The organism is Chryseobacterium sp. FR054 (genome assembly GCF_056844565.1).
Map to the genome: position 1 here is coordinate 922,007 of NZ_JBXDSA010000002.1, position 230,686 is coordinate 1,152,692.

At 39.2% G+C, this 230,686-nt stretch carries 201 protein-coding genes, 1 pseudogene and 1 riboswitch (1 of these 203 only partly in view); of the genes and pseudogenes, 125 read left to right on the forward strand and 77 right to left on the reverse strand.

From position 1 onward, the window contains the following. Positions 1-488 precede the first annotated feature (488 nt). The 14 genes and pseudogenes from AC106S_RS11460 to gldG all read left to right on the forward strand — a co-directional run bounded on the left by AC106S_RS11460 (position 489) and on the right by gldG (position 20,183). Positions 489-875, forward strand: a complete 387-nt coding sequence (locus tag AC106S_RS11460; protein ID WP_482439204.1) for a GxxExxY protein — start codon at positions 489-491, stop codon at positions 873-875. Then, complete coding sequence (locus AC106S_RS11465) at positions 868-3,372, forward strand: beta-mannosidase (RefSeq protein ID WP_482439205.1); 2,505 nt, start codon at positions 868-870, stop codon at positions 3,370-3,372. Before AC106S_RS11460 ends, AC106S_RS11465 begins: the two co-directional genes overlap by 8 nt. 395 nt (positions 3,373-3,767) lie before the next feature. Then, positions 3,768-3,968: pseudogene (locus AC106S_RS11470) on the forward strand (type II toxin-antitoxin system RelE/ParE family toxin); the annotation flags it as partial. A gap of 130 nt (positions 3,969-4,098) precedes the next feature. Next, positions 4,099-5,007: an AEC family transporter gene (locus AC106S_RS11475; RefSeq protein ID WP_482439206.1), complete on the forward strand. Its 909-nt coding sequence runs from the start codon at positions 4,099-4,101 to the stop codon at positions 5,005-5,007. A 1,017-nt stretch (positions 5,008-6,024) separates the two neighbouring features. Further along, on the forward strand, positions 6,025-8,472 hold the full coding sequence (gene priA / locus AC106S_RS11480) for a replication restart helicase PriA (protein ID WP_482439207.1): 2,448 nt from the start codon (positions 6,025-6,027) through the stop codon (positions 8,470-8,472). Positions 8,473-8,631: 159 nt separating this feature from the next. Beyond that, positions 8,632-10,101 (forward strand): D-alanyl-D-alanine carboxypeptidase/D-alanyl-D-alanine endopeptidase, encoded by a 1,470-nt coding sequence (gene dacB / locus AC106S_RS11485; protein ID WP_482439208.1) that lies wholly within the window; start codon positions 8,632-8,634, stop codon positions 10,099-10,101. 88 nt (positions 10,102-10,189) lie between these two features. Beyond that, positions 10,190-12,118, forward strand: coding sequence for a M1 family metallopeptidase (locus AC106S_RS11490; protein ID WP_482439209.1), 1,929 nt, complete (start codon positions 10,190-10,192; stop codon positions 12,116-12,118). Positions 12,119-12,292: 174 nt separating this feature from the next. Continuing rightward, positions 12,293-14,218, forward strand: coding sequence for a M1 family metallopeptidase (locus AC106S_RS11495; RefSeq protein ID WP_482439210.1), 1,926 nt, complete (start codon positions 12,293-12,295; stop codon positions 14,216-14,218). Between the two features lie 84 nt (positions 14,219-14,302). Next, positions 14,303-14,875 carry a TlpA family protein disulfide reductase gene (locus AC106S_RS11500; RefSeq protein ID WP_482439211.1) on the forward strand — a complete coding sequence of 191 codons (573 nt, stop codon included), beginning with the start codon at positions 14,303-14,305 and terminating at the stop codon, positions 14,873-14,875. Between the two features lie 93 nt (positions 14,876-14,968). Continuing rightward, positions 14,969-16,165, forward strand: a complete 1,197-nt coding sequence (gene kbl / locus AC106S_RS11505) for a glycine C-acetyltransferase (RefSeq protein ID WP_482439212.1) — start codon at positions 14,969-14,971, stop codon at positions 16,163-16,165. 248 nt (positions 16,166-16,413) lie between these two features. After that, positions 16,414-17,064, forward strand: coding sequence for a hypothetical protein (locus AC106S_RS11510; RefSeq protein WP_482439213.1), 651 nt, complete (start codon positions 16,414-16,416; stop codon positions 17,062-17,064). A 93-nt stretch (positions 17,065-17,157) separates the two neighbouring features. Next, positions 17,158-17,709 carry a CopD family protein gene (locus AC106S_RS11515; protein WP_482439214.1) on the forward strand — a complete coding sequence of 184 codons (552 nt, stop codon included), beginning with the start codon at positions 17,158-17,160 and terminating at the stop codon, positions 17,707-17,709. A 73-nt stretch (positions 17,710-17,782) separates the two neighbouring features. Then, the gene (locus AC106S_RS11520) at positions 17,783-18,511 is read left to right on the forward strand and encodes an ABC transporter permease (RefSeq protein ID WP_482439216.1); all 729 of its coding nucleotides are present in this window, start codon (positions 17,783-17,785) and stop codon (positions 18,509-18,511) included. 4 nt (positions 18,512-18,515) lie between these two features. Continuing rightward, positions 18,516-20,183 (forward strand): gliding motility-associated ABC transporter substrate-binding protein GldG, encoded by a 1,668-nt coding sequence (gldG, locus tag AC106S_RS11525; RefSeq protein WP_482439217.1) that lies wholly within the window; start codon positions 18,516-18,518, stop codon positions 20,181-20,183. Positions 20,184-20,243: 60 nt separating this feature from the next. Here the strand turns inward: gldG and AC106S_RS11530 are convergent, their stop codons facing one another. The 7 genes from AC106S_RS11530 to AC106S_RS11560 all read right to left on the reverse strand — a co-directional run bounded on the left by AC106S_RS11530 (position 20,244) and on the right by AC106S_RS11560 (position 26,782). After that, complete coding sequence (locus tag AC106S_RS11530) at positions 20,244-20,609, reverse strand: helix-turn-helix domain-containing protein (RefSeq protein ID WP_482439219.1); 366 nt, start codon at positions 20,607-20,609, stop codon at positions 20,244-20,246. A 60-nt stretch (positions 20,610-20,669) separates the two neighbouring features. Next, a complete protein-coding gene (locus AC106S_RS11535) occupies positions 20,670-21,911 on the reverse strand; it encodes a serine hydrolase domain-containing protein (RefSeq protein WP_482439221.1) in 1,242 nt (413 codons plus the stop codon). Between the two features lie 78 nt (positions 21,912-21,989). Further along, positions 21,990-22,988 (reverse strand): hypothetical protein, encoded by a 999-nt coding sequence (locus AC106S_RS11540; protein ID WP_482439223.1) that lies wholly within the window; start codon positions 22,986-22,988, stop codon positions 21,990-21,992. A 247-nt stretch (positions 22,989-23,235) separates the two neighbouring features. Continuing rightward, positions 23,236-24,057 carry a YegJ family protein gene (locus AC106S_RS11545; RefSeq protein WP_482439224.1) on the reverse strand — a complete coding sequence of 274 codons (822 nt, stop codon included), beginning with the start codon at positions 24,055-24,057 and terminating at the stop codon, positions 23,236-23,238. Positions 24,058-24,163: 106 nt separating this feature from the next. Further along, positions 24,164-24,817 carry a hypothetical protein gene (locus tag AC106S_RS11550; protein WP_482439226.1) on the reverse strand — a complete coding sequence of 218 codons (654 nt, stop codon included), beginning with the start codon at positions 24,815-24,817 and terminating at the stop codon, positions 24,164-24,166. A 533-nt stretch (positions 24,818-25,350) separates the two neighbouring features. Further along, positions 25,351-25,779: a DUF4268 domain-containing protein gene (locus AC106S_RS11555; protein ID WP_482439228.1), complete on the reverse strand. Its 429-nt coding sequence runs from the start codon at positions 25,777-25,779 to the stop codon at positions 25,351-25,353. A gap of 133 nt (positions 25,780-25,912) precedes the next feature. Then, positions 25,913-26,782 (reverse strand): nucleoside hydrolase, encoded by an 870-nt coding sequence (locus AC106S_RS11560; protein ID WP_482439229.1) that lies wholly within the window; start codon positions 26,780-26,782, stop codon positions 25,913-25,915. 584 nt (positions 26,783-27,366) lie between these two features. Here AC106S_RS11560 and AC106S_RS11565 point away from each other — a divergent pair. The 4 genes from AC106S_RS11565 to AC106S_RS11580 all read left to right on the forward strand — a co-directional run bounded on the left by AC106S_RS11565 (position 27,367) and on the right by AC106S_RS11580 (position 29,259). Beyond that, positions 27,367-27,774, forward strand: coding sequence for an RrF2 family transcriptional regulator (locus tag AC106S_RS11565; RefSeq protein WP_034743243.1), 408 nt, complete (start codon positions 27,367-27,369; stop codon positions 27,772-27,774). Between the two features lie 89 nt (positions 27,775-27,863). Next, positions 27,864-27,995 carry a hypothetical protein gene (locus tag AC106S_RS11570; protein ID WP_482439230.1) on the forward strand — a complete coding sequence of 44 codons (132 nt, stop codon included), beginning with the start codon at positions 27,864-27,866 and terminating at the stop codon, positions 27,993-27,995. Continuing rightward, complete coding sequence (locus AC106S_RS11575) at positions 27,992-28,879, forward strand: sulfite exporter TauE/SafE family protein (protein WP_482439231.1); 888 nt, start codon at positions 27,992-27,994, stop codon at positions 28,877-28,879. Before AC106S_RS11570 ends, AC106S_RS11575 begins: the two co-directional genes overlap by 4 nt. An 89-nt stretch (positions 28,880-28,968) precedes the next feature. Then, entirely contained in the window at positions 28,969-29,259 is a 291-nt protein-coding gene (locus AC106S_RS11580; RefSeq protein ID WP_482439232.1) for a putative quinol monooxygenase, read from the forward strand. 82 nt (positions 29,260-29,341) lie between these two features. Here the strand turns inward: AC106S_RS11580 and AC106S_RS11585 are convergent, their stop codons facing one another. Then, positions 29,342-30,646, reverse strand: coding sequence for a T9SS type A sorting domain-containing protein (locus AC106S_RS11585; protein ID WP_482439233.1), 1,305 nt, complete (start codon positions 30,644-30,646; stop codon positions 29,342-29,344). Positions 30,647-30,835: 189 nt separating this feature from the next. Next, the gene (locus tag AC106S_RS11590; RefSeq protein ID WP_482439234.1) at positions 30,836-31,654 is read right to left on the reverse strand and encodes a choice-of-anchor J domain-containing protein; all 819 of its coding nucleotides are present in this window, start codon (positions 31,652-31,654) and stop codon (positions 30,836-30,838) included. A gap of 96 nt (positions 31,655-31,750) precedes the next feature. On the opposite strand from AC106S_RS11590, the gene AC106S_RS11595 reads away from it, so the two are divergent. From AC106S_RS11595 to AC106S_RS11635, 9 genes are all read left to right on the forward strand, one after another. Then, entirely contained in the window at positions 31,751-33,886 is a 2,136-nt protein-coding gene (locus AC106S_RS11595) for a TonB-dependent receptor plug domain-containing protein (protein ID WP_482439235.1), read from the forward strand. An 11-nt stretch (positions 33,887-33,897) separates the two neighbouring features. Further along, positions 33,898-35,022 carry an HmuY family protein gene (locus AC106S_RS11600; RefSeq protein ID WP_482439237.1) on the forward strand — a complete coding sequence of 375 codons (1,125 nt, stop codon included), beginning with the start codon at positions 33,898-33,900 and terminating at the stop codon, positions 35,020-35,022. Between the two features lie 19 nt (positions 35,023-35,041). Then, entirely contained in the window at positions 35,042-35,920 is an 879-nt protein-coding gene (locus AC106S_RS11605; RefSeq protein ID WP_482439238.1) for a heme/hemin ABC transporter substrate-binding protein, read from the forward strand. Further along, positions 35,904-36,944: a FecCD family ABC transporter permease gene (locus AC106S_RS11610; RefSeq protein WP_482439240.1), complete on the forward strand. Its 1,041-nt coding sequence runs from the start codon at positions 35,904-35,906 to the stop codon at positions 36,942-36,944. The genes AC106S_RS11605 and AC106S_RS11610 overlap by 17 nt, the downstream gene beginning before the upstream one ends. Then, the gene (locus tag AC106S_RS11615; RefSeq protein ID WP_482439241.1) at positions 36,944-37,714 is read left to right on the forward strand and encodes a heme ABC transporter ATP-binding protein; all 771 of its coding nucleotides are present in this window, start codon (positions 36,944-36,946) and stop codon (positions 37,712-37,714) included. The genes AC106S_RS11610 and AC106S_RS11615 overlap by 1 nt, the downstream gene beginning before the upstream one ends. 2 nt (positions 37,715-37,716) lie before the next feature. Further along, positions 37,717-38,367, forward strand: a complete 651-nt coding sequence (locus AC106S_RS11620) for a class I SAM-dependent methyltransferase (protein ID WP_482439243.1) — start codon at positions 37,717-37,719, stop codon at positions 38,365-38,367. A gap of 4 nt (positions 38,368-38,371) precedes the next feature. Further along, the gene (locus tag AC106S_RS11625) at positions 38,372-39,400 is read left to right on the forward strand and encodes a hemin-degrading factor (RefSeq protein WP_482439244.1); all 1,029 of its coding nucleotides are present in this window, start codon (positions 38,372-38,374) and stop codon (positions 39,398-39,400) included. 196 nt (positions 39,401-39,596) lie between these two features. Next, positions 39,597-40,469 carry a ChaN family lipoprotein gene (locus AC106S_RS11630; RefSeq protein ID WP_482439246.1) on the forward strand — a complete coding sequence of 291 codons (873 nt, stop codon included), beginning with the start codon at positions 39,597-39,599 and terminating at the stop codon, positions 40,467-40,469. A gap of 510 nt (positions 40,470-40,979) precedes the next feature. Further along, the gene (locus AC106S_RS11635) at positions 40,980-41,609 is read left to right on the forward strand and encodes a peptide deformylase (RefSeq protein WP_482439248.1); all 630 of its coding nucleotides are present in this window, start codon (positions 40,980-40,982) and stop codon (positions 41,607-41,609) included. A gap of 715 nt (positions 41,610-42,324) precedes the next feature. On the opposite strand, the gene AC106S_RS11640 is transcribed toward AC106S_RS11635, so the two are convergent. Genes AC106S_RS11640 through AC106S_RS11650 form a run of 3 tightly spaced genes read right to left on the reverse strand, consistent with a single transcriptional unit; the run spans position 42,325 to position 43,846 of the window. Then, a complete protein-coding gene (locus AC106S_RS11640) occupies positions 42,325-42,747 on the reverse strand; it encodes an organic hydroperoxide resistance protein (RefSeq protein ID WP_482439249.1) in 423 nt (140 codons plus the stop codon). Further along, a complete protein-coding gene (locus tag AC106S_RS11645; RefSeq protein ID WP_482439250.1) occupies positions 42,748-43,182 on the reverse strand; it encodes a MarR family winged helix-turn-helix transcriptional regulator in 435 nt (144 codons plus the stop codon). A gap of 31 nt (positions 43,183-43,213) precedes the next feature. Continuing rightward, positions 43,214-43,846: an NAD(P)H-dependent oxidoreductase gene (locus tag AC106S_RS11650; protein ID WP_482439251.1), complete on the reverse strand. Its 633-nt coding sequence runs from the start codon at positions 43,844-43,846 to the stop codon at positions 43,214-43,216. A 240-nt stretch (positions 43,847-44,086) separates the two neighbouring features. Here AC106S_RS11650 and AC106S_RS11655 point away from each other — a divergent pair, with 240 nt between their 5' ends. Next, positions 44,087-44,839 (forward strand): SDR family oxidoreductase, encoded by a 753-nt coding sequence (locus AC106S_RS11655; RefSeq protein WP_482439252.1) that lies wholly within the window; start codon positions 44,087-44,089, stop codon positions 44,837-44,839. A gap of 122 nt (positions 44,840-44,961) precedes the next feature. Here the strand turns inward: AC106S_RS11655 and AC106S_RS11660 are convergent, their stop codons facing one another. From AC106S_RS11660 to AC106S_RS11735, 16 genes are all read right to left on the reverse strand, one after another. Then, a complete protein-coding gene (locus AC106S_RS11660) occupies positions 44,962-45,279 on the reverse strand; it encodes a hypothetical protein (RefSeq protein ID WP_482439253.1) in 318 nt (105 codons plus the stop codon). A 71-nt stretch (positions 45,280-45,350) separates the two neighbouring features. Beyond that, entirely contained in the window at positions 45,351-46,301 is a 951-nt protein-coding gene (locus AC106S_RS11665) for a protein-glutamine glutaminase (protein WP_482439255.1), read from the reverse strand. A 302-nt stretch (positions 46,302-46,603) separates the two neighbouring features. Beyond that, complete coding sequence (locus AC106S_RS11670; RefSeq protein ID WP_482439256.1) at positions 46,604-47,740, reverse strand: hypothetical protein; 1,137 nt, start codon at positions 47,738-47,740, stop codon at positions 46,604-46,606. Between the two features lie 84 nt (positions 47,741-47,824). After that, positions 47,825-48,553, reverse strand: a complete 729-nt coding sequence (gene lipB, locus AC106S_RS11675) for a lipoyl(octanoyl) transferase LipB (protein ID WP_482439257.1) — start codon at positions 48,551-48,553, stop codon at positions 47,825-47,827. 79 nt (positions 48,554-48,632) lie between these two features. Then, positions 48,633-49,367, reverse strand: coding sequence for a tryptophan synthase subunit alpha (gene trpA / locus AC106S_RS11680; RefSeq protein ID WP_482439259.1), 735 nt, complete (start codon positions 49,365-49,367; stop codon positions 48,633-48,635). 59 nt (positions 49,368-49,426) lie between these two features. Beyond that, positions 49,427-50,617 (reverse strand): tryptophan synthase subunit beta, encoded by a 1,191-nt coding sequence (gene trpB, locus AC106S_RS11685; RefSeq protein WP_482439260.1) that lies wholly within the window; start codon positions 50,615-50,617, stop codon positions 49,427-49,429. A gap of 17 nt (positions 50,618-50,634) precedes the next feature. Then, positions 50,635-51,171: a GNAT family N-acetyltransferase gene (locus AC106S_RS11690; RefSeq protein ID WP_482439262.1), complete on the reverse strand. Its 537-nt coding sequence runs from the start codon at positions 51,169-51,171 to the stop codon at positions 50,635-50,637. After that, entirely contained in the window at positions 51,143-51,679 is a 537-nt protein-coding gene (locus tag AC106S_RS11695) for a hypothetical protein (RefSeq protein ID WP_482439264.1), read from the reverse strand. The genes AC106S_RS11690 and AC106S_RS11695 overlap by 29 nt, the downstream gene beginning before the upstream one ends. 91 nt (positions 51,680-51,770) lie before the next feature. Then, positions 51,771-52,223: an IS200/IS605 family transposase gene (tnpA, locus tag AC106S_RS11700; RefSeq protein WP_482439265.1), complete on the reverse strand. Its 453-nt coding sequence runs from the start codon at positions 52,221-52,223 to the stop codon at positions 51,771-51,773. 96 nt (positions 52,224-52,319) lie between these two features. Then, entirely contained in the window at positions 52,320-53,027 is a 708-nt protein-coding gene (locus AC106S_RS11705; protein ID WP_482439267.1) for a phosphoribosylanthranilate isomerase, read from the reverse strand. Between the two features lie 7 nt (positions 53,028-53,034). After that, positions 53,035-53,814, reverse strand: coding sequence for an indole-3-glycerol phosphate synthase TrpC (trpC, locus tag AC106S_RS11710; protein ID WP_482439268.1), 780 nt, complete (start codon positions 53,812-53,814; stop codon positions 53,035-53,037). A gap of 38 nt (positions 53,815-53,852) precedes the next feature. Further along, on the reverse strand, positions 53,853-54,842 hold the full coding sequence (gene trpD / locus AC106S_RS11715; protein WP_482439270.1) for an anthranilate phosphoribosyltransferase: 990 nt from the start codon (positions 54,840-54,842) through the stop codon (positions 53,853-53,855). A 42-nt stretch (positions 54,843-54,884) separates the two neighbouring features. Further along, positions 54,885-55,484 carry an anthranilate synthase component II gene (locus AC106S_RS11720; RefSeq protein ID WP_482439272.1) on the reverse strand — a complete coding sequence of 200 codons (600 nt, stop codon included), beginning with the start codon at positions 55,482-55,484 and terminating at the stop codon, positions 54,885-54,887. A gap of 29 nt (positions 55,485-55,513) precedes the next feature. Then, positions 55,514-56,938 (reverse strand): anthranilate synthase component I family protein, encoded by a 1,425-nt coding sequence (locus AC106S_RS11725; protein ID WP_482439274.1) that lies wholly within the window; start codon positions 56,936-56,938, stop codon positions 55,514-55,516. Between the two features lie 248 nt (positions 56,939-57,186). Further along, positions 57,187-57,720, reverse strand: a complete 534-nt coding sequence (locus AC106S_RS11730) for a hypothetical protein (RefSeq protein ID WP_482439276.1) — start codon at positions 57,718-57,720, stop codon at positions 57,187-57,189. A 650-nt stretch (positions 57,721-58,370) separates the two neighbouring features. After that, positions 58,371-59,015 (reverse strand): hypothetical protein, encoded by a 645-nt coding sequence (locus AC106S_RS11735; RefSeq protein WP_482439277.1) that lies wholly within the window; start codon positions 59,013-59,015, stop codon positions 58,371-58,373. A gap of 139 nt (positions 59,016-59,154) precedes the next feature. On the opposite strand from AC106S_RS11735, the gene AC106S_RS11740 reads away from it, so the two are divergent. From AC106S_RS11740 to AC106S_RS11760, 5 genes are all read left to right on the forward strand, one after another. Beyond that, on the forward strand, positions 59,155-59,376 hold the full coding sequence (locus AC106S_RS11740) for a hypothetical protein (protein WP_062697021.1): 222 nt from the start codon (positions 59,155-59,157) through the stop codon (positions 59,374-59,376). Further along, positions 59,376-59,750: a c-type cytochrome gene (locus tag AC106S_RS11745; RefSeq protein ID WP_482439279.1), complete on the forward strand. Its 375-nt coding sequence runs from the start codon at positions 59,376-59,378 to the stop codon at positions 59,748-59,750. Before AC106S_RS11740 ends, AC106S_RS11745 begins: the two co-directional genes overlap by 1 nt. A gap of 2 nt (positions 59,751-59,752) precedes the next feature. Beyond that, positions 59,753-60,685, forward strand: coding sequence for a 23S rRNA (adenine(1618)-N(6))-methyltransferase RlmF (gene rlmF, locus AC106S_RS11750; protein WP_482439280.1), 933 nt, complete (start codon positions 59,753-59,755; stop codon positions 60,683-60,685). A 261-nt stretch (positions 60,686-60,946) separates the two neighbouring features. Continuing rightward, entirely contained in the window at positions 60,947-62,644 is a 1,698-nt protein-coding gene (lysS, locus tag AC106S_RS11755) for a lysine--tRNA ligase (protein ID WP_482439282.1), read from the forward strand. Between the two features lie 107 nt (positions 62,645-62,751). Then, positions 62,752-64,197 carry a T9SS type A sorting domain-containing protein gene (locus AC106S_RS11760; protein WP_482439283.1) on the forward strand — a complete coding sequence of 482 codons (1,446 nt, stop codon included), beginning with the start codon at positions 62,752-62,754 and terminating at the stop codon, positions 64,195-64,197. 40 nt (positions 64,198-64,237) lie between these two features. Here AC106S_RS11760 and AC106S_RS11765 read toward each other — a convergent pair whose 3' ends face one another. From AC106S_RS11765 to AC106S_RS11775, 3 genes are read right to left on the reverse strand one after another with little or no spacing between them, the layout of a single operon-like run. After that, positions 64,238-64,753 (reverse strand): ClbS/DfsB family four-helix bundle protein, encoded by a 516-nt coding sequence (locus tag AC106S_RS11765; protein WP_482439284.1) that lies wholly within the window; start codon positions 64,751-64,753, stop codon positions 64,238-64,240. A gap of 7 nt (positions 64,754-64,760) precedes the next feature. Continuing rightward, complete coding sequence (locus AC106S_RS11770; protein ID WP_482439286.1) at positions 64,761-65,765, reverse strand: cytochrome d ubiquinol oxidase subunit II; 1,005 nt, start codon at positions 65,763-65,765, stop codon at positions 64,761-64,763. Next, positions 65,762-67,105, reverse strand: a complete 1,344-nt coding sequence (locus AC106S_RS11775) for a cytochrome ubiquinol oxidase subunit I (protein ID WP_482439288.1) — start codon at positions 67,103-67,105, stop codon at positions 65,762-65,764. The genes AC106S_RS11770 and AC106S_RS11775 overlap by 4 nt, the downstream gene beginning before the upstream one ends. Before the next feature lie 336 nt (positions 67,106-67,441). Here AC106S_RS11775 and gyrB point away from each other — a divergent pair, with 336 nt between their 5' ends. The 5 genes from gyrB to AC106S_RS11800 all read left to right on the forward strand — a co-directional run bounded on the left by gyrB (position 67,442) and on the right by AC106S_RS11800 (position 75,149). Further along, positions 67,442-69,376 carry a DNA topoisomerase (ATP-hydrolyzing) subunit B gene (gene gyrB / locus AC106S_RS11780; RefSeq protein WP_482439289.1) on the forward strand — a complete coding sequence of 645 codons (1,935 nt, stop codon included), beginning with the start codon at positions 67,442-67,444 and terminating at the stop codon, positions 69,374-69,376. A gap of 125 nt (positions 69,377-69,501) precedes the next feature. Continuing rightward, complete coding sequence (locus AC106S_RS11785; protein WP_482439291.1) at positions 69,502-71,394, forward strand: DUF3857 domain-containing protein; 1,893 nt, start codon at positions 69,502-69,504, stop codon at positions 71,392-71,394. A 9-nt stretch (positions 71,395-71,403) separates the two neighbouring features. Next, complete coding sequence (locus AC106S_RS11790) at positions 71,404-73,338, forward strand: transglutaminase domain-containing protein (RefSeq protein WP_482439293.1); 1,935 nt, start codon at positions 71,404-71,406, stop codon at positions 73,336-73,338. Positions 73,339-73,428: 90 nt separating this feature from the next. Beyond that, positions 73,429-74,253 carry an RsiV family protein gene (locus tag AC106S_RS11795; RefSeq protein ID WP_482439294.1) on the forward strand — a complete coding sequence of 275 codons (825 nt, stop codon included), beginning with the start codon at positions 73,429-73,431 and terminating at the stop codon, positions 74,251-74,253. Positions 74,254-74,258: 5 nt separating this feature from the next. Beyond that, on the forward strand, positions 74,259-75,149 hold the full coding sequence (locus AC106S_RS11800) for a diacylglycerol/lipid kinase family protein (protein WP_482439296.1): 891 nt from the start codon (positions 74,259-74,261) through the stop codon (positions 75,147-75,149). A 27-nt stretch (positions 75,150-75,176) separates the two neighbouring features. Here AC106S_RS11800 and AC106S_RS11805 read toward each other — a convergent pair whose 3' ends face one another. Together AC106S_RS11805 and ggt are read right to left on the reverse strand one after the other, a co-directional pair. Continuing rightward, positions 75,177-76,457, reverse strand: a complete 1,281-nt coding sequence (locus AC106S_RS11805; protein WP_482439298.1) for a dicarboxylate/amino acid:cation symporter — start codon at positions 76,455-76,457, stop codon at positions 75,177-75,179. A 174-nt stretch (positions 76,458-76,631) separates the two neighbouring features. After that, complete coding sequence (gene ggt, locus AC106S_RS11810) at positions 76,632-78,320, reverse strand: gamma-glutamyltransferase (RefSeq protein WP_482439299.1); 1,689 nt, start codon at positions 78,318-78,320, stop codon at positions 76,632-76,634. Positions 78,321-78,605: 285 nt separating this feature from the next. Between ggt and AC106S_RS11815 the strand changes: the two genes are divergently transcribed. The 3 genes from AC106S_RS11815 to AC106S_RS11825 all read left to right on the forward strand — a co-directional run bounded on the left by AC106S_RS11815 (position 78,606) and on the right by AC106S_RS11825 (position 81,041). Next, entirely contained in the window at positions 78,606-79,571 is a 966-nt protein-coding gene (locus AC106S_RS11815; RefSeq protein ID WP_482439301.1) for an NAD-dependent epimerase/dehydratase family protein, read from the forward strand. A gap of 84 nt (positions 79,572-79,655) precedes the next feature. Next, positions 79,656-80,408 carry a polysaccharide deacetylase family protein gene (locus AC106S_RS11820; RefSeq protein WP_482439303.1) on the forward strand — a complete coding sequence of 251 codons (753 nt, stop codon included), beginning with the start codon at positions 79,656-79,658 and terminating at the stop codon, positions 80,406-80,408. Further along, entirely contained in the window at positions 80,409-81,041 is a 633-nt protein-coding gene (locus tag AC106S_RS11825; protein WP_482439304.1) for a hypothetical protein, read from the forward strand. Between the two features lie 54 nt (positions 81,042-81,095). On the opposite strand, the gene AC106S_RS11830 is transcribed toward AC106S_RS11825, so the two are convergent. Both AC106S_RS11830 and AC106S_RS11835 read right to left on the reverse strand, forming a co-directional pair. Beyond that, positions 81,096-82,301 (reverse strand): metallophosphoesterase, encoded by a 1,206-nt coding sequence (locus AC106S_RS11830; RefSeq protein WP_482439580.1) that lies wholly within the window; start codon positions 82,299-82,301, stop codon positions 81,096-81,098. A 67-nt stretch (positions 82,302-82,368) separates the two neighbouring features. Continuing rightward, complete coding sequence (locus AC106S_RS11835; RefSeq protein ID WP_482439305.1) at positions 82,369-83,436, reverse strand: 3-oxoacyl-ACP synthase III family protein; 1,068 nt, start codon at positions 83,434-83,436, stop codon at positions 82,369-82,371. A 101-nt stretch (positions 83,437-83,537) separates the two neighbouring features. Here AC106S_RS11835 and AC106S_RS11840 point away from each other — a divergent pair, with 101 nt between their 5' ends. The 9 genes from AC106S_RS11840 (at position 83,538) to AC106S_RS11880 (ending at position 90,288) form a co-directional block, all read left to right on the forward strand. After that, a complete protein-coding gene (locus tag AC106S_RS11840; RefSeq protein ID WP_482439306.1) occupies positions 83,538-84,107 on the forward strand; it encodes a hypothetical protein in 570 nt (189 codons plus the stop codon). Positions 84,108-84,110: 3 nt separating this feature from the next. Further along, positions 84,111-84,842 carry a bifunctional demethylmenaquinone methyltransferase/2-methoxy-6-polyprenyl-1,4-benzoquinol methylase UbiE gene (gene ubiE / locus AC106S_RS11845; RefSeq protein WP_482439308.1) on the forward strand — a complete coding sequence of 244 codons (732 nt, stop codon included), beginning with the start codon at positions 84,111-84,113 and terminating at the stop codon, positions 84,840-84,842. A 3-nt stretch (positions 84,843-84,845) separates the two neighbouring features. After that, a complete protein-coding gene (porT, locus tag AC106S_RS11850; protein ID WP_482439309.1) occupies positions 84,846-85,628 on the forward strand; it encodes a type IX secretion/gliding motility protein PorT/SprT in 783 nt (260 codons plus the stop codon). Between the two features lie 139 nt (positions 85,629-85,767). Beyond that, complete coding sequence (locus tag AC106S_RS11855) at positions 85,768-86,070, forward strand: hypothetical protein (protein ID WP_482439311.1); 303 nt, start codon at positions 85,768-85,770, stop codon at positions 86,068-86,070. Next, positions 86,070-86,357 carry a cell division protein ZapA gene (locus AC106S_RS11860; protein ID WP_482439312.1) on the forward strand — a complete coding sequence of 96 codons (288 nt, stop codon included), beginning with the start codon at positions 86,070-86,072 and terminating at the stop codon, positions 86,355-86,357. The genes AC106S_RS11855 and AC106S_RS11860 overlap by 1 nt, the downstream gene beginning before the upstream one ends. Positions 86,358-86,586: 229 nt before the next feature. Continuing rightward, positions 86,587-88,155: a ribonuclease Y gene (gene rny / locus AC106S_RS11865; RefSeq protein WP_482439313.1), complete on the forward strand. Its 1,569-nt coding sequence runs from the start codon at positions 86,587-86,589 to the stop codon at positions 88,153-88,155. Positions 88,156-88,228: 73 nt separating this feature from the next. Next, complete coding sequence (locus AC106S_RS11870; protein WP_482439314.1) at positions 88,229-89,470, forward strand: MFS transporter; 1,242 nt, start codon at positions 88,229-88,231, stop codon at positions 89,468-89,470. A gap of 123 nt (positions 89,471-89,593) precedes the next feature. Further along, positions 89,594-89,779: a hypothetical protein gene (locus AC106S_RS11875; protein WP_482439316.1), complete on the forward strand. Its 186-nt coding sequence runs from the start codon at positions 89,594-89,596 to the stop codon at positions 89,777-89,779. Between the two features lie 329 nt (positions 89,780-90,108). Further along, positions 90,109-90,288 carry a hypothetical protein gene (locus AC106S_RS11880; RefSeq protein ID WP_153399650.1) on the forward strand — a complete coding sequence of 60 codons (180 nt, stop codon included), beginning with the start codon at positions 90,109-90,111 and terminating at the stop codon, positions 90,286-90,288. A gap of 570 nt (positions 90,289-90,858) precedes the next feature. Here AC106S_RS11880 and AC106S_RS11885 read toward each other — a convergent pair. From AC106S_RS11885 to AC106S_RS11895, 3 genes are all read right to left on the reverse strand, one after another. Further along, on the reverse strand, positions 90,859-91,794 hold the full coding sequence (locus tag AC106S_RS11885; RefSeq protein ID WP_482439317.1) for a YeiH family protein: 936 nt from the start codon (positions 91,792-91,794) through the stop codon (positions 90,859-90,861). A gap of 170 nt (positions 91,795-91,964) precedes the next feature. After that, positions 91,965-92,846 (reverse strand): LysR substrate-binding domain-containing protein, encoded by an 882-nt coding sequence (locus AC106S_RS11890; protein WP_482439319.1) that lies wholly within the window; start codon positions 92,844-92,846, stop codon positions 91,965-91,967. 151 nt (positions 92,847-92,997) lie between these two features. Further along, positions 92,998-94,305 carry a voltage-gated chloride channel family protein gene (locus AC106S_RS11895; RefSeq protein ID WP_482439321.1) on the reverse strand — a complete coding sequence of 436 codons (1,308 nt, stop codon included), beginning with the start codon at positions 94,303-94,305 and terminating at the stop codon, positions 92,998-93,000. Positions 94,306-94,336: 31 nt separating this feature from the next. Continuing rightward, positions 94,337-94,404: riboswitch (Fluoride riboswitch) on the reverse strand. Between the two features lie 209 nt (positions 94,405-94,613). On the opposite strand from AC106S_RS11895, the gene AC106S_RS11900 reads away from it, so the two are divergent. Together AC106S_RS11900 and AC106S_RS11905 are read left to right on the forward strand one after the other, a co-directional pair. Beyond that, the gene (locus AC106S_RS11900) at positions 94,614-95,252 is read left to right on the forward strand and encodes a serine hydrolase domain-containing protein (RefSeq protein ID WP_482439323.1); all 639 of its coding nucleotides are present in this window, start codon (positions 94,614-94,616) and stop codon (positions 95,250-95,252) included. Continuing rightward, on the forward strand, positions 95,227-95,640 hold the full coding sequence (locus AC106S_RS11905; RefSeq protein WP_482439324.1) for a serine hydrolase: 414 nt from the start codon (positions 95,227-95,229) through the stop codon (positions 95,638-95,640). Before AC106S_RS11900 ends, AC106S_RS11905 begins: the two co-directional genes overlap by 26 nt. Positions 95,641-95,749: 109 nt before the next feature. Here the strand turns inward: AC106S_RS11905 and AC106S_RS11910 are convergent, their stop codons facing one another. Both AC106S_RS11910 and AC106S_RS11915 read right to left on the reverse strand, forming a co-directional pair. Further along, positions 95,750-96,586: a GLPGLI family protein gene (locus tag AC106S_RS11910; protein ID WP_482439326.1), complete on the reverse strand. Its 837-nt coding sequence runs from the start codon at positions 96,584-96,586 to the stop codon at positions 95,750-95,752. A gap of 74 nt (positions 96,587-96,660) precedes the next feature. Next, positions 96,661-97,128 carry an acyl-CoA thioesterase gene (locus AC106S_RS11915; protein WP_062697053.1) on the reverse strand — a complete coding sequence of 156 codons (468 nt, stop codon included), beginning with the start codon at positions 97,126-97,128 and terminating at the stop codon, positions 96,661-96,663. A gap of 121 nt (positions 97,129-97,249) precedes the next feature. On the opposite strand from AC106S_RS11915, the gene AC106S_RS11920 reads away from it, so the two are divergent. Together AC106S_RS11920 and AC106S_RS11925 are read left to right on the forward strand one after the other, a co-directional pair. Next, on the forward strand, positions 97,250-97,606 hold the full coding sequence (locus AC106S_RS11920; RefSeq protein ID WP_482439328.1) for an arsenate reductase family protein: 357 nt from the start codon (positions 97,250-97,252) through the stop codon (positions 97,604-97,606). A gap of 121 nt (positions 97,607-97,727) precedes the next feature. Then, positions 97,728-97,913 carry a hypothetical protein gene (locus AC106S_RS11925; RefSeq protein WP_482439329.1) on the forward strand — a complete coding sequence of 62 codons (186 nt, stop codon included), beginning with the start codon at positions 97,728-97,730 and terminating at the stop codon, positions 97,911-97,913. Positions 97,914-99,057: 1,144 nt separating this feature from the next. Here the strand turns inward: AC106S_RS11925 and gcvT are convergent. Genes gcvT through idi form a run of 3 tightly spaced genes read right to left on the reverse strand, consistent with a single transcriptional unit; the run spans position 99,058 to position 101,124 of the window. Beyond that, entirely contained in the window at positions 99,058-100,134 is a 1,077-nt protein-coding gene (gene gcvT, locus AC106S_RS11930) for a glycine cleavage system aminomethyltransferase GcvT (RefSeq protein ID WP_482439331.1), read from the reverse strand. Positions 100,135-100,143: 9 nt separating this feature from the next. Continuing rightward, positions 100,144-100,614: a hypothetical protein gene (locus tag AC106S_RS11935; protein WP_482439333.1), complete on the reverse strand. Its 471-nt coding sequence runs from the start codon at positions 100,612-100,614 to the stop codon at positions 100,144-100,146. Further along, positions 100,615-101,124: an isopentenyl-diphosphate Delta-isomerase gene (gene idi, locus AC106S_RS11940; RefSeq protein ID WP_482439334.1), complete on the reverse strand. Its 510-nt coding sequence runs from the start codon at positions 101,122-101,124 to the stop codon at positions 100,615-100,617. A 504-nt stretch (positions 101,125-101,628) separates the two neighbouring features. Between idi and AC106S_RS11945 the strand changes: the two genes are divergently transcribed. Both AC106S_RS11945 and AC106S_RS11950 read left to right on the forward strand, forming a co-directional pair. Next, positions 101,629-102,030: an LNS2 domain-containing protein gene (locus tag AC106S_RS11945; protein ID WP_482439581.1), complete on the forward strand. Its 402-nt coding sequence runs from the start codon at positions 101,629-101,631 to the stop codon at positions 102,028-102,030. Between the two features lie 97 nt (positions 102,031-102,127). Further along, positions 102,128-103,087 (forward strand): D-2-hydroxyacid dehydrogenase, encoded by a 960-nt coding sequence (locus AC106S_RS11950; RefSeq protein ID WP_482439336.1) that lies wholly within the window; start codon positions 102,128-102,130, stop codon positions 103,085-103,087. A 63-nt stretch (positions 103,088-103,150) separates the two neighbouring features. On the opposite strand, the gene mscL is transcribed toward AC106S_RS11950, so the two are convergent. Beyond that, positions 103,151-103,522, reverse strand: a complete 372-nt coding sequence (mscL, locus tag AC106S_RS11955; protein WP_482439337.1) for a large conductance mechanosensitive channel protein MscL — start codon at positions 103,520-103,522, stop codon at positions 103,151-103,153. A 236-nt stretch (positions 103,523-103,758) separates the two neighbouring features. On the opposite strand from mscL, the gene AC106S_RS11960 reads away from it, so the two are divergent. After that, positions 103,759-105,273 (forward strand): NAD(P)H-hydrate dehydratase, encoded by a 1,515-nt coding sequence (locus AC106S_RS11960; RefSeq protein WP_482439339.1) that lies wholly within the window; start codon positions 103,759-103,761, stop codon positions 105,271-105,273. A gap of 130 nt (positions 105,274-105,403) precedes the next feature. On the opposite strand, the gene lgt is transcribed toward AC106S_RS11960, so the two are convergent. Both lgt and yidD read right to left on the reverse strand, forming a co-directional pair. Then, a complete protein-coding gene (gene lgt / locus AC106S_RS11965) occupies positions 105,404-106,270 on the reverse strand; it encodes a prolipoprotein diacylglyceryl transferase (protein WP_482439582.1) in 867 nt (288 codons plus the stop codon). Between the two features lie 433 nt (positions 106,271-106,703). Beyond that, on the reverse strand, positions 106,704-106,946 hold the full coding sequence (yidD, locus tag AC106S_RS11970) for a membrane protein insertion efficiency factor YidD (RefSeq protein WP_062697076.1): 243 nt from the start codon (positions 106,944-106,946) through the stop codon (positions 106,704-106,706). 102 nt (positions 106,947-107,048) lie between these two features. Here yidD and AC106S_RS11975 point away from each other — a divergent pair, with 102 nt between their 5' ends. Next, positions 107,049-108,326 carry a replication-associated recombination protein A gene (locus AC106S_RS11975; RefSeq protein ID WP_482439340.1) on the forward strand — a complete coding sequence of 426 codons (1,278 nt, stop codon included), beginning with the start codon at positions 107,049-107,051 and terminating at the stop codon, positions 108,324-108,326. A gap of 50 nt (positions 108,327-108,376) precedes the next feature. Here the strand turns inward: AC106S_RS11975 and AC106S_RS11980 are convergent, their stop codons facing one another. After that, positions 108,377-108,811, reverse strand: a complete 435-nt coding sequence (locus AC106S_RS11980; RefSeq protein ID WP_482439341.1) for a hypothetical protein — start codon at positions 108,809-108,811, stop codon at positions 108,377-108,379. Between the two features lie 324 nt (positions 108,812-109,135). On the opposite strand from AC106S_RS11980, the gene AC106S_RS11985 reads away from it, so the two are divergent. From AC106S_RS11985 to AC106S_RS12060, 16 genes are read left to right on the forward strand one after another with little or no spacing between them, the layout of a single operon-like run. Then, a complete protein-coding gene (locus AC106S_RS11985; protein ID WP_482439342.1) occupies positions 109,136-109,807 on the forward strand; it encodes a Pvc16 family protein in 672 nt (223 codons plus the stop codon). An 11-nt stretch (positions 109,808-109,818) separates the two neighbouring features. Further along, complete coding sequence (locus AC106S_RS11990; protein ID WP_482439343.1) at positions 109,819-111,822, forward strand: phage tail sheath family protein; 2,004 nt, start codon at positions 109,819-109,821, stop codon at positions 111,820-111,822. A gap of 24 nt (positions 111,823-111,846) precedes the next feature. Beyond that, positions 111,847-112,284, forward strand: a complete 438-nt coding sequence (locus tag AC106S_RS11995) for a phage tail protein (RefSeq protein ID WP_482439344.1) — start codon at positions 111,847-111,849, stop codon at positions 112,282-112,284. Between the two features lie 10 nt (positions 112,285-112,294). Then, a complete protein-coding gene (locus tag AC106S_RS12000; RefSeq protein ID WP_482439346.1) occupies positions 112,295-112,753 on the forward strand; it encodes a phage tail protein in 459 nt (152 codons plus the stop codon). An 11-nt stretch (positions 112,754-112,764) separates the two neighbouring features. Continuing rightward, the gene (locus AC106S_RS12005; protein WP_482439347.1) at positions 112,765-112,938 is read left to right on the forward strand and encodes a DUF5908 family protein; all 174 of its coding nucleotides are present in this window, start codon (positions 112,765-112,767) and stop codon (positions 112,936-112,938) included. After that, positions 112,935-113,702 (forward strand): CIS tube protein, encoded by a 768-nt coding sequence (locus AC106S_RS12010; RefSeq protein WP_482439348.1) that lies wholly within the window; start codon positions 112,935-112,937, stop codon positions 113,700-113,702. The genes AC106S_RS12005 and AC106S_RS12010 overlap by 4 nt, the downstream gene beginning before the upstream one ends. 6 nt (positions 113,703-113,708) lie before the next feature. Then, the gene (locus AC106S_RS12015; RefSeq protein WP_482439350.1) at positions 113,709-115,379 is read left to right on the forward strand and encodes a phage baseplate assembly protein V; all 1,671 of its coding nucleotides are present in this window, start codon (positions 113,709-113,711) and stop codon (positions 115,377-115,379) included. 1 nt (position 115,380) lies between these two features. Continuing rightward, positions 115,381-115,671: a PAAR domain-containing protein gene (locus tag AC106S_RS12020; protein WP_482439351.1), complete on the forward strand. Its 291-nt coding sequence runs from the start codon at positions 115,381-115,383 to the stop codon at positions 115,669-115,671. 10 nt (positions 115,672-115,681) lie between these two features. Further along, positions 115,682-116,098 (forward strand): GPW/gp25 family protein, encoded by a 417-nt coding sequence (locus AC106S_RS12025; protein ID WP_482439352.1) that lies wholly within the window; start codon positions 115,682-115,684, stop codon positions 116,096-116,098. A gap of 4 nt (positions 116,099-116,102) precedes the next feature. Beyond that, positions 116,103-119,420, forward strand: coding sequence for a hypothetical protein (locus AC106S_RS12030; RefSeq protein ID WP_482439353.1), 3,318 nt, complete (start codon positions 116,103-116,105; stop codon positions 119,418-119,420). A gap of 2 nt (positions 119,421-119,422) precedes the next feature. Then, a complete protein-coding gene (locus AC106S_RS12035; RefSeq protein WP_482439354.1) occupies positions 119,423-122,482 on the forward strand; it encodes a hypothetical protein in 3,060 nt (1,019 codons plus the stop codon). A gap of 11 nt (positions 122,483-122,493) precedes the next feature. After that, the gene (locus AC106S_RS12040) at positions 122,494-125,472 is read left to right on the forward strand and encodes a hypothetical protein (protein ID WP_482439356.1); all 2,979 of its coding nucleotides are present in this window, start codon (positions 122,494-122,496) and stop codon (positions 125,470-125,472) included. Between the two features lie 24 nt (positions 125,473-125,496). Continuing rightward, positions 125,497-126,051 (forward strand): hypothetical protein, encoded by a 555-nt coding sequence (locus AC106S_RS12045; protein ID WP_482439357.1) that lies wholly within the window; start codon positions 125,497-125,499, stop codon positions 126,049-126,051. A 3-nt stretch (positions 126,052-126,054) separates the two neighbouring features. Further along, entirely contained in the window at positions 126,055-127,500 is a 1,446-nt protein-coding gene (locus tag AC106S_RS12050) for a contractile injection system tape measure protein (protein WP_482439358.1), read from the forward strand. Between the two features lie 52 nt (positions 127,501-127,552). After that, positions 127,553-130,708, forward strand: a complete 3,156-nt coding sequence (locus tag AC106S_RS12055; RefSeq protein ID WP_482439360.1) for an eCIS core domain-containing protein — start codon at positions 127,553-127,555, stop codon at positions 130,706-130,708. A gap of 52 nt (positions 130,709-130,760) precedes the next feature. Next, positions 130,761-132,041, forward strand: coding sequence for an ATP-binding protein (locus tag AC106S_RS12060; RefSeq protein WP_482439361.1), 1,281 nt, complete (start codon positions 130,761-130,763; stop codon positions 132,039-132,041). 73 nt (positions 132,042-132,114) lie between these two features. On the opposite strand, the gene AC106S_RS12065 is transcribed toward AC106S_RS12060, so the two are convergent. From AC106S_RS12065 to AC106S_RS12080, 4 genes are all read right to left on the reverse strand, one after another. After that, on the reverse strand, positions 132,115-134,325 hold the full coding sequence (locus AC106S_RS12065) for a DUF2339 domain-containing protein (protein WP_482439362.1): 2,211 nt from the start codon (positions 134,323-134,325) through the stop codon (positions 132,115-132,117). 113 nt (positions 134,326-134,438) lie between these two features. Next, positions 134,439-135,149, reverse strand: a complete 711-nt coding sequence (locus tag AC106S_RS12070) for a hypothetical protein (RefSeq protein WP_482439363.1) — start codon at positions 135,147-135,149, stop codon at positions 134,439-134,441. Positions 135,150-135,570: 421 nt separating this feature from the next. After that, positions 135,571-136,419, reverse strand: a complete 849-nt coding sequence (gene pheA, locus AC106S_RS12075) for a prephenate dehydratase (protein ID WP_482439364.1) — start codon at positions 136,417-136,419, stop codon at positions 135,571-135,573. A gap of 181 nt (positions 136,420-136,600) precedes the next feature. Continuing rightward, positions 136,601-137,008 carry an acyl-CoA thioesterase gene (locus tag AC106S_RS12080; protein ID WP_482439366.1) on the reverse strand — a complete coding sequence of 136 codons (408 nt, stop codon included), beginning with the start codon at positions 137,006-137,008 and terminating at the stop codon, positions 136,601-136,603. Between the two features lie 136 nt (positions 137,009-137,144). On the opposite strand from AC106S_RS12080, the gene dnaA reads away from it, so the two are divergent. The 14 genes from dnaA (at position 137,145) to AC106S_RS12150 (ending at position 152,335) form a co-directional block, all read left to right on the forward strand. Continuing rightward, entirely contained in the window at positions 137,145-138,599 is a 1,455-nt protein-coding gene (gene dnaA, locus AC106S_RS12085) for a chromosomal replication initiator protein DnaA (RefSeq protein WP_062697090.1), read from the forward strand. A 123-nt stretch (positions 138,600-138,722) separates the two neighbouring features. After that, positions 138,723-139,175 (forward strand): low molecular weight protein-tyrosine-phosphatase, encoded by a 453-nt coding sequence (locus tag AC106S_RS12090; protein WP_482439367.1) that lies wholly within the window; start codon positions 138,723-138,725, stop codon positions 139,173-139,175. Further along, on the forward strand, positions 139,172-139,672 hold the full coding sequence (locus AC106S_RS12095; protein WP_482439369.1) for a Cif family virulence factor: 501 nt from the start codon (positions 139,172-139,174) through the stop codon (positions 139,670-139,672). The genes AC106S_RS12090 and AC106S_RS12095 overlap by 4 nt, the downstream gene beginning before the upstream one ends. Positions 139,673-139,676: 4 nt before the next feature. Further along, the gene (locus tag AC106S_RS12100) at positions 139,677-140,375 is read left to right on the forward strand and encodes an SAM-dependent methyltransferase (RefSeq protein WP_482439371.1); all 699 of its coding nucleotides are present in this window, start codon (positions 139,677-139,679) and stop codon (positions 140,373-140,375) included. Between the two features lie 190 nt (positions 140,376-140,565). Further along, positions 140,566-140,910 carry a hypothetical protein gene (locus tag AC106S_RS12105; RefSeq protein WP_482439372.1) on the forward strand — a complete coding sequence of 115 codons (345 nt, stop codon included), beginning with the start codon at positions 140,566-140,568 and terminating at the stop codon, positions 140,908-140,910. Between the two features lie 21 nt (positions 140,911-140,931). Continuing rightward, positions 140,932-141,351 carry a hypothetical protein gene (locus AC106S_RS12110; RefSeq protein WP_482439373.1) on the forward strand — a complete coding sequence of 140 codons (420 nt, stop codon included), beginning with the start codon at positions 140,932-140,934 and terminating at the stop codon, positions 141,349-141,351. Between the two features lie 230 nt (positions 141,352-141,581). Further along, complete coding sequence (locus AC106S_RS12115) at positions 141,582-142,319, forward strand: hypothetical protein (protein ID WP_482439374.1); 738 nt, start codon at positions 141,582-141,584, stop codon at positions 142,317-142,319. 234 nt (positions 142,320-142,553) lie between these two features. Beyond that, the gene (locus AC106S_RS12120; RefSeq protein ID WP_482439376.1) at positions 142,554-143,399 is read left to right on the forward strand and encodes a helix-turn-helix domain-containing protein; all 846 of its coding nucleotides are present in this window, start codon (positions 142,554-142,556) and stop codon (positions 143,397-143,399) included. Between the two features lie 89 nt (positions 143,400-143,488). Then, a complete protein-coding gene (locus tag AC106S_RS12125) occupies positions 143,489-144,799 on the forward strand; it encodes a TolC family protein (RefSeq protein ID WP_482439378.1) in 1,311 nt (436 codons plus the stop codon). Between the two features lie 25 nt (positions 144,800-144,824). Further along, the gene (locus tag AC106S_RS12130) at positions 144,825-145,949 is read left to right on the forward strand and encodes an HlyD family secretion protein (RefSeq protein ID WP_482439380.1); all 1,125 of its coding nucleotides are present in this window, start codon (positions 144,825-144,827) and stop codon (positions 145,947-145,949) included. Positions 145,950-146,029: 80 nt separating this feature from the next. Continuing rightward, on the forward strand, positions 146,030-147,622 hold the full coding sequence (locus tag AC106S_RS12135; protein WP_482439381.1) for an MFS transporter: 1,593 nt from the start codon (positions 146,030-146,032) through the stop codon (positions 147,620-147,622). A 706-nt stretch (positions 147,623-148,328) separates the two neighbouring features. Beyond that, positions 148,329-150,539: a TonB-dependent receptor gene (locus AC106S_RS12140; protein WP_482439383.1), complete on the forward strand. Its 2,211-nt coding sequence runs from the start codon at positions 148,329-148,331 to the stop codon at positions 150,537-150,539. A gap of 44 nt (positions 150,540-150,583) precedes the next feature. After that, the gene (locus AC106S_RS12145) at positions 150,584-151,459 is read left to right on the forward strand and encodes a siderophore-interacting protein (protein WP_482439384.1); all 876 of its coding nucleotides are present in this window, start codon (positions 150,584-150,586) and stop codon (positions 151,457-151,459) included. 171 nt (positions 151,460-151,630) lie between these two features. Beyond that, positions 151,631-152,335: a class I SAM-dependent methyltransferase gene (locus AC106S_RS12150; RefSeq protein WP_482439385.1), complete on the forward strand. Its 705-nt coding sequence runs from the start codon at positions 151,631-151,633 to the stop codon at positions 152,333-152,335. Positions 152,336-152,398: 63 nt separating this feature from the next. Here AC106S_RS12150 and AC106S_RS12155 read toward each other — a convergent pair whose 3' ends face one another. Both AC106S_RS12155 and metG read right to left on the reverse strand, forming a co-directional pair. Next, positions 152,399-153,070, reverse strand: a complete 672-nt coding sequence (locus tag AC106S_RS12155; RefSeq protein ID WP_482439387.1) for a hypothetical protein — start codon at positions 153,068-153,070, stop codon at positions 152,399-152,401. 10 nt (positions 153,071-153,080) lie between these two features. Further along, on the reverse strand, positions 153,081-155,120 hold the full coding sequence (metG, locus tag AC106S_RS12160; protein WP_482439389.1) for a methionine--tRNA ligase: 2,040 nt from the start codon (positions 155,118-155,120) through the stop codon (positions 153,081-153,083). A gap of 328 nt (positions 155,121-155,448) precedes the next feature. Between metG and AC106S_RS12165 the strand changes: the two genes are divergently transcribed. From AC106S_RS12165 to AC106S_RS12245, 17 genes are all read left to right on the forward strand, one after another. Continuing rightward, entirely contained in the window at positions 155,449-158,217 is a 2,769-nt protein-coding gene (locus AC106S_RS12165; protein WP_482439390.1) for a SusC/RagA family TonB-linked outer membrane protein, read from the forward strand. Positions 158,218-158,222: 5 nt separating this feature from the next. Continuing rightward, positions 158,223-159,803, forward strand: coding sequence for a RagB/SusD family nutrient uptake outer membrane protein (locus AC106S_RS12170; protein ID WP_482439391.1), 1,581 nt, complete (start codon positions 158,223-158,225; stop codon positions 159,801-159,803). Positions 159,804-159,820: 17 nt separating this feature from the next. Continuing rightward, the gene (locus AC106S_RS12175; protein WP_482439392.1) at positions 159,821-160,930 is read left to right on the forward strand and encodes a SusE domain-containing protein; all 1,110 of its coding nucleotides are present in this window, start codon (positions 159,821-159,823) and stop codon (positions 160,928-160,930) included. 79 nt (positions 160,931-161,009) lie between these two features. After that, entirely contained in the window at positions 161,010-163,166 is a 2,157-nt protein-coding gene (locus tag AC106S_RS12180) for a glycoside hydrolase family 97 protein (protein ID WP_482439393.1), read from the forward strand. 87 nt (positions 163,167-163,253) lie between these two features. Next, positions 163,254-163,766, forward strand: coding sequence for a hypothetical protein (locus AC106S_RS12185; protein WP_482439395.1), 513 nt, complete (start codon positions 163,254-163,256; stop codon positions 163,764-163,766). A gap of 178 nt (positions 163,767-163,944) precedes the next feature. Next, positions 163,945-165,804 carry a glycoside hydrolase family 13 protein gene (locus AC106S_RS12190; RefSeq protein WP_482439396.1) on the forward strand — a complete coding sequence of 620 codons (1,860 nt, stop codon included), beginning with the start codon at positions 163,945-163,947 and terminating at the stop codon, positions 165,802-165,804. Positions 165,805-165,813: 9 nt separating this feature from the next. Further along, positions 165,814-166,332: a nuclear transport factor 2 family protein gene (locus tag AC106S_RS12195; protein WP_482439397.1), complete on the forward strand. Its 519-nt coding sequence runs from the start codon at positions 165,814-165,816 to the stop codon at positions 166,330-166,332. A gap of 2 nt (positions 166,333-166,334) precedes the next feature. Continuing rightward, positions 166,335-167,741, forward strand: a complete 1,407-nt coding sequence (locus tag AC106S_RS12200; RefSeq protein ID WP_482439398.1) for an MFS transporter — start codon at positions 166,335-166,337, stop codon at positions 167,739-167,741. A gap of 136 nt (positions 167,742-167,877) precedes the next feature. Further along, positions 167,878-168,324: a hypothetical protein gene (locus AC106S_RS12205; protein ID WP_482439400.1), complete on the forward strand. Its 447-nt coding sequence runs from the start codon at positions 167,878-167,880 to the stop codon at positions 168,322-168,324. Between the two features lie 823 nt (positions 168,325-169,147). Then, positions 169,148-169,876, forward strand: coding sequence for a pirin family protein (locus tag AC106S_RS12210; RefSeq protein WP_482439402.1), 729 nt, complete (start codon positions 169,148-169,150; stop codon positions 169,874-169,876). Between the two features lie 119 nt (positions 169,877-169,995). Further along, positions 169,996-170,547 carry an NADPH-dependent FMN reductase gene (locus AC106S_RS12215; protein WP_482439404.1) on the forward strand — a complete coding sequence of 184 codons (552 nt, stop codon included), beginning with the start codon at positions 169,996-169,998 and terminating at the stop codon, positions 170,545-170,547. 311 nt (positions 170,548-170,858) lie between these two features. Next, positions 170,859-171,851: a phosphoribosylformylglycinamidine cyclo-ligase gene (purM, locus tag AC106S_RS12220; protein WP_482439406.1), complete on the forward strand. Its 993-nt coding sequence runs from the start codon at positions 170,859-170,861 to the stop codon at positions 171,849-171,851. Between the two features lie 80 nt (positions 171,852-171,931). Then, positions 171,932-172,498: a phosphoribosylglycinamide formyltransferase gene (gene purN / locus AC106S_RS12225; protein WP_482439407.1), complete on the forward strand. Its 567-nt coding sequence runs from the start codon at positions 171,932-171,934 to the stop codon at positions 172,496-172,498. A 214-nt stretch (positions 172,499-172,712) separates the two neighbouring features. Beyond that, the gene (gene purH, locus AC106S_RS12230; RefSeq protein ID WP_482439409.1) at positions 172,713-174,230 is read left to right on the forward strand and encodes a bifunctional phosphoribosylaminoimidazolecarboxamide formyltransferase/IMP cyclohydrolase; all 1,518 of its coding nucleotides are present in this window, start codon (positions 172,713-172,715) and stop codon (positions 174,228-174,230) included. An 89-nt stretch (positions 174,231-174,319) separates the two neighbouring features. Continuing rightward, positions 174,320-175,558 (forward strand): phosphoribosylamine--glycine ligase, encoded by a 1,239-nt coding sequence (gene purD, locus AC106S_RS12235; RefSeq protein ID WP_482439410.1) that lies wholly within the window; start codon positions 174,320-174,322, stop codon positions 175,556-175,558. Between the two features lie 150 nt (positions 175,559-175,708). Further along, positions 175,709-177,238 carry a glutamine-hydrolyzing GMP synthase gene (gene guaA, locus AC106S_RS12240; RefSeq protein WP_482439411.1) on the forward strand — a complete coding sequence of 510 codons (1,530 nt, stop codon included), beginning with the start codon at positions 175,709-175,711 and terminating at the stop codon, positions 177,236-177,238. Positions 177,239-178,023: 785 nt separating this feature from the next. Then, the gene (locus tag AC106S_RS12245) at positions 178,024-179,526 is read left to right on the forward strand and encodes a nitrilase-related carbon-nitrogen hydrolase (protein ID WP_482439412.1); all 1,503 of its coding nucleotides are present in this window, start codon (positions 178,024-178,026) and stop codon (positions 179,524-179,526) included. A gap of 351 nt (positions 179,527-179,877) precedes the next feature. Here the strand turns inward: AC106S_RS12245 and AC106S_RS12250 are convergent, their stop codons facing one another. The 3 genes from AC106S_RS12250 to AC106S_RS12260 form a co-directional block, all read right to left on the reverse strand. After that, positions 179,878-181,536 carry an alpha/beta hydrolase-fold protein gene (locus AC106S_RS12250; protein WP_482439413.1) on the reverse strand — a complete coding sequence of 553 codons (1,659 nt, stop codon included), beginning with the start codon at positions 181,534-181,536 and terminating at the stop codon, positions 179,878-179,880. A gap of 84 nt (positions 181,537-181,620) precedes the next feature. Then, on the reverse strand, positions 181,621-182,433 hold the full coding sequence (locus tag AC106S_RS12255) for a helix-turn-helix domain-containing protein (RefSeq protein ID WP_482439414.1): 813 nt from the start codon (positions 182,431-182,433) through the stop codon (positions 181,621-181,623). A 504-nt stretch (positions 182,434-182,937) separates the two neighbouring features. Beyond that, positions 182,938-183,102, reverse strand: coding sequence for a hypothetical protein (locus AC106S_RS12260; RefSeq protein ID WP_482439415.1), 165 nt, complete (start codon positions 183,100-183,102; stop codon positions 182,938-182,940). Positions 183,103-183,258: 156 nt separating this feature from the next. On the opposite strand from AC106S_RS12260, the gene AC106S_RS12265 reads away from it, so the two are divergent. The 3 genes from AC106S_RS12265 (at position 183,259) to AC106S_RS12275 (ending at position 186,881) form a co-directional block, all read left to right on the forward strand. Continuing rightward, the gene (locus tag AC106S_RS12265) at positions 183,259-184,908 is read left to right on the forward strand and encodes an ABC1 kinase family protein (protein ID WP_482439416.1); all 1,650 of its coding nucleotides are present in this window, start codon (positions 183,259-183,261) and stop codon (positions 184,906-184,908) included. An 18-nt stretch (positions 184,909-184,926) separates the two neighbouring features. Further along, positions 184,927-185,430: a hypothetical protein gene (locus AC106S_RS12270; protein ID WP_482439418.1), complete on the forward strand. Its 504-nt coding sequence runs from the start codon at positions 184,927-184,929 to the stop codon at positions 185,428-185,430. A gap of 98 nt (positions 185,431-185,528) precedes the next feature. Beyond that, positions 185,529-186,881: a DEAD/DEAH box helicase gene (locus AC106S_RS12275; protein ID WP_482439419.1), complete on the forward strand. Its 1,353-nt coding sequence runs from the start codon at positions 185,529-185,531 to the stop codon at positions 186,879-186,881. Positions 186,882-186,909: 28 nt separating this feature from the next. Here the strand turns inward: AC106S_RS12275 and AC106S_RS12280 are convergent, their stop codons facing one another. The 8 genes from AC106S_RS12280 to AC106S_RS12315 all read right to left on the reverse strand — a co-directional run bounded on the left by AC106S_RS12280 (position 186,910) and on the right by AC106S_RS12315 (position 193,724). Beyond that, positions 186,910-187,875: a tetratricopeptide repeat protein gene (locus AC106S_RS12280; protein ID WP_482439420.1), complete on the reverse strand. Its 966-nt coding sequence runs from the start codon at positions 187,873-187,875 to the stop codon at positions 186,910-186,912. 299 nt (positions 187,876-188,174) lie between these two features. Then, on the reverse strand, positions 188,175-188,645 hold the full coding sequence (locus AC106S_RS12285) for a hypothetical protein (RefSeq protein WP_482439421.1): 471 nt from the start codon (positions 188,643-188,645) through the stop codon (positions 188,175-188,177). A gap of 4 nt (positions 188,646-188,649) precedes the next feature. Next, entirely contained in the window at positions 188,650-189,306 is a 657-nt protein-coding gene (locus AC106S_RS12290) for a GDSL-type esterase/lipase family protein (protein ID WP_482439423.1), read from the reverse strand. A 70-nt stretch (positions 189,307-189,376) separates the two neighbouring features. Further along, on the reverse strand, positions 189,377-189,838 hold the full coding sequence (locus AC106S_RS12295) for a lipocalin family protein (protein WP_482439424.1): 462 nt from the start codon (positions 189,836-189,838) through the stop codon (positions 189,377-189,379). 422 nt (positions 189,839-190,260) lie between these two features. Further along, a complete protein-coding gene (locus AC106S_RS12300) occupies positions 190,261-191,424 on the reverse strand; it encodes an iron-containing alcohol dehydrogenase (RefSeq protein WP_482439425.1) in 1,164 nt (387 codons plus the stop codon). A gap of 124 nt (positions 191,425-191,548) precedes the next feature. Continuing rightward, positions 191,549-191,965, reverse strand: a complete 417-nt coding sequence (locus AC106S_RS12305; protein WP_482439426.1) for a hypothetical protein — start codon at positions 191,963-191,965, stop codon at positions 191,549-191,551. Positions 191,966-192,061: 96 nt separating this feature from the next. Beyond that, the gene (locus AC106S_RS12310; RefSeq protein WP_482439427.1) at positions 192,062-192,673 is read right to left on the reverse strand and encodes a hypothetical protein; all 612 of its coding nucleotides are present in this window, start codon (positions 192,671-192,673) and stop codon (positions 192,062-192,064) included. Between the two features lie 280 nt (positions 192,674-192,953). Then, positions 192,954-193,724: a hypothetical protein gene (locus AC106S_RS12315; RefSeq protein WP_482439429.1), complete on the reverse strand. Its 771-nt coding sequence runs from the start codon at positions 193,722-193,724 to the stop codon at positions 192,954-192,956. Positions 193,725-193,854: 130 nt separating this feature from the next. On the opposite strand from AC106S_RS12315, the gene AC106S_RS12320 reads away from it, so the two are divergent. Continuing rightward, positions 193,855-196,389 (forward strand): phosphoenolpyruvate carboxylase, encoded by a 2,535-nt coding sequence (locus AC106S_RS12320; RefSeq protein ID WP_482439430.1) that lies wholly within the window; start codon positions 193,855-193,857, stop codon positions 196,387-196,389. 127 nt (positions 196,390-196,516) lie between these two features. Here AC106S_RS12320 and AC106S_RS12325 read toward each other — a convergent pair whose 3' ends face one another. Beyond that, complete coding sequence (locus AC106S_RS12325) at positions 196,517-198,121, reverse strand: S8 family peptidase (RefSeq protein ID WP_482439432.1); 1,605 nt, start codon at positions 198,119-198,121, stop codon at positions 196,517-196,519. Positions 198,122-198,207: 86 nt separating this feature from the next. On the opposite strand from AC106S_RS12325, the gene AC106S_RS12330 reads away from it, so the two are divergent. From AC106S_RS12330 to AC106S_RS12345, 4 genes are all read left to right on the forward strand, one after another. Next, on the forward strand, positions 198,208-199,332 hold the full coding sequence (locus AC106S_RS12330) for a DegT/DnrJ/EryC1/StrS family aminotransferase (protein ID WP_482439434.1): 1,125 nt from the start codon (positions 198,208-198,210) through the stop codon (positions 199,330-199,332). 465 nt (positions 199,333-199,797) lie between these two features. After that, the gene (gene galE, locus AC106S_RS12335) at positions 199,798-200,820 is read left to right on the forward strand and encodes a UDP-glucose 4-epimerase GalE (RefSeq protein ID WP_482439435.1); all 1,023 of its coding nucleotides are present in this window, start codon (positions 199,798-199,800) and stop codon (positions 200,818-200,820) included. A gap of 14 nt (positions 200,821-200,834) precedes the next feature. Continuing rightward, positions 200,835-201,599 carry a methyltransferase domain-containing protein gene (locus tag AC106S_RS12340; RefSeq protein WP_482439437.1) on the forward strand — a complete coding sequence of 255 codons (765 nt, stop codon included), beginning with the start codon at positions 200,835-200,837 and terminating at the stop codon, positions 201,597-201,599. Positions 201,600-201,612: 13 nt separating this feature from the next. Then, positions 201,613-202,065 (forward strand): adenylyltransferase/cytidyltransferase family protein, encoded by a 453-nt coding sequence (locus AC106S_RS12345; RefSeq protein WP_482439439.1) that lies wholly within the window; start codon positions 201,613-201,615, stop codon positions 202,063-202,065. A gap of 39 nt (positions 202,066-202,104) precedes the next feature. Here AC106S_RS12345 and AC106S_RS12350 read toward each other — a convergent pair whose 3' ends face one another. The 5 genes from AC106S_RS12350 to pnuC all read right to left on the reverse strand — a co-directional run bounded on the left by AC106S_RS12350 (position 202,105) and on the right by pnuC (position 208,133). Further along, positions 202,105-204,699, reverse strand: a complete 2,595-nt coding sequence (locus tag AC106S_RS12350) for a TonB-dependent receptor domain-containing protein (protein ID WP_482439440.1) — start codon at positions 204,697-204,699, stop codon at positions 202,105-202,107. A 169-nt stretch (positions 204,700-204,868) separates the two neighbouring features. Next, on the reverse strand, positions 204,869-205,894 hold the full coding sequence (mltG, locus tag AC106S_RS12355; protein ID WP_482439442.1) for an endolytic transglycosylase MltG: 1,026 nt from the start codon (positions 205,892-205,894) through the stop codon (positions 204,869-204,871). A gap of 35 nt (positions 205,895-205,929) precedes the next feature. Next, positions 205,930-206,697 (reverse strand): diaminopimelate epimerase, encoded by a 768-nt coding sequence (gene dapF, locus AC106S_RS12360; RefSeq protein ID WP_482439444.1) that lies wholly within the window; start codon positions 206,695-206,697, stop codon positions 205,930-205,932. A gap of 93 nt (positions 206,698-206,790) precedes the next feature. After that, complete coding sequence (locus AC106S_RS12365; protein WP_482439445.1) at positions 206,791-207,459, reverse strand: hypothetical protein; 669 nt, start codon at positions 207,457-207,459, stop codon at positions 206,791-206,793. After that, the gene (pnuC, locus tag AC106S_RS12370; RefSeq protein WP_482439446.1) at positions 207,456-208,133 is read right to left on the reverse strand and encodes a nicotinamide riboside transporter PnuC; all 678 of its coding nucleotides are present in this window, start codon (positions 208,131-208,133) and stop codon (positions 207,456-207,458) included. The genes AC106S_RS12365 and pnuC overlap by 4 nt, the downstream gene beginning before the upstream one ends. A gap of 164 nt (positions 208,134-208,297) precedes the next feature. Between pnuC and AC106S_RS12375 the strand changes: the two genes are divergently transcribed. The 4 genes from AC106S_RS12375 (at position 208,298) to AC106S_RS12390 (ending at position 213,720) form a co-directional block, all read left to right on the forward strand. Continuing rightward, entirely contained in the window at positions 208,298-209,815 is a 1,518-nt protein-coding gene (locus AC106S_RS12375) for an amino acid permease (protein WP_482439448.1), read from the forward strand. Between the two features lie 43 nt (positions 209,816-209,858). Beyond that, on the forward strand, positions 209,859-210,872 hold the full coding sequence (locus AC106S_RS12380; RefSeq protein WP_482439449.1) for a WD40/YVTN/BNR-like repeat-containing protein: 1,014 nt from the start codon (positions 209,859-209,861) through the stop codon (positions 210,870-210,872). Positions 210,873-211,145: 273 nt separating this feature from the next. After that, complete coding sequence (hemN, locus tag AC106S_RS12385; protein ID WP_482439450.1) at positions 211,146-212,504, forward strand: oxygen-independent coproporphyrinogen III oxidase; 1,359 nt, start codon at positions 211,146-211,148, stop codon at positions 212,502-212,504. Between the two features lie 7 nt (positions 212,505-212,511). Next, positions 212,512-213,720 (forward strand): hypothetical protein, encoded by a 1,209-nt coding sequence (locus AC106S_RS12390; protein ID WP_482439452.1) that lies wholly within the window; start codon positions 212,512-212,514, stop codon positions 213,718-213,720. Between the two features lie 114 nt (positions 213,721-213,834). On the opposite strand, the gene AC106S_RS12395 is transcribed toward AC106S_RS12390, so the two are convergent. Continuing rightward, the gene (locus AC106S_RS12395) at positions 213,835-215,205 is read right to left on the reverse strand and encodes a PQQ-dependent sugar dehydrogenase (protein ID WP_482439453.1); all 1,371 of its coding nucleotides are present in this window, start codon (positions 215,203-215,205) and stop codon (positions 213,835-213,837) included. 218 nt (positions 215,206-215,423) lie between these two features. Between AC106S_RS12395 and secD the strand changes: the two genes are divergently transcribed. From secD to AC106S_RS12410, 3 genes are all read left to right on the forward strand, one after another. Continuing rightward, complete coding sequence (gene secD / locus AC106S_RS12400) at positions 215,424-218,318, forward strand: protein translocase subunit SecD (protein ID WP_482439454.1); 2,895 nt, start codon at positions 215,424-215,426, stop codon at positions 218,316-218,318. Positions 218,319-218,688: 370 nt separating this feature from the next. Next, entirely contained in the window at positions 218,689-219,915 is a 1,227-nt protein-coding gene (locus tag AC106S_RS12405; protein WP_482439456.1) for a TCR/Tet family MFS transporter, read from the forward strand. Positions 219,916-219,939: 24 nt separating this feature from the next. Continuing rightward, a complete protein-coding gene (locus AC106S_RS12410) occupies positions 219,940-220,743 on the forward strand; it encodes an arylamine N-acetyltransferase family protein (RefSeq protein ID WP_482439458.1) in 804 nt (267 codons plus the stop codon). A gap of 116 nt (positions 220,744-220,859) precedes the next feature. On the opposite strand, the gene AC106S_RS12415 is transcribed toward AC106S_RS12410, so the two are convergent. Further along, positions 220,860-221,804, reverse strand: coding sequence for a hypothetical protein (locus tag AC106S_RS12415; RefSeq protein ID WP_482439460.1), 945 nt, complete (start codon positions 221,802-221,804; stop codon positions 220,860-220,862). Positions 221,805-222,156: 352 nt separating this feature from the next. Between AC106S_RS12415 and AC106S_RS12420 the strand changes: the two genes are divergently transcribed. The 4 genes from AC106S_RS12420 to AC106S_RS12435 all read left to right on the forward strand — a co-directional run bounded on the left by AC106S_RS12420 (position 222,157) and on the right by AC106S_RS12435 (position 224,442). Beyond that, complete coding sequence (locus tag AC106S_RS12420) at positions 222,157-222,498, forward strand: Sec-independent protein translocase subunit TatA/TatB (protein ID WP_482439462.1); 342 nt, start codon at positions 222,157-222,159, stop codon at positions 222,496-222,498. A gap of 4 nt (positions 222,499-222,502) precedes the next feature. After that, a complete protein-coding gene (locus AC106S_RS12425) occupies positions 222,503-223,069 on the forward strand; it encodes a phosphatase PAP2 family protein (protein WP_482439463.1) in 567 nt (188 codons plus the stop codon). After that, complete coding sequence (locus tag AC106S_RS12430; RefSeq protein ID WP_482439465.1) at positions 223,066-223,878, forward strand: tetratricopeptide repeat protein; 813 nt, start codon at positions 223,066-223,068, stop codon at positions 223,876-223,878. The genes AC106S_RS12425 and AC106S_RS12430 overlap by 4 nt, the downstream gene beginning before the upstream one ends. 96 nt (positions 223,879-223,974) lie before the next feature. After that, positions 223,975-224,442 (forward strand): tRNA (cytidine(34)-2'-O)-methyltransferase, encoded by a 468-nt coding sequence (locus AC106S_RS12435; RefSeq protein ID WP_482439467.1) that lies wholly within the window; start codon positions 223,975-223,977, stop codon positions 224,440-224,442. 24 nt (positions 224,443-224,466) lie between these two features. Here the strand turns inward: AC106S_RS12435 and AC106S_RS12440 are convergent, their stop codons facing one another. Then, positions 224,467-224,940 carry a 23S rRNA (pseudouridine(1915)-N(3))-methyltransferase RlmH gene (locus AC106S_RS12440; protein WP_482439469.1) on the reverse strand — a complete coding sequence of 158 codons (474 nt, stop codon included), beginning with the start codon at positions 224,938-224,940 and terminating at the stop codon, positions 224,467-224,469. A gap of 490 nt (positions 224,941-225,430) precedes the next feature. Between AC106S_RS12440 and AC106S_RS12445 the strand changes: the two genes are divergently transcribed. Further along, entirely contained in the window at positions 225,431-226,444 is a 1,014-nt protein-coding gene (locus AC106S_RS12445; protein ID WP_482439471.1) for a YihY/virulence factor BrkB family protein, read from the forward strand. Here AC106S_RS12445 and nhaA read toward each other — a convergent pair. The 4 genes from nhaA to AC106S_RS12465 all read right to left on the reverse strand — a co-directional run. Further along, on the reverse strand, positions 226,441-227,619 hold the full coding sequence (gene nhaA / locus AC106S_RS12450; RefSeq protein ID WP_482439473.1) for a Na+/H+ antiporter NhaA: 1,179 nt from the start codon (positions 227,617-227,619) through the stop codon (positions 226,441-226,443). The two genes, AC106S_RS12445 and nhaA, sit on opposite strands and share 4 nt — an antisense overlap. Positions 227,620-227,621: 2 nt before the next feature. After that, complete coding sequence (locus AC106S_RS12455; RefSeq protein WP_482439475.1) at positions 227,622-229,832, reverse strand: RelA/SpoT family protein; 2,211 nt, start codon at positions 229,830-229,832, stop codon at positions 227,622-227,624. A gap of 110 nt (positions 229,833-229,942) precedes the next feature. Further along, on the reverse strand, positions 229,943-230,308 hold the full coding sequence (locus tag AC106S_RS12460) for a hypothetical protein (RefSeq protein WP_482439477.1): 366 nt from the start codon (positions 230,306-230,308) through the stop codon (positions 229,943-229,945). Positions 230,309-230,483: 175 nt separating this feature from the next. Next, on the reverse strand, positions 230,484-230,686 hold the 3' portion of the coding sequence (locus tag AC106S_RS12465; protein WP_482439479.1) for a hypothetical protein. The gene runs 748 nt beyond the window's last position; only the last 203 of its 951 coding nucleotides appear in the window; the start codon falls outside the window, past its right edge; its stop codon occupies positions 230,484-230,486.

The following is a 230,686-nucleotide window of genomic DNA, read 5'->3' on the forward strand; positions in this document are numbered from 1 at the left end:
AAAATATGTAGCAGAAAGATGTAAGCTTTGCGTTTCATAAAAACAGAAAAATAAACACAAAGTTTTATGAAAAATTCTGTTGATTTTAACGAGCAAAGAAGTATGACTTTGTCGCTGATGAAGCTAAGGGTTAAAACGTCCGCTTCGTCGAATCAACGGAGTTGATTCTGCCCTTTGCCTACTTAAAATATGTAGCAGAAAGATGTGAGCTTTGCGTTTCAGAAAAACAGAAAAATAAACGCAAAGTTTTATGCAAAATTCTGTTGATTTTAACGATCAAAGAAGTGCTATTTTGTCGCTGATGAAACTAACGGTTAAAATGTCCGCTTCATCGAATCAACGGAGTTGATTCTAGCCTTTGCTCCCTGAAAATAGACATAATGAAGCTAAGGATTTGCGTTTCAGAAAACAGAAAATTAAATACAAAGTTTTATGTAAAATACTTTTTATTTAGAGAAAGCAAAATGTCAGATTAAAAACAAACACAAATGACAGAAAATGAATTATCCTATAAAATAATAGGGGCAGCTATCGAAGTTCATAAAAATATTGGAGTTGGATTATTGGAACATGCTTACGAAACAGCTTTAGCTTATGAATTGAAATTATTAGGCTTGAATGTTAAACAACAGGTATCCTTACCTTTGAAATATAAAGGAATGACTGTGGAGAATGCATACAAAATAGACCTGATCGTAGAAGATAAAGTGATTATTGAAGTGAAATCTGTACAGGAACTGAGTTCAATTTCTCATGCTCAGGTACTGACCTATCTGAAGCAATCCAATATAAAACTTGGGCTTCTCATTAATTTTAACACTGAACTGATCAAATATGGAATTCACAGAATTGTAAACAAACTTACCGATGAATAAAACTACTTTCTTTCTTTTTATGTTTCTCTTTGTTCAGAACAGCATCCGGGCACAGTTTTCAGAACGTAATTTATCTTCTGAAAAATGGCAGTTTAAAAATGTGAAAGAAAAGAACTGGCTTTCTGCAAAGGTCCCGGGAACTGTTCATCTCGATCTGATGAGTAACAATATCATTCCCGATCCTTTTAAAGACGAAAACGAAAAAAAAGTGCAGTGGATTGAAAATGAAGACTGGGAATATCATACCCGCTTCAGGGTTACTCGGAAAGAACTGGGTAACCAACATATTGATCTTATATTTAATGGGCTTGATACCTTCTCAGAGGTCTATCTGAATGGAAAACTGCTGACAAAGACAGATAATATGTTCAGAAAATGGGAAATTCCGGTAAAGGAATTCTTAAAGGCAGGAGAAAATGAACTGAAAATTAAATTCAGATCTGCCGTTAAAGAAGGAAAAAAACTGGCTGAAAAAGTTCCGTTCACGATGCCTGAATCTCCGAGAAGTTTTGTAAGAAAAGCACAGTATCAGTTTGGCTGGGACTGGGGCCCAAGACTGGTCACCGCAGGAATCTGGAAAGATGTGAAACTGGAGTTCTGGAACCGGGCAAAAGTAAATAACATCCAGGTTCAGCAGCACACCGTTACAGATACTTTAGCGAAAATTTCTTTTAATATGGAGATTTTTGCCGAAGAAGAGGGCGAATATTATGTAGGCTTTAATATCAATAGAGGAACATATCGTTTTAACCTGAAAAAAGGGCTGAATACAATAGCTGTGCCCTATACCATCAAAAATCCCAAATTATGGCAGCCTAACGGATGGGGGGAACCGAATCTGATAAAAACAAAAATTACCCTGTACAAATACAAAGGAGGATGGGCCGTTAGAGACACCGATGTAAGATATGGTCTGAAGACTGTGGAGCTGGTTCAGGAAAAGGATGGAAAAGGAAAATCATTCTATTTTAAAGTAAACGGAAAACCCTTATATGCCAAAGGAACCAACTGGATTCCGGGTGACAGCTTTTCCCCGCGCATAACCGGAGAAAAATACAGAAAACTCATCAGAGATGCCAGAGATGCCAATATGAATATGATCCGGATCTGGGGAGGTGGAATTTATGAAGATGATGAATTTTATAAAGCCTGTGATGAGAACGGAATTCTGGTATGGCAGGATTTCATGTTCGCAGGAAGTTTTTATCCGGCTGATGAACATTTTCTGAACAATGTGAAAGAAGAAGTCAAAGACCAGGTCCGCAGACTGCAGAACTACCCATCCGTAGCTTTATGGTGCGGTAATAATGAGATTGATGAAGCCATTGTCAACTGGGGCTATCAGAAACAGTTCAAATACTCAGAGAGCGACTCACTGCAGGTATGGAAAGATTACAGGAAGCTTTTTCATGAAGTGATTCCCAATGCATTGAAAGAAAACCTTACGGCTGATAAAAACATATACTGGCCGAGTTCTCCATCCATAGGCTGGGGGCACAAAGAAAGCCTTACAGAAGGGGATTCCCATTACTGGGGTGTTTGGTGGGGAGAACAGCCTTTCGAGATTTATAATGAAAAAGTGGGACGTTTTATGTCTGAATATGGTTTCCAGGGAATGCCGTCCTTAGAAGCGGTAAAATCCATGTTTTCAGGAAGCCCCGTTCTGGAGCTGCAGAACCCCGTCGTTAAAGCGCATGAAAAGCATTCCAGGGGCTGGGAGATCATCAGCGGATACATGAAACGGGATTATACAGTTCCCGAAGATTTTGTGAAATACAATTATATTTCCCAGTTGCTTCAGGCCCGGGGAATGAAGATTGCCGTAGAAGCCCACCGCAGGGCAAAGCCATATAATATGGGAACACTGTACTGGCAGCTGAACGATTGCTGGCCCGTAGTTTCATGGTCGTCCATAGATTATCCGGGAAACTGGAAAGCTCTGCATTACCAGATGAAGCGAAGTTTTGAACAGCAGGTTATCCTCACGGAAGAAAAAGACGGGATCCTGAACTTTTATGCAGTCAATGACGGTTTAAATAAATTTCAGGATGTAAGTATTGAAATTAAAACAATACGTTTTAACGGTGAAGTTGTTGACGAAATATCCAGTTTTCCGGATGGGAAAATATTGGAAGATATTGTAAAATTTGATCCGTTTGAAACTCTGAATCTGGTTCCCGAAGCAGACCGGAATAAAACCTTTCTGCAGCTGACACTAAAAGATGCCGGTGGAAAGATCATAGCAGAGAATATCCACTTTTTCTCAAAACCGAACGCGATGAAGCTGACAAGACCGAATCTGAAGATCAGGTATGTTTCTCCTTCAGAGATTGAAATCTCCACAGATGTACTTGCTAAAGATGTTTATCTGATGGGAGACACCCATTTCAGCGATAATTTCTTCGATCTGCTGCCTGGTACCTCAAAAAAGATTATACTTTCTAAACCATTGGATAAAGTTGAGGTGATGAGCCTGTGGGAGGCATTGAGAGAATAAAAATCCAGATGACAGATAATTAAAGGCTTAAGAATATTAAAGATTTCTGTTATTCCCGCAGATGCCGAAGATCTTTTTAATCCAGTCAATAAAAATTGTAGATTTTTAAGAATCTTAAGTGAACTTCTATGTGTGAAGCTTTAAATTTAAAGATCGCTGAAGTGTTAAAATATTTTGTCCCTCGTTATGGTTAAAATAGTTTTCCCACAGATCCCTCAGATAACACAGATAGCTTCATCGAATCAACGGAGTTGATTCTACCCTTTGCTCCCTCTAAATCAACATTGCCTATAAATTAACTTTGCGTTTCAAAAAAATGCAAATTAACATATCCATACAAATTTAATTTCCCACAAACAACATAATAATTAAAACCCTTTCCAGCCGGTAAATATTACGGTGAACTGATATATCATTGTGAAATACTTAAAGAAAACCCAGGAATTGGAAAAATACAGAGTGAAATTGGGTTTGATATTTTAGGATTTCTTTCTAGCAGACATAGTATTTTTTATAAAATCATAGACATAAAAGAAATCGAAATCATCAGAATTCTTGGAGCTGATATGGATTTGAAAAAACGTATTCAGAAGTAAACTTTATTCGGCCAGCCTTCAGAAAAAACAAAGCTTTCCCATTTGATTGGAATCATACCCGAAAAAGTATAAATTTTACACCTCCAACTGAAAAATCAGCCGTAACTTTGTAGAATATTTCTTTAACGTTATGGTAAATTTTGTTCTGATTGCAGTGTGCATTATAGCAGGAATGATATTCAAAGCAACAAAATCTATCCACCCCGATGCCCATAAAGGCATTAATACCTGGATTCTTTATCTTGCCCTGCCGGCAGTGTCCTTCAAATATCTGCCCAAAGTAAAATGGACTACGGAAATGCTGTTTCCTATTGCAGCCACCTTTCTGATCTCTGTTTTCTGCTTCTTCTTTATGATGTTTTACAGCAAAAGCAAAGGGTATTCAAGGCGTTCCAGAAGCACCCTTGAGCTGGCAAGCGGTTACAGCAATACCTCTTTCATCGGGTTTCCGTTGATCAGTGCTTTTTACGGAGAAAGTCTGCTCAGTATCGCCATCATTTGTGATCAGACCATGTTTTTTGCCCTTTCTACATTGGGAATTATTGCCGCAGTAAAAGGCGGAAGCAGATCTGGAAAAGTAAGCGCTGTATTTATTTTAAAAAGGCTGATCGCATTTCCTCCGCTCATAGGCTGTATATCCGCTTTGATACTGTCACAGTTCATTGATTTCACTTTTGCTGAACCTTTTTTCGATAAGCTGGCAGCCACAGTAAGCCCTTTGGCCCTGTTCTCAGTAGGACTTCAGCTGAAATTCAACGGCTGGAAAAAACTGATTCCGCAAATGTCTGCATCCATGCTCTATAAACTGATCCTGGCTCCTGCTATTGTTTTGGGAATGGCCTTGCTTTTCGGGGTAAAAGGAAACGTTGCGAAGATCACCATATTTGAAGCCGCTATGCCGACCCTTGTTACTTCCAGTATCATTGCAGAACAGTTCCGGCTCAATACAAAACTTACCAATCTCATTATTGGCGTCAGCATTATTGTAGGATTTATTACTTCTGCATTCTGGTACCAGATCACAGAACTGCTCTTTTGAGCATCATTAAAGCAGAATTTAATTAGTTAATCTTCGAAGAAACTATTTTGAGGAAAAAGCTCTTTATTTATCATTTTTATAAATTGAAAAACTGTTTCTCTTTATGTAAAAACTATGTGCAGTTTTTTTATGAAAAGCAAAGTTTACATCTTTTACCGCATATTTCGAGATGCAAAGAGTAGAATCAACTCCGTTGATCCGATGAAGCGTACGTATTAAACACAAGCTTCATCAGCGACGAAGTCGCATGTCTTTGCCTGCTAAAATGAAAAGCATCTTACATAAAGCTCTGCGTTTATTTTCTTTCTATTTTTTGAAACCAGAGTTTACATCTTTTTACCGCATATTTCGAGGATGCAAAGAGTAAAATCAACTCCGTTGATCCGATGAAGCGCACGCATTAAACACAAGCTTCATCAGCGACGAAGTCGCATGTCTTTGCCTGCTAAAATGAAAAGCCTCTTACGTAAAGCTCTGCGTTTATTTTCTTTCTATTTTTTTGAAACCAACGTTTACATCTTTTTACCGCATATTTCGAGATGCAAAGAGTAGAATCAAATCCGCTGATTCGATGAAACGTACTCATTAGCCACAAGCTTCATCAGCGACGAAGTCGCATGTCTTTGTCTGCTAAAATGAAAAGCCTCTTACGTAAAGCTCTGCGTTTATTTTCTTTCTATTTTTTGAAACCAGAGTTTACATCTTTTTACCGCATATTTCGAGGATGCAAAGAGTAAAATCAACTCCGTTGATCCGATGAAGCGCACGCATTAAACACAAGCTTCATCAGCAACGAAGTCGACCTGCTTTGCTCTCTCAAAATCAACAGTATTTTACATAAAGCTTTGCGTTTAATTTTTATATTTTTCCAACAAAAATATCTGCATCATCAAATCAACACTGTTGGTTCGATAATGCAGATATTTGATTTTTAAAAATTCTGATGCAAAGATTCAATTCCAATAAAAATTGCAGTTCTCTGAATAAAAATCTAATTTTACACTTTAAAATTTTCCCTTGCAGTACGCCCAGATTGTTTTGCCGCTTAATTTAAAAGGATCTTTTACCTATAAAGTTCCCGAAGAACTGATGAACGGTATTCAGACCGGAATGCGTGTACTGGTGCCTTTCGGAGGAAAAAAAATCTACACAGGACTTGTTTTCGAACTTCATGACAATGCACCGGAAAGTTTCGTTGCCAAAGAAGTGATCAGTATCCTTGACGAAAATCCGATCCTGCCCGAAGAACAGATCCGGTTCTGGAACTGGCTCTCGGAATATTATATGTGCGGGTTAGGAGAAATTTACAGATTTGCATTTCCGTCTTCGCTGAAGCTGGAAAGTGAGACCTATTTAAAATTAAAACCCAATGTAACGGTTGATTTTGAAAACCTGGATGTCAATGAAATGTATCTTATTCAGGCTTTAGAAGTTCGCCAGCTGATCAATCTTACAGATATTGAAGCCTTTATTCCGAAAAAGGAAATTATTAAAACGATCAACGCCCTGATCGATCTGCAGTATATTGAGATAGATGAGAAAGTGGCAGAAAAATATAAAGCAAAAGAAGTTGCCTACGTTAAAATAAATGATGAGGTTTTAAAGAACCAGAACCTTACGGATATCCTGATAAAGCTCAACAGGGCTGCCAAACAGAAGGACCTTTTCCTGGCAATTCTTGAAAAGCAGACCGAACATCCCGAAGTTCCCATCAAAAAAGCAGATCTTTTTGAAGACGGCTACTTTGGAAGCTCCCATTTTAAACCGTTGGCAGATAAAGGTCTTGTTGAGGAATATTATATGCAGAAAGACCGGATAGACAGTTACGAAGGAGAAATAGAAGAGATAGAAGAGCTTTCTGAACAGCAGGAAGCAGCCAAAGCTGAAATTGATGAAGCATTTGAAGAAGGACGGAATGTATTGCTTCACGGGGTGACCTCTTCCGGAAAAACCCATATTTATCTTGAGAAAATTGAAGAATCCATCCGTGAAGGAAAGAACGTACTTTTTCTGCTTCCTGAAATTTCTCTTACCAAACAGATTACCCGGAGACTCGAAAAAAAATACGGCAGACTGCTGGGGTTCTATCACCAGAAACTGACCGATTTTGAAAGGGTGGAGGTATGGCGCAGAATCAGGCAGAATGATATAAAAATTCTCATTGCAACAAGGAATGCCCTGTTCCTGCCTTTTCAGAATCTGGGACTTATTATTGTAGATGAAGAACATGATTCTGCATACAGACCCAGGGAAGTTTCACCTTATTTCAATGCGAAAGATGCCGCTCTTGTTCTGGGAAATTTTTATAAAGCCGGAGTTATTCTGGGATCTGCAACACCGTCTGTGGAAAGCTATTATGCAGCCAGAAAAGATAAAATGAAATATATTTTCCTGAATGAAAGATTCGGGAACGTAAATCTGCCGGAATATGAACTGATCAACTTCAAAGAAGCGCAGGCATCTAAAAAAGTTTCCGGAAATTTCTCTCTACATCTGATTGATGAGATCAGAAAAATAGTGGATGAAAAAAATCAGGTCATTATACTCCATAACCGCCGTGGCTACGCCAATGTAGTGGAATGCGAGACCTGCGGTTATGTGAATTACTGCTCAAACTGCGATGTGGTAATGACCTATCACAAGGCAGCCAACGAAATGAAATGCCATTATTGCGGACAGAAAGCTTCAAAGCCAAAAACCTGCCCGAAATGCTATTCAGAAAATCTCAACGAAAGAGGAGTAGGAGTAGAGCAGATTCATGAAGAAGTCTCCAAACTCTTTCCTGAAAATGAAGTGGACAGAATGGATGTGGACTCCATGCGTAAGAAATTTGCCTACGAAAAACTCTACGAAAAAATAGAAGAAAGAGAAACGGATATCGTTGTCGGGACCCAGATGATTTCCAAAGGTCTTGACTTTGATCATATTGAGCTGGTTGCCATTCCAAAAGCCGATTCCCTGCTGTACGTACAGGATTTCAGAGCAGAGGAAAGAGCCTATCAGCTGATTACACAGGTTTCCGGACGGGCCGGAAGAGTTTCCGGAAAAGGAAAGATTTTAATTCAGACCTATAATCCTGAACATTCGGTATTTCAGCTGATCAGAATGAACAATCCTGCGAAAGTCTACAAACATATCCTTACCGAACGTCAGAAATTCCATTATCCGCCGTTTACCAAACTGATCATGATTGAGCTGAAACACAGAAGAGAAGATAAGGCCAACCGTGCATCCCAGTTCTTAGGCTCTGTACTGAGGAAATATCTTCCCGGAGACTGTGTGCTGGGGCCGGAAAAAGCTCAGATCGGGAAGCTGAATAATTTATATCAGTTCCAGATTATGCTCAAACTTCCACGCGGAAAGAACTATGAAAAGTTCAAGGCCCTGGTTTTATTAAGTCTGAAAGAATTTGATGAAATCACTGCTTATCAAAGCATTAAAAAAGATATTTTTGTTGATTTTTAACAATTTTTAACAAAATTTACGGTCTTTTATCATATCTCTGTATCCCTTTATCTGACAATAATTTCTACTTTTGATCGTTGATTAAATGTTTGGTTTCTGTATTGAATGATTTAACCTGTCATTTTTTATAGTGTCAAACTATGGAACAAAAAAAGATAGATGGTAAATTTCAGAAAATATATTTCAAGTGCAGCGGTATTGGCTTCCGGATTCTTCCTTGCCCAATCTACCGTTTCTACTGTTCTTTACTCACAGGCTTATGATAATCAGAAAAGCAGTTTGAACCTGCCTTCTCCCATTACTTCGATAGCGGAGAAAACGGTTTTATCGGCCAAAGAATTAGTAGACATTAATGTAAACACAATGATGGCGGATCCTGTGCTGAAAAATGCAGACTGGGGATTCGTAGTGTACGATCCGAAAACGAAGAAAGTAATTTCTTCGTACAATGAAAGCTCTCCTCTGGTTCCGGCTTCTACAACCAAACTGCTGACCACAGAAACCGCGATGAGCTTACTGGGAGAAAATTACCGGTGGATGACCCAGCTGGAATATTCAGGAACGATAGATGAGAACGGAACCCTGAACGGAAATCTTTATGTGGTTGGCAGCGGAGATCCTTCCCTGGGAACCAATAAGGCAGGGGCCTGGTCGTACAGAGACATTATTTCAGACTTCATGGGCGGACTTTCACGCGAAGGAATCAGAAAGGTAAATGGTGATATTATCATTCAGACAGCGCTTTTCAAAGGCAATATTACAAGGCTTCCGGAAAATGTTGTATGGCTTGAAAACAATAATTACTATCTGCCGGTAGGAACCACGCGGGAAATCAATCCGGCCAACGAAAAACTGATCGTAAAAAAAGCGGGATTCTCTTCAGAAAAAAAATTCTTCTATGTCTCTCCATATGCCAATCAGATGGTATATGCTGAAAAATACGACGGAAACGGAACATTAACGACCAAATTACCCGATGCTCCGGCTTACCTGGCCAATACATTCAGAACTACCATGATAAAAGGAGGTATTCCGGTAACAGGAAAAGTTACACCTAAAATGACGGATGCCACTCCCGAAAACAGAAAACTTGTAGCAGCCTATAAGTCGCCTACTTTGGCAGATATTATTTATTATACCAACCAGCACAGTGACAATTCTCTGGCAGAAGCATTACTGAAAACCGTTGGATTCCAGAAAATGGGAGATCAGACTTCAGAATCAGGAAGAATAGTCGTAACCAGCCATCTGAAAGATTCAGATTTTGATATGCTTGGTTTAACTTATATGGACGGAAGCGGACTTTCAAGAAGCAATCATGTGACCCCCATCTCCCAGGTGAAGTTTTTATCTTCCCTGATGGACGAAAAATACTATAAAACATACCTGAGCTCTCTGCCGGTAGGCGGCCAGTCCGGAACACTCAAAAGAATGTTCCTGGGAACAGGAAACGGACAGGTCTTCGCTAAGACAGGAACCCTGAACAAAGTAAAGACTTTAGCAGGATACCTGAAAACCAATTCCGGTAAAACACTGGTGTTTTCTTTGATGGTGAACAATTATTCGGGATCTGTGGATATGGTGAAAAAGAGAATGGAAAAAATTCTTGAGCCGGCTCTGGATCTTTAAACAGAATATTTATTTCAATATTATAAAAGCCTTTTAATCAATGATTAGAAGGTTTTTTTTATCTTTGATTAAATCTAATGATCTGAGTATGAGAAAATTTTATCTTTTAATCATAAGTGCAATGGTTTCTTTTCAGCTTTATGGCCAGAAACAGGACCAGAACATTGAAATGAAGGGACTGATTGCAAAGGAAATGAAGTCTTTTGCTAAAAAAATGACCACCTTCAATGTCAACCCCAATACACTGAACTATGATCTTCAGTACCAGAGACTGGATGTTTCTTTAGATCCGGCAGTGCATATGATTGCAGGATCGGTTACTTCACATTTTAAGCCCAATCAGACTATGGGCAGCATTTATTTTGATCTGACGAATGTGCTCACGGTTTCCCAGGTGCAGTATCATGGTACCAGTATTCCGTTTCAGCAGTTTCCTACCAAAGAAGTAAAGATCGATTTTCCTGCTTCCCTGCCTGCCAATACCCTGGATTCACTCACGATTCATTATTCCGGACCACCTTCTACCGAATACAATGCTTTTTCTGTCGGTATGCAGAGTGATGTACCGGTTCTTTCCACTTTGAATGAGCCGTACGGAGCACAGGACTGGTTTCCTACAAAACAGAGTCTCAACGATAAGATCGACAGATTTGATTTTAAAATTACAACCCCTTCCCAATACAGCGTTGCCGCCAATGGAAAACTGATGTCTGAAACAGCTCTTCCGGGAGACCGGAAACTGACGTTCTGGAGAACCATGTACCCCACAGCAGCTTACCTGATCGCACTATCCATCACCAATTTCGTAAAAATGAACGATACCATAGGAAATCCGCCGTTTCCGTTCGTTAATTACGTTTATCCGTCTACAAGTGCAAACACCACAAGCATGGAAAATTTAGAATGGACCAAGCAGATCATGAATACCTTTGAAACCTATTTTGGCCCTTATCCTTTCCGCGACGAGAAATACGGGCATATGGAATACAAATACGGAGGAGGAATGGAACATCAGACCATGACATCCCTGGGAGGCTGGACCAAACATCTCATTGCCCATGAGCTGGCTCATCAGTGGTTCGGAGACAAAGTTACCTGCGGAGCATGGAATGACATCTGGCTGAATGAAGGTTTTGCCACATTCGGAACCCATGTATCCAATGAAAAGCTGATCATGACACATCCTGAGTTTATGAATTACCTGATAAGCCAGATCAATATCATCACTTCTTCCCCTGATGGCAGTGTGTATGTTCCCGATGGCGGGCTTCCCAATGTCGGAAGGGTTTTTGATAACCGTCTGTCATACATCAAAGGAGCCTATATTTTAAGGATGATCAAGTGGATATTAGGGGATACCGCTTTTTATCAGGCGATCAGGGAATATCATGCAAGACCGGCTCTTGCTTACAGCTATGTGAGAACATCGGATTTTAAAGCATCCCTTCTTCAGTCTACGGGAAAAGATTTTACAGAGTTTTTTAACGACTGGCTGTACGGAGAAGGTTATCCTTCCTATACCACAAAATGGAGGCAGATTGGCAATCAGCTCCTGTTTAAAGTTTCCCAGACCCAAAGTTCTCCCACCGTAAACTTTTTTGAAATGCCCCTGCCTGTAAAAGTAACCGGAACCGGTGGAGAAACTGCTTATTTTACCCTGAATCATACCTTCAATAACCAGGGTTTCGTAGAAACAATAGCATTTCCGGTAGCAAGTGTTCAGTTCAACTATGAGTATCAGATCCTTGAGAAAAACTCAACTGTAATGCTGGATAATACCCTGAGTGTGTCTTCCGTGGAAAAAGAAGATTTTGCCCTGTATCCGAACCCTGCTAAAAATGAACTTTACATAAAAGGAATTGACAGAGCGGCTGGGTTTTCTATTCATGCTGCGGACGGAAAACTCGTGAAAACAGGAACTTACCAGCCCGAAAAAACGATAAACATTGCAGATCTTGTACCCGGAACATATATTTTTACCATAAAAGAGAAAAATATAAAGTTTTTAAAACATTAAATTGAAATTTATTTTAAAATTCAACATGGGATTGATGATTTAAAAAACATAAATAAAGTCTATGCAGGCCGTTAATATGTAAGATATTTTCAATGAATTTTTATTTTAATTAAAAATACTTTTTGGTTTTCAGCTGAAAAGTATTTATTCTATATTTGGAAATAATTTCTGAATATGAAAGCATTTTACTCTTTTATTGCATGCTTACTGCTGTCGCAGCCATTTTACAGCCAGGACCTGAAAGAAAATATCGAAAGAAAAGGACTGGTGGCAAAGGAGATGCAGTCTTATGCCAATAAAATGGGCACGGGTAATATCAACCCGAATACCCTGAACTATGATCTTCAGTACCAGAGAATGGATCTTACCCTGACCCCTGGTTCATACAATATATCCGGTTCGGTGACATCCCACTTTAAGCCCAACCAGAATATGGGAAGCATTTATTTTGATTTTACAAATGTGCTGACGGTTTCCCAGGTGAAATATCACGGAACCAATATCCCTTTTCAGCAGCTGGCCACCAAAGAAATAAAAATAAATTTTCCGGCATCGCTTCCCGCCAATACGCTGGACTCGCTGACGATTCATTATTCCGGATCACCTGCGGCTACGGATATTTTCTTTAATAACACGCAGGGAGGAACTCCTGTTCTTTCTACTTTGAGCCAGCCCTACGGAGCACAGGACTGGTTTCCTACAAAACAAAGTCTTAATGACAAGATCGACCGGTTTGATTTTAAAATTACCACTCCTTCACAATATCATGTAGCTGCCAACGGCAAACTGATGTCTGAAACCCCTCTTGCCGGAGGACAGAAACTGACATTTTGGAGAACCATGTATCCTACGGCCGCCTACCTGATCGCTCTTTCCGTAACCAATTTTGTTAAATTAAACAGCACGATCGGTAACCCGCCATTTCCGTTCGTCAATTATATCTATCCTTCTACAAGTTCAAACACCACAAGTATGGCGAATATAGAATGGACCAAACAGATGATGGATACTTTTGAAACCTATTTCGGGCCTTATCCTTTCCGGAATGAAAAATACGGCCATATGCAGTTTACCTGGGGTGGAGGAATGGAGCATCAGACCATGTCTTCTATGGGAGGATGGAGCAAGGACCTTATTGCCCACGAACTTGCCCACCAGTGGTTTGGGGATAAAATTACCTGCGGTACCTGGAATGATGTATGGCTGAATGAAGGTTTTGCCACCTTTGGCGAGCATCTGGCCTACGAGAAACTCCTGATGAGCAACACCGAATTTTTAAATTATCTGCTGGGAGAGAAAAATTATATTACCACCGGTACCGGAGGAAGTACCTACGTTCCGGATACCGGATTATCCAACGTAAACAGGATCTTCGACGGCAGGCTTTCCTATTCCAAAGGCGGATATATTGTAAGAATGATCAAATGGATCCTGGGTGATGCCGCTTTTTATCAGGCCATGAAAGATTATCTTGCCAGACCGGATTTAGCCTATGGATATGCAACGACTTCAGATTTTAAGGCATCCCTCCTTCAATCTACGGGAAAAGATTTTACGGAATTTTTCAACGACTGGCTGTATGGTGAGGGATATCCTACTTATACTACCCGTTGGAAACAGACCGGAAACCAGATCAGATTCAGGGTTTCCCAGACTCAAAGTTCTCCTACGGTAAACTTTTTTGAAATGCCGTTACCTGTAAAAGTGACGGGAACTGCCGGGCAGACCGCTTATTTTACTTTAAATAATACTTCCAATAACCAGGATTTCGTAGAAACGGTTTCTTTTCCGGTGGCCAGTGTTGTGCTTAACTATGAATATCAGATTCTTGAAAAAAACTCAACGGTTATTAAAGATAATACTTTGAGTGTGGCTTCTGTGGAGAAAGAAAATTTTGCCCTGTATCCGAATCCTGCCAGAAATGAGATGTATTTAAAAGGAGTCGACAGAGCAACGGAGTATTCTATTCATGCAGCAGATGGAAGGCTGGTAAGAAAAAGTAGGTATCAGCCGGGACAGATCATCGGTACAGCAGACCTGGTTCCGGGATCTTATATTTTTACAGTAAAAGATCAGCATATAAAATTCATTAAACGTTAAAAATATTCTAAAATAGTTTCAAAAAAATAATAATAGTATTGTTTTGTTATTTTATACTAAAATTTTTAATTAATATTTAAAATTATGAGAATTTTATTCCTGTTTTCTCTGTTGGGAAGCTCGTTTATATCCGCCCAGATGGAAAACTGCGCCCTGAAAAAATCTGAATTTATAGAGGCAACTGCCGTAGATAAGAATGATATTCTGTGCATCGCTAAAAACTCAGGAAAGCCCAATACCGTTTTTTATACACTGGCCAGCTGGTGTGTACCCTGTATAGAACACCTTCCGGACGCTCTCCAGCTTGAAAAAGATTATAACACCAGTGTGTATATTGTACTGGTAGAAGGGGAGGATGACAAGAGAATAAATAAAGCTGTGGATATTGTGAAGAACAGGTCCGCAGATGCCAAAATACTGGTGCTGAAAAATAAAGCATTTCCGGGAGGAGTTAAAAAGCGCAACAGGGTTTTCGCAGAGCAGATGACCCCGCCACAGCTTGAAATGATTCCGGATTTCTCCAAGTTTATGGTGGTGAATAACCAGGGAGAAGTAAAGATGGTAACCACCTGGAAAGATTATAAAACAATAGATCATAAAACCAGAGAAAACGCACAGCAGATGCTGGCGCATACCGTAATTCCGCTTTTAAAATAATCTGATTTTCAGAATCCATAAATAACACCGCCGTTTCATAAGATTGAAACGGCTTTTTTTATTAAATTAGCACATCTAAAAATTTAACAAAAAATGATCTCTGAAAAATATCTTCAACATTTACAGAACGAACTTCAAAACATTGAAAATGACGGCCTTTTCAAAAGAGAAAGAATCATTACTTCTCAACAGAGTGCTGAAATTGAAGCCAACGGGAAAAAACTGCTGAACTTCTGTGCCAATAATTACCTGGGATTATCCAACAATCCGGAGGTAATGAAAGCTTCACAGGATATGATTGAATCTCATGGATACGGAATGTCATCCGTACGTTTCATCTGCGGAACACAGGATATTCACAAGCAGCTGGAAAAAAAGATTGCAGATTTCTTAGGTCTTGAGGATACGATTCTTTATGCTGCTGCTTTTGATGCTAACGGAGGAGTTTTCGAACCTTTATTTACTGAAGAGGATGCTATTATTTCAGACGAACTGAACCACGCTTCCATTATAGACGGAGTACGTCTCTGTAAAGCGGCAAGATACCGTTACAAAAACAATGATATGGCAGATCTTGAAGCTCAGTTGATTGCAGCTTCAGAAAAGAATCACCGTTTCAAAATTATCGTTACCGACGGGGTTTTCTCGATGGACGGAATCGTTGCAGACCTGAAAGGGCTTTGCGATCTGGCAGATAAATATGATGCTTTGGTAATGGTGGATGATTCTCATGCAACCGGCTTCATCGGGAAAACAGGCCGGGGAACACACGAAGCCAATGAAGTAATGGGAAGAGTGGATATTATTACCTCTACTTTAGGAAAAGCCCTTGGCGGTGCTTTGGGAGGATTCACTTCCGGTAAAAAAGAGATCATCGATATGCTGAGACAGCGTTCAAGACCCTATTTGTTCTCCAATTCACTGGCGCCGGGTATCGTTGGAGCAGCCCTGAAAGTCCTGGATATGATTTCCGATGATACTACACTTCGCGATAAGGTTATGGAAAATGCCGGATATTTCAGAACCCAGATGAAGGCCAGAGGATTTGATATTCCTGACGGTGATGCCGCTATTGTTCCGGTAATGCTTTATGATGCACCTCTTTCCCAGAAAATGGCTGAAAAGCTTATGGATGAAGGAATTTATGTGATCGGATTCTTTTATCCTGTGGTACCGAAAGGAAAAGCAAGAATCAGGGTACAGCTTTCCGCTGCACACACGAAAGAACATCTTGACAAGGCGATTGCTGCTTTTGAAAAAGTTGGAAAAGAATTAGGAGTGATTTCTTAAAATAAAAAAAAATCTACGTTTGTAGAATAAAAAACAGGATTTCTTATATTTAGAGAAATCCTGTTTTTTTATTCAGAGGATTGGACGTATTAACAATAAAGAAAAATTGAAATACATTAAAAATATACCGCTTTTACATGAATTGAAACTATTTCTTTTAGTAATTAAATAATTGTAGTTAAAAAAATGTTATTGCTGAATAGATAATAATATAATATATTTGGAACACTAATTATAATAACCATTTTGTGCGGAAATATTTACTTCTTTTTGTTTTTTTGGGCTTTTTCAAAACAACTTATGCTCAATCTGATGATTACAAATCAATACTTACTGTAAGTGCTTTTGCTCCTTTTCGTGACCAACGCTATAATATAGGTTATATGCGGAAAATAAATGAAAGATGGTGGGTTGGAAGCGAAGTGGCATATGGAACCGATAAAATAATTCCTGTAAATATGGGCAATTTTGAAGGGGAAAATAGGGTTTTTGAGATAAAACCGGAAGTTTTTTACAGTTTGGCGCCCCAATCAAGATTAAAACATTTTGTGTCAGCAGAAGCTTTCTATTTAAACCAAACAGGAAAAAATATTTCAGGAAAATATTACGACGAAAATGATGTTTATTATTCTTTTAGTTCAGCAGATTATAAAAGAACCAAATATGGATTAAATATTAATTACAGCATTTTGCTTCATAAAGAGTCTTCATGGTTTGGTTTTATGCCTAAAATTGGCTTTGGTATCAGACAAAAAAATATTTCTTATACTCATATGACAGGAAAGGAAGAAGATGATGCTCCTATAGATGGCCTTCCTTTTGATTATCACTCAAATCGGCAAGGTTCCAATTTGCGCTTCAATTTTAATATTGATATGAAATTCATTTTCAAATTCTAAAAAATATTTAATCTTTATTATTTTAAGCTAAAGACTTTAGATTAAATTCTCTTTTTTTCCGAAATAAACTATCTTTGCAAACAAATTTTTAGGATGCTGTATACCGTCATCAAAGCTTTACATATTATCTTTATGGTAAGCTACTTTGCGGGAATTTTTTATCTCGTGAGGATCTTCGTTTACTATAAAGATACCGATGAGTTTCCGGAAGAAAAAAAGAAAATTCTGAGAGAGCAGTACACTTTTATGGCCAGAAGACTATGGAATATCATTACGGTTCCGGCAGGAGTTATCATGGCCGTTTGCGGAATTGTCATGATCTTTCTGAATACAGGGCTGATGAAAATGCCGTGGTTTCACCTGAAACTGACTTTCCTGATCGGGCTTGCCATCTACCATTACTGGTGCTGGAAAAAAGTACTGAAACTTAGAGAACTGAATGGAAATACCCTGGAAACGGCCAACATCAAACTGAGACAGGCCAATGAGATTGCAACCTTCATTCTTTTCCTTGTGGTATTTACCGTGATCCTGAAGTCTTCAGTAATTGAATACTGGTGGCAATTAATTGCAGGATTTTTCGTTCTTGTATTTCTGATCATGATGACCGTGAAACTCGTTAATAAAAATAAAAGAAAACCTTAAAGACTTATTGGTAATGGGGAACCCGGATAAAGGTGCTTCAAAACTGATAATTCATAACTCATAACTATAAAACATGTTTGCAATTTTAAAGAAAGAACTTTGGAGTTATTTCGGAAACTGGAGCGCGTGGGTAATCATTGCAGCCTTCAGTCTGATAACAACTCTTTTTCTGTTTTTTTTCGAGAATGATTCTAATATTTTTGAAATTGGAATGGCCTCTCTTCAAAGCTATTTCGTACTCGTTCCGTGGCTGCTGATGTTCATTATTCCGGCCCTTTCCATGAAAACCTTTGCCGAAGAACAGCAGACGGGAACCCTGAACTGGCTTTTTTCCCAGCCGCTGAAAGTTTCAGAACTGGTATCCGGAAAATTTCTTTCCGTATGGATTGTAGGTATTCTATGCCTTATTCCTTCACTGATCTATCTTTATACCGTTTACGTTTTAGGAGTTCCGGCAGGAAATATTGATCTTGGAATGACCTTTGGAAGCTATATCGGGCTGATTATTTTAATTGCAGCCTTTTCCGGAGTGGGAATCCTGGCATCTTCATTATCGCAGAACCAGATCATGGCTTACCTTCTGGGCGTTTTCATGTGTTTCATCATGTATTTCGGAATAGAGCAGCTGGCAAGTTATAAGCTTTTGGGCGGAGCAGATTTTATCCTTCAGAACCTGGGCTTCTATCAGCACTTCTTAGGCTTTACCAGAGGGCTTGTCGATCTTAAAGATGTGGCTTATTTTATCCTGGTAATCGGTGCCGCTTTAGTATTGTCCAATCATTTTATCAATAAAAAGAAGTAGAATTATGAAGAAGATACACGCTAAATCCCCGATAGGAATTTTCCTCTTTGCTATTGTACCTTTGGTTATTCTGCTGGCCTACTCCGGCATCAGACTGGATCTTACCAAAGAAAAAAGATATACGCTTTCCGACAACACCATAAAAGTGCTGGAATCTGTGAAAAAACCGGTAACAGTTGACGTTTACCTTGAAGGAGATTTCCCTGCAAGTTTCAAGCAGCTTCAGAACGAAACCCGTTTCATGCTGGAGGAATTCAGGAAGATCAATCCTAAGATCGATTTTAAATTCATTGATCCCATTAAAACCAAAATGTCACAGGATACTCTTATGGCAATGGGAATGCAGCCTTCCGTACTTCCGGATGTGAAAGACGGCAAGATTTCGCAGATCACTCTTTTCCCTTATGCTGTGATTAAATATGACAAAAGAGGAGTTTCCATTCCTCTGGTGGTGCAGCAGGCCGGAATTGATGCGGATGAACAGCTTACAAGATCTATTGAAGGGCTGGAATACAGCCTTGTTTCCAATATCAAAAATATTGCAGCGGATAAGAGAAAAAAAGTAGGGATTCTTGTGAATCAGGATGAGCTGAGACCCGAAGAATTCCACGGATTTATGCAGCTGGCTCTGGAAAACTACGATGCAGGCCCTGTAATCCCGAAAAACCAGACAGAACTTACCCAGGCCGATATTCCACTGCTCAAGCAGATGAGTGCGCTGGTGATTGCGAAACCTAGAAAAGCATTTACCGATAACGAAAAGGTAATTCTTGACCAGTATATCATGAACGGCGGAAAAACATTATGGATGATTGATGCCGTGAATGCTGAAATGGATACCCTTACCAGATCTAAAAAAGTAATGCCTTTCCCTGTGGATATCAATATGACGGATTTCTTCTTCAATTACGGGCTTAGGATCAATCCGGCCCTGGTAAAAGACGTGAAGAAATTTGCCCTGCTGAGGTTAGTGACCGGTGAAGTAGGAGGGAACCCTCAGTATACAAGCCTTCCGTGGCCGTATTTCCCGCTGGGAATTGCTGAAAATGATAATCCGGTGACCAAAAATATCAATCCGGTGAAATTTGAATTCCCGACTTCTATCGATACACTGGGAAGAAAAAATATCAAAACCAAAGTCCTTTTTGAATCCAGTGAAAGAACCCTTCTGAAGCAGGTTCCGAATTATGTGGATCTTAAAGAAATTGCCAGCGTAGACAGTCTGGGGCAGATGGAGAAACCAAGTACTCCGAAGATTTTTGCCGTAGCACTGGAAGGAAAGTTTGAATCTGCTTATGCTTCAAGAATTGAAAGAAAATCTTATCCGGGCTTTAAAAACCAGAGTCCTGAAAATAAAATGATCGTGATTGCTGACGGTGATGTGGGAAGAAATAAAGTCCTTAAAGGGGAACCGCTTCCTCTGGGCGTAGATCTTCTGACCAACCAGGAGTTCGGAAACGAGCAGTTTCTGAGAAATGCCCTGGATTATCTTCTGGATGACAGCAACCTGATGGAGCTGAGAAACAGAAATATCGAAGAAAGACTGCTGGACAGAAACAGGATTACCGAAGAAAAAACAAACTGGCAGTGGCTGAATTTACTGCTTCCGCTGGCAGTGATCGGCCTTCTGGGAGGATTGTTCTTCTGGATGAGGAAGAGAAAATTCGGATAGAAAATAAAAGGGGCTGTCCAAACTTTTTGGACAGCCCCTTTATTATATAAAATAAATTATCTATCTATTCTTCAATTTTCTATTCTCCTCCTTCAAAGCTCCCACCTGCTCCTCCAAAACTTTAATATAACTCTGCAAGTTTTCTACAATAGAGTTGGGAATATTATAGTATTGATTAAAATTATTATTTGCAGATTGATCGTTAAAGGTTAAATTATCATTATTAACCACACGTCCTGGTCTTTCCTCTTTGATCTCCTCTACAGGCACATCAAGTGCTTTAGCTAGTTTTTCCCATTCATCATCATATATTCTTACTTCATCATTCTCTTTTCGGGAATAATTAGATACGTCTGTAGATATAATATTAGACATATATTCTTGGGTATAACCTCTTTGCTTTCTTAGATTTCTTAGCTTTTCCATAATGACTTTTTTATTTGTGTCTTTGTACAAATATAATTAAAAAGGAGTGAAATTTTAAACCTACTTACTGAAAAGGCTCTGATATTTTTCCAATACATTCCAAATTCCATAAAAAGCATCATTCCCTTTTTTATCCGAAAAATTAGTGTTGAAAATCATAATTCTTCCCAGATTGTTCTCAGGGTTAAAAAACATCATCGACATCACGCCCGGATCGCCTCCGGTATGCCCAATGTAGCCTGTATGGCCAAAACCGATGAATATTCCGGTATTATAAGATTCGCTGTACGGGTTTTTATCATTCCGTTCCGTGAAGTGGGAAGCAGAAAGTTGTGGTATAAAGTATTGCTTGTAGCTTTCTTTGGTAAGAAGTGTTCCTTTTCCGTTATAGCCTTTCATCAGTTCGCTCAGATACAGGCTCAGATCATGGATGTTGGTTATAAAACCACCATCAGGATAGGTGATGGAATAATAATAGGGTAGAACCGTATCCGGATTTTCATAGAGTCTGGAAAATTTCGAAAAATCGACTTCTTGAAATTTCCATCCTGAATGATTCATTTTTAAAGGTTTCAGGATATACTGTTTCGTAAAGTTGCTGAAAGTCTGTCCTGTTGCACGCTCTACGATGTATGCAGCCAGTGTGGTCCCCACATTGGAATATTCGTACATACTTCCCGGCTGGGAGGAAGAAAAACTGTCCTTATTCCATTTTCCGTTTTCTGTAAGGACGTTTTTTAAATAATCCGCCATTGAAATCACCGATTCGGAAGGGTTGAAAACCTGTTCATCATCAAAATTCAACTTAGCTCCGGTAAGGTTCTGATCAGGTTTCAGGTAATAGGTTTTAGACAGATAAAATTCATTATCAAGAATAGAGGAAGTATGGGATGTGAGCTGCCGGATGGTAATTTCGGTTTTCGGAAAATGAGGGTTGACAACTTTAAACGGCAGGTATTTATTGACAGGATCGTCCAGATTGAGTTTTCCCAGTTCCTGTGCCTTTAAAACAGCAATCCCTACAAATGTTTTGGAAACAGAAGCGATATTCTGAATGGTCTGATCTGTATAAGGTTTTTTCTCTTTAACATCAGAAAAACCAAATCCTTTCTGATAAAGAACAGACCGGTCATCTACAACAGAAACAGCGAAACCATTGAACAGTCCCTGTTGGTAAATACTGCTGATGGCTGTATTCAAAGAATCTCTTATGCTTTTATCTTTACTATCTGAGCCATTTTTCACAGATTGGCAGGAAAAAAATACAGAAGACAGGATGGAAAGAAGCAGAATCCTTTTCATATGTTTTTTTATAATAAGACACTTATCCGGCACTCATTGTTACAAATAGGGCAAAAAAAAGAAACCCGGAGGTTTCACTTAATAGTATTCTATTTCATAAAAAGATTCATAAAAATTACCGTTGGAATCGGGGATGGAAGTTTCGTAAATCTTATTCCCGGTCCGGTCGTATTTATAGCTCATTGAACCGGATGTTTTATTCACAGGATTTTCATAAGAAGAACGGATGACATAGCCGTTTCTGTCATAGGTTTTTGTCTGTACATCCCAGGTTTTACCGGGCATAATGCTTACTTCTCTTGTTTTCCTGTTATACTGATCATAGCTGAAAAAGTTGTTGTATTCTTTGGATTTTCTGCTGATCATATTGTTGTTTTCCGAGTACACGAACTCGTGCCCGGTATCCGGAAGCAAAGCACCGTCTGCATAGTTTTCTGTTTTTACCTTATTCCCGTCATAGATGTATTTTTTTATCAGTATTGATTTTCCGTCAGGCTGTGGGGCATTCATCAGGATAGAACGGTTACCGGGATCATACACCACTTCCCAACGGCTATCCCTGCGTTTACCTTTTTCAAAAAAAGATTCTGCATATCCTGTGATCTGATCTTTATCATTATAGGTATACTGCCTCATATTCAGTGTGTCGCTATCTCGTATGGCTTCTTTTCTGATAAGTCTGTTCCGGTTGTCGTAATGAAAATAAACATTGGTCGTCACCAGGAAGTTCATTTCCGTCAGAAAACCCTCTCTGTTGAAAAAATGAATCTCACTGATCCGTTTTTCCGTTTCTTTGGAGTGCTTACGGTATTTGGTGATTTTTTTGATTTTCCCTTTCCAGGTATGGTTTTCGTACTGATTGGGAAGAGGAGCTTTTGCTTCAGGAACAAAATCATCCACCATATTGTTGAAATCGATTGTTGGGTTTACAAACTTATGGTCGGGAAGATACACATCTTTGAAGTTTGCGGGTTTATAATCCTTTATTTGAGCATACACACTGTCTGCCTGGGCATACCCGTGAATATAGCATAAAAAACCGGATACTAAAGTCAGAATGGATTTGATTGTTTTCATGATTATTTAAACTTCAGAACTGATACAGCCGGGTGTAGAAAATATATAAAAAGCAGAAAAAAATTTTCATAAAAAGGCCTTAAAGCTTCCGTTTTTGAATGGGTTTTCATCGTTTGGTTTTAGTTTTTTTCAGACCTAAAAGTAGGGAAAGTTTCTTTTAATTCCTAAAGAAATAAATGCCAGGTTTTTATGCAACAGACCATGAGTATTCATGTCAATAAAAAAGAGAAGCATAAGCCTCTCCTGATTAATAATTTTCCAGAACCGGGATGATATGGTCCCACTGAAGTTGCCGGGCATAGTCCAGGGCTGTTTTTCCGTTTCCTGATCTGATATTTTTATCTGCTCCCGCTTCTAGGGCTCCCTGTACGGAAGTGAGGTTTCCAGCAATAGTTTCCCGGTGGAGGAGGTTCAGTCCGTTATCATCCATGTTGGTCAGCTCATCCGGATATTCCTGAATAAACTGCATGAATTTCTCTTTCATATTTTTACTCATCGGGTGCTCAATCAGGTTTTCCGGTTTTTCTTTCTCATCATTCACCACTTCAATTTCATTGAAATCCCCGAAATCCAGCTGCCAGGCATCGTCATGTTCTCTTCTTTCCGCTTCAGACATGTCGGAACGCATTTTGTGAATGGTAAATCCTCCATAAGTTTTAGGACGTGAAGGAGAAGAAGATGAAAACAGTTTTGACAGTCCTTTCTGTTTTTTTTCAGCCGTGGTAATGGCAAACAGCCAGTCACTGATTTCATTCACCGGAATTGAAAAATGATCTCCGGCCCGGATATGAGTGAGACTATTGGGCTCGTTGATCAGGTATCCGCTCACCGTGTCTCCATCGAAATCAATATCATTGATCCACATATGTTCTACAACCGTTTCTCCGGTTTCCGGATCTTTTTCACTGAAAGGAGCTTTTACGCAGGAAAGATTCAGGCCGGGGATAATTCTCCGGTATTCCCAGGACTGTTCACGCCAGAAATATTTAAAAGTTTCCCGGGCTTTTCGGTAGGCTTCAATCATTTTTGGATCGCTGCCATCGGTAAAAATAAATGAATTTTCTTCCATAGTGATTATTGGGTTAATAATAGAAATCTGTTTACAGATCTCAGGTTTCAGGAATAGAAACCTGCTTCTACTCCTGAAAATACAAAAATATATTTAAAGCCGCTTCTTAATAAGATGTAATTTCTTCCTGAACCAGATTTTTAGGAAGAAGCACCGCTGTTTTATAATAGCTTATATCGGTTGAAAACCGGTTCTGAAGTTCCTGAAAAGTACTGTAATCATAATGCTCCCAGTTCAGTTCATTTTCAGGATCCGGGGTTTTGTCTACGGCAAGTTCCAGTTTTCCGTCCTCCTGATAGCTGAATTCTATGGCTGCATACTTTTCACCGTTTTTATCAGTGGTATACCAGCATTTTGTAGTTCTTTCCATGATGGGTTTCAGGGTATCGTTATCAATAATCTGGGAACAGATAAAATTTTCCGGATCATCATGGTAAAATATCGTTTTAGAAATCAGAGGTTTTTCATCTGAGGATAATGAATATACTTTATTGGTTGCAATAACGAAATCTCCGGCAGATTCTCTTTTTTCAATATCAAAAAGTTCAGACTTGTCTTTCAGATAGTTGAATACCTGTTCTTCGTCTTCCGTATCATTCATAAAATAATTGATGCTGTATATTTCATCTTCGGTCAGAAACTCAATCTCTTTTACTCTTTCAGAACCTTTCTCATAATAATAGAGATGATAGTCATCCAGTTTTTCTGCTTCAGCTTTTGAAATTACTTCGCCGAAAATATTTTTGTATACTTTTTTCATGGATTAATTGTGTAAATTATAGTTATCAGATAGTGTGTTTATTTTAAAAAAAACAGAGACAGGTGAGAACCCTTTTGACTTCTGTTTCCCATTAGATGGAATTTTCTTTCATAGGTTAAGCAGATTACAAACCTGTAAAGGTAGGCCTCATCCGGCCTATTCAATATTGAACTACATCAATAATTATTTCCTGTTTCGGTTTAAATTTTCAGAAAATAGATGATAAAAATGTCAGATGTACTTTCTTTATAAAAAATATATGTTTTTAAAGTGTAACTTTTAAGAAAAATAATAAATCCGGGAATATGTTATGATGATACAGGATCTGTTCCTGAATAAAAGAGAGCTTTGTTGTCAATTGTCATAGTTAGTTTTTTGAAAGCTCAAATATATTTAAAATCAGAGAATTAAACCGATGAAATTATGTTTTTATGATAAATTTATAGGTTTTCAGGGTGAAAATTTATGCCGTTACGGAGAACCGGGCATCGGAAAGATAAGACTGAAGGCTGTACAGTTCTCAGACAGCTGCATTATACATCTTTAATGAAGTCTTCATATTCATAATAAAACCTTTCAAACCCGTCCATCTTTTCTACAAAGAACTCAAATATTTCCTGCCATGAATTTTTGTTAAAAACAGAAACTCCATGTTTTTCAGTCCAGATCTTACTGATGACCTTTCCGTTGTCCAGCGTAAAATATTCCTCCTTCTGAAAATCTCCTATAAAATCTCTCAGAATATCCTCCAGAGACCAGATCTTTTCATAATAGGCATTCCGGAAAATTTCATCCTTCATCTCTATATCCAGGGAAACCTCTGCTTTTTTGTTATCTGCATAAAATTTGAACGACATATCCTTGATCTTCGTATCATATAAGATCCACTTTCTGGGAAAAGATCTTCCAAAGGCCGTCCAAAACTCCTTTTTTAGCTGCTGTGCTTCCTGCTTACTGAACATAAGGCAAACTTAAGAATTTAATAGGGAAAAGGCAAATAGGAAAGGAAAAGCGAGTAGATTTGCTTATTACTTATTACTTATTACTTATTACTTATTACTTATTGCTTATTGCTTATTACTTATTACTTATAATTTAAGGTTTGATCACCATCCAGAGATCCGTTAAGTCTGGAATATAAGTCGTGATCAGTGATGAGTGCTGTTCAGGATATTTTTCTGCTTCCACACATCCCCATTCTCCCTTTTGTCTATACGGAATCACCTCTGCCCAGACTGCTTTTGAAGGATCGATGGCCAGTAAAGCAGCTACGGTGTCGTGAAGTGCTTTTTCTTTCAGTTCTACTGCCTTCAGAAACAGGCTGAGACCTTTATTATGGCTGCGGAACGGAGCAAGCAGTTCGGCATCTGCTTTGGTAAAGATGGCACCATGACATACATTTTTACTGATCATGCGTCTTTCGCTCATCGGGATTGAAAGCAGCGATTCGGCAGCAAGCGGATTACCGTTCAGGTTAAAAGTTGCACAGGTTCGTTTTCCGTCGAATTTTTCCAGACGGTATTCCTGAGGGATGATATTGTCTCCTGCAAAACCTCCCTGGCAAAACCAGCGGTCAAAGAAAATTCCCGTCTCGAATAAAGCATGTGGATTCGTAAGTGCTGCACCGGTTAATAAAGTACAGTCGGGAAACTGACGAAGCGTTTCTGCCATAATGTTTGCCGCAGTATCATCAGCTTCTGAGTGTCCGTAATTTCCGATCCATTTCCTGTGAAAACCGGAAACCCGGCTGGCCGTAGATTTGGGAGTTCCGGCTCCGATGCGTACGTCCTCCCGGTCAAGGATCTGTAAAATACGGCGTACAACACCAATTTGATCTGTCCCGCCCGGATGCACGGAAACACTTACCAGGTGAACTTTCGGATGAGTTGCTAAAACAGCGAGAGTCATGGAATCATCAGGATCGGCAGTTTCCATATCAAAATGGAAAGGCAGTTTGGGCTGCATAGAGTAGTTTTCTTGTTTAGGTTATTATTTTTCGGCAGCAAAGATAGGAATAACTTGTTTAAATTTTCTATAATTCATTTAAATCCTGCTTATAAGGTATAAAAGTTCTTCATGCTTTAGCAGTTTTTAGCTTAGAACTCTTCCTGTATAACTTTATTTAAGATGTAAAAATCTTTTTTTATTTATCGCTGTTTAAAAAATCTTCTCAACCTGCCGGATCCGAGGGAAACTTAAAAGCAAAAAGATTGGTGCATCCGTAGCAATCCCCGGGGTTGGAAAACGCAATGGCGCAAAAGTTTTTGATGATGCTGACGTTTTAAGACGCAAGAAAATCAAGGATTTTCAGAAAGTAATACAGTAGTAAACTTTATCGAAGATAAAATCTTAGTGCCTTATTCTCATGAAGCGAGGAAAAAATGGGACCTTGCGCAAACCAGCAACCGTAAAATCAAAACAACTGCAAAATCAGCCGGCAAATAAAGACGATCCAAAATCATTCGTGTATTTTTGACAGGTTTTTCTCTTCATTTTCACTTTTTTGTATCTTTTTATACATTTCAAACAATTTTCTTATTTTTGCTGTAATGCTTTCAAAAAAATCCCAATATGCTTTTAAAGCGCTGTCGTACCTGGTAGAAAAAAGGAATGACGGCCCGGTTCTTATTTCCGAAATTGCCGAACATAAAAAAATCCCGTTAAAGTTTTTAGAAAATATCCTGCTGGAACTGAAAAAAGCGGATATCCTTGACAGTAAAAAAGGAAAAGGAGGGGGCTACTTTTTAAGAGAAAATCCTGAAAACGTAAAGCTGGCCAAGATTATCCGTCTGGTAAACGGACCTATTGCTATGCTGCCCTGTGTGAGTCTGAATTTTTATGAAAAATGCGAAGACTGCAATGAAGATCACTGCGGGCTGCATGATGTACTCATAGAAGTACGCGATGCGTCGCTGAATATTTTAGAGAAAAAAACTTTAATGGATCTGGTCGATTGACCCGGTCCTTTTTTTTGAATAAATAGTCTACTTTTTTTGTAGAGTAATATTTTTATTGGATATTTGCAATACTTCAAATGAACTGAACTATGATTTCAAAAGAAGATATCACTCTCCTGAATACTGTTGCATGGTATACCTGCCATCAAAAAGGTAAAGCCTTCCTTATGCTGAATACTGAAGTTATTGCTTCCAAAGAAAAAGCGCTGAAAAAGTTATGATGATTACGAGAAAAGTACAGCTGAGGCTGAACGTGTTTTTCATTACTGCGGCAGTGCTGTCTGTAATTGTTTCAGCGTTATATGGATTAGGGTATCTTGAGGAACTGAAGGCTGTTCTGGCGAAAGACAATTATATTTTTTACTGGATGCTTCTGGTGGGATTTCTGGCTGAAATCGTAGCCGGATCTATGGGAATGGGATATGGAGTGATCTGTACGACAACACTTTTATTCCTGAATATTCCGCCCCATATTGTAAGTGCAAGCATTCATTCTGCTGAAAGTTTTACGACGGCGGCCGGAAGTGTGAGCCATATCCGACTGAAAAATGTAAGCCGAAGCCTGGTGAAAAAGCTGGCAGTTCCTGCAGTTATCGGTGCTGTGATCGGAGCCGTCTGTCTTACTTATCTCGGAGAGTATTATGCGAAGATCACTAAAACCATTATCGCTTTTTATACCTTATATCTTGGCATTCAAATCCTGTCGAATGCTTTTAAGGAAAAACAGGATAAAGCTATGAAAAAAAAGACCCGTCTTACCCGGTTGGGAGTGGTCGGTGGATTTATAGATTCTTTTGCCGGAGGAGGCTGGGGGCCATTGGTAACCGGAACACTGATTAAAAATGCCTTTACACCCAGGTTTGCGGTGGGAAGTTCCACGGTAGCCAAATTTATCCTTACCCTTACCGCGGCTGTTACTTTCTTTTTTACACTGGGAATTCAGCACTGGAACATTATTCTGGGGCTTCTGATCGGCGGAATTGTTACGGCACCTTTTTCCGCAATGCTTACCGCAAAGCTTCCCGTAAAAAAAATGTTTCTCATCATCGGTAGTCTGGTGATTATAATGAGCTGTATAACGATTTATAAATCAGTACTGAGTTGAAAAAAACGTTTCCTGTGGAAAAATAAAATTCCTTAAAATACCTTTCGGTTTTGAAAATATTTTACTTTTACACCACAAAACAATAGAATATGAATCTACATATCGTAGCACTTTTTAAGTTCAACGAAAATTATCTGATGGAAGCTGTGGAGCTTTTTCAGAACCTGGTAAAAGAAACAAGAAAAGAAGAGGGATGCCTTCAGTACGACCTTGTTGAAGATAAAGACAATAAGGGAACCTTCTTTCTGATCGAACTCTGGGAAAGTGTTGAGCATCATAACAGGCATAACGGGCAGGATCATCTTCTGGATTTCCGTAAAGATGCTTCAAAAATCATGGAAAGTTCGGTGGAAGTGTATAAAGGCTTTAAGATTTACTGATCTTTAAAACAAAATAAAAGGCGGCTATCAGAGTTCTGAAGCCGCCTTTTGATTAGAAAAAATAGAAAGTATTAAAATTGAGTTATTTTACAATAAGCTTTTTGGTTTCCGTATGACCTCCATACGTAATTTTTACCATATAATTTCCGGAAGTCAGATGAGACAGATTCAGATCCTGGCTGTAAAAACCGGCCTGGTTGGTAAGCTCAGCTGAATATACTTTTTTCCCGGTGAGATCATATACTTCTACATTACCTTTGTTATCAGCTCTCTCTTTTACATCAAAGAGAACCGTTACTTTTTTGTCGGAAGCCGCAGGATTCGGATAGATTCCGAAAGATGCCTTTTTACTTACCTCAGTAATGCCTAAGCTGGCCGTTATTTTTTTGTATTTGAAATACATATTTCCGGTTGAGGCGCCCTCATTTGATGTAAAGTACATTCTGTAATAATCAGAACCTTTTTTTACATAATAAACCACATTTGAGAATGGTGCTCCCATCGTAGGTTTCCATGAATATCCTATCGTACTGATGTTTTTTGAGAAAGCAGTGGTGGCAGGAATGGCTGAGGCAGCCGTTTCCTGGGTCTCCGGCTGTACTTTGGCAACGCTGATGGCCGGGTTCTGAAGAACTCCCGACATTCTGTATTTCATCGTAAGCTGCTGGCCGGTATCAGGGTCTGTATAAGGATAGTCCGTATAAAATCGTGTAAACATCATATCCCAGCTGGCTTTCGGCGGTTCAAGACTGGCTACTTTTTCACCTGTATTGAAAGAGAAATAATTGAAATAAGCATCATCGGATCCGTTAGCTATTGTTTTGGTCTGGGTAGCATCCCACGAAGAGGTCGCTGTATTCCATTTTGCATATTTAAAGGTATAACCGCCGTAATAATCCTCAATCATGAATTTTACACTTGCTCCTGAAGCATATTTAAGGATGAAGATCACAGTACCCTCAACATGGTGGCTGCCGGGGTTGTATTCTCCCCAGCCGTAAGCAGCGGAACCCTGTTCAAAGGCACCGGTCTGTATGGATGTGGTATTGTCCGGATTGAAAAGCGGGGCACCATAAGAAGCTATGCTGTTGCTTGTGATGCTGTTCCATGCTGCTGGGTCGTCTGAAGCCTGATATACCTTGATATCATGCGCATCATTGATCCTTGTTCCGAAGTTGGTATTGGAAGCTCTGTAAAAAGCGATATCCCATGTATTGGCAGTCTGAGAAACCGTAGTATGGGTTCCAAGATCAAAAAATACCCTGTTTTGGTACTGAGGCCCCATCGTCATATTCACAGTGGTGTATCCGTTGGCATCGGTCTGGGATAAAACAGTCTGCTGAACACCCAGTGTTAACAGTGAAGCCAAAAGTAATTGTGTTTTCATAATGCTCTTTTTTTGCTTTGTTATTTAGAATGATTCCACAAAAGTATATTAATTATTTTTAATCATTCTAAATAAAAACATGATTTTTATCGTGTTTTTACTTTGGATTCCTGATCTGTGTTTTCCTTAAAGAAAAAGCCGGATGAATTATGAACATCCGGCTGTATAGGTAAAATGGTCTGATCAACCTTATTTCTTGATGAATTTTGATTTGACTAGTGAGCCATCTGCGGTTTCAACCATCATATAATAAACTCCTGTCTGAAGCCCGCTGATGCTGAATCTTTGCCCTTCCGGTTTTCCTTCAGCAGCTTTTTGTCCTGAAGCAGAGTAGATCCGGATATTTTTAGGAGCCTTTTCTGTAATAAATTCCAGTGCCGTATTCTCCTGATTAACGGCAAATCTGAAGTTTTCCTTTACTCTGTTTACATCATTTACCGCCAGACTTCCGGTAGTATTATAAACCACATCATCCACCTGTATAGCTACGTGAGTTGCGGAAGGGGTAAACTTGAAAACAATATAAGAACCTGAAGAAGCAGGAATATTCACACTGATATTCTGTACAACTCCAATGGTGGTAACATTGATAAGATTTCCGACAGGTACGAAAGTAGTCATGTCGGTAGGGCTTGTTGTCAATCCGATCTGGATGGTCCCGGGGCCGGGAGAAGGTGAAACAAGAGTAGTGGTAAACGTCAGGGTTTTATTGCCTGTCGGTGCTTCAATCTGAGGAGAGATCAGGTATGAGGGAGCAGAGCCGTTATTACCTGCATAAGACTGTATAAATCTTTGATTGTTATCATTTTCAAGAGCTGCAACAATCATTCGTGGAGATACCGGAGGAAAGGAGCCCGTGATGGGAGCAACTACTGCGGACCAGCCACCCTGTGGAAATGTGGTATTTCCTGTCGTGAAATTATTAAAGTTCTCATTAAGCGTTGCTACCTGTGCATTTGCTGTAAAGGCTGTTAATATCAGTGTTCCTAAAAGTAGTTTTAGTTTCATAACGTTATTTTTATTTAGAATTATTCCACAAAAATAACATTTTATTTTTAATTGTTCTAAATAAAGCATTATATTTGTCGAAAATTTTTTGTGTCTATGAAGAAGAAGGTACTTTCCATACTGTCATTATCTGCCGTTCTATGGGTGAATGCACAGGAAAAAGATTCTCTTAATCAGAAGAAAATAGACGAGGTGGTTGTTACCGGACAATATACTCAGCAGTCTATCAATAAATCCATTTATAAAGTAGAGGTTATCAGGGCAGAACAGATAAAAAATATGGCCGTTACCAACGTAGCGGAGGTTCTTAATCAGAATCTGAATATTTTAATACAGCCTGACAGAAGCAGCGGCGATTCCAATGCCAGTATAATGGGATTAAGCGGAGAGTACACTAAAATTCTGATTGACAATATTCCTGTTGTAAGCGATCAGGGAATGGGAAACCTTGTAGACCTTACCAAACTTAACGTAAATAATATCGAGCGCATTGAGATTGTAAAAGGTTCAATGGGTGTGGAATACGGAAATAATGCGGTAGCAGGAGTGATCAACATCATAACCAAGAAAAATTATTCGAAAAAATTAAATATTCAGGCCTCATTACAGGAGGAAACAGTCGGGAAAGATTATGACTGGTTTAAAAAAGGAAACGGACGCCATGTTCAGTCTTTGAATGTAGGATACAGGATATCTGACAACTGGTCTGTAACGGCAGATATTAATCATAACGATTTTCAGGGATATAAAGGGAAACTTCAGGGATATAAATTCTTTGATCCCGATAAAGCACTCAGAGGTTACGAATGGCAGCCGAAAGACCAGCTCATCACCAATGCAGCAGTGCGTTATGCGAAAAATAATACATCCCTATTCTATAAAGTCAATTTTCTTACGGAAACGGTGAATTTCTATAACCCTCTCGTGAATGTGGATATATTGGGAGGAGGAAACAGGACTTATATAGCTAATGATAAAGATTATTTTACCAAAAGATGGATTCATCAGTTCAATATCCAGACTAAACTGGGAAGAATAAACTATACCGGGGATTTTTCATATCAGAATCAGGAAAGAAAATTCCAGGATTACCAATATGATGTTCCCAACAGGACTGAAAAATCAAGGGATGATAAAAAAACGTATTATAAATCCGAGGTTTTATATTCACGAGGGATGTTCAGCAACTTCCTGAATAGTGAAAAAATTAATTTCCAGCTGGGATATGAGCTCGACAGGACGAAAGGTTTTGCCAGCAGTACCACGGGGACTTTCGGAAGTACCGGAAAAGAAGATATCAACAGAACCATTTTCAATTATGCCAATTTCTTATCGGCAGAGTGGAAGGTCACCAATGGTTTTTCCCTGCGCCCGGGAGCAAGACTGGCCTTAAGCGACCGGTTCGATTCCCAGTTCAATTATTCATTAACGGCAAGATACAGTTTTTCTGAAAAATCGGATATCCGCGGAATTTTTGGCTCTGCAAACAGATTTCCTACCTATGACGAACTGTACACCTTTATGGTAGATAACAACCATGATATCAGGGGAAATCAGAACCTGAAGCCGGAAACGGGATTCTCCATCGGGCTGTTCTGGGATTATAATTTAAAAAGTACCGGCGGCTGGATTTTCAATCTGAGTGCCTCAGGAATGTATCTGGATGTGAAAGACAGGATTGAAAGTGTTATCATCAGCAACAGCCCCCTGAAATATACCTATCTGAATATTGATAACTATAAATCTTTGCTGTTTGGAGAAAGCATCAATGTGAAAAAAGATAATTTAAGCCTGAATGCGGGAGTTTCCGTAATGGGGATTTCCCAGGCGATGAATACCGGAAATGTTTCCTCTCCCAACGACTTTAATTTCTATCTGGAAGCCAATTTTGCGGCCAATTATACACTGCCTGAAACACAGACTCTTTTCGCTCTTTATTATAAATATTCCGGAGTGAGCAGACAGTATACCCATAAAATAAATTCGAAAGATCCGCTGGATCCGGGAGCATATGTTTTAGGAGAGATCGGTGATTTCAATATGATGAATTTTACCGTTTCCCAGCCTTTCCTCAACAATCATCTGGAACTGGCTTTAGGAATAAAAAATATTTTCAACGTTTCTTCCATAAGGAATACCACCATTGCCGGTGACGGCCACAATGCCGGAGCCGGTAACCAGAACCTGTTCTATGGCAGAAGCTATTTTGCCCGTCTAAACTATAATTTTTAATAAGAACTGGAATGAAAAAAATAATATTTTGTCTTTTGTTGGGAACTTCATTTGTTTTTCAGTCGTGTCTTAGCGATAATGAAGACCCGGTAGCCGTAGCTCCGGTTCAGGGAGCCATAGGAAATCCTACCGTAGGGGGAGCTACACAGCCCAACCAGGTGTGGATTGACCTGAGTGAAATTGATCCTCAAACTAAAGGTCCTGTACAGACCTTCACCCGGAGAACAGACTGGGACCTGGCATTTTATTCCGGAAGTGAATTTAAGGTTGTTTTAAATTCTTCCATCATGATGGCAGCCGCTAAAATTCCTAATGCAACCACTCTGGATCAGGTAACAGATGCCAGCGTAGCTTCTTTGAAGAGCCAGGTTCAGGTGGCCAATTTTAATCCCGCGAATGAGGTATATATTGATGATGTGAAAGGAAACTATCCATACGGATATACTGCAATTGCCGAAATCAAAGCCGATGATTCAGAAAACGGAATCTATCTGGTAAACATGGGGAAAGAAATCTATACCGGTTCAGTAGCCGTAGGTTCAGCAACGACGGGGGGAGCGAGCAGAGGCTGGAAAAAAGTCCAGATTGTAAGATCGGGAGATGCCTACAAGGTAAAATCAGCTGACCTTGACGGCAGTAATTATTATGAAGTGATCGTTGAGAAAAATTTCGCCTACAATTACAGTTTTGTGAGCCTCAAAAATAAAAAGCAGGTATTTATCCAGCCGGAAAAAAATAAATGGGATCTGTGCTTCACCGTATTTACGAACGTTATTGAAGGAGCAGGAAGCTATATTTATGCAGATTTTGTAAATAATAATAATCTTGGAGGAGTAGGAGCTTATGAAGTGATCGTTACTTCAGGTTCCGGAATTAATGCCTACAACAATTTCAAACTGGAAGATGTGGTTCAGTCTAAGCTTGTTTACAAGGACCACCGCGTCATTGGTGGAAACTGGAGAAATCCTGTCGGAGAAAACGGCCTTGAAGTATATGGAGACCGGTTCTACATTATTAAAGATGCGGAAGGATACTACTTTAAACTGAAATTCACAAGATTTACAAAAAGTGAAACCGATAATACCGGAGTAGCAGGAGAACGCGGTTTCCCTCAGTTCGAATACCAACCCTTATAATATCCAATAATAGTATATCATGAAAAAATTCATTCTTGCAGCCTCTATCTTAATGGCAGTTTATTCCTGCAAAAAAGAAGAAGGTACCAAAACAGTAAGTACAACAGAAACCTCTTCAGAGGCTCCGAAAAGCAACAATAAAATTGTAACCCTGAATGGCGGAATTACCGAAATCGTAAGTGCATTGGGCCATGAAAAAGAGATCGTGGGAACAGATGTTACCAGTACCTATCCGGAAACATTGAAAGCTACCGCTAAAGATCTCGGGCATGTAAGATCAATGACCATCGAACCGATCATGGCGGTGAATCCTACCCTTATTTTAGCTTCAGATAAAGACATCAATCCTGAATTAATGGGAAAAATCAACGCTTCAGGAATCAAAACTGAGGTCTTCAAGCAGGAATTTACGGTGGACGGAACCAAAAAGCTTATTGCAGATGTTGCCAAAGCAGTAGGAAACACAGATTACCAAAAGCTCAATGATAAAATAGATGCTGATCTGAAGCAGGTACAGCCCATTGCTAAAAAGCCTAAAGTATTATTTATCTATGCCAGAGGAAACATGCTGATGGTAGCCGGTAAAAATACACCCATGGCCTCACTGATCAGCCTTGCAGGAGGAGAAAATGCCATCAGCGAATTTGAAGATTTCAAACCTTTAACGCCGGAAGCTGTTGTAAAGGCAAATCCTGATGTATTATTCTTCTTTACCACCGGTCTTCAGGGGGCTGGCGGAAATGAAGGGGCACTTAAGATGCCGGGAGTTTCCCAGACCAATGCCGGAAAAAATAAGAAAATCATCGCGATGGACGGAGGATTGGTTTCCGGTTTCGGACCAAGATTAGGAGAAGCAGCAGTAGGATTAAACAAACTTTTAATTGAAAACACAAAGTAAACTATACTTTTATTTAACTATAAGCGCAGTACTGCTTGTCATTATAGCAGTACTGTCTCTTAATACAGGGGTCTACGACTTTGGCGGAAAATCACCCTTCAAAGTTCTGTGGCATTATATAAAAGGAGAACCGGGATTATCTTTAAGCGATCAGTATGTGGTCTGGGATGTAAGAGCAGCCAGAATCATTATGGCGATTTTAATCGGAAGTATGCTGGCGGTATCGGGAACCAGTCTTCAGGGGCTTTTCAAAAACCCTCTGGCAACGGGAGATTTAATAGGCCTTACATCGGGAGCAACGCTGCTGGCGGCAATTGCCATTGTTTTAGGAGGACATTTCAAAGAGTATCTTCCTGAAGCCGTACAATTTTCACTGGTAGGAATTTCCGCATTTACAGGATCCTTTTTATCGATGATGCTCGTATACAGAATTTCAACAAGCGGAGGAAAAACCAATGTAGTCATGATGCTTCTTACCGGTGTTGCCATTACAGCGATCGGGTTTTCCATTACAGGGTTCCTGATCTATATCTCAAAAGATGAACAGCTTCGGGATCTGACGTTCTGGAATCTGGGGAGTCTTGCCGCGGCAACATGGACGAAGAATATTATTTTAGCCGTAGTCCTGATCATTTCCTATATCATACTGCTGCCGAAAGGAAAAGCACTGAACGCAATGATGCTGGGAGAAAAAGACGCACAACACCTGGGAGTTAATGTGGAAAGACTGAAAAAGCAGATCATTATCACCGTAGCTCTCATGGTAGGAACCTGTGTGGCATTTGCAGGAACAATAGGCTTTGTAGGGCTCATTGTCCCTTATATTTTAAGGCTTTTATTTAAGTCCGACTATACCTTTATTCTGCCATTATCTGCACTGTGCGGAAGCATACTGCTTCTTACGGCCGATACATTCAGCAGAAGCATTGTAGAGCCGTCGGAACTGCCGATCGGGATTCTGACAGCACTTATGGGAGGACCTATTTTTATCGCTATTTTAGTTAAATTCAAAAAGTCACTGTAATGATAAAGGCACATCAGATCAGTTATAAGCACAAAGAATTTCATATCCTGGACGGCGTGGATGTTTCACTGGATTATGGAGAATTCCTTGCGATTGTAGGACCGAACGGAGCCGGGAAATCAAGCCTGCTGAGTGTTCTTGCCAATGAAGTGAAGAACAGGCAGAAGGTGCTGTTTAAAGATAAAGCGATTAATGAATGGAATGTAAAAGAGCTTTCAAAACATAAAGCCAAATTTTCCCAGCACAACAGCAACGACATTCCCCTGGAAGTACAGGATGTAGTAATGATGGGGAGATACCCTTACTTCGATGCCCAGCCGGGAAAAGAAGATACAGAAGCGGTAGACGGTATGATGAAAGAAACCGATATTTTCCATCTTAAATCCAGGGAATACAATACTTTGTCCGGAGGAGAAAAACAGCGGGTACACCTTTCAAGGGTAATGGCCCAGCTGCAGAATGATATTGCCCATAAACTGATTTTTCTGGATGAACCACTGAATAATCTGGATATAAAACATCAGTATAAAGCTTTAGAAATCATCAGAAATTTTACCCAAAAGGGCAACAGCGCCATTGTGGTACTGCATGATCTGAATCTGGCAGCACAGTTTGCCGATAAAATTTTGTTAATGAAATCAGGAAAGGTTTCCGCCTATGGAACACCACAGGAAGTTTTTACCGCTGAAAATATCAGCCACGCCTATAATTTCCCGTGTACCATCTGCGGACATCCTATTACCAATAACCCTATGATCATTTTTGGATAACCATGGAAAAAGACGATTTAAAGATCCTTGCACAGAATCTCGCCCATCCTCAGGGAGAAAAAGGAAAAGAGATCGGTGAAATGATGAATGAGACCAATATCAGCATGACCCTGGAAAGCATTAAAACACTTCTGATAGAAGACGGTGAACATATTCTGGAAATAGGACACGGAAATGCCGGGCATGTGAAACATATTTTCAGCAAAGCCCAAAACCTGAAGTATACAGGAATTGATATTTCCGAAACGATGCACCAGGAAGCGGAAAAGCTGAATAAGGAATTTGAAGACAAAACAGACTTTGTACTGTACGAAGGTAAAATACTTCCTTTTGAAGATAAAACCTTCGATAAAATATTCACTGTCAACACCGTTTACTTCTGGGAAGAACCCGTAGAGTTTTTAAATGAAATTTACAGAGTTCTTAAGAATGAGGGAACAGCAGTCATTACATTCGGACAAAGGAATTTCATGGAAAAATTACCGTTCACAGAATTTGATTTTATCCTGTACAGTAATACTGAAATGGAAGATCTGGTTTCCAAAAGCCATTTCAAAAGAATGAAGATCTCCGAAAAGCGGGAAGACATAAAAAGCAAAACAGGAAACGAAACCATAACAAGAATTTATACAGTTTTAACCATTAAAAAATAAGATAATGAGCACATTAGTTAATGACCTGAAAGAAAAATGGGAAGCTCTGAAAGCAGAAAATCCGCATATCAGAATAAGAAATGCAGCAGCACAGCTGGAGGTAAGTGAAGCTGAACTTTTGGCGACAAGTATAGGAGAGGGCGTAACTGCTCTGAAACCTGAGTTTCAGAATATCCTTACCGAAGCAGAACAGCTTGGAAAAGTAATGGCCCTTACACGCAACGACGAATGTGTACACGAAAGAAAAGGAACTTATCTGAACGGAGATTTCAGCAGTCCTCATGCCCAGCTTTTTGTGGGTGAAGATATCGATCTTAGAATTTTCCTTAACCACTGGAAATTTGCTTTTGCGGTGGTGGAAGGAGACAAAAAAAGCCTTCAGTTCTTTGGGAAAGACGGTCTTGCCATGCATAAGATCTACCTTACAAAGGACAGCAACGAAGCTGCTTTCGATGCCATTGCTGAAAAATATAAAGCAGAAGATCAGAATGAGGCCCTGGTTTTTGAAGCAGTAGCTCCAAAAGCAGCAGAAAAACCGGATTCTGAAATCGATGCGGAAGGATTCAGAAAAGCATGGACAGAGCTTAAAGACACTCACGATTTCTTTATGATGACCAGAAAATTCGGGGTAAGCAGAACCCAGGCTTTAAGGCTGGCTCCTGAAGGGTTTACTAAGAAAATCGATAATGCAAAAGTAGTTAATGTATTGGAAGATGCTTCAGAAAAGAACATCCCGATCATGGTGTTTGTAGGAAACAGGGGAATCATCCAGATCCACACCGGAAATGTAAAGAAAACCCTTTGGCATCAGCAGTGGTTCAATGTAATGGACCCGGATTTCAACCTGCATATGGATGTAACGAAAATCGCTGAAGCATGGATCGTTAAGAAACCTACTGAGGATGGAGAAGTAACGGCTATCGAAGTATTCAATAAAGAAGGGGACTTCATCGTTCAGTTCTTCGGAAAAAGAAAGCCGGGAATCCCTGAACTGCAGGAATGGAAAGACCTTGTAGCAGAATTAGAAAAATAATAATTAGATGATTTTGAATGAGCCGTTTTGTTTTTTTTATTCAAGGCGGCTTTTTTTAGCAGATTTTGAGATCAGAATCAAAGATCAGGATTTAACATGGTTTTTTCTTTGTATACCTTGCTGAGTTTTGATACGGGAATCTGATTGGCTGTTCATTCAAAAAAATGTAATTTGTGATTCAATTAAATAACAGGAAATGAAGAATATTTTCATAGCCGTACTGCTGGCAGGATGCTGTTCATTAAAAGCGCAGAATTTTAAAGCCTACCAGTTTTATGATAAAAAAGGAAAAGAAGTAAAGACCGAAAAGCTTGTTAAAGAACTGGCGGAATATGATGTGGTTTTCTTTGGTGAAAATCATAATAATTCCATCAACCACTGGCTTCAGCTGAAAGTTACGGAAGCTTTGTCAGAAAAGAAAAACGGCCGGATCATTCTGGGGGCCGAAATGTTCGAAAGAGATAATCAAACCCAGCTGAACAGCTACCTGAGCGGAAAATTTGATGCCAAAACCCTTAAAGATTCAGCCCGCTTATGGAACAACTATACCACAGATTACAAACCGCTGGTAGATTTTGCAAAACAGAAAAAACTGAACTTTATTGCGACCAATATTCCCAGAAGATACGCTTCCCAAACGTCGAAAGAAGGGATAGAATCCTTAAATAAATTAACCGAACAGGAGAAAACTTATATTGCCCGGCTGCCGATAAAAGTTACTCTGGATACACCGGGATATCCTGAAATGAAAGCCATGATGGGCGATCATGCGGAAGGAACAAAAGTAATGAACTTTATTTCTGCCCAGGCCGTAAAAGATGCTACTATGGCAGAATCTATCCTGAATAATATACAGGCCGGAAAAACGTTTATCCATTACAACGGAAACTACCACAGCAAAGAATTCGGTGGAATTTACTGGTATATCAGACAGAAGAATCCCAACCTGAAAATGGCCGTGATCTCTGTTTTTGAATCCGGAGATCCGGAACTGAATGTCCCTTCAAAGGACTATATCCCGACAGATTTTAATCTGATTATCCCAGCGGATATGACGAAGACTTTTTAATCATATTCACTCGATAAACGAGAATATTTAAAACAGGTTTTGGCCTGTTTTTCTGTTTTCCGCAGATTACTCAGATTACATAGATTTTTAGAGAACTTAAGTGAACTTCTATACACAAAGTTTCGAACTTAAAATCATTAAAGTGTCATAAGCTTTTGTGTCTGTTGTGGTTAAAATAATTTCCCGCAGATCGCTTAGGTTTCAAGGGTTTTTGTGGATATTTTTTGTCTCGGATTATGCAGATTGAGCAGATTTCTATTTATCATAAAATAAAAAGCCTGCTCAAATACCAGGATAATAAAAATAACAAAGAATTCTTAGTAAAAATACCAATGGCATTATGTGGAATTTATTCAATACAGATGGACTTTAGTCCGCCTTAATAATAAGAAATAGCCGAAGCCTATGCTGTCAATTTGTAAAATATACAGAGTAATAATGTCTTTTATCAATACAATATAATTCTGTAAATTACTATATTCATCTATCTTTGTATTACATTCAATGAAAATGAAAAAAATATCCTTTCTGCTTGTCCTGTTGATGGGTATAGTCAATGCTCAGAAGCTGACACCGGCTGAAATTTCTATTATCAGCCAGGGAGAAATCAGTACTGCACTTCCTATTTACCAGACCACGGACGACCATCAGCATAAAACCCTGCTGTCACTTTCTTCAGAAATTGATCCGACAGACCCTCAAACGGCGGTTTTAGTCAAAAGAATGAAAGAATCCCTTCTTTCTACGGACAGTGGAGTAGGAATTGCAGCACCACAGGTAGGAATCAACAGAAAAGTGATCTGGGTACAGCGTTTTGATAAACAGGGTGAACCGCTGGAATACTTCATCAATCCCGTTATTGTCTGGAAATCCGATATACAGAACCTCGGTCCTGAAGGAGATCTTTCTATTCCCGATTTCAGAGACCAGTTTTACAGAAGTAAAGTGATTCAGCTGGAATATGTTGATTTAAAAGGACAGAAATATTCGGAAATTGTGGAAGGTTTCACGGCTGTTATTTTTCAGCACGAAATAGATCATCTGTTCGGTATCCTGATTTCTGATAAAAAAGAAAGGGAAAAGAATGAGGCTTACAAAAAAGTGGATGCCTATCAGAAGAGTGATCTGATGAGAAGGTAGGGGATAGGAACAGAAAATTTATAAAATTTAATGCGAATTGTTTTTTGCCACGAATGCACGAATTTTTTTGCTTTTAAATTTCCCGCGGATTTGGCAGATTGAGCAGATTTTTTTTGAATGTACTTTTGTTGGTTTGCGCAAGGGCGCCATTTTTTCCCTTCCTTCATGGGTATAAGGCGCTAAGATTTTATCTTCGATAAAATTTATTATTGTATTACCTGCTGAAAATTTTGAATTTTCTTGTGCCTTAAAACGTCAGCATAATCAAAAAACCTTTGCGCCATCGCGTTTTCCAACCCGGGGATTGTATGGATGCATAATTTTTTTGCTTTTAAATTTCCCGCGGATTTGGCAGTTTGAGCAGATTTTTTTGAGTGTACTTTTGTTGGTTTGCGCAAGGGCGCCATTTTTTCCCTTCCTTCATGGGTATAAGGCGCTAAGATTTTATCTTCGATAAAATTTATTACTGTATTACCTGCTGAAAATTTTGAATTTTCTTGTGCTTAAAACGGCAGCATAATCAAAAACCTTTGCGCCATCGCGTTTTCTAATCCGGGGATTGTATGGATGCATAATTTTTTTGCTTTTAAATTTCCCGCGGATTACGTAGGTATTTTATTCCTGAGATCTGATGTTATTTACTGTTTTGATGTCGTTTAAGCATAAAAAAACATCTTATCAGAAAATAAGATGCTTTTTATTATATAGAAAATAATTAATTATTCGTTACGGAAAGCTTCACTTCCATATTATTTCTTGTTGCATTGGAGTACGGACAGATCTCGTGAGCTTTCTCTGTCAGAGCCTGTGCTTCCTCTAAAGAAACTCCCGGGATATTCACATCCAATTCTGCCGCCAGTCCGAATCCTCCGTTTTCAAGCTGCCCTATGCTTACCTGTGCCGTTACGGTTGTTTCACCGGTTTTTATTTTAGACAGACTGATCACACGGTTCAGAGCACTGTCGAAGCAGGCTGAATATCCCGCTGCAAAAAGCATCTCAGGGTTGGCAAAGTCATCATTGGCACCTCCCAGCGCTTTAGGCATTCTTACATCAAGTTCCAGAACTCCGTTCTCACTTTTTACGTGGCCGTTTCTTCCGCCCTGAGCTGTTACCTTTGTTGTATATAGCGTTTTCATTTATTTCTCTATTTTGTTTAATATTTTTTGGATCGTTTCTTTAAGATGAATAAGGTCTTCGGTGTCTACACCTATTTTATTCTGAATTTTTCCGGGAATTTCACAGGCTTTCTTTTGCAGATGTTTCCCTGACTCCGTTAAAAATACTTCAACCACTCTTTCATCTTCTTTTTTCCGTTTTCTGTTGATGATACCTTTGTTCTCCAATCTTTTAAGAAGGGGAGTTAAGGTTCCGCTGTCCAGGAAAACTTTCTCGCCGATATGGCTTACCGTAACCCCGTCATTTTCCCACAATACCATCATCACAAGGTACTGAGGATAGGTAATATCCAGCTCATCGAGAAAAGGACGGTAAAGGCCTGTAATCTCTTTGGCAATAACATATAAAGGAAAACAGATCTGGTTTTCTAATTTGGGTGGGTTTGAATTTTCCATAAGGCTGAATATGAAAGAAATGATGAAGATATTACTTTTTAATGATAAATTCCTCCATCGGAATCCGTACTTTTTTCATAGAAGACAGCCAGTCATTCGCTTCATCCCTGTATCCGAGGTATAAAAGGCTTACACTTCTAAGTCCCAGTTCTTTTAATCCAAGAATTTCATCCACTACCTGATTGCTGAATCCTTCTGCCGGAGTACTGTCGATCTTTAACTCGGCCGCCTGTGCAAGGGCCATTCCCAGAGCGATATACGTCTGTCTGGCAGTGTGGGCAAAATGTTCTTCAGGGGTTTGTGCACCGTACATAGATTTGATCTTATCGGTATAACTTCCGAAACGTCCTCTCGGAAGTTCCCTTACATCGGTATGATAATCATACACTTTGTCGATCTTTTCATTGGAATAGCTGTCCCATGCAGCGAATACAAGAACGTGAGAAGAATCTCTCATCACTTCCGGGTTCAGGGCTCCGGCCATCATTCTATCTTTCAGCTCCTGATTCTCTACAACAATGATGCGGAAAGGCTGCAATCCTGAGGAAGTAGGTGCTAACCTCGCTGCTTCTAAAATTGTATTCAGATCCGCTTCAGATACTTTTTTGCCGGGATCGTATGCTTTTACCGCATGTCTCCATTGTAAATCTTCTATTAATGACATTTCTTTATTTTTTTAATTAAACTACTTCTTATGATAGCTCCTGTTTCATGAACCGGAGTTAAAATAACACTGCAAATATACGAACAATTAAATTGTACGCAATTTAATTTTTGAAAATTTAATTGTGCTTTGCATAATTTATCCTGATATTTTCAAGGCAACTGTTGTTTTCAGCATGAAACGGATTTTTTTGAGAAGATGGTTTTTTAATCTTTGCCACAGAATTTTAAACAAAAATAAATGCAGCGATTTAAAAACAAAACCATTTTAATTACAGGAGGAACAAATGGAATGGGGCTGGCAACGGCAGAACAGTTTATCCGTGAAGGAGGGAGGGTGATTATTACCGGGAGAAGTGAAGAAACAGTGAATAAAGCATTGGAACAACTGGGAGAACACGCTTCAGGAATTGTTTCCAATGCTGGGAATATGCAGGATCTGATAAATCTTCGTGATGAGGTTCTGAAATATACAGAAACCATTGATGTGGTTTTTGCCAATGCGGGTTATGGAAGATTTGCCTCCATAGAAAGTGTGGATGAAAAGCATTTTGACGAGCTGTTTGATATGCTGGTGAAGGGACCGTTTTTTACGGTACAGCAGATGTTGCCATTAATGAAAGAAGGCAGTTCAGTTATTTTCAATACTTCCGTAGCCACAGAAATTGCGATGCCCGGTTTTTCCGTGTATTCGGCAGCAAAATCAGCGGTACAGTCCTTTATCAAAACGTTTGCGACAGAGCTTACGGAAAGGGGAATACGGGTAAACGGTGTCAGTCCGGGGCATATTAAGACCAATATTTTTAATAATACGGGGCTTACGGAAGAACAGATCGGGCAGGCGATTACTGATATTATTCCTACCATACCGTTCAAAAGACAGGGTGAACCGGCAGAAATCGCTAATACAGTGCTGTTTCTGGCTTCGGATGAGGCTTCATATATTCATGGGGCTGAAATAAAGGTAGATGCCGGAATCTCTGTGATCCGCTAAAACAATAAAAAGATCCCGCCGAGAAGTGAACGGGATCCCTTTAGAGACAGCCTGCTGAGAAGATGCAGGCTGTTTTTTGAAATCAATTTTTTAATCAGAATATATAGAAAAAAGCAGGAGGATTAGTTGTCCTTCTTCACTTCTTTCATTTCTTTAATGATGTTGGTGTTATTTTCAATACCTATATCGAAAGCCTTTCCTCTTTTATAGCTCTGGGTTGCTTTATCCATGAGAAGAGCATCTTCTTTCTTTTTGGATACATAGAATACCTGCTGGCTTATTCCTATGGATACCCGCAAGAATCTCTCCGGGTTGTCCGGGTCTTCCGTAATGCCGGTGATGGTTGAATTATTATACCAGGTCAGGTTTTTCGGACTTGAATTTCCGGAGCAGGATGTGATCATAAAAAATAATAAAAGTAAATAGGTCCAGGCTTTCATAAAATATTGTATTAAATAACAGTTCCTGCAATTTATTAATAAAAACAGATACAGGAACTGCTGAAAGTTAATTAAAATCCACAGTGTCCTACATAAGGAGCCGGAGAAGGAGAACATCCGGATAAAGCACTGAAAATCGTCAGCACACAATTGGTATTGATGTAGCTGTTGTCATACATCAGGGAGCCGGCCGGGCTTCTGTAATAAACATTTCCTGCCGTATTGGCATAAGAACTTACAGAAACCGATCCGCAGCTGGAATTGGCACAGGCTGCTCTCCATACAGCGTCTGTAACCGGGCCGCCGGGGAAAAGGGAAGGGTCAAAAATTCTTTTTTCGGTAACACCGGAAGCATTTTTATAGCTTACAAGAAGGGCAACGTGATAGCTCCAGGATACACAGCAGGTGCCGGTAGAAGCCTTTAAATTACCGTATACGAACTGTTTTTCTGCATCGTAGCCGTTGTTGATGAGGATCTGTCTCATTTTGTGAGCTCTGGCGTAGCATCCGTCAACAGGATATCTGAAGGTGATGCATGGCGAAGAAGCCGTTGATGTTCCGCAGGACTGGTTTTTGATCAGGGTGAACATGCTGTTCAGTGTCGCAACATTCGGCAGAACGCTGACCACTTTATTGCTTTCTTCTTTTACTTCTTTTGATAATACAGATTTAAAGTAACGGAGATCTTCATCGGTTGCTTTTTCTATTTTAGCGATTTCAGTGGTGTTGGCTTTTAAGAAAACGTGAACGGGGGTTTCTTCTTTTACAGCCTGGCGGATCATTGCAATATACTCTTCATTCTCTCTGGTCTGCTGAATGGTATAAAACTGTGCAGTAACGATGAACGAAACTTTCAGGGCTCCGTTTTCTTCTTCTATTCCCACGGGAATGGTTTTTCCAAAGTCTTTTAAAGCTGCATTGCTTTCTTTGGCAGTCAGATCCTGATTCGCATTGGAATCGGCGCAGGCATTGAATGACAGAACACTCACGAATGCCATCATGGATAGGATAAGATTTTTCATAATTCTCATGATTTTGTGGTTTAAAAATATATTCAGTTGGTGTAGTTTTATAGTATTTCTGTTTTTTATTTCATCTTTTGTCTGATTTTAAAGCCAATTTAGTTCACTATATTGTGAAATTAAATATAACAAAAAAATAAAATACCAGCCAATTATTTTTAGATAAAAAATAAAATATTTTCAAAAAGAAGGTATGTAGAATATGTTGAAAACCAGTATGGTAAATGGTTTCTTTATATACGGAAATTAAAAAGACCTGCCGTTGAAGGAGCAGGTCTGTTGCTGTAAATATAATCGGAATTTTATTGCTTCCCGCACCATTCCAGAAGTTCCGGATACAGATCATCAATTTTTTTGCCGGGATATTTTTTTCTCAATAACAGAAGCTCATCATTGAATTCTTTCATCTTAACAAAACCTCTTGCCTTCATGACGCTATTGACACTGTTGTAGGCATAGTTCAGTGCTTCCGGATCGCCGGCATATTGATCTGCACAGTAAAGATAGAATACAGAATAGGTCATATATTCATCAAAAACACGTGCCGGATTGGGATAATATTCCGTTCCTTCCTGTTGGGTATTTACCCATTTTTCCCTGTCTTTAAGAGATTCATCAATGATTTTTCCGAATTTTTTGGTGGGAGGTCCTACATAATTATGATCTATTTCCGTAAACATAACTCTGGTATTGAAAACAGTATTCTGCTTCTCAGTAAGATCTTTTTCTTTACTGATAGGAGGCAGTACCATCAGGATCTGGGTAAAACCGTTATCTGTATAAGAACTGGTATAGTTCAGGCCATTGATAAGCGGGGAGGTAAGGATGGTGTAATTATTGATTTTTGTACTGAAATTCTTTTCCAGCCATTTCCATTGCTCATCCAGATTGGCCATTTTATTATATTCGGAAGCGATGGTACGGTAATAGGGAATATGTTTTTTATAAAAATCACGGAATCCTGATTTTTTTGCAAAATTTTCAATCTCTGTTTTGTAGGTCAGCATTGGATTAACAGTCACTTTTGTGTGCTGAGAAACACTTTGAGCCGGGAAAAGATAGTTTTTATCGGGAACAAGCTGATCTCCTTTAAAATTGTAGCTCATTGCGTTTCCGGTAAGGAGAACGTAATTGGGAGGATTGACTTTAATCAGAGAATCGAATTTTGTGATGATCTTTTCATCTTTCAGAGATCTGAACTGCTTTAGCACATCCCGGTAATAAGTTCCCGACTGGTCTACCATATCATCGTTCTCTAATCCTGCGTCTGTTACCGCAATCATAATGTGCAGAAGTTCTTTTACCTCATTGACGTCAATTTTTGCTTTTCCCTGGTATTCTTTCCGGAATTTTTTGTCAAAATTTACTTTTTTAAACTCCTGGGCATTATAGCCGGCAGCTGTTGTCAGTAAGCACATTAAAAAAAATGTCTTTCTCATGTTTTCGTTATGGTTATTATATAAAATTTTCCCTATTCATCAGGATTAGTGATGCATAGGGAAAATCTGTTTTTTGCTGATAAATTATCTGTAAAGCAGTTCAGCCTGGAAAACGTCTGCAAAATGCTTTCTGATTTTGGCTTTTACCTCTTCCATTTCCTCAGTCGTAAGTTCTCTTTCAAGTTCTCTTTTTAAAGAAGTGACCTGCTTGTCTTTGATACCGCACGGAATGATGTATTCGAAATAGCGCATATCCGTATTCACATTCAGGGCAAAACCATGAAGGGTAACCCATCGGGAAGCTTTCACACCCATCGCGCAGATTTTTCTGGCATAGGGCTTTCCTACATCCAGCCACACTCCGGTTTCTCCCTGGGAACGTTCTCCTTTAAGGCCGTATTCAGCAATGGTTCTGATGATCACTTCTTCCAGATTTCTCATATACAGATGAATATCCGTGAAGAAATTTTCAAGATCCAGAACGGGATAGCCTACAATCTGCCCATAACCGTGATAGGTAATGTCGCCGCCACGGTTGGTCTTTACAAAGGTAGCCTCAATCTCTTTAAGCTTGTCAATTCCGGCCAGCATGTTCTCTTCATGTCCGCTTTTTCCAAGTGTATATACATGAGGATGTTCTACAAAAAGAAGATGGTTGGAAGTGGTTATATGCTGTTCTTCAGGAAGGTCACGGTTTTTGATCTTGGTATCGATGATATTTTTCATCAGGCTTTCCTGGTAATCCCAGGCGGGCTGATATTCTTTAATGCCGAGATCTTCGAATGCAACTGCTTTATTCTGATTTGTATTCATAATACTGATGTCTGTTTTACTCTAATGGATGGAACTGTGATTTCATACCATTTTTCTGACCTTACAAATTTAGTGAATTTTACCCTTTTACAGCATGGATAAAATCTATGGCAGCGTTCTTCCAGTTTTTATTCTGCAGCAAAATATTCACAAATGCTGTTCCGATGATGCCGCCGTCTGCTTTTTCCGTCACATTTTCAAAATCTTCCTTCGACTTGATCCCGAAGCCGATCATTACCGGATTCTTTAAAGGCAAAGAGGATAATCTTGACAAATAGCTTTCATTTTTCAGAACAGTACTGTCATTACCCGTTGTGGATGAGGAACTTACCGCGTAAAGAAATCCGGAACTTAAAGAATCCAGATACAGAATCCTTTCATCGGAAGTTTCAGGAGTAACGAGGAAGGTAAAGTTGAGATTGTATTTTTTTAAGATCTGCTGATAGTTGTTTTCAAATTCAATAGGAGGAAGATCCGGAATAATTAATCCTGAAACTCCGCTTTCCGAGCATTCATGGCAGAATTTTTCAAATCCGAAACTTAACACCGGGTTGATGTACCCCATAAGGATGACCGGAATTCTGATCTCGTTTCTGATGGTTTTTAACTGTGAGAAAAGCTTTCCGATGGTCATTCCGTTCTTTAAAGCCAGTTCATGAGCCTGCTGGATGACGGGTCCGTCTGCAACGGGATCAGAGTAAGGCATTCCGATTTCAATCATATCCGCCCCGGAATCCTGGATCAGCTGTATAATGTCTGCAGTATCTTCCAGTTGTGGAATTCCTGCTGTGAAGTATATGTTTAGTTTTTTCATATTTTTAAAAAGTTTAATAAAGCTCCTGAAGCTACCTGAAGAACAGCCAATAATTATTTTTATCCGTTATCATTCAGATGTGTCAGATAGGTTTCCATGTCTTTATCGCCACGTCCGCTCAGACAGATAACGACAACATGATTTTCGTCAAATTTCTTCTGATCTAAAACCGCCAGCGCATGGGCACTTTCGAGGGCGGGAATAATTCCTTCCAGTCTTGTCAGTTCAAAAGCTGCTTTCAGGGCTTCATCATCATTGATGCTGAAGAATTCCGCTCTTTTTTCTTTAAACAGATGGGCATGAAAAGGCCCGATTCCCGGGTAATCAAGCCCTGCGGAGATCGAGTGCGGCTCAATTACCTGCCCGTCTTCCGTCTGCATGACAAGGCTTTTGCTTCCGTGAAGAACACCTGAAGTCCCCAGAAAAGTGGTCGCCGCCGACTTCCCGGAATCAATACCGTAACCTCCGGCTTCCGCAGCAATAATTTTTACGTCCCTTTCTTCTACAAAATGATAGAAAGTTCCGGCTGCATTGCTTCCTCCGCCCACGCAGGCAATGACGTAATCAGGGTTTTCCCTTCCCGTCTGTTCAAGAAGCTGTTCCTTAATCTCTTTTGAAATAATGCTCTGAAACCTGGCTACCAGATCAGGAAAAGGATGAGGTCCTACCACGCTTCCGATCACATAATGCGTCGTTACAGGATGGTTGATCCAGTCTCTTAAAGCTTCGTTTACAGCATCTTTCAAAGTCTTGGAACCGGAAGTAGCTGCAATGACTTCTGCTCCGAGCATCTTCATTCTTGCCACATTCGGAGCCTGCCTCTGAATATCAATTTCTCCCATATAAACGATGCACTGCATTCCGAGAAGAGCGCAGGCAGTAGCGGTGGCCACCCCATGTTGTCCGGCTCCCGTTTCTGCAATAATCCTGGTTTTTCCCAAACGTTTTGCCAGCAATACCTGCCCTAACGCGTTATTGATCTTATGAGCTCCCGTGTGGTTGAGATCTTCTCTTTTAAGGTAAATCCGGGTACTGTATTTCTCACTTAAATTTTTTGAGAAATAGAGTGGAGTAGCACGGCCTACATAGTTCTTCAGCAGATCCTGGTATTCTTTCTGAAATTCTTCAGATTCTATAATGTCAAGATAGTGTTCCTGAAGTTCTTTTACATTCGGATAAAGCATTTCCGGGATAAATGCACCTCCAAATTCTCCATAATATCCGTGTTCATCGGGGTTTTTATAATTCATTTCTTTTTTATTCTTTATTAATTAAAATAGGCATTGTTTTCAGGGCTGAGGGATTTCAGCAGTTCTTTTCTTTCATCAGACAGGTGGAAAATCAGGATATCATCATCTTCTGATGAAGTCCATTCCGCACCGCTGTTTTCCTTAATGTTTTTTGCGTTATCTTCCAGGATTTCAACATCGCAATGAAGATAAAAAGGCCGCAATTCTTTGAGACAGAATCCTATGGCCTCCAGATTTCTCTGTTCTGTATTTTCCTTTAAAAGCTTTACCAAATGAGAACCATATCCTTTCTTTTCCTGTGCCGAAACCAACCCTACGATTTCAGCAAAAACATAGGGTTTTCCGGAGATCTCAAGTGTAAAATCGAAATTAAGCCGGGCCAGAGCCATTATTTCTCCATGATGGTCAACCAGAAAATGAAATTCTGAATTTTTAAAGGTATGAAGGAAGTCTGAAGGACTCATTGCAGACCATTCCGGGAGGTTCCATAGCTGCAGGATATGTTCAATGTCCTGGCCATCTAATTCATCCGTTTTTCTGATTAAGTAATTCATGAATATATTTATTTATAAAATCCTGGTTATACTGATACTGCTGTGCCGGAATCAGCTTTTTATGATAAAGAAGCTCAACCTTGTTGGCCAGATCTATCCAGGTAGCCATATCTATTTTTGAATCATACATGGTAATGGCAATTTCCAGATTGTCAATTAAAAAATACGGATCAGAATCTTCATAAAGCAGAAAAACCTTCGCATAAATTTTCCCGAGATCATATTTAATATTAGCCCTGACATGACCGTCCAGAAATTTATCTGAAATAATCACCAGGTAATAACTGTTCCATAAACCGATTCTTTCAAAAAAATACTGAATATCACTTTCATCAAAATTTTTAATAATATTGATAAATTCAAGAAGCGGTCCGTCTATCGTCCAGTATTCCACATCCCTGTCATTCTGGGAAACAAAATTATACAGAGTCTGTATTTTTTCATTCCCGAACTTCGGCGGAAAAAGGGTTTTGTAAAATGTTTTTTTTAACTGATGGATGTTCATCATTTTTATCTGTTTTTTTTGGAGAGTCCCGAAGGGACGATTTAATTAACAGCAATGGATAAAGTCCTTTGCTTTATATTTTGTTTTTTCATTCTCAATCCCATAAATATCTTTCATCATATTCAACACCATGATTTTCCAGTATTTCAAGCAGCTCATCCTTAAATTGCTGTTCCTGGTGATGGAGGCGCTGATTTTTAATATAATAAATGACCTTATTTATTCCATGCCGGCTTACCGAAAACGCAGCGTAACCATCCTGCCAGAAAAAGTTTTCATATTTCCGGCCCTTAGTTTTGATCCATTTTGAAGAATGCGCCTTAACTTCCTGAACCAGTTTCATCAACGCCATCTTTCTTGAAAGCAGACATAAAATATGAATATGATTATCCGTTCCTCCAATCTGAAGTGCCGGACTTTCAAAATCACGACACAAGACAGCAATATAGGAAAACAGTTCTTTTTCTATTGTTTCATCAATGAAATCTTCCCTGTATTTTGTACTGAAAACAATATGGAGATAATTTTTTACGAGTGATTGAGGCATCTTTTTGTGTTTTTTGGTGTTGTTTTATATTAATTGGATTGCATTGGGTTTGTGTTATTCGTCCCCTTCGGGACGTTTTATTTTATTCTGTTTATATTAATCGGATTGTATCCGATTCTGTGTTAAATCGTCCCTTCGGGACTCTTTTCGGAATAATTTTTTTATTTTGTTCAGGTCTTTAATGCCTGGTGATATTTCGAATTTGGAATTAATATCGATGGCAAAAGGTTTTTGATTCAAATGGATGATGTTTTCCATATGGGTTTCGGAAATGCCACCGCTCAGGAAATAGGGAAGAGGGATTTCCAGTTCGTTTAATAGGTTCCAGTCAAATTGTTTTCCTGTTCCGCCGAATGCGCTGCTGTCTGTATCGAAAAGTATATAATGGATGGCAGAAAGCCGGGCGTTTAATATCTTTTGTATCTTATTTTTAGTTTCGTGATTGTTTTCACCTACTCTTATTACCTTTATGATTTTAGTTTCAGAGGGTAATTTTTCTTTCAGCTGATTCACAAAATCTTCGTTTTCATCTCCATGAAGCTGGATCAGGTTAAGACCCGCTTTTTCTGCAATGTCAGCAATTTTATTTATTTCCTCATTTACAAAAACACCTGTTTTTCCAGAATGTCTGATACTGAAAATATCTTCCGGCTTCAAATGATTCAAAACATATCTCGGTGACTTTTCATAAAAGATAAACCCGAGAAAATCTGTTTTCAAAGCAATTAACTCTCTGATCTGATCTGGCTGTGTCAGGCCGCAGACTTTCAGTTTATAGGGCAGATGATTGATGGCAGTTTGCATATTCCTGTTATTTTTCAATTTCAATGCTGAATTTTTCAAATGCTTTCATCGGATTTTCATTTCTCATAAAATATTCTCCCATCAGAAACCCGTCAAATCCTTTATCTTTCAGGTAATGAAAATCATCAATACTGTAAATTCCGCTTTCTGCAACCGATAACGTATCCTTTGGAAGCAGGTCTTTTAAACGGACAGAATGCAGAAGATCAACTTTAAAATCCTTTAAATTTCTGTTATTGATCCCAACCAGGTCGATGTCTGGATTGAAATGTTCAAGTTCCTCTTCCGTATGGATTTCCAGCAACACTTCCAGATCAAGTTCATGAGCAAGTGCTGTAAACTCCTGAACCTGTTGCGGAGAGAGACATGCGGCAATCAGTAAAACAGCATCGGCACCGATACTTTTAGCTTCATAGAACTGGTATTCATCAATCATAAAATCTTTTCTGAGAATGGGAATACTGATCTGATCTCTCACTTCCAGAATATCATCGAAACTTCCCCCGAAAAAATCCCGGTCAGTAAGGACTGAAATCCCGGAAGCTCCAAAATTCTGATAAGCCGTCGTCACTTCCAGAGGTGCCACCTGATTATTAATGAGGCCTTTGGAAGGAGATTTTCTTTTAAATTCAGCAATAATCCCGCTTTTGTCGTTTACAGATTCTTTCAGAGAAATACTTTTTCTTCCGGAAAACGCTGAATTTTTCAGTCGATCCGTTGAAACCTTCGTCTTTGAAAAGGCAACCTCATCTTTTTTTCTTTCAATAATTTGATCCAGTATCGTCATTGGTTTAAAATCATTAAGTTCGTTTTGAATCAGAAAAATCAGCTATTTATTAATAAATCAAGACTTTTCAGGGCTTTTCCGCTGTGAAGACTTTCTTTGGCGAGTAAAAGACTTTCTTCATAGGTTCCGGATTTATGGGTATGGAAAAGGGCAGTGGCTGCATTGGCAAGGACCACCGAATTTTGCGAATCCGTTCCGTTTCCTTCCAGAATATTCCTGAAAATCCGGGCTGATTCTTTTGGGTTTTCGCCCCCTCTTATACTTTCCGGAGTTACCGGGTAGAATCCTAAATCTTCAGCAGAATAGATTTCTTCAGTATTTCTGGTGATGATCTTGCTGTCCTGGGTAAGACTTATCTCATCATAGCCGTCCAGCCCATGAAGGAGGATGAATTCCTGACCTTCCTTCTGAAGCAGATACTGGTAAATTCTTGCGATTTCCATATTATAAACTCCGATTACGGAATATTGAGGCTTTGCAGGATTTACCAAAGGCCCGAGAAGATTGAAGAAAGTCCTTAATCCCAGAGCTTTCCTTAATGCACCCACAGACTGAAGCGCAGGATGAAAATACGGAGCATGAAGAAAACAGATATTCGCTCTTTCCAGGTCTTCATTCAGCTGATCGGAATTATTTTTAAACTGATATCCCAGTTCTTCCATTACATTGGATGATCCCGTAGTAGCAGATGCTCCGTAATTTCCGTGTTTGGCAACTTTTTGTCCTGCTCCTGCAACTATAAAGCTGGCCAGGGTTGATATGTTGATTGTGTTTTTTCCATCACCTCCGGTTCCCACAATATCCATCGTGTCATCCGTATAAAGCTGTACCGGAACAGCCATCTGCAAAAGAGCTTCCCGGAAACCTTTCAGTTCATTCAGGGTAATATTCCGCATCAGAAATACGCTTATAAAAGCCGTAACTTCTGCAGGATTGAACTTATTCTGGGCGATCTCAATCATCGTAGCTTTTGCTTCAGATTTAGACAGGGTATGATGATTGAACAGGTATTGGAGAATTTCTTTCATCTGTGGAGTTTTTATAATAGTTGAAGAAGATTGTGTCATCCTTTATGGTTTTAAGAAATTTCTGATAATAACTTCTCCGTCAGGAGTCAAAATGCTTTCAGGGTGAAACTGCACCCCATGCACATCATAGCTTTTATGCTGAAGTGCCATGATCATTCCGTCTTTATCTACGGCTGTGATTTCCAGTTCTTCGGGAAAGTCATCAGGATTAACGGCCCAGCTGTGGTATCTTCCGACTTCCAGCCCGCTGGAAAGATTTCTGAAAAGTTTAGTATTTTCTTTTACCAGTTCCGCGGAAGTAGCTACCCCGTGGAAAATTTCAGAAAGATTGATCAGGCTTCCTCCAAACGCTTCAGCAATAGCCTGCTGCCCGAGACATACGCCTAAAATACTTTTGCTGGACGCATATTCTCTGATGAGGTCAAGTAAAATACCTGCTTCTTCAGGAATTCCGGGGCCGGGAGAAAGGATGATTTTATCATATTTTCCGATCTCATCTAATGTAATTTCATCATTTCTTACCACATCTACTTTTTCGTTCAGAATCCTTTCGATGATCTGGACAAGATTATAGGTAAAACTGTCGTAGTTATCGAAAACGAGAACTTTAGCTGATGACTGGCTGTTTATATTATTGTTCATTTTTTATTTTTTAAGAGTTGAAAGCTTTTTTAATTCACCACTAATTTGTCTGCCTTATCCACCGCCTTTTTCAGTGCATTTAGCTTGTTATTAACTTCCTGAAGTTCATTTTCCGGAACCGATCTGGCAACAAGACCCGCGCCGGCCTGATAATACAGCGTATTGTTTCTGCTTAAAAAAGTACGGATCATGATCGCCTGGTTACAGCCTCCGTTCAGACCGATCATTCCGATGCATCCTCCATAATAACCACGGGAGTCTTTTTCATACTGATTGATGAGCTGAAGGGCTTTATGTTTCGGAGCTCCGCTTAATGTTCCCTGCGGAAAAGTATCGGAAACCATTTCCAGAGGATTAATATTTGCCGGAATATCGGCTGTAACCTCACTTACCATATGAATGACATGGGAAAAAAGCTGGATCTCCTTGAGTTTGGTAACAGTCACATTTTTACCGGATTTTCCGAGATCATTTCTGGCAAGATCTACCAGCATGGTGTGTTCTGCATTTTCTTTAGGGTCATTTTTTAAAGCTTCAACAGACTGAAGGTCGGTCTCAAAATCTCCCGTCCTTTTAAAAGTTCCTGCAATAGGATGAATTACAGCCTTTCCGTCTTTGATGATCAGCTGGCTTTCCGGGCTGGAACCGAATAATTTGTAATTTCCGTAATCAAAAAAGAAAAGATACGGGGAAGGATTGATATTTCTTAAAGCACGGTATACATTGAATTCATCTCCTTTGAACTTCTGCTCAAACCTTCTGCTTAATACCAGCTGAAATACATCTCCTCTCATACAGTGTTTCTGGGCTGTTTTTACCAGCTCTATATATTCTTCATCCGTAAGATTGGAGGTTTCCTCACCCGTTTTTTCAAAAGGGTAGACCGGAGTATTCTGGTTTTTAATCAGATTTTCCAGCAGATAAACTTCAGACCTCAATCCGCTGATCTGGTTTTCAATGATATGCATTTCATCATTGTAATGGTTGATGGCAATTACATACTGATAGAGTCTGTACCGAAGAATCGGGATTTCAACTTCAGGACTTTGGGGTTTCAGACTGATGTTTTCAAAAAACTGTACCGCTTCAAAACTGGTATACCCGAAAAGGCTTTGAGCAGTCTGTTCAACAGGGTCTGAAGAAGACTCGCATTCGAAAACAGTACGGAACTCATCAAATATCTCTGTAATGTTGCGTTCTCCGATAAACTGCTTTACAGGATCGGCGTTAGGGAGTTTTACTTCAAATTCCGTAAGATTTTTCACCTCTATTCCGGCTATGGCATTGATGGCAATAAAGGAAAAATTATTGTCAATGTTTTTAGAATCCGAACTTTCCAGAAGAATGGTATCCCGGAAACGGTCACGGATCTGAAGGTAAATATTCATCGGGGTATGAAGATCTCCCAATGTTTTTTTCGAAACGGTTTTTATTTTAATTTTTTGAATAGACATCTGCTGCTTTTGTTTTTTTGAGATTAAATCATAAAAAAAGGCTTCAACGGAATCCGTCAAAGCCTATATATTGTTTTTTCTTATTTCTGCTGTAAAATTTAACAACGTGACAATACTTCCAGACCCGACGAAGAGTTTGAAAGCCACCACCACATATTGTTGTTGATATTTAACATGGGACAAATGTAGAAATTTTTTTTGATACAGAAATAAAAAATGTGAAAAAATAAAAAGAACCTTAATATACTTTACCGGTAGTTTGCCCGGTAATATCGTACCCCTTTCATCCCGACAAACAGCATAATAACTCCCATGAATCCGAAAAAAGCAATTATTAAATACGTGTTTTTCTGATGCTCCCTATGGTAATCATTCACAGTTAAATACTGAAAATTGTTTTTATGAATTTCAACGATGCTTATTGTATTGTTGCGTAAATAATTTTCCGGAAAAGGGACTTTTTCTGATCTTAAAATTTTCCTCCTGAACTCTTTGTTTTCAATAGAAAAACTGAGGGTGTCATTCTGTTTGTTTTCGGACATCAATTCGTGAATATAGGTTTGATCTATCACAATACTGCCTATCACAAACTTGATCTCCGGATATTCTTTTAATCTGACGATTAAAGTTTCCCTTCCTCTTTTCCCTTTTTCAATGCTAATATTCTCTTTTAAAACCCCTTTTATTTCAGTAATATGATCGGGGGGTATCCATTGGGTCATAGAAGCCTTCACCGCAATAAAAAAGAAAATGAGGCATGAGATGAAGCAAATCCAGATCATTCTCACATTTGTTTTTTTCTCTATAAAGTCTAGTTTCAATGGATAAAAGTTTAAATTGGATACCATGCAAACTCATTTATACAGCATAAATAAAAATCTGTTTTCATGAGCTAAATTATAAAAAAATGTGAATTAAAAGTTTTTAAAGGGGGAGTGAGGTCCTTATTATTAAAATGAAAAACTTTATTTAAATTTTGAATGTAACATTTGTATAATATCCTGGCCTTTATCCTCATAATGTTCTCTGTATGCGTTGATTAAAAAAAATTATACAAAGCTGATACATAATTCTGATGTATTTTAAACAGTCAAATTAATGTGACTCCATCACTGACGAAGCAGGATGCTTATCCATACGCTTCATCGAATCAACGGAGTTGATTCTACACTTTGCTCCCTAAAATCAACAGTGTTAATCATAATCTTTGCGTAAAAAACGACCATCAGACATTGTCTTTTTAATCTGTAAGGTTGGGTCCTGCTATATAATCTGCCTCATCTGCGAGAATTTACAACCATAAAATCTGGAAACTCGTCTATTCTGTGGAAAATTCTTTTAGCTACAAACCAAAGGTTCCCGGAAGTTAAAAGATGTCAAAGATTTGATAATCATTTGTTTTTTTTAATAAAATTTAAAGACTCTAAAATTCCTACTTGGAACTACCTGACTCTTTCTTTAATTCTTCAAGTTTATTCCGGTATTCAGGATCGTCATAGAATTGCAGATATTCTTCCAAAGCAGCAGAATACTCCCGGATAAACTCCTGGTTGGTCCTGTCTGCTTCGTATTTGATTCTTGCTGAATTTACCGGAGCCAGCTTTTCATACCTGAGAAGGTTTTTTCCTTCCTCCGACTGATCGTAGAGGATGACTATATTTTTTTCATACCCCGGAATATACTTTACCGGAAACGGTTTTTCAACAGCCGGGATTCTGATCGCATTTTCAATAGGATAAATAGAAGCCGTGGTAGTAGAAAAGAACGTAGGAATATATTTTCCATCCTGTTTTTTTACAATCGCTTCATAATCATGGATGTACATGTCGTTTAAGGTAGAGTTGGTCTCAACATCTGACGTGATAACAGCGATACTTTCTGTTCCGTATCGGTTTAGAAACCAGGCATTCAGATACTGCCCGGCAAAGCCGTTCACAATAGCTAAAGGAAGAACAGGGATGAGAAGCCATGCTTTTTTTGTCAGAAATGAAAGCAGTCCGAAGAACAGCAGAAGAACAATCACAGTATAAAAACCATGATGGCTGGTGAAAAACAGGATTTTAGAAATGAAAATCATAGCTTAAAATTAAAATTATCTGCGGACATTGCCGTTATAAAATCATTAAATTTCTATATAAATATCATGAATGTGGACAGATGTCATGAGCTGAAACACTTATTTTTTATATTTTTGTCTAAATTTTATAGAAAAAATAATGAAAAAAGTATTAGCAATCGCATTTATCGGAGGTTTATTGGCTGTAAGCTGCTCTAAAAAACCTGATCATTCATTACAGGACAGCAATACGATGCTGCCGGAACCGGACGCTCCAACCGTAGCTGCAGACTCTACCGCTAAACCTGCTGCAACACCGGCTGCTGCTCCTGCAACTGCCGCTCCTGAAGCTGCTAAAACAGATTCTACTGCGAAAAAATAATGAAAAAATTACTTTTGGCAGGAGTTACAGGATTACTGATCCTTTCCTGTTCTAAAAAAGAAAATACGGCGGTGGAAAGCCTGCCTTCTGAGACCGTTGCGGCTTCAGAACCGGCAAAAGCTGATCTTTCCGGTGAACAGATTATCGGAACATTGGACTGTTCGGGATGCCATGCCGTAAATGAAAGAATGATAGGACCTTCTTACCGCGAAATCGCAGAAAAGTATTCTGATAAGGATATTGAACTGCTGGCTTCCAAGATTATAGAAGGCGGAAGCGGAGTTTGGGGAAGCGTTCCGATGGCTGCCCATCCACAGGTATCTAAAGAGGACGCCAAAAAAATGGTAGCCTATATTTTAAGCCAGAAAAAATAAATATGGCTGCCGAAAAATCCAGTCTGCACACAAGAAATCTGCATCGGGATCCCTATGATTTTGAGCAGCTCATTTCTTGTGTGCCAGAACTGAAACACTATGTTTTTATCAACACCTATCAGACGGCTACCATCAATTTCAGCATTCCTGAAGCCGTAAAATTACTGAACAAAGCCCTGCTGTCTCATTTTTATGACATCAAGAATTGGGACATTCCTGAAGCTAACCTGTGTCCTCCCATTCCCGGAAGAGCAGACTATATACATTATATTGCCGACCTTCTGGCGGAAAAAGAACAGGAAATACCAGCCGGAACTTCAGTAAAAGGTCTGGATATCGGAACAGGAGCCAATCTTATTTATCCTTTATTGGGACACAGATCTTACGGATGGAGAATGACCGGAACCGATATTAATAAGCATTCACTGGAAAATGCACAGCAGATTTTAGATCAGAATCCCGGTCTGTCATCTGCCATTGAATTGAAACGACAGCCGGATTCCGGGCATATATTCAAAAATATGATAGAACCTGAAGAACGGTTTATGTTTTCAATGTGCAATCCGCCTTTCCATGATTCCGAGGAAGCTGCTTTAAAAGGAAGTTTCAGAAAAAGAAAAGGCCTCGGACAGTCGAAATCCAGAAAACCTCTGCTTAATTTTGGAGGACAGCAGTCCGAATTATGGTGTGAAGGCGGTGAACTGGCTTTCATCTCAAAAATGATTGAGGAAAGCTCTTCCTATTCATCCCAGGTTTTATGGTTTACCTGCCTGGTTTCAAAAGGTGATAACCTCCATAAATTAACGGCACTCATCAAAAAAGTAAAAGCGGCTGATTTCAAAATCATTGATATGGCCCAGGGGCAGAAGGTCAGCAGGATACTGGCATGGACGTTTGTTCCTCAGAAGGAGAGAGCGTCGTTTAAAGGTCAATAGTCAATATTGCTTCGCAGGTCAATCATGAATTGTAGCAACCTGTAAAAATTCACTGAAAAGCCATTTCACCATTGCCCATCCATATTTCACAAGTCTCTCATCTCTCCGTCTATTATCTCTCCGTCTGTTATTCCTCCGTCTGTTATCTCCCTTCTCTTCAGCAAAAACTCCCTGCCCGCTACATTTATTAAATTTCTGATAAAAGACATTGACGGTCAAGTCAAAAATGCCTAAATTTGTACGCTTTTAGAAAAATAAGAAATGCAATTATCAGAACAAGAAATCATTAGAAGAGAAAAGCTGAACAAGCTTACTGAAATGGGGATTAATGCGTTCCCTGCGGATGAGTATACCATCACAGATACTACGGAATCTATAAAACAGGATTTTTCTGAAAGTAAACAGGTGAAGATCGCCGGTAGATTGATGTCCCGCAGAATTCAGGGAAAGGCTTCTTTTGCAGAATTGCAGGATTCTAAAGGGAAAATCCAGGTGTATTTCAACAGAGACGAAATTTGTCCGGGAGACGATAAGGAACTATACAATGAAGTGTACAAGCACCTTTTGGATATCGGCGACATTATCGGTATTGAAGGAACTTTGTTTACCACACAGGTAGGAGAGAAGACGGTTTTAGTAAAGAACTTTACACTTCTTACCAAAGCTTTACGTCCTTTGCCACAGGCTAAAACGGATGAAAACGGCGTTGTACACGATGGGTTTACAGATCCGGAACTGAGATACAGACAACGTTATGTAGATTTAACGGTAAACCCGCAGGTGAAAGAAATTTTCGTGAAAAGAACAAAACTGTTCAATGCCATGAGAACGTTCTTCAATGATGCAGGATATTTTGAAGTGGAAACACCTATTTTACAGTCTATTCCCGGTGGAGCAGCTGCAAAACCGTTTATCACCCATCACAATGCTTTAGATATTCCATTATATTTAAGAATTGCCAATGAGTTGTACCTGAAAAGACTGATCGTTGGTGGATTTGACGGTGTTTATGAGTTCTCAAAAAACTTCAGAAATGAAGGAATGGACAGAACCCACAACCCGGAATTTACAGCAATGGAAATCTATGTAGCCTATAAAGACTACAAATGGATGATGGATTTCACCGAAAAATTACTGGAATTCTGTGCGGTTCAGGTAAACGGAACTACAAAAGCTACTTTCGGGGAGCATGAGGTAGACTTCAAAGCGCCTTATCCGAGAGTCTCCATGACAGAAGCGATCCTGAAATTCACAGGTTTTGATATTACAGGTAAAACTGAGCAGGAATTATATGATTTCGCCAAGTCTATCGGTATCGAAGTAAATGAGACGATGGGTAAAGGGAAGTTAATTGATGAGATCTTCGGTGAAAAATGTGAAGGAAACTTCATCCAGCCGACCTTTATTACAGATTACCCGGTTGAAATGTCTCCACTCACTAAAAAGCACAGAAGCAAAGAAGGCTTAACCGAGCGTTTTGAATTGATGGTATGCGGAAAGGAAATCGCCAACGCCTATTCAGAGCTTAATGACCCGATCGACCAGAGAGAGCGTTTTGAAGCACAGATGGCCTTATCGGAAAGAGGAGATGACGAAGCGATGTTCATCGATCAGGACTTCCTGAGAGCCCTTGAATACGGGATGCCGCCAACTTCAGGACTTGGAATTGGTATGGACAGACTGATCATGTTCCTTACCAACAATGCATCCATCCAGGAAGTATTGTTCTTCCCTCAGATGAGACCGGAGAAAACAGTCCCTCAGATTGAACTGGGTGAAGATGAGAAAGTAATTCTTGAGATCCTTAATTCACAGGAAGAGCCGATGGCTTTAGCTGAAGTGAAAGACAGAAGTCAGCTGTCCGGAAAGAAATGGGATAAAGCTTCCAAGACTTTAACGAAAAATAACCTGGTGAAAGTGGAAAAGATTGATGAAAATCTTTTGATGAAACTGGTTTAAAAATATACTGGATTATAAGTTTAAAAGAGTGAGCGTTATGTTCACTCTTTTTTGTTGTCAGATGAGAGAAAAAGAGTATATTAGCCGGTAATAAAAACATAATTGCTATGAAAAAAATAATCACCACAGCTTTGGTGCTGGCTGCTGTAATGGCTAACGCACAGGTTACTCTGACCTTAGATCCCAATTTCGGAAATAACGGACTTGTAGAAGTTAATAATGTACACCCCAACGGATTTTTACTGAATTATTTTTTTAAAGGAGACCAGCTTATCGTTTCCTATCATGGAGAATCTGATGATGATCCGCAGACCAATGACGAAAATACTAAGTTTTTAAAGATAAACAGTAACGGTACATTAGATGCATCCTACGGAATAAATGGATCTATTACTGTACCGGTTCATGAAGCCTATTCTTTTTATGCCGGAGACTCATATGTCTATCTGAACGGCGGAAAGAAATATCTGGCTGATGGAAGCTTAGATACAGCTTTTGGTAACAGCGGAACTCTGGATGTAAGTCCAAACTACCAGTACTTTAAAGTTCTTCCGGACGGTAAAATATTGGCAAGAACAGAAAATAGCTTTTGCAGGTATACTTCTTCAGGAAATTTTGATCTAACCTTTGGAAATAATGGATGTCAGCCTATAAACCCTGCTGTACCGGTACCGCAATATGCAGTATACGAAGGCTTGGTAAAGGGGATAGGGGTACAGGAGATTGATCCGGATATTGTACAGCCTGATACTGAATATGTGAGAAAATTTAATATGAATTCCGGAGATCTGGATGCTTCATACGGAAACAATGGGTATGGAATTGCTTCAGACAGTCCTAAATATCTGCAGACATTGTGGTTTAATCAGGACGATAGTTCTGTTATTAATATAGTTAAGGAGAATAATGATTTTCCTCCAACAGGCAACTTCTTTTTAACCGGAACCAAAGCGGACGGCCATCTGGATCAGACTTTCGGAAATGCAGGATCAATCAGTATCGGAAGCACTGTTACATCCGGTGGAGATACTTATTTTCACAGTAAAGTAGCGGGTTATGGTGATAAAGTATTTATTTTGGAAGAAGATACAGCACCATTAAACAATCCTTATGTCAAAAAAATGGGTATTGTCTGCTATTCCCGTTCAGGAAGTAATCAGCTGATCAATAACAGCCAGATGCTTGCCATTGAAGTGCCGGTTTCGGATATGAATGAGACGGAACCCCGCTTTATGGAAGTAAAAGGTAATTATCTTTATCTGTTATGCGGAAAAAAAATATTCAGATATATTGTCGGACAGGAAACACTTTCTGCTGTTGAAAGCCTGAATTCACCTGCGCAGGTAGCTTTTGAAAATCCGTTTAAAGATCAACTGACTATTCATACAAAGGAAAAAATCAAAAAGGTGAGGGTTTATAATGGGAACGGGCAGCTCGTTCTGGAGTCAGAAGATTTACAGCTGAATACATCCTCACTTCTCAACGGTATTTACCTGATTAAGATTACCACAGCATCCAATCGTATAATATCTAAAAAGGCAGTTAAAAATTAGGATCATCTCAGACTGTTTACAATAATAAAACCGGTACACGCTAGGAGGTACCGGTTTCTTTTTTCCATTTCCGAAGCTGTGCCCTGAAATTCTTAAACGGAGCTGCCGTATTAATATGAATCCATTTCCAGACGGGCCATTTTGCAGGAGTGGTTGCCCATTTTCGCTGTTCCGGAATAAATAAGGTGTCATGATCAAGGCTTTCAATCCACTCAATAATCCCATCCACCTGTTTTCTAAGCAACTCTCTCTGCTGTTGCAGACTGTAAGAACCATATTTTTCGTAAAAAGATTCATACAGTCCTTTTAGATTATTCCATTTGTATTCCGGCGTGGGTGTTTTTACTTCAATACCTTTCTTCTCATCAGATTCCCACTGTAAAAGGAGGCCGGTCCAGCCCAGCTGATAGGAAATATTTTGAGCAGGTGTTTTATCAACTCCCGGTTTCAGCAGATCTTTTTCTTCTTCTTTGATATCGTCGAATTCCTGATCATAAAGCAGATAATTCTTTTTTATAGCATCGGTCAGATCCGTCTTGTTTTCATATTGCACCACACTCTGATTATTTTCTCTGTTTGCTGAACGAAGCCATCAGGTAGAATAAAAACGGAAGAATAAACAGGGAACCCAGCATCAAAGCCCAGCCAAGAGCGGCAATGGTTTTCGGCGGAGCGGTATGTACCAGTAAGGAAAGATGCTGTCCGTTTCCTAATAAAATAATATCGGGATTATGCTGATACGTAGCTGCAACGAGGATCATAACCATCTGAAAGCCGGCGAGAGCACGTACAGGAAGTAATTTCTGCCTGTTCATCGCTCTGAGAATGAGCAGTAAGGCAATCGTAGCAAAAGCAATGGCCATAATTCCCAAAGGTTTTGAAAATACCCACATCAGAAGGGGAATGTCTGAAATATAAGCCGTTAAAAATACCAGAAGTCCCGTGATAACCACAAAGATCATGGTCTGTTTGGATTTTCTGATCATCAGGAGCAGATCCGCTTTATCGCGGGTTTCCCTCAACGAAAAGATAGAAGCCAGATAAGCACAGAGTGCTACGGTAAACAATCCCACGGAAACCCCGAACCAGTTCAGCCAGCTGAAAACGTACAGATCCAGGAAACCAACTGCGTCAGGATTGATGGAATGCGAGACCGTAGCTGCGGCAATTAAGCCCAGGAAAAACGGGGTCAGAAGGCTCGCATAATAGAAAATCTGGGTATATAGAACCTGCCAGCTGTCTTTCACGGCATCATAATGTCTGAAAGTGAAAGCCGTTCCTCTTGCGATAATTCCCAGAAGCATTAATACCAGGGGGATATGAAGATAGGTAGACATGGTAGTATAAATTTCCGGAAAACCTACAAAAAGGATCACAATGGCGATGATCAGCCACATATGATTGGCTTCCCATACCGGAGCAATGGATTCATACATGATCTCTTCCGTTTTATGGCGTGCTTTTTTATGGGTGAAAAGTTCTACAATTCCGGCTCCGAAATCGGCACCGCCCAAAATGATATAAAGACAGATGGAAAGCCAGAGAAAACCTATAACAATGTAGATCATGATTTTTTGTTTTTATCGTTAAACTGAGGGTCGGTAGGATCATAAAGTCTCGGTACCATCCGGATCTGTCTTCTGAGCAGGAAAATAATGATCAGGGATAACGATACGAAAATAGCCGTAAAGAAGTAGAAAGAATACTGTATTCCCGGCATCGGCGTTACGGCATCTATCGTTCTCATCACTCCGTAAATGATCCAGGGCTGCCGTCCGACTTCTGTAACGGTCCATCCTGCTTCTAATGCAATATATCCAAAAGGAGTTGCAATCATGAATGTTTTCAGTAGCCAGTTTTTGCCGAGCCATTCTTTTCTGAAGAAATGAGCATACAGATAAACAGCCCCAATGCATATCATCACCATCCCGAAAAAGATCATGATCTGAAAAGCATAATGCGTAACGGCAACCGGAGGCCATTCATCTCTTGGAAAATCGTTCAGACCTTTTACCTCAGAATTAAAATCATTGCTCACCAGGAAACTCAGTACTTTAGGAATTTTCAGCGCATATTTTATTTCACCTTTTTCTTCATCAGGAATACCGCCGATAACAAAAGCGGCTCCTTTTTCCGTCTCAAAATGAGCTTCCATAGCGGCAAGTTTAATCGGCTGTCTTTCCGCAACAGATTTGGCAGCAATATCACCGCTTAAAGGCGCGCCAAAAGCTCCGATCAATGCAAATCCGGCTGCAATCCTGAAGGCTTTGGTGTGAAACTCCACATTCTTCTTTTTCATAATTAAAAAGGCATGCACCCCCGCTACTGCAAATCCGGTAGCACAGAAGGCAGCAACAGTCATGTGAAGAGCCTGTGGAAACCATGCATCATTGAACATGGCTTTAATAGGATCAATATTTACATACTCTCCGTTGATATAATCGAAGCCGGAAGGGGAATTCATCCATGCATTAGCGGCAACGACCAGGATTCCGGAAGCCAGACCGCTTAATCCAACCAGAAATCCGCAGAACCAGTGAAACCATTTGTTGAATCTTTCCCAGCCGTATAAAAAGAACCCGATGGCAATAGCCTCAATAAAAAAGGCGGTTCCTTCCAGGGAAAACGGCATTCCGAATATGGGACCTGCATGCTTCATAAATCCGGGCCAGAGAAGTCCCAGCTCAAAAGAAAGCATCGTTCCGGATACGGCACCCGTAGCAAAAAGAATAGCCACTCCTTTGCTCCAGGCTTTGGTAAGCCCTTTGTAGACTTCATTTTTTGTTTTAAGGTATTTCCAGTGGGCGAATGCCATCAGAAAGGGCATCACCATACCTACACAGGCGAAAATGATATGGAAGCCCAGAGACAGAGCCATCTGAGCGCGGGCCGCAATAAAATCATCCATAATATCAACTTTTTGAGTAAATAAATTTACGTATAAATTATTGATGTATCATATGATTTACAACAGCAGAAATCCGGGAAATCAGTTTTAACTTTGATATTTTTTAAGAACATAAGGCTTTTGTCACAGAGATAAGAATTCTATTTTAAAAAGTGATAAAAAATTGATTTTTAAATGGTAATGATTTTTATCAATTACTCTAAAAATACCCGCAGGCTCAGGTATGCTTTTTTTATGCTGATAACAATACTTTTTTGACATTTTTTAACTTTCGTACCTCGAAAAAAATCACGATATTTGTAGGTCTTTGCATTTCGCAGGATTTAATAATTTAATATGAGTCAGAAACAATATACAGCTAGTAGTATTCAGGCATTGGAAGGAATGGAACACGTTCGTATGCGTCCTTCAATGTACATTGGTGATGTAGGAGTAAGAGGTCTTCATCATTTGGTTTATGAAGTAGTAGATAACTCTATTGACGAAGCGTTGGCAGGATACTGTGACACGATCTTTGTTGCCATTAAAGAAGGAAACGGAATTGAAGTAAGCGATAATGGTAGAGGTATCCCGGTTGATTTTCACGAAAAAGAACAGAAATCAGCCCTTGAGGTTGTTATGACAAAAATCGGAGCCGGAGGTAAATTTGACAAAGACTCTTACAAGGTTTCCGGAGGTCTTCACGGAGTAGGGGTTTCTTGTGTGAATGCGCTTTCCAATGAAATGATCACTACGGTTTACAGAGACGGAAACATCTATCAGCAGATCTATTCCAGAGGAAAAGCACAGACTGGTGTAGAAGAGATCGGTCACAGTGAGAGAAGAGGTACCAAGCAGTTTTTCCAGCCGGATGATACTATTTTTACGGAACTGGTTTACAACTATGATACTCTGGCCAGCCGTTTAAGAGAACTTTCTTACCTTAATAAAGGAATTACCATTACCCTTACCGATGAAAGAGAGAAGCTGGAAGACGGTTCTTTCAGAACAGAAGTTTTCCATTCTGAAGGCGGTCTTAAAGAATTTGTAGCCTATATCGACGGAAACCGTGAATCCATCATGGAGAACGTGATCTTTATGGAAGGGGAAAGAGATGATATCCCGGTGGAGGTAGCCATGCGTTACAACACTTCCTTTAATGAGAATCTTCATTCTTATGTAAATAACATCAATACCCATGAGGGAGGTACTCACCTGGCAGGTTTCCGACGTGCTTTAACGAGAACCCTTAAGAAATATGCTGATGACTTAGGTATTCCACAGAAAGAAAAAGTGGAGATTACAGGAGATGACTTCCGTGAAGGTTTAACAGCCGTGGTTTCTGTAAAAGTAATGGAACCTCAGTTTGAAGGGCAGACCAAAACAAAACTGGGGAACTCTGAAGTTTCAGGAGCCGTAGATAAGATTGTTGGAGAAATGCTTACCAACTTCCTTGAGGAAAACCCTAATGAAGCAAAACTGATCGTTCAGAAAGTGGTTCTGGCTGCAAAAGCGAGACAGGCAGCCAAAAAAGCCCGTGAAATGGTTCAGAGAAAATCTCCGATGGGAGGTTCAGGTCTTCCCGGTAAACTGTCGGACTGTTCATCCAAAGATCCTGCAGAATCTGAAATCTTCCTGGTAGAGGGAGACTCGGCAGGTGGTACAGCCAAGCAGGGGAGAGACAGACATTTCCAGGCCATTCTTCCGTTAAGAGGGAAAATCCTTAACGTTGAAAAATCCATGCTTCATAAAGTATATGATAATGAAGAGATCAGGAATATTTATACCGCTCTTGGTGTTTCCGTAGGAACGGAAGAAGACAGCAAGGCTTTGAACCTGACGAAATTAAGATATCATAAGGTAGTAATCATGACCGATGCCGATATCGACGGTTCTCACATTTCCACACTGATCCTTACCTTCTTCTTCAGGTACATGAAAGAACTTATTGAAAACGGATATATTTATATTGCACAGCCGCCTTTATATTTATTAAAGAAAGGAAACAAGAAAGTATATGCCTACAATGAAAAAGAGCGTGAAGAATTTACCCTTGAAATGTCTCCGGATGGAAAAGGCGTAGAAGTGCAGCGTTACAAAGGTCTTGGAGAAATGAACCCTGAGCAGCTTTGGGAAACAACCCTGAATCCTGAACACAGAATCTTAAAGCAGGTAACCATTGATAACGCAGTGGAGGCCGACAGTATTTTCTCCATGCTGATGGGAGACGAAGTGCCTCCACGAAGAGAATTTATTGAAAAAAATGCAAAATATGCTAAGATTGACGCATAATTGTGAAAAATATAAATAAAAAAAGACTTCAGAAATGAAGTCTTTTTTTATTTATAGTAGTTAAATTGAAATAAAAAAATTAACATTTATTAAGATTTTATTATTTTTGCCCAATTGTAATAACTATGATGAAATTTCTGATCTTAGGGGCAATATCCACAGCCTCAATCTATTTTGCCCAGACTTACCCCGTTTCGGCAATTCCTGAAAACTTAAAGAAGAATGCCGATGTAGTGATCCGGAAAGATTTTACAACAGTCCAGATCAATAAAATTGATGAGATCCAGTATTTGAACAATACTGTAACAACCGTTCTGAATAAAGAAGGAGATGCCAAAGCTGCCATATATATTCCCTATAAAAAAGGAGATAATATTTCCGATGTAAAAGTGACGGTGTATGACGGAAGCGGAAAGAAAATAAAAAGTTTTTCGAAATCCGATTTCGGAGATTTTGCCAATAACAGACAGGGCGTGTTTTATTCGGATAGCAGATTTCTGGCATTGCCGTATACTTCAGGCCAATATCCGTATACTATTGATTTTTCTTATAAGATGGAAGTTGAAAATACCGTTTTCATTCCTGATTTTGTTCCTTTTTCCGATCATAATATCTCTTTGGAAGAAAGTCAGTTTAAAATCATCAATAAATCCGGAATTGAGCTGAGAACCAAAACATATCCGTCAAAATACGACTATACCTCCGTTTCAGTCAGCGATAATGGAGGAGAAAAAATATTTTCCTATAAAAATGTACCTGCTATCGACGATCTGTTGATGCTCCCGCAGCCTGTGAAAATTTTACCGAAAGTAAGTTTTGCCCTTACAAAATTTAACCTCCAGGGAAAACAGGGAACTCTGAATAACTGGACCGATTTCGGAACCTGGTACTATAATAATCTTGTTGAACCTGTTTCCGTAGCCACCCCTGCCATTAAAGCAGAAGTTGAAGCTTTGAAGTTAACAGGATCCACGGAAGAAAAAGTGAGGAAACTTTACCAGCACATGCAGTCGAAAACCCGTTATATATTTGTAGGACTTGGGATTGGAGGCTGGCTTCCTATGCTTCCTGATGAGGTTCAGAAAAAAGGTTACGGAGACTGTAAAGGCCTTACCAACTATATGAAAACCCTACTGAATGAAGCTGGAATTCCTTCTAACTATTGTGTGATCAACTCCGGTTCATCACAGGTTTCCTTTGATCCGGATTTTCCTGCGATGGGAGGAAATCATGTCATTCTTATGGTTCCTACCGAAAAAGGTAATATCTGGCTTGAGAATACATCCCAGCAGATAGCTTTCAATCATTTGAGCTATAATACAACAGACAGAAATGTTCTTTCCGTAACAAAAAAAGGTATAGAGCTGATTAATACCCCTTCATATACTGCCGAACAGAACGGAGAAAAACAGAAACTGAAAATTAATCTTCATGAAGACAGCAGCATTACCGGTGAAGGGCAGTTTGTTTATACCGGAAGCCAGTATGATTATAACCTGGCCTATGCATACATGTCACCAAACGAGAAAACGGAAGCTGTAAAAAACAGGCTGGATGTTCTGAATTTTGAAAAGGCCGAAATGAAAAACTTTGTCAATGATAAAGATCATGCAGCCATAAAATTTGATATGGATTTTAAAGCAGGAAACTACTCTAAAAATATTGGAAGCGGATTGATATTCAGGGCTGTACCTGTTTTCGGTAACTACAATTTTAAAACAGATGAAAAAAGAGAGCTGCCATTTGAAATAGGGCAGTCCTATGAAGACGATTATGAAATTGGTTTTATCCTTCCGAAAAATTATAAAATTGATGAAATTCCTGATAATGTATCAATAAACTCAGAATTTGGAACCTACAAACTGAATATTTCTAAAAACGGCAGCGAAGTAAAAGTAAGCAGACTTGTTAAAATCAACAAAGGTACATTTCCAAAGGAAAAATATAACGATTATATCAATTTTAGAAAAAAAATGATCAATGCAGACAATTCAAAAATTTTAGTAACAAAAATATAAAACATACCCATGAAGAAAGTCCTATTACTGACCTTCTGCTACTGCAGCCTGGTATTCATCAGCGGTCAGAAACACGAGTTCCTGGATCCTCCTAAATTTAACAATGAAGATCTTAATAAAAATAAATCTGCGTTGGATGAAAATGCGCCCGCTGAGATTTTATACCGGTCAGTGCATTTCAATATTGATCCTTCCATCGGGAAGCTGCGTAAAAATGTGTTCTGCAGGGTAAAAATCTACGATAAGGACAAAGCGGAAGACTGGCTGAATCTTGAAATTCCGCTGTATCAGAATACTTCAAGCATAGAAACCCTCAGCAAGATAAAAGCTTTCACTTATAATCTTGAAAACGGAACAGCCGTTGCTACAAAAGTTGACAAAAGCTCAAAATATAAAAGTAAGGAAAGCAAATATACAACGGTCACCAAGTTTGCATTTCCAAACGTGAAGAACGGTTCAGTAATCGAATACCAGTACGAGGTGGTATCCCCGTTTGTATATGCAGTTCCTGAAGTACTGATAGAATCGGATACCCCTTCTTTATATACCGAGTATGTGTTTGATAGTCCTGTTACCATTGCATACAATGTGAATTATACAGGAAATTTAACCCCTAAATACAAAGAGGTTGATGAGAGGGTTTTATACGGATCGGATCACAGAACTTATAGACTGGGCTTTGAAAACCTGAAAGGATTTAAACACGAAAAATTTGTAAAAAATGACAGGAATTACCGTACTAAAATAAGTGCGGAGCTTCATTCTACCAATGTTGGAGATCTGAAAATGTATTCCTCATCCTGGGAGCAGATTAAAGAAAAACTATATAAGGATGAGGATTTCGGAGAAGAATTAAAAAGAACAAAACTGGCAAAAGAAAATATGCCGGCCGGTGTTGCAGAGCTGAAGAACAATACTGAAAAAGCAAATGCGATTTTTGATTATGTGAAAAATACATTCACCTGGAACGGAGACAGAGGAATCTATACAGAAAACGGAATAAAAAAACTCATTGAATCCAAAACAGGAAATGCAGCCGAAATTAACCTTTTCCTGATCATGTTGCTGAGAGAAGCAGGATTAAAAGCAGATCCTCTTATTATTTCCACAGTAGATCACGGGCTTATCAATCTGGTATCTCCAAGCCTTGCCAGTACAAACTTCGTGCTGGCCGCTGTAACTGCTAAAGAAGGATACCAACTGTATGACGCCACATCGAAGCAGTCTTCAATGAACAACCTTCCGCCAAGAGACTGGAACGAGTACGGTATTCTTATTGCAAAGGAAAAGGCATTACAGATACAGATGTCTAATGCAGCCGTTAGTTTTAATTATCTTACAGCGAATGCTAAAATTAATGATGATGGCAGTGTTTCCGGAACCTATACCGATAAAGATACCGGAACTTTCGGAATGCTTGTGAAGGAAAGATATGATGAAAACGCTGAAAAATATAAGAAACAGTACAAAGAAAATTTCTCAATAGATTTTACGGATATTAACTGTAAAGTACTGGAAAACGGAGAATTTGAAAGTACCATGAAGTTTTCATCGGAAAATATGATCGACAGGGTAGGAAAGAAAATGATCATCAATCCTATGCTTTTCCTGGGAAAGATCTCCAATGAATTTGATCAGACAGAAGCAAGAAGATATTCTATCGATTTAATATCTGCTTTTACCAAGCAGAAAAAGGTTACTTTGGAAATTCCGGAAGGCTATGTGATTGAAGAAATGCCTAAAAACAAAAAAATTGTTACCGACGACAAAGAGATAGAATACAGCTATACTACCAATCTGAAAGGAAATAAGCTGGAAATCACATCAGTCATAAAAGTTTTAAGTCCGGATTATCCGAAAGAATATTACCCGGCTTTCAAACAGATCTGGAATACCGCTTCAAAAAGTGAAAACCAGGTGATCAGCCTGGTGAAAAAATCATAATATGCGGATCTGGCACACAAAAAAACATAATTTTTTCAAAACCATTCATCTTTTTGAATGGTTTTTGCTTTGTTATCAGAAATTGAAATTATGAAAAAAAGTATGGCTGTTCTGGCTGTTTCTTCCTTACTCACCTTTTCTGCCTGCAAAAAAGAAAAAAATGAGATTTCCCAAACCGAAACGGAAAACCTTTTGCCTGTAAAATTAAAAATAGACTCTGTGAGCGTTTCCGACTCTGTGAAAATCAGTGATTCGCTGTCTGTACTTTTCTCATCCAACATGCTGGTTTTTCCGGAACTGAAAGATAAAAAGCTGCTGGACAGTATCTATTTTCATAACAGTGGAATTAAAGATTTTTCTAAAACAGGACTGGCGGCCTATATGGATAATGAAAAAAATAACTATTTCAGCTCTGTAAAAAATGAAAGTAAAGACGTGCTTTCAGATATTTCCTACGCCCAGAAATGGTATTCGGAATCCAGGATGAGTCTGGTTTCCAATATCAATGACTATATGCATATTAAATATGCTCAGAGCTCATATATAGGCGGTGCTCATGACGAATACGGATTTTCAGAGAGAGTTTTTGATCTTAAAAAGAATAAAAGACTGCTCCTTAAAGATATTACCTCCATGCCCAAAGCCAGACTTGAGACATTTCTTATGAACAATGTCAATAAGATTCCCAACGGCGCAACAGATGAAAAAGGAGAGGTGAAGAACTCAGAAATGCTTTTGGTGGAAAAAATTCCCGTAACAGATAATTTCTACTTTGATCGGGAAAACCTGTATTTTCATTACAGCCCTTATGAAATTGCCGCTTTTGCAGCAGGAGATATCATTATTCCTGTTTCCTGGAAAGATCTGGAAGGTACCCTGAACACCGAATTTAAAGAAAGAATGAAAATAAAATAAATAAAATGCTTCCCGATCAGGAAGCATTTTCTATTTTTGCGGTAATGGAAAAAGCAGCTTTTATCATTAATCCTTTTTCGGCTAAGAAGAATTATCAGCCATTTCTTAATGAACTGAAAAAAAAGGTCGATAATCCCTTATATTATATTTCCGAATCTATTCAGGGAACGGATGATTTTATCAGAACCTGTTTTGACCAGGTAGACATCTTTGTGGCCATCGGAGGGGACGGAACTATTTCTACCGTTGCCAGAAACCTGATCAATACAGAGAAGATCCTGGCTATATTTCCGGCCGGATCAGGCAATGGATTCTCCAATGAAACCCGTTTCAATAAAAACCTGGATGAACTTTTAGAAAAGATTAAAACAGGAAAATCAAGAAAAATAGATACATTCATGGTGAATGAAAGGCTTTCCATCAATGTTTCGGGAACAGGTTTTGACGGGAAAGTGGTGAAAGAGTTTGAAAAAACAAACCGTGGATTTAAAAACTACATTAAGGTTTCCCTCAAAACATTCTTCAACTATAAACCCATCAAGGTTAAATTTTTGGATGAAGAATACCGGAAATACAACGGAAAATACCTGATGCTGAATATTGCCAATACCCGCCAGTTCGGAAATAACGCCTATATCGCCCCGAAAGCGAGTAAAAGCGACGGGCTCGTTGATATGGTGCTGGTGAAAAAATTTCCGCTTACCTATTCCGCTCTTTTTGCTTTCAGAATGTTTACCAAAAGACTGAAAGATGATGAATATGTTACTTATCTTCCCGTTTCCGAAATATCATTTAAGGTGAATACCAAAAACTGGCACCTTGACGGAGAATTCAATAAAATAAAATCTCCGGTTCATGTTAAAGTACTGCCTGCCAGCCTGAATATTCTGGTTTAATCTTTCCGGAACGGATTCGGCTTTTGGTTACACTTCCAGGTTTTTTTCTATCTCAGCCGGATGATCAAGGCAGTACCGCAGCTGCTTTTTATCCAGTTGTTTTTCCCAGTTGGCGACAACCACTGTTGCCACAGAGTTTCCGATAACATTGGTTAAGGCCCGGCATTCACTCATAAATTTATCAATTCCCAGAATCAGAGTCATTCCGGCAATCGGGATTTCCGGAACAACAGCCAGAGTAGCGGCCAATGTTACAAATCCGGCACCCGTAACGCCGGCAGCCCCTTTTGAACTGAGCATAGCTACCAGAAGCAGCATCAGCTGTTTTTCAACTGGAAGATGGATATTCAGAGCCTGTGCAATAAATAAAGAAGCAAGCGTCATATAAATATTGGTTCCATCCAGATTAAAAGAATACCCGGTTGGGACTACCAGCCCCACAATCGCTCTGGAGCAGCCTGCCTTTTCAAGTTTTTCCATAATCCCCGGAAGGGCAGATTCGGAAGAGCTGGTTCCTAAAACAAGAAGAAGTTCTTCCTTCAGATAAAACATAAGTTTAAAAATGTTAAATCCGTTATACCATGCCACGGCTCCTAATACCAGAACAACAAACAGGAAAGACGTAATATAAAATGTGGCCACCAGAAATATCAGATTCAGAACCGAATGAAGGCCGTATTTACCAATCGTAAAAGCCATAGCTCCAAAAGCCCCGACGGGAGCCAGCTTCATCAGCATATGAACAATTTTGAAAACGGGTGTTGAAAGATCCTGAAGAAAATCAGTCACTTTCCGGCTTTTCTCTTTCGTTAAAACAAGAGCTGTTCCCATCAGTATCGCCACTAGAAGCACCTGGAGAATATTTTCACCCACCAGCGGACTGAAAAGGGTATCCGGAATAATATTCATAATAAATCCGGTCAGAGTAGTCTCATGGGCTTTCTGCTGATACTGGGAAACGTCTCCGGAAAGCGTGGACGGATCAATATTCAGCCCATGTCCCGGCTGAAGCAGATTTCCTACTACCAGACCTATGATAAGGGCTAAAGTGGAAAACGTGAAAAAATAGATCATAGCCTTTACAGCGATTCTTCCTACTTTTTTAAGATCAGTCATGTGAGCAATTCCCAGAGTGAGGGTAATGAAGATCACCGGTGCGATAATCATTTTAACGAGTTTAATGAATCCGTCGCCCAGAGGTTTCATTTTTTCACCCAGTTCAGGGTAAAAATTTCCCAAAAGAATACCCGCGGCTATCGCAATAATCACCTGGAAATAAAGTTGCTGATAGATTTTTTTAGCTTTCAAAGAGAGTCTTGTTTTCAAGGGGGGAAATTAAGAATTTTATATGAAAACATGATAAAAGTCAGGAATAATTGAGGGCTTTTAATTGCTGCCTGCCGGCTTTGGGATGAAACAGATAAAAAATATCCCGGACCCTATTACCCGGGATATTTTTATGAAACTATTTGTGAGATTCTTTTATTCAACCGCAACGGAATCGTCACCACGGCCGTCTGCCACAGCATGAATATTTCCGTTGTCATCAAGAACGATCATTTCTGTTTTTCCGATCTGTTTTACCTTTTCAATCACGTAATTTTTACTCTGCAGTTCAGCGATTGTACTTTCGGGGAAATTATTTTCAACCTTAATGGTTTCCGGAAGCCACTGGTGATGGAATTTAGGAGCATTAACGGAAATATTGGCATTCAGTTTAAAGTCCACAACATTCACAATCGACTGGTATACAGAAGTAGGAATTGTGGTTCCTCCCGGAGTTCCCACAACCATATAGGGTTTTCCGTTTTTCAGAAGAATGGTAGGGGTCATGGAAGAAAGCATTCTTTTATTGGGCTGTATTGAATTGGCTTCTCCGCCTACGGCACCGAACATATTCGGAACCCCCGGCTTGATGGAAAAGTCGTCCATCTCATTATTTAGAAAGAATCCTGCTCCGGAAACCACTACTTTACTTCCATAATAGCCGTTGAGTGTTGTGGTTACAGAAGCTGCATTTCCGTCTTTATCCAGAACGGAAATATGGGTAGTCTGGGTAGATTCTTTAGGCTGGGGAATGATTTTTCCAACTTCGGAACTTGGCGTTGCTTTACTGAAGCTGAAACTCTTCCAGCGGTTTTTCAGATAATCATCAGAAATCAGATAAGCGGTTTTATCCTGAATGAAATCAGGATCGCCCATATACTCTGCGCGGTCCGCAAAAGCTCTTCTTTCTGCTTCTGTCATGATCTGCACGGCTTTTGCAGAGTTCTGCTGGTATTTCTCAAGATTTTCAAAGCTGGCCATTCTGAGCATCTGGGCGAGAAGAACGCCGCCGCTTGAAGGCAGGGGCATTGAAACCACCTTATTGCCTTTGTAATCGAATTCCAGAGCTTTTCTTTCCGCCACTTTATAGTTTTTAAGGTCTTCCAGGGTGATAATTCCATTGCCTTTTTTCATTTCAGCAACCAGGAGTTCAGCTGTTTTTCCCTCATAAAAACCTTTTGCTCCCTGCTTCTGGATGAGTTTTAAGGTTTCTGCAAGCTCCTTCTGAATCAGAAGATCACCTGCTTTCCACGGATTTTCTTTCACAAAAACAGTGGCCGATTTATTGTGTTTTAAGAAATGTTCCCTGTTATTATTAAGCATATCAGCTTCCTGTTCCGTAATGGCAAATCCCTGTTCCGCCAGGTCAATGGCGGGCTGGATGATTTTTTCCATCGGTAATTTGCAGTACTTTAAAGTGGCAAAAAAACCTGCGACACTTCCCGGAACGCCTACTGCCAGTCTTCCGTTTTGGGAAAGATCCGTATCTGCTTTTCCTTTTTTATCGATATACATATCTCTGGAAGCCTTTTTGGGAGCGGTTTCCCTGTAATCCAGAGTAAATTTCTCTCCGTTGTTTTTCACACCGACTAAAAATCCGCCTCCTCCGATATTTCCTGCCTGGGGATATACAACAGCCAGGGCATATTGTGCAGCAACAACAGCATCATAGGCATTTCCGCCCATTTTAAGTACTTTTGCGCCTGCTTCACTGGCCAGGGGATGGGCAGATACCACCACGCCTTTATTCTTTACTTTTACCTCTTTTACAATGCTGATATCTGTAAACTGGGCCCAATAAAACGGACCGGCCAGCAGGACTGCGGTGATAAAAAACTTCTTCATAGGATTTTCTTTATAACAAAAGTAGATATTTTTTCAATGTAAAGAGCTGCCCGCTAATCCAATGGAATATTCCGTCATCATATAAGTGACAGTTAATAAAACTACCTGCTGCTGATGCTGTTGATTATTTTTCATTGAAATAGGATTATGATTGTTTTCCCGGAAATCTGATTTTTGATGATGATTTTTTTCAATCACTTTTATAGAGAATGTTTTTAAGGTACCTTTTTTATTATGATAAGCATGATTTTTTTACTTTTGTACAATTCTAAAAAAATCTGAAAAATGGAATCCTATACGGAAAGAATACTGATTACGGGTGCTCTGGGACAAATCGGCACCGAACTTACCAACAGACTTGTTGAAATTCACGGAGCAGACAATGTAGTTGCTTCAGGACTGGACAGATGGCAGGAGGGAATTACTTCCGCTGCTCATTATGAAAGAATGGACGTTACCAATACCCAACTGGTAAGACAGGTGATTAAAGATTACGATATCACAACTGTGTATCATCTGGCTTCACTTCTGTCAGGGACCTCCGAAAAGCAGCCTGTTTTTGCCTGGAAACTGAATCTGGAACCTCTGCTTCACTTTTGCGAAATGGCGAAAGAAGGACTGATAAAAAAGATCTTCTGGCCAAGTTCAATCGCTGTGTTTGGAAAAGGAATTCCAAAGCATGACGTAGGACAGGATGTAGTTCTGAATCCGACTACCGTGTACGGAATCTCTAAAATGGCAGGGGAGAAGTGGTGTGAGTACTATTTCGACAAACACGGGGTAGATGTAAGAAGCATCAGGTATCCTGGACTGATTTCATGGAAAACTCCGGCAGGTGGCGGAACCACAGATTATGCAGTGGAGATTTTTTACAAAGCCATAGAAGACGGAAAATACACAAGCTTCATTTCCGAAAATACAGGAATGCCGATGCTGTATATGGATGATGCCATCAATGCAACCCTGAAACTGATGGAAGCTCCGAAAGAAAGTTTAACGGTCCGTTCATCATATAATCTGGGAGGAATGTCATTTACCCCGAAAGAACTGGCTGAAGAAATCCAAAAAGAAATTCCGGATTTTACCATTGATTATAACCCGGATTTCAGACAGGCAATTGCAGATTCCTGGCCGGCTTCCATTGATGATTCTGTCGCTAAAAAAGACTGGGGACTGACCTACGATTTCGGAATTTCCGAGATGACGAAAGACATGATCAAAAATCTTAAAGTAAAATTAGCTAAAAAATAATTACTTCAAGTTAAAGTTTAATTAAAAATTTATTTAACATCTGATTTTTAATTAATTATAAATATTATCTAAAATTTAGTTCATATGATATTGCTCACTTTTAACATCCTGAATATGGAAGCTCCTGCTAAAAAAGAGGCTCAGATTTCTGATGATGAAAGATTGAAAATTACAGAAGACAATACCAAAGCACTGTTGAGAATTTTAGATATTCACGATGTAAAAGCAAGTTTTTTTGTGGAGATTTCCATTGCGGAAAAACTTAAAAATTTAATCAAAGCAATTTCATCCCAGGGGCATGAAATTGCTTTTTATAACAGAAGTTCAAATCTTCAGGAAATAGAAGAGGTGAAGAAAAATATCCAGGAACTTCTGGAAAAACAGATCCGGGGGATCCGGCAGAAAGATCACAAGGAACCTCAGGAAAATCTGAAATCACTGGAATTTAACTATATCTCCAATATCGATAATGCGGATATTCTTTTCCCCTTCAAAAGACTGAAAAGAGATACCGAGATCACAGAAGAGGACGGGCTGAGCATTGTACCGGAAAGTATTTCTCCATACAGCCAGCTGCCGTATAATGATTTTGTATTTCAGATCCTGCCGATGAAGTATTATCAGAATATGGTATTCGAAACCCTGAAAAATGATGATTTTGTTCTGATCTATCTGAACTCCTGGCAGTTTACCGATTTTAATAAATACCGGTTTGATATCCCATTTTACAGGAGCCTGTTTTCGGGTAAAAAAATGGAGGACAAACTGGATGCTCTCCTTACGTGGATCAATGAGAAAGAACTGGCTACTTCCCGAATGAAAGATTATATATTCTAAATGATGATAAAACCCCGGCTGCAATTACCCAAAACCATTCGTTTTTTAAATGAAGATGAACTTCCAAAGAATCCGGCTATTTTAAAAAGATGGGAAGAAAGCCAATATGCGAATATTATTGAAGGGTATACTGTGAATTTAAAAGATGATGATAACCCGGAACATGCTTCTTTAGGTTTCAGATTCTATGCTGAGATTAATATAGATAACCCCAGGCTCTGGAGTTTGATTATGGCATTGGCACAGACGCTTCCTGAAGAGGTTTCGTTTCTGTTCGGGCATGTGGATGTTGAGCTTAATTATGGAAACTATCAGAGTAAAGAAAAAACATTGGATTTTATAGCCCGGTATCAGTATGAATTAGTGGAGGATGCCTTTATTAATTATGGATTCATTTATAATGACGGTGAAACTCTTATCGAGGTATTTGTTGATGAAAGCAAATATGTTAAATATTGGGGAACCGATGAAGAATGGTTTAGGATGATAATGGCAGAATTCAGTTTGAAAGAAGAGAAAGGGCTTGAATTTGTAGATGAGTTTCCGAAAGTTCGTGAAACGTTAACTGCTCTGGACAAAAAAGCACTTGATTCAAAGACACTTATTGAGCTGTTTGCTCAAAGATATCTTTAGATCAAATGCTGTTCTTTTGTAGGAGAGAAAGGTATGTACTGAGCCTTGTATTCCTTAACTTAATTCAAAAAGAGTAATTTCCGGCAATACTCCAACTCTTCCCGGATAGCCCAATACTCCAAATCCTCTGTTGACGTAAAGCATTTTTCCTTCACTTTCATACAGATCAGCCCATTTCGGATAACGGTATTGTACCGGAGACCACTTCACATTTTTCAGATCAAGTCCGAACTGCATTCCGTGGGTATGCCCGGAAAGGGTTAAATAGATGTTTCCCGGGTGTTTTTTCACCACATAATCAAAGTGGGTAGGGTCGTGGCTCATCAGGATCTTCGGAGCAGATTCCGGAACTCCTTTTAAGGCATCGTCAATCTTTCCGAATTGAGGGAAAGGCTTCAGCCCCCAGTTTTCAACTCCGAGGACGTATAATTTTTCACCGTTTCTTTCAATGATTCTGTTTTCGTTTCTCAGCATGTCAAATCCGGCCTGTCTTTCATAATCGATGAGGGTATCCAGATTCTTCTTTTTAGCATCCGGGGAAGTCCATGTTACATAATCTCCGTAATCGTGATTGCCGAGTACGGCTAATTTTCCGTCTTTGGCTTTTATTTTTGAAAACAACGGGATGAAGGGTTTAAACTCCTCCGCCACATTATTCACCATATCTCCGGTGAAAAGCACGAGGTCGGGCTTCTGTTCATTGATCAGGTCAACCGCATGCTGAAGCTTGTCAGGATCCGGGAAACTTCCGCTGTGAACGTCAGAGATCTGGATAACTTTATAGCCTTTAAAGTTTTTACCCAATCCCGGTATTTTTACTTTGATCTTTCTTACTTTATGTCTGTATTTTCCGAAGGTAATTCCATCAATAAAAAGAGCTGAAAGTACACCTCCTAGCCCCAGCCCGACCAGGCTCAGAAACTTTCTTCGCTCCGGGAAAAAGTTCTCTTTAGGCTGTGTTAAACCTACTAAATAGCTTCCTGTTCTGAAAATATCATCAATCAGTAAAAACAGGACGATGAAAATTTTCGGAAGAATAAAGATCAGAAACAGGGAAATAGCGATCTGGGCTCTCAGCGAAGTTCTGTCTGCCTTTTGGAAATGAGAGACTTCATAGGCGAAAAACCCGTAAACAGCCAAAGATACCACCCAATATCCGAGCCGTATCCAGAAATTATCGGTTAAAGTCCTTATGGCCTGGTAAATATAAACTTCTAAAATAAAGAAGATAGCGCCAACGATTAAAAAATTCTTCATGATCGTATCTAAAAAAAGCACAAAAGAAGACTTCCTTTTGTGCTTTCATATTTTTTAATTAAAACTGTTATTAAGGAAATCTGTAAACGATAGCATTGATGTTCATTCCGGCACCTACCGAAGTCATCACAATGTTACCATTATCTTTAAACGATTGACCCTCCATTTTTCCTTTAATTATTAAATCATACATGGTAGGAATTGTTGCAACAGACGTATTTCCCAGGTCCTGGATCGTCATAGGAGAGATTGCATGATCATAATCTTTTACATCATAAAGCTTGTGAAGTCTTTCAATCATGGCATAATCCATCTTGGCATTCGCCTGGTGAATAAGGATTTTATCAATATCCTGAATAGAAAGTCCGGCATCATCAATAGTTTCTTTGATGGCTACGGGAACGTTTTTAAGAGCGTACTCATAGATTTTTCTTCCCTGCATTCTTACGAAAATACGGTTCTGGTCAGAATCTTTGTTGATGGAAGGTCCGTTGGCCAGGTAATTCAGTTCAGATCCGTTGTCACAAATGGTATTGTGGGAAATGATTCCTACATTTTCGTCATCAGTGGCTTTTACCACCACAGCACCTGCACCGTCTGCAAAGATCATCCTGTTTCTGTCGTGCGGATCGGTTACCCTGCTTAATGTTTCGCCTCCGATAACAAGGATTGTTTTAGCTGTTTTGGCTTTGATCAGGTTATCTGCTAAAATCATCGCTTCCACCCATCCCGGACATCCGAAAAGCATATCATAGGTAACGCATTTCCTGTTTTTGATGCCTAATTTATTCTTTACTCTGGCGGCCATTGTCGGCATAAAATCAGCATATCCGTTTAGGGTTACTTCCCCGAAATTGCTTGCGTAAATAATATAATCCAGTTCCTCGCCATCTATTTTCGCGTCTTCAATAGCCAGTTTAGCAGCTTCATACCCGATTTGTGAGTTGGAAAGGTCGTCCTCAATAAATCTTCTGTTTTCTATTTCTGTGATTTCTACAAACTTGGCAATAGTTTCTTCGGCAGGTTTATCAATCTTCACCCCGTCTTCCGTGTAGAACTCAGAATCCATGAAATAGTCTCTACCAATAACTCTGTTAGGAATATAGGATCCGGAACCAATAATGATCGTATTCGGCATTCGTTTATATGATTTTTTTAAAGATGCAAAGTTAATAATTAATATTAATAACGGAGAATTAAAAATATTATTAAATTTGCAAAAATTGTACTTTACAATCTATGAAAAACAATCCGTCCTTAAAAGGCTTACTTATTGCAGCTGTGGCGTTTATCGTTGCCTTTGGGATCTACTTCCTTTTTTTAGCCAAGAAGAATTATTATGTCGTAGATAATCCTACTCCCAATACGTATTATTTTAAAATCAATAACGGCTCCGAAGGTGTTATCTCGGCGGGGCAGTCTGTGCATGTGGATCTGAATAAGGGGAAAAACTCCATCAAAGTTTTCGACCAGAATAAGAAGATGCTCTATGATTCAGCGTTTGAAGTGAATAAAATCCGTGGCCTTCTCAATATTGCACATCAGGATTATTATGTAAACGACCAGTATTACGGATACAATCTTAAAAAGGATTCATTACTGATGCAGCTGGGCAAGACAACCATTGACGGTAAAGAATATTTCGGAGGAGCTAAGCATTTCAATAAGCTGTATACGGATGATTTTTATTACAATGTAGACGAAGATTATGACAAACTGATCAAAAACATCCAGAAAGTGGAGTCCAGGTCAAAAATCTTCAGAAAGCAGGATTACCTTAATTATTATAAAGAATATTACAAGTTTTAAGTTTTGACAAAAGATATTACCAAAGTTACTCCCTACAATTCTGAGGCTACAAAAAAGAGCCAGGTAGAGGATATGTTCGACAATATTGCACCGAAGTATGACCTTCTGAACCATGTTTTATCAATGAAAATTGATGTGCTGTGGAGGAATACGCTGGTGAAAATGATGAAAAATGACGACCCGCAGGAAGTGCTGGATGTGGCTACAGGAACGGGAGATCTGGCAATCACCATTGAAAAAGGAACCGGTGCGAAAGTAATTGGTTTGGATTTATCACAACAAATGCTAAATGTTGGCGTTATTAAAATAAAAAAACTTAAATTAGACGGCAAAATTTCCATGCAAAAAGGAGATGCTGAAAATTTACCTTTCGAGGACAATAGATTTGATGCTGTTTCCGTTGCATTTGGAGTGAGGAATTTTGAGAACCTTACCAAAGGTTTGGCAGAATTAAGAAGAGTAGTTAAAGATAACAAGAGTGTTTATATACTGGAGTTTTCAAAGGTTGAGGGTTTCTTGGGACCGCTTTATATGTTTTATTTCAAAAATATATTACCTGCCATAGGCAGACTGGTTTCTAAAGATAATAGGGCATATACGTACCTTCCGGATTCTGTAAATGCTTTTCCTTTCGGGGAAAAGATGAAACAAATTCTTTTAGATACAGGATTTAAGAAAGTAGAATATAAAAAACTAAGTTTAGGTATAGCCACAATTTATAAAGCAACAAAGTAACCTATGAATAAATTTTTATTAAGAGCACTGGTTTTAGCCTCAGTAAATATCGCTGTTTTTGCAGACGCACAATTCAGAACCCGTAACAGAATGGATAAGTTGGAAGACTTTGACGAACAGAAGTTCAGCTGGGGTTTTTACTTGAATGGCAACAGACTGGACTACCGTATCGTTCTTCACCCAAGATATGGTATGAATGGGAATCAGAATCTTGTTACATCTAAAGAAAGTTACAGTTTCGGTGCCGGTCTTATCGCCAAATGGAGACTGAACGATTATTTGGATCTAAGACTGGAACCAGGCTTACAATTTGCTCAGAGGCAGCTGATCTTTGAAACGCAGTCTAATGACCAGTATGCGGCCGGAACTTTAACCAATCCTGCATTTATGCCTTTTCCATTGACGGATAAAGACAAAACAAGAGAGGTGAAATCTACTTTTGTAGATGTTCCTGTATTACTGGAACTTCACGGTCAGAGATGGTACAATTCAAGACCTTATATCGCGGCAGGGGTTAACTATATCGTCAATCTGCAGTCCAATGCAACTTCAGAAGATGATAACATGCAGCAGGTATTCAGATCAACCACCCATAACTTTGCCTGGTCTGCCGAAATGGGAATTCAGTTCTACTTCAATAAATTCAAACTTACCCCGGCAGTGAGAGGAACATTCTTCATGAACAATGAAAAAGTAGCAGACAATGCCAATACTCCTCCATATTGGGCAACAGCAATGTCTACCCTTCAGACGAGAGCCATCATGTTCGTATTGAAATTTGAATAAAAAATATTTCATAAAAATACACAGGGAGGTGCTTCTGCATCTCCTTTTTTGTGAACAGATCAAAATATAGGGACATTTATTTTTGTTACTGTCAATATTTTTTTATTTTTGCTATTAGTTAGAATATACAAAACCTGAAATGCTTCAAGATTTAGAAAACAATTTTTCAGAATTAGAAAAAAAGATTTTGAATTTACAGAAGAATTATAAAAATCTTGCTGAAAAATTATCGGAATTAAATACTGAGCATGAAGAACTGAAAAAGAAATACGACGAAGAGAGGAGGAAAAATCAGGTATTAGCAGAAGAACAAAAAAATATAAAACTTTATTCAGCAATATCAGGAAACCCGGAACACAACAGACTGATGAAAAATCATATCAACAGACTGGTGAAGGAAATTGATTTCTGTATTGCACAGCTTCAAAACAGTGGATTATAATGGAGGTAAGAAGAATAACCGTAAACATTGCAGGAAGAGTGTATCCGCTGAACGTACCGGCCGCAGAGGAAGAAACTCTGCGTAAAGTAGGGAAGCAGATTGAAAATATGATTAAAGATTTTGAACAGAATTTCGATGTGAGAGACAAACAGGATGCTTTGGCCATGTGTGCCCTTAAACTGGGAACCAATGCTGAAGTGGTGTCTGTGAACTACGAAAAAAATATAAATTCTACCAACGAAAGATTAGTGAAAATTAATCAGTCGCTGAATGAAATCGGGAAATAGATTTTTTTTCCTGAAAAAAACTGCCTACAATAATTCTAACACATTAAAGGTAAACTCAACGCTAAACAATTACCGAACAAATGTCCGCTGAATGGCGTGCCGGTCCGTCCGGATTACAGACAGCAGAAATCAGTTCAAATCGTGTTGATTAGGAGTTTACTCTCAATCTCTGGATTATTGTGGGCTTTTTTTATTTAGATATGAAGACAATTAAAACTCAATATATATTATGACAGCAGCCATTATAGCCGGCGTTATTTGCTTAGTGATCGGAGCCGTGATAGGGATATTTTTCTCGAGAAGCTCACTGAATACTAAGGCAAAATTTATTATAGATGATGCAAAGAAAAATGCCGAAAACCTTATAGAAAAAGCAAATGTTCAAGCTGAATCCATAAAGAAAGAAAAGAATCTTCAGGCCAAAGAGAAATTTCTGGAACTGAAGTCACAGCATGATGCAGACATCCAGTCCCGCGAAAAGAAAATGCAGGAGATAGAAAAAAGAACAAAAGACAAAGAGCACAAACTGAACGATGAATTAAGCAAGACCGGAAAACTTGAAAAAGACCTGGACAGACAGATCGCAGATTATGCCAAGAAAAACGAGATCTTAGACAGAAAACAGCAGGAACTGGATATAGCAACTGCTAAAAAAGTGGAAATCCTGGAGAAAATCTCCAATTACACTGCAGAAGAAGCCAAAGCAGAACTGGTAGAAACCATGAAGGCAGAAGCCAAAACAAGAGCCCAGGCCCACGTTCAGGGAATCATGGAGGAAGCGCAGATGAATGCCAAGAACGAAGCCAGAAAAATCGTTATCCAGACCATCCAGAGAATCGGAACCGAGCAGGCTATCGAAAATTCAGTATCTGTTTTCAATATCGAATCTGATGAGGTAAAAGGTAGAATCATCGGTAGAGAAGGTAGAAATATCCGTGCTTTGGAAGCCGTAACAGGTGTAGAAATTATCGTTGACGATACTCCTGAAGCCATCCTTCTTTCATGCTTCGATCCGGTAAGAAGAGAGATCGCCAGACTATCCCTTCACAGACTGGTAACGGACGGAAGAATCCACCCGGCCAGAATTGAAGAAGTGGTGGAAAAAACAAGAAAACAGATTGAAGAAGAAATCATAGAAGTAGGAAAAAGAACCATCATTGATCTGGGAATCCACGGATTACATCCTGAACTGATCAAGATCGTCGGTAGAATGAAATACCGCTCTTCTTACGGACAAAACTTACTTCAGCACTCAAGAGAAGTAGCGAATATCGCTGCAACAATGGCCGCAGAACTTGGATTAAATGTGAAATTAGCCAAAAGAGCAGGTCTTTTACACGATATAGGGAAAGTACCGGAGCAGGAATCTGAACTTCCTCACGCTTTACTGGGAATGCAGTGGGCTGAGAAATACGGAGAAAACCCTGAAGTAGTGAACGCAATCGGTGCTCACCACGATGAAATTGAAATGAAATCTCTTTTATCTCCGATCATCCAGGTAGCCGATGCCATTTCAGGAGCAAGACCGGGAGCAAGAAGACAGGTGCTGGAATCTTACATTCAGAGACTGAAAGATCTTGAATCTGCTGCATTAAGCTTCGACGGCGTATCAAGCGCTTATGCGATCCAGGCAGGTAGAGAGCTTAGAGTAATGGTAGAGAGTGGAAAGGTAAATGATGAAGTTGCTTCTCAGTTATCATATGACATCTCTGAAAAGATCCAGAACGAGCTTACTTATCCGGGACAGGTAAAAGTAACCGTAATCAGAGAGACAAGAGCCGTGAATATTGCAAGATAATAATCGGATCAAGATATTTTATAAAAACCTTTCAGGAAACTGGAAGGTTTTTTATTTTTATCAAAACTTAAAAATGCAAGAACTATCCCTGTCTTCAAAACTGAAGTATATTTTTTCTATTCCCGTTATTATTTCTGCTTTGGGATATTTCGTAGATATTTATGACCTGCTGCTGTTCGGAATTGTGAGGATTCCCAGTTTAAAGGCATTGGGCCTAAACCCGGATACCGACGGAACCTTTATCCTGAACTGCCAGATGGTAGGGCTTCTGATAGGAGGGGTGTTCTGGGGAATATTCGGAGACAAAAAAGGACGGCTTTCTGTGCTTTTCGGTTCTATTTTGGTTTACTCCCTGGCGAACATAGCCTGTGGATTTCTTCCTTACTTTCCTAAAGAGCATCTGGTGTATCAATACGCCGCTTTAAGGTTTATTGCGGGTATCGGGCTGGCCGGAGAGCTTGGAGCCGGAATTACCCTTGTTTCTGAAAGTCTGCCGAAGAATCTCAGGGCAATCGGTACCTCGGTAGTGGCAGGATTTGGCCTGATGGGAGCGGTAGTGGCTCAGTTGACGGTGGAGCTGGCCGGCGGATGGAACATTTCCTATATCATAGGTGGTGTTATGGGAATTCTTCTGTTACTGCTGAGAATCAGCGTTTCAGAATCAGGAATTTATAAGAATATTGAGCATAAAAACGTTTCAAAAGGAAATTTCTTATCCTTTTTTACCCATAAAGACCGCCTGATCAGGTATCTGAAATGCATTGCCGTGGGATTGCCTACGTGGTTCTGTATCGGTATCCTTGCGGTTCTAGCCAATCAGTTTGCTCCTGAATTAGGAATAAAAGAGCTCAATCCCGGAAAAGCCATTATGTGGGCGTATGTGGGTATTTCTGTGGGAGATCTGATGAGCGGATTCATTTCCCATGCTCTGAAATCCAGGAAAATGGCCATATTTTATATGCTTCTTTTTACACTGGCCGGGGTAGCGATCATGCTGTTCGGAAATACGGATACGGAAACCCGGTACTACATTTTCTGCGTATGGCTTGGGCTGGGAACCGGATACTGGGCAATGTTCGTTACACTGGCGGCAGAGCAGTTCGGAACCAACATCAGAAACACAGCAACAACTACTGTTCCCAATATGGTAAGGGGACTGGTTCCTGTGATGATCCTGGCTTTTGATCTTTTGAAAACCAATTTTTCTGTAATTATAAGTGCTGCCATAGTAGGAGCCCTTGTATTTGGACTGGCATTTTATTCGGCGCTTACGATTTCTGAAACCCATAATAAAGACCTGGAATTTACAGAATGATAGAAAGGTTAATCGTAAGTAAATGAATAAATTAACATTTTATTGGGTTTAAAATAATTATTATTTATTTACTTTTGAAAGTAAGCGAATTTAATTCTATTGTTTAATTAAAATCAAAACATCATGTCACAGGAAATTTTTAAAAAAGCAAAAAAGTTAAAAAAAGATGACCTTAAAAACATCATAGGAGGAGTTGGAGGAGCAGTGACTCCGGATCTTTCAAAATGCGGATGCAGCTGTACGGGAGCGGTAACAGGTCCGTCATATTGTGTAAAATACAAGAGATGTCTGCAGGTAATGACCTGTTGATATAAACATTTCATTGAGTAAAAACCTTTCGGGAAACCGGAAGGTTTTGTTATATTCAGGGCCTGGTATTGATCGTCATTATAAAATTTAGAACGGTAATAAAATTAAAAATAATCTGGGTTCCGGTGCTCTCTTCCAAATTCAGGCTGAACTGAGGCTTGTTTAATAAATATTACGGAGGTATTTTTTTTTACTATGTTAATAATATTAATGAAATCAATGATTTATTAAATTTTATGATAAATTATGTTGCGAATAATTAATATTTGTTTAACTTTGAAATGTAACTAAACTATATTGTTAAATCTCCAAACCAAACCACAACCATTATGAAAAACGCGAAAAAACTAACAAAAACAGATCTTAAAAACATTGCAGGAGGAATAAGCGGAAAACCTGATTTATCTCTTTGCGGATGCAGTTGCTCAGGTTCCGTAACAGGGCCATGGTACTGCGTGCAGTATATCGCCTGTACACAGGGATATAACTGTGGTGAAGCTGCAATGTAAGCCTGGTTTTATTTACAGAATAAACATTTCCACATTTAATATGCAAAAGCCTTTCGGATTTCCGGGAGGTTTTTGTGCTTTGTTGATCGTGATTAACAAGAATATATTGTCCTAAAATATCATTAATAAACTAATAAATCATTCGTGTGTTCGTGGCAATGAAGTATTTTTAACCACAACAGACACAAAAGGCTTTACACTTAAGTTCAAAATAACATTAAAGCTTTATGCATAAAAGTGCACATGAGTTTTTAGAAATCTACGATTTCTGTTTGCCACAGAAGAAAAAATCTGCTCAATCTGCCAGATTTGCGAGAGAAAAAAATTCGCGCATAGAATCCACCTACGATTTTTATTCCTCTCCTAATTAAAAATCTGTTCAATCCGCAGAATATGAGAAATTTAAATACGGGAAAATTCGTGCAGCCGTGGCAAAATATAATAAAATCAATTAAAATAAATATTAAAAACCAGCTTCATTAAATCACCTTTTATCCTTCAAAAATCAGCAATGCCTATCAATAATTCTTTGTTTGGTAAAAAGCAAAACCTCATAAAGAGGTCTGTGCATTAATGAATGATATAAAGCAGGCTTCCCACACTGATCACGATCCAAAGGATGACAGCCATTGCCAGCGGCTTCATTCCAATCGTTTTTAAAGTCTGTACCGAAAGCGTAGAGCCGATAAAAAATAAGGTCAGATTCAGCCCGGATCTGGCCAGAGAAGTTACCGTACTGCTGAAAAAGTCAAAAACAGGAAAATAAGTGTTCAGGAGTATAGCAAGAATAAACCATCCGATAAACCACGGGATTTTAATCTTTGATCCTTTATTTTTAAAGATAAACATCGTGATCACGGAAACCGGGATAATCCATAATGCACGGGCCAGCTTTACCGTGGTAGCGGTTTTTAAGGCTTCATAGCCGTATTTTCCCGCTGCACCTACCACAGAACTGGTATCATGAATACCTACCGCACACCACAGTCCGAACTGTTCCTGGGAAAGATGAAGTATATGCCCGATAGCAGGATAGATAAACAGGGCGATAGAATTTAAAGTAAAAACAATAGCAAGTCCCAGAGATATTTCTCTGGTATCCGGTTTTATAATAGGAGAGACCGCTGCAATGGCACTTCCCCCGCAGATCGCTGTTCCCGCAGAAATCAGATAAGAAAGCTTCTTTTCCAGTTTAAATACCCTCCCCAGAACATATCCAAGTACCATAACGGTTATAATACTCATTACCGTTAGGAGAAATCCCGATTTTCCCGCCTGCAGGGCCTCATCCAGTTTAAGCCCGAAACCAAGACCTACAATAGAAACCTGGAGCAGTAAATGAATATATTGATGCAGGTGTTTCTCAAACGGATTACCGATGGTTACAGCCAGAACAAATCCTGATGCCAGAGCGACCGGTGAAGAAACCCACGGGGTAAGGCATAAAACAGCAGGTATAATAAAAACCGCTTTACGGAGTGTATTGTTTAGGATGGAATCTTTCATATGATAAATTTTCAGATAAGACTCCAAAATTCCGTAATTTAATATTACAAAGTAAATTGTATTTTGTTATGATGGATAACTTTTAGTTATAATTGGAAGAGAGATAATAGATAATAGATAATAGATAATAGACATTCCATTTTAAATGGGAGAGACTTGTATATCTTATTTTATAATTGATTGGTAAATCTTAAAAACAGTTTAATCAATTCCGACTGCTCACCTTTCGGAAGGATGAAATGAAAATTTCTTTCGATACTGAAGTTTTTAATATCCACTACGGTAAGCGTATTGTTTTTCAGCTCATTGATGATGGTACTGATGGACAGGAATGCCATACAGTCTGAATTCAGCAGGTAGTTTTTAATACTTTCACTGCTTCCCAGCTGAATAACCGTGTGAAGTTCTTCCATATGAATATCTTTTTCCCTGAGACGGTTCTGAATAAACTCCTGCGTTCCCGAACCCTGTTCCCGGAAAATAAGATCCAGGCTGTAAAGGTCCTTCAGACTTAATGTTTTATGGGCTGAAGGATGGTCAGATTTTGCGGTCAGGACAATTTCGTCAGCTTTAAAAGGCCGGTAGTCGAAAAAGGAAGATTGGGATTCCCCCTCAATAATGCCGAGATCTATTTTACCCTCTCTCAGCAGATCGGAAATAAATTCAGTATTATGGGCGATCAGTTCAATTTTAATATCCCTGTAATAACTGTTGAATCTGGCAAGAATTTCAGGAAGTACATACTGGGCGACAGTAGTACTGGCACCGATGATCAGTTTTCCCTTGTGCTGTTCATTGATCTGGCTGATCTCAAATTCCAGGTCACGGTAGATATTCCGGATCTTTTCAGCATATTCATATAAGATTTTTCCGCCTTGCGTAAGCTGAATAGAGGTTCCTTTTCTGTCGAAGAGTTTTGTTCCCAGCTGGTTTTCAATCTCTTTAATATGTTTGGTTACAGCCGGCTGGGAAATATGCAGCTCTTCCGATGCTTTGGTAAAACTCAGTCTGGAAGCTGTGGTATGGAAAACTTTTAATCGGTAATCAAACATCGTCTGGATTTATCGGGCAAACTTAAGGAATTTCCGGGAATAGAAGAGTGAATAGTCAATGGTGAATTGGCTCCGCCGTGAATTTTTACAGACAATAACAATGCACTATTGACCTGTGCAGCAAAATTGACTATTTACATTTCTCTCCTCCCTATAAAAACTCGGAAACAGACCTGTCCTCCTGAGCAGAATATCTCCTGTTTTTCGCTTCCCCGATTTTCTGTTTCGTGTAAATACTGTTGTGTCCGGAAAGTAAATAAGAAACAATGCAGGCAATCGCAATATAAACTCCGGATTCAGCTCCGAAAAGTTCTATTCCCATCAGCATACAGGCCAGAGGGGTATTGGTAGCTCCTGCAAAAACGGCAACAAATCCCATTCCTGCAAGCAAACCAAACGGAAGCGGAATAAAAAGAGATAAAGCACTGCCCAAAGTAGCCCCGATAAAAAACAGGGGAGTTACCTCACCACCTTTAAAACCGGCAGACAGTGTGACAATGGTAAATATCATCTTCAGAGCAAAATCATAAAGAGGAAGCTGCTTTTCAAAAGACTCCACAATAACAGGAACTCCAAGACCGATATATCGGGTAGTTCCCATAGCAAATACAGCCAAAGCGATAATAATTCCGCCGATAACCGGGCGGAGCGGAGGATATTTGATCTTTGCCCTGAAAACAGAACCTGTCCGGTGAATGATCTTACTGAAGGCAGCAGCGCAGATCCCAAACAGTATACCGGCCAGAATACTGTATAAAACAGGCAGGAATTCCAGTTTAGGAATAAGGCCGATGTGATAATGGGTATGTTTTACGTTCCACAGGGTCGTGGCCTGGTCTGCAAGAATAGCGGAAGCAAAGGCTGGAAAAATAGCATTGTAGCGTATTCTTCCGATCAGAAAAACTTCAAGACCGAATACCGCACCGGCGAGAGGAGTTCCGAAAACAGACCCGAAACCGGCTGCAATGGCGGCAATCAGCAGAATTTTCCGCTCATTCTTATCCAGTCTGAATGGCAGGGTAAGCTGATCTGCAATAGCACCTGCCATCTGAAGAGCTGTACCTTCCCGGCCCGCAGATCCTCCGAAAAAATGAGTGGCAATGGTTCCCAGGTAGACAAAAGGAGCCATTCTGAACGGAATAATCTCTTTCGGATCGTGGATGTTGTCAATCAGTAAATTATTTCCGGCTTCCACATCTTTCCCGAAATAATAATACAGAAGTCCGATCAGAAAACCAGCAGCGGGAAGCAGGGCAATCAGCCAAAGGTGAGTTTCCCTGAAGTTGGTTGCCCATTCCAGAGACCGGAGAAAACCGGCAGACGCCGTTCCTACAAGGCCCCCAAGAATTATACTGATGCAGAGCCACTTTATAATATAGGGCAGTGCAGGATACTTTCTGAAGAAAAATTGAAAATGAAAAACAGCTTTTCTGTTAAATGTTCGTTGATTTTTTGACATATTGATCCTGATCAGTTATTGGTTAATAATCTCTTAATCAGGCGTCATCAGCTTTTGTAAAGCGGTTGGGTAAGGAAGAGCACCATTTCCTTTTGATAAAGCAAATATAGAAATAAGAATTTATTTCTCAAAAAAAATACCTGAAAATAAAACAGCTTCCTTAATGTCCGGTAAATATTTCTTCATCAGCTTAACAACCCTTATTATTTGAAAATTTGAGGTATGAATTGAAAAAAGCAGATATAATTTGTTCCGGGTGTAACTTAGAATGTACATCTCTGACTTATTGAATATTAAATATAAGAGCCATGATCAGAATATCACTTGCTTTCAGCTTTATTTTGCTGATTTTATTTTCCTGCAGAGAGAAATCAGAAAAAGAAGTTGTTCTTGATTTTTATAAAAAAGGGAAACTTAACGGTACGGTTCTTATCGTAAAAGAAGGAAAAATTGTTTGTGACACTGCTTTAGGGTATAAAAACTTTGAGAAAAAGATTCCTTTAACAAAAGATACTCCTTTTTGTATAGCTTCTATCACCAAGCCGTTTACAGCAGCAGCCATCATGCTTTTGCAGCAGGAGCATCGGCTGTCTTATGATGATAAAGCAATCCGTTACATTCCTGATCTTCCGGCATATGCACAGGATATCAGTATACGGCAACTGCTTAACCATACTTCCGGGCTTGCAGATTATGAAAATGTTTTAATTTTAAACCGTAAAATTACCAACGATGATGTTCTGGATTTTCTGAAAAAACAACCGGGGCTGAAGTTTCCTTCGGGTAGCCGGTTTGAATACAGTAACAGCGGTTATATCATATTGGGAAGGATTATAGAAGCTGTATCCGGTCAGTCATACAAAAAGTTCATTCAGGACAGGATCTTTATCCCTTTGAAAATGAAGCACTCGTTTGTTTACGATGCAGAAACCGTTCCGCCTTTCTGATAGAGCTCAGGCTTATGATGCAGACAAAAAACCGGATGATTATTTCCTCCTGACTGTGGGAGACGGCAGTATCTACTCTACAACCTGGGATCTGTATCAGTTTGATCAGGCTTTAAGAAAAAACCGGCTGCTGAATGAGGAAAATTCTAAGGTGATGTACAAACTGCCTGCCTTAAAAAATGGAAAAACCAGTGAATATGGTTTTGGCTGGTATGTTTCGGACCAAACAGCGATGCATACGGGAGGAGTAAATGGTTTCAGATGCGTCATCTGGCGTGATCTGAAAACGGATACCGATATTATTGCACTCAGCAGCATGGGAGATGCTTTTCCGGTGTATGAATTTCTGGATGCAGAAAAGAAAGCGTTAAAGGTAAATAGACCGTAAAATGAAAAAATCTTCTTTCCGGAAATATAGGAAAGGTCATTGAATGGGTATGAATTTGTTCAATAAAATTTTCTCAGCCTGACTGATCTTCATTCGATATATACTCTGATTATTGCGGATAGTGCACCGCTTTATCAATCTCCGGAGGATTATTGTATTTCCGGATCACTTCCTGCATGTTTCTTGTCTGGGTATTCAGTTCATCAACAGTACGGATTTCTTTGCCGTTGATATTGATTTTCAGGTCAGTATTGGCTTTGTTCAGATTATTTCGCTCAAAAGCAAACGGATCATTGTAAAATTCCATGATCAGTTTATACTTCTGCTTTTCGTTAATAGGAACCGCCTTGTTTCCGAAATTGGATTCCACAAAATTCTGAGTGGAATAGCTCTCCGGAAGCTTCTGGCTCTTGACAAGAGTATAAATGAAATTATCCTTTGTATCTGAAAGTTCAAAAACAAGCCCTGGCAGTCCTCTGAATTTAAAAGGACCTTCATTGAACGGGAGGTCTTTGCAGAACCATGCTGTCCAGCTTCTGCCTCCGAATTTTGTAGTGGCTTTCTGCAAAGTATAGTTTTCTGCCTTTTTAGTCTCATCAGCAATAACCCAGTTTATTTTATCTGTGGTTTTGAAAGAATAATACCCCTGCTTGATGTTGATGTAATTTTCATGATCAGAAGAATTGATTTTTCTTTTCACCACCTGTCCGGACATATCCGTATAGCTGGAATTTGTGCCGAATTTTTTGTTTAAAGAATCGGTAATCGCCAGATCCTGTCCGTAAAATTTGACTTCTTTGGGAGTAATATCAAGGATCATATTCTGTTTTTCATGATGAGTTTCCGTAGAATCCATTTTATACTCCAGCTGATAAATGAAGCGATGGGTCTGGGCCCGGAACGAAACTATGATCAGTAGGGCTGTGACCGTAAAAACATTTTTCATATTTATTATAATGATACTGTCTGACGAATCTTTCAGTTGTTGGAATACAACCTCAAATCTTAATTTTTTGAGTCTTAGAGGAAAGGTTTCATTTCATCTTCTATCTGTGTTCTCAGTTCCATAAGCCGTTTGGCATACTGCTCCTGCTGCTTTTCCTCTTCCGTTTCAGGGATCCATTTGGGAACCGGAAGTTTTTTGCCGTTTTCATCTACTGCCACAAAAACAATGATGCAGTGGGTCTTTTTATCAAAAGTAGGCTGTTTAAGATTTCGTGAAAAAACATTGATCGCAATATGCATACTCGAAGACCCTGTATAGATCACCTGTGCATCTACTTTCACAACTTCCCCGATCTTGATGGGCTCGTAAAAACGGATTCCGCCTACATAAACAGTTACGGAATAATTGCCGCTCCATGTTGTGGCACATGCATACCCGGCCTGATCGATCCATTTCATTACACTTCCTCCGTGCACATTTCCTCCGTAATTAACATCTGAAGGCTCCGAAATAAACTGAAAAGTAATAGGCTTATTGTCCATCTTTATAAAATTTGAATAAAGTTATTTAATAATTTTCAAAATCTTAGATTAAATCCTACTTTTGAACTGTGAAACTTCAGATGAAGACCGAAATTCAGTAAATAACAGATTTAAAACAGCAATGAAGAAAGTATTTTATCTTAATACATGCGATACCTGCAGAAAGATTTTAGCACAATTTGACCTTACAGACTGGGAACTTCGTGAGATCAAAAAAGAACCGGTAACCAAAGAAGAGCTTGCAGAAATGCATAAAAAGACAAAGTCCTATGAAGCACTGTTCAGTAAAAAATCTACACAGATCAAAGCAAGGGGACTGGATGTAAAATCCTTAACAGAAAAAGACTTTAAAGAACTGCTTCTGGATCATTACACTTTTCTGAAACGCCCGGTTTTCCTTACAGATCAAGAGATTTTTGTTGGAAATGACAAGAAAAATGTTGAAGCACTAAGGCTGTTCTTCGGAGTGGAGGCGTAGTTGCTTCTCAATACATACAGGTTTCGGCTCCGCAAAGCGGAGCCGAAATTTTTTATTTAAAATACTGAACAACAATGTTTTAAAGTTTTATTTGTATCTTTAAAAGACCAAATATATTATTATGAAAAATATTTTAAAAGCAAAAAAACTGAACAGGTCTGTATTAAAAGACATTAACGGTGGCGTAAGAGAACCCGTGATAAATTGTTACACCCTTTGCGGAGAAGCCGGGGGAGTGGTTTCAAGCCATCCCGGGAGAGGAGATATGTGCACCCCGGACAGATCACTCTGCTGTTACTGCAGGTAAGAAAAAAAAGAGATTGTAAATTTTACAGTCTCTTTTTTATGGGCCGAATAAAAAACGCAGCTTTTTTAAAGCTTAGGTAAGCTTCTGTGTGCAAAGTTCTTAAACTTACAGATAACTGAAGTGTCAATTCTTCTGTGTCTGTTCTGGTTGAAATGCTGATTACACATATCTTTGCAGATTTTTCTGTCTTTCATAATAAAGACAGGTTTTGCCTGTACTCAACCTTATAGGTTTTTAATAAGCATTGGATTTAAAACCTATAAGGTTTTATTTAGCCCTTTCTTTTGGTTCCACAGATGTTTAGGGATATTTTTTCTCACAAATCGGCAGATAGTCAGAACGTTATTTCGTGTAAAAAAATTGGAGTTCATCATAAACCCATGCTAAAAATCTTTGATTTTGATGTTGTTGGATTAAACGCAATAGGCGCAAGGATATTTTAAAGCTGAAGATGTTTTTAAGGCGCAAAGGCGTTAACACTTGGCAAAGGCTTTGCTTTTATCCTCCGAATTATGCAGGTTTTTAAGAGCTTAAGTGAGCTTCTATGTGCAAAGTTCTTAAACTTACAGATAACTGAAGTGTCAAATCTTCTGTGTCTGTTCTGGTTGAAATGCTGATTACACAGATCTTTGCAGATTTTTCTGTCTTTCACAATAAAGACAGGTTTTGCCTGTACTCAACCTTATAGGTTTTTAATAAGCATTGGATTTAAAACCTATAAGGTTTTATTTAGCCCTTTCTTTGGGTTCCACAGATGTTTAAGGATATTTTTTCTCACAAATCCGGCAGATAATCAGAGCCCTTATTTCAGTGTAAAAATTGGTGTTCATCATAAACCCATGTTAAAAATCTTTGATTTTGATGTTGTTGGATTAAACGCAATAGGCGCAAGGATATTTTAAAGCTGAAGATGTTTTTAAGGCGCAAAGGCGTTAACACTTGGCAAAGGCTTTGCTTTTATCCTCCGAATTATACAGGTTTAAGAGCTTAAGTGAACTTCTGTGTGCAAAGTTCTTAAACTTACAGATAGCTGAAGTGTTAAAATCTTCTGTGTTTGGTTAAAAAAGATATCTGTAAATCTCTGTGGGAAATATAAAAAGAGACCATCGGGAGACAGTCTCTTTTTCATATTATTTCAGAACCTTTATACAAAAGGAGCTTTTACTACCTTCGCAGGGATGTTTTTGTTTCTTACCTGAATAAAAATTTCAGAACCCAGTTTGAAGTGAGGCTTATCCACATAAGCCAGACCCAGACCGATCTTTTTCATAGGAGACTGTGTTCCGGAAGTTACTTTTCCAATGACGTTTCCTTCTGCATCTACTACCGGATAATCATGTCTTGGTACCCCTTTATCCTGAAGCTCAAAAGCTACTAATTTTCTCGTTACGCCTTCCTCTTTCTGCTTGGCAAAGATCTCTTTGGAAACAAAATCTTTATCGAATTTTGTGATCCAGCCTAAACCTGCTTCAATAGGAGAAGTGGTATCGTCAATATCATTTCCGTAAAGGCAGAACCCTTTTTCCAGTCTCAAAGTATCTCTGGCTGCCAGTCCGCAAGGGATAATTCCTTCAGCTTCTCCGGCTTTGATGATCTCATCCCAAAGTTTTACGGCATCTTCATTTTTAAAATAAATTTCGAAACCGCCGCTTCCGGTGTATCCTGTGTTGGAAATGATAACATCGTTCACACCGGCAATACTTCCCACTGTGAAATTGTAATAAGGAATCTCAGAAAGATTGGTTTCAGTAAGCTTTTGAAGGATCTCAGTGGCTTTAGGTCCCTGTACCGCCAATAATGACATATCATCAGAAGCATTCGTCATTTTAGCCCCGAAAGTATTGTATTTTGAAATATGATTCCAGTCTTTATCTATATTGGAAGCGTTTACCACAACAAAATATTTGTCATCTTCCATTTTATAAACGATAAGATCATCTACAATTCCGCCGTTTTCATTCGGAAGACATGAATATTGTGCTTTTCCGTTTTCCAGAGCGTCTACATTATTGGTGGTAACGAGCTGAAGAAGATCTTTGGAACCCGGTCCTTCAATAAAGAACTGTCCCATGTGTGAAACATCAAACAATCCTGCTTTTTCTCTTACTGCAAAGTGTTCTTCTGTTACTCCTGAATACTGTACAGGCATTTCAAAACCTGCAAAAGGTACGATTTTAGCGCCCAAAGAAACGTGTTTATCGTATAAGGCTGTTTTCTTCATATTTAATTTTTATTTCTTTATTTTAAAGCTGTTAAAAGTTTCATTAAAAAGGCTCATATAATTTCCGTTCCAGAATTTCTGTCCGCAGTTGATGGAAATCAGATAAATATCTTTGTTTTTCTGAAAAGCCCTGGTGATCCAGAACAGTTTTTCCTTCTCATCAAAATACTCGTAGAAGTATTCCGTATATCCTTTTTTGCCTTTATTTTCTTTGACCTTATTTTCTTCCTCGCCGGATTTGTATAACGCCAGAATAAACTTTTTCATCTCGGATTGCGGAATCTCCAGATCATGATATTCTGAAATAGTGACAGCTCCGATCTCGCTGGTAGGAAAGATATTGACAATATCACTGTCGTTGGTAGATTTCCAGCCATCCGGAACACTGATGGAGTAATTGGGACTGTCATACACTTTCCCTTTTTGGGCAAACCATAAGCTGCCTGATAAAAAAGCGAATGCTAAAAGTATTTTTTTCATCTAAAAATGGTGTTTATATTCTTCAAGGATGATTTTGAACCATTCTGTAAAATGTTCAGGTGATCCGGCAATCTCTTTATCCAGATCTTCCATTGCAATAAACCTTACAGCTTCCACTTCATCCTTATTCAAGTTGAATTCAGATTCGTAGATCCCGGTAAATACATGATCCAGTTCATGTTCCCAAAGTCCTCCGCCAACATCGGCTTTATAAATAAAACTGAATTTTTCAGAAAGCTCTGTTTCAATGCCCAGTTCTTCCTTTAATCTTCGTTGGGCTCCTTCAAGGTAGGTTTCCCCTTCTCTGGGGTGGGAGCATACCGCATTGGTCCATTGATGGGGAGAATGGTATTTGCCTGACGCTCTTTTCTGAAGAAGCATTTCCCCTTTACTGTTAAAAAGAAATACAGAAAATGCACGGTGCAGAAGCCCGTTGATATGAGCCTGCTGCTTTTCCATCAGACCCAGAATTTCATCTTCAGGATTTACTAAAACTACAAATTCTTCCATTTCTACAAATGTAAGCCTAATAAATGTATTTTGGAAATTTTTGGTGAAACATCATATTTTATCGTATCCGGGATACAAAAAAATGTATTTGGAAAATGAAATAATGAAAAATTATGACCCCGGTTTCAGCAAAACAACTGACGTTACCCATCTATTCAACAGGGTTGGGCCTTAGCCAACACCCATAAAAACCAATATTTGTAAAAAATAAATCCGTAAAATTCAATATCAACAAAAATCAATACCCCGGATTGTTTTGCCATTTTAATCCAGACAAAAAACAATTCACAATATTTATATCAATAATTCATCCGTAACTCAATAAACTCAATCCTAGAAAGACCTGATTATTAAGAAAAATTTTAATGTAAAATAACTTATTGATGAATAAAATGTTTATATTATTCGTTGAATATCTGTTTTTGTAGTAAAATTTTAACATAAATCCGATTTGATACTGATGTTAGATTGAAAAGCCTTAACTTTACATCTTAATTGGTAATGATGGAATTAGAATACATTGAGCACTTAAGTCCTATTCTCAAGGACGGAATAAAAAACTACTTAATTGATATCGACGGAACCATTACAGATGACGTTCCCAATGAAGAACCCGAAAGAATGGTTACCTGCGAACCTTATCCGGATGCACTCGAAACAATCAACAAATGGTATGACGAAGGGCACCAGATCTGTTTCTTTACCTCAAGAACAGAAAACCTCAAGCAGATTACCATAGACTGGCTGGATAAGCACGGTTTCAAATACCACAGCGTACTCTGCGGAAAGCCGAGAGGAGGGAACTATCACTGGATAGACAACCATCTGGTAAGAGCTACAAGATACAAAGGCAAATTTACAGACCTTGTAGAAAAGCAGGTTACCATAGAAGTTTTCAAAGATTAATCAACGATAATGCGAAGATTTAAAAATTGTAGGAAGTGCATAACACAGGAAATTCTATAATTTTTAAATCTTTCAGTTTTTAATATATATTGTATTTATGAAAGTTTTAGCAAACGACGGTCTCGATCAATCAGGAATTGACGCCCTTACCGAAAAAGGGTTTGAAGTGATTACAGCAAAAGTTCCCCAGGAATTTCTGGCAGATTACATTAATGAACATAAGATCCGTACGCTGCTGGTGAGGAGTGCTACCCAGGTAAGAAAAGATATTATTGATAACTGTCCCTCCCTTGAGATCATCGGGCGTGGAGGAGTAGGAATGGATAATATTGATGTAGACTATGCCAGAGAAAAAGGAATTCATGTGATCAATACCCCTTCAGCATCCTCAGAATCGGTGGCGGAACTTGTATTTGCCCATCTGTTTTCAGGGGCAAGGTTTCTTCAGGATTCAAACCGTAAAATGCCTATGGTAGGAGATACAGAGTTTGCAGCCCTTAAAAAGGCATATGCCGCAGGGATCGAACTGAGAGGAAAAACCATCGGGATTATCGGAATGGGGAGAATCGGGCAGGAAGTTGCCAGAATTGCACTGGGATTGGGAATGAGAGTGATTGCAGCGGACAATAATGTAGGAAAAGCAAGCATCAAAGTGAAATTCTACAACAACCAGTTCATTAATGTAGATATAGAAACAGAACCGCTTCAGGATGTATTGAAACATTCGGATTTCATTACCCTGCATGTGCCTGCTCAGAAAGAGGGATATATGATCGGCAAAAATGAATTCGGCATCATGAAAGATGGAGTAGCGGTAGTGAACTGTTCAAGAGGAGGTGTCATTGATGAAACAGCCTTAATTGAAGCATTGGACTCCGGTAAAGTAAAATTTGCAGGACTGGATGTTTTCATCAACGAGCCGGTGCCTTCCAAAGAAATCCTGAACCATTCAAAGATTTCCTTAACGCCTCATACCGGTGCATCTACACTGGAGGCTCAGGACAGAATCGGGCTTTCTCTGGCAGAGCAGATTTCAAGTATCTTACAGATTCAGTAGAGATATCGGCAGTATAAAAAACAAAGGCACTTCAGTTAGAGGTGCCTTTACTTTTTTTATATTTTATTTCTGTTTCAGGAGATCCCTGATTTCCATGAGTAATTTTTGATCTTCAGTTGGTCCGGCAGGAGCAGCTTCTTCTTTTTTGATCACCTTGTTAGCCCCCTTTATAAGCCAGAAAAGGACCATGGCAATACACAGAAAACTGATTACCGCAGAAAGGAAATTACCATACGTAACACCGTTCCAGGAAAGTTTTGAAATGTTTTCCGCACCCGCAGCTTTTAAAGCCGGATTCAGCAGTAAAGGGGTAATAACATCTTCTACCAGAGAGGAAACAATTTTTCCGAATGCACCTCCGATGATCACACCGACTGCCAGGTCAAGTACATTGCCCTTAAAAGCAAAGTCTCTAAATTCTTTAATAAATCCCATAATTTATATTTTTTAATTAGTATCCACACAAAAATATAATTAAAAAATGTAAAAAACACCACTTTTTATCGTTTTTTTATCGCTGATATGCGGAATTTTATTACCATTTTTATTTCAAATTCCATATTGAATTGAATCTTATTTAAATAATCTGTTTTATGGTTAAAGCCCGTTTGCTTTATTCCTTAAATCGTTTGTAATGAAAAATCTTTCTTAATTTGCTTAAAATTTAACTTATGAAAATCTTTACTGCAGAACAAATCCGCCAATGGGACAGGTTTACCATTACCCATGAATCCGTTACTTCTCTCAAACTTATGGAAAGAGCAGCTTTGGCATTGGCCGGATGGATTTCTGAAAACTGTAAAAACCATACAAAGCTGGCCCTGTTTTGTGGTCACGGAAATAACGGAGGTGACGGATTTGCTGCTGCCCGTATTCTATACACCAAAGGATTTGATGTAGAGGTACTGGTTCCGGATCTTAAAGCCGGATTTTCTGAGGATGCTTCCATCAATTTACAGCGATTGAAGGACTTTTCAGGAATTTCTGTACGGGAGCTTAGCGAAACGGAAGATTATTCTTTTGATAACGGTACTGTTATTATTGATGCCCTTTTCGGAACCGGCCTGTCGCGGCCTCTGGACGGAATTTATAAAAAGCTGGTCACAAAACTCAATGAAACAGGCGGAGTGAAAATTTCCGTAGATATTCCTTCCGGGTTATCAGCAGACCGTATTTTTGAAGATGAGACAACAGTTTTTAAAGCCGATTACACCTTGAGTTTCCAATGCTGGAAGAAGAGTTTTCTGCATCCTGAAACAGGAAAACATACCGGGAAAATTATTGTTCTGGATATAGGGTTAAGCTCCGGGTTTCAGGAACAGGAAAAAACCGGAGATAATGTGATTGATGAAAATATGATCTCAGGGATTTTCAAACCCAGGGAAGAATTTTCCCATAAAGGAACATACGGGAAAGCTGCCATTGCTGGCGGAATTTACGGTAAAATAGGGGCGGCGGTATTATCCGCCAAAGCGGCGTTAAAAACAGGTGCCGGCCTTACCTTTACCCTGGCTCCGGACTGCGGATACTCAATTTTGCAGACCGCCTGCCCCGAAGCAATGTTTATAAAAGCAGGAAATGAGCATATTGACAGCATCCCGGCCGAAGAAAATATGACCTGTGCTGTCGGGCCTGGATTAGGCACTCATACAGAAACGCAGAAAGCTGTTCTTGATTTTTTAAAAAAATACACTAAGCCATTGATCCTGGATGCCGATGCCTTAAATATACTTTCAGAAAAACAGGAAGCCCTGAAGTACATCCCGGAAAAGTCTGTTATTACACCCCATCCGAAGGAATTTGAAAGACTGTTCGGAAATACGGACAATTCCTTTGAACGGTTGGAGCTGGCCCGGAAAAAAGCGAAAGAACTGAATATTTATATCGTCCTAAAAGACCATCATACCCAGGTAGTTACTCCTGCAGGAAATGTATTCTATAATATCACCGGAAATGCCGGCCTTGCCAAAGGAGGAAGCGGGGATATTCTTACCGGAATCCTGGTTTCATTGCTTGCCCAGGGATACTCTGTGGAAGAAACCTGCCTGCTGGGAATATGGCTTCACGGAAGAGCCGCAGATCTGGCCGCGGAAAAATATGCTAAAGAATCAATGCTTCCCACAGATGTTATTAATGAACTGGGAAATGTTTTCAGGGAACTGAATAAGGCTGCAGCGAAGCTCTAAAAAGATATACCAATAATTAAGAATATAGAAAAAGACCGGTTTGCATCATACAAACCGGTCTTTTATATTGAATAATCTGAGTCATTGAAAAGGAGAGTGGAAATGGAAATTTCCAACCTTTATTCCCGGATTATTCCGGTTTTTCGTTCTCTGCCTGAGTGATCTTAAATTTTTTGGAAATAACCATAATAATTACCCCGGCAATCATAAATGGAATAGAAAGTACCTGTCCTGTATTAAGTCCGCCGAACTGGATAAACTCGTCGCCTTGCGGTTCTTTCAGGAATTCCACAAAGAATCTTACGGCCCAGAGGATGATGAAGAACAGCCCGAACAGCCATCCCTGCTGGTATTTTTTATTGGTTTTTCTGTATAATATCCATAATAAAATAAACAGACATACATATCCGAATGCTTCAAACAGCTGACTTGGATAACGGGGAACAGTTACTCCGTATTCACTGCTCTGCTGGGGAAAAAGAATAGCAAACGGAGAATCCGGACTTACCGGTTTTCCTATAATTTCAGAATTGAAGAAATTTCCCATTCTTACAAATGCTCCGCCCAAAGCAACTACAATTCCCAGTCTGTCATATACCCAGAACGGATTTTTTCTGATGATTCTGAATGAGTAATATAAAGTGGTAAAGATCAGCGCAATTGTTGCACCGTGGCTGGCCAATCCTGAAAATCCGGTAAACTTAAATCCGTTTTTAGTGCTGATGGGTAAAAATACGCTCCAGAAATCCTCTTTGAAGAGTTCGGGCTGGTAGAAGATAACGTGGCCCAGTCTTGCTCCGAGAATTGTCCCGATCAGCGTCCATGTAAAAAGAGGTTCCAGATATTTTTGGTTGATGTTGTCGATCTTAAAGATTCTGGTCATCAGAAGATAGCCGAAACCAAAAGCAAAGACAAACATCAGACTGTAAAAATGCAGGGTAACGGAGCCGATCTGGATTCCTTTTGAAGGGTCCCAGATTTTAAAAGAGGTTTCCAGAGATACATGATCCGACTCTGCGATGGGTTTTGAGGATTTTACAGCATATTTAAGATGAATAATGTTATCCTGGGTAATCTCACCTTCAATCAGTTTGAAATTTTTGTCGAAAAACTGATACTGGGCACTTTTGTATTTTGCCAGAGTCAGTACGCTGTAATTGAAATATGCGGGTTCAAAATTAGATTCATTCAGAATAACCAGTACGTTTTTGTCTGTTTTTTTTTCAGGAAAAGTACTGAGATCACCGGCTTCTGTGGTTGAGAATATCTTTACGGGGATACTGCTTTCATTTACTTTTAAAGTTCCGTCAGACAGGCCATCGGGATAGTTCTGCGCCCAGATAAACTGTGTGAAAAATGTAAAAATGACGAGATAGGCTCTGAAAAAAGTAGTACTCATTTCTATTGATTTAATAGTTGATTGATTAATCTTATTTTTTGGGTGGAACCGGATCGTAGCCGCTGCCTCCCCAGGGATGACATCTTGAAATTCTTTTCGCTCCCAGCCAGAATCCTTTGAAAATACCGTGTACCTGAAGTGCTTTCACCATATAATGAGAACAGGTAGGCTCGTAGCGGCAGTTTTTGGGAAGTAAGGGCGAGATGAACCATTGGTAAAATTTTATCAGAATTACCAGAGGAAAAGTAATGATTTTATTGAATGTAAGTTTCAAAACAATGCAAAAATAGACTAAAAAAATGAAAATTAGTTTAATTTTGTTACAAGTTTAAGAGATCCTGACCGGGTTTCATTATTTCAAAAAAAGTAAATTATCTTGAGCCAGAATATACCATTAGCCGAAAAATTAAGACCCAAAACATTAGACGAAGTTTTAGGGCAGGAGCATCTTACCGGTGAAAAAGGAACGATCAGAAAAATGATCGAAAATAATACATTGAACTCCCTGATCCTTTGGGGCCCGCCGGGAACCGGAAAAACAACACTGGCAGAAATTATTTCCGAAAAATCAGGCAGAAAGTTTTACAAGCTTTCAGCAGTCTCTTCAGGGGTAAAAGATGTTCGGGATGTAATTGAAGATGCCAAAAAACAAAACCTTTTCTCCGGAAAATCCCCCATCTTATTTATAGATGAAATTCACCGTTTCAATAAATCCCAGCAGGATTCATTATTACATGCTGTGGAAAAAGGCTGGATTGTATTAATAGGGGCAACTACGGAAAATCCCAGCTTTGAATTGGTTTCCGCATTGCTTTCCAGAAGTCAGGTGTATATTCTGAAAGCATTGAGTTACGAAAAGCTTGAAGAGCTGATTGATACTGCGTCTGAGAGGTACAATAAAGATGAAGGAACAGACTTTAAAATCCTTGAAAAAGAAGCCTTCATTCAGTATTCAGGAGGTGATGCCAGAAAGCTGATCAACTCTGTGGAACTGGTTTTGAATCAGTATAAAAATTCAAATACCAAAGAAATTATTAATACCGATGTGCTTGAAGTACTTCAGGAAACTATGGCACTTTATGATAAAAATGGAGAACAGCATTACGACATTATCTCTGCTTTTATCAAATCGATGCGTGGGGGAGACCCGAACGGGGCAGTCTACTGGCTGGCCAGAATGATTGCAGGTGGTGAAGATATTAAATTCATCGCACGGCGTATGCTGATTCTGGCGGCAGAAGATGTAGGCCTGGCCAATCCCAATGCACTGGTTATTGCCAATAACTGTTTTCAGGCGGTGAATGTGATCGGAAACCCGGAAGCCAGAATTATATTAAGCGAAACAGCGGTCTATCTGGCGGTTTCTCCAAAGAGTAACTCTGCTTATATGGCCATTAATGAGGCACTGGCACTTGTAAAACAGACCGGAAATCTCCCCGTGCCATTGCATTTACGAAATGCCCCCACGAAACTGATGAAGGATCTGGATTACGGCAAAGAATATAAGTACGCCCATTCATACGAGGGGAATTTCGTAGAGCAGGAATTTCTTCCGGAAGAAATTAAAAACAGTAAGTTGTATGAACCCGGAAATAATGCTACCGAGAAAAAGATCTACGATGAATTAAAGAAAAAATGGACGAATAAATATTAAAAAAATAAGGATGCCAACAGGTATCCTTATTTTATGTATAAAAAGAAAATTTATTTATTGGTGATGAATAACGTCTTCTTTCCGTTATGGTCTTTAACGTCAAACTGGCCCTGAACAATATCAGCATATACTTCAACGCTGGTATCTGGGAATTCTGTTCCTTCAATGAAAACCGGCGTTTCCGGAGCCAGATTATATTGTCTGTTCATTTGGGATAATGTTACCCTGTCCAGACCTTCATATCCTTTCTTAAACTTAACTTCAGCAAGGCCGTTTTGGGCAATAAAGCTGTATTTTTTCAGATTCTGGGGCAGGCTGGCAGCATTTTTATAGCTTACCGAACTCTGTACCACCTCTTTTCTTGTATTAAACATCTTTACGGTCCCGATAACGTCATTGGCAACAGCGAACTTTGCAGAAGAGCTGTTCTGGGCAAATAAAGTTGCAGAAGACAACAATAAAAAAGAATAAAGTAATTTTTTCATAATCAGAATGGATAACTGTTAAAAACGGGATAAATATAACTATTTTTTATAGAATGTTAATGTATTTTTATGATATTTCGATAATTACTTAGAAATAAATGTTTTTATTGAGAATATAATTTTAGAGGGTATACTTCAATAGCCTGCTTTTATCTTGCTTTTTGCGTCCGATAATTACACCTCTATATTTACAAACAGAGCAGGATGAACTTAGCCGGATAATTTTCATTTTTTTAATGGGGGCTTTTTCCCTGTGTATATAGGGTGTTTTTCCTGTGATGATATTAATGGATGATATATAGCTTTGTTGGTATAAATAATATCATGAAAATCAAAGAGTTCCTTTCCAGGCTTGTTACTGCTGTCAATGCAGAAATAACAGGAACACCCATTGTGGAGTTAGCCAATATAGCCACTTTGAACGATGGAGATGAATTTCTGTCTTCCAAATCTTCTATCATTTTATCAATCGTCAACATAGAAGAAGATAAGATCCTTAAAAATCAGACTTTATATAAGAACCAGCCTTCATCGGGAGGTACAGTAGAGAAATACAAAAATCCGACTCAGAATTTAATATTATCACTCTTATTTGCCTCTTATAATATAGACCAGTCGAAATACACAGAAGGAATAGATAAACTGGAAGTAGTGATCCGGTATTTTCAGAATAAAAATGTTTTTTACTGGCAGTCACCCAATTTATTGGAAAATATGCCGGAAACAGGTCCTTATGATAAGATTGTATTTGAAATGGTAAGCCTGAAGATGGATCAGCTCAACCAGATGTGGTCCTGTCTCGGGTCCAGATATATCCCTTCAGTACTGTACAGGGTCCAGATGCTTTCCATTCAGGCAGAGGAAACTTCATCAGACAGGATCATTGAAAAAGCCGGTATCAGACTTTGGGAAAACAACCGCAATGACCCTGCCGGACTTCTTGAATCAGCTGCCTTCATCAAAGATGCCAATAACGAAATTATACCAACTACATAAAATTAATCATCATGAATATTAGTTCCATTAAAACCCCGGGAGTATACATCAATGAAATTGATGCATTTCCTCCTTCCATTGCCAATGTGGCAACCGCCATCCCTGCATTTGTAGGATTTACAGAAAAGGCTCCCGTGAAAAAAGATCCCGTGAGAATTACTTCAATGCTGGAGTATGAACAGATTTTCGGAGGAGCACCTGAACCCAAAAGCATCACCGTTGTTTTAGATGTAAACAACCTGCCGACAGATGCCTGCAAAGTGGAAGAAAGCATTTTTAAACTCTACAACAGTTTACAGCTTTTTTATGCTAACGGAGGCGGAGTCTGCTATATCGTTTCTATTGGGGTCTATGATGATCAGCCGGATTTTACAAGTGCGGACACAAAAGATTTATTCATTAAAGGTCTGAAGCTACTGGAAAAGAAAGACGAACCAACTTTATTATTATACCCTGATGCAGCGGGCCTGTCAACAGCTAACTTATTGGGAATGGTTCAGGCCGAAGCACTGAAACAGTGTAACAGTCTTATGGACAGATTCAGCATTATGGACGTAAAGCAGGAAGCCGGTTTAAGTCAGGACAGTGAAGACTTCAGAAATGAAGTAGGAAATCAGTTCCTGAAATACGGAGCAGCTTATTATCCGTATCTGCAGTGTAATTTTCCGTATCAGTTCAGGTTTCATTATATCAATGCGCAGGTAAACTTTTCAGACATCTATAAAAATGATGCTAAGATTGTAAAGCTGCTGAATGATTTTAAGGAATTGTATTCGGAGATATATGATAACAGTTACGAATTGAAATGGAGCAGCCTGGATAAAGAAAAAGAAACTGTTGAATTTGAAGACCATGATCCCGGAAAAGCATTAAACGCGAATACCTATATCGATAAAATATGGAAGCTGCTGGCCGTTTTTAAAGATTTAAATTCAGTTACCAACAGTTCCTATAAAAGCTATCTTAAAGATATCGTGTCTGTTAATTTAAAGAAATATGCACAGCAGCTCTCTGATTTTAAAGGAGAATATGATACGCTGCTGGTACAGACATTAGCCAGCCAGGATATTGAAGCCGGAACCGCATTTGGAGATGTCACCCGAAATCTGACAAATGATGAAAAAACGCTTGTCAATAACACTTCTTTTGATACAGCAATATGGGGAAGTTTAGCCATAGCTGATTCTTACAAAGATAAGCTGAACATCAGGTTAACCGATCAGGATGGCAATGAAATAAAAGACGGAGGAAACAGCCTGAAAATTATAAATATCACTCTTATTCAGGCGGAATTGGATAAAATGCTGTCCAATGTTGTTCAAACGATGAATTCGGTATTGAGTGCAATTTCAAATTATATTCTGGAAGAAGAGAAAAAACTGGTCACCCAGCTGCCGTTATTCAAACAGATTACAGATAAATTATCCCGGTCGATGAATACTGTTCCGCCTTCCGGAGCCATCGCGGGAATCTATGTCCAGACTGATGCCACCCGTGGAGTATGGAAAGCACCTGCCAATGTAAGCATAACCGGGATCGTTGGACTCACAGATGATATTAATGATAAAGATCAGGATGATATGAACATCCATGAAACCGGAAAATCTATCAATGCGATCCGGCAGTTTACAGGAAGGGGAACACTGGTCTGGGGGGCAAGAACACTGGCTGGAAACAGCAATGACTGGCGGTATATCAACGTACGAAGACTGGCCAATATGATTGAAGAATCTGCTAAAAAAGCCTGTATGCAGTTTGTTTTTGAACCTAATGTTGCCCAGACATGGGTGAACGTAAAAGGAATGATCGAAAATTATCTTACCACGCTCTGGAATGATGGCGCTTTGGCCGGAGCAAAACCGGAACACGCATTCTTTGTGGCAGTAGGATTGAACCAGACCATGTCTGCACAGGACATCCTTGAAGGCAGAATGATCGTAAAAGTAGGATATGCTCCTTCAAGACCTGCCGAATTCATCATTCTGGAATTCAAACAAATGCAGCAAAAATCTTAATTATTAATTCTAAAACTATACATCATGGCACATACAGATTTTCCGCTGCCAAAGTTTCACTTCAGTGTAGAATGGGGCGGCAGTAAAATAGCTTTTACGGAAGTATCCGGTCTGAATAAAGAAGTAGAAGTTCTTGAACACCGCGTAGGCTCAAGTCCCGAATTTTTTAAGCAGAAAAGACCGGGAATGAGCAAACTCAGCAATATTACGCTCAAAAGAGGGCTGTTTGCAGGAGACAATGAATTTTATGACTGGTACAATACCGTCGCATTAAATACCGTAGAACGCCGTAATATCACCATTTCCTTACTGGACGAAAACCATGAGCCTAAAGTGGTGTGGAAAGTAAGAGACTGTTTTATCGTTTCCTTAAAATGTACAGATATGAAATCTGATGCCAATGAAGCGGCCATAGAAACAGTAGAAATAGCCAATCACGGATTTACCATAGAACATTTATAACCGAAAGGTCATGGCCGACAGCAATCCCATTCCTGGTTTTTACTTTTCTGTCATCTTTGAATTATTGCCGCAATTCAGTATTGATACAAAATTTCAAAGCGTAAACGGATTAAAGGTTACGATGGAAACCGAGCCCTATACCGAGGGCGGGCAAAATAAATTCAAACACAGCCTGCCATTGCGTTCAGGATATCAGGATCTGGTTCTGAAAAGAGGATTAACTTCGGATATGTCCGGTTTATCCATGTGGTGTAACCAGGCATTGGAAGACTTTGTTTTTTATCCCGCCAATCTGGTTGTTTCTTTACTGAACGAAAAAGGAAATCCTGTGAAAGTATGGTATGTATCCCATGCCATTCCGTTAAGCTATGAATTCAGTGATTTTGATGCAGAGCAGAATAAAATCGTCATCGAAACCATTACACTGAAATATAACTTTTTTAAAGAACTCCCGGTTCCCGGCTTTTAATACCTGAAAAAATGGCTATCCAGATTAAAGAATTACACATCAAAGTGAAGATCGAAGAAGAGCCGGCACATTCTGCCCGCTCAGAACCGGCAGATCCTCTGAAAATACAGGAGCTGAAACAGCAGCTCATCAGAGAGTGTACCCGTGAAGTATTGGAGAAACTTAAAGAAAAAAAAGAAAGATGATACAGGCAGCATTGGGTATTATAGACAAAATGCGGATTGAGGTGTACGAGGATAATAAATATGCCACACCCAAGAAAACCATTTTCGTACAGCTCAACCCGGAGAAATATACCCGCAAAAACAATGTCATATTCTCTGAAGATCAGCCGATGGGGGCTTCAGCCAATAATCTCAGCTTCAGCAAAAGCCAGAGCGAAGAAGTGACTTTCGATTTTGTGTTCGACAGTTCGGGAGTTGTACCGCCGGGAAAGATAAAAGACGGAAAAGGAGAAATGTCGTTACTGGATAAGGCAGGAGATGTTCTCGATGCACTTACACCCGCCATTGTAAATCCTTTTGCAGAGGTAAAATCGGTGGAAGAACATGTGGAGGCATTTAAGAATCTTACCATAGGATATAACGGAAAAACTCATCAGACAGCCTATTTGCAGCTTCTTTGGGGGGCATTCAAACTCCAGTGCCGTATGAAGAGCATGGACATAGAATACACCCTTTTCAGAAGAGACGGACGGCCCATCAGAGCTAAAGTTAAATGTGTTTTTAAAGCAACTGCAACACATCAGATCATGGTGGCAGAGCAGAATAAAACATCTCCTGACCTTACCCATCTTAAAACCGTGAATATGAATGATAAACTGGTGCTGATGGCGGAGAACATTTATGAAAACCCTTCATACTATATGGATGTAGCGCAGGTCAATCAACTTTTAAGCTTCAGAAAAATAGAAACCGGGCAAAACATTTCGTTTCCGCCTATTAAATAAAATGATATGCCAGTTCAACCTTACATACCGACTGATGATCTGCTGAAACTGGAATTGCTAACAGATGAAAAAAATAATGGCCTTGACACATTGTTGAAAGAAGCACAGGTAACCTTTGAACTGAATAAAATCCCTTTTGCCAAATTTACTTTTATAGCTTCAAATCCTGATGTAGATGCTCAGGCAGAATTAGCCGCAGATCAGCTTAAAAAAGGACAGAAAATAGAAGTGAAAATAACGGTTAACAAAAAACCGGAAACCCTCTTCAAAGGATTTATCAAATCTGTTGAAAGAAGAATCAGTGAAAGCGGAACTACGGTGAAATTAGAATGTAAGGACGAAGCTTATCAGCTGACTGAGCCTTCTGAAAAACCCGATAACAGTACGGAAACTTTCAAAACAAAATTAGATGAATTTTTAAGCCAGGCCAATGTAGCCAATAAACTCCAGTCAAAAGGAGAAAGCTGGGAAAATGAAAAAATTACCCGTAATCTGCATAGCCTTCCGTGGGATTATCTTGTAGGATTTTTAGACTCAGTCGGCATGATGGTGAAGGTGAGAAACGGCGAATTTCATGCTTTGGATATTTTAGAATCTGCTCCCGGAGAAAAATACAGCGCAGAAAACGGAATCAATATATTCTCATTGTCGTGCAGGGAAGATGAATCTAAAAAACTGAGCAAAGTTTCAATCGGATATTGGGATCTTTCTTCCCGGGTCATGAAAAAAATCGAAAAAGAACAGGAGGCTGAAAAAAATATAAAGACCCTTACCCTTAACGAAAGCCGTCTTTTAACCGGCACAGTGACAAGAGTGGCAGATACATTTCTTAAAAAAAGCAGCCATACGGTAATTCAGGGGGAGCTTTTAACCTTCGGAAACCTGGAAGCCAAAGCAGGGGATTTCCTGAGTCTTAATAAAGTGAATAAAGAAATAGACAAAAAGAAACTGCTGATCAGGAAAGAACATCACATCTTTGAAAATGGCAGCTGGAAAACCGAATATACTTTCGGAACAGAAACAGAGCAGTCTTTTATTGAAACGAATTTCCCCTCCGTTCCGGCTCAACAGGCACAAACCGGGCAGGCCAACTCAGTAAGCGGATTACAGATCGGCGTTGTGACCCAGATTGAAGAAGATCCGGATAAGCAATTCAGAATAAAGGTGAGAATACCAACGCTTTCCGAAAAAGGAGAGGGGGTCTGGGCAAGATTAGCAAATGTTTTTTCGGGAAACAAAATGGGAAGTTTTTTTATTCCCGATGTGAATGATGAAGTTATCGTAGGATGTCTGGGAGATAATCCGGATACTCCTGTGATTCTGGGAAGTCTTTACAGCCCAGAAATTGAAATGCCGTTTCCCGTTCAGAAAGAAAACTATATAAAAGGTCTGGTTACCAAAGAAGGGACGACCATACAGCTGGATGATGATAAAAAATCGATCGAGCTCAGTACAAAAAAAGGAAACAAACTTCTGATCAGCGATGATAAAAAAGGCTTTGTAATGGAAGACCAGAATGGAAATAAGATCCTGATGAATGCCGACGGAATCACATTAGACAGCAGCAAAGACATTATTCTTAAAGCAAAAAAGGATTTCAAAACGGATTCAGCAAAAGCAGCGCTTTCTGCGTCTGCCGAAATAGAGGTAAAAGGAGGAATCATAAAACTCAATTAATATGCCCGCAGCAGCAAGAACAGGTGACATGCATGTATGTCCCATGACCACAGGAACGGTACCCCATATTGGAGGGCCAGCTTTACCGGGAGCAAACGCTACCGTATTAATCGGAGGAATGCCCGCTTCGGTAGTAGGAGACCGATGTGTCTGTACAGGACCGCCCGATACCATCGTAAAAGGTTCGGCAACCGTGCTTATTGGAGGTGTTCCCGCCGCAAGAATGGGAGATTCTACCGCACATGGAGGAACCATTGTTTTAGGCTGTCCGACAGTAATTATAGGAGATTAAAAAAATAACCATGAAAACAGATGACTTTTTAGGAAAAGGATGGGGATTTCCTCCGGATTTTAATGCGCTCACAGGAACAGTTGAAACGGTTTCCGGTGAAAAAGATATACAGGAAAGCCTGCATATTCTGCTGAGTACACAGCTTACGGAAAGAATAATGCGGTCCGACTTTGGCTGCGATCTCACGCCGCTTCTGTTTGAAAATGTAACCGTCACACTCCTCACAAAAATTAAAGGCATTATTGAACATGCCATTCTGAAATATGAGCCGAGAATAGATCTGAATGATATTTATTTTGGTTCAGAAACCAATGCCACGCAGGGAATCATCAGGATTGAAGTGGAATACACCATCCGTGCTACCAATTCAAGGCTTAATTACGTGTTCCCGTACTATCTGGAAGAAGGAACTTTTATAAAAATCTGATGTCATGGAAAACTGTTCTTCAAAAATATCAATACACCGGGGAATGGGAACCACCCGGAATGCAAGGTCTTTAACAGCCTTACAACCCTCTTATTTTCTTTTGGACGAAAGAGAAGAAATAGACTATGTGGTACTGGCTCAGAAAATGTCTCATTACCTCAGATATTTCAATGAGTCCGGTTCCCCGAACGGACAGGGAGACTGGTCGCCGTTTTTTGCTCTGGAATCTACCGCGGTTTTAGCACAGATATTCAAATGGAATATAGAAGATTACGAGAAAAAATATGAGAGTGAGAAACAATCCATTGCATTAATCAACGATAATGAAGAACAGAAAAAACGGATTCTGAACGTTTTTGAAAAAATTCAGGATGATTTTATCCGGCTTACCGGTAAAGTAAACAGGATAGATGACCGTATCTCAATAAAAGAATTTTTAGTAAGCTCTGCCATAAATATTGAAAATCAGCTGAGTGAAATCCTTGCAAGAATTACAAAAGCAGATTCAATAGCTACCTTCCTGCAGGGTTATCAGGTTGATAAAAATATTCAGCAGCTTTTCGGCTTGCTGATGTACTGGAAAAACAGTACCGGAGAAGCATTTGCCCGGCAATTGGAAAGCTATCCTTCCCATACGCCTCATTATGCTTTATTTCTGGCTTTTTTAAAACTTCTGGGCATTGCAAAAAACCACCTGAATGATTTTACCAAAAGACATCTGGACTTCTATTACAAAGATATCTTACAGCTGCTTCCAGAGAAGGCACAGCCCGATTTTGTTCATTTACTGATAGAGCCTGCCGCCGGTAAAGAGGCTTTTCTCTTACCGAAGAATACCATTTTTTCAGCAGGGAAAAATTCACAAGGGAACAATAAATTTTATGCTTCCACTGCAGACCAGGTGATCAATTCTGTGAAAATTAAATCTTTCCTAAGCCATCATATTGTTCAGAATATCTGGAAAAAGACAGATCTGCTTCCTTTAAGTGCAGCTAACGGACCTTTCTCAGCTTTTCCGTCTTCCTCAGAAAATACCGAAACCGGCCTCCTTCTGGCAAGCCCTTTATTCTATATGAAAGGCGGAACAAGAACCATTACTTTAAAATTTAATCCTCATGTTTTAGATCCCAATTCATTTGACTTCAGGATCACCGGAGAAAAAAAATGGATAGAAATTACTGAGGAAAATAAAGAGTTAACCCAGGATAAATACATTAAACTTACCATTCCTGCATCTGAAAAAGCGATTGTTCCTTTTAATAAAGAAATCCATACAGGAGAAGCTTTGGCCACCCTGCACCCGGTTCTGAAAATAATTCCTAAAAACAATACCGGGAAAATTGACTGTACAACCCTTGAAATAGGAATCAGTGTAAGCGGGCTTAAAAACCTGATCGTTGCCACCGATACAGGAGTGATAGACATCAATAAACCCTTCAGACCTTTTGGCGATTTTCCCAAAAACGGGAACGGCTTCATTATAGGCTGTAACGAATTTTTCCTAAAAAAAGGAGCTGTTGCTCAGTTTTCAATAGAATCGGAGGCACTGTCGTCTGCCTGGTCTATGGGAACTGTTAATTATACTTTATTCAATTCAAATCTGCTTAACGCTAACACCAATATCCAGACTTTTAATAAAATATCGGCCATTCAGCCGCCGGCGGAAACCAATATGCAGGCATCATTTAACTATTCAGTTTTTCAGGTAGCTGATTGGGTTGAACATACGCATATACCGCTAGTCCATCATTCTAAATTACTGGTGATGAAGAATGGCCGGTTTGTTAAAAGTGATCAGGGGACCTTCAATTCTACCTATATCAATAACAGCCCTGTAAGTGAATATTCAGAAGATGTAGTTCCTGATAAAGAAAGTACTTCAGGATATATACGAATTCAGCTTGAGGATACTAAATATAAAGGTGAAAAATTTCTTCAGGATTATATAGCAGCAGCGAAACTGCCTAATCCGGTTTTGCCGGAAGTGCCTGTTATTCAGTCGCTGGTTATGAATTATTCAGTTACTGAAAAATATACTTTCAGCCCTTCGGATGATCATCTTAATATATTGGAATATTATCACCTTTTACCTTTCGGCTATGAGAAATTAAACCCGAAATCCTCCTTATCCTTCATCCCGGATTTACCGGATCAGGGAGAAATCTATATAGGATTTGAAAATGCACAGCCCGGAAGCGGATTGAGCCTGCTTTTTCAAATGGCAGAAGGAACGGCTAACCCCAGGAAAAAACCCGCCGGAATATCCTGGGCATACCTTTCAGAAAATCAGTGGAAACCAATAGATTCATACGGTATAGGAGATGAGACCCTCGGCCTTTTGCAATCCGGAATTATCAATCTTACCGTTCCTGAGTTTGACAGTACAAAAACCGTTGTTTTACCCGGTCATCTTTTCTGGCTGCGGATTTCAGTGAGTGAATCAGACAGAATCTGTCATTTTGCAGGCATACACGAACAAGCCTTAAAAGCCGTTTTATCTGATTTTGAAAATAAGGAAAGCGGTTTTCTTGAAATAACCCCGGGAGAAACCATTTCAAAACTCTATCAGCCTGATTCTTCCGTGAAAAAAGTAAAACAGCCGTATCCTTCTTTTGGAGGGAAAAGGCAGGAAGAAGACAGCCGGCTCTATCAACGAAGCAGTGAAAGGCTGCGGCATAAGCAGAGGTCTATTACTTCCTGGGATTACGAAAGACTTATTTTACAGGAATTTCCGGAAGTGTACAGAGTAAAATGCCTGAATCATTACCGGTATGACTCCAAAAGTGTTTCCAATGTTTCTGCGGGATATGTAACCCTGATTCCCGTTGCCCAATCGCCCGGTTCATCCACCGTCCGGGAATGGAAACCTCTACTGAGCCTAAGCACTTTGCAGCGCATTAAAAACAGGATCACAGAACTGTGTTCACCTCATGTGCGGTTATCCGTAAAGCCTCCAGTGTTAGAAAAAATACAGATCAGCTGTAACGTAAAATACAAAGATATTCCGGGGGCAGATACCCGTTTGTATGCCAAAATGCTGGCAGAAACAGTTAACCGCTATATCAGTCCGTGGGCGTACAGCGATCCTGATATAGATTTTGCAAAGAAAATAGAACTCTCCTCACTGATTCAGCTGATTGATAACCAGTCTTTCGTAGATTATATTGTTGATTTCAGGGTCGATCAGCTAATTCTGGATGATCAGGAAAATACAGTGGTAAAAAGACTCGCAGAGGTAAAGGAAATTGTTCCTCAGACAGACTACACTTTGTTCATCCCGAATGACTCCCATGAAATTAAAGAACTCCAAAAGAACTGCTAACCATGAATCCGGAATACTACATACCGTCGGAAAGACTGCTGAAACCTTCACAGGATTATGATTTTCTGCGAAAAGAAGGTTTAAAACACATCGAAAAGCTGGGAAATACTTTCTGGACAGATTATAATGCACATGATCCGGGAATTACCATTCTGGAAGTTCTCTCCTATGTGATCACAGAATTAGGATACAGAACAGATTTTGAAATGAAAGATCTTCTGACAGGCCCCGATGGGCAAATCCTGAACGGAACATTTTTTACCGCAAGAGAAATAATGACCAATGCGGCATTAACAGAACCGGATTACAGAAAACTCCTGATTGACATTGAAGGGGTTGCCAATGCCTGGTGCCTGGCTTCCCGGAAAGAAACCGATGCATGGGGATATCATCTGCCTCATCCGGCTGAAAAGAAATTATACATCAATATTTTAGAAGACAAATTAAGCCTTGAACCGAAGGATAAAAATAATAAATCGCTGGAGCAGCTGTCCGTAAGAGGTCTAAATAAAATCATAGTGGAGCTGGATGAAGATCTGGTTCTCGGAGACCTCAATACCACAGAGCTTAAGTTTGCATTTTTAAGTTCTTCACGATGGGTACAGATGAACATTACCCCCGATTTTTCTTCATGGAACGATCCTAAAGCACTTCTTTTGGGTAAAATGGATAAACCCTTCAAAATAAAAAATAAAAAAACAGAGGTAAAAAATAATACCGTAGTGATTACAGTTGAAAGGACAACCCAGGTCAATGACATTTTAAAATTTACCATAGAACCTTTTGATCTGAACGAACTTCAGTTAATTAAAGACCATTTCAGTACAGAAAAACCAATTTGTGAGTTCATTACTTCCCTGAAAGACAAGAAAATAAAATTTGATAAAATTTTTAGAAACATTCAGCAGAAGATCCATCAGAACCGGAATCTTACAGAAGATTTCCTGTGTGTTGAAACCATCAAAAGTGTTGAAATAAGTTTCTGCGTTGATGTGGAACTGGAAGCCGAAACGAATGCCGTAGAAACAATGGCTCAGATTCAGATGGCGATTGAGAAGATCCTTAACCCGCCGGTTCGTTTTTATACGCTTTCACAATTAATGGAGCAGGGGGTACCGTCTACCGGAATCTTTTTGGGTCCCAAATTAAAACATGGTTTTCTTAATGATGATGAACTCAGGAAAGCGCAGCTTCCGGGAAGTATTCATGCTTCAGATATTATTGCCGCTATTATGGAAATCAAAGGGGTAGCCTCCGTGGAAAACCTTCTGATGACGGCTTACAATTCTTTGGGACAGCCTATTGCCGGAAGTATGAACCAAAAATGGTGTCTTCATCTGTCCGGAGAAGAAAAACCTTTATTTTCTGCCGGAAAATCAAAAATACTGCTGTTTCAGAAAAATATTCCCTTTCTCTTATCCGAAAACAGCCAGATGATGGTTGATCAGAAAGTACAGCAGATGAAAGCCCAGATCAGAAATTACAAACTCTATTCTGTTCAGAGTGATTTGCCTGTACCCAAAGGACAGTTTTATCAGTTGGATGAGTATTACAGCATTCAGGAAGAATTTCCGGTGAATTACGGCCTGGGAGCTAACGGGATCTCAGACAAAGCTCCTGAAAAAAGAAAAGCTCAGGTGAAACAGCTGAAAGCATACCTTCACTTTTACGATCAGCTGCTGGCAGATTTTTTCAGTCAGCTGTATCAGGCGAAGAACATTTTAGGGACAGATCCGGTTTCCTATACCTATTTCCCGAATTATCTGGATAAAAACCCGAAAACAGGAAAAGATTTTTATTCAAAAGAAGTGTACAGAACTGATTTTAAAAACGCTTTATTAAACGGAGAATCGGAGTTTGATGTTTCCCTTGAAGAATCACAATCTGTCTTTAATGACAGACGGAACCGGGCGTTAGATCATCTGATGGCGCGCTTCAGCGAAAGCTTTAATGAGTATGTCTTTATGATGTACAAAGTAAGTCAGGAGTCAGGAGAAATGTCTTTTCAGCCCCATGACCTGATCCGTGATAAAGAATCATTTTTAAAAAACTATGCAGAAATAAGCGCTCAAAGAGGGCTGGGAATCGATTATCTGAATGCGGAAATTCATAATGATAAATTTGAATATCATGATTTTTGGAAAGACGGTCACAGGGGAGGTTACGAAAAAAGAACCGCAAAACTGCTGGGAATTAATCATATCGGATTAAGGGATATTGCTACGGAAGATGAGGTTCAGGCCCAATGGACACTGCCTGTGAAAATTGATCAGAAGTCAGTGGTCTGCGAAATTGTTAAACCTTCGGCAGATTTAGAAGAAAAATGGAAATGGACACAGCAGAATTTACTGAACACAGAGGTTTATTTCATTGATAAACGAACGTATACGGTTACGAATACAATCACCAAAAAGAAAGAAAAAGAAGACCGCTTTTTTATCTATTTAGGTAATGATCCTAAAAAAATAGCGACCCTGGATAAAACCTTCAAAAGCTATGATGAAGCCTCGGAATTTTTATACAAACTGATCCAGGCTCTGAATGAAGCCTATGAAAATTTCTACTGCCTGGAGCATATTTTACTCAGACCTTTTCCGTCATTTAATCATGACGAAGAAGATTTATTGTCTGTCTGTCTGAAAGACGACTGTAAAGACGAAGCTAATAACGATCCCTATTCCTTCAAAGCAACCATCGTTTTACCGGGATATTTGTCGAGATTTAAAAATATGACCTTCAGAAGATATGCAGAGCAGATTTTTCGCCAGGAAGCTCCGGCTCATGTTTTATTGAAAATCTGCTGGGTAGGATATGAGGATATGCTGAACTTCCAGAAAGCGTATAAGAACTGGATAGAAAATTACAGACATTTCAGGCTTAAATACTGCAATAAAACCTTACTTAAAAAAGACTTTTTCATTTTTAGCCGGCATCATAAAGAGCTGATAAAAAGACTCAGTGAGCTCAACACCATTTATCCCGAAGGAAATCTATATGACTGCAAGCTCAGCGAAACTACCAACCCGATCGTATTAGGTAACACCTCATTAGGAACTCTTTAAAATTTATTATCATGAAAACTCAAAATCCTTCCAAATATCCTGTTTTTGAAGCCGATCAGGTTTTAAGCCAGAAACATCTGAACCGTGCCATAAGTTACCTTGAAGAACAAGACCGGCTGACCCGGGTCGGAGGTATTGGCATCGGCATTGTCTGCGGGTTGGAGATTTCTCTGCCACAGCCCGGTGAGATCACCATAAGCTGCGGTACAGCCATTACTTCACTGGGATATCAGATCAGTTGGGAAGAAAAAACCTTCAGCTACTATCATCCCATAGAATTATCCGCTGATTTTTTAGCCCCGAAATTCAAGGATGGAGAATATCTGGATCTTACCTTACCTCTGGCTCAGAAATACGAACCGTTGAAAAATTCCATAGAGCTTTTACCTGCCAATACACTGGAAACAGACAGAATAGCCATTCCGGATCAGTTCTTTAAAGATAAAATAGTTATTCTCCTTCTGGAAACTTCCCTGATTGACGAGAAGAACTGTGTGACGACCAACTGTGACGATAAGGGGAAAAGAATAGAATTTAAAATAAGACCATTACTGATTTCAGTGAATCAGTTAAACGCTTATCTGTTTCCGGAATATCCGGGAGCTGGGAATCTGGAGAAAATTTTACTGCCGAGATATAATGTTCCTTATAGCCCGCTGGTAACAGGTTCCGATGTTCTGAATGAGTTTAAAAAGAATCTGGGAGACTCTGTAATCAGCAATATTTCAGATAAAATAGCTCTGGCTTACAGAAAATACCAGTCCATCATCGGCAATACCGTTGATTTCAATATCCTTAATAACCCCAAAACGGCTCTGGAGACGATTGCCAATACCCATAAAAACAGCATCAACGTACAGTATCTATGGGATTGGATATCAGATATCGCTGCAGCCTACAACGAAATCGCAGCACTGAATGAGCAGAATCCTTCCCTGTGCTGTGTAGATGAGAACCTGTTTCCTTTCCATGTTGTATTAGGACAGGTGGATAGTAACGGTCTGAATTACAGGACCCCGTTTTTCTCAACCCAAAATACATCTTTAAAAAATAACCGGAAGAAAAAAGAGCTGTCTCTGTTGTTTGAGAGACTGGTTCATCTCATCAGATTCTGGAAAATACAGAACAATGGCATCAAAGTGACGCCTTCTGTTTACGGAGATATTCCGCTTTCTAAAAAATCAATTCCTTATTATTATGACCATATTTTAGAGCTCAACAAAAAATGGGATCCGGAAAAAACGGTTAAAAATAAAAATAATGAAATTCTTTCCTATCATTCGGAAACAGCCGGTTATACCGATTCGGATATCGTGAAAAAACCATTGCTTTATGATCTTGAAAAATTTAATTTTTTCAATATTGAAGGGCATCTGGGCCGAAAATATACAGACGTGGCAGAAGAGCTGAATATTCTGAAGAACAGCTATAACCTTCCTTTTAAAATTACCGCTTTAAATGCCGTTGATTTTACAGGAAAAGTATTGGATATCTCGAAATTCGAAGGAAGATGGGACGATCTGGAAACCGATTATGATCTGGCCAGAAAAAGACTGTACAACATCACAGAGTTTGTCGTAAAATGGATTACCAATAATAAAATAACTCTTGTACAGCAGAATCTGCTGGGCGCAGAAAGCATAGATAACCTGAAAAACATTCTAAGCCAGATCAAAAACCTGCTGCCGAATGATTTAAAAGACTTTCTGCCTAATTTTGTCAGCTTTAATCAGGTTTTCAAACAGCTGAATCAGACTTTCCTTATCCACAGATGGTGTATTCAGTTTACAAAACCTACCTTAACAACGATTGCCGAAGATCTTATCGACAGATTTGATGATATCAACGAACTTTTTTTAGAAGATCCGTTTGCGGTAATCTATGAGGAAGCCCAGATACGCTGGCAGAAGATTTATAAAGATCTTTTCTTTTCAACCTTCATTCAGAAGCATCCCGGAATAGAGCACAAAGCCGGCGTTACCAAAGGAGGAACTTTTATTCTGGTCTATGTAGATTCTACCATCTTTAAACCGGTAAAGCCAGTTCTGCCTTACACACAGCTGCTGACTTTGCTCACTGGTTATCAGGAGAATTTTACCCAGGTTCCGCTAAGTATAAAACAGGAAATTGAATCCAGTATCAACTTTAAAGATTATACGACCCAAATCATCACTCCACCCATAGAAGAACTGGATAAATGCAAACAGGAAACCGAAAATATCAAAGCCAATATCCTGAAAATGGCGGATCTTAACATGTCTCCGGCCTACACCAAAGAGATGAAGACTTATTTATTGAAAAATCTGACTTATGCCATACAGTTTCCGGTGACATCACCGGCAGATATTCCCAATCAGCAGCTGGTGATTGCAGATTTTTTCCTTCCGTATCTCTGCTGTGGAGAAGGCAGCACCATTGAGCTGAAAATTGAAAAAACCGAACCCTTATCTATTGCGTTGAAGACATTACAATACTGCAATACAGACGATAAAGAATATGAAATTGCCATAAAAGGAAAATCCGGCGGAACTTTTTCAGGTACCGCAAAAGGAGCGGTAGTTCAGAAAAGTGATAAATATTTTTTAAAGCCTGGTCACACTTCCATCAAAAAAGAAGGAAAATATACTTTACAATATGAAAGTGAAGGTGAACTGAGCAATACGTTAGAAATTGAAATTTCTGAACCTAAAAATATATCCAACTGGAGTGCCGTAAGAAATCCTCAGAATGCAGCCGCTTTTGAACTGATCAATGCAGATCAGCAGGATAAGAAAGAGTATGAAATTGATTTTGGAGACCGATCAGAAAAAATAACGACCGATAAAAAAGTAGTGGCACACACTTTCCCATTCAACGAAAAAGTGAAAATGTTTACCATAACTATTAAACAGCTGGGCGGAATCTGCCCAAATACACAGCAAATCATCGTGAAAATAGGGGATTTTAATTATCCTGATTTTAATGATAAAGATTTTGATACCCAACAATAATAATCACAACTAAAAACAAAGATCATGGCAACAAGAGCACAGGTAGAAGCAAAAATAGCGGGAATTAGTGACGGGGGAAATAATACCGCAGCAGAAGTACGGGCTGTACTTACTGATTTACTGGATTATACGGAAAATACAGATACAGGCGGAGGACAGCTGCCTCTGTTTGAGTTCTGGGAAAAAACATCTGTTCAGGAGGATAAGAACAACGGACTCTTGTGGTATTCATTCCGGGGAATTGAAAGAACGTCTGTAAATTTTACTTTCAGACTGATTATTAAAGAAGCAAATGCTACAAATTTCAGGTTTAAACTGGATCCTGAAATCTACGAAACGCTGAATGTTTTTTTTCAGCAATACGACAATGCAATGATGTCTTTTGTGGTAGCTGTAACAGATGCGGGAAAGAAACTGAACAGGGTCTGGATGATGAGCTTTATGCTTAGAGAAGACGGGATTTTGAGGATAGCGTTGAAAAAAGAAACCGGGAGTACCAATGATACCATAAGATTGGACGACGAAGTTTTTACCTCTATCCAGTTCCATTGTCCTCCGTTTGATTTTGATAGGAAATAAATCATGAACCTTCTCCGGAAACATACTATCGATATTCAATGCAGCTCTTTATCATTAGGAAAAGAGGTTCAAAATATGGTATCTGATGTATTGGAGAAAGATTTTTATCCGAAACTGGAGCTTATTCTAGACCGGTATTCAATAGAAAATTACGAATGGGAAATAGAAAAACTATCAGTAGATCTTCCGGAAATTTCCCCAAAGAACTGGAAAAAGGAATTTGTAGATCAGGCTTTATATCAGATTGAAGAATATCTGAAAGATCATTTCCCCGTTCTGGGGCTGAACATAGCCGGGGAAAAATCAGAAAACTCCGGCTGGGAACCACAGGGGAAATATGCGGAGACTTTATTTTTTGAGTATTTAAAAACAGGAATGATCAGAGAAAATTCATATTCGGAAAATATAGATGAAATCGTTGAGACAGTTGAAATTTCCAAAGAATTTATTGAAAAAATGATTGGGCTTTTCTTTGACAACAGAAATACGATCATCAGGTATTATTTTAATACGAAAGATTCCTTTAAACAGAGAATAAGCACTGAAGTTTCAAAGTATTCAATCACTGAGTCTTTAATCATCTTCTTTAGCTCACAGCTGAAGTGTTCCTCGGTAGAAGAACTGGAGTCCTGGATTGAAAACTCTGAATTATTTTCGGAAACCCCGGAGAAAAAAGACTTTCCATCCAATGAACCGAAAATTGGGATTCCTGGCAGTCATGAAAAATCAGATAAAAGTAATCTGGTAGAAAATAAAGAAGAAGAACATACTGACAGGCAGCATAAAAAACCACTCAATAAAGAACTGAAAAAAGACCAGAGTAAAAACAGGAATTCCGATAAACAGAAAAGTACTGCTAATGTTGATAAGGAAGATCAGGCAGTTGTTCGTGATGCTTTAATTAATAAAGAATCAGGAACCGTTAAATTGGTTTTGCCGTCTTCCGGCATCTATATAGACAATGCCGGGCTGGTAATTTTACATCCGTTTCTTCCTAATCTTTTTCAAAAACTGAATTTGTGTAAAGATGATGTGTGGAAGAATAAGCAAAGCCAGCATAAAGCGATTTTATTAACCCAATATTTAGTTACGGGGCAGGAAATTTTCTTTGAAAATGAATTGGTTTTAAACAAACTGATGTGCGGTTTTCCCATAGAAAGTGTGATCAATACAAAACAAAAAATCAGCAGGAAAGAGAAAGAAACCTGTAAAGACTTATTAATTGCAGTTATCGAACATTGGAATGTGCTGAAAGGAACATCAGCCGAAGCGCTCAGGGAAACCTTTCTGCAGAGGGCCGGAAAGCTGTCGGTATCAGAAACTCGTTCTTCAGAACTTTGGGTAGAAGAAAAAGGAGTGGATATTTTACTGGAAAGCCTGCCGTGGGGAACAGGAATGATCCGTACCCCCTGGATGGAAGAATTTCTGATGGTTTACTGGAATTCCTGACCGGCAGAGAAATTAGCATGAGAAAACCAAAATAACCTGAAAATCAATTGAGATGGAACAAGCTGAAAAACAAAAACAAACCGGCCCGAAAACTCAGAACAGTAAGAAAAATTCTTTTTTTGCCAAGAAGAGTTCCCCTTTAAAAGTTGCTTCCAAAAATGACCCTAAAGAAAAAGAAGCGGATTCAGTTTTGAATTCACTGGAAAAAAATAATTCTCACTTGTTTTCATCCGGTAATTCGGGCAGGATCAACAGGAAGATCAAAGACGAAACCAAAGATGAGAATGATGATTTTGATGCTCCCGAGCTGGTGGAAGACGTTTTGCAGGAATCGGGCAGCAGTTTACCCGATGCGGCTGTACATTATGTCGGGCGGTATTTTTCTTATCATTGGTCAGATATAAAAATCCATACAGACAGAAAAGCGAATATAGCAGCAGAAAGCATCAATGCAAGAGCATTTACCTATAAAAATCATATTGTTTTTAATGCCGGTGAATTTAATATGAATACTGTGGAGGGAAAGAAAATCCTTCTCCATGAAATCATCCATATCATCCAGAATCATTCGGCAAACAATAAAATCTACCGGTATACCATTGAAAAGAACGAAGACGGAACCGTGAAGGAAACACCGGCGGGAGAGCTGATCACCATCAATGTGACAGACTTTGATCTGCCGAGAGACAAAGGTAATGTAAAAGACAGATACGATGCCTATGTCGGGCAGCTTTTTTCGGTTGTTGATCTGAGCAATGCCAATAATAAAAGAACATTTCATGATACCAGACGTATGGATCTGTTGAATAAATGGAAAACTAAGGTATCGTGGGATAATATAGACACCACCCGGCTTGATAAAGACCAGAAAAAACTGTATTATTCTGTAAAAGCTTCTTTAGATCAGAAAGACATCAGCGATGGAGCCGAAACTTATAAAAAATGGACGAATAACATCGATCATATTATCGAATTACAGCTGGCCGGAAGTGATGGGATAGACAATCTGCAGATCTTACCCGGTGACCCTAACCAGAAATCGGGGCGGGCAATCAATGAGACAATCGGAAAGATCACTGAAGAATTTAAAAGTACTAAACCCGCCAATTATTACAAAACATCAACCCGGCAGCTGAAAGTTAACATTCAGTCTGTGGCTTTTACAGGAACTGCTTTTCCGGAGATCAACGGGATAGAATTTCCTCTGGAAACTAAGCTGCAGGCCCTGAAAGGGAAGAGTGAAATTAAAAAAGGAAAGATACAGTTTAAAGCAGGAGCCAATCCCGCCGATGCAGAAGTAGAAGATGAAAAGCTGAAACAGGATAAATTTGACGAACTGACACCTTCTACGGTCAACAACAGCTTTGCCAGGTTTATTCCCCTGATTCTTATCAAAGATATGGGTAAGAAAGGAAAAGAGTTCAGAAGCAATTTCAACCATCAGATGGGGACCAGGAAACTGCCTATCGAGATGAAGAGCAATTCGGAACTTATTACTTTGAAGGCAGATGCAGAGAATAATTTAAAATTTTCACCCTCCGAGAAAAAGACCAATGCGATTAGCTTTTACTACCCTTATTTAAGTCCCGGTAAAATTACTTCATTAAAAGAAACGAACGGAGAAATTTCCGGTACGGCAAAAATATTTCCTACCGTTAAATTTATCAAAGAACTGGATATTTATTTCTCTAAAGATGAATTTAAAATAGCCAAAGACATCAAAATTACCTCTCCCGTCAAAGGCTTAAAGGTAACGGAATCTAATATTTCATTGAATCTTTTCCCAGACTTTCAGGCTCAGGGAAGCATTTCGTTTGCGGTAGGTAATGAGAAAAAGCCCCTTATGAAAGGAAAAATAGAGGCCGGGGTAGATACCTCAGGATTCTTTGCCAAAGGAGACGGCGAGTTTTTTATTCCCAATGTAGACGAAGCCAAAACAAAAATTGAATATAAAAAAACAGATAACAAATACTCCCTGCTGGCCAGTGTCAATGCAAAAATAACCTCAAAAAACAATAAATTCTTAAAAGGAGGAAATATTGAGGCCACTTACAGGGACGGAAAAGTGGAAGCCACAGGAAATATTGATTTGGATATTCCACGTACTAAAAATACGAATATAAAAGTACAGTATGTCAATAATAACTGGATCATCAAAGGAAAAACAACGATTGCCGTTCCTAAAATAAATGATGTCACCTTAGATATTCTCTATGATTTAAATAAAAACAAACTTACCGGAAGCGGAGAATCAGGCTTTACCTACAAATCATTCAAAGGACATATTAAAATAAAATATGATGACGGAAAAATTTCCGGCGACGGAACACTGGATGTTACCAAAGGAAAAATAAAAGGGAATGCCAAAGTAAAACTAAGCCCGAACGGTAACCTTTCAGGAGAAGGAAATATTACGGTACAGCTGAAAAAAGATATTGAGGGAACAGCCGGAATTATTTTTGATGAAAACGGCAAGTTTACGGTAAAAGGAAAAATCAAAGTCCTGAAACCTTACACTTTGTTTACCGGCAAAAAATTCGAAAAGATATTGTTTAGTCTCACGAAAAGTTTTCCGTTGCCCGGAGTTTCAGCAGGACCTATCGGGATACAGCTGGAAATAAAACTGGTTTCCATGTTCAAAGCAGGAATAGGCCCTGCAGAACTCAGAAACATTGAAGTTGAAGCCCAGTTTAATCCTTTTGAAGATGATAAAAATCCTTCCTTTAAATTTTCCACTACCTTAAATATTGCTGCATTTGCAGAACTGTCAGCTTCCATTCAGGCCAGTATTGTGCTTGATGCCCTTATTGCCAACCTTAAAGGAGGAATAAGAGTAACGGGAATTATGAGACTGAATGCCGGACTGAATACAAAACTGACGGTAGAATACGCCAACGGCGTTTTTGTTGTGAATTCTGATCTGTCTGCACTTTTAGCCCTCCTTTTACTCCTCAATATAGAAGGCGTTGTAGAAGCCAATGTAGCAGGAGGTTATCTTGGCCACTGGGAAAAAAGCTGGTTGCTGAAACAGTTTTCATACGCTCCTCCGGGCCTCAATGTAGGAGTAAGCCTGCCCATCAGATATGCTTCAAATGAACCGTTCAGATATCCGTCTATAAACGACTTTAAGATCATCGAACCTAAGCTGGATCCGGAAAGTATGACCAAAGATACCGTAGGTAAAACAGGAGATGAAAAAAAGAAATAATACTGAATCCTGTATAATAAATGCCGGAAACCCACCAATAAACAATAAAAAAATGCCTTTTGAAATATTTAAATCCTATATTATTCAGCGGCTTCTTTCTTTGGAAGATGCTCAGGAAGAATATGATTTCGGAAACTCATTTTCAGATGTTCTGCAAAGAGAAACAACTCATGAAGAAGCTGTGATTCTGTTAATAGCATTGGTTCCTCATATACTGCCTCATTTTTTTGATGACATCATTAAAGAAGTACATCCCGAAGGAGGTGAATTTCCGGAATTGGGCGGAATACGGCTGGAAAATCACAGAGGAATGCTGCCTACGGGAGAAACCGTACAGTATATTTTAGCCAGTAACGATATTGAACAGCGTTTAAGAATTCAGCGTTTTTTTGAAACTTCTCACTGGTTTTTCAGAGACCGGATCATCACACTGGATTTTGTAAAAGAAGGCGAACCTTTAATGAGCGGAAGACTGATTTTAAAGCCTGAAGCCGTTCATTTATTATTATACGGTGAAAAATTGAAACCTAAATTCAGTCCCGGTTTTCCCGCCAAAGAAGTCTATACCCCGCTGGAATGGGAAGATCTTGTTGTAAATTCCGCCATACAGGATCAGATTCATCAGATGAGGCTTTGGGTAAAGCATTATGAGACCTTACGGGAAAGCTGCGGAATGGGTAAACATCTTCTTCCGGGATACAGAGCTTTATTTTACGGGCCGTCGGGAACAGGAAAGACTCTGACGGCAGCTTTGCTGGGAAAAGAATTCGGCAGGGAAGTATACCGGGTAGATTTGTCGCAGGTCGTTTCAAAATATATCGGCGAAACAGAGAAAAATATGGAAAATATATTTGCCCAGGCAGAAAATAAAAACAGCATTTTAATTTTTGATGAAGCAGATGCACTCTTTGGAAAGCGTACCCAGACCAGGTCTTCCAATGACCGGTATGCCAATCAGGAAGTGAGCTACCTGCTTCAGAGAGTGGAAAGTTTCAACGGGCTGATCATTCTCACCACCAATTTTAAAAATAATATAGATGACGCTTTTCTCAGACGCTTTAACTGCTTGATTCAGTATAGTAAACCTGAGACGGAAGAAAGAGCATTATTATGGAGAAAAATCATCCCTTCAGATATGTCTCTGGAAGATCCGGATATCGTATCTAAAATTGCAGAAAAATATGAATTAACCGGTGCTCAGATTGTTTCTGCCATTACATATGCCTGCCTGCAGGCCCTTGAACAGAATGATTCGGTCCTTAAAAATGGATTCCTCTTAAAAGGAGTTGAAATTGAATTTCAAAAAGTAGAAAAGACATTTAACCTCTTTTAATCCTGCTGGCTACGGAAACCATACTTTTTTAATAGTTGTAAGATCTGAACATAAATAATAACCTGTGATGATTTTATTCTTCCGGGGTTTCATCTTTTTTGTCAACCATATTTTTAATAATGTTTTTCAGGCGCTGGAAAGTAAATGATCCCAAAAGCAGAAGAATTCCAAGAATGATAAAAGCGATGATCCTTGATACATTGTCCATTTCCCAGACATCATGGCCGTAAAGTTTTAAGATCATGATTCCGATAAGGGTAAAACCGATTTTATTGTATCCGGAAATACTTCTTTTCAGTCCTGCATAAATGAAAATGCAGGCAAGAACGGTCCAGATAACCGGAAGGTAAAGCATGCTGAAATGTTCCCCGGCTGCGTGGGAAAGGGATATATCCCGGACGGTCCCTAAAATATAGGAATGGTAAAGATCACAGCTTACTGCAATAACAAGAGCTGCCGAAATTATCCAGTAAGACAGCTGGGTTTTATAGAATCCAGATTCAGGAGCAGCATTCCGGTATATATAAATAAAGGGAATCCAGTGAAGGAACTGAATGATATAGAATCCATAGGTAAGCTTCTTTAACAGAACAGCAGTCACCACTGCCGATGCAGAAAAAGAAGCATGAATACTTAATAAAAAAAGAAACAGATAGATAAGTCCGGTCTGAATATCTTTATGAATATCAAGTTTTTTTCTGAATAACAGTAATACGAAAATATAATAAATGCTGAACAGAAGCCCAGTACCGGTAATGGCAGGCCACACCGTATCAGACATATGATAGATGATTTCCAGAAGAAGAGCAGTGTAGATAATGCCATAACTGGTGAGTGTGAAAATATTTTCGAAAAAGCTGCCGGTCTGTTTGCTGTCCTGATGAGTGCTTTTCAGCAGGAACAGATTGATGATGGTTGAGGTAATAGTGACAAGACTCGTCAGGAACACCGGGTTGAAAACAATACGCATATTGCTGTTGCCGGAATAGGCAGACCATGTTATGATCTGCGCAATAATCACCAAAGGAAACAGAATATAAAAACAGGTTCTGAAAATTCTGTGCCCTGTTTTTTTACAGATGAAAAGCAGTAAAGTTGCTTCTATCGCCCATACACTGGTGATAAGATGTGTTTTGAACTGAATTGCAATCGCCAGAGTAACAAGGCTGATCGTCATTCCGGCAAAAACAGAATAGGCAGTGCCAAAACTTCGTTTTCCGTATTCCCTGAAAAGCAGAAGACCATTTAATACAGCAAAAATAACAGGGAAAATAATGGCTGGTTCGTATTGTAATTCGTCAAAAATATAGATGAGCCCTGTAAGGCTGGAAAAATTAATTAAAACCAGCATCAGCATTCCGGAAACAGTCAGAATATTCTTTTTAAAGTATTCCCGGAGCGCAAAAATGTAAAAAATGATATAACTGATGATATAAAAAACAATACTCAGCAGTTCAGGATGATCTGTGGTCCAGTAGAAGAGATAAAGGCTGGTAAAGAGGTAAGCGGCCCATCCCACACTTTTCCACTGCTTAAGGAAAACCACAGCAAGCATGCCTGCATTCAAAAGACTGAGATACGTAAAAAGGAAAAGATAATTGCTCTGGCCTGTACTGATCATTAAAGGAGCAGAGAAGCCGCCGATCATTGAAAAAATAATTAATACTTCGCTGTTATAGCGATAAGAAAGGAGAATAGACAGAAGAGTAATCACTGAGGTGATGATGAATGCTGTATTCTGGGAAAAGAGATGATATTCCCTGAAAGCAATCGTAGTTGTGAAATACAGAACAGCAATTCCTCCACCCGTAATGATAGAGGCGAAAACAGCATAATTTTTTCGGAGTAAATGCCCGGTAAGCATTATTCCCGCTCCTGCACCCAACCCGATAAGGGTCCTTGCCGTTTCTCCGATCCAGTTTTTATCAATTGCGTATTTTACAAAATAACCGATACCAAGAACAAGGGTGAAAATTCCCAGGATAGCCAGAATGTTTTGCTTTAAAAAATCAAAAACAGGAGCAGTCCGGTCTTTTTCCGGAAGAGAAGGACCATCTTCAGATTTGATTTCTTCCGCTTCAGGGGGAGCAGGAAATCCGTGAATTACGGTCTGCTGTGTTTCCGTGATGACCTGTTGTGGAACTTCAGTGGATGACGGAGGCGTTTTGCCAAGTCTGGCACCCAGCTCACGAACCTCATGCTCCAGCTTCCTGATTCTGGAGTTCAGACTGATAAAGACAGAAATGAAGGCTATAAAGAGGATGATCAGGATTATTTCACTCATTGTTTAGTTTTTATCAGTTATAAAGGTAGTGTTTAAGATCATGATACCAAAAATTAATCCATTGCAGATGATGCAATGGATTAACCGTGTTGAGTGATTAAATTATATGCTGATTAATTTGATACCTTATAGATATAAAAACTGCCGATACTTGTTCCTAACACGTTGGCATTAACGAAACCTGATCCTGTAATACCGAAGGAAACTCTGTCATTGGCCTGGAAGCTGTAAAGAGAGGACACATTAGCTTCAGAAATAGTCAGACTGAGTACAAGCGGAACGGTTATGCCACTGAATGTACGGTTGTCTATAAGAGTGGCAACACCACTTCTTGTTCTTAGGATTCCAATTCCCGGGCCTGTGGTGCCAAGCACTTCAGCCTGCAGGCCGGCTCCGTAACGGAAGGAAAATCCCACCTGATAAACCCCTGTTGAGGGAATGACATAGGAGTAATCCGTATCGGAGAATAAGCTGCCTGTCCCTATGTTTCTTTCTGCAGCTAAGAAATTGATCACTTTGAAATCGGTAGGGAAAAGCTGTAAACTCAGGAGACTGAACCCTGTCGTTTTCTTCGCTGCAAATACGGTGGGGTTTGAGATCGAGTTATAAAGCAGTTGCGGGTCAACTTTGGAGATCTGTGCGCTTCCCTGATTGAGGGCAAGAATGTCGTAACCGGGTAAAGTAGTGGAAGCCGGAATGTCCCGGACTTTTACGGTTCCGTTAACGTCCAGGGTGGCGGTGGGGGTAGCTGTGTTGATCCCAACTTGGGAAAAAGCGCTGATAGCAGTTAACGCTAAAGCGAAGCTGTAAATTTTAGTTTTCATGAGCAAATTTTTTTAATTAGTTTTCATTTTTACATAGACTGAAAAAATGGACTATGTTTTGTGATATATATAACGGTATGCTAAATATACTATTAATTTTCTAAACATATATTGATATATTGTTAAAATTTTACACATAAAACAGTTATTGATTTTTATTGTTTAATTAAATGCCTTGTATCTAAAGGAATATCAGGGCATAGTTGTTAATAACTGGAATAACTTAAAGTGGAATAATTTCATTGTTTTGTGATAAAATACAGTCTGTTTGAGAGAGCAGAGCGCTGTTTTATAGTGAGATAACAATGAAAAAAAGGTCGTATAATTTCCCAAAAACGTTGCCTGGAACCCGGATTTGGACTGATCGCAAAAAAAAACACCGCCAGAAGGCAGTGTTTAAAACAGGTATTATAATATATTTTCAGCTTTCCAGAAGGTATTCTTTATAGCTGCCGAGAAAATCAACTGTGGCATTGATAGATTCAAGCTCCAGAAGAACATTCTCATACAGCACATTATTCCAGCGGCCTTCTACATTAATGAAGAAAAAATAATTGCCAAGCCCGGTTTTCAGAGTTCTGGATTCAATTTTGCTGAGGTTCATTTTTCGCCATGCAAAAACAGAAAGTACCTGATGAAGTCCTCCCGGATGATCCTCGGGAAGATTGATCAGCATGCCGGATTTTTCACCCAGCACCTGAAGACTGTCATTCTGATAACTGTCCTGCTGTTTGGAAATAATGATGAACCGGGTATGATTCTGCTCAAAATCCTGAATATTCCTGTTGATAATTTTCAGACCATATAAATTGGCCGCAAACTGATTGGCCACAGCCGCGATTTTAAGATCTCTGTTCTCCGAAACATATTTCGCAGCCGCAGCCGTTGAAGAAAAATCCTGCCGGGCAACCTCTTTATAATGAGTGTCCAGAAAATGAAAACTTTGTGCAAGAGCCTGTGGATGCGAATGGATCTTTTCTATATCCTCCATTCTGTTCTCGGGGTGGATCATCAGATGGTGGGCAATGGGCATTACAGCTTCTGCTTCAATTTTAATGGAAGGCGTTTTATATAAATAATCCAGTGTCATAGAGACCGTTCCTTCAATAGAATTTTCCAGCGGTACAACAGCTTTTGAAACTTCTCCCTGGTTTACCGCCCTGAAACAGTCCAGGATATTAGCCTGCGGGAATAATTCCTCATCCGGGAAAAGCTGTGTGGCCGCAAGCTGCGTAAAGCTCGCATGAGGCCCCAAAAATGCTATCTTCATAATATAAGGTATAATTAAAAATACGGTGCAAAGGTGCAAATTAATTCAGAATAGTTTTGTATTTAATATTCAAAGTTTGAGATTTGAGGTTTGAGATTTGAGATTTGAGATTTGAGATTTGAAGTTTGAGGTTTGAGATTATCCGGGGGTGGGTGGAGACCTGTTGTGGGGCGTCTCCTGTTTATGTCCAGTTTTCCTCAATCAGTTTCATTAAAACATCCGGACATTTGATTACTTTATTCGTTTTGGCATCCAAAAAGAAAAGAGTAGTGGAAGCCTCTGTGATTTTTATCATATCCTCATTGTAAATTTCATACTCAAATTCAATTCTTACACCCGGAATTTTTTTAATGTAGGTGTGAATTTCTAATTTCTGATCATATAAAGCCGGTCTTAAATACTTAATTTTGTACTCTGAAACAGGAAGCCAAATTCCTTGGTTTTCAATTTCATCGTATGACATTCCTATGCTCCGGAAGAGTTCCACTCTTCCAATTTCAAAGTACTCGGCGTAGTTACCGTAGTAGACATATTTCATAGGATCTGTTTCTCCGTAACGTACTCGTATTGAGTGTGTTGTATGTATCATTTTGAGTTATAAATTATACATACAAATATATTTTTAAATAATCAATACCCGCAATATTTTTTTTTGAAAAGAAAAAATTGGACCTTTGTCTTCCTTCTAAAAACAGTACTAACAAAGAATTAATCGGGGCAGAATAATGGATGAAAATTTAATGATGATATGGCAGAAATGCCTTCAGTTTATGCGTGATAATTTAAACGCTGCTGAAGATAATTCTGATCTGAAAAAACTTGAAAAATCTTTCGATATGTTATTTGATAAGGTGCAGCCGATTTCTTTGGTGGCGAATAACCTTACGCTTATCGTACCGAGTGATTTTTACAAGGAATACATTGAGGACAATTACCTGTCCCTTCTTTCTGCTGCCCTGAAGAAAAATATAGGAAAAGGAGTGAAATTGTGGTATTCAGTAATGGAAAACAGGCCGAAAGGTCAGGAAAAACCTGTTACCATGAATATAAAGGGACAAAGCGTTCCAACCCCTAAAACACAGGAAACGATGCCTCAGGGATTCTCTGCAAATATCGTGAACCCTTTTGTAGTTCCCGGAATAAGAAAGGTAAATATAGACTCCAATCTGAAACCGGATTATTCTTTTGACAGCTATGTAGAAGGAGAAAGCAATAAATTTGCGGCTACCGTAGCAAGATCTATCGCCAAAAGGCCGGGAGCAACAGCTTTTAACCCCCTCTTTCTTTATGGAGGTTATGGAGTGGGAAAAACCCACTTAGGGCAGGCAGTAGGACTTGAGGTGAAAAATCAGTTTCCCGATAAAGTAGTCCTTTATCTGTCTTCTGAAAAATTCATCCAGCAGTTTATCTCTGCTGCAAAAGCACACAAGCAGACAGAATTTGCCAATTTCTACCAGATGGTGGATGTTCTGATCATCGACGATATTCAGTTCCTTTCCGGTAAATCTGCAACACAGGACAGTTTCTTCCATATATTTGACCACCTTCACCAGAACGGAAAACAGATCATTCTTACTTCAGATAAAGCTCCGGCTGACATCATGGATATCCAGGACAGAATTGTTTCCCGTTTCAAATGGGGACTTTCTGCAGAGATCAAATCTCCGGATTTATCTACAAGAAGACAGATCATTGAAGATAAATTAAGCAGAGACGGAATCGTACTTCCTGGCGATATGCTTGATTTCCTTGCCGCAGAAGCAAAAACAAACGTAAGAGAACTGATCGGGGTAATCAACTCCGTGATCGCTTACTCCACAGTATATAAAAGAGACCTGAGTCTTGAATTGCTGAAAGAAACCATCAACAGAATTGCTGCCAATCAGAAAAAAGTTATCAATATTCCTTATATTCAGGAAGTGGTTTGTGACTATTTCGGAATCAAAAAAGAACAGCTTCTTTCCAAAACCAGAAAAAGAGAGATCGCTTTGCCAAGACAGCTGGCGATGTACTTCTCCAAAGAGTTTACCAACTCTACTTTCACAAAGATCGGGGAGGAAATGGGCGGAAAAGACCACTCCACGGTAATGTATGCGTGTGACACGATCAAAGACGTATCCAAGATTGATAAAGAGGTCAAGAAATATGTTAAAGATCTTACAGAAAGAATCAAACAGTAAAAAATAACTGAATTGAAATAATTTGAAATGAAGAATAGCCTTATTCTTCATTTTTTATTTAGTTTTGTCTTATTTAAAAAAGGAATTTAAAATGTATTTTTCATTTTTTAAAGCAAAGAATATATGAATATTTTAATGGTCTGTCTGGGGAATATCTGCAGAAGTCCTTTAGCTGAAGGAATTATGAGAGAGAAGCTTGGTGAGGGCTTTAAAGTGGATTCGGCAGGAACGATTTCACTTCACGAAGGTGAACATCCGGATAAAAGAGCTGTTAAAACCGCAGCAGGTCATGGAATTGATATCTCCGGACAGAAGTCCAGGCCCATTACCAAAGCTGATTTTGAAAACTTTGACAGGATCTACTGCATGGATATTGATGTATATGAAGACGTTATTTCAAAAGCCGGGAACGAAGAACAGCGCCGGAAAGTATCCCTGTTTCTGGAAGCCCTGGGAGATCACAAAAATGCAGAAGTTCCGGATCCTTACTGGGGCGGAATGGATGATTTTGAACATGTCTTTCAGCTTTTGGACAGAGGGTGTGATGCCATCTTAAAACAAAATGAGATAATATGAAAAAACTCTTTCTGCTGCTCATATTAAGCTGTCATTTCTCATGGGCCCAGACTCAGGACGAAACGGCAATCCGTAAAGTAATGGATGATTTTATGGAATGCATCAAAACCCGTAATGAAACCAGATTTCTGTCTTTATTTCAGGAACCTGTACTTTGGACCGGAATTTACAAAGACAGAACACAGGCTAAACGCCTGGAGAAAAATCCCAAAGCAGAATATTATTTTGCCGATGATTATAAAGCTTTTATTAAAAGCTTTAAAGATGACAAGTCTGAAGAAAAATTTGACAATATAAAAATCGTTGAAGATGGAGCCATAGCTTCTGCCAATTTCGATTACAGTTTTTGGTATGACGGTAAAATGGAAAACTGGGGAAAAGAAATCTGGACACTGATGAAGATCAGCGGGAGCTGGAAAATTACCTCTGTTACCTTTTCCATGGATCTTGCGGAATATTTCCCACAACCTTCTTTAAACGAGAGAACCAAAAAATAAAACAATGCTTTTTTTACTCCCTGCTTACCTATCAGAAAATACTTCTGTCACTCATTTTGCACCCGTTATTAAAGAATATATCATGCAGACGGATTACTTCTTTGTAGAAAATGAGAAAACAGCCAGAAAGGTCGTTAAATTCTTTGCTCCTGAAAAGAAACAGGCAGATCTGAAACTGTTTCTGTTGGATAAATACACAGAGAATGCAGATATTAAAGAAGCACAGAACCTGATGCTGAAAGGGCAGGATTTCGGACTGCTTTCTGAAGCCGGACTGCCGTGCATCGCAGATCCGGGAAACCTGATCGTAAAATGGTGTCATGAAAAAAATATCAGGGTGATCCCTGTTTCAGGACCGTCATCCATTATTCTGGCCTTAATTTCCAGTGGTTTCAACGGACAGGAATTTACATTTAACGGATACCTTCCAATTGATAAAGGAGAGAAAAAAAGACAGATTCAGCATTTGGAAAGCTTAGTTCAGAAAACAGGCTATTCACAGATCTTTATGGAAACCCCGTACAGAAATAACCAGCTTTTTGAAGACCTTACAAAATTTCTTTCTCCCAATACCAAACTCTGTATCGCTGCCAATATCAATGATCCTGAACATGAATTTATCCAGACCAAAACCATTGCCAGCTGGAAAAAAGCCCAGCCGGAGCTGCATAAAGTTCCCGCCGTGTTTGTTCTCGGAAAGTAATACAGCTGATTCATTGATGCAGTATGAAGTATAAGATGAAAGTTTTGTCAGAAGAATAACCGATGTACATATTGATGGAGTTGAAAATCTTGTTTTTTTCATCCTGATCTGAAAAACTTAGTGATCAAAAGGTTAATGATCAAACCTCAAATCTCAAACCTCAAACCTCAAATCTCAAATCATTCACCGCATGGAAAACCGACAAAATTTAGATATACAGGACGAAGATACACTTCCATTCGGGACAATGATTGCAAATCTTGTGGCAGATAAGCTGCAGAACGGTCATTTTTTGGGTTATCGCCACCGTGATTACTGCGGAATGGGGATGGCAGCAGATGAAAACCAGCAGTTCTTCTACGGCGAAATTTATGACGGTGATCTCGATGCCCCGGAAATATTTGAAAACAGGGATCTGTTCGTTTCATGGCTTTCCGTGCAGTCCACAGCATCGTTGGCTAGGGTGGATGACGACAAATTTTATGCGGGAAATCAGGTTGTCACAAGAAAACGCCTGCTGGAATTTATTCAGTAAAATACCTAAATGATCTCTGCTATGGAAAAACTGACTGCCCCAATGCTTCTGTTAAGTGCCGCACTTTTCGTGATTTCCTGTAATCCTGAAACGGCAAAAAAAACAAAATCAGTAACCGCTGATGTTGAAAATAAAACAGAACCTCTCTGCTGGAAAGACATCAGAGCCGGAGAACTTCCTCCGGTAGGAGCTTACGATGCCATAGACAGCCTGGTGAAGAAATGGAACCTGTGCTACGAAAGAATAGAAACCGGATGCGAGATAACCGACAGCACCCGGAAAATTCAGAAAGAAGCAGACCGTACCAATGAAATCTACTTTAAAAGTCTTGAGAAGAAACTGGGCAAAAACTGGAAACAGCAGTTTGATAAAGAACTGCACCGATCCGACAGCATCAACTGGAGCAAAATCAGTGAGCAGATGAGGAGGATGAATGAATGATATGGTTAGGGGCTGTTTAAAAATAAACAATTAATTCTGTGATTTCTTAATACCTAAAGAATGTTGATTTTTTTTAATAGAATTAAAGGTTGTTGAGAATTTTTTACTTTTATTTCAGTCTTTAATAAAAATATAATATTTCTATTTTGAAAATATAACATTGAGTTTTTCCAAAATTTAAAATGATTTTATATAATATTTAAAAGCAATTTTTCATCTTTGTGTACTTTATGAAAAAAATACTATTCCCATTTATAATTATTCTTTTAATAGGCTGTAAAAAGAACGATCCATTGTTAGCAATGAATAATATAAAAATGCCTGAATATGAAGAAATCAAGCAGAAGAGTAACAGTAAGGATACTATAAAAGTTTTAATTTTAGGCAATAGTATTACATCTCATGGTATTGCTCCAGAAATAGGCTGGAACCATAAAGCAGGGATGGCTGCTTCGGAGGAAAATAAAGATTATGTGCATTTGTTTTTCAATAAATTAGTTACATCAAACCCTCAAAGCAATATTATTATTAGATATTCAAATTATTCTGTAATGGAAAGAAATCCTGAAAGTTTTTTAAATAAAGATTGGCAGTCAATTACAAAGTTTAGACCCGATAAGTTAATTTTTCAACTTTCTGACAATGTCACAAAAGACAAAGTAGATGCTTTTAAAAAAAGTTCATTGCAATTGCTTGATAGCTTTAAAAATACATCAGTTTATATTGTATCTCCTTTTTTTGTAAATGAAGATAACTATAAAGTTGCAGCAGAGATTGCAAAGCAAACAAATTCAACTTTTATAGATATTACGTCAATATCTAAAACAGACCAAAATAAAGCAATAAATGAAAAAAACTACCCCGCTGGTAAAAATAACTGGATTGTTGAAGGAATTGGTCAGCATCCGGGTAACATAGGTATGGCAAATATTTCAAATGCTATTTTTAAATTTGCTAGCCAAAAGTAGCAAACAATTCTTCTATACTGTCTTCATTTCCAAATCTCCGGTATATGTTGCAACTCTGATATTCTTAAACGGAAAGTTAATATAGGCACTGCCCGTTCAACGGTAACGTATAGAATGAAAAATTTATAATCTGAATAATCAGTGCGAAAAAAAATAATATTTCACGTTTTTGACTGATGTGGAATATTTTTTCAACGCCAATCACTTTTACAATATATTGGCTACATTTGTGCTATGTCTGCGTTAGAAAAATTCGGGGTTGAAATTTTTACCCAACACAATATTTTTGAGAGAATTTCTGCGGATAAGCCTTTCCGCCCGGAGAATCCTGCCTTTATCTTTATCAAATCAGGATCTATAAAACTCCGGCAGCATTTCAGCGATCTGGAGCTTTCTGCCAACATGTTTATGGTAACAGACCCGCAGACGATTTACGAGATGGTTTCCGTGAGTGATGACTTCCAGTCCAGGATGGTTTCCTATAAAAGAGAATTTATTTCAGCGTTATCCCTGAAATTCAACAGGCTGATTACCTACCGTTATTTCAGACAGCAGATGAATAAAGGGGTTCCTTTTCCGGAGGATGAAATGGAGGTGGTCTGGAAAAGTGTCAATTTCCTGAAGTATATCCTGGATTCTGAAACGGAAATGCTGTATAAAAAAGAAATGGTAGAGCATCTGTTCTCTGTTTTCTGTTATCAGATGGCCGGTATTATTTCCAGAGAAGACAGCTATTCGATGAGCCGGATGTCCAGACAGGAAGAAATTGTTTTTGTCTTTCTTACCGACCTTGCCCAACATCACCTGAAGGAAAGAACCGTGGAGTTTTATGCCGAGCGCCAGTCGATTACAACCAGACATCTTTCTTCAGTGGTAAAATCCATTACCGGAAAATCGGCAAGCCAGATCATTGCCCTGATCGTAATGAACGAAGCGAAAGTACTTTTAAATTCTTCCAAAAAACCCGTTTCAGAGGTGTCTTCTATTCTTGGTTTCAGCGACCAGTACTCGTTTTCCCACTTTTTTAAAAAACATATGGAACTGAGTCCAAGTCAGTACAGGCATCAGTTCGAAAATTAAAATCTTACATTTGAACATCTTTTTCCAAAATTCAAACATTTGTTTGAATTGAGTGCTGCCGTAACTTTGTTCCCGTAAAACAAGGTACAATGACAAAGAATATAAAAACAGCACTATCACTGGTGATAGCATTATTCCCTGCGCTGTTTTTTTCACAGCAGACACGGGAAATGACAGCAGGTGAAGTCGCCGAAATGGCCGTTCAGAATCATCAGCAGCTGAAAGTTTCCGCTCAGAATATAGACATTGCGAAACAGAATACCCACTTGGCAAAGCTTCAGAAGCTTCCTGCCGTTACAGCTTCCACAAGCCAGTTCTATTTAGGAAACGCGGTAGCAATTGACAAAGACTTTTCAAATTCCACCAAAGTTCCGATGCCTCACTACGGAAGCTCATATGCCGTACAGGCTACCCAGCTGATCTTTAAAGGAGGACTGGTGACCAAATCTATTGAGGCGGCAGGTCTTCGTGAGCAGCTTTCGGAGCTGGATCTTGAAAAAAACAGACAGGATGTGAAATTTCTGGTGATTTCCAATTATCTGGATGTCTATAAAATTATCAATCAGGAATCCGTATTTCAGAATAACAAAAAGCTGGCTCAGGAACGTCTTAAAAATATACAGAAATTCTATCAGCAGGGAATGGTAACCCGAAATGAGGTGATCCGTGGCGAATTGGCTATCAAAAATCTCGATCAGGGAATTCTTACGCTGGCCAACAACAGAAAGATCCTGAATTATAACCTGAATATTGCTTTAGGACTTCCGTCTGATACAGAGATTATTCCTGTGGAAAGTTTAACGGATAAAGAATCGGGAATAGGAATGGATTATTATCTCAATCTTGCCCACGAAAGCAATCCGCAGCTGAAATCCGCCCAAAAGAATATTGATCTCGCGAATAAAAACATTGAGATCATTAAAACGGATCAGATGCCGACTCTTGCAGGATTTGGAGGATATACACTGCAACGCCCGATTACAACAAGAAATCCTGTTCTGGATATGTATTCCGGAGGATGGCAGGCCGGAGTTTCTTTAAGCTATAATATTGATAACCTTTACCGGACAAAAGAAAAAGTAAAGCTTGGCGAATTGCAGAAAAACCAGGCTGGGGATGCAATGACCCTGGTACAGCAGAATGTGGATATGGGCGTGAATGCGGCTTATGTAAAATACCAGGAATCTATCCAGCAGGCGGAGATCCTGAATGATTCCAAAAGACTTGCAGAAGAAAACTATAAGATCACAGAAGCAAAGTATCTGAATCAGCTGGCGGTACAGGCAGAAATGATTGATGCCCAGAATCAGAAACTTCAGGCTGAACTGGATTATGCCAATGGGGAGATCAATGTACTCTATCAGTATTACAACCTTATCAAAGCTTCGGGAACACTTTAATCTTTAAAAACTGAAAAACAAAACAATGGAAAACAAGGAACAAACCACTCAAAATACACAGGCAGCTCCGGCTCCGGCTCCGGCACCATCAGCTGCATCTGATAAAAAGAAAAAGAACAAAACCAATAAAATCCGTGCAATCATTTCCAATATCGTCGTTTTTCTGGTGATAGGTTTCGGATTGTACTGGCTGGTACGCGAATATTTTCATATCGGAGACAAAACCTATACAGAAGCGGCACAGGTTGAGGAATTTATCAATCCGATCAATACCAGAGTGTCCGCTTATATTAAAGAAATAAAATTCATCGAACACCAGAGGGTTAAAAAAGGAGATACGCTGGTTATTCTGGACAAAAATGAAATCCTTACCCAGCTTGGACAGGCAGAAGCGGCCTACCAGAATGCACTGGCACAGAGATCGGCAACAAGTTCATCTGTCAATACCGTTTCCAACAATGTTAACGTAATGGAATCCAATATCGCAGGAGCAAAAGCAAGACTCTGGAATGCGGAACAGAACCTGAACCGTTATAAAAACCTTCTCTCGGCTGAAGCGGTAACAAGACAGCAGTATGACCAGGTAAAAACAGAGTATGACGCTCAGAAAGCGGCTTATGAAACCCTGGTTAATCAGAAACAGTCTGCCAGTCTTTCCACAACGGAAGTAAAAAGCCGTCTTGGAATCAATGATGCGGAGATCAAGAGAACGAAATCGGCTTTGGATATGGCAAAGATCAACCTTTCTTATACGGTAATTACAGCGCCTTACGACGGGGTAATGGGAAGAAGGACAATTGCTGAAGGACAGCTGATCCAGCCGGGACAGCAGGTCGCAACGATCGTTCTGAACGGGCAGAAATGGGTAACAGCCAATTTCCTCGAAAGACAGATGCCGAACATTAAAATCGGAGAAAAAATGATGATGACTGCCGATGCTCTGGGCGGAAAGCAGTTTGAAGGAGTGGTAACAGCTGTTTCAGCGGCTACCGGATCCAGATATTCCAGTGTTCCGACAGATAACTCCACCGGTAACTTTATCAAGGTACAGCAGAGAATTCCTGTAAGAATAGAATTTACTTCTGCCAACAAAAAAGAAGACCTGGATAAGCTGAGCGCAGGAATGAACATGAATGTTCAGATTAATTAAAAGATTCAAAACTGAAAAGATCCGGATGATGTCTGCGGATATATTCTTCCGGAGCTAATGATCTTAATTTCTATACTTATATGTACAATAAAGGACTATATAACGACTGGGTGCCGAAACCCGTACAGCTGCTGCTGATCGTACTGCTTCTTGCGGTAGTGATGCCTCTTGGCGGTGTGTACACCGGGAATATCAGCTATCTGGTGAGCGGTACCGGAGCCCTTACGGAATACTTTATGTGGGCCAACTATGCTACGACCATCGGTATGGGAGCCTGTATGCCTATCGTTCTCAGAATGAAGATGAGATTCAAGGTAAGGGATAAAATGGTGCTTCTTCTGGTACTTTTAGGACTGTTGAGCTACATCAATGCAACAACTTTACAACCCATGATCTTCGTTTTTACCTCTCTGCTGATTGGATTTCTGAAGATGATGGTTACCATAGAACTGTTCCTTCCGTTAATGATGATGATCGGGAACCGTGGAATGTTTTACGGGGTATTCTATACATTTGTTCTGGTAATGAACCAGGTGGCGGCTTATTATGCCGCAGAATTTTCACTTCTGTACAACTGGCAGCAGTTTTATTTACTGACATCGGTTCTGTGTTTTATACTGGCACTTATCCACTGGATTTTTATGCACAACAAATATTTTGCCCTGAAAGTTCCTCTTCATTATATCGACTGGCTGAGTATTTTACTGTTCATATCCACTTTCATGTTCTCTGCATATGTATATTCTTTCGGAAGACAGCAGGACTGGCTGAACTCCGCGAAGATCGTTAATGCGAGTATTGCAGCTTTTGTAAGTTTTGCCCTGCTCACCATCCGTCAGTCAACGTTAAAGCGGCCTTATCTTTCATTTAAGATATTTACCAAAAATAATGTACAGCATGGTCTGTTTATGCTGTTCTGGCTTGGAATGTTTTTAGGAACGGCTTCTCTTCAGAATACATTTGCGGTAGGAGTTCTGGGCTACGACCAGCTTACCAATGCCAGGCTGAGCATGCTGATGATTCCGGGGATTATCCTGGCAGGAGCGATTGCCATATTCTGGTTTAAAAAGGAAAAGCCGTTAAAGATGTACATTTTTTCAGGATTCGCGGCGATGATGGGATATGCCATGATTATGTACTTTTCTATGGTGCTGGAATTCAGCTATGACGGCTGGTACCTTCCGATGTTTTTGAAAGGCTATGGAATGTGTTCCTTATTTATTTCCGTCTGGTTCTATACACTTGATAAGCTTGAAATGGATGAAATGCTGGCTGCTATCGGGTTGGTACTGGTTTGGAGAACTTTCCTGGCAGTAGGTATTTTCTCAACCCTGTATTCATGGTTTCAGTACAGATTTCAGGTGGTTGCCGTAGGGGATCTCGCTGTGTATATGGATGGAATGACGGTAACTCCTCAGAATGTTGCCGCCAATATGAAAGTCATCCAGCTGAATGCCATTATTGTAGCCACTAAAAAGATCTTCGGATACATCATCCTGACAGGTTTTGGGGTATTGTTTTATGTGATTACCCATCATTTCGGGGCAAAACGTTTCCAGTATATGAGATTCGTGAGAGTGATCGGAGGTAAATCTGTGATTGCCAGAAGAAGACTGAAAGAAAGAAAAAAATTATTGGAAGAAATAAAAGATGCGGCGGGACCCGCAGTTTAAAGATACCTTGTTTTTCACAGTAAGATCCCGGGCTTTATTCTGAAGTCGGGATCTTACGTTTTTTATAAATGAGGTGTTTCTAAAATCTGCACAATCTGCCAGACCCAAGAGAAAAAACAGAAAAAAATAAACGCAGAGCTATATGTAAGATGCTTTTCATTTTAGCAGGCAAAGACATGCAACTTCGTCACTGATGAAGCATGTGGCTAATACGTACCCTTCATCGAATCAACGGAGTTGATTCTACTCTTTGCATCCTCGAAATATGCAGTAAAAAGATGTAAACTTTGCGTTTCAAAAAATAGAAAGAAAATAAACGCAGAGCTATATGTAAGATGCTTTTCATTTTAGCAGGCAAAGATATGCAACTTGGTCACTGATGAAGCATGTGGCTAAGGCGGACGCTTCATTGAATATTCTATACTTAGCTTCCTGAAATATGGACAAAGCATTTAAAAGCCTTCGTTTCATAAAAAAAACAACATATAATTTTTACACAAAGAGAAACAATTTCGCAATTTATAAAAATGATAAATAAAGGATTTCATTCCTGAAGCTGCCGAATTTTAATGTTTCAAATAAAGTTTAATCAGATTCTAAGGATGTATAATAACCTCTTGAAATATGAAAAATTTCATACTTAATTGTTTTTATTTAGAAAGAATAAAAATTAAATTTGACGCATTATAAAACTTGAAATAAAAGAATGAAAAAGCAATATGCGTTAATAGGTCTTCTGGCTTCGGGAATGATGTTTTCCCAGACCGCCAATGATTCTATTGCCTCTAAAGGTATTGATGATGTGGTGATTGTAGCTTCCCGGAAACCGACAAAAATCTCTGATATTCCGGGAACCGTGTGGATCGTGCAGAAAGAAAAAATCCAGGAGCAGGCTAAAAGCGGGGTTCCTATCAAAGAAATGCTTTCTATCCTGATTCCGAGTATGGATATCGGTCCGCAGGGAAGAACCAATTACGGTCAGAATATGAGGGGGCGCTCTGCACTGGTGATGATAGACGGGGTTTCCCTGAACAGTATCCGTGCGATCAGCAGACAGCTGGATGCCATCGATCCTTTTAATATTGAAAGAATTGAGGTTCTTTCCGGAGCAAGTTCCATCTACGGGGGGAATGCAACAGGAGGTATTATCAATATCATTACCAAAGCTCCTTCCAAAAACGGGATCAGTGGAGAAACGGAAGTAGGGGTAAGAACGGGGTTCATGGGGAAAGACGATCATGATTTCCGTGCCGCACAGTCCATTGCAGGGAAAGGCGAGAAACTTTTCGGAAGACTGGGAATTGCTTACCAGCAGAATGGCGGGGTGTACGGAGCAGATCAGAACCAGGTGATTACCGATATTACCCAAACGGATCTTCAGTATAACCAGTCGATTGATATCCTTGCAACAGGGGGCTATAAATTGAACAACAAGCATAAAATTACAGCTTCACTTCAGTATTATAATTCTAAATTCAATGGAGACAGAAGTCTTTATTTAGGACAGAATTTAAGTGCTTTTACAACAAAAAATGCATCCTTACTGGAAATGCGTGATGGTTTTTCATCCGATAAAAATGTAGGCACAGAACGTTTTATGGGAACTCTGGCTTATAATGCCGGCGGTATCCTGGGCGGTCAGGATCTTTATGTACAGCTTGCAGCGAGAGGGGAAAAGCTTGGATTCTATCCTTTCCCGGGAACAGTAGCCCTTCAGAGCGGACCAATCGCTTATATGTCTTCTTCACAGCAGGATACGTACTATTCAGGAATCAAGGCGTTATTATCAAAATCGTGGAAATCACTGAATGTAACGTACGGAGTGGATGTAGACCTTGAAAAATTTGAGGGAACGCAGTCTGTATACGATCTGGCGAAAACCATGTCAAGCGGGGGACTGATCAATGAAACACAATACAGCCTGGGAAGATATCCTACTAACCATTCACAGAGTTATGCGGGATATGTTCAGGCAAAATATGATATTCTTCCGAAACTTCAGATCAATGCCGGAATCCGTTATCAGAATATTAAGGTAAAAGTGGATGATTTTGTAGGTTCCGTGCAGCAGACACAGGTGGCGATGGGCTATGGAAATTCAGCATCTGCCATTCCGGGAGGGGAGAGTTCATATAATGTCACCCTGGCCAATGCAGGTCTTTTATACAAATTCAATGAGCAGCATCAGGCGTGGGGAACATTTTCACAGGGAGTAAGCCTTGCGGATCCTTCCAAATATTACGGGATCGGAACATATAAGCTGGTCAATAACAACTGGGACGTCGTTTCCAGTATCAATGTAAAACAGCAGCCTCTTCAGGCGATTAAAACCAATCAGTTTGAAGTAGGATACCGTATCAATAAAGGCGGACTCAGAGGACAGATTGCAGGTTTCTTAAGTAATTCGGATAAGACGGTGACGGTAGACAGAAAAACTTTCCAGATCCTTGTTAATGACCTTAAGCTGAGAAATATGGGAATAGAAGCGGAAGTTTCCTATTCCATGAATAACGGAGTTTATTTCGGAGCGAACGGACTTCTGATCAAATCGGAAGTAGATAACAACGGAGAATGGCAGAAGCAGGAAATTTACAATGCTTCCCCTTCAAAACTGGTTACCTATATCGGTTATAATGTCAGAAACTGGTCATTCAGATTTCAGTCGCTGCAGAATTTCAAGCTGACGGATGACCTGAAAAATGAAATTGATGGTTACAATACCTCAGATCTGATGGTAGGCTACCGGTTCCCGTGGGGTAAATTCAATTTGGGAATCCAGAATCTATTCAATACAGATTACCAGACGATATGGAGCAAGCGTTCCCAGGTTCTGTATTCTACATACGGACTTCCGGAACTGTTCAGTTACAAAGGAAGAGGAAGAACATTCAACCTTTCCTATACTTTTAATTTTTAGAAATTTAAATTAAGCTTCTTAGCCTTGATTTAAATTCATTGAATATGAATACAAATCCGGTTTCTGCAATCATCGGAAACCGGATTTTAACTTTAAAAATTTCAGTTATGGCTAAAATACCAACAGGTCGTATCGTTGCAGAGATGACCAGAAAAGAGTATATCACCGACCATTTTATCAGGGTTTATCTGTATTCCCCGGATGCCCATCTGTTTAAAAATACTACGGTTGGTGATAATAACAAGATTGCTGTCCCACCAGTTGGTTTAAACGAAATCCATTTTCCGGAACTGGATGAGAACAGACAGTGGGTGTATCCTCCTAAAGAAGTGGCACCCGCAGTGAGGACCTATACCCATAGCGGAATTGATCTTGAAAAAAATGAACTGATCATTGATTTTGTGGATCATGGAGACGGCGGTCCTGCATCAAGATGGGCACGTGAAGCAGAAGCCGGCTCAAAGCTGGGAATCATGATGAGGCTTGATGAAAAAGAACTCTGCCCCGAAGCTGAATGGTATCTTCTGGCTGGCGATGCAACAGCTATTCCGGTTCTGAGTGCTATTCTGAAAACTCTTCCATCAACAGCAAAAGGAGTCTGCATTCTTGAAGTTCACGGGAAAGAAGATGAGCAGCCTGTTGAGACAAAAGCTGATATTGAATTTATTTGGTTACACAACGCAGAACCTCATATCAGCAGCCGGATGGCCGATACCGTAAAAAGTATTGCCATTCCTGAAACCACAAAGTTCGGATACATTGCCACTGAATTTTCAAGCGTTAAAGAAATCCGTAATTATCTCAGAAAAGAAAAAAACTGGACTGCAAAAGAACTGAATGCCTATTCTTACTGGAAAGCAGGCGTTGCAGAAAATGAATCGGAAAAAGACAGACATAAGGAGAAAGATTCAATGGGATAGCGGAACAGGTGAATGGTGAATTCAGCTTTGCTGTGAATAGCGAATTGATAACGTTAAATTACCAGAACGGACCCATTACTTATTTCCCATTACTCATTACTCATTACTCATTACTCATCATTCATCACTCATTCCCAATAAACCCGTATCTTTGCCACTTTGAAAACGACTATGAAAGATTTAATGGGTAAAGCGGTCTGGGATTATTTTCATAACGAAGATCCTGAGGACTTGCAGACAGAAACATCAATTTCAGAACTGGATGAGCTCCCGGTGGCTTATCTTTTCAGGGATTTTGAGGTGATGAATGATATTGAGCAGAAAGCTTTGCAGCTGGCAGAAGGAAAAGTTCTGGATATTGGTGCCGGAGCAGGATCACACGCTCTTTATCTTCAGAATCAGAGAAACCTGGATGTTCTGGCACTGGATATTTCGCCAAAATCTATCGAAGTCTGCAGGCTGAGAGGGATAAAAAAAGCGGTTTGTGAAAATATGCTGGCACTTTCCGGTGAAACATTCGATACAATCCTGATGCTGATGAACGGAACCGGAATTTTTGAAAGCCTTGCAAAAATTGATACGTATCTTCAGAAGCTCCATTCTCTGCTGAATGAAAACGGACAGGTTCTGATCGACAGTACAGATATTCTCTATATGTTTGACCGTGATGAGGATGGCGGCGTATACATTCCGGCAGAAGGGTATTATGGTGAACTAGGATATACGGTCCACTACAAAGGAGAGTCCGAAGATCCGATTACCTGGCTGTATCTTGATTTCAATACCCTGAAAAATGCCGCGGAACACAACGGCTTTAAAATTGAAAAAATCATGCAGGATGAAGATGCTTATCTGGCAAAACTTACTAAAAGATAATATTAAATAAAAAAGACACAAAATTCTGTGTCTTTTTTTGATTTTATTAACGGATAACGGAATTTACTTCGATCCGGCTTCAGGCTTTGAAATTCTTTCAATAGTCATTTGATACCGGTAATCTTCTGCAGGATGATAGACGTTTAAGTCGGCTTCCTTTACAAGTCCGCTGCCGGAATCTATAATATAAACCCCTTTTATAACCCTTTCAGGCTTATTTTCATCATCTTTATAATATTCTGCATTATAATTGATTTTAGCTTCGGATTTATTATATTCGGTAAACTGATATTGTTTTGTGATTTTCTTATATAGCAGGGAATGCAGATCATTTTGGGTAGTCCATGTTTCTCCGGTTTTTACACACTTATTGCTATATTCCGGCAGAAAAATATTTACATTGAATAGTTTTTCAACAAAATTCAGGGAATCTTTTTTTACCGGTTTATTTCCGTATTTATCAGTTTTAAATTCAGCTAAATCTGTGAAATAGTTTGCTTTTAAAGGGTCTTCCGTATGATGATTGATCAGTTTGTATCCGTAAGATATTTTAATTGAATCTTTTTCCGGTGCAAAATTAATCTGGGGAGAATTGGTGAAACTTTTATCGTATATAGCTCTGTAAACAACAGCACTATCGCTGTTGAAACGATAGTGCATGCAGATTTCACTGGATTGCTGACCATGTATTAAAGAAAACATGAACAGCAGGAAACTAAGTAAAAATACTTTCACTTTTTGTTGATTATCCTATTTCAATACCGTTTTCTACATTGCTGTCATCCGGTGTTACAAAAGACAGTTTTCCGTCCGGTTTTGTTGTTAATAATAACATTCCCTGAGATTCAATTCCTCTGATTTTTCTCGGAGCAAGATTCAGAAGGATCATTACCTGTTTTCCGGTTATTTCTTCAGGAGTAAAGCTTTCTGCGATCCCGGAAACTACCGTTCTTACATCCACACCTGTATCTACTGTCAGTTTTAAAAGCTTATCTGCGTTCTCTACTTTTTCAGCTTCAAGAATGGTAGCTGTTCTCAGATCAATTTTCTTAAAATCATCAAAAGTGATTTCTTCTTTCATAGGATTCGCGTTAGGGTTGGTCTTTTTATTATTTTGTTTCGTTTGTTCCAGTTTTTGGATCTGGGCTTCAATAACTTCATCAGAAATCTGAGAAAATAAGATTGGAGCATTAGCCATTATTGGGTGACCAGTTTCAATTAATACCTTAGAATTTTCAATTTCTGCCCAGGTTCTCTGTTCTACATTAAAAATTTCATACAGTTTTTGAGCGGTAAAAGGCAGGAATGGTTCAGCCAAATTTGCTAAAGCAACTGATATTTGAGCACCTATAAACAAAGTGTTTTTAGTTTTTTCAATATCAGTTTTAACTGTTTTCCACGGTTCCTCATTTTGCAGATACTGATTTCCGAATCTGGCAAGATTCATGAACGCTGTTAATGCATTTCTGAATTCATAATTTTCTAGGAAATTTCTGATTTCAACAGCTCTTTTACTAATCTCTTCTAATTCAGGAGCATTTACATCTCCTTCAGGAACTTTCCCTTCAAAGTTTTTGTTAATTAAAACAGCAACCCTGTTGATGAAATTTCCAAAAATATTAGCTAATTCTGAATTATTCTTCGTCTGGAAGTCTTTCCATGTGAAGTTATTATCCTTAGTTTCCGGAGCTGATGAAAGAAGGGCATACCTTAACACATCCTGCTGTCCCGGGAAGTCTTCTACATATTCATGAGCCCATACCGCCCAGTTTCTTGAGGTTGAGATTTTATCGTTCTCAAGATTTAGGAATTCAAAAGCAGGAACGTTTTTCGGCATAATATAGTCACCATGTGCCTTCATCATAGAAGGGAAGATGATGCAGTGGAAAACAATATTGTCTTTTCCAATGAAGTGAACCAGGTCACTGTCTTCACTCTGCCAGTAATCTTTCCAGTCTTTTCCGTTTTTTTCAGCCCATTCCTGGGTAAATGAAATATATCCGATAGGCGCATCAAACCATACGTAAAGAACTTTTCCTTCAGCATTCGGAAGAGGTACCGGAACGCCCCAGTTGAGGTCTCTGGTCATGGCACGCGGTTTTAAGCCGTCATTTAACCATGATTTTACCTGCCCGTAAACATTAGGCTTCCAGTCGTCTTTATGGCCTTCAATAATCCATTCGTTCAGGAAGTCTTCATATTCATTCAAAGGAAGATACCAGTTTTTAGTTTCTTTAAGAACCGGGATATTTCCGCTTAACATAGATTTCGGATTGATAAGCTCTGACGGCGAAAGGGTAGACCCGCATTTTTCACACTGGTCCCCGTATGCATTTTCATTTCCGCAGTTCGGGCATGTGCCTACAATATAACGGTCGGCAAGAAATTCTCCTGCCTGTTCATCAAAATACTGTTCGGAAACTTCTTCCGTGAACTTTCCTTTTTCATAAAGCACTTTGAAAAAATCCTGGCTGGTTTCATAATGCTTTTTAGACGTTGTTCTGGAATATTCATCAAATGAGATCCCAAGATCTGAAAAAGATTTTTTGATGATCTCATGGTATTTGTCTACAATATCCTGAGGGGTTACTCCCTCTTTTTTTGCTCTGATAGTAATAGGAATACCGTGCTCATCCGACCCGCAGATAAACGCTACCTCTTTTCCTGATCTTCTCTGAAATCTTGCGTAGACATCCGCAGGAATATATACACCTGCCAAATGCCCTATATGAACCGGTCCGTTTGCATAAGGCAAAGCTGCCGTAATCATCTTCCTGTTTGACATTTATAGTAAAGTTTTGACTGCAAAGATAAGGATTATCTCATGAATTCTGCTGAAGCTTCTGTAATAATCCTTTTTTTGCGGTTTTGAAGGCGGGGAATATTATATTTAGTTAAACATTTGTTTAACTTTTTGTTAACTCATTAAATGTGTTATGTGTTGCATAGGTTGATGTAATTAATTGAAATATAGATTTTTAATTTAAAATCAACTGGTAATTTACATAAAATTATCTAAAATTTTAATAAAATTATGGTAATTCTATTTTTTTTATAAATTGCAAGACTGGTTTGCCAGGCTTATTAAAAACGAAACTAAAAAAAACGATATTGTGAGAAATTTTACAACGGTATTAAAAATAGCGCCCGCTTTTTTATTGGCCAGTACAATAATGCATGCGCAGGCACAAGACACTCTGCCTAAAGAGAAAAAAATTGAAGAAGTTGTATTGATCGGGTATGGTAAGCAGAAGAAAACAGATTTGACAGGATCAATTACTTCTGTTACAGCCAAAGACTTTAACGGAGGTGCTACTTCTGCCGGACAGTTGATTCAGGGTAAAACCCCGGGGGTACAGATTACAAATAGTAGTGGAGCTCCCGGATCAGGAACTAAAATCAGAATCCGGGGAACATCATCTTTGAATGGTGAAAATTCACCATTAATTGTTATTGATGGAGTTCCACAGGACTTTGTAGGGGTTAATGGTGCATCTGATCCATTATCATTAATCAATCCAAACGATATAGAAAGCTTTGATATTCTTAAAGATGCTTCAGCTACTGCCATTTATGGTAACAGAGCTTCTAATGGAGTCATCTTAATCACCACAAAAAAAGGAACAGCCGGAAAATTCAAGGTTAATTTTTCAACTATTACTTCGGTCTCAACGAAGATGGATAATGTGAATGTCCTGAATGGTAATGAATACAGATCATTTGTTAATGAAATAGCACAGACAAATGCGGCTGTAGCGGCGAATGCTGTAAGATTGGGAACTTCCAATACTAATTGGCAGGACCTGATTTATCAGAATGCGTGGGGAACAGATAATAATTTGGCTTTTTCAGGCGGAGTTAAATGGCTCCCATACCGTTTATCTATAGGGTACAATGATCAGAATGGTATTGTAAAAACAAATTCTTTCCGGAGAACTTCTGTTGGGTTAAACCTAAATCCGAAGTTTTTTGATAATCACCTTACTGTAAATGTAAATGCTAAGGGAACTTTTACAGATAACAGATTTTTGAATGATGGGGTAATCAAAGCAGCTACTTATTTTGATCCTACACAACCTGTATATTCCGGAAATACAAAATATGGAGGTTATTATGAATGGACTGATCCTAATAATAATGTTACAGGGCTCAACGTAAATGGTACATCAAACCCTTTAGGTCTTCTGGACGGAGTACGTGATGTATCATCTGTATGGAGAGGTTTAGGGAATATCCAATTAGATTATAAGCTACATTTTTTACCGGATTTACATGTCAATGTGAATGCAGGTTATGACTATTCTAAAAGTAATGGTGCGAAAACAGTAAGTCCTATTTACAGAGTAGGGATAAGTGATTTAGGTACTTTCAATGAGTACACTATGGAGAAAAAGAATAAATTATTAGAAACTTATTTAAGCTATTTAAAAACTATAACTTCTATTTCTACAACTGTTGACCTGACTGCTGGTTATTCTTATCAGGACTTCCATACTATTATTCCGGGGACGACAACATTTAAGGGAAGAGGACAGAATACAGCCACTAATAATTTTGAAACCAAAAATGTATTACTATCATTCTATGGAAGAGGTATTTTTACCATAGCCAATAAATATATTGTTTCGGCTTCCATAAGGAGAGACGGATCTTCAAGATTTTATAATGGTACTACAAGTAATGTATGGGGTAATTTCCCGGGAGTGTCTGTTGCATGGAAGATTAATGAAGAAAATTTCCTGAAAGATAAAGGCATCAACGTATTAAAACTAAGAGCAGGATGGGGGAAAACAGGACAGCAGGAATTACCAACGCTGGATACAAATAAGCCAAGAAATTATCCATCCTATGCTGCTTATAATATGAGTTCTGATGGAGCACAGTATCAGTTTGGAGATCAGTTCTACTATATGATGAGGCCGGAAATTTATAATCCGAACTTGAGTTGGGAAATTACAACCACAAAAAATGCAGGTATTGATTTTGGATTTGCTAAAAACAGAATTACAGGTTCTGTCGACATTTATCAGAAAGATACGAAAGATCTGATTGTGGATGCTCCAATTGCAGCAGGTGATTTAAGTAATCATAATCTGCTTAATGTTGGAAATATGCAGACAAAAGGGATTGAAGCATCTCTTACATTTGTTCCTGTAAAAAAAGAAAATACAACATGGGAGGTATCCTTCAATGCAACTCATTACAAATCTAAAATTACCAAATTAATTAACGGAGCAGATGCTTCCTATAGAATCTTGGTAGGAGGAATTGACGGAGGAGTTAATAATACGATTCAGGCTCATACTGTGGGGCATCAACCTAACGCATTTTATGTATTCCAACAGGTTTATGATACCAACGGGAAGCCATTGGATGGTATTTACGTGGATAGAAACGGAGATGGTAAAATTGATGTTAACGACAGGTATTACTATAAGTCTACACAGCCGGATGCTATCTTAGGGTTTAATACAAAGTTTTCTCATAATAACTGGGATATCGGTTTAAGTGCAAGAGCTGTATTAGGAAATTATGTCTATAATAATGCTGCTTCTAATAGCTCTATTCAATCACTTACAACCAATAATTATTTACAAAATGTATATTCTACTGCGGCAGAATACAAGTTTTCCAGTCCTCAGTATTTTTCTGACATTTTTATAGAGAATGCATCTTTCTTTAGATTGGATAATATCAATGCCGGATACAACTTTAAAGATGTTTTTTATAAAGGCAGTAATATCAGAGTTTACGCAATGCTTCAAAATGTATTTGTGATAACAAAATATTCAGGAATAGATCCTGAAGTATTCGGAAATATAGACAATGGATATTATCAGATGCCTAAAGTATATTCTTTAGGATTTAACTTTCAATTTTAAGAAAAATGAAACAATTTAAAACAAATATAATAGCAGTTGCAGCCTTATTTAGCATTCTTACTGCAACATCTTGTGTGAACGATTTAGAACAGATGCCTATTACAGATGTAACCTCGGCAAGTGTTTTTACAGATTTTGCAAACTATCCTATGGCACTGGCAAAAATATATGGAGGTTTTGCAAATGGAGGACAGACAGCAAATGGGGGGCAGACAGATATTAACGGGATTGACGGAAACTTTTCACAGTATACAAGAGTTCTTTACACATTACAGACCCTGCCAACGGATGAAGCTGTAATTGCTTGGAATGATGGAACTTTACAGACTATCCATAAAATGACATGGGATTCGTCCAGTGAATTTGTAGAAGGGGCTTATTATAGAATTTTCACTCACATTGCAACAAGTAATGAGTTTTTAAGAAACGTTACCGATGAAAAGCTAGCTTCAAACAATATTACAGGGAGCAATTTAACAGAAGCTAAATATATGAGGGCTGAGGTAAGATATTTGCGCGCATTATCTTATTATTATGCATTAGACTTATTTGGAAACGTTCCTTTTGTAGACGAAAGTTATTTACCGGGATCAGTAAGTCCACCTAAAAGAATTACCCGTGCAGAACTTTTTAATTTTATCGAAAGTGAATTGCTGGCAGTAGCCGGAGAACTTAAGGATCCTAAAGCAAATGTTTACGGAAGAGCAGATAAAGCAGCTGCGTGGGCATTGTTAGCTCGTTTATATCTTAATTCACAGGTGTATAACGGTTCTAACCATTATACAGATTGTATTACTTACTGTAATAAAATAATACAGGCAGGATATTCTTTAAAAACAAAATACTCGGATTTATTCCTTGCCGATAACGATAAAAATAATCCTGAAATTATACTTCCAATTGCTTTTGACGGACTTCATATCCAGACTTCTGGTGGTACAACATATCTGATTCATGCCGGTGTAGGAGGAAGTATGCCTGCTTCAAGCTTTGGAATCAGTGGAGGCTGGGGAGGTTTAAGAACAACCAAAGCATATGTAAATTTATTTTCAGGATCTCCTTCTGATCAGAGAGGTAATTTTTATACTGATGGACAAAACCTTGAAATTAATGATCTGGGAGTTTTTACTGACGGATATGGATTTATTAAATATAAAAATATCACAAGTGCTGGCAACCCTGGATCTGATGCTTCCGGAAACTTCTGCGATACTGATATTCCTGTATTCAGATTAGCCGATATTTATCTGATGTATGCCGAGGCTACTTTAAGAGGCGGAAGTGGAGGGAATTCTGCTACAGCTCTTGGGTATATCAACGCCTTGAGAACACGTGCAGGAGCTTCTCCGGTCGGTTCAATAAATACAGATTATATATTGGATGAAAGAGGACGTGAGCTGGGATGGGAGATGACCAGAAGAACCGATCTGATCCGGTATGGTAAATTTACCAGTGGTTCCTATTTATGGCCTTGGAAAGGAGGAGTAAAAGATGGAAAAAGTGTTGAAGATTATAGAAATCTTTACCCTATTCCAGCAAAAGATATTATTGCTAATCCCAATTTGATACAAAATCCAGGCTATTAACTTTAAAATTGTTTGAAATGAAAAATTTATTTAAAATATTTACGCTTCTTGTTTTAGGCTTTTGGATGATTTCCTGTGAAAAAGACGAAGATAGAGCTGTGTTAGGAAGTCCTTCCGCCTCTAATATTTCTTCCGATAAAACCAATCTGGTTTTACTTAAAGATCATGCTGCAGAAACTGCAGTTACTTTTAATTGGAAAATTCCTGATTACGGCGTTGCAGTAGCTCAGAAAAATCAGATACAAATTGCTGTTAAAGGAACTAATTTTGCAAATCCTAAAAATATAGATCTTAATGATGGTGCTTCTAAAGCAAGTTACACAGTGGCAGAGTTTAACAATTATGCATTAGATGCAGGTTTGGTTCCTGAAGTTGCAACCGAAATAGAAGTCAGACTCTCTTCAAAATTAGGAGACTTTGAAGCCATAACATCAAATGTTATCACAATTACTGTTACACCTTATATGACTGCTTATCCATCATTCTATATTGTAGGCGAAGCTTCTGCAGTAGGGTGGAGTGAAGTAAATGCTCAGTTATTGTATAAAAAAGATAATTTCTCTACAATTTATACTTACCTTGAAAATGGTAAATCATTCAGATTTTTAGGTCAGCAGGCTTGGGGACCTAAAAATTACAGCTTAGACACTGCTGGAATGAATAGTGATAATAAGTATTTCAAAACCTGGTCTACAAACCTTGCTGCATCAGCACCAGAGAACATTCAGTTTAATGGAGTTACAGGAATGTACAAGATAGTTATTGATGCAGAACCTACACAGAAGTCAATTACAGTAACAGCATCACCTGTTAATAACTGGAATCCTGCCAGCTTATATCTGGTAGGTACAGTTAATGGCTGGAATGAAACTGCAGCTATTCCAATGACTAGTTTAGGAAACGGGAAATTTGAATATACGGTTGCTCTTCCGGTTGCTTCTGAATTTAAATTCTTAGGACAGCAAAGTTGGGGAGATCTTGATTGGGGAAATATCACAACAGATGGTAATACCGGTTATCTTGGGCCAAAAGGAAGTAATGGAAACATCAAATTTGACGGAACAGGAGGAAATTATAAAATTACTGTAGACGTGAAGCTTGGTGTTTACAAAATCCAGCCATTATAATAATTTAAGATCAAATAGTATAGTAAAGTGCTGTCTTCACGGCAGCACTTTATTTTTTTTAAGTTTATAAATAGTCATTATGAAGAAAATTACTGTTGGAGCTCTTTTACTCTCCATGATGTTTGTAGGTGTGAAAGCACAATCTTTAAAATCTCCGGACGGAAAATTTGAAATGAATTTCCAGCTGAAAGAAGGAGTGCCTTACTATAACCTGAAATACAACGGGGCCGTAGTAGTAGAAGATTCTAAATTAGGATTACGATTATTTAAAGACACAGCCATAAAATTCGCTTCTGAGATTGCCAGACCAGAAGATGCAAAATTCGATCTGAACAACGGTTTTGCGAAGGTAGATGAAAAAAGAAACTCCAAAAACGAAACCTGGCAGCCGGTTTTGGGAGAAAAGAAAAATTATATCAACCATTACAATGAACTGGCCGTCACGCTGAACCAGGGTTCCACCGACAGAAGCATTGTAGTGAAATTCAGACTGTTCAATGACGGATTAGGGTTCAGATATGAATTCCCGCAGCAGAAAAACCTGAACTATTTCGTGATCAGAGAAGAAGATTCCGAGATCGATTTCCCAACAGACATGAAAGCCTGGTGGATAGTTGCTGATTATGACTCTCAGGAATATCAGTATCAGGAAACAAAAGTATCGGAAATTCCGTCAAAGTGGGCTCAGGCCGCAGATGCCAACGCGTCTCAGAAGTTAGTCAAAAATGCAGTGCAGTCGCCGTTAATGCTTAAAAAAGAAGGAAAAGAACCCCTTTATGTAAACGTGGCCGAAGCTGCTGTACTGGATTATCCGGCTTCCCACCTGGAAGTGGATGCACAGAATTTTAAATTCAAAACCCATCTTACTGCCGACAGACAGGGCGCGAAAGGATATATTCAGACCCCTTCCGTTACCCCGTGGAGAACAATTATCGTTTCCCCTAAAGCCGAAGAGGTGATGGATTCCAAAATGATCTTCAACCTGAACGAACCTACAAAATATACTGATACTTCTTACATTCACCCTACAAAATACATGGGAGTATGGTGGGAAATGATCATCGGGAAATCCCAGTGGGCGTATTCTACGGCTGAAAACGTTCACCTGGATAAAACAGATTTTACAAAACTTACACCCAACGGAAAACATGCAGCCAACAACACCAAAGTAAAGGAATATATCGACTTTGCAGCAGAAAACGGCTTCCAGGGACTACTGATTGAAGGATGGAATATCGGATGGGAAGACTGGTTCGGACATTCAAAAGAATTCGTTTTTGATTTCATTACCCCTTACCCGGATTTCGACATCAAAATGCTGAACGATTACGCTCACTCCAAAGGAATCAAACTGATCATGCACCACGAAACTTCAGGATCTGCAACAAACTACGAAAGATGGTCCGATAAAGCATTTCAGTTAATGAATAAATATGGATACGATGCCGTGAAAACAGGATATGTAGGCGATATTATTCCAAGAGGTGAGCATCATTATTCGCAGTGGACGATCAACCATTATTACAGAATTGCTGAAAAAGCAAATGAATATAAGATCATGATCAACTCCCACGAATCCGTACGTCCAACAGGAGAAAGCCGTACCTATCCGAATTATATCTCTGCGGAAGCAGCCCGGGGAACAGAGTACGAAGCATTCGGAGGAAACAAGCCGGATCACCAGACCGTTCTTCCGTTTACAAGATGGATGGGTGGATCTATGGATTATACCCCGGGAATTTTCCAGACCAAACTGGATTACTACTTCCCCGGAGACAAACGTTTCGTAAAAACTACACTGGTAAAACAGCTTGCTCTTTACGTAACGATGTATATGCCTCTTCAGATGGCCGCTGATCTTCCTGAGAACTATAAAAAACACATGGATGCCTTCCAGTTCATTAAAGATGTAGCCGCAGACTGGGATGATACTAAAATTTTATCTGCGGAACCCGGAGATTATGTAATCACCGCCAGAAAAGCCAAAGGAACGGAAAACTGGTTTGTAGGAGGGATCACCGATGAGAATAAACGTGAGTATACCGTAGATTTCTCTTTCCTTGATAAAAACAAAAAATATGAGGCAACGATCTATGAAGACGGAAAAGATGCAGATTATATCGATAACCCTCAGAGTTATAATATCTACAAGAAACAGATTACAGGAAAATCTAAAATTAATTTCAAAATGGCAAGAAGCGGCGGTTTCGCAATTTCTATTAAACCTGTAAATTAAATTTAAAATTCATATGTTTGTTATGCCCCGGCTCTTTACACATTGGGAAAATGGGCCGGGGCATTTATTTTAATGACTGATAACCGAATGAAAAAAAGTCTTTTACTGATCCTTTTGATCAGCTGCTGTTCCGTTTTTGGGCAGGGAAGAAAAAATATAGCTGCATTTGAACTGGCAGGACATTCAGAAGCTCTGTTTTCCGCCAATTATGAGAGAATGTTCTATCTGAGTGAAAGAAACAACCTCCTTTATTCCCTGAGAGCGGGAATAGGAAGAACTCCCGGCTATGATGTGCATGGAGAACACTTTAAAGGAGTAACCACGGTGCCTGTTGTGTTCAGTGTGCTGTATGGAGAAAAACATTTCTTACAAATGGGGCTGGGATATACGGCTTTATTCAGTGAAGACTTTATTGATACCTCGTTAAATCCCAATGTGGTATATAAAAAATTTCAGTCGGATGTTTCTTTAAGTCTCGGATACAGGCTTATGCTGGATACGGGGCTTGTGTGCCAGGCTTATCCGATGATTGTATTTAAAGACAATCCGCAAAAGAAATTTGCCTTTTCATTTGGTGTAGGGATAGGTTATTCCTTTTAATCTTTTATTGAACTGATAAAGCCGTTTGAGCTTTTCAGATGAGTTATACAGATCATGGGATATAAAAATAAATCTGCTCAATCTGCCAGATCCGCGAGACAATAAAAATTCGTGCATCCGTGGCCATATAAATAATACGACAGCCTGAAAGGTTTATTATTAAAAAATGAATACTGTTATGAAAAAAATATACATTGTTTCAGCACTGACGATTGCTGTTGCAGCATTTTCACAAAAACCGCTCGAAAAAGTAGAACCCGCTTTCTGGTGGAAAGGAATGAAAAACCCGGAACTTCAGATTCTGGTATACGGAAAAGACGTTGCTAATCATCAGATTGAATTATCAGACGGTGTAAAGGTGAAAGATATTCAGAAAACAGACAATCCGAATTATGCCTTCGTTACGGTTAATACCAATGAAATCAATGTTCCGAAATTTACCATCAACATTAAAAACGGGCAGCAGAATCTGGGATCATATACCTATGAACTGAAACAGAGAAACCCGGGATCAGCAGACCGTGAATCCTTCACCTCAAAAGATGTGATGTATCTCATTATGCCGGACCGTTTTGCCAATGGTGATGAAAGCAACGATTCCCAGCCGGATCTTACAGAAAAAGCAGACCGGAAACTTCCTAACGGAAGACATGGGGGCGATTTAAAAGGGATTATTAAAAATATCGGTTATATTCAGAATCTGGGAGCTACGGCTGTATGGCTGACTCCGGTCAATGAGGATAACGAAAAAGTATATTCTTACCACGGATACGCTCAGACTGACCTTTATAAAATAGACGGAAGATTCGGAACCAACGAAGATTACAGAGAGCTTTCCCGTGAACTGAACAAAAGGAAAATGATGCTGGTGATGGATTATGTTACCAATCACTGGGGCGTTTCCCACTGGATGATCAAAGATCTGCCTGCCAAAGACTGGATCCATTGGTTCAATGATGGCGAAAACGGATTTAAGAGGTCCAATTATAAAACAACCACCCAGTTTGATACCAACGCATCAGAAATTGATAAAAAATACGCCCTGGATGGATGGTTTGACAAAACAATGCCGGATCTCAACCAGAAAAACCCATTAGTGCTGAAATATTTAACCCAAAATGCCATCTGGTGGATTGAATATGCCGAATTGGGAGGTTTCCGTGTAGATACCTATCCATACAACGATAAAGAAGCAATGGCTGCCTGGGCAAAAGCAATTACCGATGAATATCCTAAGTTTAACATTGTAGGTGAGTCATGGCTTTACACGGCAGGCCAGATCTCAGCATGGCAGAAGAACTCTAAAACCGGGGAAGCGGCAGGGTATAACTCCAATCTCCCTTCCGTAATGGATTTCATGCTGTTTAGTGATATGCCGAAAGCATTTAAAGAAAAAGAAAGTTGGGACAGCGGAATGATCAAAATCTACAATTCGTTTACCAGCGACTTTTTATATCCGGATATCAACAATATCCTGGTCTTCTTCGAAAATCATGATACCGAACGCTGGAACGAGATCTTCAAAGGAGATCCGAAAGCCTATAAAATGGCATTGACCCTCATTTCTACCACTCGTGGAATCCCACAGATCTATTACGGCTCAGAGATAGGAATGAAAGGGAATAAGAAAAAAGGAGGCGATGCAGACATCCGCAGAGACTTTCCGGGAGGCTGGAAATCCGATAAGCAAAATGCATTCAATCCGTCAGAACAGACCTCTGAACAGAAAGAATTCTATCAGTTTACACAGAAATTATTAAACTGGAGAAAAGGAAAAGACGTCATTCATACCGGGAAAACTAAAAATTACGTTCCTAAAGACGGTGTTTTTACCTATTTCAGATACAATGATAAGGAAAGTGTAATGGTCATCATCAATAACAGTAAAAAAGATCAGACCGTAGACTTAAAATATTTTGAAGAATCCCTCAAAGGATTTTCCAAAGGGAAAGAAATTATTTCGGGAATGGAACTGAATTTAAAGAATACCACAACAATTCCTGCCAAAACTTCGTTTATTATTGAACTTGAAAAATAAGTAATATCTATGAAAAAATTAATAGCTGCCTATACACTGCTCCTGTTTTTATCAGGATTCTCAATATTTTCAGCACAATCTGTCAAGACATTTGAAAAAGAAAAATCAGCGATCAGTACGATGCTTGACGGTTTTAACACCGCCGCTGCTAAAGCCGATTTCAACACCTATTTCAGTTATTTTGCCGATGAATCCACCTTTATCGGAACCGATGCTACCGAAGTTTGGGATAAAAAAGCTTTCATGGTTTGGGCAAAACCTTATTTTGACAAAAAGAAAACCTGGAATTTTACCGCCCTGAAAAGAAACATCTATTTCAGCAAAGACGGAAAACTGGCATGGTTTGATGAACTGCTCAATACCCAGATGAAGATCTGCAGAGGGTCTGGAGTGGTAGAAAAGATCAATGGCAGCTGGAAAGTAAAACAGTATGTTCTTTCCATGACGGTTCCCAATGATGTAGTAGATAAAGTCGTTGCTGAAAAAACAGCTATTGAAGATGTGTTGATACAAGAATTAAAGAAATAAAGATGAAGACTTCTCATAATACGGGTTCAAAAAAAATAAAACCTAACCTTTCCATGCTCCAGATCATCAATATGAGCATGGGGTTTCTGGGAATCCAGATGGCATTCGGATTGCAAAACGGAAATGCAAGCCGTATTCTGGCCAATCTGGGAGCAGATGTTCATGAATTATCCTGGTTCTGGCTGGTCGCCCCGATTACAGGTCTTATCGTTCAGCCCATTATCGGGCATATGGGAGATAATACCTGGAGTCCGTTGGGAAGAAGAAAACCTTACTTTTTAATCGGTGCGATTCTGTGTGCCATAGGATTGGTACTGCTTCCCAATGCAGCATCTGTAACCAGTATGTTTGCTGCCAGCGCACTTTTACTGGCCGTTATCTTTCTGGCCATGATGGATGCTTCCGTGAATATTGCCATGGAACCTTTCCGGGCATTGGTAGGAGATATGCTGCCAAAACACCAGGGAACTGTTGGGTTTTCCGTGCAGACCATTCTGATCGGATTTGGTGCCGTACTCGGTTCCTATCTGCCGGACTGGCTGACCCAACTTGGCGTTTCCAATGTCGCTCCAAAAGGATTTGTGGCGGATAATGTGATTTATTCCTTTTATGCAGGAGCAGTATTGCTTCTCATCTCCATTTTGTATACCATTGTTACCACCAGAGAATATTCTCCGCAGGAATTTGCAGAATTTGAAGAAGAAGGTGTAGAAACAGAGAAAGTACATTCTAAGTTCTCTGACATATTCAAAGATTTTGCAGCGATCCCTGCACAGATGAAAAAGCTGGGGATTGTTCAGTTTTTCTCATGGTTTGCCCTGTTTACTATGTGGGTGTTTACCACGAGTGCCCTGGCTACCCATCATATGGGACTTTCTCCTGAAGATACCCATTCCAAAGCATTCAACGATGCCGGAGACCTTACCGGGAAACTGTTCGGAATGTACAATCTCTGGGCTATTCCATTTGCATTTTTACTGACTCCTATTGCAAAATGGATCGGGAAAAAACAAACCCACGCCTTAGCTTTATTATGCGGAGGATTAGGATTGATCTCTATGTATTTCATTAAAAACATCGATCACCTGTGGATCTCCATGATCGGATTAGGATTTGCCTGGGCCAGTATCCTGGCCATGCCTTATGCCATGCTGATCGAAGTAATTCCGCAAAAGAAAATGGGTGTTTATATGGGAATATTCAATTTCTTCATTGTGATTCCGCAGATCATCAACGGATTATTAGGAGGCCCTATTGTAAGCAGTATCTTTGGCAAACAGGCAATGGATTATGTTGTTGTAGGCGGTATATGTATGTTAATTGGCGCTGTGGTAACCATGATCTTTGTTAAATCAGAAGACGAAACCCCAAAAGAAATACAGGAAGAAATCCAACAGGTACATTTTTAGAAATCCACAGGTTCAATAAATTAAGAAACTGAAAAACAGGATTACAAAAACCACGTGTCATTTAAAAGAATGCAGACTTTATTCAATAGAAGCGGGCTGAAGCCCGCTTCGTTTTAATGAAATAAAAAGAAAAAAAATGCAAGAAAACGAATTGAATGAAATTGATTATCTCGGGTATACGAAGGAAGAATTGGCTGAATATGATAAACACGTGAATTTCTATTATACAAATATCATTAATTCATTAATCCTTTATACTTATAATGTAAAGCAGCTGGATAAAATGGCTCCGATTTTAATAGATCCCCTGACTGAATTATATGAAGAGCTGGATTATGCATTTTTACCGGTCTTGTTTGAAACTGTCTTTAGAACTAAATTGATTGATGAGTCTTTAAGATCAGAACTTTTACTATTTAAAAAGAAAGTGGATGACATTCCTGTTGAGATCTGGAATTGGGATCTTTTGGATACCCATGAGATTTGGAAGAAGATAAGATTTGATGCCGAAATACTTTTAAATAATCTAAATATAAAAACAAGAGATTATAATACAGATTATACTACTATCATCTTTAAATAAACTCAGCCATCAGTAGTTATCTGGAAAATCTACAATTTTCACCTACATAAAATAAAAAAAATCTGTATAATCTGCTGGATCAACGAGAATTTAAAACCATAAAATTTGTGAAATTCGTGGGATCTGTGGGAAATTTAGTATGCACTGTAACTATCATGTATTTTTTGGAACGCAAAGCCTCAGCTTTTTGTACATATTTTAGGAAGCAAAGAGTAGAATCAACGGAGTTGATTCGATGAAGCGATGGATTAGCCTTCGGCAATTTAATTAGTCGAAACTCTAAAAACCTACTGGAAATCTTGGATTTTCTTGCGCCTTAAAAGCAGCATAATGGTTAAAAATCTTTACGCCTCCTTTGCGATTTCTCCAACAAAAAGTACCCAAACAATCTGCTCGATCTGCCGGATCTGCGAGAGATAAATATTTAAAAGAAGTTAAATCAGAAGACCAAACCCCAAAAGAAATACAGGAAGAAATCCAACAGGTACATTTTTAGAAAACCACAGGTTCAGTAAATAATGAAACTGAAAAACAGGATTACAAAAACCACCTGTCATTTAAAAGAATGCAGACTTTATTCAATAGAAGCGGGCTGAAGCCCGCTTCGTTTTATCTAAACCCAAAGAATAAGAAAACCAATATTGAGCCAAAAAACGGCATTACCAAAACCGTCTGCCATTCAAAATATGCAGAATTTATTCAATAGGAGCGGGTTTCAGCCCGCTTTCAATTTTATCCCATCACCCTTCACAACCTTTCTTAACCTACATCAACACATTTCATCCCCCATATCCCGTACATTTGTACCATAAATAATCACAGTATGAAAACAGTATATCATAAAGCAGATTCAAGAGGCCATGCCGACCACGGATGGCTGAACAGTTACCACACATTCAGTTTTGCCAATTATCAGAACAGAGACAGAACGAATTTTGGAGTATTAAGAGTATTGAATGACGATACCGTTACCCAGGGAATGGGATTCGGAACACACCCGCACAGAGATATGGAAATTATTTCAATTCCTCTGGAAGGAGATCTGGAACACAAAGATTCAATGGGGACTACGGCGGTTATTAAAAAAGGAGAGATCCAGGTGATGAGTGCCGGAACCGGAGTAATGCACAGCGAATATAACAAGAATAAAGATGTTCCGGTGAAATTCTTACAGATCTGGGTTTTCCCGAAAGAACTGAACGTAGAACCTAGATACGACCAGAAAAGCATCAAAGAAGGGGAAAAGATCAACGGATTCCAGCAGATCTTATCTCCCAATAAAAATGATGACGGAGTATGGATCCACCAGGATGCATGGTTTAATATCGCCAACTTTAAAAAAGGAAACGGCAAGAACTATATGCTCAACAAAAAAGGCAACGGAGTTTATGCTTTCGTTTTAAAAGGAAGTGCCAAAGTAGGAGACAGAATCTTAAATGAAAGAGACGGACTTGGAATCTGGGATACCCAGAGTTTCAATATTGAAGCAGAGGAAGATACCGAGATCCTCTTGATGGAAGTACCAATGGAACTGCCGGCTTATTTAAAATAATTCAATAATTATTGGTCATTTCCTGAGCAAAATCTGTTCAGGAAAAAGACCGTTAATAATAAAAAACTTCGCGATATTTGCGATACAAAATAATACATACCTTAAAAATATAAACAATAATGAAAGTTTTAGCAATAGCAGGAAGCAATTCAGAAGCTTCAATGAACAGACAGCTGGTAGCCTATGCAGCATCCATGTTTAAAAATGCAGAAGTAGAAGTAATAGACCTTAACCCTTTTGAAATGCCGATTTATAAACATGAAAGAGAATTGGCAGGCGGTGTACCTCAGGAAGCTCACGATTTTGCATCGAAAATTGACGGGGCCAATCTGCTTTTGGTTGCATTACCGGAACACAACGGAACCTATTCCACAGCATTCAAAAACGTGTTCGACTGGGTGTCCAGAATCAAAGACAGAACCGTATGGAATGAAGTGCCGATGCTATTGATGTCAACATCCCCGGGTGGAAGAGGCGGAGCCGGAGTTTTAGAAGCTGCAGCGAAGCGTTTCCCTTTCCACGGAGGAAATATTGTAGAAACTTTTTCACTGCCTTTCTTCAATGATAACTTCGATAAAGCAGAGCAGAAAATTTCCAATGAAGAGAAAAACACTGAATTAAAGGAGAAAATCACAAAGATTGCGGCTATCGAAACCATCCTTGAAAAATAGAATTTGAAAATTCATTTAAAATTACTATTTTTGCAAAAAGAAAAGAGATGAAAATTCAGACCACTTTTAAAGAATGTTTTCCAAAGAAAGGGAAAACTGTGGGCTCTGAAATTCTGAGATAAAATAACGGCCGATAATCTACCAAGATTGTCGGCTTTTTTATTTTCTGAATCTTGAAATAAAAAGTAAAATATAAAAGGGAAATGGATCAATATACCGATGTAATAAAATGCCAGTTTTCCGGGTTCCAGAGTTAGGCTATTGTTACATTGTTAAACTGATATATTGTTACATTATTTAAATTATTAAACATGAGCAACACTTACAAATCAGCAGGAGTAGACAAAGAAGAAGGGTACAAAACGGTTGATAAGATCAAAAAAGCAGTAGGCGAAACCCACAATTCCAATGTACTGAACCACCTGGGAAGCTTTGGAGCTTTCTATGAGATCGGAGGATACAGAAATCCTGTACTGGTTTCAGGAACAGACGGAGTGGGCACAAAACTCAAAGTAGCTTTGGATACCAAAAAGTACGACTCTATCGGGGTTGACTGTTTTGCCATGTGTGCCAATGATATTCTGTGCCACGGTGCAAAACCATTGTTCTTCTTAGATTATCTGGCTTGCGGTAAATTGGATTCTGAAATCGCTGCTGAGATCGTTTTAGGAATGGTAAAAGCTTGTAAAGACAACAACTGTGCATTAATCGGTGGGGAAACTGCTGAAATGCCGGGAATGTACCAGCCTGGAGATTATGACGTTGCAGGATTCTGCGTAGGAATTGTAGAAAAAGATGAGATCATCGACGGTTCCAAAATCAAAGCAGGAAATAAGATCATTGCCCTTCCAAGCTCAGGATTCCATTCCAATGGATTCTCTTTAGTAAGAAAAGTATTCCCGGACTTTGAAGAGGAGTTTGAAGGAAAACCACTATACGAAACCCTTTTAGTGCCTACAAGACTTTATTTTAAAGATATTCATAAGGTTATTGAAGAAATAAAAGTAAGCGGAATTGCTCACATCACAGGAGGCGGACTTTACGAAAACGTTCCGAGAATTATTCCTGCAGGATTATGTGCTTCCATCGATGCTTCCAGAATCAGAATTCCAAGTGTAATGCTTGAACTGGAAAAAAGAGGAGGAGTAGCCCGTGAAGAAATGTTCGGAACTTTCAATATGGGAGTAGGAATGATCATCGTAGTAGATGCTGAACACGCTGAAAAAGTACTTCACCTTTTGGATGATGCCTACGAAATCGGAGAGATCACAGAAGGCGCAGAGAAAATTAATTTATCAATATAACAGAACAATATAACAGTGTACAGATGTACCGGTAAAATCATTGCTACATTGCTAAACTGATACATTGTTACATTATTAATATGAAAAACATCGTTGTACTTGTTTCCGGCTCAGGAACCAATCTTCAGAGAATCATTGATACCATTGAGGCAGGTGAAATAGAAAATGCAAAGGTATCTTTGGTCGTTGCAGACAGAGAATGTTACGGACTGGAAAGAGCAAAGAATCATAATATAAAAACTTTACTGATTCCCAGAGGAAAGAATTTCAGCAGTGAACTGGCGAAAGTAATCCCGGCAGATACAGACCTGATCGTTTTGGCAGGATTTTTATCCATTCTGAAACCTGAATTCTGTGAAAACTGGAACGGAAAAATTATTAATATCCATCCGGCATTGCTGCCGAAATTCGGAGGAAAAGGAATGTGGGGGATGAATGTTCACAACGCCGTTATTGAAGCAGGAGAAAAAGAAAGCGGAGCAACAGTACATTTTGTAACCCCGGGAATTGATGAAGGAGAAGCTGTTCTTCAAAAATCCTTTGAAGTAACAGCAGATGATACCCCGGAAACATTGGCACAGAAAGTCCACCAGATTGAATATGAGATATTTCCATTAGCCATTAATAAGGTCCTGGGAAACAAATAATGTAACAATCTGATAATGTACCAATCATTTATTGTTACATTGTTAAACTGATACACTGCTACATTAGCAAAAATCTAAGTAAAATAAAAATAAGTCCGGAGGTGAAAGAACCGGCTACAGTTTGAAATAGCTGTAAAAAGTAAAAATTGAAAGTCCCGGAAGGGCGGTTGAAAACAGGCATAGGACAGAATCCTATGAAAAAATCGAAAGTAAAATGAGTAAAAAGAGAGTTTTAATCAGTGTCTCAGACAAAAGCGGATTAATTGAATTTGCACAGTTTTTAGAAAACCAAAATTATGAATTGATCTCCACCGGAGGAACATTCAAGCATTTGAAAGACGCTGGCTTAAATCCCATTCAGATTGATGAGGTAACCAACTTCCCTGAAATGCTGGACGGAAGAGTGAAAACCCTTCACCCGAAAGTTCACGGAGGACTTTTAGCCGTACGTGCCAATGAAGAGCACATGAAAACAGTTCAGGAACACGGAATTGGTCTGATCGATATGGTGATCGTAAACCTTTACCCTTTCTTTGAAAACGTAAACAAAGATATTTCTTTACACGAAAAAGTAGAGTTTATCGACATCGGAGGCCCGTCAATGCTTCGTTCAGCAGCAAAAAACTTCGATTCTGTTACCGTAATTACCGATGTTGAAGATTATGCCGCGGTAAAACTGGAAATGGAACAGAACGGTGACACGTACATCGAAACCCGTAAAAAGCTGGCAGGAAAAGTATTCAACCTTACTTCTGCCTATGATGCGGCTATTTCAAGAATGCTTTTAGAAGAAGACTATCCGGCTTATCTCAATGCTTCCTACAAAAAAGTGGCAGACCTCAGATACGGTGAAAACCCTCATCAGACAGCTGCTTACTACGTTTCTACTTTCGAGAACGGAGCCATGAAAGACTTCGAGCAGCTTGGCGGAAAAGAACTTTCCTTCAACAACCTTCGGGATATGGATCTTTGCTGGAAAGTAGTGAATGAATTCAAAGAAGAAATGGCTTGTTGTGCAGTAAAACATTCAACCCCTTGCGGAGTAGCGATTGGTACTTCAGCACTGGAAACCTATCAGAAAACTTTCGAATGTGATCCGGTTTCCATCTTTGGCGGAATTGTTGCAATGAATTACACCATTGATGCTGTTACAGCTGAAGAGCTAAACAAAACATTCCTTGAAATTGTGATGGCTCCTGATTTTGATGAAGAAGCACTGGAAATTTTAAGAAAAAAGAAAAACCTCAGAATCATTAAGATCGTAAACCCTGTTTCCGATAAGCAGACCTGGGTGAAAGTGGATGGAGGAATCCTGGTTCAGGATAACGACACTCATTTCTCTGACGACATCAAAGTAGTTACAGAAGTACAGCCAACGGAAGAACAGAAAAAAGCATTACTTTTCTCCCAGAGAGTAGTAAAATACGTAAAGTCAAATGCGATTGTGGTTTCCAACGGAATCCAGGCTTTCGGAATCGGAGGCGGACAGGTCAACAGAATCTGGGCAACACAGCAGGCGATTGAAAGAGCAAAAGAGAAATTCTCCGGAGATCTTGTACTCGCTTCTGATGCGTTTTTCCCTTTCCGTGACGTAGTGGATTTCTGCGCTCAGGAGGGAATCAAAGCAATCATCCAGCCGGGGGGAAGTGTAAAAGATCAGGATAGTGTAGAAGCTGCAAATGAGCACGGTATTCCAATGATGTTTACAGGAGTTAGACACTTTTTCCACTAATTAAAATAGAATTAAAAAATAATTAGAGATTGTATTTATAGCATCCAAAATTATATATTTGTAGAATAAGACTAGATAATAAATAAAGTATGAGAATATTAATCATAGGTGAAGGCGGTAGAGAATCTGCTCTGGCAGCAAAGCTTCAGAATGACCCGAGAATTTCTAAAATGTTTTTTGCCAACGGGAATGCTACTACCGATGTAATAGGGAAAAATGTTCATTTATCAGAAATCAAAGAACTTAGAGATTTCGCGATCAAAGAAAAGGTAGATCTTACGATTGTAGGTCCGGAAGCCCCTCTTGTAGCAGGTTTGAAGGATGAATTTAAAAAGCACGATCTGAAAGTTTTCGGTCCGACGCAAAAAGTGGCGAGTCTGGAAGGAAGTAAAGCTTTCTCTAAGAAATTCATGCAGACCTATGATATCAAAACAGCCAAAGCTGTGGTATTTGATTCATACAACGATGCTAAAGAATACGTTCAGAAACAGCAGTTTCCTTTAGTAATCAAGGCCAGCGGTCTTGCAGGAGGAAAAGGAGTAGTGATCTGTGATACGCTGGAAGAAGCAGAAGCAACAATCCACGACTTCATGATCAGAAGAATCTACGGTGATGCGGGAATCCGTTTGGTTATTGAAGAATATCTGCAGGGGTTTGAAGCTTCCATCATCGCATTTTCAAACGGTGAAAAACTTTTCCCTTGTATCGCAGCAAAAGATTATAAAAAAGCCGGAAACGGTGATACAGGTCCAAATACAGGAGGTATGGGATCAGTAGCGCCAAGCCCGGAATTTACACAGGAACACTACGCAGATTTCGAGAAGAATATTTTAGAGCCTACCATTAAAGGTCTTAAAGGAGAAGGATTCAGCTTCAAAGGAATCATTTTCTTCGGATTAATGGTTACCAAAAACGGAACTTACCTTCTTGAATACAACATGAGATTCGGAGATCCGGAAACTCAGGTACTGATGGCCCTTATGGAAAACAACCTTCTGGATGTGATCCAGGATTGTATGGAAGGAAAAGACATCGAACTTAAATTCAAAGACGAAAAAGCAGTATGTCTGGTAATGTGTTCAGGAGGATACCCGAGAAACATTGAAACAGGCTTTGAAATCTCTGGTGAAGATAAAGTGAAGCACAGCAGACTTTTATATGCAGGTGCCATCAGAAGAGGAGACAAAGTGGTTTCAAACGGTGGAAGAGTACTGAATATTGTAGCTACTGGAGCTACTTACGATGAAGCCCGCAAGAAAGTGTATGAAGACGCAGGTCATGTACACTTCGACTACGGTTTTTACAGAGAAGACATCGGAAAATTTTAATAAAAATCACGAAAAAAGATTTGGATCACTTCCAAGTCTTTTTTTGTAAAACATTTATCAATCAGAAGTTAGAAGCAAAAGGCTAAAAGCTGTAAGCCGGAAGCCAAAAGTTCTATCATTTTATCAATCATCATTTATCAATTATCAAAAATGAACAACGGTATTATTATCTTAGATTTCGGATCCCAGTACAACCAGCTTATCGGAAGAAGAATCCGTGAAATGGGCGTATACTCTGAAATCTTACCTTACAATACACCTTTACAAGATATTTTAGCAAAACAGCCTAAAGGAATCATCCTTTCAGGAGGACCAAGTTCTGTGAATGCAGAAAATGCCCACCTGGTAGAAAAAGCATTATACGAGCAGGGAGTTCCGGTTCTTGGAATCTGCTACGGAATGCAGATGACAGCTCATCTTTTAGGGGGGAAAGTAAACAAAGGGGAAAAAGGAGAATATGGTAAGGCAAATCTGGAGATCGTTAAAGAAAGCTCTTTACTGAAAGGAGTTACTCAGAATTCTGTGGTGTGGATGAGCCATTTTGATGAAGTAGGAGAATTGCCGGCAGGTTTCGAGCTGAATGCCAGATCAGGCGTAATTGCTTCCATCTCTAACGAAGAAAGTAAAATCTACTGTGTTCAGTTCCACCCGGAGGTTTCCCATACCGAAGAAGGTGGCAAAATGCTTGAAAATTTCGTTTTCGGAATCTGTAATGCAGAGAAAAACTGGAAACTGACCAATTATATTGAAAAAACAGTTGAAGAAATCCGTGAGAAAGTAGGAGACAACAAAGTAATCCTGGGACTTTCCGGAGGAGTAGATTCTTCAGTAGCTGCGGTTCTGATCCATAAGGCAATCGGTGATCAGCTGACCTGTATCTTTGTAGACACAGGATTATTGAGAAAAGATGAGGGCAAAAAAGTAATGGATCAGTATGGCGAACATTTCCATATGAACATCAAAATGGTAGACGCTAAAGAAAGATTCCTTTCCAAGCTGGCCGGAGTAGACGATCCTGAAGCAAAAAGAAAGATCATCGGAAATGAATTCATCCACGTATTCGACGAAGAATCCCATAAAATTGAAGGCGCTAAATTCCTGGCTCAGGGAACCATTTACCCGGACGTGATCGAAAGCCAGTCGGTAAACGGACCATCTGCGGTGATCAAGTCTCACCACAATGTGGGAGGACTTCCTGAAGATATGGAATTCGAGCTGTTAGAACCGTTAAGAGAGCTTTTCAAGGATGAAGTAAGAAGAGTTGGAGAAGAATTAGGTATTCCTCACCACCTGGTATACAGACACCCGTTCCCTGGTCCGGGATTAGGAATCAGAGTACTGGGAGCCGTAGATGCCGAAAAAGTAAGAATTCTTCAGGAAGCAGATGATATCTTCATCGAAGAACTGTATAAAAACGATCTTTACGAAAAAGTATCTCAGGCTTTCGTAGTCCTTCTTCCTGTAAAATCGGTAGGAGTAATGGGAGACGAAAGAACTTACGAATACACAGCAGTCGTTCGTTCTGCCAACACCATCGATTTCATGACCGCAACGTGGAGCAGACTTCCTTACGAGTTCCTGGATACCGTTTCCAGCAGAATCATCAATGAAGTAAGAGGAATCAACAGAGTAGCTTACGATATTTCAAGCAAACCGCCTGCAACCATTGAGTGGGAATAATTTTGACTTGAACAGAGAATATAAATCCTGCCCGCTTGGGTGGGATTTCTTATTAGGTATTATTGAAATAAAATAGAATCAGTCACAAAATTTGAAAATAATAGGGGTTGCTGGATTGACTTAGGAAGCAGGAGCGTTAAAAAAAATTGAGGTTGAATCCGTTAAAAAATTTCCACTGTTTGAGCATGGCTTGGATTTAGAGCCGAAGAAGAACCTTTTGATCCATGCGAGCTTGGAAATTTTAGAAGTCAATCTCAATTTTTAGCGGATGATTCCAGTCTTGAATTTTGTATACTTTTTTTAAGAAAAAGTATAGAGACTTTTAAAATTTTATATTTTTCAAGTTTGCAAAAAAAATCATGCAAAGTTGATGAATAATTCCGCTTTAGTTTGAGTGGGCAAAGTGAAGCGACTTGGTCGCTGATGAAACGGTATGCTTATCCACACGCTTCGACGAATCAGCGAAGTTGATTCTATCCTTTGCACCCTAAAATATCCATAATGAAGTTAAATCTTTGCGTTACAAAAACACATTATCAGTACATTATTATCTGATTCAAAAAATACTTAAAGTCTATGATTTAGATAAAAATTTGAATGTCATAAAAAAATCAAATTTAGAAATTTTAAACAGGCTCTAATGAGATAAAATAATTCTAAGCTTTTAAACCTGAATCATAAATTGTACAATAGGGCACCTAAATTGATATAAATGATAGGAGAAGTACCTTTATATAAAGATTTAAATAAAATATTTTCCCTAAATTTAAGTAAAATTACATCAAATGCAAATAGAAACAAGGCCCCTGAGTGTTCAGGATTATGAAGAGCTGGCAGAAACGATGAAAAGGGCTTATCCGCAGATGTCGGAGTCCATATGGTCTAAAAAAAGCATTGAAAAGCTTACCCGGATGTTTCCGAAAGGGCAGATCTGTATTACCGTAGACGGAAAACTGGCCGCCGTAGCACTTTCAATTATTGTTAATTACGAAGAATTCGGAGACGATCATACGTATAGTGATATTACAGGAAACTATACTTTCAATACCCATTCCGACACCGGAAATGTTCTGTACGGAATAGAAGTGTTTGTAGATCCTGAATTCCGTGAACTGCGTCTCGGAAGAAGACTGTATGATGCCCGGAAAGAACTTTGCGAACTGCTGAACCTGAAATCCATCGTTCTGGGCGGCAGAATCCCGAGTTACCATAAATACAGCCATGAGTTTTCTCCAAGAGAATATATACGTAAGGTAAGAGATAAGGAAATTTATGATCCCGTATTGTCTTTCCAGCTTTCCAATAATTTCCTGCCGATCAGAGTTCTGAAAAAATACCTTCCGGAAGATGAAGCATCAAGAGAAAATGCGGTTCTTCTTCAGTGGAATAATATTTATTACAGCAAACGCCCGAATACCATGCAGGACAGTATCATCCGTCTGGGATTGGTACAGTGGCAGATGAGGCATTTCAAAGATATTGAAGCGTTTTACGAACAGGTAGAATTTTTTGTGAATGTGATGGGAGATTACAAATCAGACTTTGTCCTTTTCCCGGAACTGTTCAATACACCGTTGCTGGCTCCTTTCAACAACCTGTCGGAAAGAGACAGTATGATAGAGCTGGCCAAGCTTACCGATCAGATCAAAGACAGGATCTCAGAACTGGCCATCAGCTATAACGTGAATATTATTTCCGGAAGCATGCCTGTCTTTGAAAACAACGAACTGTATAATGTAAGCTATCTCCTTCACCGTGACGGGCGTATGGATGAATACAGAAAAATTCATATCACTCCGAATGAAAAGAGATATTACGGAATGAAAGGCGGCAGTGAAATTAAAGTATTCGACACCGATTGCGGAAAAATAGGACTGGTGATCTGCTATGACGTAGAATTCCCGGAATTACCAAGAATTTTGGCAGATCAGGGAATGAAAATCCTTTTTGTTCCTTACCTTACCGATACCCAGAATGCCTATATGAGAGTCCGCCACTGTGCCGCGGCAAGAGCGATAGAAAATGAATGTTACGTAGCCATTGCAGGCTGTGTAGGAAACCTTCCGAAGGTGAATAATATGGACATTCAGTTCGGGCAGGCCGCCGTATTTACCCCTTCAGATTTTGCATTTCCATCCAATGCCGTAAAAGGAGAAGCAACCCCTAATACAGAAATGACCCTGATCGTGGATGTAGACCTCAATCTGCTGAAAGACCTTCATCACAACGGTTCCGTTCAGGTAATGAAAGACAGAAGGAAAGACCTTTACGATACCCATCTGAAATAACAAGAACCGTTATAATATTTAAAAACCACCTCGACAAAGGTGGTTTTGTTATCATACCATGAGTCAGTTTCCTAAGTAACACCAGCGGATCTATTAACCTGTTTCGCTCTAAAACCTTGTATTTCAAAAATAAGCGAAGCGGCTTTGTTTATCTGCTTTTATTGATCTTTGTGTGACTTTGCGATTAATAAAAATACGCCCCACCTTTTAAGATTCTATGTTTTTCTAAACCTAACAGGTCTCTGAGACCTGTTAGGTTTTGGATTCCTGCAAAAATAAATCACAGTTAATCAGGAAAATATAATCATTGCATTACAGAATGAAAAATTAGAGGAAGAAATGCTAATTGGTTTAGACTTTAAAACTAATGCGGTTAATCCAGATCTGCTCACGGTCTCTGCTATTCTCAAAGTTCTTCAGCATAAATTCCCGGTCATATTTTACTTTCTTATTGAAATATAATTTCCCATTGACAAAAACTTTAATCTTCTTATCAGGATCAATCATTTCCGGAGAAATACTAATGGAAAAAGCACCGATGCGTGAAGTTTCAATCCGGAAAACATTCTGAGCATATTCAGCCTTTATTTTTCCTGATTTTCTTGGGAAATCAAAAGCATTTTTATCTGTATTTTCAACAACCAGACTGTCATTTTTATCATATTTCAGCCATTTTGTGATCTTGAAGTTCAGATTTTTATGCCATACCGCAGCCGATCGGAGCGTATCCCGTTTTATATCGGATAACCAGTCAATTGTTCCGTACCTTTCGTCATCAGATTCCCAGACAATTTCTTTGGGAAACGGATTTCTTTTCCGGTTTTTCATATCATTGAAAATAATCTCGTAAGCAGGTTCGGAGGCATTGTACATAGGAAATGAATGCGGAAATCCATTGTATCGGTATTCCTTATAATCGGCTTTTATTCCATGCATCATTTTTGTGAGATCGTCATTGGCATTAGTTGGATAATAGTAATCCTGATCTGTGGAAAAATTAATGAACGAACGGTTTTTTATATTTTCGATAAACGTTCCGCCGGTAAAAACTTTAGGATACGTATTCAGTCCGTAAAAGCCGGCAAACGGTGAAGGCTGCTTCATCAGATAAGAAAATGATCCGGTTGCTCCATTGGAATGTCCTGAAATATAAACCTTATTGTCATCAATATTGATCGTTTTTTTGATTTGCTTCAGGATTTCGGGAACCATGAAAAAACCATCATCAGAGGTCATCCAGTTGTAGACTTTGCTGGCTTGTGGGAAAACCAGGATCACATCATTTAAATCGGCATATTTGGTATAATACCTGTTCCAGCTACCGAGATTTTGCTGAGGGATCTGGAAGTCTGCTAAAGTACTGAAACGTACGGCTCCATGTAGAAAAAATAAAAGAGGATACTTTTTTTCGGGATTATAGGCTTTCGGCAAATGAACAAGATAGGAAGTCGTAGCAGAATCATTTATTTTGAATGAAACAGAATAATTCTGTTGTGCTTTGGGTAAAAACGGAGCATAGTTTTTTATCTGGCTGTACAATACATCAGCATTTTCCTTTTCATTAAAAGAATATTCTTTTACCTGGAAAAACTCGTCCTGAATTTTCTTTAAATTATTGTAAAACTCATTCTTATAAGGCACTGCACTTTGCTTCAGGGCTTTCCATCTTGGATCAGCCAGCAGGTTCTTATAGTCACTTTCAGACGATTCATCCTCAATATAGCTCCATCCCGGATAAGTGCTTTCCGTAGCTTTTATTTTAATAAGTGGGGTAAGATATTGGAAAGCTTTGTCATAGTTTTTCAGTTCCGAAGCAAGAACAGACGCATTATAAAGTCCCGTTTCGTCAATGCTGTCAGGATACATTCTGAAAGCCTCTTCATACAGGTTGAATGCCTTCTGGTAATCTGCTGCGTTTTCCGTTTCCTCCATAAGATCCGATGCCTTTTGGGTCAGGACTGAATAACTTTGCTGCCCGCTCATAAGAGACGCTGCCCAAATTAATCCCATTGTTAAATAATTTCTCATACATTAAAATCTGATGAGACAAAACTAGAGATAAAAAACCGGGGAAAATTGTAAAAATGGAACACATCAGGGAAGTAAATGCCAGAAAGTATCCTGGCTGCCTAAAACGGTTCCCTGATCAAAGAAATTCCTGGGTGAATTTTCTGTAAGGTTTTTATAGGCTTTGTTAAAATGCGACTGATCATTAAAATTAAATTCATAAGCCAGTTCCGTAAAACTCCTGTCCGGATTCTCAAACAGCTTCTCATTCACTGTTTTTCTGAAAAGGACAATTTCATGAAATTTTTTAACCGAGACTCCCAGATGAGCCTGAAAATTTCTGTTCAGATGCTGTCTGCTGATTCCTATCGTATCAGAAAGTTCAGTCACCGTAAAACTTTCACAATGGGTGAATATATACTGAATTGATTTTTCCAGAACAGAATTTTCAAAAGGAAAGAATCTCTTTTCTAAAAAAGAATCCAGCAAAAGGGTCAGCAATTCCGTATTTGTTGTCGAAAAAACTTTATTTAGTTCGTCCGGACTTAAGAATTCAAGATGGCTAAGACTCTTTGTAAAAGACAGGTTTCTGTAAAATTGCTGAACTCCCAAAGGATGGAATACAATGACGATTCTGTAAACTTCCCCATATTGCACAACGTTGAGAACCTTTTCGCGGATGGGAGTGAAGATCTGAAGCGTCTGAGCGGCCCCGTCAAAAGCAACATCCCCTTTTTCTGTTTGAATATGGGATTTATGAAAAGAAATAGTATTATTAAAGTGTGGAAAACACTGAAATGTATTGATGTTGTTGTCCGGCTTCAGATCCAGATAGTAATAATCAACATATTTTTTGATGACCGGGTTTTTCGGCTGGAAGGTTTCAAATCTTTCTTTCATATTTCAGTCTTCATTCTTATTCTAAAAGTCTGTTTTAAATTTTATTCAAAACTTTTATGTAATTAATTATTAGTTTTTTTTTATTGATGAAACTCAATAGATCATGTTTGAATTTATTTTTTTAAGTCTAAAAAAAATTAACGCAAAGTTGATGAATAATTCCGCTTCATTTTGAGTGGGTAAAGTGATGCGACTTCGTTGCTGATGAAGCTAACTGTTAAAACGCTCGCTTCATCGAATCAACGGAGTTGATTCTACTCTTTGCTTCCTAAAATCAACATTGCCTATAAATGAGCCTTTGCGTGACAAAAACACGTCATCAGATATATTATCTTTTAATCAAAAAAATACTTAAAGACTATGATTTAGACAAAAATTTGAATCCTATACAAAAAATCAAATTTAAAAATTTAAACACGCTCTAAAATAAATGCAATGTACAAAATAAAGAAATAAAAAAGAGCAGATCCAAATCTGCTCCGTATTTAAGATATTCTCATTTTTTTATACATACTTGGGGCATATCACAGCCGGGCATATCATTCCCGGACATCTTGGTCTTCCGTCATCAGGGCAGCACTTGTTGGAACAGTTTCCAATAATAATACCGCTTCCTGAAATGGTTTTCAATTGTTCTCTTGACAGTTTGCTGTTACGTAAATTTTTCATTTTTTAATATTTTATAGGTTAGTTGTTTGAATTGGTAGATATAAAGATATAAATTTTTAATAAATAATGAGATTTAAAGAAAATTTTCCGCATAATTGCTTCTGACCTCTGATGGGAACAATTTTTGGAGTAATTTGCACCTACTATTTAAAATTTATGTTTGATAAGCAGCAAAGAAAACTGAAAAGATCAGCCAGACTTATTTCCGTATTGAGTAAATACGGATTTAAAGACATGCTGGCAAGGATGAATACAGGCAATAAACAGGAACCGATCTCTTCACATCCTGATGATGTGGTATCAAAAGGAACGGTCTACGAAAGAATCAGACTTGTACTGGAAGAGCTGGGCCCCACATTCGTAAAACTTGGCCAGGCATTCAGTAACCGTGAAGACCTGCTGCCGCCGGAACTGATCCAGGAACTTCAGAAACTGCAGGATAAAGTGGAAACCGTGGACATGAATGTAGAGGAAATGCTGGAAAATGAATTCAATATTTCCGTCAGGGAACACTTCCTGGAAATTACCAGAGAACCTTTAGCCACCGCTTCCATAGCGCAGGTATATAAAGCCGTTCTGCTGGACGGCAGTCCTGTTATTTTAAAACTGAAAAAACCGGATGTACAGTCTGTGATTGAAGATGATCTGTTGCTGATCAAAGATATGGAAAAACTGGTGTCTGCCTATTCAGAGATAGGAGAGAAGCTCAATCTGAGGCAGGCTATTTCCACTTTTGAAAAATCCCTGCTGGAAGAAGTTTCCCTGATCAATGAGAAAAACAATATTCTGCAGTTCCGTCTGAATTTTAAAAACAATAAAGAAACCTATGTTCCGAAAGTCTATGAGGAGTTTTCCAATAACAATATTCTGTGTATGGAATTCATCGACGGGATCAAGGTCACGGATAAATCTGTACTTTTAGCCAATAACATTGATCCGGTAAAAGTTTCGGAAACCGGACTGAGGCTGTTTGTATCTCAAATCCTGGATTATGGTTTTTTCCATGCCGATCCGCATGCCGGAAATATCCTGGTGAAAAAGAACGGTAAAATAGTCTTCATCGATTTCGGTGCCGTAGGAAAGATCCAGCCGAATGATAAAGAGATCCTTGAAAATCTTATTGTGAGTTTTGTGGCCAAAAATCCGCATAAAATAGTCCGTTATCTCAAAAAAATGGCGGTCAGTTATGAGATTCCCGACGAAAGAAGATTTGAAAATGATGTGGAAGATATTCTCAATTTCGTACACAGTTCCTCGCTTCAGAATATCGATGTACAGGTGATCATCAATAAAATGAAAGATATTCTTACCCACAACAGGCTGTACATGCCGGATTATTTTTATCTGCTGTTTAAAGGGATCAGCCTGATAGAGGGGGTGGGAAGAAACATCAATCCGGATCTGGATATTGTAAAAAGCCTTCATCCTTACAGCCGGAAAATATTTACCAAAAAAATCAGCCCCAAGAATCTTTTAAAAACAGGGATGGACAGGATGATGAATTTCACCGATAATGTAGATGAAATCCCGAAAGAACTCCGCTCCGTTTTGCAGAAGCTGGATGAAAATAAATTCACCGTTTCCGGTGAGATCAAAAATATTGAAAAAACCAACCAGCTGATCAGGTCAAGTGTGATCAACCTGATTCTGGCGATGATCCTGGGAGCAAACATTGTTGCTACGGCCATTGTTTTTGTTTCGGAAGCAGGCCCCAGAATAGGAGAATTATCTCTGGTAGCGGTACTGGCCTTTATTTTTTCCGTATTGCTGATCATTATATTGCTGTTGAGAGTTGCAAGGAAATAACCATCATTTATGAAAAATATGAAAACATTTATTTTAACCGTCTTAACGTTTTGCAGTTCATTATTCATGGCTCAGGAAGTCGGAGAAAAACTTCAGGGAGATTTTGACGGAAACGGAACAAAAGAATATGCCTATGTAAAAGTAAGCGATTGTGAAGAAGAATGCGAAGGAAAGTGTGAAACCACCATTTATTTCAGCGATAAGAAGATAAAACCATTCGTTATTGCAACAGCGAACAGCGGAACCTTATACAATTTGGGAGACCTCAATAATGACGGTAAAGATGAGCTGGGCTTTTATCCTAACTGGTGTACCAGCTGCTGGCATGCGTTTTATGTATATACTTTAAGTAAAACGGGCTGGAAACCTTTGGTTCCTTCTATTTCCACTCACTGTTCCCAGTGGGAAGAAGATAAATTCCCGATAAAAAAAGATCCCAAGAAGAAAGGATATGTAATCATTACCTCAAGCAAATTTGAGGATGATGATATTAAAATAATCAGTAAAAGTGTCAAGCTTTAGAGGGGTAGCTTTTAACGCTTTGCGGATGGCTTCCGGCTTTTGCCGTGAACTTCCTGTCTCTGATTTCTGACTTCTAATTAAATGCCTATCTTTGCAGCATGGAAAAACTCACTTTTGCAGATTTTGACCTGCCGGTTAAAATTCTTGATGTTTTAGCGGATCTGGAATTATTTGAGCCTACTCCAATTCAGGAGAAGAGCTTAAAGCCGATACTTTCCGGAAGAGATGTAATGGGAATTGCCCAAACCGGAACCGGAAAAACACTGGCCTACCTTTTACCTGTTCTTAAAACCTGGAAATACAATAAAACAGGAAATCCTACGGTTTTAGTACTTGTCCCTACAAGAGAATTAGTGGTTCAGGTAACTGAAATTCTTGAGAAGCTTACAGAAAACATTACGGCAAGAGTGATCGGAATATATGGTGGAAAAAATATCAACACCCAGAAATTACTGTTCAATGACGGCTGTGATATTTTAGTGGGAACGCCGGGAAGGGTAATGGATCTTTCCATAGACAATGCCATTTCTCTGAAAGAAGTACAGAAGCTGATCATTGATGAATTTGATGAAATGCTTAATTTAGGGTTCAGACCACAGCTTACCCATATTTTTGAAATGATGAAAGAGAAGAGACAGAATATTCTTTTCTCGGCCACCATGACGGAAGCCGTAGATGAAATGCTGGATGAATATTTTGCCAGCCCTGTGGAAATTTCACTGGCTAAATCGGGAACACCGCTTGAAAAAATTGAGCAGACTGCCTATAAAGTTGAAAATTTCAATACGAAGATCAACCTTCTTGAACATTTACTGAAGAATAATGATGAAATGTCTAAGGTGCTGATCTTTAACAACAATAAAAAACATGCTGATCTGCTGTTTACCAAAATTGACGAACTTTTCCCGGAGCAGTTTGATGTGATCCACTCCAACAAATCTCAGAATTACAGGCTTAAAGCGATGAAAAGATTTGAAAATGAAGAGATCAGAGGATTGATTACCACCGACGTGATGGCAAGAGGTCTTGATATTTCGGATATTACCCATGTGATCAACTTTGAAACACCGGACATTCCCGAGCAGTATATTCACAGGATCGGTAGAACGGGTAGAGCGGATAAAGACGGTAAAGCCATTACCTTTGTGACGAAAAAAGAAGAGCCTCTGATTCTTGATATAGAGCTTTTAATGGATAAAGATCTTCATTTTAACGATTTCCCTGAAGGAGTGAAAATCAATCCTAAGAAGATAGCCTCTGAAGAAGAACATGTAGCCATGAAAAACCCTGCACCGGTAAAACTGAATGAAGGCGGAGGGGCATTTCATGAAAAGAAAGCCAAGAATACAAAAGAAAACTGGGGAGGGCCATCCAAAAGAAAAGCCCCAAAGAAATTTGGTGCCAACAGGGCTCAGCAGAAATCCATATCAAAATCAAAAAGAAAGAAATAATCATAAAAAGCTCCCTGTGGAGCTTTTTTTATTGTGTCTGGATATTGTTGTTTTTAAGAATCTCATTGAACTTATCCAGTTTATTTTCTGCTTTCATCTTGTTGTAGATAAAGCCTATTACAGCTTCTGCATCAGACCGGTAAGGAGACTTCTGTTCATTATAGATCCTGTATGCTTTACAAATATAATCCAGTGCTTTTTCATTATTATTCAGGTTGTTAAAATAAACCTGGCCCATGCCGTAGTATACTTCAGGATCTCCGGGGTATGCTTTATCCATCGCAGAATAAGCATCTATGGCCTTTTGGTACTCCTTTTTGTAAACATACGCAATCGCTATATTCTGTAACGGCATTTTGCCGGCTGGGTTGATGGCCAGAGATTTCTTATAGGCCTCAATAGATTTGTCATATTCTTCCAGTCTTCTGTAACAGATTCCTAAATTATCCCAGGCATAGGTGAACGTTGGGTCCTTCTTTACAGCCTTTTCATAATTTTTTACGGCTTCCTTCCAGTCTTCTTTTCTTGAAGCTTCCATGGCTTTGTTATAGAAATTCATGGCCTCTTCATCCTTTGAAAGATGATTAAGTTTGCTTTCAGCCGTATTTACAGCTTTTTTCAGACTGGCGCAGTTTCTTAAAAGATAACGTTCGATCTCATTATAGCTGTCCTTATACTGGTCAGAATTTTTGTCAGTATTTAAAGTAAGGTTTACCTGTTTTTTTCCGTCAACTTCAGGAGCTTTTTTAGAAAGTTCTTCAACACCGGATAGCAGTAAAGTCATCTGAAGCACTCCGGTCTGTTTATCGATACATTCATGGATGTCTTTGATGATGTCCTGCTTGTTCCGGTCAAATAAAGCAATAGAGTCCGTACATTTACATGCTTTATCCGAAAATTCCTTTACAAGCTTGCTTTTATCAGAGCTTTTTTGTGCAGATACAAAGGAAGACAGTAATACTGCGGTTAAAATGGTTATTCGTTTTTTTGTCATGGTTAAAAGTTATTGATGCAATATTATTTCGTGGTTTAAAATCAAAAACTTACCGGATACTTTAGTTTAAAAACATGGTTTTTACTTTTAATTCCGTTGTAGCAGTTAAATATTTTAAATCTGTTTTACTTTCTCATGAAGACCATCATTGGTATATCCGTGTTTTTTATCAGCAGTCATAATCTGGTTTTTATAAAACGGAAATAATGAAATATTTATTGTAGAAAAGCGTAGAATAAGTAATTACCGGGGAAGGCTTTTATTTAGAATAACCGTTTGAGAATTTATAAATCATTTTTTCAGATCTCTTCATCCTCATTCAGAAAATCCAGCTCATCATCTCCCTGTATATGATCGGGTGATATCCCCGGAGGATTGAAGAGTCCCCAGGTATCCACAATATAATGCCGGGCATTAAAAGTTGCAATCCAGTCGATGAACAGAAGCCGGAAATCCTCTATCAGACTGCGGATGATCTTATAATATTGCGCATCGGAAAAGCCCAGTAGTTCAAGGGTATTACCACTAACCATGATATCCCTTGCAGCCTTCCGTATAATGGCGGCATTTTCCATTTTGATGTCATACAGTCTTACAGCTTCTGCACCGGAAATTTTGGCCATTATCAGTGTAATATCTCCTAGCAGATGAGATTTCAGATGCAGAAGATAGTCATTATCTTCAGGAAACAGGTCTGTAATTATTTGCAGGGTTTTGTAGATTTCCTCCGCTTTTTTATAAATCGGTAAATTTCTGGTGGAATCTTTCATGGTATTATTTCATATAAGGCCTTATTTCCTTAGCCCAGATCTGGTATCCCTCCGGCTTAAAGTGAAGCATATCTTCCACAAAGATATCTGTTCTTACCTTTCCATTGGCATCTTCCATAGCCCTGGTAACATCAATAAACTCAGCATCCGGCTGTTTCTTCATAAATGCAGCTATCTTTTTATTGGCTGCTTTCATCTGGGGCCACAGCTTTTCTCTGCTTGGAGAATACTTTATGGAAATGTAATCCACTTCAATATTGGGAAATCTCTCACGTATTTTTTTGTAAAAAGCTTTATATCTGTTGACTACTTTCTGAGCTTTCAGCTTATGATTATCAGCAAAATCATTCTCACCACAATAAATAATGATCTGTTTGGGCTGATAAGGTGATAGAAGGTCATCAGCAAAATAATTGAGATCCGTCAGCCTTGAACCTCCGAAACCCCGGTTAATAATCGTTTTGTCTGGAAAATAATCCGCAACATCAGTCCATTTGGTGAAAGATGAACTTCCTATGAGAAGAATGGCATCTTTGGGAGGTGGGTTTTCCTGATCGGCTTTTTTGAAATTCTGAATGTCCTGCCAGAACATCGGCTTTTTTTCCTGTGAAAAGAAAAAGGCAAAAGAAAGCAGCAGAAATGCTGAAAGAATCTTCTTCATTATAATCAGTTTTAAAATACAGGTAAAAATAATGAAAAACTCCCGATAAAACCGGGAGTCTGTATTTTATTTATCTTTTATAGGTAATGTAAATCAGGTCATCTATATCATCATCATTCTGATCGGAAGCACCAAAAAGCTGTGCCACTTTCAGATCCTTGCTGGTGAGTACTTCTACTCTGTACCATTTTTCATCATCATTTTTAAATTTGGTACTCAGGAGTTTGGATTCCTGATTGTAGGTAAATTCACCTTCATTTTTTGCATTGGGGGTACATTCAAGCCCTGTTCCTGAATAAGCAGTATAGCTGATGTAATGATCGCTTCTGAAATAAAGTGTATTTTTGGCCATACAACCCGTAGGAACCTCAGTTTTAATAACAGTTTTATTATCCTTTCCAGAAATAGTCTCTATTTTGCTGACCGTCCAATCTCCGCTCATCATTTCCAGTTCATAGGCTTCCATGTTGTCATCATTGCAGGAAGTAAGTGCCAGCGCTGAAAAGGCAAATAAAAGTAGTTGTTTTTTCATTTTCACAAATTTAAGAATATGCTAAAATATAAATAAATTTGAAATATCTATAATGAAATTAAGGTTTTTTAAACGAATGTTTATAAATAAAACGATTCCGGGGCTATTGTATGATTTTATAGATCTGAAAACGGGAAAAAAAAGAATATTTAACCTGTGCTCAGAGGAATTATTTGATTTAATTAAACAGGACTGCTAAAAGAAAGAAATTGTATTTAAAAGGACTGAACCTTACCCTCTGTCTAAAAATAAGTCTTGATTCGGCGGGCTTCAGCCCGCCGAATCAAGACTTATTAATCTTCATATAAACAACAGACTCTTGTTCAGAAAAATTTTAAAGATTTTTTTGTAATGCTATATCAATAAAAGACTGCCATATTCAATAGGAGCGGACTTTAGTCCGCTCCGCTCTTCCATATAAATCAATAGCTCATTTCTACAATCTTAAAAGCATCCTGCGGGCTCAGTTTTTTGTATTCACCCAATCCAATCCAGTTTCTTTCCGTAAAGGCTTTTTCCACTCTTTCGGCGGTTCCGTTATAGTCTTCGGTATATTCGGAAAGTCTGGTTTTGATATGCAGGCTGTGGAAAAATTCTTCCAGTTTTTTTATTCCCTGTTCAGCTTTTTCTTCCAGGCTTCCGTCTGTAATTCCCCACACTCTTTCAGCATACTGTGCCAGTTTGCCTTTTTTGGCTTCAAAATTATAGCGGTAATGAGAAGGTGCGATAATGGCTAATGTTCTGGCATGATCGATTCCGAAGTATGCCGTAAGCTCGTGTCCCATAGCATGTACGGCCCAGTCTGTGATAACACCTTTCTGAATAAGTCCGTTTAAAGCCATAGTACAGCACCACATAAAATTTCCGGCCGCATCATAATTGAAATCATCTGCCAGTACTTTCGGAGCAGTTTCCTGAAGACTGATCAGAATACTTTCAGCAATTCTTTCCTGAAGGTCGGCAGAAGAAGGGGCTGTCATATACTGTTCCAGAACGTGGGTATATGCATCTGTGATACCGTTTACGATCTGGTTTTTAGGAATTGTCCGGATTACTTCAGGATCCAGAACAGAAAACAAAGGGAAAAGTCCCGGTCCGCCGGAAGAAAGTTTTTCGTTGGTTTTCCTTCTCGAGATCACGTAGCCGGAATTCATTTCAGAACCTGTGGCAGGAAGGGTCAGAATGCTTCCGAACGGCATACCTTCTCCTTCAAAAGTTCTTACTGAGTTTCTCAGAATTTCCCAGGGTTCACCGTCATAATTGGCTGCCGCAGAAAGAAATTTAGTTCCGTCGATGACAGATCCGCCGCCAACGGCCAGTAAAAAATTAATGTTTTTTTCTCTGATAAAACGCAAAGCATCCATCAGTACTTCATATTCAGGATTAGCCGGTACTCCTCCGAATTCATAGAGTTCATGGTCCTTCAGAGCCTCTTTCACCTGGTCATAAACCCCGTTGTTTTTGATGCTTCCGCCTCCGTAGATCATGAGTATTCTTGCATCGGCAGGAACTTCTTTGGAAATTTTAGCAATTTCACCTTTTCCGAAAAGTATTTTGGTTGGATTTTTAAATTCGAAATTAAGCATTGTTTTAAATTTAATGTATCCAAATTTACGGAAAGACTGAGGAAAATTGCGTTAATGAAATTTTAAAATTCTTATCATGACCTTTCATAAAAACTATGGAAGGTTTTTTTTGAAACACAGAAAATCAATTTTTCAGAACAATTTTATAATAGCCCTTTTCATCCGTTGCATTGATGACATTCTTAAAAACCAGGCTTTTGATCTGATACCCTTCACATCCGGCTGTAAATCTTGAAGACTTAATGGAAAAATCAAATGCATTGACGTTGGAATAGAATTTATAATTTTTCTCCCCGTCAAAGGCACCTACCTTTTCTAAAATAACTTTATGATCACTGGTTTTGGTAAGTTCTATCCCGATAGAGTTACCGTTTCCGGTATCTTCCTGAACCGTCATATAAGTCAGTTCCCCGTTTTCGATAAGATTCTCTCCGGATTTATTCACAAATTCAAAAACAATCGGCTGCGGAGGATTGTAACAGTCTTTTTCGCAGGAGCTGAACAGTAAAATAACTGAAAATAAAAGGAGTAATGATTTCATATTCAGAGATTGGAATTAAGATATGCTTGCCAAGTTACAAATTATTATCAGAACTTTTAAGAGAAGCTTCAAACTTCGTTTCAGAGGCATGAAACATTACTTTTTAACAGAAATACAGTCTTTATCCGTTCCGTAGATTCCGTTGCTCCTGATCTCTGCCTTTCCCGTTTTTCTGCTGATTTTTATGGAGAAAGATTCTTTCACTTCCGGACAGTTCTTAGGTTTGGAAACGTAAAGATAAATATGCCGGTCGTCCATTTTATAAGAACTGCTCAGCTTACTGGTTAAATCTACCGAAAAACCGTAGGTTTTGGCCAGTAAGAGTGCTTCCGGAAGATTGTCCACGGTTCCGATGAAATCTCTCAGCTGCTGTTCGGTGGAAAAGTAAACGGTACGGCTGTTTTTACAGGCAAGGATGTAGGAAAAACATGCATTTCCCATACACTGCTGAAAAAATCCCTTTTCAGGAGCCGGATCATTAATGGTCATCGATTCAGGCATCTGGCTGTCGTAGATGATCGCTTTATCCGGATCGGGATCATTACGGAGCACCCGCCAGTATTCATAGCTTTTGTCCGGAATAATGAAAGGATAGAGGAGATCAGTATTATCCATGATATCCGGAATCTTTTTAAAATCATCAGGAACGGTAACCTGTGCGATGAACAGATTGGACAGCAGCAGTGAAACAGCAAAGATGATTTTCATAAAAATGATTTCCTGCAAATTTACAAAATGCCTGCTGAAGTTGAAATACAAGATGGTTACAAAAAGTCCATTTTATAACCGGAACTGACATCTCCTGTCATAATTCTCTTTAGTTTCGATTCCATAAGCTTTCTGGTCATTGGCTTCAGGTGATTTCCGGCTGTAAATCTAAAAGTTGCAGAACAAAATGTCGGTCAGAATATTCAATGCAATAAATCCCTTCTGCCTTCTGAAGGGTTAGGATCTGCCCGTAATCTGCCCTGATGTAGCCCATGTGTTTTTATTTTATCTCTACACTTTTAATTTTCCCTGCAAAATCCAGTTTTGAAATTTTATCAATACATTCTTTTAGATAGAGCATGTCTTTCTTATAAACATTGTCCGTAAAATTAAGGCTGTTAATCTGAAAATCCAGCATGATAAAATTATCAGATAATTCAGAAACATAAACATCCTTTCTTACTTTAAAAATATTTTCAATGATTTTAGCTTCAGGGAGACTAAGCTCTTTTTCTGTTTTTAAAATAACGGAAAGGTCCGGATAATAGATTGGATTAATAATATAATGCAGTCCGTTCGTTACTTCATATATCTTTTCACGGGTAATGATCTCAATCAGTTCCTTCTTTGGAAAATCATCACCCCAATTGAAAATAATCTGTTTGCCGGAAATATCACTTTTCTGAATTTTCCTTACATCGCTGAACGAATCAGATTTCCAGTTTATTGTTACAGGATAAGAAGAACCGTCTTCTCTGGAAATAATGCTGGCATTGATGGATAGACCTCCATTAAGCGGCTGATATTCTGTTTTCTCCAGGCCGATGGCGAGGGTTACAGGATTTTCAGAATTTTCATTGAGATTAATTAAAGTGAAAAGACTTTCTCTAAGCTGTTTTGAAAGCTCATTTTTGAAAGAATCTGAAAAATCAGAAGGATTTACAAAGATGATCCAGCTGTTGACGCTTTGCTCTGCATGTTGTGCCTTAAAACATAAGAAAATAAAAGAAAAGAATACAATGAGAATTTGTTTTATAAAATTTTTTATCATCCGGACGTTTTTATTCTGCAAAAATAACAATTGCCGGAGAATGAACAAAAGATCCGTAATCAGGCAGAAATTAATTATTTTTAAAGAAAAACCCATGTAAATTAAAAGCAAATCCACTACATTTGTTAATATGATACACGACCAACGCGCAGAAAAATTCAGGCAGATCGTGGAGAATAAATTCCAGATCTACAATTCATTATTTATGAGCCTGCCCTATGATAAAATGACGAATATCGGAATGCTACTTCCGTTCCTTTATGAGGAAAGCCGGAATGGCTATGAAGCCGGAAAGACCCCCGAAAACATCGTTGAAGAATTTTTTAAAAACCATACGGATCTCCAGTCAGAAGAACAGAAACTGGAACTGCTTTTCAAGATCATTCAGTACATCGAAAGACAGGTTGTACTGTTTGACAGTATTGAAGATGCGGCATTTCCCAATCTTCATTCTGAAAGCGACAGTGGAACGGTAACCAATCTGTTTGAGCGTTCGTATCAGGATCATAAACTGGAGAAAGTCCGCGAAAAGCTGAAGGATTTCACGGTAAAGGTTGTATTTACCGCTCACCCTACACAGTTCTATCCGAGTTCGGTACAGCGTATCATTCAGGATCTGAGAGGAGCCATCACCGGCGATTCCGTTACCCAGATCGATATGCTGTTGCAGCAGCTGGGGAAAACCCCTTTCGTCAACAAAGAAAAACCTACCCCTATTGATGAAGCTCTGAGTATTATCTCTTATCTGAGGTATGTGTATTACGACACCATCGGGGAACTCTTTACCAAGATTAAAAAGACCTTCGGAAACGGACATTTCCACCTCCATGAAGACATTATACAGCTTGGGTTCTGGCCGGGAGGAGACCGGGACGGAAATCCGTTTGTGACCGCTGATGTCACCAAAAGAGTAGCTGAGGAACTCCGTTCAGCCATTCTTAAATCCTATTACAGCCACCTGAAGTTTATCAGAAGAAGACTCAGCTTCAGGGGAGTATCGGAAGTCCTTTCTCAGCTGAATGATGAATTATACGATGCTATTTTTAACGGAAAGGATATAACTGCAGAGAATATCCTGAAAAGAACCGGGGAAGCAGAGAAAATACTGGTGAATGAGCACAATTCCCTGTTTCTGGATCTGCTGGTTAATTTCAGAGACCGCGTGATGATCTTCGGAACCCATTTTGCCACGCTGGATATCCGCCAGGACAGCAGGATTCATCAGAAAGTGATCGATGAGGTTTTTGCAAAGATAAACGGGAATATTCAGGCCGATGAGACCGAAAAGTTCAGTAAACTTATTCAGATTTCAGAGCAGATAAACCCTGATGATTTTGAAGATATTGTAAAAGATACCCTGCTGACAGTTTCACAGGTAGCAGAGATTCAGAAGCTGAACGGTTACAGAGGAATGAACCGCTATATTATTTCCAATTCCGATGCGGTAAAGGATGTGATGAATGTATACGCATTTTTCAAAATCTGTGGGTATAAAGAAGAAGAGATCAATATGGATATTGTTCCGCTTTTTGAAACTATGGAAGGTCTTGCCAATGCAGAACAGGTGATGAATGAGCTTTATCAGCATCCTGTCTACAAAAAGCATCTTGAAAGAAGAGGCAACCAGCAGACCATTATGCTCGGCTTTTCAGACGGAACCAAAGATGGAGGTTATCTGAAGGCCAACTGGGAAATTTATAAAGCTAAAGAAGTTTTAACGAAACTTTCCGTTCAGAATGGAATTAAAGTAGTATTCTTTGACGGCAGAGGAGGTCCGCCTGCAAGAGGAGGAGGCAAAACACACGATTTCTACGCATCGCAGGGAAATACCATTGCCAATAATAAAATAGAACTGACGATACAGGGGCAGACCATTACCAGCATCTTCGGAAACAAAGAGCAGGCAAAATACAATTTTGAACAGCTTCTCACTGCCGGAGTGGAAAATGACGTCTTTAAAAACTCCAAGAAAGACCTCACCGAAAAAGAAAGAAAGCTTATTATTGAACTGGCAGAGATCAGCTATAAAAAATACTCAGATCTGAAAGCACACCCTATGTTTGTGCCCTATCTTCAGGAAATGAGTACCCTGGAATATTACGGGAAGACCAATATCGGAAGCCGCCCGTCCAAAAGAGGAAACGGCAGTGAACTGAAATTTGAAGATCTGAGAGCCATTCCGTTTGTGGGATCATGGTCGCAGCTGAAGCAGAACGTACCCGGATTTTTCGGATTTGGATTTGCCATGCAGCAGATGAAAGAACAGGGCAGGTTTGAAGAAGTAAAAGAGCTGTATAAAGGCTCGGATTTCTTTAAAACTTTAGTCCTGAATTCGATGATGAGTATGAATAAATCCTATTTCCCGCTTACCTATTACATCAGAGATAATCCGAAATTCGGCGCATTCTGGAATATATTGTTTGATGAATATACCCTTTCCAGAGATATTATGCTGGAACTTACCGGATTCAAAATGCTTCAGGAGGAAGACCCGCTTTCCAGAAAATCGGTGAAGATCCGTGAAAAGATCGTGCTTCCGCTGCTCAGCATTCAGCAGTATGCCCTGATGAAGATCCAGAAAGGGGAAGGCAATAAGGAAGCTTATGAAAAACTGGTTACCAGATCCTTATTCGGAAACATTAATGCAAGCCGGAATTCAGCGTAATCCCGGTAAAATACAAAAAACGCCTTCCGGATATGAAGGCGTTTTTTTATCTGCTGAATTTTAACAGTTAATGACCGCCGATATCAGCTTTTAACGGATGATTGCGGGTTTTAACCGGGTCCGGCGATTATTCTTTTAAAAACTTTTCGTAGTACACCTTGTCCTTAGTCATAATCTTCAGATAATAGGTTCCTTTTGCAAAATCCTCGACTTTTACAGACTTTATTCCGGTGTTTTTTCTGATCAGCCTTCCCAGGTTGTCGTACACTTCCAGTGCCTGAACGTCACTTTCCGAAGCAACATTTAAAATATTTTTAACCGGATTCGGGAAAATAACGAATTTTTCTTTTTTTACAACTTCGGAAGTATTCAGAACATTATTGTACAGCCCCCCGAAATTGAGTATTCCATATCCCATCTGATCGGTATGGGCCGGATAAAGAGAAGCTGTTTCCCTCAGTTTTGTCCTGATCTGTTCCCGGTTCATAGATGGGAATGCCTGTAAAAAACATGCTGCTCCGCCTGCTGCAATAGGAGTGGCAATGGAAGTTCCGTTAACGATGGCCGTGGAGTTATTGTTTACCGTAGTGGTTCCCGTTCCTCTTGCACTTCCGTCCGGCTTCACTACTCCCAGGGAATTAGGTCCGTAAGAAGAAAACCCTGATGAAGCACCTGTTCCGTCTACCGCTCCGATGCTGAATACTTTGGCATTGTCAGAGGGAGTTGTCAGATAATGCCACGGCTGCTGTCCTGCATTTCCTGCTGCTACAAGAACAAATATTCCTTTATCTGCTGCTATTCCGGCAGCTCTTGCTATGAAGGAAGTGGTTCCGTTCATATCCGCATATTCGTAATTGTACCGCGGATCATCAAAAATATTATATCCGAGGGAGGCGGTGATAATATCCACGCCTTTCCGGTCTGCCTGTTCAGCAGCTTCTATCCAGTATATTTCTTCCAGGGGAACTTCACCCACCGCATTTTCACTGCGATAAAGATAAAAATCAGCGTCAGGAGCAGATCCTACAAAAGTATCCTGAATATAGCCGCCAATCGCTCCCAGAACAACGGACCCGTGATTATGGAGGGATGTATTATAAATATCAGCCGTCTTGGTTACAAAATCATAGCCTTCTTTAATCTGATTATTGGTGCGGAGACGTTCAAAAGCTGAACCTGTATTTACATAAGGAAAACCGGTGTCGATCACCGCAATGGAAACACCTGTTCCGGTAAATCCTGCAAGATGGAGTGGACGTATATTGACCTGGTCGATCTGCGCAGAGCCGGAACCATAATCAAAAACAGTAAGCTCCTTTTGCGCTCCGGAAATATCATTCCATTTACTTGCCGATGCTGTTTTAGGAATAGCCGGACTGTTTCTGGCAAAACGCTCTACCGAAGAGACGTAAGGCTGGGTCTGAAGAAGTGCGATCTGTGCTGAGGTAGCATTTACGGCCACTCCGTTCAGCCATTTGGAATAATCCGTCACCGTAAATCCCAGGTTCTGAAGATTCTGAAGATAAGAAGCTTCAATAGGGGCATCCTGGTCATTGAGCGGAATACCCAGTGCTGTACGCCTGTTCAGGGATTTCTGACTAAGCTCCGAAAGAGGATTGGCATAAAATGCCGCTTTATTGGGCTTGTCGGTAAAATGTACAAAAACAAGTTCTGTTTGTGCCGTTACAGCGGAATAACCTGTTAAAAGACAAAAGAGTAAAAGTTTTTTCATGCAGTTATTTTCTATAAAGATAAAACAAAATCAATAAAATTTTTGATAGGATATTAAATTCCTTATTTTTACAGAAATATTTGTTTATGAAAAAAATTCAGATGGTTGACTTACAAAGTCAGTATTACAAAATAAAGAATGATGTAGATAATGCAGTTTTAAATGTAATGGATTCAGCGGCTTTTATCAACGGCCCTGAGGTAAAGTCTTTCCAGAATGAATTGGAATCTTATTTAGACGTAAAGCATGTAATCCCTTGTGCCAACGGGACAGATGCTCTGCAGATCGCACTGATGGCTTTAGACCTTAAAGAAGGGGATGAGGTGATCACTGCTGATTTTACTTTTGCCGCAACAGTAGAAGTTATTCATTTGCTGAAACTGAAATCAGTTCTGGTAGATGTAGATTACGATACATTCACAATCTCAACGGAGCAGATCAGAAAGGCGATCACGCCGAGAACAAAAGCGATCATTCCTGTACACATCTTCGGGCAGTGCGCCAATATGGAAGAGATTTTAAAGATCGCTGAAGAACATAACCTGTACGTGATTGAAGATAATGCACAGGCCATCGGAGCCAAGTATACTTTCTTAGACGGTACCGAAAAATATGCAGGAACTATGGCAACTGTGGGAACCACTTCATTTTTTCCTTCCAAAAACCTGGGATGTTATGGAGACGGCGGAGCTATCTTTACCAACAACGATGAACTGGCACACCGTTTAAGAGGGATTGTAAACCATGGAATGTATGAAAGATATTACCATGACGAGGTTGGGGTAAACTCAAGATTAGACAGCATTCAGGCTGCTGTTTTAAGAAAAAAACTTCCTCACCTGGATTCTTACAATGAAGCGAGAAGAAAAGCAGCGGATTATTACGATGAAGCATTTGCCGGACATGAAAATATTCTTACCCCGCAAAGATCAGAAAGCTCTACCCATGTATTCCACCAGTATACTCTGAGAATTCTGAACGGAAAACGTAACGAGCTTCAGAAGTTCCTTGCTGAAAAAGAAATTCCGGCAATGATCTATTATCCGGTAGCATTGAGAAAGCAGAAAGCATATTACCAGGAAAGCAATGATGCCGGTTTTGTGAATACAGATAAGCTTCTGGATCAGGTAATTTCTTTACCGATGCACACGGAACTGGACGAAGAGCAGCTGAAGTATATTACGGATGCGGTGCTTGAGTTTATGAGATAACACGGACAATGCTTCACGACGAAAGAATACTTAAAAATAAATTTGCCTATTTCTTTGCAATTATTTTTTTCCTTTGCTGGATGATATTTTTTGCATATAATATGTTTATTATTTTTTTAAAAGGGTATGGATTAGCAGAAGACTATACTGCATTTAAAATACCTATTTATGCATTATATTTTTAATACTTCCATTATTAACTGTAACGTTTGTGAGCATATTTAAGAATCTAGAAAAATGTTTTTTTATTTAAATATTTCTTTATTCTTAATGATTATTTTTCATAGATTAATTTTTTATGTTAAATATCAAAAAACTACAAGTCCTGCATTATACACATTCCTTTATATATTTTCAAATATATTATTTGTTGCAGGCCCGGTTATACTTATAAATTATTTTAAACATACTCCGGCAGAAGGAGAAATTGAAAACATAGGAAAACACGAAGATTAAAGAATAAAAATGGCGATACTTGTTACAGGCGGGCTTGGATACATTGGTTCCCACACAGTAGTAGAACTGATCAATAACGGCTTTGAAGTTGTTATTGTAGACGATCTTTCCAATTCGGAGAGGTTTATTTTAAACAATATTGAAGAAATCACAGGAAAGAAACCGGTTTTCTACCCCTTTGATTTAAGACGCAGAGAACTCCTTACCCAGGTTTTTGATGCACATAAAATAGAAGGCTGTATTAATTTTGCAGCTTCAAAAGCAGTCGGAGAGAGCCAGTTGAAACCGGTAGATTATTACGAAAACAATTTATTCTCCCTGATCAATATTCTTCAGGAGTTCAAAGAGAGAGGTATTTCAAACTTTATTTTCAGTTCCTCATGCACCGTATACGGGCAGGCTGAAAAAATGCCGATCGATGAAAATACCCCGCTGAAACTTCCTGAAAGCGTCTATGGAAAGACCAAGCAGATGGGAGAGGAGATTCTGATTGATTTTGCAAAAGCCTATCACCGGAAAATTTCGTTGCTGAGATATTTCAACCCGATTGGTGCCCATCCTTCAGGGATACTGGGAGAACTTCCGATCGGAATTCCGAATAATCTGGTTCCTTATGTGACCCAGACAGCCGCAGGAATCCGTGAAAAACTAAGCATCTGGGGTGATGATTATGATACCGAAGACGGAACAGCCGTTCGCGATTATATCTACATCGTTGATCTGGCAAAAGCGCATGTAAGTGCACTTAAAAAGCTGATGCAGAATGACCATCATGAAACGGTAATTGATATTTTCAATCTGGGAACAGGAAAAGGTTCTTCCGTACTGGAAGTGGTAAAGGCCTTTGAAAGAGCCAATAATGTAGAAGTCCCTTACCAGATCTGCCCGAGAAGAGAAGGAGATATTACCGTAGCTTATGCCGATGCTGGTAAAGCTGAAAAAGAACTGCACTGGAAGTCTGAAACTTCGCTGGAAGAATCATTGAGAACAACCTGGGAGTGGCAGAAATATCTTCAGTCGAGAAATAACTAAAAAACACCTATATTATGGCCTGGAATCCCGAAGTATACGACCAATTCAAAGAAGAACGCTCAGCCCCTTTTTTTGACCTGCTGAAGCTCGTAAAATCAGGAACAGATCTGTCCGTCATAGATCTTGGATGCGGTACAGGAGAACTGACGTCTAAACTTCTGGACTATCTGGAAGATTCTAAAGTTGTAGGAATAGATTCTTCAGCCGAAATGCTTGAAAAGGCAGCTCATTATAAAACAAGCAGACTTCATTTTGAGCAGAGGTCAATTGAAGAACAGCTGAACCTGCCCGATAGCTTTGACCTTATTATTTCCAACGCGGCCATCCAGTGGTGCAGCAATCATAAAGAACTTTTTCCGAGGATCATCAGTAAAATTAAACCGGGAGGGCAGCTTGCCGTTCAGATTCCTTCCAACCATGAATATATAGTACATCAGCTGCTGAGAAAAATAGCGGAAAAAGAACCGTATAAAACAGCTTATAACTCATGGCAGAGAGAATATACGGTTTTGAAGATCGAAGATTATGCTAATATTTTATTTGAAAATAAAGGAAAAGAAATCATGGTTTTCGAAAAGGTATTCCCCCATGTTCTTGAAAATGCAGATGCGGTATTTACCTGGGCTTCAGGAACAGCTATGATTCCTTATATGGAAAAACTTCCCGATGAGCTGAAAGAAGACTTTAAAAAAGAATATAAAAACGAATTACAACATATCTTCCCTGAATCACCGGTCTTTTACCCGTTTAAAAGAACATTTATCTCAGCGGAATTTTAAAATTAAAAACAATATGAAGACACAAAAAATAGGTATTACCTTTTCCTCATTCGACCTGCTGCACGCAGGGCATATCAAAATGCTTGAAGAAGCCAAAACAGTATGTGATTATTTAATCGTAGGCCTCCAGATCGATCCTTCCCACGACAGACCGAATAAAAACAGACCGAGCCAGACCATTGTAGAAAGATATATCCAGTTAAAGGCCGTAAATGCGGTTGACGAAATTATCCCTTACTACACCGAAGAAGACCTGCTGGACATCCTGAAATCTTTTGTCATTGATGTAAGAATCATTGGTGACGATTATATGGACAGAGACTTTACAGGTAAACAGTATTGTGAGGAAAAAGGAATAGAGATTTTTTATAATAAAAGAGATCACAGATTTTCCACGAGCGACCTGAGAAGAAGGATTTACGAAGCTGAGAAAGAAAAATTCGAACAGACAGAAACTGTAAAATAAAGAAAAATCCCGAAAAATTAATTTCGGGATTTTTTATGATTACATCGGACCCTGCTGGTCGTCGCCGGATTCATTGGCGTTGATGTCTTTTTTCTTCTTCGGCTGCTCTATTTTTTCACCCTGCTTGAATCGGTAAGTTAAAGCAATAGAGAACTGTCTTGGCTGCCACTGCATATAGTTTCGGCGGGAATAATCACTGTTGAAACTTAATACCTCTCTGTTTCTGGTGTTGAAAATATCCTGGATATTGAAAGAGATGGTTCCGTCTCCTTTCCAGATCGTTTTGGAAGCACCCAGATTCAGAGCATACATATCTTCCGTATTCTGGTTGGCTGTTTTCTGAGCTCCTCTGTAAAACCCTTGAAGCTGTACACTTAACGTCTTGTCGATCTTAAATGTGGTATTAAGACGGGCTCTGGTAGAAAAACCGTCTCCAGTGAAGTTCATCGTTCCTGTTTTTGCATTTCCGTCTGAATCTTTTGTGTCATAGTAAGCAATACCCGTTGTTTTATAACCGAACATATCTAAGCTACCCATAACTTTTAACCATGAGAACGGATCGTAAGTGAAATTCAGATCCAAACCATAACGGTCGTCATTGCCTAGATTGATCGGCTTGGTATAGAAAACACTCTGGCTTTCATCTGGTCTGTAAACAAGCATTTTGGTGTCATCCGTTGCGTGTCTGTAATAAAGGGTAGGATTGATCGTGAATTTCTTTTTCGTAATATTATATCCCACTTCATAGGAGTCTACGTAAGAAGGGTTCAGATCAATATTTCCTTCAAATACATTCTGGCTGTTGCTGTAATTCGGGAAAGGAACCAGGAAGAAAGATCTCGGTCTGTCTATTCTTCGGGAATAGTTTACCAAAATCTGGTTGTTTTTAGCAATATCATAGCTTAAAAACACACTCGGGAATAAATTGTTGTAATTTTTATTTTTATTCAACGGTTCCTTATTGGGATTCAGGCTTGTATAGTCGATCTTAACATTTGAAAGCTCATCTCTTAATCCTAACTGATAAGCAAACTTTTCTCCGATTTTGCTTTTAAACTGCAGGTAGAAGGCATTGAACATTTCACGATAATCCGTCTTATTGTTGTAGTCAAGGAGAAAAGGATTATTGGAAGTACTGTTTACCGTGTTGTCGTAATCATTGTTGTTCACGTCTATTCTGTATCCTGCTTCAAGCTTAGACTGTTCGCCGATCGGAAGTTCATAATCCGCTTTTCCGATAATGGATCTGTTTACGGAATATCTTCGGGTAATATCCTGCTGAACAAATTCGGAATCTGAAGTTTCCAGAATATTGGAATTGTTGACACTTCTGTTTCGCTGCACACTTAATGATACGGATAAATTCTGTCCTTTATCGTCAAATTTGTGATCCAGTCCCAGATCTCCCTGGAAGGCAAGATTGGTGCTTCTTCCTTCAGAGTCTCTCTGTCCGAATGGAGTAAGCAGGTTCCAGGTATTCAGAGTTCTGTTATAGCGGTAAAAACTGTCGTATGTATTGAGAAGTTCACTGTTGTCACTTTCAAATGTTCTTACAACCCCTGATAAATTAACAGACGTTTTATCTGAAATATCATAAACAAAGCCGGCGCTTGCATTATAGTTCTTGTTATAGCTCTTGTTTCTTGAGTTCTGAAGCTGATATGTAGGTATATCTCTCGGCTGTAAAAACGGACTTGCTGTAGGATCTACATCAGGAAAGGCAATATTGTGGTAGGTAGTTTCCGTATCGTTTTTACTCTTGTTTTCAGAGTAACCGCCGCCGCCGTTCAGGAACCACGTCCAGTTGTTTTTTCTCCAGCTGAGGTTGGTGTTCAGTGCAGTTCTCGGAAGATAACCTAAAGTACCGATCACACTTCCGTTGAAACCTATTTTTTTATTCTTTTTAAGGATGATATTCAGGATCCCTGAAGTTCCGCTCGCCTCAAATTTGGAAGAAGGATTGGTGATCACTTCAATTCTCTCGATCTGATCAGCAGGAATACTCTGAAGAGCATTGGCTCCGTCATCAATTCCCAGAAGGGCAGAAGGCTTACCGTTGATCAGGAATTTCACATTGGAGCTTCCTCTCATAGAAACCGTTCCGTCCGTATCCACAGAAACCGAAGGAACATTGGAAAGTACATCCTGAAGGTTTCCTCCCTTACTTACGATATCCTGAGACGGGTCGTAGGTTTTCTTATCCAGTTCTACTTTATAAGGTTTCGTAGCCGCCGCAGTGATAACAACTCCCTGGATTTCCTGTGTTTTTCCGTCCAGAGTAGTGGCTGCTTCAGGTTGTATAGATAAGGCTCCGATGCTTCCCGGGCCGGTAATGCTTTTGTTGACTGTGCTTTTCCTGTAATCAATTGCCTCTACTGTAATGTCGTAATTTCCAGGGACAAGCTCCAGTTTATACTGTCCTTTTTCATCGGTCAGTACGGCATCACTTAATGCTTTGTTGGCTTTATTGCTGAACGTTACTGAAGCGTAGGGAACAGGCTGGTTGTTTTTGTTGACAACAGTTCCAGAAACCCCTGCTTTTTCCTGTGCAAAGGCCATAGCAGCGGCCGACAGCACAAAAGTAAGCGCTAAAGTTTTTTTAGTGAAAATACTGACAATTTCCGTCTGATTCATAAGTTAGTTTTTGTGTAAAATCATGAAATTATACCTCTTAATATTGTGAAATCATTAATTGGGCTGAGTTTCAAAATATTACGATTTGTTTATTATTTATGGTATATATGTATTATTAAAATGCTAAATGTTAGTTATTGATCTGTTAAAATAAAGTTAAAATTATTTTTTATTTAATATTTTTAGAATTCAGCCAGTCCTGATAGGCTTTTGCATTCACGGCATGTTCTTCAGCACTTGCTGTAAATTTGTGATAGCCGAATCTGGCAGGGTCTGCACACATAAAAATATAATTGTTGTTTTCAGCTTCCAGCACCGCATCTACGGAATTTTTATCCACCACACAGATTGGTCCCGGAGGAATTCCTGCATTGGCGTACGTGTTATAAGGAGACGGCGTAGATAAATGTTTGTACAGAACTCTTTTGATCGGCTCTTTGAAATTCGTCTGCTTGTTGATTGCATAAATCACGGTGGGGTCAGACTGAAGTTTCATCCCTTTTCTGTAACGGTTAAGGTAAAGCCCGGCAATTGTTTTCATTTCATCTTTCTTACCTCCCGATTCTTTGTATACAATAGAGGCCAGCGCATAGATCTGATCTCTGGTGAGTCCGGACTGCTGCTCCTTGTTTTGTCTTTCGCCCGTCCAGAAGTCCTGGTACTGTTCATCAAATTTTTTGAAAAATTCGCGTGGGCTCACGGTCCAGTAAAAATTATACGTATCAATGAAAAAATATTTTTTCAGGTCTTCCGCATTTCTGTAACCTTTTTCCACAGCAATTTCATTCAGATCATTTACAAAATGTAGAGAATCCAGCTCCGTCTTCTTCGTTACCTTCCCGATCATCTGGTACATATCCCCAAAATCTCCGATTCTGAAACTGTTGGCCGTCTGATTTCCGGCTTTGATCATATTCACGAGATTCGTGTTTCCTGCTCCTTCCTCAAAATGATAGCGGCCGGGTTTAAAATATTTGTCCAGCCCCTTATCTTTGGCTACCGTTTCAAAAGCTTCTTTATTTTTCACATACGGGGCAACAGAATCAAGCACCTGCCTGAAACTTGCTTTGTGGGGAATCAGCACATACCCGTCCTTTGCAACGTTGTTTCCGTAATAGGTATTATAAAATCTCAAACCAAAAAATCCTGCTGCTGCCAATATCAGCAGAACGATAATGAGAACCGTTTTTTTCATTCTTTAATAAAATGTTGATTAAAAGTTTCTGTCTTTTAGATAAGATCTACTTTACCCTTAAAAACCTGCTTTGCGGGACCTTCCAGCCAGATGTTGCAGAAAGAATTTCCGTTTTTCTCCGCATATACTTTAAGATTTCCCCCCAAAGTTTTAACTTTTACAGAGATTAGATTGTTTTTCTGCAGAAAAGTTAAAGCCGAAGCTGTAACTCCTGTCCCGCAGCTGTAAGTTTCATCCTCAACACCTCGTTCATAGGTTCTTACAAAAATTTCATCATCTGTAATTTTTTCCACAAAATTCACATTGATGCCTTTTTCTTTATAATTTTCTGAATTCCGGATTCCGTTTCCTTCTGCAAAAACATTGTAATTCACCAGATCTTCCACATACTTTACATAATGGGGAGATCCTGTATTCATCACGGTGTCTTCACCGTCATTGGAAACCGTATGAACATCAATCATTTTTAGCCTGATAATTCCGTTGTGAATTTCAGCCTCATGTTCACCGTCTATGGCAATAAACTTACATTTATCTTCAAAGATGTCAAGGAAGAAAGCAAAAGCAACCAGGCATCTTCCGCCGTTTCCGCACATGGTACTTTCTCCGCCGTCCGAATTATAATATACCATTTTGAAGTCATACTGGTCATCATTTTCAAGAAGGATAAGCCCGTCGGCACCAATTCCGAAACGCCGGTCGCAAAGTTTTTCAATAATATCTTTGTCTTTAGGGAACTGAAGGTCACGGTTGTCTATCATTACAAAGTCATTTCCCGTTCCCTGGTATTTATAAAATTCCATATTCTTTCTGATCTAAAATTAACGAGCAAAATTAATATATTTTAAACGAAAAACGGACAGTGAAAACTGTCCGTGATGTTATTTATAATCGTTTTATCTAAAACCTCCCGACTGTCTCGAAGTATTGGTACTTGGCGGTGGCGTATTCTGAGAGCCTGAATTGTTTCTGAACCCTCCGTTCTGGTTCTGATTCTGGTTTTGGTTCTGATTATTATACTGCTGTGTATTTCTGAACCCTCCTGTATTATTTCTGGTTCCCTGATTATTCTGGGTATTGTTGCTGTTCTGCGTACCTGAAGAATTTCGGAATCCTCCGGTATTTCTCGTACCCTGATTATTCTGGTAATTGTTGTTATTCTGAGTACCTGTGGAGTTTCTGAACCCTCCGCTATTGTTACTTCTGAATCCGTTGTTATTACCGCCTCCGGTAGGCTCACCTCTGAATCCGCTATTCGGTCTCTGTGAGGTTACCGTTCCGCTATTCCTTCTTTCCACATACACTTTTCTTCTGCTGTTGTTGTAATTGTAGTAATAATAAGGAGCTCCGTTATCATAATAATAATTGATGTCGTTTCTGTAATAGTAGCCGTCATTACCATAATAACCGCCACTGCCGTAATATCCGGACGGAGCATAATAATATCCGTTGTTATAATAGGGGTCTCCATATCCGTTATTGGCATATCCGTCAGCATAAGCCAGACAGGATGATAAACCGATAATGACTGTAAGACTGAGCGCTATTCTAAATAAATTTTTCATGACTTTTTTGTACTTTTTTCTTTTAAATTTTTTTTCCAGTTAAGGTATCCTAAGATAGCCATTATTGTAAATACCAAATATTGAACCGAAGTGATGCCAAGCTCCTTAAAAATCATCATAGGGATACAGATAAAATCTCCGATAATCCAGAAAAACCAGTTCTCAATGCGCTGTTTGGCCATAAACCACATTCCCACTAAAAATATAGAAGTGGTGATTACATCAAGCCAGTTGGCCCAGTCAAGATGATATAATCCCAGGTTGGTTCCTTTCATGGAAAAATGGTTGTCAATATAAGGTTTGTAATAATAAACAAGAGTAACCAATGCCAGGCTGACGATAAAAAGCAGTCCTGCAAACATTCTTTCCTTCCGGGTAGCCCAGGAAACTTCCACATGAATATGATCCTCCGAGTTTTTAGACCATAGGATCCATCCGTAAATACTCATGGCGGTATAATATACATTGATCATGCAGTCTCCCAGCAATCCGAAGTTAAAAAGAATATAAACGTAGATGAGTGTGGAAATAATCCCGGTAGGGTATACCCAGATATTCTTCCTGATGGAAAAATAGACACTCAGAATTCCGAAAAAAGCTCCCGAAGCCTCCAGTATGATTTGCAAAGTATCATATTTTTCATAAGGCTTTACGAAGAGATCATATAAATTCATGCGGCCAAAAGTAAACAAAAATTAACACTTCATGAAATAATTTAAATAAAGTGTTAATCAGTTTTTTAGGCTGTTTAATGTAAAATAAATCATTAAAGTTTGTCAATAAACGTTAAGGTTTGTAAAATTTTTATATTTTCGTAAATCCTTAATAAATAAAAAACATGTCTAAAATTTGGGTTAAGAAGCCACTGAGTGCCTATGAGGCAGATATGCAGAAAAGTGAGCTGAAGAAAGTCCTGGGAAAATGGAGTTTAACAGCAATTGGAGTAGGAGCCATCATTGGCGGTGGAATTTTTGTTCTTACCGGAACAGGAGCTTATTACCATGCGGGACCGGCATTGGCTATCTCGTTTATTATAGCAGGTATTGCCTGTGTTTTTGCCGCATTATGTTATGCAGAATTTGCATCTATTATTCCTGTTGAAGGATCTGCATATGCATATGCATACGGAACGGTAGGTGAAATTTTTGCATGGGCGATGGGCTGGTGTCTCATTCTGGAATATGCTATGGCAAGTATGGCAGTCTCCGTGAGCTGGTCCGGCTATTTTACCAAATTTCTGAAAATTTTCGGAGTTCATTTACCCGCCTATCTCACCTCCGATCCTGCCAGTTATACAGGAGAGGGGTTTTCAATGAACCTTCCTGCATTTATTCTTGTTTTACTGATTACCGCATTATTGGTAAAAGGTACTAAAGAAGCGGCTGGAGCAAACAACCTGATCGTATTATTAAAGACTGCGGCAGTTGTTTTCGTAATCATTGCCGGAATTTATATCATCTTTTCCAATACAGATCTTTATAATGCTGCTGACGGAGTAAAGAACTGGAAACCTTTTATTCCCGATCAGATAAAGATCAAAAACTCTGAAGGAGATATGGTCTCGGCCTATGGTATTCAGGGGATTATTTCGGGAGCCGCGGCTATCTTTTTTGCCTATATTGGTTTTGATGCTGTTTCTACACAGGCAGGAGAAGCCATTAACCCTAAAAAAGACGTTCCTTTTGCGATTATCACTTCATTATTAATCTGTACAGCATTGTATATCTGCGTATCTCTTGTGTTAACGGGAATGATGCATTATACAGACTTCAATCCTGAAGGGAAATTCCCGGATGCGATTAAAGCTCCGGTTGCCTACGCTTTTGAAATTGCAGGAAAACACTGGGCAAGTAATATTGTGACCATTGCAGCTACGGTAGGATTGATCTCCGTAGTGATGGTAATGATGATGGGGCAGTCCAGAATCTTTATCGGTATGGCAAAAGACGGGTTGATCCCCGGGTTCTTCGGTGAACTTCATCCAAAAACAAAAACGCCTTACAAAGGAATCATCCTGTTAGGAACTATCGTGGCGTTTATTGCAGCGTTTACACCTATTTCCACATTGGCGGATATGACAAGTTTCGGAACTCTGTTTGCGTTTACCCTGGTTTGTATCGCGGTATGGGTAATGAGAAAGAAAGAACCCAATTTAATCAGACCTTTCAAAGTACCGGCTTATCAGATTGTAGTGATTTTGGGAGTGGTGATTAACCTGTTTCTGATTTCAAGACTAAGTGCTCATGCACTGGAACTTTCTGCCGCATGGCTGCTGTTGGGAGGATTGATCTATTTTCTTTACGGAAGATCAAACAGTAAACTGAACAATCCTGAAAAATATAAAAACATCGATTAATTATTAATACAAACCGCTTCGGCGGTTTTTTTATTTTATGCCTATGAAAAAGATTTTTTCCATTGTATTGTCAGGCTGGGGAATATGGTCATTGGCTCAGCAGGTTGAAAGCTTTACCCCTGTTTTTGAAGATAAGATCAGCATAAGAGCTATTGAGCTGTATGATCATAAGGTATGGTACAGCGGGTCAGATTCAAAATTCGGCTATGTAGATCTTAAAGATCCTGAAAAGCGTAAGCAGATTAAACTTTCAGATAAAAAGCTTGAATTCAGGACACTGGCTCAGGACAGGAATTCCTTCTATGCAATCAATATAGTAAGTCCGGCTTATTTCTTTAAAATTGATAAAAAAGATCTGAAATCCCAGGTGGTTTTTACCGATACCGCCAAAACGGCTTTCTATGATGCCTTACATTTTGTGAATGATAAACTGGCCTTTACTTTCAGCGATGCGGCTCCGGATAATATACTGAAGCTTGCTGTCCTGAGAAACGGAAAGTGGAGTATGTTCAAAAATAATATAAAACTGAACAGCGGGGAAGCGGCCTTCGCTGCCAGTAATACCAATATCGCTTCTTCGGAAAATTACCTGTGGATTGCAACAGGAGGAAAGGCTTCAAGGATTTTAAGACTTAACCTGAAAAATGAGAAGACGGAAGTTTTTGAAACGCCTTTTATACAGGGAGATGGGGCACAGGGGATGTATTCAGTAGATTTTTTTGAAGATCAGTTCGGCATTGCAGTGGGAGGCGATTATACCAAACAGGCTGAAAATATTAATAATATTGCGACAAGCCGTGATGCCGGAAAAACCTGGCAGGTTCAGGCTTCCGGTCAGAATGCAGGCTATACGACCTGTGTAAAGATTAAGCCGGGTTCAAAAGGAAAAGACATCATCTCTGTTGGAGATCAGCACATCAGTTATTCATCAGACTTCGGGAAAACATGGAAAAAGATTTCCGATGAAAAAGGACTGTTTGTATGCGATTGGGTAGATGATCATTCTGTGGTATTCGCAGGAAACGGGCGGATTATGATGATGAAGCTGAAATTCTAAAAAATAGTTAACCCCAATTTTCCATCGTTTCTGTTTAAAGAAAATATAAATTTTAATCATAGAAAATAACTTCCCCGATCAGAGTAGATTCAATGACGGGGGAAGATGTTTAATATCAGCCTGTCAGAAGGGTTTTATGAAAGTATTTAGATTCATTATAAAATAGAACCTAATATAATTCATAGGTCAAAATTCATCAGTAATGGTTAATTTTGCACTATGGAATCCGGTAAGACTGAATTTTACCGTTCCAATAAAATTTTAATTTTCAAGATGAACTCTTTAATCGATAAATATAATATTCCCGGGCCGCGTTACACTTCTTATCCTACCGTCCCGTATTGGGATGAAACAACGTTTTCACCGGAAAAATGGAAGGAAAGCGTTATCAGGTCTTTTCATGAGAGCAATGCTGGGGAGGGAATTTCTATTTATATTCATTTGCCTTTCTGTGAAGCATTATGTACATTCTGTGCCTGCCACAAACGTATAACCAAACAGCACAGCGTTGAAACACCTTACCTGGAAAGCGTGTTGAAAGAGTGGAAACTGTATCTTGACCTGTTCAATGAAAGGCCCAGGCTGAAAGAGCTTCACCTGGGAGGAGGAACACCCACGTTCTTTTCTCCGGAGAACCTGAAAATATTACTGGAAGGAATTTTTGCTACCGTAGAAATTGCAGAACATCCTGAATTTTCTTTTGAAGGACATCCGAACAATACCACCAGAGAGCATCTTCAGACATTGTATGATCTGGGATTCAGAAGAGTGAGCTTCGGAGTACAGGATTATGATCCTAAGGTGCAGAAAGCCATCAACAGGATTCAGCCTTTTGAAAATGTGAAAAACGTTACCGAATGGGCTAAAGAGATCGGTTACAGAGGAATCAGTCATGATCTTGTTTTCGGGCTTCCGCATCAGACCTGGGAAGCAATGGAGCATACGATCAGAAAAACAATGGAACTGAAGCCGGACCGTCTGGCTTTCTATTCATATGCTCACGTTCCGTGGGTAAAAGGAGTGGGGCAGAGAGGATTTGATGAAAATGACCTTCCGAGCGGGGAAGAAAAGCGCCGCCTGTATGAAGACGGTAAAAAACTGCTTCAGGATCTGGGATATATTGAAGTGGGAATGGACCATTTCTCCCTGGAACACGATGATCTGTATCAGTCGCTGATCCATAAAAAGCTTCACCGTAACTTTATGGGATATACCTCAAGCAATACCCAGCTGATGGTAGGTCTGGGAATGTCTGCAATCTCCGATTCATGGTATGCTTTTGCCCAGAACGTAAAAACGGTGGAAGAATACCAGAAGGCAGTGGAAGAAGGAGAAATTCCTGTAGTAAAAGGCCATATCCTTAACGGAGAAGATCTTACCGTGCGAAGACATATTCTTAATCTGATGTGCCAGCTTGAAACTTCTTTTGATGCCGGAAACTCTTTCCCTGAACTGGAAAATGCACTGGAAATGCTGAAAGAAATGGAAAATGATGAATTGGTGGAGATCAGCAATAACCGGATTAAAATTACAGAAAAAGGAAGAGCATTTACAAGGAATGTAGCGATGGTTTTTGACCTCAGAATGATGAGAAACAAACCGGAAACCAGAATCTTTTCAATGACCATATAGAAAACGGATGCACAGAAATCATAAGCTTCTCATTGCTTTTCTGTATCTGTTTGCATTGTCATTCAGTGTTTTTAAGACCATAAGGGTTCCCGGGCAATGGGCTGTGGCGCACTGGCTGATGGATTACCGTTTCGGATTCATTAAAAGAGGACTGCTGGGAGAGATCTTTGGTTTCTTTTTTGAGAAAAATGAGTTCAATATCCTGATCCTGTCATCAGTGGTCTTATTTCTGCTGTATGCCGTACTGTTTATAATTGCAGTCGGAAATACCTGGAGAAATTACAGTATTGAGAAAGTTCTGTTTTATACGGTATTCTTTTTATCGCAGTACATCATATTCTCAGCACACCTGATCGGTTATTTTGATCATCTTATTTTCCTGATGACCTTATTGTCGGTTTGCCTGATCCGTGAGAAAAAAATTGTACCGGCTTCGCTGATTATGGCATTCAGTATTGTTGCGCATGAGATTTCTTTTGTTCTGATGGTTCCGGTCTGCATTTTTGCACTGATGATGAACGAATTCAGGGATCATCAGCAGATTTTTACTTCACATCTGCTGAAAATGATCGGGATCTGTTTATTGTTTCCCGCTGCGGTGGTGGTTTCTGTGTTTATTTACCAGGAATGTTGCGGACAGGATAACCGCCGGCTTATCTTTAATTATCTTCAGGATACGGGACTGATCGGGAAAAAGGTGATCAATTCAGTGGCAGCTGCTTATTCTGATGGTTTTGGAAATCATTTCAGAAGCGAAGCTCCCCATTTTCTGCAGAGGGTTTTTATTTCCACAGGAACCATAAGCTACGGAATACCCCTGCTTTTTATGATGTACATGGTATACAAACAGTTCAGCAGAATAAACATATATGTTCTTTTAGTGCTTGCTGCTGTATCGGCATCACCGTTACTTCTCCATTCAATTGCCTGGGACACATTCAGGATATGGAGTTTTCCGTTTATGATTCTTTTTACAGGATTCTGGATCTTGTGCGACAGGTTGGGAAAAACTTATCAGCCCGGCCATTCATTGACCTGGTTTGAAATGATCTTTTTCTTCATATCAATAGTTCTGGTAACGGTATTTCCCAATTTTCTTTTTGATAATGAAACTGAAAGATTTTCTGTCCCTGTGAGAATTCTGGTGCTTGTTCCTGTTCTTTCAGTCTTATATTATCTGTATAAAAAAGTCCCGGAACAATATAACCGGGACTGAAATTTAACAGGTAAAAAATAATCAGGTAGAATTTTTAATGATATAATCATGAATTTTTGAATTATAATCATTCCTGATTTTATGCTCCATACCTGGGTCTTCCTGCCTTAACCTTTATTCAACAATAAGTTTCTGGCTGTAAGACCTGATATTCCCGGATTTTAAGATCAGATAATAAGTTCCGGTGGGAACTCCTGTGATATCAATACTGCCGTCGTTTTCAATTCTGGCATTTTCCAGAACTATTTTCCCTTCGGTGCTGATGAGATCTGCGGATCGTTTCTTTTCATCAAAGCCCTCAATGAAAACTTTGTCAGAAGCAGGATTGGGGTAAATTCTCACAGGGCTATAATTATCTGTTTCTGCTACGGCTAACGTTCCTGTTGTGATTTTAAAGATTTTTCCGCTGGTTACGGCTGCTACATACAGTTCTTTCTGAAAATCCTGCCCGAAAGTAGAAAAATTATTCCCGGAACTTGCAGCTGTCCACACGATAGAATTGTCAGGATTCATAATTCCGATCTGCATAGAACAATAATCTGCAAAAAAGTATTTTCCCTGAAGTGAAGGAAACTGACTTCCTCTGTAAATATAGCCTCCGGTAATGGAACATCTTCCTCCCGAGTGATTATAGACTGCTACCGGAAAAGTCATCGTTGCCATTCCGGGACATCCTGCTGTATTATAGGCATTGTTTCCTTCATAGCAGCGCCAGCCATAATTTACTCCGGCCTGCGTGATGGGAACCCTGTTGATTTCCTCTATGGCTCCCTGGCCTACATCTGCGATTATAACATTTCCGGAGGTAAGATCAAAAGACCATTTCCATGCATTTCTCAGACCATATGCCCAGATCTCATCAGCACCGTCCACACCTGCTCCGGCAAACGGATTTCCCGGAGGAATATTATAGGATCCCGAAGAATTCACATCAATTCTCAGCATTTTACCTAACAGAGAGTTTTTATTTTGTGCATTGTTGTTGGGGTCCCCGCCGCTGCCTCCATCTCCGGTGACGATCCAGAGGTTTCCGTCAGGAGCAAAATGAATGCTGCCGCCGTTGTGATTGTCGAAGGGTTTAGGAATGTTCAGCAGGATTTTTTCAGAAGCAGGATCAGCTACGTCAGGGTTGGATGTACTTACGGAATATCGGGCAACAATTATATTTCCTGCCGTATTGTTATAATACACAAAGAAATAGCCGTTTGAAGAATATTGAGGATGAAAGGCAAGCCCCAGAAGGCCTCTTTCTCCGTTGAAGCTGACTTTGGTACTGATGTTCAGAAAGTCTGCTCCGTTAGCACTGCCGTTAGGCTGAAGGATCTTAATAATTCCGTTCTGCTGTACAACGAAGAGACGGCTGTCTCCGGCGTTGGTGATTTCCACGGGACTGGTAAGCCCGGATGCAAATTCTTCCAAATTAATACTTTGAGAATTAACAATTAAAGAAGAAAAAATACCCATCGTAAAAAGTAGTTTTTTCATAATATTTTGATATTTAGTGTATTGATATAGGAATGAAAATTTTATACCAATTAAAATTTGAAAATTTCATGATGATAAGCTCAAAAAATTGTTAAATCTTAAATAGAAATTAAAACACCGATATATCTGAAAATAAACCATTTCTGTTGTTAAAAAATTCATAAAATATCAAGAAAATCATTATATTTGCCGACTTAATTTAACGTAGTTATAACAAAATGCAAGGAAAAGGACTTATTACAATTGTTGCTATTGTGCTAGGGCTGATATGCTTAAACGAGCTGTTGCCAACCTGGTACGCCAGCAAAATTGAATCGCAGATTGAAGCTGCGAATGGGAACGAGAAAGAGATCAAACGGATCAAGGAAGATACTCTTAATCTCGGTTATACAAAGCTTTACTATTCAAAAGCAAAGGACAAGGAAATGAAACTTGGTCTTGACCTGAAAGGGGGGATCAACGTTCTGTTGGAGATCAACCAGAGAGACCTGGTGAACGATCTTACCAATTATTCTACCAATCCTGTTCTTATTGAAGCTTTGAACAAAACTGACGAGGTTCAGAAAAATTCTACCAAATCTTACATCGACAATTTCTTCGAGCAGTTTGATGTGATCAACAAAACAAAAGGAACCAACCTTAAACTTGCTGATCCTGAATTATTCGGAAATACCAATCTGTCTGAGATTAAATACAATACTTCTGATGAGCAGGTAAAAAGCATCATTAAAAGAAGAGTTGATCTTTCTGTGGGAACGGCTTTCGAAGTAATCAGAACAAGGATCGATAAGCTTGGTGCTATCCAGCCTAACGTACAGAGAGTTCCTGGTACAGCCAGAATCTCAGTGGAAATGCCGGGGATGAAAGACATCGACAAAGTGAAGAAGATGCTTCAGACTTCAGCAAAACTTCAGTTCTGGGAAGTACAGCAGGTTCCTGAAATCGCTCCTTATTTCCAGAATTTAACAGCTATGGTAAGCGCAAAAGGAGACTCTATGGGAGTTAAGAAGAATATTAACTTCATGAACCTTCTGCAGCTTGACAAATTAAGAAGCAATGGGGTAGCCAATGTAAAACTATCTGATACTGCTGTTGTAAACAAAATCTTAAACAGCAAAGTAGCCCAGTCTTTACGTCCGGCCAACATTAAATATACACAGTTTATGTGGGGTTACAAACCTGAAGCTACAAGTCCTGATGATTTGGTACTGTACGCGATCAGAAGTAACATCAACCAGAAAGCTCCGGTAGACGGTGCGGTAGAAACTGCCAACATCAGCTACGATGAACTTGGGAGAGTAGTGGTAGATATGCAGATGGATTCCAAAGGAGCTAAAGAATGGAAAACTTTAACAGAGAAAAACGTAGGAAAACCTGTTGCGGTAACTCTTGATAACAGAGTATATACAGCTCCGAATGTTGTAGGCGCCATTCCAAACGGAAGAACTCAGATCTCCGGTAACTTCTCTCAGGAAGAAGCTAAAGAACTGGTAGACGTTTTAGGTGCAGGTAAACTGCCGGCCGGTGCAAAAGTGGTTCAGGCTACACAGGTAGGTCCGTCTTTAGGACAGGAATCTATTAATGCAGGGATGATCTCATTTGCTATTGCATTCCTTATCATTATCGTTTATATCATTTTCTATTACGGTGGTGCCGGAGTATATGCAGTAATTGCAATGGTAATTAACCTGTTCTACATCTTCGGGATCATGGATTCCGGTGACTTTACGCTTACCCTTCCCGGTATTGCAGGTATCGTTCTTACTATGGCGATGGCAGTAGACACCAACGTAATTATCTATGAAAGAACCAAAGAAGAACTATTCGCAGGAAAAAGTATCCTGGAAGCTTATAAAGACGGTTTCAAACACGCTTTAAATGCGATTATCGACGGGCACACCACTACATTACTTACCGCTGTGGTACTGTTCTTCTTCGGAACAGGTCCTATCAAAGGATTCGCATTAACGCTGATGATTGGTATCGTAATGACGTTGTTCACTTCCGTACTCCTTTCCAGAGTAATGATCTTCAGCAGACTTGATAAAGGAAAAGGCCTTTCCGTATGGACTGCCCCTACCAAGAACCTGTTCAGAAATACATGGATCGATTTCATCGGTAAGAGAAAATATGCTTACATTATTTCTGTTGTTTTAACCGTAATCTGTATCGTTTCAATCGCAACACACGGATTTAAATACGGTATCGATTTCACAGGGGGTAGAAACTATGTGGTGAGATTCGATAAGACCGTTAATGCTAATGACATTGAAGAAAACCTGACCAAAATCTTCAAAACTGAAGACGGGAAAAATTCTTCTGTTGAAGCTAAGACTTTCGGAAACGACAAACAGTTAAAGATTTCTACGGATTACCTTATCGAAGACGAATCTTTAAAAGCGGACCAGATTGTTGAGCAGAAATTATATGAAGGACTGAAAGCAAACCTGCCTGCGGGAATCAGCCTGACGGATTTTAAATCTGCTGATAAAGACCATGCCGGAATCATTTCTTCTGAAAAAGTAGGTCCAACAGTAGCAGACGATATCAAAACACACGGTATCCTTGCAGTTGTAGCTGCTTTAGCCGGAATCTTCATTTACATTCTTGTACGATTCAGAAAATGGCAGTTCTCTCTTGGTGCAGTGGCAGCATTGTTCCACGATGCGGTAATTATTCTGGGAGCTTACTCGCTTCTTCACAAATATATGCCGTTCAACATGGAGATCAACCAGGATTTCATTGCAGCGATCCTTACGGTACTTGGGTATTCAATTAACGATACCGTGATCATCTTTGACCGAATCAGGGAATATTTAAGAGAGAAAAAATCTTTAACACTGGCAGGATTATTTGATGACTCTATCTCCAGTACATTAGGTAGAACATTCAATACCTCATTCACAACCATCCTGGTGATCTTAGCGATCTTCATCTTTGGTGGTGATAACTTAAGAGGATTTATGTTCGCTATGCTTATCGGTATCGGATTTGGTACATATTCATCCATCTTCATTGCATCTGCAATTGCTTATGATTTCCTTAAAACAGGAAAAGAAGAAGATGTACACGGAAAGTCAACATCCAATAAAGAAGTACTTGCTTCAAAGTAATACAGACTACAATAAATAAGTAAAGGCCGTTTCTTTTGAAGCGGCCTTTTTTATTTATGATTAGCAGCAGAGCCAGTACTTTCAGTTATGGAATTCTGAATGATTTCAGGATAAAATCTGAAAAACTGAAAATTGAAGTTTGAAAACGGGAAAAGAAAATTATAAAGGTCATCATTAATATATGTGATCTTTTTTAAGGTAATTTAGCTATGCAGCGAATTTTCAGTAGCTGGAACTGCAGGTTATTTTCAGTCTCTTTTTTCCCACTTTCCGCTACCTTTCTTCCCCAAAATTCAGGACAATATTAAATTTTCAGTAACCAACTAATTTAGAACCATTATTTTTCATGTTTTGACTAATTTTGCAGATTATGGAAAAATCAAAGAAAAAAGCAGCTATTGGCTTTATATTTATAACCTTACTGATTGATATCACAGGATGGGGAATCATTATTCCGGTTGTTCCAAAACTGATTGAAGAACTTATTCATGCCAACATCAGTGAAGCAGCAAAATATAGTGGCTGGCTTGGCTTTGCCTATGCTTTTACCCAGTTTGTATTTTCCCCGATTGTCGGCAACCTGAGTGATAAATACGGGAGAAGACCCGTTATTCTGATCTCACTTTTCGGATTTGCTGTGGATTATATTTTCCTGGCGCTTGCCCCAACCATCTGGTGGCTCTTTGTAGGGCGTATTATCGCTGGAATTACGGGAGCCAGTATTACCACGGCCAGCGCTTATATCGCAGATGTTTCTACCGATGAAGACCGTGCTAAAAATTTTGGAATGATTGGCGCTGCTTTTGGTCTGGGATTTATTATAGGACCTGTATTGGGAGGTTTTCTGGGCCATTACGGGGCAAGGGTTCCGTTTTATGCCGCAGCAGTGCTCTGCCTTCTGAATTTCCTGTACGGATACTTTATTCTGCCTGAAAGTCTGGATAAAGATAAAAGAAGGGAATTTGACTGGAAGCGGGCGAATCCCATCGGTTCATTTAAATTTTTAAGAAAGCACCCTGAAATTTCAGGACTGATCGTAGCTCTTATTTTGATCTATATTGCAGGTCATGCGGTACAGAGCAACTGGAACTTCTTTACCATGTACCAGTTCAAATGGGATACAAGAATGGTGGGAATATCACTGGGAGTAGTCGGTATTCTGGTAGGTCTGGTTCAGGGACTTCTTATACGCTGGACAACACCGAAACTGGGAGAACAGAGAAGCATTTATTACGGACTGATACTCTACGCTGTGGGAATGTTTTTATTTGCATTTGCCACCCAGGGCTGGATGATGTTTGTAATTCTTGTCCCTTACTGTCTGGGAGGAATTTGCGGACCGGCACTTCAGTCGATGATTTCCAAAAGTGTTTCTTCTCATGAGCAGGGGGAGCTTCAGGGGGCTTTAACCAGTCTGATGAGTGCCACATCTATTGTAGGGCCGCTTTTAATGACAAGCCTGTTCCATTATTTTACAAGAGATGAAGCACAGGTTAAATTTGCGGGAGCACCATTCCTGCTGGCCTTTATTTTAATGACCGTAAGTGTGGTGATCACCTACTATGCTTTTAAGAAAAAGCCAAAGATCAAACTCTAATCCGGTGGGAAAAATATAAAAGTAATGGACTTATTTAAAATAGAAAAATACCTGGAAAGAATTCATTATTCAGGAGAGGTAAAAGCTGATATGGATACTTTAAAAAAGATCCACCGGCTGCATCCTGCCCATATTCCATTTGAAAATATCGATTCCTATACAGGTAAAGTGCCTTCCCTGGAGCTCAACGATGTTTTTGATAAGCTGGTATTACAGACAAGAGGAGGCTACTGTTATGAACAGAATCTGCTTTTGAATGATATACTGAAGTACATCGGTTTTAATGCTCATATTCAGCTTGCCCGCGTATTATGGAAAAAAGATGAACATGCTGAAGCGCCGCGGACCCATTTGTTACAAACCGTAGAATATCAAGGGGAGAAATATCTCGTAGACTGCGGGTTTGGAATAGTTACCCTTACTTCACCATTGCTTTTGAATGAAGCAGAACCGCAGCAGACCCCCAACGGTCTGTTTAAAATCACTAAAAATGATAAAGGATATATTCTCTGGTTTCTGAAAGAATCGTGGCTTCCGGTTTACCGTTTTGCCCTGGAAAGTGCAGAACATGCCGATCTGGAAATCGCGAACTGGTATCTGTCTACTCATCCGCAGTCAGGATTTAAAAACAATCTTGTTCTTTCCAAAGCAGATTCCGGGGCACGCTATACTTACAGTAATCATGTCCTGAACATCCGATACAATAATGGAGAAAAAAAATCCGTCAGTATCGGGGACCATGCTGCTCTGTATGAAATGTTTGAGAGCGTTTTCGGATTGAAAGAAAATGAAGCCGGGATTTTACAGAAAGCCGCAGATAAAGAATAATTTCTGAATACGGAAGATGGTTTAATCCATAAAAAAGGTCAGATTCCTGATACAAAACGGAGAAGCTCAACTGAACTTCCCCGTTTTTTAATGAAAATATAATAATGAACTGATTGTTATGGATACAGAGATTTTGTCCCGTTATGAACCAGGTTGCTTCCCAGTCCTGAGAATGATACCGAGAAATTGCTGGAATTAAAACTTAAAGAACCGGTAGGAGTACAGAGTCCGAGAGCATATCTGCACTGTCCGTAGGCTCCTGTTCTTTTTGTAACTTTACTTTCGCTTTTTGCCTTCCCTAAGCTGATATATCCCCAGTCTGTCACATCCACATTGGAAACGGTGGAGCCGGTATAGTAAATGGTGATCTGGTATCCCGTTTCTCCTCTTTTGGAGCCCCAGAGCCAACTGGCTGTCCACCATTCTTTATACCATTTTGAAGACACCTTCGCCTGATTCTCTGATGGGGAAACTTCTGTATTTCCTCTTTTATCCATGATGACAAGGCCAGCAAACATATTGTCCCAGATAATGCCGGATTCATTATAAAAACATAGGGTACTGAAGGCTGTCCCTTTGTAGTTCCAGGAAATTTCCATTACCTCAGATCCTGTTTTAATCTGTTCTGCGGCTGTTTCCTTTAAACCTTTCTGAGCTTCAGCCAGAAGGTCGCCGGAGTATAAATCCCCGATTTTTCCTACTTTTAAGGTCTCAGGGTAAAGAATATTTCCTTCAGCAGTAAACTGATCCTTATCTGAAATCAGGCTCTGGGATATTTCGATAGCTCTCTGTGTGGAAAGTTTACCTAAAACTATTGTTCCGGTGATCTGGAGATCATTGTTTAAGAACTTTTCAAGATTTTTCTCTGAGTCATTAAGCTGAGACCGGACATTTTCTGGAATAGACAGAGATCCGGGGCTCATTTCTTTTTTCAGATCCGCTGCTGTTACTTTTACAGCCGGGTTTTCCTGTACTGCTTCACTGTTTTCATTCTGACAGCCTGTAAGAGCCATTACTGACAGGATGGCAAAGATCTTAAAAGGAGTAAATAGCTTTTTCATAAATTATATATTTGATTTTGTGTGAAATAAAGATAATAAAAATTAAATTAATTCTCTATGTTTTGAATTAAATTTTGTTCATATAACTTCTCTTCGGCATCATGATTTACAGGATAAGCTTGAGAAAGGGGTTGGAGATGGAAAATGGGAGAGGATGTTATGAAAGTTATCAATAAGGCTGATCTGTTTCTGTATTTTTAAGGGAACCAGAATCTATAACGATTGTTAGAATTTATCATGGGAAAGCGGCTTCCGGTTTCAGTTTTCCGGCTTTCCTTCTTTTAAATCTTAAAATTTGTTTAAAATTCTACTTTATCATCAATAAATGTATAAACTTTCGTAATTTTACGGCATGGAATTAAGCATTGGAGAAATGGCATTGATCGCAGTGGCGATTGTTGTATTATTCGGTCCGGATAAACTTCCTCAGATAGCACGTGATTTAGGAGCAGGTGTAAGAAAAATGCGCGGTGCAGTGGAAGATATCAAAACAGAGATCATGAAAGAAACAGACAATCCCGTTTCTGAGATCAAGCGTGAAATTGAGAAAGTGAAAGACGCGGCCAAAGACTTTAATCCCATGAAGGATATTGAAAAAGATATTCTTACCGAGCCTTCTTCCACCACTCATAATGAACCTCCAAAACCAAAGCCTGCCGATGATGAAACCTACGAAGGGCCGGTAAGCAGATAATCAGATGGAGGAAATTATTCAGGAAGATAAAAAGGTTTTCCTATACCTTAATAATTTGGGCGATCCGTCTTTCGATCAGCTTTGGATGTTGATTTCAAGCACCTGGATCTGGGTTCCGCTCTATATTATATTCCTTTACTTTTTATACAAAAATTATAAACTGAAATCTTTAGTTTTCGTCCTTGTATTTATTGCACTGGGGGTTACGGTTTCCGATCAGCTTGCCAGTGTTTTCAAATACGGAGTGGCGAGGCTGAGGCCATGTCATGATCCTTCCCTGGAACATTATATGAGGATTGTGAAATGTGGAGGACAGTATGGTTTCTATTCTGCCCATGCTTCCAATACCTTCTTTCTGGCATCTTATTTAAGTATTTTATTAAAAAAGAAACTCAATTGGTTTCCATATGCTATATTTGTATGGGCTATAGTGGTTTCCTACAGCCGGATTTATTTAGGAGTGCATTTCCCGGTAGATATTTTGGTGGGGGCGTTTGTTGGATCTTTATTGGGAGTGATATTCGGTGCACTCGCCAAAAAAGTGATCAACAAGCAAACGATAACCTCATGAAAAAAACTTTATTACTTGCAGCACTTACGTGTACTTCATTCTATCTTTACGGACAGGATAAAAAAACAGCCGAGGAATGTATGAAAAAGGCAGACTACAAATGTGCCGAAGAACAGTATTCCAAACTTGCGGAAAAGGAGCAGATCCAGAAATTTCAGTCTGAGCTTTATAATAACCTGGGAACGGCTCAGAGAAGACAGGGAAAGACAACGGCTGCTTTCAGGTCTTATGAATCTGCTTTAAAAGCCAATCCTTTGTCCGGGCCTGTATATGCTAACCTTGCCTCCCTGCACAGCCAGAAAGGAAGCAAAACCAAAGCATTAGAATATATTGCCACAGGACTTAAAATAGAGCCTGAAAATCCGGAATTTTATCTTACCCGATCCAAAATTTACGACAGCCAGGGTAAAAAAGACCTTGCCCAGAATGATCTTAAACAGATCCTGACCTTTGCCCCGGATAATATTTTCGCAAAAACAGGGCTGGCCAACCTTAAAAAAAATAACGGCGATCTTGAAGGTGCTTTGAAAGACTACAACCAGCTGATTTCTGAAAAACCGGAATCACTGCTGTATAATGGCAGGGCAGATACTTATTTCAAAATGAAAAAGTATAAAGAAAGCCTGGCAGATGCGAACAAAGCAATTTCCATAGATCCGAAATTTGCCCAGTCCTATGTAAGCAAAGCACTTGTCTTATTTGAAATGTCAAAATCTAAGGAAGCCTGCGAAAATCTGGATAAAGCGGTCGGTTTGGGATATGAAAAAGCTGTTCTGGCAGAATATTATGCCCAGTGCGCAAAAAAATAAATGCTGATATCCGATAGGGGGCTGATAACCCTCAATAGAAAAGATTTTCAGTGCTAAAGCCGGATTGCATGCCGGTTAAAATAATAAATAAATTAAATGTTAAATATTGTTCTTGTAGAACCGGAAATCCCTAATAATACGGGAAATATCGGAAGATTATGTGTGGGTACCGAAAGCAGGCTGCATTTAATTCATCCCTTTGGATTTGTGATTAATGATAAAAATCTGAAACGTTCCGGCCTGGATTACTGGGTCCATCTTGATGTTTCCGAATATTCAGATATAGAAGAGTGGATAAAGAATGTTCCCGATCTGTCGCGGGTTTTCCTGATGAGTTCACATGCAGAGAAATCATATCTTGAAAATGACTTCCGGGATGGTGACTGGCTGGTTTTCGGAAAAGAAAGCGTTGGTTTAAGCAGAGAAATCCTGGACCGTTTCGATCAACACTTAACGATCCCGATGTCTGAACTGATCAGGAGCTTTAATATTGCCAATTCTGTTGCTTTCGTAGTGGGTGAAGCAAAAAGACAGATCGGGCTGAAGTGCAATGCCGTACTTTAACAGGCAGAACAGAAACCTGACATTTTAATCATTGTGATAAGGTTTTCCCTGCAGGATCTGATCTGCACGGTAAATCTGTTCCACGATAAACAGGCGGATCATCTGGTGGGTGAATGTCATTTTAGATAAGGACATTTTTTCGTTGGCTCTATTGTATATCTCTTCTGAGAAACCATAGGCACCTCCAATCAGTATGTGTACTTTTTTAACGGAAGAATTCATCCAGGTATCAATTTTCTGGGCAAATTCACGGCTGGTAAACTGTTTTCCCTTTTCATCAAGAATAATAACCAGATCGGTCTTATCAATATGGCTGAGGAAGAGTCTGGCTTCTTCTTTTTTCAGAAGATCCGGAGACAGGTTTTTTGCATTTTTTACATCCGGAATCTCAGTAATTTCAAAGTTCCAGTGTCTGGGAAGACGGGTCAGGTAATAGCCGATCAGGGAAGTGATCTCTTTATCGTCAGTTTTTCCGATACAAAGCAAGCCGATTCTCATGTATAAAAAATTTCAGACTGCAAAGATACCATTTTTAAAACTGTGAACAGCTGCCGGAAGCAGATTGCCTTGTCACTAGAGCCTGTTTGGGTTTAATACCGGTGACCCGTTTTTTTTGATTAAAAAGATAACGTGATGATGATCATTTTTTTACCATGCAAAGCTTTCATTTTTGAGACTGTATATTTTTCACGGAGCAAAGGATAGAATCGGCGAAGTTGATTAAATAAAGTCCCGGACTGATATTGAACAGATGTGTGGTTTTCAGGGAAAAAATTTGCTTTACCATAAAATATCTCTACCCACAGCAGAGAGAACGGGAAGATCCTTTGAAATTAATAAGGATAGGCTAATTCTGCCCGCTTATGAGGACGGGGAAAATGTTTATATTTGTAGGAAGACTTATTGGAAATCTTTAAAATAATATCCGCTTGTTGTTTTTGAAACCCCGGATTTTTATAGATTGTAAAATGAACCTTAAAACAGATAGATGAGTATAAAAGTTCCAAGATTTATCCTGAAGATTCAGGAATTTTTTGACGGTATCCATATTCCTGTTCTGGGCATATCGTTATGGCAGATGTTCCAGATCTATATTTCAGGGATTTTCAAAGGAAAGATCGGCAGAAAAGCAGCTGCGATTTCCTGGAGTTTTACCATCAGTTTATTTCCGTTTATTCTCTTCCTACTTTCTGTATTACCCTATATGCCGCATTATGACAAACTGCAGTTCTATATCTTTGAAGTGCTGATGCATAATGTGTTTCCATCCAATATGGAAGGGGATATACGGGGATATATTGAAGGAAATATCATCCCCAATATGAAAGGGATCAGCAATCTGACCATTATACTGGCTCTGATTTTTGCCACCAACGGAACCTTTTCACTGATCAACGGGTTCAATGAAAATACAGAGGAGAAACTCAGTGATGTAAAAGAATTTATTTTATCGTTTTTTATTACAATAGGCTTTATTGTTATTGTATTTCTGGCACTTTTCGGCGTGTATTACGCAGAGGTGGTGATCAAACCTTTTACCCCGGCCTATGATATTTCGTGGCTGGTGAATAACCTTACCAAAATCATTGGATTTGTTTCTTTCCCACTGTTCTATTTTATTCTGCTGACCTTGTTTTACTGGCTGGGAACCGTAAAAATTACAAGATTCAGACAGGCGGTTCCCGGAGCTGTTTTAACGACAGTCCTGTTTGTTCTTACCACATACATCTTTGCAATTTATGTAAAAGACATTGCCCGGTACAACGTTCTTTACGGATCTATCGGAAGTATGATCCTGCTGATGGTCTGGGTAAATGTAAATGTATACCTGCTTCTGTTCGGTAATGAACTGAATATGGCGCTCAGAAGGCTGAGAATAGAAAAACTGCTTTCCGATGAGATTCAGAAAGAGGCTGTTAACTATCATGCTGCCGTTACTGAGCCTAACCTGGAAAGTGACGAAGAACACCGCAGAAAGCTGGAAGAAAAGAAGAAAAATTAATCTTCTATGGCTTCCGGATCTTTTTTAGAGCTCATACTCAGAATCAGAAAACCGGTTACAGCTGCTAAGAAAGAAGCGATTAAAATGGCAAACTTAGCTTCATCCTGAATGGCAATATCATCTTTAAAAGAAAGAAGAGCAATGAAGATCGACATGGTAAAACCGATTCCGGCCAGCAGGCCAACCCCGATCATCTGCATCCAGTTACTGTTTTGAGGCAGTGAACTCAGCTTTAATCTGATCGCGATAAGAGAAAACAGGTTAATTCCAAGCAGCTTTCCTAATACAAGCCCGCAGATGATTCCCAGCCCTAATGTACTTGTAACACCTTCCACCATTTCACCGGAAAAGGCAATATTGGTATTCGTTAAAGCAAAGATAGGCATGATCAGAAAACTTACCGGAAAATGAAGCTGATGTTCAAGTTTTTCCAGAGGGGATATTTCCACATCGGAAACATTGGTAGGAATGGAAAATGCCAGCAGAACCCCTGCTATTGTGGCATGAATCCCCGAATGATGAAGAAAGTACCAGAGGAAAAGCCCCGGAATAATATAAAAGACAATACGGGTAACCTTCAGGAAATTTAAAACAAAAAGAAGTGCCGCTGTGCCGAAAGATAATAAAAGATAAGTCCAGTGGATCTGCTCCGTATAGAATATGGCAATCACGAGAATCGCCCCGAGATCATCTACAATGGCCAGAGCTGCCAGGAATATTTTAATGGAATTGGGAATCTTTTTCCCCAGCATAGAAATAATGGCTAAAGAGAAAGCAATATCTGTGGCCATTGGAATTCCCCAGCCGCTGCCGTACTCCGTTCCGCTGTTGAAAAGACTATAAATAACCGCAGGAACCAGCATTCCGCCTACTGCGGCAAAAATAGGAAGTGAAGCATTTTTAAAGGAAGAAAGCTCTCCTTCTACCAGTTCCCTTTTTATTTCAAGCCCTACCAGAAGGAAGAAGACCGCCATAAGCCCGTCATTGATCCAGATGCTCACAGGGTAGGTGAGATGAAAAAGCTGAATGCCAACCTCCTGATCCAGCAGGCGCTGAAAGCCTTCCCCGGCAGATGAATTGGCAATAAGTAATGAAATAAGCACACAGAAGATAAGGATGATTCCTGATGCCTGATTGCTGCTGAAAAATTTTTTAAAATAGAGAGTTAAATTCATGTCTAAGATTGTAATCGTCTCACTCTTGAAACTCCGTTGATATTTTTAAGTTTTTTGAATGTTTCCTCAAGCTGTCCCTTGTTTTTTACCTCAAGATTGATGTTTCCGGTGAAAACACCGTTATTGGATTCAATAGACATACTCTTCATGTCCATTCCCATACTTCCGCTGATGACGGTCGTAATATCATTGATCATACCCATTCTGTCAAGGCCTTCAATCTCGATCTTCACTCGGTTTTTAAAGCTTTCCGCATTCACCCATTTGGCAGGGATCACGCGGTAATCGTACTGGGCTCTCAGGTTGATGGCATTCGGGCAGTTGTCGCTGTGAACTTTGATTCCGTCGGAGATTGTAATGAATCCGAAGATCTTATCTCCGGGAATTACGGTACAGCATTTGGCATAGCTGTAATTCAGCTTTTCTTCATCTTTCCCGAATACGATCATGTCGAGGTTCTGCTCTTTCGGTTCCTCGAAATGCTGATTTTTAGAAGGGGATTTTCTGAATCTGGAAAGTAAGTTGTTGAATACGTTTTTACTTTCAATATATTTTCTCAAACTGCTTGCGTCCAGCTCGTTGCTCTGGAATTTAAGGAACAGTTCCTGGGATGATTTTAAATTGAAAAACTTCTGAAGTTTGTTGATCTCTTCATCGTTAAAATTGATTTTTGCATGGCGCAGCTTTCGCTGAAGAATCTCTTTTCCGTCCTCTACCAGCTGGTTTTTCTGGGAATTCAGGTAGCTTTTGATCTTCGACTTGGCCTTTGAAGTAACAACAAATTCCAGCCAGTCCGATTTAGGTTTCTGGTTCTGGGACGAAAGAATATCTACCTGATCTCCGTTCTGAAGGGTGTATGAAATAGGAACAAGTTTCCCGTTGATCTTGGCTCCCAGACATTTCATTCCAAGATCGGAATGGACGGCAAAAGCAAAATCCAGTGCCGTTGCATTGGTCGGAAGAATTTTAATCTCACCTTTAGGGGTAAAGACAAATACTTCCTTAGCATATAAATTGAGTTTTATATTATCTAAAAGCTCTGACGTGGAGAGATTCTGCTGCTGTTCAAGAACTTCACGGATTTCAGTAACCCATTTTTCAAAATTCCGGTCGTCAGTGCTTTGTTTGTAACCTTCTTTGTATTTATAGTGGGCAGCAACACCTTTTTCAGCGATTTCGTCCATTCTTTCTGAACGGATCTGTACTTCGATCCATTTTTTGTCCGGCCCGAGAACCGTCAAATGGAGACTTTCGTATCCGGTAGAACGTGGCTGCGTAATCCAGTCCCTCATTCTGGAAGGATTGCTGTGGTAGACATCCGTTACAATAGAGTAGATTTTCCAGGCCAGGAATTTTTCATTTTTTGCATCCGATTTGTAAATGATCCTGATGGCGTAGTTATCAAAAACCTCTTCAAAGGAAACACCCTGTTTCAGCATTTTTCTGTAAATGGAAGAAATGGCTTTTGCCCGGCCTTTGATGGTAAAGTTTAAACCCTCTTCTTTCAGTCTTTCCGAAACCTCTGTTTTAAACTCCTCAATATAGCGTTCACGGCTTTCTTTGGCAAGTTCTAATTTTTCGGTGATCTCATTGTAAACTTCAGGACTGTTATATTTTAAAGAAAGATCTTCAAGCTCAGACTTGATGTTGTACAGTCCAAGACGGTGGGCCAGGGGAGCGTAGATATAAACCGTTTCGGATGCGATTTTTTTCTGTTTGTCCGGCGCCATGCTTTCCAGAGTACGCATATTGTGAAGACGGTCTGCAATTTTGATCAGGATCACCCTGAAATCCTCAGATAACGTGAGAAGCAGTTTCCTGTAATTTTCAGACTGTACGGAAATGTTCTGATGATTCATGATAGAGATCTTCGTGAGCCCGTTCACAATGTTGGCGATCTTTTCTCCAAAAATCTTTTTCAGGTCTTCATACGTATAGTCCGAATCTTCAATCACGTCATGCAAAAGGGCACATGCAATGGAAGTAGCTCCAAGACCAATCTCAGTCGCTACAATTTTAGCAACCGCAATGGGGTGATAGATATAAGGTTCTCCGGATTTTCTCCTTTGGTCCTTGTGGGCATCCAGCGCAATATCGAATGCCTTCCGGATGAGCTTGTTGTTTTCCTCATCCAGTGTTCTGTATGTATTGGAAATCAGATCCTTATAACGGGCAAGGATCTCTTTGTTTTCCTGTTCTAAATCGTAACTCATTTGTGCTAATGCCTATATTTAGACGAAAATACGAAATTTTTTAAACTTTTCAAACATAAAAAATCCGCAGAACGCTCTGCGGATTCCGGTTATTAGATTTTATGTGTGTGTCAGAATTTAACTTCTGAATCCATGCCGCTGCTTGATGCCTTTATCTTCACATCCGGGCTGTTATGGATCTCAGCTCTGTTCCTGGCATCTATGAACCTTTTGATATGGTCATAATCCGCCTGCTCAATACTCATATTCTCGAGCAAATAAGTCTTCATTACTGAATTTTCGCTGAAAACATTTCGGGCGCTATCAGTTTGGTTATTATCTTTTACCGCAACACTCGCCAGATATTGAGCGTGGTCCGAGCCGCTGTTTAAGTATATGATGTAATCTGAATCTCCAAATCCTGAATTTTCCAGATCGGCTTCAAGCTTTTTGTAATCGCTGTGATGTGCAAATACCCCAGCTAATATATTTGACATAAGCAGTAATTTTAAATTTGTACTTAAAGGTAATAAATATTTTTCAATATTGTTGTTTTAATTTCAATAAAATTTAATATTTATTGTTTTATCTATAAAATATTATTGAAATATTTGATAAGGTCTATTGAACGGGTGTTTAAGTTTATGAGCTGTTTTGTAATGAAATATGGCGTTAGTCATTATATTCATATTCCGCCCAGCCCAACTGGTAAATATAAAGGATGATCTGGTCGTAAAAGTTCATGGTTCTTAATCCTCCGTTTTTACCGTAGTTCCAGATCTCTTTATTTTGATTTTGGTCATAGTTGATGTCGAGAAAATAATTTCCGACGTTTTTAACCGGAGTATTTTCTGAATTGTCAATATTGGTGAAAT

Excerpts from the sequence above, each read along its gene's own strand:
- AC106S_RS11460 (WP_482439204.1), top strand. The coding sequence starts at position 489 with ATGACAGAAAATGAATTATCCTATAAAATAATAGGGGCAGCTATCGAA.
- AC106S_RS11465 (WP_482439205.1), top strand. The coding sequence starts at position 868 with ATGAATAAAACTACTTTCTTTCTTTTTATGTTTCTCTTTGTTCAGAAC.
- AC106S_RS11475 (WP_482439206.1), top strand. The coding sequence starts at position 4,099 with ATGGTAAATTTTGTTCTGATTGCAGTGTGCATTATAGCAGGAATGATA.
- dacB (WP_482439208.1), top strand. The coding sequence starts at position 8,632 with ATGGTAAATTTCAGAAAATATATTTCAAGTGCAGCGGTATTGGCTTCC.
- AC106S_RS11490 (WP_482439209.1), top strand. The coding sequence starts at position 10,190 with ATGAGAAAATTTTATCTTTTAATCATAAGTGCAATGGTTTCTTTTCAG.
- AC106S_RS11495 (WP_482439210.1), top strand. The coding sequence starts at position 12,293 with ATGAAAGCATTTTACTCTTTTATTGCATGCTTACTGCTGTCGCAGCCA.
- AC106S_RS11500 (WP_482439211.1), top strand. The coding sequence starts at position 14,303 with ATGAGAATTTTATTCCTGTTTTCTCTGTTGGGAAGCTCGTTTATATCC.
- kbl (WP_482439212.1), top strand. The coding sequence starts at position 14,969 with ATGATCTCTGAAAAATATCTTCAACATTTACAGAACGAACTTCAAAAC.
- AC106S_RS11515 (WP_482439214.1), top strand. The coding sequence starts at position 17,158 with ATGCTGTATACCGTCATCAAAGCTTTACATATTATCTTTATGGTAAGC.
- AC106S_RS11520 (WP_482439216.1), top strand. The coding sequence starts at position 17,783 with ATGTTTGCAATTTTAAAGAAAGAACTTTGGAGTTATTTCGGAAACTGG.
- gldG (WP_482439217.1), top strand. The coding sequence starts at position 18,516 with ATGAAGAAGATACACGCTAAATCCCCGATAGGAATTTTCCTCTTTGCT.
- AC106S_RS11530 (WP_482439219.1), bottom strand. The coding sequence starts at position 20,609 with ATGGAAAAGCTAAGAAATCTAAGAAAGCAAAGAGGTTATACCCAAGAA.
- AC106S_RS11535 (WP_482439221.1), bottom strand. The coding sequence starts at position 21,911 with ATGAAAAGGATTCTGCTTCTTTCCATCCTGTCTTCTGTATTTTTTTCC.
- AC106S_RS11540 (WP_482439223.1), bottom strand. The coding sequence starts at position 22,988 with ATGAAAACAATCAAATCCATTCTGACTTTAGTATCCGGTTTTTTATGC.
- AC106S_RS11545 (WP_482439224.1), bottom strand. The coding sequence starts at position 24,057 with ATGGAAGAAAATTCATTTATTTTTACCGATGGCAGCGATCCAAAAATG.
- AC106S_RS11550 (WP_482439226.1), bottom strand. The coding sequence starts at position 24,817 with ATGAAAAAAGTATACAAAAATATTTTCGGCGAAGTAATTTCAAAAGCT.
- AC106S_RS11555 (WP_482439228.1), bottom strand. The coding sequence starts at position 25,779 with ATGTTCAGTAAGCAGGAAGCACAGCAGCTAAAAAAGGAGTTTTGGACG.
- AC106S_RS11560 (WP_482439229.1), bottom strand. The coding sequence starts at position 26,782 with ATGCAGCCCAAACTGCCTTTCCATTTTGATATGGAAACTGCCGATCCT.
- AC106S_RS11565 (WP_034743243.1), top strand. The coding sequence starts at position 27,367 with ATGCTTTCAAAAAAATCCCAATATGCTTTTAAAGCGCTGTCGTACCTG.
- AC106S_RS11570 (WP_482439230.1), top strand. The coding sequence starts at position 27,864 with ATGATTTCAAAAGAAGATATCACTCTCCTGAATACTGTTGCATGGTAT.
- AC106S_RS11575 (WP_482439231.1), top strand. The coding sequence starts at position 27,992 with ATGATGATTACGAGAAAAGTACAGCTGAGGCTGAACGTGTTTTTCATT.
- AC106S_RS11580 (WP_482439232.1), top strand. The coding sequence starts at position 28,969 with ATGAATCTACATATCGTAGCACTTTTTAAGTTCAACGAAAATTATCTG.
- AC106S_RS11585 (WP_482439233.1), bottom strand. The coding sequence starts at position 30,646 with ATGAAAACACAATTACTTTTGGCTTCACTGTTAACACTGGGTGTTCAG.
- AC106S_RS11590 (WP_482439234.1), bottom strand. The coding sequence starts at position 31,654 with ATGAAACTAAAACTACTTTTAGGAACACTGATATTAACAGCCTTTACA.
- AC106S_RS11595 (WP_482439235.1), top strand. The coding sequence starts at position 31,751 with ATGAAGAAGAAGGTACTTTCCATACTGTCATTATCTGCCGTTCTATGG.
- AC106S_RS11600 (WP_482439237.1), top strand. The coding sequence starts at position 33,898 with ATGAAAAAAATAATATTTTGTCTTTTGTTGGGAACTTCATTTGTTTTT.
- AC106S_RS11605 (WP_482439238.1), top strand. The coding sequence starts at position 35,042 with ATGAAAAAATTCATTCTTGCAGCCTCTATCTTAATGGCAGTTTATTCC.
- AC106S_RS11615 (WP_482439241.1), top strand. The coding sequence starts at position 36,944 with ATGATAAAGGCACATCAGATCAGTTATAAGCACAAAGAATTTCATATC.
- AC106S_RS11620 (WP_482439243.1), top strand. The coding sequence starts at position 37,717 with ATGGAAAAAGACGATTTAAAGATCCTTGCACAGAATCTCGCCCATCCT.
- AC106S_RS11625 (WP_482439244.1), top strand. The coding sequence starts at position 38,372 with ATGAGCACATTAGTTAATGACCTGAAAGAAAAATGGGAAGCTCTGAAA.
- AC106S_RS11630 (WP_482439246.1), top strand. The coding sequence starts at position 39,597 with ATGAAGAATATTTTCATAGCCGTACTGCTGGCAGGATGCTGTTCATTA.
- AC106S_RS11635 (WP_482439248.1), top strand. The coding sequence starts at position 40,980 with ATGAAAAAAATATCCTTTCTGCTTGTCCTGTTGATGGGTATAGTCAAT.
- AC106S_RS11640 (WP_482439249.1), bottom strand. The coding sequence starts at position 42,747 with ATGAAAACGCTATATACAACAAAGGTAACAGCTCAGGGCGGAAGAAAC.
- AC106S_RS11645 (WP_482439250.1), bottom strand. The coding sequence starts at position 43,182 with ATGGAAAATTCAAACCCACCCAAATTAGAAAACCAGATCTGTTTTCCT.
- AC106S_RS11650 (WP_482439251.1), bottom strand. The coding sequence starts at position 43,846 with ATGTCATTAATAGAAGATTTACAATGGAGACATGCGGTAAAAGCATAC.
- AC106S_RS11655 (WP_482439252.1), top strand. The coding sequence starts at position 44,087 with ATGCAGCGATTTAAAAACAAAACCATTTTAATTACAGGAGGAACAAAT.
- AC106S_RS11660 (WP_482439253.1), bottom strand. The coding sequence starts at position 45,279 with ATGAAAGCCTGGACCTATTTACTTTTATTATTTTTTATGATCACATCC.
- AC106S_RS11665 (WP_482439255.1), bottom strand. The coding sequence starts at position 46,301 with ATGAAAAATCTTATCCTATCCATGATGGCATTCGTGAGTGTTCTGTCA.
- AC106S_RS11670 (WP_482439256.1), bottom strand. The coding sequence starts at position 47,740 with ATGAGAAAGACATTTTTTTTAATGTGCTTACTGACAACAGCTGCCGGC.
- lipB (WP_482439257.1), bottom strand. The coding sequence starts at position 48,553 with ATGAATACAAATCAGAATAAAGCAGTTGCATTCGAAGATCTCGGCATT.
- trpA (WP_482439259.1), bottom strand. The coding sequence starts at position 49,367 with ATGAAAAAACTAAACATATACTTCACAGCAGGAATTCCACAACTGGAA.
- trpB (WP_482439260.1), bottom strand. The coding sequence starts at position 50,617 with ATGAATTATAAAAACCCCGATGAACACGGATATTATGGAGAATTTGGA.
- AC106S_RS11690 (WP_482439262.1), bottom strand. The coding sequence starts at position 51,171 with ATGAATTACTTAATCAGAAAAACGGATGAATTAGATGGCCAGGACATT.
- AC106S_RS11695 (WP_482439264.1), bottom strand. The coding sequence starts at position 51,679 with ATGATGAACATCCATCAGTTAAAAAAAACATTTTACAAAACCCTTTTT.
- tnpA (WP_482439265.1), bottom strand. The coding sequence starts at position 52,223 with ATGCCTCAATCACTCGTAAAAAATTATCTCCATATTGTTTTCAGTACA.
- AC106S_RS11705 (WP_482439267.1), bottom strand. The coding sequence starts at position 53,027 with ATGCAAACTGCCATCAATCATCTGCCCTATAAACTGAAAGTCTGCGGC.
- trpC (WP_482439268.1), bottom strand. The coding sequence starts at position 53,814 with ATGACGATACTGGATCAAATTATTGAAAGAAAAAAAGATGAGGTTGCC.
- trpD (WP_482439270.1), bottom strand. The coding sequence starts at position 54,842 with ATGAAAGAAATTCTCCAATACCTGTTCAATCATCATACCCTGTCTAAA.
- AC106S_RS11720 (WP_482439272.1), bottom strand. The coding sequence starts at position 55,484 with ATGAACAATAATATAAACAGCCAGTCATCAGCTAAAGTTCTCGTTTTC.
- AC106S_RS11725 (WP_482439274.1), bottom strand. The coding sequence starts at position 56,938 with ATGTCTATTCAAAAAATTAAAATAAAAACCGTTTCGAAAAAAACATTG.
- AC106S_RS11730 (WP_482439276.1), bottom strand. The coding sequence starts at position 57,720 with ATGATCTGGATTTGCTTCATCTCATGCCTCATTTTCTTTTTTATTGCG.
- AC106S_RS11735 (WP_482439277.1), bottom strand. The coding sequence starts at position 59,015 with ATGATTTTCATTTCTAAAATCCTGTTTTTCACCAGCCATCATGGTTTT.
- AC106S_RS11740 (WP_062697021.1), top strand. The coding sequence starts at position 59,155 with ATGAAAAAAGTATTAGCAATCGCATTTATCGGAGGTTTATTGGCTGTA.
- AC106S_RS11745 (WP_482439279.1), top strand. The coding sequence starts at position 59,376 with ATGAAAAAATTACTTTTGGCAGGAGTTACAGGATTACTGATCCTTTCC.
- rlmF (WP_482439280.1), top strand. The coding sequence starts at position 59,753 with ATGGCTGCCGAAAAATCCAGTCTGCACACAAGAAATCTGCATCGGGAT.
- lysS (WP_482439282.1), top strand. The coding sequence starts at position 60,947 with ATGCAATTATCAGAACAAGAAATCATTAGAAGAGAAAAGCTGAACAAG.
- AC106S_RS11760 (WP_482439283.1), top strand. The coding sequence starts at position 62,752 with ATGAAAAAAATAATCACCACAGCTTTGGTGCTGGCTGCTGTAATGGCT.
- AC106S_RS11770 (WP_482439286.1), bottom strand. The coding sequence starts at position 65,765 with ATGATCTACATTGTTATAGGTTTTCTCTGGCTTTCCATCTGTCTTTAT.
- AC106S_RS11775 (WP_482439288.1), bottom strand. The coding sequence starts at position 67,105 with ATGGATGATTTTATTGCGGCCCGCGCTCAGATGGCTCTGTCTCTGGGC.
- gyrB (WP_482439289.1), top strand. The coding sequence starts at position 67,442 with ATGAGTCAGAAACAATATACAGCTAGTAGTATTCAGGCATTGGAAGGA.
- AC106S_RS11785 (WP_482439291.1), top strand. The coding sequence starts at position 69,502 with ATGATGAAATTTCTGATCTTAGGGGCAATATCCACAGCCTCAATCTAT.
- AC106S_RS11790 (WP_482439293.1), top strand. The coding sequence starts at position 71,404 with ATGAAGAAAGTCCTATTACTGACCTTCTGCTACTGCAGCCTGGTATTC.
- AC106S_RS11795 (WP_482439294.1), top strand. The coding sequence starts at position 73,429 with ATGAAAAAAAGTATGGCTGTTCTGGCTGTTTCTTCCTTACTCACCTTT.
- AC106S_RS11800 (WP_482439296.1), top strand. The coding sequence starts at position 74,259 with ATGCTTCCCGATCAGGAAGCATTTTCTATTTTTGCGGTAATGGAAAAA.
- ggt (WP_482439299.1), bottom strand. The coding sequence starts at position 78,320 with ATGAAGAAGTTTTTTATCACCGCAGTCCTGCTGGCCGGTCCGTTTTAT.
- AC106S_RS11815 (WP_482439301.1), top strand. The coding sequence starts at position 78,606 with ATGGAATCCTATACGGAAAGAATACTGATTACGGGTGCTCTGGGACAA.
- AC106S_RS11820 (WP_482439303.1), top strand. The coding sequence starts at position 79,656 with ATGATATTGCTCACTTTTAACATCCTGAATATGGAAGCTCCTGCTAAA.
- AC106S_RS11825 (WP_482439304.1), top strand. The coding sequence starts at position 80,409 with ATGATGATAAAACCCCGGCTGCAATTACCCAAAACCATTCGTTTTTTA.
- AC106S_RS11835 (WP_482439305.1), bottom strand. The coding sequence starts at position 83,436 with ATGCCGAATACGATCATTATTGGTTCCGGATCCTATATTCCTAACAGA.
- AC106S_RS11840 (WP_482439306.1), top strand. The coding sequence starts at position 83,538 with ATGAAAAACAATCCGTCCTTAAAAGGCTTACTTATTGCAGCTGTGGCG.
- porT (WP_482439309.1), top strand. The coding sequence starts at position 84,846 with ATGAATAAATTTTTATTAAGAGCACTGGTTTTAGCCTCAGTAAATATC.
- AC106S_RS11855 (WP_482439311.1), top strand. The coding sequence starts at position 85,768 with ATGCTTCAAGATTTAGAAAACAATTTTTCAGAATTAGAAAAAAAGATT.
- AC106S_RS11860 (WP_482439312.1), top strand. The coding sequence starts at position 86,070 with ATGGAGGTAAGAAGAATAACCGTAAACATTGCAGGAAGAGTGTATCCG.
- rny (WP_482439313.1), top strand. The coding sequence starts at position 86,587 with ATGACAGCAGCCATTATAGCCGGCGTTATTTGCTTAGTGATCGGAGCC.
- AC106S_RS11870 (WP_482439314.1), top strand. The coding sequence starts at position 88,229 with ATGCAAGAACTATCCCTGTCTTCAAAACTGAAGTATATTTTTTCTATT.
- AC106S_RS11875 (WP_482439316.1), top strand. The coding sequence starts at position 89,594 with ATGTCACAGGAAATTTTTAAAAAAGCAAAAAAGTTAAAAAAAGATGAC.
- AC106S_RS11880 (WP_153399650.1), top strand. The coding sequence starts at position 90,109 with ATGAAAAACGCGAAAAAACTAACAAAAACAGATCTTAAAAACATTGCA.
- AC106S_RS11885 (WP_482439317.1), bottom strand. The coding sequence starts at position 91,794 with ATGAAAGATTCCATCCTAAACAATACACTCCGTAAAGCGGTTTTTATT.
- AC106S_RS11890 (WP_482439319.1), bottom strand. The coding sequence starts at position 92,846 with ATGTTTGATTACCGATTAAAAGTTTTCCATACCACAGCTTCCAGACTG.
- AC106S_RS11895 (WP_482439321.1), bottom strand. The coding sequence starts at position 94,305 with ATGTCAAAAAATCAACGAACATTTAACAGAAAAGCTGTTTTTCATTTT.
- AC106S_RS11900 (WP_482439323.1), top strand. The coding sequence starts at position 94,614 with ATGATCAGAATATCACTTGCTTTCAGCTTTATTTTGCTGATTTTATTT.
- AC106S_RS11905 (WP_482439324.1), top strand. The coding sequence starts at position 95,227 with ATGCAGAAACCGTTCCGCCTTTCTGATAGAGCTCAGGCTTATGATGCA.
- AC106S_RS11910 (WP_482439326.1), bottom strand. The coding sequence starts at position 96,586 with ATGAAAAATGTTTTTACGGTCACAGCCCTACTGATCATAGTTTCGTTC.
- AC106S_RS11915 (WP_062697053.1), bottom strand. The coding sequence starts at position 97,128 with ATGGACAATAAGCCTATTACTTTTCAGTTTATTTCGGAGCCTTCAGAT.
- AC106S_RS11920 (WP_482439328.1), top strand. The coding sequence starts at position 97,250 with ATGAAGAAAGTATTTTATCTTAATACATGCGATACCTGCAGAAAGATT.
- AC106S_RS11925 (WP_482439329.1), top strand. The coding sequence starts at position 97,728 with ATGAAAAATATTTTAAAAGCAAAAAAACTGAACAGGTCTGTATTAAAA.
- gcvT (WP_482439331.1), bottom strand. The coding sequence starts at position 100,134 with ATGAAGAAAACAGCCTTATACGATAAACACGTTTCTTTGGGCGCTAAA.
- AC106S_RS11935 (WP_482439333.1), bottom strand. The coding sequence starts at position 100,614 with ATGAAAAAAATACTTTTAGCATTCGCTTTTTTATCAGGCAGCTTATGG.
- idi (WP_482439334.1), bottom strand. The coding sequence starts at position 101,124 with ATGGAAGAATTTGTAGTTTTAGTAAATCCTGAAGATGAAATTCTGGGT.
- AC106S_RS11945 (WP_482439581.1), top strand. The coding sequence starts at position 101,629 with ATGGAATTAGAATACATTGAGCACTTAAGTCCTATTCTCAAGGACGGA.
- AC106S_RS11950 (WP_482439336.1), top strand. The coding sequence starts at position 102,128 with ATGAAAGTTTTAGCAAACGACGGTCTCGATCAATCAGGAATTGACGCC.
- mscL (WP_482439337.1), bottom strand. The coding sequence starts at position 103,522 with ATGGGATTTATTAAAGAATTTAGAGACTTTGCTTTTAAGGGCAATGTA.
- AC106S_RS11960 (WP_482439339.1), top strand. The coding sequence starts at position 103,759 with ATGAAAATCTTTACTGCAGAACAAATCCGCCAATGGGACAGGTTTACC.
- AC106S_RS11980 (WP_482439341.1), bottom strand. The coding sequence starts at position 108,811 with ATGAAAAAATTACTTTATTCTTTTTTATTGTTGTCTTCTGCAACTTTA.
- AC106S_RS11985 (WP_482439342.1), top strand. The coding sequence starts at position 109,136 with ATGAAAATCAAAGAGTTCCTTTCCAGGCTTGTTACTGCTGTCAATGCA.
- AC106S_RS11990 (WP_482439343.1), top strand. The coding sequence starts at position 109,819 with ATGAATATTAGTTCCATTAAAACCCCGGGAGTATACATCAATGAAATT.
- AC106S_RS11995 (WP_482439344.1), top strand. The coding sequence starts at position 111,847 with ATGGCACATACAGATTTTCCGCTGCCAAAGTTTCACTTCAGTGTAGAA.
- AC106S_RS12000 (WP_482439346.1), top strand. The coding sequence starts at position 112,295 with ATGGCCGACAGCAATCCCATTCCTGGTTTTTACTTTTCTGTCATCTTT.
- AC106S_RS12005 (WP_482439347.1), top strand. The coding sequence starts at position 112,765 with ATGGCTATCCAGATTAAAGAATTACACATCAAAGTGAAGATCGAAGAA.
- AC106S_RS12010 (WP_482439348.1), top strand. The coding sequence starts at position 112,935 with ATGATACAGGCAGCATTGGGTATTATAGACAAAATGCGGATTGAGGTG.
- AC106S_RS12015 (WP_482439350.1), top strand. The coding sequence starts at position 113,709 with ATGCCAGTTCAACCTTACATACCGACTGATGATCTGCTGAAACTGGAA.
- AC106S_RS12020 (WP_482439351.1), top strand. The coding sequence starts at position 115,381 with ATGCCCGCAGCAGCAAGAACAGGTGACATGCATGTATGTCCCATGACC.
- AC106S_RS12025 (WP_482439352.1), top strand. The coding sequence starts at position 115,682 with ATGAAAACAGATGACTTTTTAGGAAAAGGATGGGGATTTCCTCCGGAT.
- AC106S_RS12030 (WP_482439353.1), top strand. The coding sequence starts at position 116,103 with ATGGAAAACTGTTCTTCAAAAATATCAATACACCGGGGAATGGGAACC.
- AC106S_RS12035 (WP_482439354.1), top strand. The coding sequence starts at position 119,423 with ATGAATCCGGAATACTACATACCGTCGGAAAGACTGCTGAAACCTTCA.
- AC106S_RS12040 (WP_482439356.1), top strand. The coding sequence starts at position 122,494 with ATGAAAACTCAAAATCCTTCCAAATATCCTGTTTTTGAAGCCGATCAG.
- AC106S_RS12045 (WP_482439357.1), top strand. The coding sequence starts at position 125,497 with ATGGCAACAAGAGCACAGGTAGAAGCAAAAATAGCGGGAATTAGTGAC.
- AC106S_RS12050 (WP_482439358.1), top strand. The coding sequence starts at position 126,055 with ATGAACCTTCTCCGGAAACATACTATCGATATTCAATGCAGCTCTTTA.
- AC106S_RS12055 (WP_482439360.1), top strand. The coding sequence starts at position 127,553 with ATGGAACAAGCTGAAAAACAAAAACAAACCGGCCCGAAAACTCAGAAC.
- AC106S_RS12060 (WP_482439361.1), top strand. The coding sequence starts at position 130,761 with ATGCCTTTTGAAATATTTAAATCCTATATTATTCAGCGGCTTCTTTCT.
- AC106S_RS12065 (WP_482439362.1), bottom strand. The coding sequence starts at position 134,325 with ATGAGTGAAATAATCCTGATCATCCTCTTTATAGCCTTCATTTCTGTC.
- AC106S_RS12070 (WP_482439363.1), bottom strand. The coding sequence starts at position 135,149 with ATGAAAACTAAAATTTACAGCTTCGCTTTAGCGTTAACTGCTATCAGC.
- pheA (WP_482439364.1), bottom strand. The coding sequence starts at position 136,419 with ATGAAGATAGCATTTTTGGGGCCTCATGCGAGCTTTACGCAGCTTGCG.
- AC106S_RS12080 (WP_482439366.1), bottom strand. The coding sequence starts at position 137,008 with ATGATACATACAACACACTCAATACGAGTACGTTACGGAGAAACAGAT.
- dnaA (WP_062697090.1), top strand. The coding sequence starts at position 137,145 with ATGGATGAAAATTTAATGATGATATGGCAGAAATGCCTTCAGTTTATG.
- AC106S_RS12090 (WP_482439367.1), top strand. The coding sequence starts at position 138,723 with ATGAATATTTTAATGGTCTGTCTGGGGAATATCTGCAGAAGTCCTTTA.
- AC106S_RS12095 (WP_482439369.1), top strand. The coding sequence starts at position 139,172 with ATGAAAAAACTCTTTCTGCTGCTCATATTAAGCTGTCATTTCTCATGG.
- AC106S_RS12100 (WP_482439371.1), top strand. The coding sequence starts at position 139,677 with ATGCTTTTTTTACTCCCTGCTTACCTATCAGAAAATACTTCTGTCACT.
- AC106S_RS12105 (WP_482439372.1), top strand. The coding sequence starts at position 140,566 with ATGGAAAACCGACAAAATTTAGATATACAGGACGAAGATACACTTCCA.
- AC106S_RS12110 (WP_482439373.1), top strand. The coding sequence starts at position 140,932 with ATGGAAAAACTGACTGCCCCAATGCTTCTGTTAAGTGCCGCACTTTTC.
- AC106S_RS12115 (WP_482439374.1), top strand. The coding sequence starts at position 141,582 with ATGAAAAAAATACTATTCCCATTTATAATTATTCTTTTAATAGGCTGT.
- AC106S_RS12120 (WP_482439376.1), top strand. The coding sequence starts at position 142,554 with ATGTCTGCGTTAGAAAAATTCGGGGTTGAAATTTTTACCCAACACAAT.
- AC106S_RS12125 (WP_482439378.1), top strand. The coding sequence starts at position 143,489 with ATGACAAAGAATATAAAAACAGCACTATCACTGGTGATAGCATTATTC.
- AC106S_RS12130 (WP_482439380.1), top strand. The coding sequence starts at position 144,825 with ATGGAAAACAAGGAACAAACCACTCAAAATACACAGGCAGCTCCGGCT.
- AC106S_RS12135 (WP_482439381.1), top strand. The coding sequence starts at position 146,030 with ATGTACAATAAAGGACTATATAACGACTGGGTGCCGAAACCCGTACAG.
- AC106S_RS12140 (WP_482439383.1), top strand. The coding sequence starts at position 148,329 with ATGAAAAAGCAATATGCGTTAATAGGTCTTCTGGCTTCGGGAATGATG.
- AC106S_RS12145 (WP_482439384.1), top strand. The coding sequence starts at position 150,584 with ATGAATACAAATCCGGTTTCTGCAATCATCGGAAACCGGATTTTAACT.
- AC106S_RS12150 (WP_482439385.1), top strand. The coding sequence starts at position 151,631 with ATGAAAGATTTAATGGGTAAAGCGGTCTGGGATTATTTTCATAACGAA.
- metG (WP_482439389.1), bottom strand. The coding sequence starts at position 155,120 with ATGTCAAACAGGAAGATGATTACGGCAGCTTTGCCTTATGCAAACGGA.
- AC106S_RS12170 (WP_482439391.1), top strand. The coding sequence starts at position 158,223 with ATGAAACAATTTAAAACAAATATAATAGCAGTTGCAGCCTTATTTAGC.
- AC106S_RS12175 (WP_482439392.1), top strand. The coding sequence starts at position 159,821 with ATGAAAAATTTATTTAAAATATTTACGCTTCTTGTTTTAGGCTTTTGG.
- AC106S_RS12180 (WP_482439393.1), top strand. The coding sequence starts at position 161,010 with ATGAAGAAAATTACTGTTGGAGCTCTTTTACTCTCCATGATGTTTGTA.
- AC106S_RS12185 (WP_482439395.1), top strand. The coding sequence starts at position 163,254 with ATGAAAAAAAGTCTTTTACTGATCCTTTTGATCAGCTGCTGTTCCGTT.
- AC106S_RS12190 (WP_482439396.1), top strand. The coding sequence starts at position 163,945 with ATGAAAAAAATATACATTGTTTCAGCACTGACGATTGCTGTTGCAGCA.
- AC106S_RS12195 (WP_482439397.1), top strand. The coding sequence starts at position 165,814 with ATGAAAAAATTAATAGCTGCCTATACACTGCTCCTGTTTTTATCAGGA.
- AC106S_RS12200 (WP_482439398.1), top strand. The coding sequence starts at position 166,335 with ATGAAGACTTCTCATAATACGGGTTCAAAAAAAATAAAACCTAACCTT.
- AC106S_RS12205 (WP_482439400.1), top strand. The coding sequence starts at position 167,878 with ATGCAAGAAAACGAATTGAATGAAATTGATTATCTCGGGTATACGAAG.
- AC106S_RS12210 (WP_482439402.1), top strand. The coding sequence starts at position 169,148 with ATGAAAACAGTATATCATAAAGCAGATTCAAGAGGCCATGCCGACCAC.
- AC106S_RS12215 (WP_482439404.1), top strand. The coding sequence starts at position 169,996 with ATGAAAGTTTTAGCAATAGCAGGAAGCAATTCAGAAGCTTCAATGAAC.
- purM (WP_482439406.1), top strand. The coding sequence starts at position 170,859 with ATGAGCAACACTTACAAATCAGCAGGAGTAGACAAAGAAGAAGGGTAC.
- purN (WP_482439407.1), top strand. The coding sequence starts at position 171,932 with ATGAAAAACATCGTTGTACTTGTTTCCGGCTCAGGAACCAATCTTCAG.
- purH (WP_482439409.1), top strand. The coding sequence starts at position 172,713 with ATGAGTAAAAAGAGAGTTTTAATCAGTGTCTCAGACAAAAGCGGATTA.
- purD (WP_482439410.1), top strand. The coding sequence starts at position 174,320 with ATGAGAATATTAATCATAGGTGAAGGCGGTAGAGAATCTGCTCTGGCA.
- guaA (WP_482439411.1), top strand. The coding sequence starts at position 175,709 with ATGAACAACGGTATTATTATCTTAGATTTCGGATCCCAGTACAACCAG.
- AC106S_RS12245 (WP_482439412.1), top strand. The coding sequence starts at position 178,024 with ATGCAAATAGAAACAAGGCCCCTGAGTGTTCAGGATTATGAAGAGCTG.
- AC106S_RS12250 (WP_482439413.1), bottom strand. The coding sequence starts at position 181,536 with ATGGGATTAATTTGGGCAGCGTCTCTTATGAGCGGGCAGCAAAGTTAT.
- AC106S_RS12255 (WP_482439414.1), bottom strand. The coding sequence starts at position 182,433 with ATGAAAGAAAGATTTGAAACCTTCCAGCCGAAAAACCCGGTCATCAAA.
- AC106S_RS12260 (WP_482439415.1), bottom strand. The coding sequence starts at position 183,102 with ATGAAAAATTTACGTAACAGCAAACTGTCAAGAGAACAATTGAAAACC.
- AC106S_RS12265 (WP_482439416.1), top strand. The coding sequence starts at position 183,259 with ATGTTTGATAAGCAGCAAAGAAAACTGAAAAGATCAGCCAGACTTATT.
- AC106S_RS12270 (WP_482439418.1), top strand. The coding sequence starts at position 184,927 with ATGAAAACATTTATTTTAACCGTCTTAACGTTTTGCAGTTCATTATTC.
- AC106S_RS12275 (WP_482439419.1), top strand. The coding sequence starts at position 185,529 with ATGGAAAAACTCACTTTTGCAGATTTTGACCTGCCGGTTAAAATTCTT.
- AC106S_RS12280 (WP_482439420.1), bottom strand. The coding sequence starts at position 187,875 with ATGACAAAAAAACGAATAACCATTTTAACCGCAGTATTACTGTCTTCC.
- AC106S_RS12285 (WP_482439421.1), bottom strand. The coding sequence starts at position 188,645 with ATGAAAGATTCCACCAGAAATTTACCGATTTATAAAAAAGCGGAGGAA.
- AC106S_RS12290 (WP_482439423.1), bottom strand. The coding sequence starts at position 189,306 with ATGAAGAAGATTCTTTCAGCATTTCTGCTGCTTTCTTTTGCCTTTTTC.
- AC106S_RS12295 (WP_482439424.1), bottom strand. The coding sequence starts at position 189,838 with ATGAAAAAACAACTACTTTTATTTGCCTTTTCAGCGCTGGCACTTACT.
- AC106S_RS12300 (WP_482439425.1), bottom strand. The coding sequence starts at position 191,424 with ATGCTTAATTTCGAATTTAAAAATCCAACCAAAATACTTTTCGGAAAA.
- AC106S_RS12305 (WP_482439426.1), bottom strand. The coding sequence starts at position 191,965 with ATGAAATCATTACTCCTTTTATTTTCAGTTATTTTACTGTTCAGCTCC.
- AC106S_RS12310 (WP_482439427.1), bottom strand. The coding sequence starts at position 192,673 with ATGAAAATCATCTTTGCTGTTTCACTGCTGCTGTCCAATCTGTTCATC.
- AC106S_RS12315 (WP_482439429.1), bottom strand. The coding sequence starts at position 193,724 with ATGATAAAAAATTTTATAAAACAAATTCTCATTGTATTCTTTTCTTTT.
- AC106S_RS12320 (WP_482439430.1), top strand. The coding sequence starts at position 193,855 with ATGATACACGACCAACGCGCAGAAAAATTCAGGCAGATCGTGGAGAAT.
- AC106S_RS12325 (WP_482439432.1), bottom strand. The coding sequence starts at position 198,121 with ATGAAAAAACTTTTACTCTTTTGTCTTTTAACAGGTTATTCCGCTGTA.
- AC106S_RS12330 (WP_482439434.1), top strand. The coding sequence starts at position 198,208 with ATGAAAAAAATTCAGATGGTTGACTTACAAAGTCAGTATTACAAAATA.
- galE (WP_482439435.1), top strand. The coding sequence starts at position 199,798 with ATGGCGATACTTGTTACAGGCGGGCTTGGATACATTGGTTCCCACACA.
- AC106S_RS12340 (WP_482439437.1), top strand. The coding sequence starts at position 200,835 with ATGGCCTGGAATCCCGAAGTATACGACCAATTCAAAGAAGAACGCTCA.
- AC106S_RS12345 (WP_482439439.1), top strand. The coding sequence starts at position 201,613 with ATGAAGACACAAAAAATAGGTATTACCTTTTCCTCATTCGACCTGCTG.
- AC106S_RS12350 (WP_482439440.1), bottom strand. The coding sequence starts at position 204,699 with ATGAATCAGACGGAAATTGTCAGTATTTTCACTAAAAAAACTTTAGCG.
- mltG (WP_482439442.1), bottom strand. The coding sequence starts at position 205,894 with ATGAAAAAAACGGTTCTCATTATCGTTCTGCTGATATTGGCAGCAGCA.
- dapF (WP_482439444.1), bottom strand. The coding sequence starts at position 206,697 with ATGGAATTTTATAAATACCAGGGAACGGGAAATGACTTTGTAATGATA.
- AC106S_RS12365 (WP_482439445.1), bottom strand. The coding sequence starts at position 207,459 with ATGAAAAATTTATTTAGAATAGCGCTCAGTCTTACAGTCATTATCGGT.
- pnuC (WP_482439446.1), bottom strand. The coding sequence starts at position 208,133 with ATGAATTTATATGATCTCTTCGTAAAGCCTTATGAAAAATATGATACT.
- AC106S_RS12375 (WP_482439448.1), top strand. The coding sequence starts at position 208,298 with ATGTCTAAAATTTGGGTTAAGAAGCCACTGAGTGCCTATGAGGCAGAT.
- AC106S_RS12380 (WP_482439449.1), top strand. The coding sequence starts at position 209,859 with ATGAAAAAGATTTTTTCCATTGTATTGTCAGGCTGGGGAATATGGTCA.
- hemN (WP_482439450.1), top strand. The coding sequence starts at position 211,146 with ATGAACTCTTTAATCGATAAATATAATATTCCCGGGCCGCGTTACACT.
- AC106S_RS12390 (WP_482439452.1), top strand. The coding sequence starts at position 212,512 with ATGCACAGAAATCATAAGCTTCTCATTGCTTTTCTGTATCTGTTTGCA.
- AC106S_RS12395 (WP_482439453.1), bottom strand. The coding sequence starts at position 215,205 with ATGAAAAAACTACTTTTTACGATGGGTATTTTTTCTTCTTTAATTGTT.
- secD (WP_482439454.1), top strand. The coding sequence starts at position 215,424 with ATGCAAGGAAAAGGACTTATTACAATTGTTGCTATTGTGCTAGGGCTG.
- AC106S_RS12405 (WP_482439456.1), top strand. The coding sequence starts at position 218,689 with ATGGAAAAATCAAAGAAAAAAGCAGCTATTGGCTTTATATTTATAACC.
- AC106S_RS12410 (WP_482439458.1), top strand. The coding sequence starts at position 219,940 with ATGGACTTATTTAAAATAGAAAAATACCTGGAAAGAATTCATTATTCA.
- AC106S_RS12415 (WP_482439460.1), bottom strand. The coding sequence starts at position 221,804 with ATGAAAAAGCTATTTACTCCTTTTAAGATCTTTGCCATCCTGTCAGTA.
- AC106S_RS12420 (WP_482439462.1), top strand. The coding sequence starts at position 222,157 with ATGGAATTAAGCATTGGAGAAATGGCATTGATCGCAGTGGCGATTGTT.
- AC106S_RS12425 (WP_482439463.1), top strand. The coding sequence starts at position 222,503 with ATGGAGGAAATTATTCAGGAAGATAAAAAGGTTTTCCTATACCTTAAT.
- AC106S_RS12430 (WP_482439465.1), top strand. The coding sequence starts at position 223,066 with ATGAAAAAAACTTTATTACTTGCAGCACTTACGTGTACTTCATTCTAT.
- AC106S_RS12435 (WP_482439467.1), top strand. The coding sequence starts at position 223,975 with ATGTTAAATATTGTTCTTGTAGAACCGGAAATCCCTAATAATACGGGA.
- AC106S_RS12440 (WP_482439469.1), bottom strand. The coding sequence starts at position 224,940 with ATGAGAATCGGCTTGCTTTGTATCGGAAAAACTGACGATAAAGAGATC.
- AC106S_RS12445 (WP_482439471.1), top strand. The coding sequence starts at position 225,431 with ATGAGTATAAAAGTTCCAAGATTTATCCTGAAGATTCAGGAATTTTTT.
- nhaA (WP_482439473.1), bottom strand. The coding sequence starts at position 227,619 with ATGAATTTAACTCTCTATTTTAAAAAATTTTTCAGCAGCAATCAGGCA.
- AC106S_RS12455 (WP_482439475.1), bottom strand. The coding sequence starts at position 229,832 with ATGAGTTACGATTTAGAACAGGAAAACAAAGAGATCCTTGCCCGTTAT.
- AC106S_RS12460 (WP_482439477.1), bottom strand. The coding sequence starts at position 230,308 with ATGTCAAATATATTAGCTGGGGTATTTGCACATCACAGCGATTACAAA.